198 protein-coding genes and 8 pseudogenes (1 of these 206 cut by a window edge) are annotated in these 226,351 nt (G+C 73.4%); 99 read left to right on the top strand and 107 right to left on the bottom strand.

The window, feature by feature from the left end; genetic code table 11:
- Positions 1-157, top strand: partial view of a PIG-L deacetylase family protein gene (locus ACZ66Z_RS04265; RefSeq protein WP_469932454.1) — the end only. The gene continues 605 nt to the left of window position 1, outside the view; 157 of the gene's 762 nt are visible here — the last part of the coding sequence; its start codon lies off the left edge, out of view; it ends in the stop codon at positions 155-157.
- A gap of 43 nt (positions 158-200) precedes the next feature.
- On the opposite strand, the gene ACZ66Z_RS04260 is transcribed toward ACZ66Z_RS04265, so the two are convergent.
- Positions 201-974 (bottom strand): VOC family protein, encoded by a 774-nt coding sequence (locus tag ACZ66Z_RS04260; RefSeq protein WP_469932453.1) that lies wholly within the window; start codon positions 972-974, stop codon positions 201-203.
- A gap of 333 nt (positions 975-1,307) precedes the next feature.
- Here ACZ66Z_RS04260 and ACZ66Z_RS04255 point away from each other — a divergent pair, with 333 nt between their 5' ends.
- The 8 genes from ACZ66Z_RS04255 to ACZ66Z_RS04220 all read left to right on the top strand — a co-directional run bounded on the left by ACZ66Z_RS04255 (position 1,308) and on the right by ACZ66Z_RS04220 (position 9,364).
- Complete coding sequence (locus ACZ66Z_RS04255; protein WP_469932452.1) at positions 1,308-1,925, top strand: helix-turn-helix domain-containing protein; 618 nt, start codon at positions 1,308-1,310, stop codon at positions 1,923-1,925.
- Between the two features lie 38 nt (positions 1,926-1,963).
- Positions 1,964-2,932 (top strand): NADPH:quinone oxidoreductase family protein, encoded by a 969-nt coding sequence (locus ACZ66Z_RS04250; protein WP_469932451.1) that lies wholly within the window; start codon positions 1,964-1,966, stop codon positions 2,930-2,932.
- On the top strand, positions 2,929-4,110 hold the full coding sequence (locus tag ACZ66Z_RS04245) for an acyl-CoA dehydrogenase family protein (protein ID WP_469932450.1): 1,182 nt from the start codon (positions 2,929-2,931) through the stop codon (positions 4,108-4,110). Before ACZ66Z_RS04250 ends, ACZ66Z_RS04245 begins: the two co-directional genes overlap by 4 nt.
- On the top strand, positions 4,107-5,255 hold the full coding sequence (locus tag ACZ66Z_RS04240; protein ID WP_469932449.1) for an acyl-CoA dehydrogenase family protein: 1,149 nt from the start codon (positions 4,107-4,109) through the stop codon (positions 5,253-5,255). Before ACZ66Z_RS04245 ends, ACZ66Z_RS04240 begins: the two co-directional genes overlap by 4 nt.
- A 227-nt stretch (positions 5,256-5,482) precedes the next feature.
- On the top strand, positions 5,483-5,677 hold the full coding sequence (locus ACZ66Z_RS04235) for a hypothetical protein (protein ID WP_467126637.1): 195 nt from the start codon (positions 5,483-5,485) through the stop codon (positions 5,675-5,677).
- Between the two features lie 90 nt (positions 5,678-5,767).
- Complete coding sequence (locus tag ACZ66Z_RS04230) at positions 5,768-6,520, top strand: ABC transporter ATP-binding protein (protein ID WP_469932448.1); 753 nt, start codon at positions 5,768-5,770, stop codon at positions 6,518-6,520.
- Positions 6,521-6,525: 5 nt separating this feature from the next.
- Positions 6,526-7,893, top strand: a complete 1,368-nt coding sequence (locus tag ACZ66Z_RS04225) for an FtsX-like permease family protein (RefSeq protein ID WP_469932732.1) — start codon at positions 6,526-6,528, stop codon at positions 7,891-7,893.
- Positions 7,894-8,032: 139 nt separating this feature from the next.
- Positions 8,033-9,364 carry a sensor histidine kinase gene (locus ACZ66Z_RS04220; RefSeq protein WP_469932447.1) on the top strand — a complete coding sequence of 444 codons (1,332 nt, stop codon included), beginning with the start codon at positions 8,033-8,035 and terminating at the stop codon, positions 9,362-9,364.
- A gap of 7 nt (positions 9,365-9,371) precedes the next feature.
- Here ACZ66Z_RS04220 and ACZ66Z_RS04215 read toward each other — a convergent pair whose 3' ends face one another.
- Positions 9,372-10,046, bottom strand: a complete 675-nt coding sequence (locus ACZ66Z_RS04215) for a LuxR C-terminal-related transcriptional regulator (protein ID WP_469932446.1) — start codon at positions 10,044-10,046, stop codon at positions 9,372-9,374.
- 145 nt (positions 10,047-10,191) lie between these two features.
- Here ACZ66Z_RS04215 and ACZ66Z_RS04210 point away from each other — a divergent pair.
- Together ACZ66Z_RS04210 and ACZ66Z_RS04205 are read left to right on the top strand one after the other, a co-directional pair.
- A pseudogene (locus tag ACZ66Z_RS04210) lies at positions 10,192-10,437 on the top strand (hypothetical protein); the annotation flags it as partial.
- A 208-nt stretch (positions 10,438-10,645) separates the two neighbouring features.
- Positions 10,646-11,881 carry an aminotransferase class V-fold PLP-dependent enzyme gene (locus ACZ66Z_RS04205; protein ID WP_469932445.1) on the top strand — a complete coding sequence of 412 codons (1,236 nt, stop codon included), beginning with the start codon at positions 10,646-10,648 and terminating at the stop codon, positions 11,879-11,881.
- Positions 11,882-11,965: 84 nt separating this feature from the next.
- Here the strand turns inward: ACZ66Z_RS04205 and ACZ66Z_RS04200 are convergent, their stop codons facing one another.
- Complete coding sequence (locus ACZ66Z_RS04200) at positions 11,966-13,921, bottom strand: hypothetical protein (RefSeq protein WP_469932444.1); 1,956 nt, start codon at positions 13,919-13,921, stop codon at positions 11,966-11,968.
- 213 nt (positions 13,922-14,134) lie between these two features.
- On the opposite strand from ACZ66Z_RS04200, the gene ACZ66Z_RS04195 reads away from it, so the two are divergent.
- Genes ACZ66Z_RS04195 through ACZ66Z_RS04175 form a run of 5 tightly spaced genes read left to right on the top strand, consistent with a single transcriptional unit; the run spans position 14,135 to position 20,071 of the window.
- Complete coding sequence (locus tag ACZ66Z_RS04195; RefSeq protein WP_469932443.1) at positions 14,135-15,481, top strand: ABC transporter substrate-binding protein; 1,347 nt, start codon at positions 14,135-14,137, stop codon at positions 15,479-15,481.
- A complete protein-coding gene (locus tag ACZ66Z_RS04190; RefSeq protein WP_469932442.1) occupies positions 15,481-16,410 on the top strand; it encodes a carbohydrate ABC transporter permease in 930 nt (309 codons plus the stop codon). Before ACZ66Z_RS04195 ends, ACZ66Z_RS04190 begins: the two co-directional genes overlap by 1 nt.
- Positions 16,407-17,276: a carbohydrate ABC transporter permease gene (locus ACZ66Z_RS04185; RefSeq protein WP_469932441.1), complete on the top strand. Its 870-nt coding sequence runs from the start codon at positions 16,407-16,409 to the stop codon at positions 17,274-17,276. Before ACZ66Z_RS04190 ends, ACZ66Z_RS04185 begins: the two co-directional genes overlap by 4 nt.
- Position 17,277: 1 nt before the next feature.
- The gene (locus ACZ66Z_RS04180; RefSeq protein ID WP_469932440.1) at positions 17,278-19,050 is read left to right on the top strand and encodes a glycoside hydrolase family 36 protein; all 1,773 of its coding nucleotides are present in this window, start codon (positions 17,278-17,280) and stop codon (positions 19,048-19,050) included.
- 22 nt (positions 19,051-19,072) lie between these two features.
- Entirely contained in the window at positions 19,073-20,071 is a 999-nt protein-coding gene (locus ACZ66Z_RS04175; protein ID WP_469932439.1) for a LacI family DNA-binding transcriptional regulator, read from the top strand.
- Positions 20,072-20,663: 592 nt separating this feature from the next.
- Here ACZ66Z_RS04175 and ACZ66Z_RS04170 read toward each other — a convergent pair.
- The gene (locus tag ACZ66Z_RS04170; protein WP_469932438.1) at positions 20,664-22,916 is read right to left on the bottom strand and encodes an NPCBM/NEW2 domain-containing protein; all 2,253 of its coding nucleotides are present in this window, start codon (positions 22,914-22,916) and stop codon (positions 20,664-20,666) included.
- 357 nt (positions 22,917-23,273) lie between these two features.
- On the opposite strand from ACZ66Z_RS04170, the gene ACZ66Z_RS04165 reads away from it, so the two are divergent.
- The 7 genes and pseudogenes from ACZ66Z_RS04165 (at position 23,274) to ACZ66Z_RS04135 (ending at position 28,106) form a co-directional block, all read left to right on the top strand.
- Positions 23,274-23,492, top strand: coding sequence for a hypothetical protein (locus ACZ66Z_RS04165; RefSeq protein ID WP_469932437.1), 219 nt, complete (start codon positions 23,274-23,276; stop codon positions 23,490-23,492).
- A 214-nt stretch (positions 23,493-23,706) separates the two neighbouring features.
- Positions 23,707-23,852 (top strand): annotated as a pseudogene (locus tag ACZ66Z_RS04160) (IS5/IS1182 family transposase); the annotation flags it as partial.
- A 357-nt stretch (positions 23,853-24,209) separates the two neighbouring features.
- A complete protein-coding gene (locus tag ACZ66Z_RS04155) occupies positions 24,210-24,398 on the top strand; it encodes a hypothetical protein (RefSeq protein WP_469932436.1) in 189 nt (62 codons plus the stop codon).
- A 175-nt stretch (positions 24,399-24,573) separates the two neighbouring features.
- Positions 24,574-25,137 (top strand): MauE/DoxX family redox-associated membrane protein, encoded by a 564-nt coding sequence (locus tag ACZ66Z_RS04150; protein WP_469932435.1) that lies wholly within the window; start codon positions 24,574-24,576, stop codon positions 25,135-25,137.
- A 25-nt stretch (positions 25,138-25,162) separates the two neighbouring features.
- Complete coding sequence (locus tag ACZ66Z_RS04145) at positions 25,163-25,720, top strand: hypothetical protein (RefSeq protein WP_469932434.1); 558 nt, start codon at positions 25,163-25,165, stop codon at positions 25,718-25,720.
- Positions 25,721-25,836: 116 nt separating this feature from the next.
- Entirely contained in the window at positions 25,837-27,615 is a 1,779-nt protein-coding gene (locus tag ACZ66Z_RS04140; protein WP_469932433.1) for an ABC transporter ATP-binding protein, read from the top strand.
- Positions 27,616-27,638: 23 nt separating this feature from the next.
- Complete coding sequence (locus ACZ66Z_RS04135; RefSeq protein ID WP_469932432.1) at positions 27,639-28,106, top strand: S26 family signal peptidase; 468 nt, start codon at positions 27,639-27,641, stop codon at positions 28,104-28,106.
- Positions 28,107-28,246: 140 nt separating this feature from the next.
- Here the strand turns inward: ACZ66Z_RS04135 and ACZ66Z_RS04130 are convergent, their stop codons facing one another.
- From ACZ66Z_RS04130 to ACZ66Z_RS04110, 5 genes are all read right to left on the bottom strand, one after another.
- On the bottom strand, positions 28,247-30,829 hold the full coding sequence (locus ACZ66Z_RS04130; protein ID WP_469932431.1) for an ATP-binding protein: 2,583 nt from the start codon (positions 30,827-30,829) through the stop codon (positions 28,247-28,249).
- A gap of 482 nt (positions 30,830-31,311) precedes the next feature.
- Complete coding sequence (locus tag ACZ66Z_RS04125; RefSeq protein ID WP_469932430.1) at positions 31,312-32,112, bottom strand: VOC family protein; 801 nt, start codon at positions 32,110-32,112, stop codon at positions 31,312-31,314.
- 112 nt (positions 32,113-32,224) lie between these two features.
- Entirely contained in the window at positions 32,225-32,725 is a 501-nt protein-coding gene (locus ACZ66Z_RS04120; protein WP_469932429.1) for a nucleotide triphosphate diphosphatase NUDT15, read from the bottom strand.
- 248 nt (positions 32,726-32,973) lie between these two features.
- Positions 32,974-33,927: a universal stress protein gene (locus tag ACZ66Z_RS04115; RefSeq protein WP_469932428.1), complete on the bottom strand. Its 954-nt coding sequence runs from the start codon at positions 33,925-33,927 to the stop codon at positions 32,974-32,976.
- 104 nt (positions 33,928-34,031) lie between these two features.
- Positions 34,032-34,430 (bottom strand): DUF5997 family protein, encoded by a 399-nt coding sequence (locus tag ACZ66Z_RS04110; protein ID WP_469932427.1) that lies wholly within the window; start codon positions 34,428-34,430, stop codon positions 34,032-34,034.
- A gap of 64 nt (positions 34,431-34,494) precedes the next feature.
- On the opposite strand from ACZ66Z_RS04110, the gene ACZ66Z_RS04105 reads away from it, so the two are divergent.
- Complete coding sequence (locus ACZ66Z_RS04105) at positions 34,495-35,289, top strand: LysR family substrate-binding domain-containing protein (RefSeq protein ID WP_469932426.1); 795 nt, start codon at positions 34,495-34,497, stop codon at positions 35,287-35,289.
- Between the two features lie 89 nt (positions 35,290-35,378).
- On the top strand, positions 35,379-35,963 hold the full coding sequence (locus ACZ66Z_RS04100; RefSeq protein ID WP_469932425.1) for a Type-2Aa cytolytic delta-endotoxin: 585 nt from the start codon (positions 35,379-35,381) through the stop codon (positions 35,961-35,963).
- Positions 35,964-36,026: 63 nt separating this feature from the next.
- On the opposite strand, the gene ACZ66Z_RS04095 is transcribed toward ACZ66Z_RS04100, so the two are convergent.
- From ACZ66Z_RS04095 to ACZ66Z_RS04075, 5 genes are all read right to left on the bottom strand, one after another.
- The gene (locus ACZ66Z_RS04095) at positions 36,027-37,685 is read right to left on the bottom strand and encodes an FAD-dependent oxidoreductase (RefSeq protein WP_469932424.1); all 1,659 of its coding nucleotides are present in this window, start codon (positions 37,683-37,685) and stop codon (positions 36,027-36,029) included.
- A gap of 33 nt (positions 37,686-37,718) precedes the next feature.
- Entirely contained in the window at positions 37,719-38,621 is a 903-nt protein-coding gene (locus tag ACZ66Z_RS04090; RefSeq protein ID WP_469932423.1) for an AurF N-oxygenase family protein, read from the bottom strand.
- A 203-nt stretch (positions 38,622-38,824) separates the two neighbouring features.
- On the bottom strand, positions 38,825-40,597 hold the full coding sequence (locus ACZ66Z_RS04085) for a S8 family serine peptidase (RefSeq protein ID WP_469932422.1): 1,773 nt from the start codon (positions 40,595-40,597) through the stop codon (positions 38,825-38,827).
- Positions 40,598-40,815: 218 nt separating this feature from the next.
- Positions 40,816-43,794, bottom strand: coding sequence for a carbohydrate binding domain-containing protein (locus ACZ66Z_RS04080; protein WP_469932421.1), 2,979 nt, complete (start codon positions 43,792-43,794; stop codon positions 40,816-40,818).
- Between the two features lie 333 nt (positions 43,795-44,127).
- The gene (locus ACZ66Z_RS04075; protein WP_469932420.1) at positions 44,128-44,583 is read right to left on the bottom strand and encodes a MarR family winged helix-turn-helix transcriptional regulator; all 456 of its coding nucleotides are present in this window, start codon (positions 44,581-44,583) and stop codon (positions 44,128-44,130) included.
- Between the two features lie 121 nt (positions 44,584-44,704).
- Between ACZ66Z_RS04075 and ACZ66Z_RS04070 the strand changes: the two genes are divergently transcribed.
- On the top strand, positions 44,705-46,174 hold the full coding sequence (locus ACZ66Z_RS04070) for an MFS transporter (RefSeq protein ID WP_469932419.1): 1,470 nt from the start codon (positions 44,705-44,707) through the stop codon (positions 46,172-46,174).
- A 68-nt stretch (positions 46,175-46,242) separates the two neighbouring features.
- Here ACZ66Z_RS04070 and ACZ66Z_RS04065 read toward each other — a convergent pair.
- The 9 genes and pseudogenes from ACZ66Z_RS04065 to ACZ66Z_RS04025 all read right to left on the bottom strand — a co-directional run.
- Positions 46,243-46,635, bottom strand: a pseudogene (locus ACZ66Z_RS04065) (SMP-30/gluconolactonase/LRE family protein); the annotation flags it as partial.
- Between the two features lie 91 nt (positions 46,636-46,726).
- The gene (locus tag ACZ66Z_RS04060) at positions 46,727-47,560 is read right to left on the bottom strand and encodes a VOC family protein (RefSeq protein WP_469932418.1); all 834 of its coding nucleotides are present in this window, start codon (positions 47,558-47,560) and stop codon (positions 46,727-46,729) included.
- 106 nt (positions 47,561-47,666) lie between these two features.
- Positions 47,667-50,399 (bottom strand): fumarate reductase/succinate dehydrogenase flavoprotein subunit, encoded by a 2,733-nt coding sequence (locus ACZ66Z_RS04055; RefSeq protein WP_469932417.1) that lies wholly within the window; start codon positions 50,397-50,399, stop codon positions 47,667-47,669.
- Positions 50,400-50,442: 43 nt separating this feature from the next.
- Positions 50,443-51,210: an ABC transporter ATP-binding protein gene (locus tag ACZ66Z_RS04050; RefSeq protein ID WP_469932416.1), complete on the bottom strand. Its 768-nt coding sequence runs from the start codon at positions 51,208-51,210 to the stop codon at positions 50,443-50,445.
- Positions 51,207-52,064: an ABC transporter permease gene (locus ACZ66Z_RS04045; protein WP_469932415.1), complete on the bottom strand. Its 858-nt coding sequence runs from the start codon at positions 52,062-52,064 to the stop codon at positions 51,207-51,209. Before ACZ66Z_RS04045 ends, ACZ66Z_RS04050 begins: the two co-directional genes overlap by 4 nt.
- The gene (locus ACZ66Z_RS04040; RefSeq protein WP_469932414.1) at positions 52,061-53,401 is read right to left on the bottom strand and encodes an ABC transporter substrate-binding protein; all 1,341 of its coding nucleotides are present in this window, start codon (positions 53,399-53,401) and stop codon (positions 52,061-52,063) included. The genes ACZ66Z_RS04045 and ACZ66Z_RS04040 overlap by 4 nt, the downstream gene beginning before the upstream one ends.
- 14 nt (positions 53,402-53,415) lie before the next feature.
- The gene (locus ACZ66Z_RS04035) at positions 53,416-53,643 is read right to left on the bottom strand and encodes a 4Fe-4S dicluster domain-containing protein (RefSeq protein ID WP_030689518.1); all 228 of its coding nucleotides are present in this window, start codon (positions 53,641-53,643) and stop codon (positions 53,416-53,418) included.
- A gap of 39 nt (positions 53,644-53,682) precedes the next feature.
- Positions 53,683-54,450, bottom strand: a complete 768-nt coding sequence (locus tag ACZ66Z_RS04030; protein ID WP_469932413.1) for a GntR family transcriptional regulator — start codon at positions 54,448-54,450, stop codon at positions 53,683-53,685.
- 167 nt (positions 54,451-54,617) lie between these two features.
- Positions 54,618-55,550: a MerR family transcriptional regulator gene (locus ACZ66Z_RS04025; RefSeq protein ID WP_469932412.1), complete on the bottom strand. Its 933-nt coding sequence runs from the start codon at positions 55,548-55,550 to the stop codon at positions 54,618-54,620.
- Between the two features lie 146 nt (positions 55,551-55,696).
- Between ACZ66Z_RS04025 and ACZ66Z_RS04020 the strand changes: the two genes are divergently transcribed.
- Together ACZ66Z_RS04020 and ACZ66Z_RS04015 are read left to right on the top strand one after the other, a co-directional pair.
- A complete protein-coding gene (locus ACZ66Z_RS04020; RefSeq protein WP_469932411.1) occupies positions 55,697-57,196 on the top strand; it encodes an alpha/beta fold hydrolase in 1,500 nt (499 codons plus the stop codon).
- Between the two features lie 259 nt (positions 57,197-57,455).
- On the top strand, positions 57,456-57,596 hold the full coding sequence (locus tag ACZ66Z_RS04015) for a hypothetical protein (protein WP_469932410.1): 141 nt from the start codon (positions 57,456-57,458) through the stop codon (positions 57,594-57,596).
- A 212-nt stretch (positions 57,597-57,808) separates the two neighbouring features.
- Here the strand turns inward: ACZ66Z_RS04015 and ACZ66Z_RS04010 are convergent, their stop codons facing one another.
- From ACZ66Z_RS04010 to ACZ66Z_RS03990, 5 genes are read right to left on the bottom strand one after another with little or no spacing between them, the layout of a single operon-like run.
- A complete protein-coding gene (locus tag ACZ66Z_RS04010; RefSeq protein ID WP_469932731.1) occupies positions 57,809-58,591 on the bottom strand; it encodes an ABC transporter ATP-binding protein in 783 nt (260 codons plus the stop codon).
- A gap of 5 nt (positions 58,592-58,596) precedes the next feature.
- Positions 58,597-59,583 (bottom strand): ABC transporter ATP-binding protein, encoded by a 987-nt coding sequence (locus tag ACZ66Z_RS04005; protein WP_469932409.1) that lies wholly within the window; start codon positions 59,581-59,583, stop codon positions 58,597-58,599.
- A 5-nt stretch (positions 59,584-59,588) separates the two neighbouring features.
- Positions 59,589-60,458 carry an ABC transporter permease gene (locus ACZ66Z_RS04000; protein WP_469932408.1) on the bottom strand — a complete coding sequence of 290 codons (870 nt, stop codon included), beginning with the start codon at positions 60,456-60,458 and terminating at the stop codon, positions 59,589-59,591.
- Entirely contained in the window at positions 60,458-61,408 is a 951-nt protein-coding gene (locus ACZ66Z_RS03995; RefSeq protein ID WP_469932407.1) for an ABC transporter permease, read from the bottom strand. The genes ACZ66Z_RS04000 and ACZ66Z_RS03995 overlap by 1 nt, the downstream gene beginning before the upstream one ends.
- On the bottom strand, positions 61,405-63,042 hold the full coding sequence (locus ACZ66Z_RS03990) for an ABC transporter substrate-binding protein (RefSeq protein ID WP_469932406.1): 1,638 nt from the start codon (positions 63,040-63,042) through the stop codon (positions 61,405-61,407). The genes ACZ66Z_RS03995 and ACZ66Z_RS03990 overlap by 4 nt, the downstream gene beginning before the upstream one ends.
- Before the next feature lie 141 nt (positions 63,043-63,183).
- Between ACZ66Z_RS03990 and ACZ66Z_RS03985 the strand changes: the two genes are divergently transcribed.
- Positions 63,184-64,242 carry a LacI family DNA-binding transcriptional regulator gene (locus ACZ66Z_RS03985; protein ID WP_469932405.1) on the top strand — a complete coding sequence of 353 codons (1,059 nt, stop codon included), beginning with the start codon at positions 63,184-63,186 and terminating at the stop codon, positions 64,240-64,242.
- A gap of 7 nt (positions 64,243-64,249) precedes the next feature.
- Here ACZ66Z_RS03985 and ACZ66Z_RS03980 read toward each other — a convergent pair whose 3' ends face one another.
- Positions 64,250-65,884: an amidohydrolase gene (locus ACZ66Z_RS03980; protein WP_469932404.1), complete on the bottom strand. Its 1,635-nt coding sequence runs from the start codon at positions 65,882-65,884 to the stop codon at positions 64,250-64,252.
- 92 nt (positions 65,885-65,976) lie between these two features.
- Between ACZ66Z_RS03980 and ACZ66Z_RS03975 the strand changes: the two genes are divergently transcribed.
- Entirely contained in the window at positions 65,977-66,690 is a 714-nt protein-coding gene (locus ACZ66Z_RS03975; protein ID WP_469932403.1) for a TetR/AcrR family transcriptional regulator, read from the top strand.
- A gap of 111 nt (positions 66,691-66,801) precedes the next feature.
- Positions 66,802-67,014, top strand: a pseudogene (locus ACZ66Z_RS03970) (FAD-dependent oxidoreductase); the annotation flags it as partial.
- Positions 67,015-67,099: 85 nt separating this feature from the next.
- Here the strand turns inward: ACZ66Z_RS03970 and ACZ66Z_RS03965 are convergent.
- Positions 67,100-67,513, bottom strand: coding sequence for a MarR family winged helix-turn-helix transcriptional regulator (locus tag ACZ66Z_RS03965; protein ID WP_469932402.1), 414 nt, complete (start codon positions 67,511-67,513; stop codon positions 67,100-67,102).
- 205 nt (positions 67,514-67,718) lie between these two features.
- Here ACZ66Z_RS03965 and ACZ66Z_RS03960 point away from each other — a divergent pair, with 205 nt between their 5' ends.
- The 4 genes from ACZ66Z_RS03960 (at position 67,719) to ACZ66Z_RS03945 (ending at position 71,606) form a co-directional block, all read left to right on the top strand.
- The gene (locus ACZ66Z_RS03960) at positions 67,719-68,630 is read left to right on the top strand and encodes an SDR family oxidoreductase (protein WP_469932401.1); all 912 of its coding nucleotides are present in this window, start codon (positions 67,719-67,721) and stop codon (positions 68,628-68,630) included.
- A 1-nt stretch (position 68,631) separates the two neighbouring features.
- A complete protein-coding gene (locus tag ACZ66Z_RS03955) occupies positions 68,632-69,537 on the top strand; it encodes an amidohydrolase family protein (protein ID WP_469932400.1) in 906 nt (301 codons plus the stop codon).
- On the top strand, positions 69,531-71,078 hold the full coding sequence (locus ACZ66Z_RS03950; RefSeq protein ID WP_469932399.1) for an acyl-CoA synthetase: 1,548 nt from the start codon (positions 69,531-69,533) through the stop codon (positions 71,076-71,078). The genes ACZ66Z_RS03955 and ACZ66Z_RS03950 overlap by 7 nt, the downstream gene beginning before the upstream one ends.
- A gap of 69 nt (positions 71,079-71,147) precedes the next feature.
- Complete coding sequence (locus ACZ66Z_RS03945; protein WP_469932398.1) at positions 71,148-71,606, top strand: MaoC family dehydratase; 459 nt, start codon at positions 71,148-71,150, stop codon at positions 71,604-71,606.
- 171 nt (positions 71,607-71,777) lie between these two features.
- Here ACZ66Z_RS03945 and ACZ66Z_RS03940 read toward each other — a convergent pair whose 3' ends face one another.
- From ACZ66Z_RS03940 to ACZ66Z_RS03905, 8 genes are all read right to left on the bottom strand, one after another.
- On the bottom strand, positions 71,778-72,326 hold the full coding sequence (locus tag ACZ66Z_RS03940; RefSeq protein ID WP_469932730.1) for an aldo/keto reductase: 549 nt from the start codon (positions 72,324-72,326) through the stop codon (positions 71,778-71,780).
- A gap of 65 nt (positions 72,327-72,391) precedes the next feature.
- Positions 72,392-73,366, bottom strand: coding sequence for a Gfo/Idh/MocA family oxidoreductase (locus ACZ66Z_RS03935; RefSeq protein WP_469932397.1), 975 nt, complete (start codon positions 73,364-73,366; stop codon positions 72,392-72,394).
- A 1-nt stretch (position 73,367) separates the two neighbouring features.
- A complete protein-coding gene (gene ligA / locus ACZ66Z_RS03930) occupies positions 73,368-74,672 on the bottom strand; it encodes a protocatechuate 4,5-dioxygenase subunit alpha (protein WP_469932396.1) in 1,305 nt (434 codons plus the stop codon).
- Between the two features lie 24 nt (positions 74,673-74,696).
- The gene (locus ACZ66Z_RS03925) at positions 74,697-75,614 is read right to left on the bottom strand and encodes an amidohydrolase family protein (protein WP_469932395.1); all 918 of its coding nucleotides are present in this window, start codon (positions 75,612-75,614) and stop codon (positions 74,697-74,699) included.
- A 2-nt stretch (positions 75,615-75,616) separates the two neighbouring features.
- A complete protein-coding gene (gene ligK / locus ACZ66Z_RS03920) occupies positions 75,617-76,306 on the bottom strand; it encodes a 4-carboxy-4-hydroxy-2-oxoadipate aldolase/oxaloacetate decarboxylase (RefSeq protein ID WP_469932394.1) in 690 nt (229 codons plus the stop codon).
- Positions 76,307-76,323: 17 nt separating this feature from the next.
- A complete protein-coding gene (locus tag ACZ66Z_RS03915; protein ID WP_469932393.1) occupies positions 76,324-77,349 on the bottom strand; it encodes an amidohydrolase family protein in 1,026 nt (341 codons plus the stop codon).
- Between the two features lie 27 nt (positions 77,350-77,376).
- On the bottom strand, positions 77,377-78,588 hold the full coding sequence (locus ACZ66Z_RS03910; RefSeq protein ID WP_469932392.1) for a 4-hydroxybenzoate 3-monooxygenase: 1,212 nt from the start codon (positions 78,586-78,588) through the stop codon (positions 77,377-77,379).
- Between the two features lie 115 nt (positions 78,589-78,703).
- Positions 78,704-79,471, bottom strand: a complete 768-nt coding sequence (locus tag ACZ66Z_RS03905) for an IclR family transcriptional regulator (RefSeq protein ID WP_469932391.1) — start codon at positions 79,469-79,471, stop codon at positions 78,704-78,706.
- Positions 79,472-79,546: 75 nt separating this feature from the next.
- Here ACZ66Z_RS03905 and ACZ66Z_RS03900 point away from each other — a divergent pair, with 75 nt between their 5' ends.
- Positions 79,547-80,266, top strand: coding sequence for a substrate-binding domain-containing protein (locus ACZ66Z_RS03900; protein WP_469932390.1), 720 nt, complete (start codon positions 79,547-79,549; stop codon positions 80,264-80,266).
- Here the strand turns inward: ACZ66Z_RS03900 and ACZ66Z_RS03895 are convergent.
- Together ACZ66Z_RS03895 and ACZ66Z_RS03890 are read right to left on the bottom strand one after the other, a co-directional pair.
- The gene (locus tag ACZ66Z_RS03895; RefSeq protein ID WP_469932389.1) at positions 80,253-81,581 is read right to left on the bottom strand and encodes a hypothetical protein; all 1,329 of its coding nucleotides are present in this window, start codon (positions 81,579-81,581) and stop codon (positions 80,253-80,255) included. The two genes, ACZ66Z_RS03900 and ACZ66Z_RS03895, sit on opposite strands and share 14 nt — an antisense overlap.
- A 61-nt stretch (positions 81,582-81,642) precedes the next feature.
- A complete protein-coding gene (locus tag ACZ66Z_RS03890; RefSeq protein WP_469932388.1) occupies positions 81,643-85,407 on the bottom strand; it encodes a choice-of-anchor D domain-containing protein in 3,765 nt (1,254 codons plus the stop codon).
- 605 nt (positions 85,408-86,012) lie between these two features.
- Here ACZ66Z_RS03890 and ACZ66Z_RS03885 point away from each other — a divergent pair.
- Together ACZ66Z_RS03885 and ACZ66Z_RS03880 are read left to right on the top strand one after the other, a co-directional pair.
- Entirely contained in the window at positions 86,013-87,431 is a 1,419-nt protein-coding gene (locus ACZ66Z_RS03885) for a chondroitinase-B domain-containing protein (RefSeq protein WP_469932387.1), read from the top strand.
- A gap of 91 nt (positions 87,432-87,522) precedes the next feature.
- On the top strand, positions 87,523-88,236 hold the full coding sequence (locus ACZ66Z_RS03880; RefSeq protein ID WP_469932386.1) for a hypothetical protein: 714 nt from the start codon (positions 87,523-87,525) through the stop codon (positions 88,234-88,236).
- A 19-nt stretch (positions 88,237-88,255) separates the two neighbouring features.
- Here the strand turns inward: ACZ66Z_RS03880 and ACZ66Z_RS03875 are convergent, their stop codons facing one another.
- The 4 genes from ACZ66Z_RS03875 to ACZ66Z_RS03860 form a co-directional block, all read right to left on the bottom strand.
- Positions 88,256-89,659, bottom strand: a complete 1,404-nt coding sequence (locus ACZ66Z_RS03875) for a GH1 family beta-glucosidase (RefSeq protein WP_469932385.1) — start codon at positions 89,657-89,659, stop codon at positions 88,256-88,258.
- A gap of 56 nt (positions 89,660-89,715) precedes the next feature.
- The gene (locus tag ACZ66Z_RS03870; protein WP_469932384.1) at positions 89,716-90,642 is read right to left on the bottom strand and encodes a carbohydrate ABC transporter permease; all 927 of its coding nucleotides are present in this window, start codon (positions 90,640-90,642) and stop codon (positions 89,716-89,718) included.
- Complete coding sequence (locus ACZ66Z_RS03865; RefSeq protein ID WP_469932383.1) at positions 90,639-91,601, bottom strand: carbohydrate ABC transporter permease; 963 nt, start codon at positions 91,599-91,601, stop codon at positions 90,639-90,641. Before ACZ66Z_RS03865 ends, ACZ66Z_RS03870 begins: the two co-directional genes overlap by 4 nt.
- Positions 91,602-91,709: 108 nt before the next feature.
- A complete protein-coding gene (locus tag ACZ66Z_RS03860; RefSeq protein WP_469932382.1) occupies positions 91,710-93,014 on the bottom strand; it encodes an ABC transporter substrate-binding protein in 1,305 nt (434 codons plus the stop codon).
- 292 nt (positions 93,015-93,306) lie between these two features.
- Here ACZ66Z_RS03860 and ACZ66Z_RS03855 point away from each other — a divergent pair, with 292 nt between their 5' ends.
- A complete protein-coding gene (locus ACZ66Z_RS03855) occupies positions 93,307-96,075 on the top strand; it encodes a glycosyl hydrolase (RefSeq protein WP_469932381.1) in 2,769 nt (922 codons plus the stop codon).
- A gap of 62 nt (positions 96,076-96,137) precedes the next feature.
- Here the strand turns inward: ACZ66Z_RS03855 and ACZ66Z_RS03850 are convergent, their stop codons facing one another.
- The 5 genes from ACZ66Z_RS03850 to ACZ66Z_RS03830 form a co-directional block, all read right to left on the bottom strand.
- Positions 96,138-97,163 carry a LacI family DNA-binding transcriptional regulator gene (locus ACZ66Z_RS03850; protein WP_469932380.1) on the bottom strand — a complete coding sequence of 342 codons (1,026 nt, stop codon included), beginning with the start codon at positions 97,161-97,163 and terminating at the stop codon, positions 96,138-96,140.
- Between the two features lie 240 nt (positions 97,164-97,403).
- The gene (locus ACZ66Z_RS03845) at positions 97,404-97,796 is read right to left on the bottom strand and encodes a VOC family protein (RefSeq protein ID WP_469932379.1); all 393 of its coding nucleotides are present in this window, start codon (positions 97,794-97,796) and stop codon (positions 97,404-97,406) included.
- On the bottom strand, positions 97,793-98,194 hold the full coding sequence (locus ACZ66Z_RS03840) for a VOC family protein (RefSeq protein WP_469932378.1): 402 nt from the start codon (positions 98,192-98,194) through the stop codon (positions 97,793-97,795). The genes ACZ66Z_RS03845 and ACZ66Z_RS03840 overlap by 4 nt, the downstream gene beginning before the upstream one ends.
- A gap of 178 nt (positions 98,195-98,372) precedes the next feature.
- Positions 98,373-99,197: a CbtA family protein gene (locus tag ACZ66Z_RS03835; protein WP_469932377.1), complete on the bottom strand. Its 825-nt coding sequence runs from the start codon at positions 99,195-99,197 to the stop codon at positions 98,373-98,375.
- A gap of 14 nt (positions 99,198-99,211) precedes the next feature.
- A complete protein-coding gene (locus ACZ66Z_RS03830) occupies positions 99,212-99,439 on the bottom strand; it encodes a CbtB domain-containing protein (protein ID WP_329852665.1) in 228 nt (75 codons plus the stop codon).
- Positions 99,440-99,753: 314 nt separating this feature from the next.
- On the opposite strand from ACZ66Z_RS03830, the gene ACZ66Z_RS03825 reads away from it, so the two are divergent.
- Entirely contained in the window at positions 99,754-100,329 is a 576-nt protein-coding gene (locus tag ACZ66Z_RS03825; protein ID WP_469932376.1) for a histidine phosphatase family protein, read from the top strand.
- A gap of 149 nt (positions 100,330-100,478) precedes the next feature.
- Here the strand turns inward: ACZ66Z_RS03825 and ACZ66Z_RS03820 are convergent, their stop codons facing one another.
- The 5 genes from ACZ66Z_RS03820 to ACZ66Z_RS03800 form a co-directional block, all read right to left on the bottom strand.
- A complete protein-coding gene (locus ACZ66Z_RS03820) occupies positions 100,479-101,567 on the bottom strand; it encodes a FecCD family ABC transporter permease (RefSeq protein ID WP_469932375.1) in 1,089 nt (362 codons plus the stop codon).
- Positions 101,564-102,598 (bottom strand): FecCD family ABC transporter permease, encoded by a 1,035-nt coding sequence (locus ACZ66Z_RS03815; protein ID WP_469932374.1) that lies wholly within the window; start codon positions 102,596-102,598, stop codon positions 101,564-101,566. Before ACZ66Z_RS03815 ends, ACZ66Z_RS03820 begins: the two co-directional genes overlap by 4 nt.
- A gap of 15 nt (positions 102,599-102,613) precedes the next feature.
- Positions 102,614-103,666 (bottom strand): iron-siderophore ABC transporter substrate-binding protein, encoded by a 1,053-nt coding sequence (locus tag ACZ66Z_RS03810; RefSeq protein WP_469932373.1) that lies wholly within the window; start codon positions 103,664-103,666, stop codon positions 102,614-102,616.
- 172 nt (positions 103,667-103,838) lie between these two features.
- On the bottom strand, positions 103,839-104,570 hold the full coding sequence (locus ACZ66Z_RS03805) for a hypothetical protein (protein ID WP_469932372.1): 732 nt from the start codon (positions 104,568-104,570) through the stop codon (positions 103,839-103,841).
- A 167-nt stretch (positions 104,571-104,737) separates the two neighbouring features.
- Entirely contained in the window at positions 104,738-105,340 is a 603-nt protein-coding gene (locus ACZ66Z_RS03800; RefSeq protein ID WP_469932729.1) for a beta-glucanase, read from the bottom strand.
- Between the two features lie 352 nt (positions 105,341-105,692).
- Here ACZ66Z_RS03800 and ACZ66Z_RS03795 point away from each other — a divergent pair, with 352 nt between their 5' ends.
- Together ACZ66Z_RS03795 and ACZ66Z_RS03790 are read left to right on the top strand one after the other, a co-directional pair.
- A complete protein-coding gene (locus ACZ66Z_RS03795) occupies positions 105,693-105,842 on the top strand; it encodes a hypothetical protein (RefSeq protein WP_469932371.1) in 150 nt (49 codons plus the stop codon).
- 177 nt (positions 105,843-106,019) lie between these two features.
- Complete coding sequence (locus tag ACZ66Z_RS03790; RefSeq protein WP_469932370.1) at positions 106,020-106,394, top strand: VOC family protein; 375 nt, start codon at positions 106,020-106,022, stop codon at positions 106,392-106,394.
- Between the two features lie 122 nt (positions 106,395-106,516).
- Here the strand turns inward: ACZ66Z_RS03790 and ACZ66Z_RS03785 are convergent, their stop codons facing one another.
- Together ACZ66Z_RS03785 and ACZ66Z_RS03780 are read right to left on the bottom strand one after the other, a co-directional pair.
- Entirely contained in the window at positions 106,517-107,878 is a 1,362-nt protein-coding gene (locus tag ACZ66Z_RS03785) for an amidohydrolase (protein ID WP_469932369.1), read from the bottom strand.
- Between the two features lie 125 nt (positions 107,879-108,003).
- On the bottom strand, positions 108,004-108,468 hold the full coding sequence (locus tag ACZ66Z_RS03780) for an amidohydrolase family protein (RefSeq protein ID WP_469932368.1): 465 nt from the start codon (positions 108,466-108,468) through the stop codon (positions 108,004-108,006).
- A gap of 266 nt (positions 108,469-108,734) precedes the next feature.
- Between ACZ66Z_RS03780 and ACZ66Z_RS03775 the strand changes: the two genes are divergently transcribed.
- Positions 108,735-109,742 (top strand): aminoglycoside phosphotransferase family protein, encoded by a 1,008-nt coding sequence (locus ACZ66Z_RS03775; protein ID WP_469932367.1) that lies wholly within the window; start codon positions 108,735-108,737, stop codon positions 109,740-109,742.
- Between the two features lie 23 nt (positions 109,743-109,765).
- Here the strand turns inward: ACZ66Z_RS03775 and ACZ66Z_RS03770 are convergent, their stop codons facing one another.
- From ACZ66Z_RS03770 to ACZ66Z_RS03755, 4 genes are all read right to left on the bottom strand, one after another.
- Positions 109,766-110,269, bottom strand: coding sequence for a DUF6328 family protein (locus tag ACZ66Z_RS03770; RefSeq protein ID WP_469932366.1), 504 nt, complete (start codon positions 110,267-110,269; stop codon positions 109,766-109,768).
- Positions 110,270-110,299: 30 nt separating this feature from the next.
- Positions 110,300-111,577: a sugar ABC transporter permease gene (locus ACZ66Z_RS03765; RefSeq protein ID WP_469932365.1), complete on the bottom strand. Its 1,278-nt coding sequence runs from the start codon at positions 111,575-111,577 to the stop codon at positions 110,300-110,302.
- Entirely contained in the window at positions 111,574-112,353 is a 780-nt protein-coding gene (locus ACZ66Z_RS03760; protein ID WP_469932364.1) for an ATP-binding cassette domain-containing protein, read from the bottom strand. Before ACZ66Z_RS03760 ends, ACZ66Z_RS03765 begins: the two co-directional genes overlap by 4 nt.
- A 111-nt stretch (positions 112,354-112,464) precedes the next feature.
- Positions 112,465-113,550, bottom strand: a complete 1,086-nt coding sequence (locus ACZ66Z_RS03755) for a substrate-binding domain-containing protein (RefSeq protein ID WP_469932363.1) — start codon at positions 113,548-113,550, stop codon at positions 112,465-112,467.
- A gap of 265 nt (positions 113,551-113,815) precedes the next feature.
- On the opposite strand from ACZ66Z_RS03755, the gene ACZ66Z_RS03750 reads away from it, so the two are divergent.
- Positions 113,816-114,277, top strand: a complete 462-nt coding sequence (locus tag ACZ66Z_RS03750; RefSeq protein ID WP_469932362.1) for an SRPBCC family protein — start codon at positions 113,816-113,818, stop codon at positions 114,275-114,277.
- A gap of 17 nt (positions 114,278-114,294) precedes the next feature.
- Here ACZ66Z_RS03750 and ACZ66Z_RS03745 read toward each other — a convergent pair.
- From ACZ66Z_RS03745 to ACZ66Z_RS03705, 9 genes and pseudogenes are all read right to left on the bottom strand, one after another.
- Positions 114,295-114,682: pseudogene (locus tag ACZ66Z_RS03745) on the bottom strand (Lrp/AsnC family transcriptional regulator).
- A 1-nt stretch (position 114,683) separates the two neighbouring features.
- Positions 114,684-115,790 carry a tryptophan--tRNA ligase gene (gene trpS, locus ACZ66Z_RS03740; RefSeq protein ID WP_469932361.1) on the bottom strand — a complete coding sequence of 369 codons (1,107 nt, stop codon included), beginning with the start codon at positions 115,788-115,790 and terminating at the stop codon, positions 114,684-114,686.
- 220 nt (positions 115,791-116,010) lie between these two features.
- Positions 116,011-117,255: a cytochrome P450 family protein gene (locus tag ACZ66Z_RS03735; RefSeq protein WP_469932360.1), complete on the bottom strand. Its 1,245-nt coding sequence runs from the start codon at positions 117,253-117,255 to the stop codon at positions 116,011-116,013.
- Positions 117,252-118,481: a cytochrome P450 gene (locus ACZ66Z_RS03730; protein WP_469932359.1), complete on the bottom strand. Its 1,230-nt coding sequence runs from the start codon at positions 118,479-118,481 to the stop codon at positions 117,252-117,254. The genes ACZ66Z_RS03735 and ACZ66Z_RS03730 overlap by 4 nt, the downstream gene beginning before the upstream one ends.
- Positions 118,478-119,104: a GTP-binding protein gene (locus ACZ66Z_RS03725; RefSeq protein WP_469932358.1), complete on the bottom strand. Its 627-nt coding sequence runs from the start codon at positions 119,102-119,104 to the stop codon at positions 118,478-118,480. The genes ACZ66Z_RS03730 and ACZ66Z_RS03725 overlap by 4 nt, the downstream gene beginning before the upstream one ends.
- Positions 119,085-119,438 carry a DUF742 domain-containing protein gene (locus ACZ66Z_RS03720; protein ID WP_469932357.1) on the bottom strand — a complete coding sequence of 118 codons (354 nt, stop codon included), beginning with the start codon at positions 119,436-119,438 and terminating at the stop codon, positions 119,085-119,087. The genes ACZ66Z_RS03725 and ACZ66Z_RS03720 overlap by 20 nt, the downstream gene beginning before the upstream one ends.
- Positions 119,435-119,836 (bottom strand): roadblock/LC7 domain-containing protein, encoded by a 402-nt coding sequence (locus ACZ66Z_RS03715; RefSeq protein ID WP_030690508.1) that lies wholly within the window; start codon positions 119,834-119,836, stop codon positions 119,435-119,437. The genes ACZ66Z_RS03720 and ACZ66Z_RS03715 overlap by 4 nt, the downstream gene beginning before the upstream one ends.
- Positions 119,833-121,458, bottom strand: coding sequence for a sensor histidine kinase (locus ACZ66Z_RS03710; RefSeq protein ID WP_469932356.1), 1,626 nt, complete (start codon positions 121,456-121,458; stop codon positions 119,833-119,835). Before ACZ66Z_RS03710 ends, ACZ66Z_RS03715 begins: the two co-directional genes overlap by 4 nt.
- 134 nt (positions 121,459-121,592) lie before the next feature.
- A pseudogene (locus ACZ66Z_RS03705) lies at positions 121,593-123,475 on the bottom strand (serine/threonine-protein kinase).
- 207 nt (positions 123,476-123,682) lie between these two features.
- Here ACZ66Z_RS03705 and ACZ66Z_RS03700 point away from each other — a divergent pair.
- A pseudogene (locus ACZ66Z_RS03700) lies at positions 123,683-123,760 on the top strand (DUF190 domain-containing protein); the annotation flags it as partial.
- Between the two features lie 8 nt (positions 123,761-123,768).
- Here ACZ66Z_RS03700 and ACZ66Z_RS03695 read toward each other — a convergent pair.
- From ACZ66Z_RS03695 to ACZ66Z_RS03685, 3 genes are all read right to left on the bottom strand, one after another.
- Entirely contained in the window at positions 123,769-124,065 is a 297-nt protein-coding gene (locus ACZ66Z_RS03695; protein ID WP_469932355.1) for a hypothetical protein, read from the bottom strand.
- A gap of 123 nt (positions 124,066-124,188) precedes the next feature.
- A complete protein-coding gene (locus tag ACZ66Z_RS03690; protein WP_469932354.1) occupies positions 124,189-124,878 on the bottom strand; it encodes a B3/B4 domain-containing protein in 690 nt (229 codons plus the stop codon).
- Between the two features lie 40 nt (positions 124,879-124,918).
- A complete protein-coding gene (locus ACZ66Z_RS03685; protein WP_469932353.1) occupies positions 124,919-125,755 on the bottom strand; it encodes an EamA family transporter in 837 nt (278 codons plus the stop codon).
- A 146-nt stretch (positions 125,756-125,901) separates the two neighbouring features.
- Between ACZ66Z_RS03685 and ACZ66Z_RS03680 the strand changes: the two genes are divergently transcribed.
- Positions 125,902-126,480, top strand: coding sequence for a helix-turn-helix domain-containing protein (locus tag ACZ66Z_RS03680; RefSeq protein WP_469932352.1), 579 nt, complete (start codon positions 125,902-125,904; stop codon positions 126,478-126,480).
- Between the two features lie 13 nt (positions 126,481-126,493).
- Here the strand turns inward: ACZ66Z_RS03680 and ACZ66Z_RS03675 are convergent, their stop codons facing one another.
- From ACZ66Z_RS03675 to ACZ66Z_RS03665, 3 genes are all read right to left on the bottom strand, one after another.
- A complete protein-coding gene (locus ACZ66Z_RS03675; protein ID WP_469932351.1) occupies positions 126,494-127,687 on the bottom strand; it encodes a nitric oxide synthase oxygenase in 1,194 nt (397 codons plus the stop codon).
- Positions 127,688-127,872: 185 nt separating this feature from the next.
- A complete protein-coding gene (locus tag ACZ66Z_RS03670; protein ID WP_469932350.1) occupies positions 127,873-129,435 on the bottom strand; it encodes a mucoidy inhibitor MuiA family protein in 1,563 nt (520 codons plus the stop codon).
- Between the two features lie 8 nt (positions 129,436-129,443).
- Entirely contained in the window at positions 129,444-131,516 is a 2,073-nt protein-coding gene (locus ACZ66Z_RS03665; protein ID WP_469932349.1) for a DUF4139 domain-containing protein, read from the bottom strand.
- A gap of 190 nt (positions 131,517-131,706) precedes the next feature.
- Here ACZ66Z_RS03665 and ACZ66Z_RS03660 point away from each other — a divergent pair, with 190 nt between their 5' ends.
- Positions 131,707-133,176, top strand: coding sequence for a TerD family protein (locus ACZ66Z_RS03660; protein WP_469932348.1), 1,470 nt, complete (start codon positions 131,707-131,709; stop codon positions 133,174-133,176).
- A 74-nt stretch (positions 133,177-133,250) separates the two neighbouring features.
- Here the strand turns inward: ACZ66Z_RS03660 and ACZ66Z_RS03655 are convergent, their stop codons facing one another.
- Positions 133,251-135,491, bottom strand: coding sequence for an alpha-N-acetylglucosaminidase (locus ACZ66Z_RS03655; protein ID WP_469932347.1), 2,241 nt, complete (start codon positions 135,489-135,491; stop codon positions 133,251-133,253).
- A gap of 458 nt (positions 135,492-135,949) precedes the next feature.
- Here ACZ66Z_RS03655 and ACZ66Z_RS03650 point away from each other — a divergent pair, with 458 nt between their 5' ends.
- Positions 135,950-136,597, top strand: a complete 648-nt coding sequence (locus tag ACZ66Z_RS03650; protein ID WP_469932346.1) for an alpha/beta fold hydrolase — start codon at positions 135,950-135,952, stop codon at positions 136,595-136,597.
- 117 nt (positions 136,598-136,714) lie between these two features.
- Here ACZ66Z_RS03650 and ACZ66Z_RS03645 read toward each other — a convergent pair whose 3' ends face one another.
- Together ACZ66Z_RS03645 and ACZ66Z_RS03640 are read right to left on the bottom strand one after the other, a co-directional pair.
- On the bottom strand, positions 136,715-137,416 hold the full coding sequence (locus tag ACZ66Z_RS03645; RefSeq protein WP_469932345.1) for an adenosylcobinamide amidohydrolase: 702 nt from the start codon (positions 137,414-137,416) through the stop codon (positions 136,715-136,717).
- A gap of 189 nt (positions 137,417-137,605) precedes the next feature.
- The gene (locus ACZ66Z_RS03640; protein WP_469932344.1) at positions 137,606-139,264 is read right to left on the bottom strand and encodes an FAD-dependent oxidoreductase; all 1,659 of its coding nucleotides are present in this window, start codon (positions 139,262-139,264) and stop codon (positions 137,606-137,608) included.
- Positions 139,265-139,496: 232 nt separating this feature from the next.
- On the opposite strand from ACZ66Z_RS03640, the gene ACZ66Z_RS03635 reads away from it, so the two are divergent.
- From ACZ66Z_RS03635 to ACZ66Z_RS03605, 7 genes are all read left to right on the top strand, one after another.
- Positions 139,497-140,621, top strand: coding sequence for a SchA/CurD-like domain-containing protein (locus ACZ66Z_RS03635; RefSeq protein ID WP_469932343.1), 1,125 nt, complete (start codon positions 139,497-139,499; stop codon positions 140,619-140,621).
- Between the two features lie 99 nt (positions 140,622-140,720).
- A complete protein-coding gene (locus tag ACZ66Z_RS03630) occupies positions 140,721-141,176 on the top strand; it encodes a cupin domain-containing protein (RefSeq protein ID WP_469932342.1) in 456 nt (151 codons plus the stop codon).
- Positions 141,173-142,441, top strand: coding sequence for a beta-ketoacyl-[acyl-carrier-protein] synthase family protein (locus tag ACZ66Z_RS03625; protein WP_469932341.1), 1,269 nt, complete (start codon positions 141,173-141,175; stop codon positions 142,439-142,441). Before ACZ66Z_RS03630 ends, ACZ66Z_RS03625 begins: the two co-directional genes overlap by 4 nt.
- On the top strand, positions 142,438-143,688 hold the full coding sequence (locus ACZ66Z_RS03620; RefSeq protein WP_469932340.1) for a ketosynthase chain-length factor: 1,251 nt from the start codon (positions 142,438-142,440) through the stop codon (positions 143,686-143,688). Before ACZ66Z_RS03625 ends, ACZ66Z_RS03620 begins: the two co-directional genes overlap by 4 nt.
- Positions 143,689-143,714: 26 nt before the next feature.
- The gene (locus ACZ66Z_RS03615) at positions 143,715-143,972 is read left to right on the top strand and encodes an acyl carrier protein (protein WP_469932339.1); all 258 of its coding nucleotides are present in this window, start codon (positions 143,715-143,717) and stop codon (positions 143,970-143,972) included.
- A 1-nt stretch (position 143,973) separates the two neighbouring features.
- Complete coding sequence (locus tag ACZ66Z_RS03610; RefSeq protein WP_469932338.1) at positions 143,974-144,453, top strand: SRPBCC family protein; 480 nt, start codon at positions 143,974-143,976, stop codon at positions 144,451-144,453.
- 36 nt (positions 144,454-144,489) lie between these two features.
- Positions 144,490-144,822, top strand: a complete 333-nt coding sequence (locus ACZ66Z_RS03605; RefSeq protein WP_365223534.1) for a TcmI family type II polyketide cyclase — start codon at positions 144,490-144,492, stop codon at positions 144,820-144,822.
- A gap of 88 nt (positions 144,823-144,910) precedes the next feature.
- Here the strand turns inward: ACZ66Z_RS03605 and ACZ66Z_RS03600 are convergent, their stop codons facing one another.
- Both ACZ66Z_RS03600 and ACZ66Z_RS03595 read right to left on the bottom strand, forming a co-directional pair.
- Positions 144,911-145,939, bottom strand: a complete 1,029-nt coding sequence (locus tag ACZ66Z_RS03600; protein ID WP_469932337.1) for a methyltransferase — start codon at positions 145,937-145,939, stop codon at positions 144,911-144,913.
- 56 nt (positions 145,940-145,995) lie between these two features.
- On the bottom strand, positions 145,996-147,060 hold the full coding sequence (locus ACZ66Z_RS03595) for a right-handed parallel beta-helix repeat-containing protein (RefSeq protein ID WP_469932336.1): 1,065 nt from the start codon (positions 147,058-147,060) through the stop codon (positions 145,996-145,998).
- A 322-nt stretch (positions 147,061-147,382) separates the two neighbouring features.
- On the opposite strand from ACZ66Z_RS03595, the gene ACZ66Z_RS03590 reads away from it, so the two are divergent.
- The 6 genes from ACZ66Z_RS03590 (at position 147,383) to ACZ66Z_RS03565 (ending at position 152,649) form a co-directional block, all read left to right on the top strand.
- Positions 147,383-147,940 (top strand): sortase, encoded by a 558-nt coding sequence (locus ACZ66Z_RS03590; protein WP_469932335.1) that lies wholly within the window; start codon positions 147,383-147,385, stop codon positions 147,938-147,940.
- Between the two features lie 413 nt (positions 147,941-148,353).
- Complete coding sequence (locus tag ACZ66Z_RS03585) at positions 148,354-149,841, top strand: sensor histidine kinase (RefSeq protein ID WP_469932334.1); 1,488 nt, start codon at positions 148,354-148,356, stop codon at positions 149,839-149,841.
- Between the two features lies 1 nt (position 149,842).
- The gene (locus ACZ66Z_RS03580; RefSeq protein ID WP_229860368.1) at positions 149,843-150,250 is read left to right on the top strand and encodes a roadblock/LC7 domain-containing protein; all 408 of its coding nucleotides are present in this window, start codon (positions 149,843-149,845) and stop codon (positions 150,248-150,250) included.
- Positions 150,247-150,603 carry a DUF742 domain-containing protein gene (locus tag ACZ66Z_RS03575; protein ID WP_469932333.1) on the top strand — a complete coding sequence of 119 codons (357 nt, stop codon included), beginning with the start codon at positions 150,247-150,249 and terminating at the stop codon, positions 150,601-150,603. The genes ACZ66Z_RS03580 and ACZ66Z_RS03575 overlap by 4 nt, the downstream gene beginning before the upstream one ends.
- Positions 150,584-151,207 (top strand): GTP-binding protein, encoded by a 624-nt coding sequence (locus tag ACZ66Z_RS03570; protein ID WP_469932332.1) that lies wholly within the window; start codon positions 150,584-150,586, stop codon positions 151,205-151,207. Before ACZ66Z_RS03575 ends, ACZ66Z_RS03570 begins: the two co-directional genes overlap by 20 nt.
- The gene (locus tag ACZ66Z_RS03565) at positions 151,204-152,649 is read left to right on the top strand and encodes a cytochrome P450 (protein ID WP_469932331.1); all 1,446 of its coding nucleotides are present in this window, start codon (positions 151,204-151,206) and stop codon (positions 152,647-152,649) included. The genes ACZ66Z_RS03570 and ACZ66Z_RS03565 overlap by 4 nt, the downstream gene beginning before the upstream one ends.
- 27 nt (positions 152,650-152,676) lie before the next feature.
- On the opposite strand, the gene ACZ66Z_RS03560 is transcribed toward ACZ66Z_RS03565, so the two are convergent.
- The 3 genes and pseudogenes from ACZ66Z_RS03560 to ACZ66Z_RS03550 form a co-directional block, all read right to left on the bottom strand.
- Positions 152,677-153,708, bottom strand: coding sequence for a terpene synthase family protein (locus ACZ66Z_RS03560; RefSeq protein ID WP_469932330.1), 1,032 nt, complete (start codon positions 153,706-153,708; stop codon positions 152,677-152,679).
- Between the two features lie 185 nt (positions 153,709-153,893).
- Positions 153,894-154,945 (bottom strand): annotated as a pseudogene (locus ACZ66Z_RS03555) (PucR family transcriptional regulator).
- Between the two features lie 132 nt (positions 154,946-155,077).
- The gene (locus ACZ66Z_RS03550) at positions 155,078-156,016 is read right to left on the bottom strand and encodes a LysR family transcriptional regulator (protein WP_469932329.1); all 939 of its coding nucleotides are present in this window, start codon (positions 156,014-156,016) and stop codon (positions 155,078-155,080) included.
- A 92-nt stretch (positions 156,017-156,108) separates the two neighbouring features.
- Here ACZ66Z_RS03550 and ACZ66Z_RS03545 point away from each other — a divergent pair, with 92 nt between their 5' ends.
- Positions 156,109-157,560 (top strand): MFS transporter, encoded by a 1,452-nt coding sequence (locus ACZ66Z_RS03545; protein ID WP_469932328.1) that lies wholly within the window; start codon positions 156,109-156,111, stop codon positions 157,558-157,560.
- Positions 157,561-157,760: 200 nt separating this feature from the next.
- A complete protein-coding gene (locus tag ACZ66Z_RS03540) occupies positions 157,761-159,044 on the top strand; it encodes a serine hydrolase domain-containing protein (protein ID WP_469932327.1) in 1,284 nt (427 codons plus the stop codon).
- A gap of 49 nt (positions 159,045-159,093) precedes the next feature.
- Here ACZ66Z_RS03540 and ACZ66Z_RS03535 read toward each other — a convergent pair whose 3' ends face one another.
- The gene (locus tag ACZ66Z_RS03535; RefSeq protein WP_093872432.1) at positions 159,094-159,648 is read right to left on the bottom strand and encodes a helix-turn-helix domain-containing protein; all 555 of its coding nucleotides are present in this window, start codon (positions 159,646-159,648) and stop codon (positions 159,094-159,096) included.
- Positions 159,649-159,837: 189 nt separating this feature from the next.
- Here ACZ66Z_RS03535 and ACZ66Z_RS03530 point away from each other — a divergent pair, with 189 nt between their 5' ends.
- Both ACZ66Z_RS03530 and ACZ66Z_RS03525 read left to right on the top strand, forming a co-directional pair.
- On the top strand, positions 159,838-160,962 hold the full coding sequence (locus ACZ66Z_RS03530; RefSeq protein ID WP_469932326.1) for an arylsulfotransferase family protein: 1,125 nt from the start codon (positions 159,838-159,840) through the stop codon (positions 160,960-160,962).
- The gene (locus ACZ66Z_RS03525; protein WP_469932325.1) at positions 160,959-162,332 is read left to right on the top strand and encodes a uracil-xanthine permease family protein; all 1,374 of its coding nucleotides are present in this window, start codon (positions 160,959-160,961) and stop codon (positions 162,330-162,332) included. The genes ACZ66Z_RS03530 and ACZ66Z_RS03525 overlap by 4 nt, the downstream gene beginning before the upstream one ends.
- On the opposite strand, the gene ACZ66Z_RS03520 is transcribed toward ACZ66Z_RS03525, so the two are convergent.
- The 4 genes from ACZ66Z_RS03520 to ACZ66Z_RS03505 all read right to left on the bottom strand — a co-directional run bounded on the left by ACZ66Z_RS03520 (position 162,329) and on the right by ACZ66Z_RS03505 (position 168,210).
- Positions 162,329-163,153: a DUF1684 domain-containing protein gene (locus ACZ66Z_RS03520; protein ID WP_469932324.1), complete on the bottom strand. Its 825-nt coding sequence runs from the start codon at positions 163,151-163,153 to the stop codon at positions 162,329-162,331. The genes ACZ66Z_RS03525 and ACZ66Z_RS03520 overlap by 4 nt on opposite strands.
- A gap of 410 nt (positions 163,154-163,563) precedes the next feature.
- Positions 163,564-164,373 carry a xanthine dehydrogenase accessory protein XdhC gene (xdhC, locus tag ACZ66Z_RS03515; RefSeq protein ID WP_469932323.1) on the bottom strand — a complete coding sequence of 270 codons (810 nt, stop codon included), beginning with the start codon at positions 164,371-164,373 and terminating at the stop codon, positions 163,564-163,566.
- A gap of 1 nt (position 164,374) precedes the next feature.
- Positions 164,375-166,750, bottom strand: coding sequence for a xanthine dehydrogenase molybdopterin binding subunit (xdhB, locus tag ACZ66Z_RS03510; RefSeq protein WP_469932322.1), 2,376 nt, complete (start codon positions 166,748-166,750; stop codon positions 164,375-164,377).
- The gene (locus ACZ66Z_RS03505; protein WP_469932321.1) at positions 166,747-168,210 is read right to left on the bottom strand and encodes a xanthine dehydrogenase small subunit; all 1,464 of its coding nucleotides are present in this window, start codon (positions 168,208-168,210) and stop codon (positions 166,747-166,749) included. Before ACZ66Z_RS03505 ends, xdhB begins: the two co-directional genes overlap by 4 nt.
- A gap of 355 nt (positions 168,211-168,565) precedes the next feature.
- Here ACZ66Z_RS03505 and ACZ66Z_RS03500 point away from each other — a divergent pair, with 355 nt between their 5' ends.
- On the top strand, positions 168,566-168,787 hold the full coding sequence (locus ACZ66Z_RS03500) for a hypothetical protein (RefSeq protein ID WP_469932320.1): 222 nt from the start codon (positions 168,566-168,568) through the stop codon (positions 168,785-168,787).
- 4 nt (positions 168,788-168,791) lie between these two features.
- The gene (locus tag ACZ66Z_RS03495) at positions 168,792-169,790 is read left to right on the top strand and encodes a nucleoside hydrolase (RefSeq protein ID WP_469932319.1); all 999 of its coding nucleotides are present in this window, start codon (positions 168,792-168,794) and stop codon (positions 169,788-169,790) included.
- 16 nt (positions 169,791-169,806) lie between these two features.
- Here ACZ66Z_RS03495 and ACZ66Z_RS03490 read toward each other — a convergent pair whose 3' ends face one another.
- On the bottom strand, positions 169,807-173,112 hold the full coding sequence (locus ACZ66Z_RS03490) for a S8 family peptidase (RefSeq protein ID WP_469932318.1): 3,306 nt from the start codon (positions 173,110-173,112) through the stop codon (positions 169,807-169,809).
- Between the two features lie 510 nt (positions 173,113-173,622).
- Here ACZ66Z_RS03490 and ACZ66Z_RS03485 point away from each other — a divergent pair.
- Both ACZ66Z_RS03485 and ACZ66Z_RS03480 read left to right on the top strand, forming a co-directional pair.
- A complete protein-coding gene (locus ACZ66Z_RS03485) occupies positions 173,623-174,312 on the top strand; it encodes a class I SAM-dependent methyltransferase (protein ID WP_469932317.1) in 690 nt (229 codons plus the stop codon).
- A gap of 144 nt (positions 174,313-174,456) precedes the next feature.
- The gene (locus ACZ66Z_RS03480) at positions 174,457-175,695 is read left to right on the top strand and encodes a glycosyltransferase (RefSeq protein ID WP_469932316.1); all 1,239 of its coding nucleotides are present in this window, start codon (positions 174,457-174,459) and stop codon (positions 175,693-175,695) included.
- 40 nt (positions 175,696-175,735) lie between these two features.
- On the opposite strand, the gene ACZ66Z_RS03475 is transcribed toward ACZ66Z_RS03480, so the two are convergent.
- The 5 genes from ACZ66Z_RS03475 to ACZ66Z_RS03455 all read right to left on the bottom strand — a co-directional run bounded on the left by ACZ66Z_RS03475 (position 175,736) and on the right by ACZ66Z_RS03455 (position 180,165).
- On the bottom strand, positions 175,736-176,809 hold the full coding sequence (locus tag ACZ66Z_RS03475; RefSeq protein WP_469932315.1) for an acyl-CoA dehydrogenase family protein: 1,074 nt from the start codon (positions 176,807-176,809) through the stop codon (positions 175,736-175,738).
- Positions 176,806-177,048: a hypothetical protein gene (locus tag ACZ66Z_RS03470; RefSeq protein ID WP_469932314.1), complete on the bottom strand. Its 243-nt coding sequence runs from the start codon at positions 177,046-177,048 to the stop codon at positions 176,806-176,808. Before ACZ66Z_RS03470 ends, ACZ66Z_RS03475 begins: the two co-directional genes overlap by 4 nt.
- 89 nt (positions 177,049-177,137) lie before the next feature.
- Positions 177,138-178,136, bottom strand: coding sequence for an acyl-CoA dehydrogenase family protein (locus ACZ66Z_RS03465; protein ID WP_469932728.1), 999 nt, complete (start codon positions 178,134-178,136; stop codon positions 177,138-177,140).
- Complete coding sequence (locus tag ACZ66Z_RS03460) at positions 178,136-179,305, bottom strand: acyl-CoA dehydrogenase family protein (protein WP_469932313.1); 1,170 nt, start codon at positions 179,303-179,305, stop codon at positions 178,136-178,138. The genes ACZ66Z_RS03465 and ACZ66Z_RS03460 overlap by 1 nt, the downstream gene beginning before the upstream one ends.
- Complete coding sequence (locus ACZ66Z_RS03455) at positions 179,305-180,165, bottom strand: enoyl-CoA hydratase (protein WP_469932312.1); 861 nt, start codon at positions 180,163-180,165, stop codon at positions 179,305-179,307. The genes ACZ66Z_RS03460 and ACZ66Z_RS03455 overlap by 1 nt, the downstream gene beginning before the upstream one ends.
- Positions 180,166-180,210: 45 nt before the next feature.
- Between ACZ66Z_RS03455 and ACZ66Z_RS03450 the strand changes: the two genes are divergently transcribed.
- Genes ACZ66Z_RS03450 through ACZ66Z_RS03435 form a run of 4 tightly spaced genes read left to right on the top strand, consistent with a single transcriptional unit; the run spans position 180,211 to position 183,937 of the window.
- Positions 180,211-181,377 carry an acyl-CoA dehydrogenase family protein gene (locus ACZ66Z_RS03450; RefSeq protein ID WP_469932311.1) on the top strand — a complete coding sequence of 389 codons (1,167 nt, stop codon included), beginning with the start codon at positions 180,211-180,213 and terminating at the stop codon, positions 181,375-181,377.
- Positions 181,374-182,162, top strand: a complete 789-nt coding sequence (locus ACZ66Z_RS03445) for an SDR family oxidoreductase (protein WP_469932310.1) — start codon at positions 181,374-181,376, stop codon at positions 182,160-182,162. Before ACZ66Z_RS03450 ends, ACZ66Z_RS03445 begins: the two co-directional genes overlap by 4 nt.
- Positions 182,159-182,746: a TetR/AcrR family transcriptional regulator gene (locus tag ACZ66Z_RS03440; protein WP_469932309.1), complete on the top strand. Its 588-nt coding sequence runs from the start codon at positions 182,159-182,161 to the stop codon at positions 182,744-182,746. The genes ACZ66Z_RS03445 and ACZ66Z_RS03440 overlap by 4 nt, the downstream gene beginning before the upstream one ends.
- A gap of 33 nt (positions 182,747-182,779) precedes the next feature.
- Positions 182,780-183,937, top strand: coding sequence for an acetyl-CoA C-acetyltransferase (locus ACZ66Z_RS03435; RefSeq protein WP_469932308.1), 1,158 nt, complete (start codon positions 182,780-182,782; stop codon positions 183,935-183,937).
- 178 nt (positions 183,938-184,115) lie between these two features.
- On the opposite strand, the gene ACZ66Z_RS03430 is transcribed toward ACZ66Z_RS03435, so the two are convergent.
- The 5 genes from ACZ66Z_RS03430 to ACZ66Z_RS03410 form a co-directional block, all read right to left on the bottom strand.
- Complete coding sequence (locus ACZ66Z_RS03430) at positions 184,116-184,661, bottom strand: VOC family protein (RefSeq protein WP_469932307.1); 546 nt, start codon at positions 184,659-184,661, stop codon at positions 184,116-184,118.
- 92 nt (positions 184,662-184,753) lie between these two features.
- Positions 184,754-185,818 carry an NAD(P)H-dependent flavin oxidoreductase gene (locus tag ACZ66Z_RS03425; RefSeq protein WP_469932306.1) on the bottom strand — a complete coding sequence of 355 codons (1,065 nt, stop codon included), beginning with the start codon at positions 185,816-185,818 and terminating at the stop codon, positions 184,754-184,756.
- Entirely contained in the window at positions 185,815-186,582 is a 768-nt protein-coding gene (locus tag ACZ66Z_RS03420) for a CoA-transferase subunit beta (RefSeq protein WP_469932305.1), read from the bottom strand. Before ACZ66Z_RS03420 ends, ACZ66Z_RS03425 begins: the two co-directional genes overlap by 4 nt.
- The gene (locus ACZ66Z_RS03415; protein ID WP_469932727.1) at positions 186,579-187,427 is read right to left on the bottom strand and encodes a CoA transferase subunit A; all 849 of its coding nucleotides are present in this window, start codon (positions 187,425-187,427) and stop codon (positions 186,579-186,581) included. The genes ACZ66Z_RS03420 and ACZ66Z_RS03415 overlap by 4 nt, the downstream gene beginning before the upstream one ends.
- Before the next feature lie 14 nt (positions 187,428-187,441).
- On the bottom strand, positions 187,442-188,209 hold the full coding sequence (locus tag ACZ66Z_RS03410) for an enoyl-CoA hydratase family protein (protein WP_469932304.1): 768 nt from the start codon (positions 188,207-188,209) through the stop codon (positions 187,442-187,444).
- Positions 188,210-188,287: 78 nt separating this feature from the next.
- Between ACZ66Z_RS03410 and ACZ66Z_RS03405 the strand changes: the two genes are divergently transcribed.
- The 11 genes from ACZ66Z_RS03405 to ACZ66Z_RS03355 all read left to right on the top strand — a co-directional run bounded on the left by ACZ66Z_RS03405 (position 188,288) and on the right by ACZ66Z_RS03355 (position 197,648).
- Positions 188,288-189,064, top strand: a complete 777-nt coding sequence (locus ACZ66Z_RS03405) for an SDR family oxidoreductase (protein WP_469932303.1) — start codon at positions 188,288-188,290, stop codon at positions 189,062-189,064.
- A 33-nt stretch (positions 189,065-189,097) separates the two neighbouring features.
- Positions 189,098-190,009, top strand: coding sequence for an SDR family oxidoreductase (locus tag ACZ66Z_RS03400; RefSeq protein ID WP_469932302.1), 912 nt, complete (start codon positions 189,098-189,100; stop codon positions 190,007-190,009).
- Positions 190,010-190,230: 221 nt separating this feature from the next.
- Positions 190,231-190,575 carry an alpha-amylase gene (locus tag ACZ66Z_RS03395; RefSeq protein WP_469932301.1) on the top strand — a complete coding sequence of 115 codons (345 nt, stop codon included), beginning with the start codon at positions 190,231-190,233 and terminating at the stop codon, positions 190,573-190,575.
- A gap of 456 nt (positions 190,576-191,031) precedes the next feature.
- Positions 191,032-191,814, top strand: coding sequence for a 2-keto-4-pentenoate hydratase (locus ACZ66Z_RS03390; RefSeq protein WP_469932300.1), 783 nt, complete (start codon positions 191,032-191,034; stop codon positions 191,812-191,814).
- A gap of 7 nt (positions 191,815-191,821) precedes the next feature.
- Positions 191,822-192,733, top strand: a complete 912-nt coding sequence (locus ACZ66Z_RS03385) for an acetaldehyde dehydrogenase (acetylating) (RefSeq protein ID WP_469932299.1) — start codon at positions 191,822-191,824, stop codon at positions 192,731-192,733.
- Positions 192,734-192,745: 12 nt separating this feature from the next.
- A complete protein-coding gene (dmpG, locus tag ACZ66Z_RS03380) occupies positions 192,746-193,768 on the top strand; it encodes a 4-hydroxy-2-oxovalerate aldolase (RefSeq protein ID WP_469932298.1) in 1,023 nt (340 codons plus the stop codon).
- Between the two features lie 26 nt (positions 193,769-193,794).
- A complete protein-coding gene (locus tag ACZ66Z_RS03375) occupies positions 193,795-194,949 on the top strand; it encodes a Rieske 2Fe-2S domain-containing protein (protein WP_469932297.1) in 1,155 nt (384 codons plus the stop codon).
- A gap of 1 nt (position 194,950) precedes the next feature.
- Positions 194,951-195,223 (top strand): ferredoxin, encoded by a 273-nt coding sequence (locus ACZ66Z_RS03370; protein WP_469932296.1) that lies wholly within the window; start codon positions 194,951-194,953, stop codon positions 195,221-195,223.
- The gene (locus ACZ66Z_RS03365) at positions 195,216-196,262 is read left to right on the top strand and encodes a 2Fe-2S iron-sulfur cluster-binding protein (RefSeq protein WP_469932295.1); all 1,047 of its coding nucleotides are present in this window, start codon (positions 195,216-195,218) and stop codon (positions 196,260-196,262) included. Before ACZ66Z_RS03370 ends, ACZ66Z_RS03365 begins: the two co-directional genes overlap by 8 nt.
- 21 nt (positions 196,263-196,283) lie before the next feature.
- Positions 196,284-197,060, top strand: a complete 777-nt coding sequence (locus tag ACZ66Z_RS03360; RefSeq protein WP_469932294.1) for an SDR family oxidoreductase — start codon at positions 196,284-196,286, stop codon at positions 197,058-197,060.
- Between the two features lie 141 nt (positions 197,061-197,201).
- Positions 197,202-197,648 (top strand): SRPBCC family protein, encoded by a 447-nt coding sequence (locus tag ACZ66Z_RS03355; RefSeq protein WP_469932293.1) that lies wholly within the window; start codon positions 197,202-197,204, stop codon positions 197,646-197,648.
- Here the strand turns inward: ACZ66Z_RS03355 and ACZ66Z_RS03350 are convergent.
- Positions 197,632-198,510, bottom strand: a complete 879-nt coding sequence (locus ACZ66Z_RS03350) for an IclR family transcriptional regulator (RefSeq protein WP_469932292.1) — start codon at positions 198,508-198,510, stop codon at positions 197,632-197,634. The genes ACZ66Z_RS03355 and ACZ66Z_RS03350 overlap by 17 nt on opposite strands.
- A 198-nt stretch (positions 198,511-198,708) precedes the next feature.
- Here ACZ66Z_RS03350 and hsaA (ACZ66Z_RS03345) point away from each other — a divergent pair, with 198 nt between their 5' ends.
- From hsaA (ACZ66Z_RS03345) to ACZ66Z_RS03300, 10 genes are all read left to right on the top strand, one after another.
- Entirely contained in the window at positions 198,709-199,878 is a 1,170-nt protein-coding gene (gene hsaA, locus ACZ66Z_RS03345; RefSeq protein WP_469932291.1) for a 3-hydroxy-9,10-secoandrosta-1,3,5(10)-triene-9,17-dione monooxygenase oxygenase subunit, read from the top strand.
- Between the two features lie 118 nt (positions 199,879-199,996).
- Positions 199,997-201,163 (top strand): 3-hydroxy-9,10-secoandrosta-1,3,5(10)-triene-9,17-dione monooxygenase oxygenase subunit, encoded by a 1,167-nt coding sequence (gene hsaA / locus ACZ66Z_RS03340; protein ID WP_469932290.1) that lies wholly within the window; start codon positions 199,997-199,999, stop codon positions 201,161-201,163.
- A gap of 12 nt (positions 201,164-201,175) precedes the next feature.
- Positions 201,176-202,069, top strand: coding sequence for a 4,5:9,10-diseco-3-hydroxy-5,9,17-trioxoandrosta-1(10),2-diene-4-oate hydrolase (gene hsaD, locus ACZ66Z_RS03335; RefSeq protein WP_469932289.1), 894 nt, complete (start codon positions 201,176-201,178; stop codon positions 202,067-202,069).
- A 25-nt stretch (positions 202,070-202,094) separates the two neighbouring features.
- Positions 202,095-202,988, top strand: a complete 894-nt coding sequence (locus ACZ66Z_RS03330) for a VOC family protein (RefSeq protein WP_469932288.1) — start codon at positions 202,095-202,097, stop codon at positions 202,986-202,988.
- Positions 202,976-203,464 (top strand): flavin reductase family protein, encoded by a 489-nt coding sequence (locus tag ACZ66Z_RS03325; RefSeq protein ID WP_469932287.1) that lies wholly within the window; start codon positions 202,976-202,978, stop codon positions 203,462-203,464. Before ACZ66Z_RS03330 ends, ACZ66Z_RS03325 begins: the two co-directional genes overlap by 13 nt.
- Entirely contained in the window at positions 203,464-204,333 is an 870-nt protein-coding gene (locus ACZ66Z_RS03320) for a MaoC/PaaZ C-terminal domain-containing protein (protein ID WP_469932286.1), read from the top strand. Before ACZ66Z_RS03325 ends, ACZ66Z_RS03320 begins: the two co-directional genes overlap by 1 nt.
- A gap of 68 nt (positions 204,334-204,401) precedes the next feature.
- A complete protein-coding gene (locus ACZ66Z_RS03315; RefSeq protein WP_469932285.1) occupies positions 204,402-206,081 on the top strand; it encodes an FAD-dependent oxidoreductase in 1,680 nt (559 codons plus the stop codon).
- An 8-nt stretch (positions 206,082-206,089) separates the two neighbouring features.
- Positions 206,090-206,860, top strand: coding sequence for a glucose 1-dehydrogenase (locus ACZ66Z_RS03310; protein WP_469932284.1), 771 nt, complete (start codon positions 206,090-206,092; stop codon positions 206,858-206,860).
- Positions 206,860-207,624, top strand: coding sequence for a glucose 1-dehydrogenase (locus ACZ66Z_RS03305; RefSeq protein ID WP_469932283.1), 765 nt, complete (start codon positions 206,860-206,862; stop codon positions 207,622-207,624). The genes ACZ66Z_RS03310 and ACZ66Z_RS03305 overlap by 1 nt, the downstream gene beginning before the upstream one ends.
- Positions 207,621-208,535 carry an alpha/beta hydrolase gene (locus tag ACZ66Z_RS03300; RefSeq protein ID WP_469932282.1) on the top strand — a complete coding sequence of 305 codons (915 nt, stop codon included), beginning with the start codon at positions 207,621-207,623 and terminating at the stop codon, positions 208,533-208,535. The genes ACZ66Z_RS03305 and ACZ66Z_RS03300 overlap by 4 nt, the downstream gene beginning before the upstream one ends.
- Positions 208,536-208,614: 79 nt before the next feature.
- Here the strand turns inward: ACZ66Z_RS03300 and ACZ66Z_RS03295 are convergent, their stop codons facing one another.
- From ACZ66Z_RS03295 to ACZ66Z_RS03280, 4 genes are all read right to left on the bottom strand, one after another.
- Positions 208,615-210,237: a flavin-containing monooxygenase gene (locus tag ACZ66Z_RS03295; protein WP_469932281.1), complete on the bottom strand. Its 1,623-nt coding sequence runs from the start codon at positions 210,235-210,237 to the stop codon at positions 208,615-208,617.
- Between the two features lie 13 nt (positions 210,238-210,250).
- Positions 210,251-211,798: a FadD3 family acyl-CoA ligase gene (locus ACZ66Z_RS03290; protein ID WP_469932280.1), complete on the bottom strand. Its 1,548-nt coding sequence runs from the start codon at positions 211,796-211,798 to the stop codon at positions 210,251-210,253.
- Between the two features lie 283 nt (positions 211,799-212,081).
- Positions 212,082-212,726, bottom strand: a complete 645-nt coding sequence (locus tag ACZ66Z_RS03285; protein WP_469932726.1) for an L-threonylcarbamoyladenylate synthase — start codon at positions 212,724-212,726, stop codon at positions 212,082-212,084.
- Positions 212,727-212,734: 8 nt separating this feature from the next.
- On the bottom strand, positions 212,735-213,355 hold the full coding sequence (locus ACZ66Z_RS03280; RefSeq protein ID WP_469932279.1) for a carbonic anhydrase: 621 nt from the start codon (positions 213,353-213,355) through the stop codon (positions 212,735-212,737).
- A 304-nt stretch (positions 213,356-213,659) separates the two neighbouring features.
- Here ACZ66Z_RS03280 and ACZ66Z_RS03275 point away from each other — a divergent pair, with 304 nt between their 5' ends.
- From ACZ66Z_RS03275 to ACZ66Z_RS03265, 3 genes are all read left to right on the top strand, one after another.
- Entirely contained in the window at positions 213,660-214,640 is a 981-nt protein-coding gene (locus ACZ66Z_RS03275) for a LysR family transcriptional regulator (protein ID WP_469932278.1), read from the top strand.
- A gap of 180 nt (positions 214,641-214,820) precedes the next feature.
- Positions 214,821-216,422, top strand: coding sequence for a M4 family metallopeptidase (locus ACZ66Z_RS03270; protein ID WP_469932277.1), 1,602 nt, complete (start codon positions 214,821-214,823; stop codon positions 216,420-216,422).
- Positions 216,423-216,560: 138 nt separating this feature from the next.
- Complete coding sequence (locus tag ACZ66Z_RS03265; RefSeq protein WP_469932276.1) at positions 216,561-217,757, top strand: esterase-like activity of phytase family protein; 1,197 nt, start codon at positions 216,561-216,563, stop codon at positions 217,755-217,757.
- 63 nt (positions 217,758-217,820) lie between these two features.
- Here ACZ66Z_RS03265 and ACZ66Z_RS03260 read toward each other — a convergent pair whose 3' ends face one another.
- The 3 genes from ACZ66Z_RS03260 to ACZ66Z_RS03250 all read right to left on the bottom strand — a co-directional run bounded on the left by ACZ66Z_RS03260 (position 217,821) and on the right by ACZ66Z_RS03250 (position 223,866).
- Complete coding sequence (locus ACZ66Z_RS03260) at positions 217,821-219,620, bottom strand: ATP-binding SpoIIE family protein phosphatase (RefSeq protein ID WP_469932275.1); 1,800 nt, start codon at positions 219,618-219,620, stop codon at positions 217,821-217,823.
- 102 nt (positions 219,621-219,722) lie between these two features.
- A complete protein-coding gene (locus tag ACZ66Z_RS03255; protein ID WP_469932274.1) occupies positions 219,723-223,100 on the bottom strand; it encodes a pyruvate carboxylase in 3,378 nt (1,125 codons plus the stop codon).
- A gap of 268 nt (positions 223,101-223,368) precedes the next feature.
- Positions 223,369-223,866, bottom strand: coding sequence for an Lrp/AsnC family transcriptional regulator (locus ACZ66Z_RS03250; RefSeq protein ID WP_469932273.1), 498 nt, complete (start codon positions 223,864-223,866; stop codon positions 223,369-223,371).
- A gap of 158 nt (positions 223,867-224,024) precedes the next feature.
- On the opposite strand from ACZ66Z_RS03250, the gene ACZ66Z_RS03245 reads away from it, so the two are divergent.
- Together ACZ66Z_RS03245 and ACZ66Z_RS03240 are read left to right on the top strand one after the other, a co-directional pair.
- Positions 224,025-225,032 carry a DMT family transporter gene (locus tag ACZ66Z_RS03245; protein WP_469932272.1) on the top strand — a complete coding sequence of 336 codons (1,008 nt, stop codon included), beginning with the start codon at positions 224,025-224,027 and terminating at the stop codon, positions 225,030-225,032.
- Complete coding sequence (locus ACZ66Z_RS03240) at positions 225,025-226,212, top strand: amino acid aminotransferase (RefSeq protein WP_469932271.1); 1,188 nt, start codon at positions 225,025-225,027, stop codon at positions 226,210-226,212. Before ACZ66Z_RS03245 ends, ACZ66Z_RS03240 begins: the two co-directional genes overlap by 8 nt.
- Positions 226,213-226,351 lie beyond the last annotated feature (139 nt).

Here is a 226,351-nt window from a genome sequence, read left to right as displayed (position 1 = left end):
CCTCCTCTGCCACCGCGCCTACATCGAGGCCCTGACGGACGAGGACCCGGAGGAGTACGTCCGTACCTTCCTCGCCACCACGACGGCCCGGTCCGCGTCCCGCTTCGGCGACCGCCCGGCGGTGAGCTTCGAACTCTTCGGCCGCCAGGTGTACTGACCCGGGGTGTCGTCGACGCGGCTGACCGGCGGGTGTCGACCGGTCACCGGCTCGGGGCGGGCCTCATCGCGGCGAAGACCGCGCCGGAGGGGTCCGCGAGCCAGGCGATGCGGCCGACGTCCGGGACGTCGGCGGCGGGCATCACGACCGAGCCGCCGTTGCCCTGGGCCCAGCGGGCCGTCGCGTCGACGTCCTCGACCGCGAAGTACGGGATCCAGCGCGGGGTGTCGCTCTGGAGCTCCGCCACGCCGCCGAACGAGGCGTCCTCCTGGTCGCCCTCGGCGGTGGAGACCACCCGGTACGTCATGCCGGGGGCCTTCATCTCCGTCCAGCGCCACCCGAAGAGCTGCCGGTAGAAGCCGAGGACGGCCTCGGGGTCGGCGACGTGCAGCTCCACCCACAGCAGGGTGTTGGTGGTCGAGGTCCGTTCCAGGCCCCGCACGGCGGCCGGCTGCCAGACGGCGAACTCGGCGCCGCCGGGGTCCGTGAGGTTGGCCATCCGGCCCGCGTCCATGACGTCGAAGGCCGGGCTGCGCACGGTGCCGCCCGCCGCCGCGGCGGTCTGCAGGGTGGTGTCGGCGTCCGGCGTCTGGAAGTAGACCGTCCACGCGCTGTGCGCGCCCGTCTCGGTGAGGGGGCCGAGCGCGCCGACCGTGCGGCCCTCCTGCTGGAAGAAGCCGTAGCCGCCCGCCTCGGGGCCCAGTGACCGGAACTCCCAGCCGAGGACGGCGCCGTAGAACGCGGCGGTGACGTCCGGGTCGGGGCTGCCGAGATCGATCCAACTGGGGGAACCGGTGGTGAACTGGGTGCCGAGCATGGGGGCTGTTCCGTCCTTCCGTCGTCCGTGACCGCCGTCCTTCCGGCCACCATGGCCGATCCTCGTCCCTCCGCCCGGGCGACGCAGCCGCAGACGGCCGGGTTCATCCGACCGGCCGACGGGTCGCGGCCGTCTCCGGATCCGCGGTCGACGGCCCGTCTCCGATCGCCGCGCCCGCCCGGTGGTCCGGCTCGCCGCGTCGACCACCCCCTCCCGCCGCACCGTGGCGCTCCCGGCCGCCCGGACGCCGGGGCCCGGGGGCGAGCGTGGTTCCGTCCGTGGATCTTCCGCAAGGAAACTTGCCGTTCCTGCAAGACTGGTCGCATGACTCGTATGACTGAAGACGACCGCATCGACGCGGTGCTGACCGAGGTCGGACCCCGGCTCCGCCGGGTCCGCCGGGACCGCGGGGTGACGCTCGCCGAGCTCTCCGCCGCCACCGGGATCTCCGTGAGCACCCTGTCCCGGCTGGAGTCCGGGCAGCGCAAGCCCAGCCTCGAACTGCTCCTGCCGCTCGCCCGCGCCCACCAGGTCCCCCTGGACGAGCTGGTCGGGGCCCCGCCGGTGGGCGACCCCCGGGTCAAGGCGAAGCCCATCGTGCGCCACGGGCGGACGATGTACCCCCTGACCCGGCAGCCCGGCGGGCTCCAGGCGTACAAGGTGATCCAGGAGAAGGCGCACGAGGCGCCGGAGCCCCGGGTGCACGAGGGGTACGAGTGGTTGTACGTGCTCTCCGGGAAGCTCCGGCTCGTCCTGGGCGAGCACGACGTCGTCCTGGCCGCCGGTGAGGCGGCCGAGTTCGACACGCGCGTCCCGCACTGGTTCGGGCCGACGGCCGAAGGGCCGGTGGAGTTCCTGAGCCTGTTCGGGCCGCAGGGAGAGCGCATGCACGTCAGGGCGCGTCCCAAGAAGTCCGGCCGAGCGGTTCCCCCGGGGCAAGCGACCGCTTAGTATGCCACCGACCGCTCGGTACGGAGGAGGCATTCCGGATGCAGGCATGGCGTGTGCACGAGAACGGCGAACCGCGCGCGGTGATGCGCCGCGAAGAGGTGGAACGACCCGCGCCCGGCGACGGCCAGGTCCTCCTCAGGGTCCGCGCGGCGAACGTCAACTTCCCCGACGCGCTGCTCTGCCGCGGCCACTACCAGGTGCGGCCCCCGCTGCCCTTCACCCCCGGCGTCGAGGTCTGCGCCGAGACCGAGGACGGGCGCCGGGTCATCACCACCGCAGCCCTCCCGCACGGCGGCTTCGCCGAGTACGTCCTCGCCGACGCCGCCGGGCTCCTGCCCGCCCCGGAGGCGCTCGACGACGCCGAGGCCGCCGCGCTGCACATCGGCTACCAGACCGGCTGGTTCGGCCTGCACCGCCGCGCCGCCCTGAAGGAGGGCGAGGTCCTCCTCGTCCACGCGGCGGCCGGCGGCGTCGGCAGCGCCGCCGTCCAGCTCGGCAAGGCGGCCGGTGCCACCGTCATCGGCGTCGTCGGCGGTCCGGAGAAGGCGGCCGTCGCCCGCACCCTCGGCTGCGACCTGGTGATCGACCGCCGCTCCGAGGACGTCGTCGCCGCCGTCAAGGCCGCGACCGGCGGCCGGGGCGCCGACGTGATCTACGACCCGGTCGGCGGCGAGGCCTACCAGCAGTCCGCCAAGTGCGTCGCCTTCGAGGGGCGGATCGTGATCGTCGGCTTCGCGAGCGGCACCGTCCCCGCCCCCGCCCTCAACCACGCCCTGGTGAAGAACTACTCGGTCCTCGGCCTCCACTGGGGCCTGTACGCGGCGAAGGACCCGGCCTCCGTCGGCCGCTGCCACGAGACCCTGACCGCCTGCGCGGCGAAGGGGCTCATCAAGCCGCTCATCGGCGAACGCGTCCCCTTCGCGGACGCGGCGGACGCCGTCCAGCGCGTCGCCGACGGCACCACCACGGGCCGCCTGGTCGTCCTCCCGGAAGGAGCCCGTGCATGATCGGCTCCGAGGAACTCCGTTCCCGCACACGGCGGTTGCTCGCCGAGCATCCGCCCGCCACGACCGACCGGACCGACTTCCTGAAGGCCCGCTTCGACGCCGGGCTCGCCTGGGTGAACTATCCCGTGGGCCTCGGCGGACTCGACGCGCCCCGCGCCCTCCAGGCCGTCGTCGACGCCGAACTCGCCGCCGCGGGCGCCCCCGACAACGACCCGCGCCGGATCGGCATCGGCCTCGGCATGGCCGCCCCCACCCTCCTCGCCCACGGCTCGGAGGAGGTCAAGAAGCGCTTCCTGCGACCCCTCTGGGCAGGCGAGGAGGTCTGGTGCCAGCTCTTCAGCGAGCCCGGCGCGGGCTCCGACCTCGCCGCGCTCGGCACCCGCGCCGTACGGGACGGCGAGGACTGGGTGGTCGACGGGCAGAAGGTGTGGACCTCCAGCGCCCACATCGCCCGCTGGGCCATCCTCGTCGCCCGCACCGACCCGGACGCCCCCAAGCACCGGGGCATCACCTACTTCGTCTGCGACATGACCGACCCCGGGGTCGAGGTCCGGCCGCTGCGCCAGATCACCGGCGAGGCCGAGTTCAACGAGGTCTTCCTCACCGGCGTCCGCATCCCCGACGCCCACCGCCTCGGCGAGGTCGGCGACGGCTGGCGGGTCGCCCAGACCACCCTGATGAACGAGCGGGTCTCCATCGGCGGCGCCCGCATCCCCCGCGAGGGCGGCATGATCGGGAAGCTCGCCACGACCTGGCGCGAGCGCCCCGAACTGCGCACCCACGACCTCCACCGGCGCCTCCTCGACCTCTGGGTCGACGCCGAGGTCGCCCGGCTCACCGGCGAACGGCTCCGTCAGCAGCTCGTCGCCGGACAGCCCGGCCCCGAGGGCAGCGCGATGAAGCTCGGCTTCGCCCGGCTCAACCAGGCCATCAGCGGACTGGAGGTCGAACTCCTCGGCGAAGAAGGCCTGTTGTACGGCGAATGGGAGATGCGCCGCCCCGAACTCGTCGACTTCACCGGACGGGACGCCGGATACCGCTATCTGCGCTCCAAGGGCAACTCGATCGAGGGCGGGACCAGCGAGGTGCTCCTCAACATCGTCGCCGAGCGGGTCCTCGGCCTGCCGCCGGAGCCCCGCAACGACAAGGACGTCGCCTGGAAGGACCTGACCCGATGACGGCACAGACCGATCTGCTGTACTCCGAGACCGAGGACGACCTGCGGGCGGCCGTCCGCGCCCTGCTCGCCGACCGGGCCGGCCACCGGACCCTGCTCGACCGGATCGAGACGGACGACCCGTACGTCCCCGACCTCTGGAAGTCCCTCGCGTGCGACATCGGCGCCGCCGGACTCCTCGTGCCCGAGGAGCTCGGCGGCCAGGGCGCGAGCCACCGCGAGGCCGCGGTGGTCCTGGAGGAGCTGGGCCGCGCGGTGACGCCGCTGCCGTACCTCACGAGCGCGGTGGTGGCCACGGAGACGCTGCTCGGCCTCGCGGGGCGGGGCGACGGCCCGGCCGTCGAGCTCCTGGCGGAGCTCGCGGGCGGCCGGACGGTCGCGGTGCTCGCCGTACCCCTGTCGACCGCTCCGGACGCGGAGCCGTTCCCGCGGGGAACGACGGACGGGGAACCGTCCCCGCCCGCCGTGACCGGCGCCGGGCCGCTGTCCGCCTCCACCGTCGCGGGCGTCGCCGACGCCGTCGCGGCCGACGTACTCCTCGTCCCGCGTGCCGACGGCCTGTACGCCGTACCGGCCGGAGAGGCGACCGTCGAGCCGCAGACCCCGCTCGACCTCACCCGCCCCCTCGCCCGCGTCACCCCGCGGCCCGGGAGCGGCACCCGGCTCGCCGACGGCGGGGCCGCCCGCGCGGCCGTCCGGCGCGGGCTCCTCGCCGGTGCGGGACTGCTCGCCTCCGAGCAGCTCGGCCTCGCCGCGTGGTGTCTGGAGGAGACCGTCCGGTACACCCGCGAGCGCCACCAGTTCAACCGGCCCGTGGGCTCCTTCCAGGCCCTGAAGCACCGCATGGCCCAGCTCTGGCTGGACCTCGTCGGGGCCAGGGCCGCGGCCCGCGCCGCCGCCGACGCCCTCGCCACCGGCGCCCCGGACGCCCCGCTGACCGTGGCGGTCGCCCAGGCCCACTGCTCCAAGGTCGCGGTCCGCGCCGCCGAGGAGTGCGTGCAGCTGCACGGCGGGATCGGCATGACCTGGGAGCACCCCGCGCACCTGGCACTGAAGCGGGCCAAGTCCGACCAGGTCGCCCTCGGTTCGCCGGGCCGGCACCAGGACGCGATCGCGGCTCTGGCGGACCTGCCCGCGCCCGTGTGACGGAGCCGGGCCCGCCGGGCCCGCGCCCGTGTCCGCACCCCTCCGCGCACTGCCGGACCGACCTTCGCGAGGGGTGCGGACGCGAGCGGAAGGGCTGCCCGTCGGCCGCCCCGGCCGAATCTCACCCGTATGGCCGCCCCGCCATACGCCCGTACGGACCGCGCATTCCGCCACACTGTCCGCCGAACGCCGCAATTCCCGTGCGGCGACGGAGGGACGTGAGAGCGATGGCCGTTTCCATTTCTGTCGTGCTGCTGCTGTTGGTACTGGCCGTGATCTTCCTGCGGAACGGCGGCCTGAAGGTCACGCACGCCCTGGTCTGCGCCCTGCTCGGCTTCTTCCTCGCCGGCACCGGCATGGCGCCCACCATCCACAACGGCGTGGCCGCCACCGCCGACGTGGTCTCCAGCCTCAGACCGTGACCCACCGCGCCCGGGGTTCGGATATCCGAACCGCCGGTTCGGGGGCGAGCACGATCGACCCGCCCCGCCCCGCCCGCCAAGGATGGGGGCATGGCTGAGACGACGAATGACACGCGGGCGGCGACCGCCGCCCGCGCCGAGGACCTGCACCGCGCCTACGGGCGCGGCGCCGCCACCGTGCACGCGCTGCGCGGTGTGTCGGTGGCCCTCGCACCCGGCACCTTCACCGCGGTGATGGGCCCGTCCGGATCCGGGAAGACCACCCTGCTGCACTGCCTCGCCGGAATGGACCGGCCCACCCGCGGCGCCGTGTGGTGGGGCGACACCGAGGTGACACGGCTGCCGGAACGGAGACTGGCGGAACTGCGGCGCACCCGGATCGGTTTCGTCTTCCAGGCGTTCAACCTGATGCCCGCCATGACCGTCGCCCAGAACGTCGAGCTGCCCGGCCGCCTCGCGGGCACCCGGCCGGACCGCGGCCACGTCCTCGACGCGCTCGCCCGTGTCGGCCTCGCGGGACGCGCCCGGCACCGCCCCGGGCAGCTCTCCGGCGGCCAGCAGCAACGGGTGGCCATCGCCCGCGCGCTCGTCTCCCGGCCCCGGGTCCTCTTCGCCGACGAACCGACCGGCGCGCTCGACCGGGCCACCGGCCACGAGATCCTCGCCCTGCTGCGCGCCGGAGTCGACCAGGACGGCCAGACCTGCACCATGGTCACCCACGACCCCGTCGCCGCCGGATACGCGGACCGGGTCCTGCTCCTCGCCGACGGCCTCGTCGTGGACGAACTGGAACGGCCCACCTCCGCCGAGGTCGCCGCGCGCCTCGGTCGACTCGGCGGGTGAGCGCCGTGGCCCTCCTCGCCCTCGGACAGCTGCGCCGGCGTCCGGCGGCCTTCGCCGGACTCGCGGTCGCGCTCTTCCTCCTCGTCGCCACGACGACGCTCTTCGGCTCGTTGTTCGCCACCGGGGCCACCGCCCCCGAAGCCGTCCGCCGGACGCCGGTGGCGGGACCCGGCCTGATGGTGATCGCGGGAGCCTTCGGCGAGATCGCCGTCCTCGTCGCCTTCTTCGTCGTCGCCAACGCCGTGGGCTTCGCGCTCCGCCGACAGCACCGGGAGCTGGCGCTCCTGCGCACCATCGCGGCCACGCCCCGGCAGGTACGGCGCCTCGTCCGCGTCCAGACCGCCGTCACCGCGCTCGTCGTGGCCGCGCCCGGCGGGCTCGCCGGGGGGTACGCGGCCCGCCGCTTCCTCCTCGCCCTGCAATGCCGGGGGATGGCCGCGCCGGACCTGCGCGTGCCGGTGACACCGCTGCCCGCCCTCGTCGCCGTGGGGATCACACTCGCCGTCGGGCTCGCGGCAACGGCCGTCGCGGTCCGGCGGATCTCCCGGATCGCGCCCGCGGCCGCGCTCACCGCGACCGCCACCGAGCAGGGCCGGACCGGGGTGCCGCGCCTGCTCGCCGGCGTCTGTGCCCTGGTGGGCGGCGGCCTGCTGCTGCGGCTCGCCGCGACCAGGCCGGCGGAGGAGCCGGACAAGGCGGGGCAGGCGGCACTGCTCGGCTCGCTGGTGCTGCTCGTCGCGCTCGCCATGACGGGGCCCCTCGCGGCGCGCGCCCTGGTGACCCTCCTGGGAGGGCCCGCGCGGGCCCTGATGCCCGGCACGGGCTGGCTCGCGCAGGCCAATCTGCGCGGATACGCCCGGCGGCTGACGTCCGCCGTGGTGCCGGTCGCACTGCTCGTGGGCCTGTCGGCGACCATGATGATCATGACACGCACCGCAGAGCACGCGGCAGGCACGACCGGCGCCGCCTCCGCCACCGACGTCTGGCTCCGCCAGGCCGAACTGGCGCTGCTCACCTCCTTCGCCGCCGTCTCCACGATCAACACGGTCATCGCCGTCACCGGGGAGCGGCGCGGCGAGTTCGCCCTGCTGCGGCTCGTCGGGGCGACCAGGCGCCAACTGCTGCGCATGCTCACGGCCGAGGCCGTGCTGACCACCGCGGTCGGCGTCCTGCTCGGCGGCGCGGTCGCCGCCCTCGCCACGGCCGCGTTCAGCACGGCGGCGACCGGCTCCGCGCTGCCGTCCGTCCCGGCCGCGTCCTGCGCCTGGATCGTCGCGGGCGCGGCGGCACTGACCCTCCCGGCAACCCTGGGCGCGGGCCTCCGGGCGATCTCGGGCCCCGCGACGCACCTCGTGGGCGGCGACCGTGACTGATCCGGGTGCCGGGGCGATGTCCGAGAACCGTCCGCCGCCCGGCACGCCCGCGTCGTGCCGCACCCCGGGGCTCGACGGCAGACCGGACGCGGACGCGCCCGCGGTGGGCGGGGCGCGGGGTGCCGCCGATGCTCCGGCGGTGAGAGGTGCGTCCGGGGACGACGTCCGGCAGCCGGGCGGTGAGGGCACCGCCGCAGGTGTGGCCGAGCCCCCTGGTGTGGCCGAGCCCGCCGGCGGGGCCGCGGCCGGGGCGGTGGCTCGCCGCTACTTCACCGTGCGGGCGGGGGAGTGGGCGTTCGCCGTCGTGGGGCTGCCCGTCGCCGTGGTCTGCGGCGTGTACGCGCTCGCCGTCCTGTACGCGGGGACCCTGCTCTCGCTCACCGTGCTCGGCCTGCCCTTCGTGGTCGTCGCGCTCCTCGGCGCGCGCGGCCTCGGCGTGCCGCACCGGCGACTCGTCGGTGCGCTGCTCGGCGCGTACGTCGAGACCCCGGCCGGGCCGCCCCGCCCCGACGGGCTCCTCGCCCGTGGCCGTGTGGTGCTGAGCGACCCGGTCGCCTGGCGGACGCTGCTCTACCTGGTCCTGCGACTGCCGCTCGGCGTGCTCGGGTTCGTGGTCGCCGTGGGGCTGCCCCTCGGGTGCGGCTGGCTGATCGGCTTTCCGCTCTGGGGCCGCCTGATGGAGCCCGGTTCCCCGCCGGCCGCATGGCTGAACGCCACCTCCGTCCTGCTCGGCCTCGCCCTGCTCGCAGGCGCGCCCGGCGCGCTGCGGGCCGTGACCAGGGTGAACCGACGGCTCGCCGCACTGCTCCTCGGGCCCGCCCGGTCCCAGCGCCGGGTGCGCGAGCTGGAGGCGGCCCGCGCCGCGCTCCTCGCCGACAACGGCGACCGCCTCCGCCGCCTGGAACGGGACCTGCACGACGGCACCCAGGCCCGGCTCGTGGCCCTGGCCATCACCCTCTCGTTGACCGAGGACGCGCTCGATCCGGCCTCGGGCCCGGACCTCACCCGGCTGCGGACCCTCCTCGACCGTGCCCGCGGGCAGACCGAGGAGACCGTCGCCGAACTGCGGCTGCTCACCCGGGGCATCCACCCCGTCGCCCTGGACGGCGGTCTCGGCGAGGCCCTGCCGGGACTCGCCGCGATCTCGCCCGTCCCGGTGACCCTCCGGACGGACCTCGCGGAACGCCCCCACGAGGCGATCGAGCGGGCCGTCTACTTCTGCGCCGCCGAACTGCTCACCAACGTCGCCCGGCACAGCGGCGCGCGGACGGTCCAGCTCGCGGCCACCGTGCGCGAGGGCCGGGTGCGCCTGACGGTCCGTGACGACGGCCGGGGCGGCGCGGCGCCCGGCGGCGGCACCGGTCTCGCCGGTCTCGCGGAGCGGCTGGCGGCGGTGGACGGCCGCCTGCGGGTGGACAGCCCGCCGGGCGGGCCGACCGAGATCACCGCCGAACTGCCCGCCCGGCTGTGACAACCGGTCAGCCGCCGGTCCCGGACGTCTCGGACAGATAGGCGAGCACGGCCTTCACCCGCCGGTTGTCCGTCTCCGTGGCCGGCAGGCCGAACTTGGCGAAGACGGCGGCGACGTGCTTCTCCACCGCCCGCTCCGAGACCACGAGCCGCTCGGCGACGGAGCGGTTGGAGTGCCCCTGGGCCATGAGCTCCAGGACCTCCCGCTCGCGCGGTGTCAGGGTGTCGACCCGACCGACGCGGTCGCCGTGCACCAGCCGGTCGACCACCTCCGGGTCGAGGGCCGTCCCGCCGCCCGCCACCCGGCGCAGCGCGTCCACGAACTCGGAGGTGCGGGCGACGCGTTCCTTCAGGAGGTAACCCACGCCCGTCGCCCCGCCGGAGAGGAGCCGGGAGGCCCAGACGGTCTCGACGTGCTGGGAGAAGACGAGGACGCCGACCCCGGGCGCGGTCGCCCGGATCTCCACGGCGGCGCGGATGCCCTCGTCGGTGTGGGCGGGCGGCATCCGGACGTCGACCACGGCGACGTCCGGCAGGTGCCGGGACACCGCGGCGAGCAGCTCGTCCGCCGTTCCCGCGGTGGCCACCACCTCGCAGCCGCGGGCGCCGAGCAGCTCGACCATTCCGTCCCGGAGGACGACGGAGTCCTCGGCCAGCACCACGCGCAGGGGTCGTTCGGTCACCCCCTCATTATCGGCCCCGGTCGGGGTGCCTCTCGGACCGCTCGTGAACGGCCCGTGAAACCCGGGGCGGTTCCATGCACTTCTCCTCTGCTCCCGCCTAGCGTCGGCCGCCGGCGCGACACACGTCAGGACCCGAGGAGCCGCCTTGACCTCCCCACCGCCCCGCAGACGAGCACGCGCGCCCACGCCGGCCCCCGCGCTCGCGACGACCCTGCCGGCGGGCTCCGCGCCCGTCGCCCAGGCCGAGGAGATACCCCTCGCCCCCGGTCACCGTCTCGTCGCCCCCCACGAGGGCGCCCCCGCCACCGCCCGGTCCGTGCCCGGCAAGGGCCCCGCCCAGCACCCGTACCTCGCCCCCAACGGCCGCAGCGGCATGCACGCCGACGGCGCCCGCCTCGTCCACGGACCTCTCTCCCTTCCGGATCGCCGTGGCTCTGGAGGGCTCGCTGGATGACGTGCTGAGAGAGTGCAAATTCATCTGACAGTTTCCATTGGAACCTTGCAACCTTGCTGCCGAGGCGAAAAGATCGGGCGGTCAGTAGACGTCTTGACGTCTCTGATCGATGTCCGGTCCCTCCTACCAGGCGCTCGGGAGTCTCGTGAGCACGGCAGACCTCACCACCGCACCGCCTCCGCTGACACTGCCCGACGGCCGTCCTGCCGCCGCCGCGTGGTCGCTCGACCCGACGGTCAAGCACCTGAACCACGGATCGTTCGGGGCGGTTCCACTCCTGGCGCAGGAAGAGCAGAACCGGCTGCGCCGACAGATGGACGCCTCGCCCGTGGAGTGGTTTCCCGAGTTGCCCCGGCGAGTGGCGGTCGCACGGGGCGCGGTCGCACGCTTCCTCCGGGTGGAGGCAGGTGATCTCGCCCTCGTGCCCAATGCCAGCGCGGGCGCGAGCGTCGTCTACGCCAATGCCGCGGCACGACCCGGCGGCGAAGTCGTGGTCACCGACCACGGCTACGGCGCCGTGACCATGGGGGCCGAGCGCCTGGCCAGGCGCTGGGGCGGCCGGGTGCGCACGGCACACGTGCCGCTCGACGCCGACGCCGACACCGCTTGTGAGCGCGTCATCGGTGAGCTGAGCGAGGCGACCGGCCTCATCGTCCTCGATCACATCACCTCGTCCACGGCGCGCTGGATGCCGGTGGCGCGGATCGCCTCCGAGGCCGGCAAGCGCGGCATCCCCGTCCTCGTGGACGGCGCGCACGTACCCGGACTGGTCGAGCGCCCCCTCGACGGCCTCCACTGCGATTTCTGGGTCGGCAATCTCCACAAGTTCGGCTGTGCCCCGCGGGGCACGGCGGCGTTGGTGGCGCGCACCGAACTGCGCGACGGTCTCTACCCGCTGATCGACTCGTGGGGCGCCCCCGAGCCGTTCCCCAGCCGTTTCGACACCCAGGGAACCGTCGACGCCACGAGCTACCTCGCCGCGCCCACCGCTCTCGGCCTCATCGAGGACACGTGGGGATGGGAGACGGCCCGCACCTACATGCGCGAGCTGGCCGACCACGCGGAGCGGATCATCGCAGCCGCGTTCTCGGAGATGACCGGCGAGGACTGCCGCGTGGACCCGGGCATGCCGGTCAGCGCCATGCGGCTGGTGCGGCTGCCCGCACCCCTGGCCGCCACTCGCGCCGACGCTGACGCTCTACGTGACCGGGTGGCTCGGGAGTTGGGGGTCGCCGCGGCCTTCACCAGCTTTGAAGGTGTCGGTTATCTGCGCCTCTCGACGCACGTGTACAACACGGCCGCCGATTTCGAGCACTTCGCCGAGCGCTGCGTCCCCGTGCTCGGGGCGTGGTGTCGCGACCCGTATCAGGGAGGGCATTGAGGTGGCGCAGTCCTGGAGCGGGAGGACCGGCGGGCGCCCCCGGCGGGGACGCCCGCCCCACCGGGCAGGAGAGGCCTCCGGGCTTCAGCCGACCTCGGCCGTCACCGTCCGGCCCGGCTGTACGGAGATCTCGGCGTAGGTGTACGTCGTCCCGTTGACCGTCCCGGTCCTCGTCTTCCAGGTCGCACCATCGATCCTGACCGACGGATGGAGGCCGGGGAACCGGGCCTCCCACGTGTACGCGGAGGGCCCGTTGTTGGTCAGCGTCGACCGCGTCGCACCGTCGTGGCGCAGTGCGAAGGCCTGGCCGCCGATCTCCAGGTGGTCGATCTTCAGCCAGTCCATGCCCGACGGCAGCCGCGACTGCGTGGTGAGTCGGCGGTCGGGGGCGTCGGGCTCCACGCCCATCAGGCCCTTCACCGTCTGGCCGACCAGGGTGTACGAGACCTCCGGGTAGTCGCCGTTGGGGCCCTGCCCTGACACCGGGTGCTGGACGTCGCGCTGGTCGTAGACGTACTTCATCCACTTCCACGCGGTGTCGTCGCGGTTGTGCGCGAAGAAGGTGTCGGGCAGGTACGAGATCGCCTCGACGTTGCTCGGCTTGCCGCTCCCGCTCGCCTGCCGGTCGACATAGGAGAGGTAGGCGTCGTTCCGTGCTCCGGGGGCGATGATCTGCTTCATGGGCATGAACCAGCTGTTCTCCTTGCCCCAGCCGGTCAGCGCCTGGCCGTCGACGGTGTAGCCCCGGACCATGGCGTCACCGGACCCGGTGCCGCTCCAGGTCGTGTTGAAGTACTCCTTGAGATCGGCGGCCCTCTTGGCGAAGCGGGTGGCCAGTGGGTCGTCGCCCTTGCTCTTCGCGAGGGACGCCATGGCCAGGTACGCCTGGTACTGGGCGCCGATGGCGTCGCCCGACTCCGCGAGTCGTTCCTCGCCGACCTCGTTGTAGCTCGCGGCGCCGGCGAAGATGCCGTCTCCCGTGCCCTCGGCGACGCCGTTGGGCTTCTTGGCGTCGTGGAGATCGATGAACTCCTCGGTGGTGTGCCGGTAGAAGTCCCACAGGACGCTGTCGTCCAGGTACGCGGGGTCGCCGCTCCAGCGGTAGGCCTCGTTGGCCTTCTCCACGAGTTCGAAGGGGGCGGGCACCTCGCGTACGTAGCCGGTGGGACTGCGGTAGTCGATCGACAGGTAGGTCCTGTTGTCGAAGTTGACGGCCCACACGGGGAAGTACTTGTGCTTGGCCGTGGACGACGCGGCGAACGCGCGCAGCATGTTCTTGTTCTCGTCGTGCAGGCCGAGCACGGCCGCGCCGTCCAGCTGGTGGACCATGTCGCGTGAGTAGTAGGCGCTGCGGTGGGCGTAGCCCGCCCAGTAGGAGGGGCCGTACGTGGCAGCGCCGGAGCCCGACGGGTAGCGCTCGTCGACGTTCAGGGGGCCGACGGTTCCCGGCAGGTGGACCCAGCTGTTGGCCTTGCGCTTGGCCCAATTGAACATCTCGACGATCTTCGGGTCGGACGAGGTCACGATCGGGTCGGCCGGGGCGGCCGGTGAGACCATGACGTCGTCGGCGTTGACCCAGCCGGCGCCGGATTCGAAGGCGATCTCCAACCGGTCGCGGGCCTTCAGCTCGACCCGGCTGACTGTGTAGCGCGCGTACGTGGAGCGGCTCGGCAGGTCGACTGCTCCGGCGCTGGTGCCGTTGACCCGGACGACGAACTTCGCTCCGGTGCCGTTGGTGGCGATCCAGGCGGAGAAGTCGTAGGTGCCCGGCCCGCGGGCGGTGACCGTCTGTGAGACCTTCCTGCCCGGGCCCGCGTCGAGGTAGGCCAGCCTGGTGCCGCCGTGCGGGATGTTGGTGGCGACGCCCGTGTCCGGCGTGAAGGTCCAGCCGGTGGATCCCTGCTCGAAACCGGGGTTCGCGACCGTCAGCGGGAGCTGCGTCGCCACGGCGGTCTGCCCGCCCAGCGCCGTCAGGGCGAGTGGGGTCGGCAGGGTCATGGCCGCGATGAGGGCCAGGCGTGCGGGTCGAGTGCGTCTCATGGGCTCTCCGAGCTCGGTGGGCCGTGCGGGTGGCCCGGACGCTAACAGCGCGCTTTGCCACCTTGCAATACTCATGCACCGTCGATGTGCCGGATCAGGCAGAAAGTTTTCAATTAAGTATTGCAAGTCTGGTGGCTGATTGTTAACGTCGCGGCTCGTCAGCCCGGCGCCCGCCGGCTTGGCCCTTCGAGCTGTGAGGCAAGGGGTTGTGTCATGGTCATGAACCGTCGCGATGTTCTGCGGGTGGGCAGCGTGCTCACCGCCGGCGCCGGGCTGGGCGGACTCGTCGCCTGTTCCGGTACAGGTGGTGCGGGGAAGGGGAGCGGCGCGGCCGGCGACGCAGGGAAGGGTGACATCACGGTCTGGAGCTGGGCGGGTCCGGCCGCCGAGATGAAGGCGCTCGTGCCGGCGTTCAACAAGCAGTTTCCGGACATCAAGGTCACCGTCCAGGACATCGGCAACCCGGCCATCTGGGACAAGATCACCACGGGCCTCGCGGCCGGCGGAGGCGGCCTCGCCGACGTGCTCCACATCGGCGTCGACTACCTGCCGGGCTATGTCGAGAAGTTCCCGAACGGCCTCGCAGACCTGAGCGAACTGGGGGCGGACACCTACAAGGACGCCTTCGCCGCAGGTCTGTGGCAGACCGTCTCGACCAAGGACGGCCGGGTGAACGCCCTTCCCTGGGAGGCCAACTCCGCCGGCTTCTACTACCGGGCCGACGTCTTCGAGGAGGCCGGTGTCGACGTCGACGCGATCGACACCTGGGACGACGCCGTCGAGGCCGGCAAGCAGATCAAGGCCAGGACCGGGAAGTACCTCCTGGGCATCGACAAGCCCGCCTCGCAGGCCGACTCCGCGAACTTCTTCCAGATGCTGCTGCAGTTGCAGGGCGCCTTCTACTTCAATGTGGACGGGGAGATCACGCTCGACTCTCCCGAGGCCGTCAAGGCGATGACGGTCATCAAGCGGATGAACGACGCCGGTCTGGTGAACGACATCTCCGGCGGCTGGAACGCGCTGATCAGCTCCATCAAGAAGGGCACCGCCGCCGTGGTGCCCTGGCCCACGTGGTTCGGCGGCATCATCGAGGAGACCGTCCCCGACGAGGCCGGCAAGTGGGGTGTGCGCCTGCCGCCCGCCGTCCGCCGCGGCGGGTTGACCAGCGCCACCGTCAACTCGACCCACCTCGCCGTCGCCGGCAGCAGCAAACAGCAGGCCGCCGCTTGGAAGTTCGTCGAGTTCGTCCTCACCCGACCCGAGAACCAGGTGAAGATCTACAAGGGGAAGGGCATAGCCCCCGCCCTGATGAAGGCGTACGACGACCCGGTCTTCCACGCCGGTTCGAAGTTCTTCGGTGGCCGGAAGACCGGCGAGATCTTCCTCGGCGCGCTGAAGGCCGACTCGCCGGCGTTCAACTACACCGCCGACTACGCCCGCGCGCTCAAGGCCACCACCGACGCCCAGACCAAGGTGCTCCTCAACGACGCCGACCCGGCCGAGGTGCTACGCGAGGCAGCCGACCAGCTCGCCCAGCAGACCGGTCGTAAGAAGGCGTGATGACCGCTCTCGTCACACCGACCCGCACGAGGCCCGCGGCGGCCGGGCCCGAGGGGACCCGCCCGCCGCGGCCCACCGCCCGGCGGCTGGCGCCCTACGCCTTCGTCCTGCCGGCCCTGCTGTTCTTCGCCGCCTTCAAGCTCTACCCGATCGCCTGGTCCTTCGTCCTCAGCCTCCACAAGACGGTGGGAGGCGTCGAGACCTTCGTCGGCGCCGACAACTACACCCGGTTGCTCCACGACCCGCTGTTCTGGACCGCCATGGGGAACACCGCGGTGATCCTCGTGGTCCAGGTGCCGGTGATGCTGGTCCTGGCCACCGGCCTGGCCGTCGCCTTCGACTCGGCGGCGCTGCGCGCCCGCCCGGTCTTCCGGCTCGGGTTCTTCCTGCCGATGGTCACCGGCCTGGTGGCGTACGGCATCGTCTTCTCCGTCCTGCTCAACGAGCAGTACGGGCTGGTGAACTGGCTGCTGGGGCTGGTGGGAATCGACCGGGTGCCCTGGCTCGTCGACCCGCTGTGGGCGAAGATCTCCCTGGGCCTGGCCCTCACCTGGCACTACACCGGCTACAACGCGATGATCCTGCTCGCCCGACTGCAGTCGATCCCCGGCGAGCTGTACGACGCGGCCTCGGTCGACGGCGCCGGCGGGTGGAAGTCCTTCCTGCACGTCACGCTGCCGGGGCTGCGGCCGGCGATCCTGCTCACCACGGTGCTGTCCACCATCGGCACCCTGCAGATCTTCGACGAGCCCTACGTCCTCACCCACGGCGGCCCGGACAACGCCACACTCACCATCGGCGTGTACCTGTACCAGAACGCCTTCACGTACTTCGACTTCGGCTACGCCTCCGCGATCGCCTACGCCCTCGCCGTACTGATCGGCATCCTCGGACTGATCCAGTTCCGCGTCCTGGGAGACAGGAAATGACCACCACCACGACCGGAACCCACGCAGTCCGTGGCACGCGCCGTCGGCGAGGCCGGGGCAACAGCATCATGCTGACCTCGGGGCTGGCGATCGCTCTCGCGGCGGTCCTCATCCCCTTCTACTGGCTCGTCATCGCCGGCACCCACAGCTCCCAGGAGGTCTTCGACTCCCCGCCCCCGCTGCTCCCCGGCGGTCATCTGGCGGAGAACCTCACCAGCCTCCAGGAGACGGTGTCCTTCGGCCGCGTGGTGCTGAACTCGCTGGGCATCGCCCTCGTCTACACGCTGTGCGCGGGAGCGGTGTGCACCCTGGCCGGCTACGCCCTCGCCAAGTACCGCTTCAGGGGCCGCGATCCGCTGTTCGGCGTACTGATGCTGGGCCTGGTCATCCCGGCCCAGGTCACCCTGGTCCCCCTCTTCAAGCTGATGGCCGAGCTGGAGTGGCTCAACACCTACCAGGCCGTGATCATGCCCAACCTCGCCCTGCCCTTCGGGATCTTCCTGATGCGGCAGTCCATGGCGGCACTCCCCGACGAACTCCTCGACTCGGGCCGCATGGACGGCTGCGGAGAGTTCCGGCTCTTCGTCACGGTCGTCCTGCCCCCCATGAGGCCGGCCCTCGCCGCCCTGGGAATCTTCCTCTTCCTCTACCAGTGGAACGACTTCATCTGGCCCCTGATCGTGCTGCGCGACGGAGCGTCGTACACCCTCCCGGTCGCCCTCGCCTCCCTCCAGGGAGTCGACGACACCGACTACGGCGCCATCCTCGCCGGAACGGCCGTCGCGGCGATCCCCATGACCGTCGTCTTCCTCGCCCTGCAACGCCACTTCGTCTCCGGCCTGCTCGCCGGCGCCGTCAAGGAGTAACGTGAGCGCCCTGACCCACGACGCCGTCACCACCGCCGAGCTGGCGCCGGCGACGTACGAACCCCTGCTCGACGCGGTCGAGATCGCCGTCCTCGCCCCCGACGCCGAACCGGCGTGGACGCTCTCCGAACTCCCCGACGGCCTGCGCATGCTGCACGTCGACGCCGACGGTGCACCCGTCGAGATCCGCCTGTCCCTCCCTCTGGGCGACGCCGCGGGCTACTGGCATCCCAAGGCCGGGTGGTCGCGCACCATCGTCGCCGACTGGGAGGGGCGGTCCACCGTCAGTCTCGTCGACGGCTTCGCCGCCGGTTGCCTGTACGACCACGTCGGCGCGACCCTGCTCACCTTCGCGGCGACCGACCCCGTACCCGAGGTCCGGATCCGCTTCGGGGTGTCCGAGGAACACGACACCTACGTCGTACACCTGCGACTGCCCGCGTCCCGGGCTCCGCATCGCATCCTGTTCGTCCCGCGCAGCCCTTCCGTCGCCTCGGCGCTGGGGGCCCTGCGCGACTGGTTCGCCGCCGGTACGCGGGCGATGCCCGTCCCCGAAGCGGCCCGGCTGCCCGTGTACTCCACCTGGTACGCCTTCAATCAGCAGGTGGACGCGGTCTCCGTCGAGCAGCAGGCCGAACTCGCCGTCGAGGTGGGCTGCGGGGTCCTCATCCTCGACGACGGCTGGCAGCGCCTGGGCAGCGGCCGCGGCTATGCCGGCTGCGGCGACTGGACGCCCGACACCGCCAAGTTCCCCGACTTCACGGGGCACGTCGACCGCGTACGCGGCACGGGCCTGCGTTACATGGCCTGGATCGCCCCGCTCCTGCTCGGCCCCAGGGCGGAGTGCTACGACCAGTGGTCCTCCCGCGCACCGACCGCGGCGACGGTGCCGGGGGCGTACGTCCTCGATCCCCGCCTGCCCGGGGTACGCGCCCATGTGGTCGACGTGTGCGTGTCCCTCGTTCGTGACCACGGGCTCGACGGGCTCAAGATCGACTTTCTCGACCAGGCCATGGTGTACGCCGGTGACGGCGGCGGCGATGTCGGACATGCCCTGACCCTGCTGCTCACCGAGCTGCGGTCCGCGCTGGAAGCGGTGCGCCCCGAGCTGCTGCTCGAACTCAGGCAGCCCTATGTCGGCCCCGGCATGGTCGCCTTCGGCAACATGCTTCGGTCCTTCGACTGCCCGGGGGACGCCGCGGCCAACCGGGTGCGCACGATCGACACCGCCCTGCTCGCCGTGGGCGGAGCCGTGCATTCCGATCCGCTGCTGTGGAGCGCGACGGCGCCCGTGGAAGCCGCGGCACGGCAGCTCGTCGGGGCTCTGCACTCGGTGCCGCAGATCTCCGTCCGGCTCGACCGGCTTCCGTCGGACCACAGGGAGGCGCTGCGCTTCTGGCTCGCCCAATGGCGACGGCTGCGTCCGCAGCTGCTCGACGGGACCGTCCGGCCCGGCCGCTCCGACGACCTGTACACGCTGGTCCGCTCGGAGGCGGACGGGGTGAGCGTGGTGGACGTCCACAGCGAGCGCGCGGTGCCGGTCCTGCCGGCCGCTTTCACGGAGACCGTCCTGGTCAACGCCTCGGACGTGGACCGGCTCGTACTCGAAGTCGAGGGCGCCGAGGGCGCCGGGGGCGCCGGGACGGCTGTGGACGTCGTGATCCACGCGTGTGACGGCCGTATGATCGAGCGGAGCCGGCTCACCCTCCGGTCCGGCCTGCGGAGCCTCCCCGTTCCGCGGATGGGGCTGGCAGTGGTCAGGAGCATCGGATGAACGTCATGACGAAAGGGGACCGGTGAAGGTCGGCATCGTCGAGATCGCGGCTCGCGCGGGAGTGAGCGAGGCGACGGTCAGCCGGGTGATCAACCGGCGGCAGGGGGTGGCGAAGAAGACGCGGGACGCGGTCGAGGGCGCCATGGCCGAGCTCGGTTACGAACGGCCGGTGCAGGGCCAGCTCGTCGCCGTCGTCACCGAACGCGTCTCGAACCCGTTCTTCGCCGACGTCGCCGAGCGCATCGAGTCCGCCCTCGCCCCGCACGGGCTGAAGACCGTGCTCTGCCCGGCATTCCCCGGCGGTGTGCAGGAACGCGAGTTCCTCACGTCCATCGTCGACAAGGGCATCGCCGCCGTGGTCTTTCTCTCCGCGTCCAACACGCTGGAAGGCGCCGACACCGACACGTACGAGCTGCTCCGTGCCCGCCGCATCCCGTACCTCGGCGTCAACGGCGAGTTCGCCGACGGGGTGCCCGCCCCCGTCTTCAGCACGGACGACATGCTCGCCGCCGACCTGGCCGTCGACCATCTCCACCAGCTCGGCCACCGTCGGATCGGCATGGCCTCGGGCCCGACGGGCAACCACCCCGCCGACCGGCGCGTGCGCGGTTTCGTGGAAGCGATGGCCAAGCGCGGCGTCGAGGACGCGGAGCAGTGGGTGATCCGTCAGTCCTACACCGTGGAGGGTGGTCAGGCGGCTGCCACGTCCCTGCTGGGCCTCGGTGCGACCGCGATCGTGGCCGCGAGCGACTACATGGCGCTCGGAGCGATCCGCGGCATCCGCCGCCAGGGGTACTCCGTACCCGGTGACGTTTCCGTCGTCGGCTACGACGGGACGATGATCACCGAGTTCGTCGACCCGCCCCTGACGACGGTGCGGCAGCCTGCGGACCGGCTGGCCCTGGAGGTCGGGCGGAGCGTCCTGGCGCTCGTCACCAACCGGGACGTACCGACCGGGGAGCTCCTCTTCGACCCGGAACTGGTGATCCGAGCCTCCACCGGTCCGGCCCCGGAAGCGTAGACGGCCGGCACCGCCCCGTCGCCCAGGATCGTGGTGGACGCGACGGTGCGGGACCACGTGCTTCCCGGCGTCACCCGTGTGCGCGGGTGGGCGACAGGTGCCCCCCGGCCGCGCCGCAGCGCGGTCAACCGCCGCCGGACATTCGGTTCCGGTCCGGCGGTTGTCCGTGTTGTGCCGTGACGAACGAGTGCCGTCGAACCGCGCGGGTGAACCGAAGCACGAGGGTCGTCGTACGGGCGGCCATGCGGTCACCGCCTGCGCGGCCGGGCTCCGTCGTTCTCGGGCCGGCCCGACGTCACCGGTACGGGCGCACCGGTGACTGGGTGAGTGGCCGCCTCCCGCGGGATCTCTCCGTCTCCGGCTCAGGGGCCCGTTTGCGCGACCCGCGCGATTCCGCACTTCCCGCCTCGACCGGCCCCCACGTCCCCATCCACGTCACTCGCGCCGCCGCGGCGACCCCTGCAGCCACCCCGCCGACCACAGGGGGCGCGCCCGCCGGAAGCGGTCCCGTCGGGGGCGGGACATGGCGCGGCTCCCAGGGACCACAAGCCGGCGGGCTGCCCGGGGGCTCCCGCCGGCTTGGGCGTCGGTGCTACCGCACCAGTCTGGCTGCGGCCCAGTCGGCGTGGTCGCTGTTGATGCCGTCGCCCGCGTCCGTGACCTTGAGTTCCAGCGTGTTCACGCCGGTGATGCCGACGTCGATGGACCGCGTCGGGCTCGACGGTGTCATCGCCGTGGGGCTTTCGTACAGTTTGACGCCGTCGCCCCAGACCTCGAACCTGACGGTCGCGTTCGCGCCGACCTCGTCGTCGACACCGACGTCCGACTGGAACCGTGTGTAGGCGCCGTTCAGGGCGTAGGTGACGGTGCCGTTGGCGTGGGTGCCGATGCCCTTGTTGTAGGTGGCGCCGTTCAGCGTGATGGGGTTCGAGTCGACGCTCCTGTCCTTGTGGACGGTGCCGAAGTCGCTTCTCGCGCCACTCCAGGTGAGATCGCTCAGGTCGACCGTCTGTCCGCTTCCACCGGTGGCGGTGGTGGCGGTGACGGAAGCGCCACCGGCCACCGGCACGGTCACGTAGGAAACCGTCTTGCCGTACAGCGACTTGGTCTGCGGCGTGTACGCGGTGCCGTTCACGGTGATCGTGGCGGGGGTCCCGTAGAACTGGGCTTCCCAGGTGACGGCGGAGCCGGAGTTGTTGGTCAGCGTGGAGCCCGTCGTGCCGGTGTGCTTGAGCTTCAGGTCGCTGTCACCGACTTTGAGGTGGTCGATCTCCACCCACGGCGTTTCGGAGGTCAACCGTGAGACGGTGGCCACCTTGTCGTGCGGGGCGTCCGGCTGCACCCCCATCACGCCGTCGATGACGCTGCTGACCGCCAGGAACGACACCTCGGGGTAGCCGTTCTTGCCGGTCATGAGCTTCTTGAGCCACGCCCAGCCCTCCGAGGACCGGTTGTACTGGTAGTACATCTCCGGCAGGTAGGAGGTCGCCTCGACATTCAGGTCGTCATCGTTGGCGGCGATGAAGTCCAGGTAGCCACTGGTCCTGGGGCCGTGGTCGCCCAGCCCGGTCAGCATCATCAGGAAGCTGGCCTCGTGCCCCCAGCTGCTGTAGCCCGTGCCGCCGGCGTCCTTGCCGCGGATGTACCGGTTGTTCGACGCGTCCCACCAGTTCGCTTCGAAGTGGTCGCGCACCCGCTTCGCACGGGCGGCCCACTTCGCGCTGCCGGCGTCGTCGCCCTTCGCCTTCAGGATCTCCGAGTAGGCCAGCATCGACTGGTACTGGTACCCGAGTGAATCGGCCGCGGAGACGAGGTTCTCGTTCGGGAACTCGAAGAACGTCGCCGTGTACTCCCCGGGCTGCTTCCTCGAAACCGGCTGCTCGGCGGCCGGGTTCGTGTCGTTCCACGTCACCTCGTGGCCGGTCAGGAAGGACCCCATGGTCGAGTCGTAGTACGCGGAAAGGGTCGGATCGTTGATCCAGTCCGAGTTGCCCGTCCACTGGTACTGCTTGTACGCCTTGGCCATCAGGTTGAACGGTGAAGGCAGTTCCCGGAAGCCGGTGCCGTCGATGTAGTACATGGCCCCGTGGGAACTGTGCGCCCACAGCGGCCAGCCGCCCTGACCGGGATCGTCGGCGTCGCCGGCGAACATCCTCAGCATGTTGAACGTCTCGGCATCCAGGCCGAGCGCGTGCGCGCCGTCCGACTGGTGGGCGATGTCCCGGTTGTAGAAGGACTCCCGGTTGGTGTACGCGCCCCAATAGCCCGGTGTCACCGTCTTGTGCGTGGAATCCTTGAGACGCCACCACTCGGGTTCGTGCCCCATCATCGGGTTCCCCGGATAGAACGTCATGCCCAGGGCACGGTCCTTGCCCCAGTTGAAGCCGTCGTTCAGCGTCCCGTTCGGTGAGGCTATGGTCAGTGTGCTGGTCGGCGGCCCCACGTGTTCCTGGATCGTGATCCTGTCGACGCGCGGCACGTCGCCGGCTGACGTGGCCGTCAGCTCGACGGTGTCACCGGCCTTGAGTGCGATCCTGCTCGACGTGCGGGTGTCGATGTTCATCGGATCGGTGTAGTCACGGCCGTACCGCTGGGACGTCGCCCACGAGTCCACCGTGGTGGAGTTCACGGAGATCTTGTACGTCACTCCGTTCGCGGTCTTGCCGTTGTAGCGCGTGACGAGGTCGTAGGTTCCGGCAGGGCCGTTGAAGGTCGTGCGGGCGGTGCTCGTCTGCCCTGCCGCACCGCGGGCGTAGGTGACGTCGTCGACCGGCGTCCCGTTCCAGGTGTGGTTGACGGCGTCTGTCGCGAAGTTGGTCAGCGACATGTTCTCGACTTCGATCACGTACGGTTCCGCGGTCGCCTTCGCCGCAGCGGGTGCGCTGGGAAGGGCGATCGCGGTGCCGGCCGAAGCCAGTACGGCGGACAGTGCACAAGCAAGACGACGCATGTGCGATCGAATCCTTTCGCGTGGGGGTGTTCCGCGTTTCGGGAACGGTCGGCGACCGTCCGTCTGAGGAGGTGTGGATCAGGCAACGTCCTTTCATCGACGCCCTGTTGGAAGACGTTGAACTGTGTTGCCTATTGAGTACTTCGTGAGGGGTGGTGTCAATGCTTATGCTCGGTTCGATCGTGATGTTGCAGCATGGCGTTGGTGGCTAGAAGGAAAATTTTCATCGATGCATTGCAGGTCGAGCTTGGCGTGAGTAGTGTCCTGGCGCAGAAGCCGGAGCGGGTCGGCGGACCGGCGATCCTCGTCGACCACTCCTGGGGAGGCACGGTCATCAGCGCCGCCGGCAACCACGAGAAGGTCGCCGGTCTCGTCTCCATCGCCGCGATCGGCCCGGAGGCCGGTGGGAGCGCCCAGGAGCAGATCGGGAAGTTCCCCCAGCCCGAGCCGTTCTCCTGCTCTGGAGCCTGATCCGCAAAGCGGCCGACGCCGTGGCGTAGGTCCGCGGGATCGGCTGCCGCAGCGGCCCTTCGTCGCTCCTCGCGACTGAGACGATGGGCGACTGTTCTCCAGCGAACACGGCGGAATTCTCAACTACCGCCTACCGCCTACCGCCTACCGCCTACCGCCTACCGCCTACCGCCTACTGCTAGGTCTGGTGCGAGTCCCTCGGCCCCGTCGGGTGGGTGAGAAGGCAGGGCGGTCGCCGGTCGCCGGGGCGAGCCGGGGTGGAAACGCCCGGTCGCCTCCGATGCCTGCGGTGTTCCGCCCGGGGTAGTCGCCGGCGGCGCCGACCGGCACGACTCACCCCTGTTCGGGCCGCCCCGGAAGCCGTGAAGGAGCGGGTCGTCAACTCGCCCACCGGGACAGACGTCTTTGACCAGCGGTGATGGCGAACTGCCACGGGGGTGGTAGATCAATTCGATTCATCCGATCGGTGCGGGGGACTCTCCTTCCCTGACACCGGCGCACCCTTTTCGCACACTGTCCCGAACAGTCCCGAACACCCTCCGGTCGTTGTCACCGGCCGAGGCTCGGCGAAGACTCTGTACCGCCCCGGCCGACCGGACAGGGAGCTGACCGATCGACCGGCGGGGCGCATTCCGTACCAGGGGAGGACCTCCGCGTGCGGCCCGGCGCCCCGACGCAATCGCCAGACCGGAGAAGGACCGACAGAAGGGACATCACATGAAGACCGTACGTGGATTGGCCGACCGCATGCTGGAGCGCCTGGTGCCGCAGGAGGCGGCGAGCGCATGCACCGGCTACTGGATCTACCGGTGCATCAACAGCGCGTGCGGCAGCTTCGGCAACTACACGCAGCGCGTCTGGTCCTGTGACCTCAACAGGCGCGAGTTCATGAGCTGCGGCTGCTGAACCGACCCCGGCCCGTCCGGCTCCGTGACCCTCTGCGGGGCGTGGGGGAGTAGTTCTCCGGCGCCGTGACCCGTCATCACCCCGGGGGCGGCGCCCTCCTTCGGGCACCGTACGACTCGACTCGTGGCCCGGCCTGTACCAGGGCCGGGCCACTGATCTCTCCCCGGGAGACCCAGTGGAATTCTTCTCGACCGTGAGCCGGATCGTGCTCGTCCTGGTCTTCACGGCGGCTGTCCTCGGAAAGATCAGGAACGCGGAGTCCTTCCACGCCTTCGCGTACTCCGTGGAGACGCTGGGGCGGGTGTCCGCCGCCCGGGCGCCTGTTCTCACGGGGGGCGTCGTCCTCGCAGAAGCGGCAGGCGCCCTGCTCCTGGTCTGGCCCGCGGCGTACGGCGGCCGGCTTCCGGCGGTGATCGGTCTTCTGACGGTGACCGGTCTGCTGGCTTCGTTCACGTACGCCGTCGTCCGCGCCCTGCGCGCCGGGAAGCAGGTGGCATGCCGATGTTTCGGCACCTCGGCAGGCCCTGTCGGCCCGCTCCAACTCGTGCGCAACGCCCTGCTTCTCGCGGTCGCGGCGACGGCCGCCCCCGGCGTGTGGGAGAGCGGGCATCTCTCCTGGCAGGCCCGATTCGCCGCCTGGCTGTGCGGGGCGACGGCCGCTCTCGTCCTGGTGGTCGGAGACGAACTGGTGACGCTGCTGCGACCCACACCCGCCGCCCCGACCCGTACGAGCATCTGATCCCTCTACCGAGAAGAGGCCTCCCATGATCTACCTGGCCATAGCCCTGGTGGTCGTCGGCGCGCTCTGCGCGCTGGACCTCATGCTGACGCTCGCGGTTCTCCGCCGACTCCGGAACCGGTCCTCCGCCGCCCCGGTCCTCACCGAGGACGGCGGCATCTCCGTGGGCGCGGCCGTGACGCCCTTCAGCACCCGGTGCCTCGAGGGCATGCCACTGACGGAACGTGATCTCACTGACGGCGCCGTGGTGTCGTTCTTCACCCCGGGCTGCAAGCCGTGCCGGGACAAGCTGCCCCGCTTCGTCGAGCAGGTCGGCGCACTCCAGGGGCGGCGCCAGGTGATCGCCGTCGTGGTGGCGGGGAGCCGCGAGCAGCGATACGAGGACGAGGCTCAGGCGATTGCGGAGCAGCTCTCTTCCGTGGCACGGGTCATACGAGAGACACCGGAGGGGCCCTGCGTGAGCGCGTTCGAAGTCAACGCCTTCCCTTCCCAGTTCGCCATCGCGGCATCGGACGGGGAGCCGCCCACCGTGGCCGCGGTCGGGGACCCGGCCCTCACCGCCGTGCCGGCCGGGTGGGTATGAGCCCCGCCCCGGGTACCACCGCGCCACCCCGTGCGGTGCCGCTCCACCGCGCCGTGATGTCGGCTCTCGGGCTCGGCCTGAGAGCCACTCCCGCCGTGATGGCCGGATTTCTGGCGGTGACCGTTGTGTCCGCCGCGGCGCCCGTGGTGGTCACGTGGCTGGTCAAGGACATCCTGGACGGGCTCGCGGCAGGCGGCGGTACACACGAGGCCTTCGGCCCCGCCGTCGCGCTGGCCACCGCCGGCGCGGTGATGGCCGGCGCCCCCCAGCTCGCCGCCTACCTCCAGTCCAGGATGACCCGTGCGACCAGTCTTCTGGTCCAAGAACGGCTGCACACCACCGTCGACGGCTTCGTGGGGCTGGGCCGTTTCGAGAACCCGGAGTTCCTGGACCGACTCAGGATGGCGCAGCACGCCGGCGGGCTCGCCCCCTTCCAGGTGGTGCAGGCGGTGGCGGGCATCGTCCGCAGCTGCGTCCTCCTCGTCGGTTTCGTCGGTTCCCTCGCCGTCCTGCATCCTCTGCTCGCCGTCGTCGTGTCGCTGTCCGGTGTCCCCGTGCTCTGGGCGGAGATCATGCTCAGCCGTCGGCGTGCCGCCACCTTCTGGGAGATCAGCCCCACCGAGCGGCGGGAACTCTTCTACGCGACGCTGCTGTCGAGTGTGGAGGCCGCCAAGGAGATCCGGCTCTACGCCGCCGGACGCTTCTTCCGGGAACGTCTGCTGGCCGAGCGACGCAAGGCGGACGGACTTCGGGAGCTGATGGACCGCAGAGAACTGCGCGTGCAGACGTCCTTGCAGGTAGCCGCCTCCGTCCTGGCGGGGGCCGCACTGCTGTGGGCGGTCGAGTCCGCCGCACGGGGAACCCTGACGGTCGGCGGCGTTTCCCTGGTCCTGGCCGCCATCCCCGCCGTGCAGAGCGGTATCGCGGGACTGGCCGGTGAGACCGGGCAGGTGCACCACTCCCTGATGATGTTCGATCACTACGTCACCGTGGTGGGGCTCGGCCCCGACCTTCCCACCGCCCGGCGGACCACGGCGGTTCCGCCCCTGCGGGACGCCATCGAACTGCGGGACGTGTGGTTCCGCTACGACGAGGGCACGCCCTGGGTGCTGCGCGGCGTCGATCTGCGCATCGAGGCCGGGAAGGCACTGTCACTCGTGGGGGTCAACGGCTCGGGGAAGTCGACGCTGGTCAAGCTGATGTGCCGGTTCTACGACCCCACCCGTGGTCGCATCCTCTGGGACGGCGTCGACCTGCACGACATGGACCCGGTGGAGCTACGGCGACGTGTCGCCGCCACCTTCCAGGATCCGATGCGCTACGAGCTCACGGCCCGGGAGAACGTCGCCGTCGGCGACCTGAGCGCCCTCGACGTGCCTGACCGGTGTGAGAAGGCGGCCCGGCTGGCGGGTGTGCACGAGGACGTCGCACGGCTGCCCCACGGGTACTCCACCCTCCTCAGCCGCACTTTCCGGGGCGAGGACGACCACGCGTCCGGCGTGCAGCTGTCCGGAGGACAGTGGCAACGGATGGGCCTCGCCCGCTCGTTCCTGCGTGCCGACGCGGACCTGCTGATCCTGGACGAGCCCAGCTCCGGTCTGGACCCGGCCGCCGAGTACGAGATCCACACCCGGCTGCGGGCCCGCCGCTCCGACCGGACCAGCGTTCTGATCTCGCACCGGCTCGGCGCGGTCAAGGACGCCGACACCATCGCGGTCCTTCAGGACGGGCGGATCACCGAACTGGGCGACCACGCCGCCCTCATGGGCCGCGAAGGGACCTACCACCGGCTGTTCACGCTGCAGTCCCGTGGCTACCGCGAACGGGCGGACGACTCCGCGGACGAGGAGGCGTACGTGACCTACCCGCCTTCCCCTCCTGGCCCGAGTGCGTGAGGCGGCCGGTGAGGAGGCGTTCCGTGCACGTGGCGGTGAGGAGTGCCACCGGGCTGGCGGCCTTGGGCGCCGCGGTGGCGGTCCTGCTCCGGCGCCGCTGCGTCCTGCTCGATGTCAGCGGCTCCAGCATGGCCCCCACCTACCGTGACGGGGACCGGCTGCTGGCGCTCAAGGTACCGGCACGCCTCGTGCGCAGAGGGGCGGTCGTCGCGATCCGGATGCGACAGGCGGAGGGCGCGGAGGGGAAGGACGCCACGCCCGAGGGTCCCCTGCCCACGGCCATGATCAAACGCGTTGCCGCCCTTCCCGGAGACCGGATGCCCGGTCCGCCTTCCTCGACGGACGTCGTGCCGGCCCGGCACGCGTATGTCCTCGGTGACAACCATGAGGTCAGTTACGACTCCCGCCATACCGGGCCCGTGCCGTTCGACCGGCTTGCCGCGGTGGTTCTCGGTCGGATCCGCCACGGCGTCGGGACCGGGGGTCGCTGACCACCGCGTGCGGTGAGGCTGCCGGTCGCCGCCGGCCGCCCCCGCCGGCCGTCAGCTGCCCTGCGCCGCCGGCCACGAGCCGTCGCCCCGGACCACCCACGGGCCGACCACCGCCCGGTCCGGCGCCTCGCGCGGAAGGATCACGGCTCCGAGCCGGCTCGGAGCGCCCGGGTCGCCGTGGCCGCCTCGCGGGTCCGGGCCGCCGCCGCGTGGTCGCCGGCCAGGGAGTGGGCCCTGGCCAGCGTGTCGAGGCCGGTGGCCAGCCAGGTGCGGGCGCCGATGTCTTGCCACAGCCGGATGGCGGCCTCGGCGCGCCGACGAGCGTGCTCCGGCCGACCGGCGGACAACTGCGCCTCCGCCAAGGCGTTCAGGGCGGCCGCCTCGCCCCATATGTTTCCGAACTCGCGGTAGGTCCAGAGGCTTTGGGCCAGCAGTCGGCGACCCTCGCGGGGGGAGCCCTGGCGTACCAGGATGTCCCCGAGCCAGCAGGTCGCGTGCGTGGCGCCGAGCCGGTCGCCGAGGTCCGTGCTGATCGCGGCGGCCAGCCGGAAGGACTCGGCGGCGGGGGCGTGGGCCCCGAGGGCACGATGGCTCTGCCCCAGGCACCGCAGGGCCTGCGCCTCGCCGGGGCGGTAGCCGCCGCTCCGGCTCACGCGCAGACCCTCCGTGAAGCGCTCCACGGCCGCCGCGACCCGGCCGTGTTCGAGTGCGATGACACCGATGCCGGTGGTCGCGTAGACGAGACAGTTGACGTTCCCCGCCTTCCGGGCCAGCTCGGCGGCCTCTTCGAAGCGCCGCACGGCCGCCTCGTACTGTCCGAGGAGCCGGTGTACGTACGCGAGACCGGCGGTCGCGCTCGCACGGTACGACGGTCCCAGGCCTTCGGCGAGCAGCAGGGCCCGCTCGAAGTGGGTCAGCGCCTCCGGGTACCGGTCGAGAATGGTGGTGAGCTCGCCCAGGCAGCGGTGGAGCTGCGAGGCGCTGCGCCGGTCGCCGACGTGCGTGGCGGCCTTCAGCGACCGCTTCTGCAGCCGCTCCCAGTCGTCGAAGTGCCCGCCGACCTGGAAGAGCGTCGTCAGCGTGGTCGCCAGCCCCGCCGCCGGTGCCACCTCCGAGCGGTCCAGTGCCTGGTCCGCCACCTGGATGAGGAACTGCCGCTCCTCCGTGAACCACGCGAGCGGTGCGGCGAGCAACTGCTCCGTGTCCGCGAGAGAGGGACGCCAGGAGACCAGGTCACTCTGCGAGACGCCCTGGAAGTCGACGCTGAGCGTGTCCGCGGCGCGGTCGGCGAGGTGGAGGGCGGCGCCGAGGAGCCGGGTGAGTGCCTCGGCGCGCTCCTGCCGTCGCAGCTCGTCGCCGGCCCGCTCGCGCGCGAGTGCCCGTACGAGATCGTGCAGTTGGTAGCGGATGCCGGTGGTGCCGACCGCGCAGACCCCGACGAGGTGAACCTCCACCAGGTCGTCGAGCACCTTCTCCGCCTCCGCCAGGTCCACCTCCAGCAGGGCGGCCAGGGCCCAAACCCCGAAATCGGTCGCGGGCAGAAGGGTGAGCAGGCCCAGGGCGTGCTGAGTGCCCGGCGTCATCCCCTGGTAGGACAGGCCGAGGCTGGCGCGTACGGCGATGTGACCGACGGCCAGTTCGTCAAGTCTGCGCTGTTCGTCGGCAAGCGCCCGGGCGACCTTCCGCAGCGGCCAGTGCGGCCGTGCGGCGAGGCGCGCCCCGGCGACCCACACCGCGAGGGGGAGCCCACCGCAGGTGTCGACGATGGAACGTGCCGATCCCGAGTCCTCGGCCGTCCGGTCCGTGCCCAGCATCTCGCGCAGCAGCGTCAGACCGGTCACGGAGTCGAAGACGCCGAGCGGCAGCCGGTGACCGCTCATGTCGGCCAGGGTGGTGCGGCTGGTGACCATGACGGCACAGCGTGCGCCGTTCGGGAGGAGGTCGCTCACCTGCCGGGCGTCGGCCGCGTTGTCCAGGATGATCAGGGTCCGCCGCTGGGCCAGGAGGGTGCGGTAGAGGTGGACGCGGTCGGTCATGTCGGAGGGCACGGCGCCGCCGCGTACGCCGAGGGCCCGCAGGAACGCCCCGAGGACCGTGAACGGCTCTGCCGGTTCCGCGTCGAACCCCCGCAGGTCGGCGTACAGTTGACCGTCCGGGAAGCGGGGGGCCAACAGATGGCCGGCGCGTACGGCGAGAGCGGTCTTGCCGACCCCCGCGGGACCGGTGACCAGGACGACCGACGGCCCGGGCCCCGGTTGGTCCAGCATCCGGCAGGCGGTGTCCGACTCCTCCCGGCGTCCCACGAACAGCGACAGATCGGCCGGGAGCAGGCAGGGCGTGAGCGGCCAGCGGTCTGCTGTTCCCTTCTCCTCGGCATCGCCTGCGGCGAGGGGGGCCCAGGGCTCCTGGGAGGGCCGGGTGACGGCCTCGGTCACGGTGTCCTCCCGTCGGGCGAGCGCCTCGTGCGCCGCCAGCCATGCCCGTACCGCCGCAGGGTCACCGCCGCAGGCCCGGACGAGCGCCGCCACCACCTCAGGTCTCGGCAGCGACCCCCGGCCCAGCGCGTTCGCCATGGTGCTCACCGGCAGGTGGTCCCCAGCCTTCCGGGCCTCGCGCTCCAGCGTGCGGTAGGAGAGACCGGACCGGTTCTTCGCGGTCCGCAGCAGGGCGACGAACTCGGCGGCGGTCCGGGCTTGGTCGGGCCGCGGTAACGGTGTAGTCACAGGCGGGCACACTACCCATTCCGTAATTGGCTGACAGCCGTCGATATCGGCCAGACCCGGTCCTGTCCTGATCCAGGGCGGTCCGGGACACGGGCACGCCGCTGTTCGGACACCGGGGCCGGGAGGGACGGCGTGTGCCGCGCGGACCGGTGCGAAGCGGAGCGACGGGGGATCGGCCACGGTCTCCGGGACACGACTCCCGCGTCCCGGACCCCGACTTTCCGTTCCCTCGCCCTCTCTGGTGTTCCAGGCCGGTCCCGATCGCGACGGTCGTTGCCCACGGTCACGTACGCTTCCGCACCGGGCGGCGCGCCCTCTCGCGCTTCACCGGCACCGGTCCCGCCTACGACGACAACTGGGCGCCGATCACCATCCGCCCCGACGGCACCGCGTACGTGGGGGTCTTCGACGGAATCGTCGCCGTCCGCGACGACGCCTGACGCACGGCGGCGCGGCGCCCCCGTGGCGCCGCGCCGCACCGCTCACTCGAACTCGGGCACGTCCCCGACCGTGGTCTTCTCGTCGATCACCGCGAACGCGGCGCCGTGCGGGTCCACGATCGCCGCGAACCGGCCGAACGGGCTGTCCATCGGCCCGAACACCTTCCGCCCGCCCAGGGCCTGGGCCCGGTCGACGGCCAGGTCGCAGTTGTCGACGGCGAAGTAGACCTGGACGTACGGCGGGACCTCCGGCGGGAAGTCCTCGTCCGACATCACCATCCGCCCGAGCACCGGCTGCGGGCCGCCGAGGTCGAAGACCCGGTAGTCCATGTGCTCGTCCTTGATCTTCTTGGAGCCGTAGCCGAAGACCTCGGTGAAGAAGGCGTCGGACCTCGCCGGCTCCCGGGTGAAGACCTCGGCCCAGGCGTACGAGCCGGGCTCGCCCTCCCGCTCGAAGCCCTCGTGCTCGCCCCCCTGCCAGACGCCGAACGCGACGCCCGTCGGGTCCTGGGCGATGCACATCGAGCCGAAGTCGCCGACCCGCATCGGCTCCATCAGGACGGTGCCGCCCGCGGCACGGATCTTCTCCGCCGTGGCGGCGACGTCGTCCGATGCGAGGTACAGACACCAGGCCGACGTCGGCTCCCCGTCCTGTCCCGGCATCGGCGGGACCACGGCCGCGACCGCCTTGCCGCCCTTGTACGCCTGCGTGTAGTTGCCGTGTTCCGTGGAGGCTTCGCCGAAGGTCCAGCCGAGCACGTCGCCGTAGAACGTCTTGGCGCCCTCGACGTCGGTGTACATCGCGTCGGTCCAGACCGGTGTGCCTTCAGGTCGTGCGGCCATGACGGTGACTCCCACTTCCGATTCGATTTCCGATTTCGATGACGTGTTCCTCCGGGCCACGCTAGCCACGCTCACCGGGGCACGCGCGGTGACGCACCGCACCGGCGCGGCCTCAATCGGGCAGCCGGCCCAGGGCATAGCGGTGGAACGGGCCGCCGGGGATCGGGAGCCCCGGCCGCCACATCCGCAACACCTGCGCCGACGGCAGGAACAGGGCCTCCGGAAGGTCCTCCGGGGCCGTCCACTCCCAGCGCTCGATCTTGTCCGGCTCCGCCACCGCCGGCACGCCCCGGAAGCCGCGCACGGCCGTCGCCGCGGTCATCCGCGTCATCCGCGCCGAAGTGACGGAATCCAGCACCAGCCCGAGGACCTCGACGTCGGCGGCGTCCGCCACCAGCGTCGTCTCCTCGGCCAGCTCGCGGACGGCGGCGGCCTCGATCGACTCGCCCGGCTCGACCATGCCGCCGGGCAGCTCCCACACCCCGGAGCGGTGCAGGCCCAGCAGGACGCGGCCGGACTCGTCGGTCACCACCACCCCCGCGCCGAGCGAGGCCCGGGCGGGCGGCGGCTGGACGTTGCGGGCGGCGGTGGCGGCGTGCTCTGCGGTCGTCATGGGACCTGTCTACCAGGCCGCTCCGACAGCAAAGAAAAACCAGGAAAACCCTTGAAAAGGGTGAAAAGGGGAGGAGACTTTTCCTTACACCGGACAACCGGAGAGAGCCGCACCCGCCGACGGAGACGTCCGAAGGCCCGCGTGACCCTGTTCTCGGCTCTGGCCAGGCCCCCGGCGGGGCCGGTCGGGCACGGAGCCGTCGGCGACGGCCGACGACCGCGCGCACCGACACGGACCGCCGGGGACTGTCACGTCCGGGGCCCCGCGGGACCGGGCGGCACCACCGCCACCGGACAGTGCGCGTGATGCAGCACCGCATGGGCGACGGAACCGATGAGCAGCGCGCCGAAGCGGTGCCGGTGGTGCCGCCCCACCACCAGCAGACCGGCGTCCCGCGAACCCTCCACGAGCCGGCCCGCCGCGTCCCCCGGCACCACCTCCCGGAGCAGCTCCACCCCGGGCCACCGCACGGCGAACGGCCGCAGCCGCTCCTCCTGCTCCCGCTCCGCGGCCTTCTCGAAGTCCTCCGTGTCGTCCCCGAGGGGCAGCGGCGGCGGCACCTGGAGCGCGGGGGAGGGCGCCGCGAGCAGCGCGCCCTCCGGCGGCGGCAGCCGGAACGCGGTCACCGCCTCCAGCGGTACGCCCCGGTGGTGCGCCGTCTCGAAGGCGAAGTCCAGCACCTCGTCCGAGGTCTCCTCCGTGTGCACCCCGACCAGCACCCGTCCCGCTCCCGCCCCCACCTCCAGCGCCGCCACGCGGGCCTCGTGCGGCACGACGACCAGGGGGCAGGGCGCCGTCATGGCCAGCGTCCGGCCGGTCGAGCCCAGGAGCAGGCTCGCGAAACCGCCGTGCCCCCGGGAGCCGGTCACCAGCAGCCGCGCCCCCCGCGCCGCCGCCGGCAGGGCCTCCGTCACGGACCCGTCCAGCGAGTCGTACCGCACCGGCACGCGGTGCCCCCGCTCCTCGACCACCGTCCGTACCGCCCGCGCGACCGTGTCGGGAAGCTCTTCGGGCACCGTACCGAGCGAGGCGATGCGGGCCGCCCCCAGCTGGAGCGCCTCGGAGCGGACATGGGCCACCACCAGGGGCGCCCCCAGGTCCTCGGCGGCGCTCAGCGCCCACTCCAGGGCCCGGAGACTGTGCTCGGACCCGTCCACGCCGACGACGACCGGCGGCTCGTACGCGGTGCTGGTGTCACTCATGGGGAGATGACTCCCTCGCGCGGGGAGACGCCACGCCGGTCCGTACCGAAGCGCTTCGGTACGGACCGGCGTGGGGGGAGGCGGTCGGTCGGGCGGGGAGCCGGTCAGGCGCCCTGCTGCCGGCGCGCCCGCTCCTCGTCGCGCTCCTTGATGCGGACGGTCTCCTTGCGGACCTCCGCCTGGGTGGCCCGCTCCTTCTGGAGCCACTCCGGCGACTCCTGCTTGAGCGCGTCGATCTGCTCGGTGGTCAGCGGCTCGGTGATGCCGCCGCGCGCGAGACCGGCGATGGAGACGCCCAGCTTCGACGCGACCACCGGGCGGGGGTGCGGACCGTTCTTGCGCAGCTCCTGGAGCCAGGCCGGCGGGTTGGCCTGGAGCTCGTTCAGCTCGGTGCGCGAGACGACACCCTCCTGGAACTCTGCGGGGGTGGCCTCGAGGTACACACCCAGCTTCTTCGCCGCGGTCGCGGGCTTCATCGTCTGGGTGTTCTGGTGCGACGTCATGGTGTCAAGGGTATCGAGCATGCGGGCGGGCTCCGACCACGGCGGCTACCGGTAACCTGGCGGAGTGACAGGCACGGACGCTTCCCCCTCATCCCCCTCCTCCTTCCGGCTCGCCTACGTGCCGGGAGCGACCCCCGCGAAGTGGGTGCGGATCTGGAACGAGCGCCTGCCCGACGTACCCCTGACGCTCCTCTCCGTGACCCCGGCCGAGGCCTTCGGCGCGCTCCGGGAGGGCACCGCGGACGCCGGCCTCGTCCGGCTGCCCGTCGACCGGGACGACCTCAGCGCGATCCCGCTCTACACGGAGACGACGGTCGTCGTCGTCCCCAGGGACCACCTGTTCGCGGCGGTGGAGGAGGTGTCGGCCGAGGACCTCGCCGACGAACTCGTCCTGCACCCCCTCGACGACACCCTCGGCTGGGAGCAGCCGCCCGGCCGCCCCGCCGTGGAGCGCCCGGCGACGACGGCCGACGCGATCGAACTGGTCGCCGCGGGCGTCGGCGTGCTCGCCGTCCCCCAGTCGCTGGCCCGGCTGCACCACCGCAAGGACCTCACCTACCGGACCCTCGTCGGCGTCCCCCAGTCGCGGGTGGCCCTGTCGTGGCCGGCGGCGGACGAGGCGCCCGACCTGGTGGAGGAGTTCATCGGCATCGTGCGCGGTCGCACCGCGAACAGCACCCGGGGCCGCCGCGCCGAGGAGAAGAAGGGCCAGAAGCAGCCCAAGCAGCAGAAGGCCGCGAAGCCGGCGAGGACCGCGAAGCCGGGCGGCGGCTCCCGCACCGGCGGCAGGCCCCCGGCGTCCCGCAAGGGCGGTCAGGGCGCCGGCCGGAGCGGGAAGCCGCGCCGCGGGCGCGGCTGAACCGTCCGCACGGCGGACGCCCGGCGCCCGGTCTCCGACACCTCGGCATACTGACCCCTCCTGATCACCGAGATCATCCAGGAGGAGCTTTGGCCGCCAGTTTCAGGACCGTCGTCGAGGTGGCACCGGACCACCTCGCGCAGGCCCGGTCCATCGACCGGGTGTTCCAGGAGGCGATCGCCCCGGCGACCGTCAACTTCGACTTCGAGGCGATCCACCGGGCGGCCTCGGCCGTCCCGGACAGCGACGTGGTGAGGATGGTCCGGGGCTGGGGGCTCCGGGAGCACGCCCCCGCCCTCGTCATGGTCCTCTCCCTCAAGGAGGCCGTCCGCCAGGCGCTGCCGCCGGAGTGCGCGGAGGCCGGCTTCTGGGCCACGGTCGAGCGGGAGCTCGTCCAGGCCTTCACCGGGCTCGCCGCGCAGGAGGGGCAGCCCGGACTCTCCTTCTACGAGGAGTCCGGGGACCGCACCCGCTTCTACCGGGACCTTTTCTTCGCCCTCCAGGACGAGGAGACCGGCCACCACATGTACGCCCTGGCCTTCTGCGTCGACGTGACCGTCGAGCTGCCGAAGGCCGAGGTCCTCGCGCTCGACCTGACCGACGTCGTGCCCTTCGCGGTACGGCTCAACGCGATCGTGCTCCGCCAGGCGCTGGGCGCCCCGGTCTCCGTCTGACCCGGACGACCCGCTCCGCACCGGCCCGCCGTCCCGGGCCGGATCCGAGGAGCGCGGACGCCCTCAGCCCCGCAGCCGTCGGCTGCCCCGCGCCGCCGCGACGAGTTCCGGCACCGTGGCGAGCTTGACCCGCGGACGCCCCGCGTCCCGGCCCCGCGCCCGCTCGGCCCGGTCGATGGAGGCGAGCCCGCGCGCGTCGACGAGCCCCCGTCCGCTGCGGCTCCGCGCGAGACGGCGGAACTCCTGGGAGGTGCCGGTCGGTTTCGGCAGCGTCCCGGCGACCGCGTCCGCCAGCAGCGTCCCCACGGTCTCCCTCGCACAGGCCCGGTTGGCCCCGATGCCCCCGGAGGGCCCGCGCTTGATCCAGCCCACGACGTAGCTGCCGGGCAGCCCCACGACCCGGCCGGCCTCGTGCGGCACGGTGCCGGTCGCCTCGTCGAACGGCAGCCCCGCGAGCGGCACGCCCCGGTAGCCGATGGCCCGGACGAGGAGTCCCGCCCCGATCTCCGTGCCCGACGGCTCTCCCTCCTCCGTCACCCGGACCGCCCGCACCCCGTCGGTGCCGAGGGCCTCGACCGGGGCCGAGTGGAAGCGCAGCACGATCCGGCGCCGGCCCTGCGCCGGGGCCCGCGTCCAGTCCACCGCCTCCCGGACGACGCCCTTCAGGAGCGCGGCCCTCGTGCCGGGCGCGGCCGCGTCGAGCGCCGCGCCGGTGCGCGGATCGCGGTCGTCGACGACCAGGTCGACCCCGGGCAGGTGCTTCAGGGCGAGCAGTTCGGAGGTGGTGTACGCGGCGTGCTCGGGGCCCCGGCGGCCCAGGAGCACCACCTCGCGGACCCGCGCGTCCCGCAGGGCGGCCAGCGCGTGGTCGGCGATGTCCGTACGGGCGAGGGCGTCGGGGTCCGTGACGAGGATGCGGGCGACGTCGAGCGCCACGTTGCCGTTGCCGACCACGACGACCCGCTCGGCGGAGGGCCGGACGGCGTCCGCGCCGGTCTCCGGGTGCGCGTTGTACCAGGAGACGACGGAGGTCGCCGGGACGCTGCCCGGCAGGTCCTCGCCGGGGATGCCGAGCCGCCGGTCGGAGGGCGCGCCCACCGCGTACACCACCGCGTCGTGGTGCGCGGCGAGTTCCTCGGGGGTGACGTCCGTGCCGATCCGGACGCCGAGCCGCATGCGGACCCGGGGGTGGGAGTGGAAGCGGGCGAAGGTCTCCCCGGCCCCCTTGGTCGCCGGGTGGTCCGGTGCCACGCCGTACCGGACGAGACCGCCGGCGACGGGCAGCCGGTCGATCAGCGTCACCTCGGCGTTGGTGTGCAGGAGGAGGTCCTCGGCGGCGTACATGCCGGCCGGTCCCGTGCCGACGATCGCGACGCGGATCGGGGCGAAGTCGGCCGGGATCGAGCGGTCGAAGACCGGCTCGCCCCAGCGGTGGAAGGTCGGGGAGGCGAGGACCGGCGCGGGCTCGCGGTCCGCGTAGTAGGCGGCGTTGATCCCCTCGTACTCCCGCAGCCGCTCGGTGAGCCGGTCGGCCGGGAGGATCGCGTCGACGGGGCAGGCGTCGGCGCAGGCCCCGCAGTCGATGCAGCTCCTCGGGTCGATGTAGAGCATCTCCGTGGTGCCGAAGTCCGGTTCGTCCGGCGTCGGGTGGATGCAGTTGACCGGGCACACGGCGACGCAGGTGGCGTCGTTGCAGCAGGTCTGGGTGATGGCGTAGGTCATGTCGTCGGCTCAGCTCGGATCCGGGGAGGGGGGTCAGATGAGGTTCGCGCGCTTGTAGAAGAAGAGCGCGGGCCGGGTCAGCAGGCGGACCGAGGCCAGGAACTCCATGAGGCCGGCGCAGCTGGCGCGGATCTGCGCCTTGTAGTGCTCGTTGGCGGCGGCCTCCCGCCGGGCGCGGACCGGGTCGAGGCCGGCCTTCGCGTAGACGTCGGGACTGACCAGGCTGGTGACGATGTAGTACGCGGCGACGGCGACGACCAGGGCGTGGAAGGCGCGGCGGGCCCGACCGGCGTGGGCCAGGCGGCGGCGCGTCTCGTCCCGGGCGAACTTCATGTGCCGGGACTCCTCGACGACGTGGATGTTGTTGATCGTGCGGACGAAGGGGACGACCCGCTCGTCGCGCATCCAGTCGCGCTGCATGACGTCGAGGACCTCCTCGGCGACGAGGATGCCGGCGTAGGCGGCCTCGCCGAAGCCGACGGTCTTGAAGGCCCTGCCGAGTTCGAGCACCGCCCGCCTGGGCCGGTAGGCGGGGGCGCCGAGCTTCCGGGCACCCCGGGCGAACATGATGGAGTGGCGGCACTCGTCGGCGATCTCGGTGAGGGCCCACTGGAACCGGGGGTCGGTGGGGTCCTTGGCGTACATGTCGCGCAGCACCATCTGCTGGAGGATCATCTCGAACCAGATGCCGGTGCTGGCCACCGAGGCGGACTCCTGGCGGGTCAGCTCCTTGCGCTGCTCCTCGGTCATCTCGTGCCAGTAGGCGGTCCCGTAGAGGCTGTTCCACTCCGGGCTCTGGCCGTGGAAGTCCTTGTCGAGGGGGGTGTCCCAGTCGACCTCGGAGGCGGGGTCGTAGGAGAGCTTCGCGGCCGACAGGAGCAGCCGCGCGGCGACGTCGTGGTCTTCGTTGTCGGGGCGAACGGTGCTGCTGGCCATGGTGCGGCTCCTCGGGGTCGCTCGGCGGCTCGGGCGCTTGTTAGACGTCGCGTCTAGCAAGCTTGTTAGACGGAACGTATAGCAAGGGCCCCGGGACGGCCTACCCCCCGTACGGACTTTCTTGCCGCCGGAGTTGCCCCGGGTGTGCGAACGGGGCCGGAGCCGCGTGGCGGCTCCGGCCCCGTCTCCCGGGTCGGGACGTGCTAGAAGGTCAGGTTCCAGGCGTCGATCCTGCCCGTGTCCGCGCTCGCGTTGTCGCTGACGCGGAGCTTCCAGACGCCGTTCGCCACCTCGGAGGAGGCGTTGACGGTGTACGTCTGGACGATGTTGTCGGTGCCGCTGCCGGTCCGGTTGTGCAGGTTGTAGACCGAGCCGTCGGGGGCGATCAGGTCGACCTTGAGGTCACCGATGTAGGTGTGCTTGATGTCCACGCCCACCTTGAGGGTCGCCGGCGCGTTGCCGGTGACGCCGCTGACCGTGAGGGGGCTCTCGACCGTGGAGTTGTCCGCGATCGCGTAGTCCGCGAGGTTCTCGAAGTACTTCCCGGTCGGCGGCGGGGTCGAGCCGCCGACGGCCTTCAGGGCGTCCACCCGGCCCTCGCCGAAGAAGCTGTTCTTCGCCGTGGTGCCGGTGCAGCGGGCGTCCGCCGGGCAGGCCAGGTCGGTGGCCTGCTCGCCGAGCTTCGCCCGGATGTCCGCCGGGGTGTACGCCGGGTTGGCGCTGGCCAGCAGCGCGGCCACGCCCGCCACGTGCGGGGAGGCCATCGAGGTGCCGCTCAGCGAGGCGTACTTGCCGCCGGGGGCGGTGCTGTAGACGGACTCGCCGGGGGCCGAGACCTCGATGACGTCGCGGCCGTAGTTGGAGAAGGACGCCTTGGAGGTGCCGCTGGTGCCGTTCGCCGCGACCGTGACGACGCCCGGCAGCTCGGCCGGGATGTCGAGGCAGTCGTTGGTGAGGGACCGGGTCACCGGCGTCGAGTCGTTCGGGCTCGACGAGTCGGTGGTCTTGTTGGCCAGGTCGACGTTGGAGTTGCCGGCCGCCGCGACCTGGAGGGAGCCCTTGCCCTCGGCGTACGCCTGGGCGCGGCCCACGCCCTCCAGGATGGCCGCCTGGTCGAGGTCGTTCGGGCAGTTGAACTGCCACGGGTCCGTGTAGTAGCTGTTGTTGGTGACCTTGAAGCCGTGGTCACCGGCCCACACGAGGCCGCAGACGGTGTTCTCCGCGAAGAACAGCGTGGTGCCGGGCTCGGCGATGCGCACCGAGGAGATCTTCACGCCCGGCGCGACGCCGATGGCGCCCTTGCCGTTCTTGGCGGCCGCGACCGTGCCGGCCACGTGGGTGCCGTGCTGGTCGACGTCGCGCCAGGCGCCGACGCGGGTGTCGGGCTTGCCGTACGCGCAGGAGACCGAGTCGGCGGCGTTGAAGTTCGGCGCCAGGTCCTGGTGCTGGTCGTCCACGCCGGTGTCCAGGATGCCGACCTTGACCGCGGCGGAGCCCGGGTTGACGGCCCAGGCCTGGTCGGCCTTGATCTGGGTCATGTCCGAGCGGACCGGCTCCGTCGCGGGCGCGGCGGCCTGCGTCGGGTTGGCCGGGAGGGCCGGGTTGTAGGCGTCGGCGGGGACGTCGGAGGTCCGGGTCGCGCCGACCTTCTGGACGCCGGAGACGCCGCGCATGGTGGCGGCGAAGGAGGCGGAGGTCGAGTGCGCGACGATCACGCCGATCGCGTCGTACGAGGCGAAGACCGAGCCGCCGTTGTTCGCGACGGCGGTGCGGACGGCGGTGGTGTCGCCCGGGGCCGTGATGACCAGGTAGGCGCGGGTGCCCGCGGCCCAGGCGGCGGGCGCCGCGGCGGTCGCGGGAGCGGCGGCGGCCGAACGGGCCGCGAGGGGCTCGTTGTCCAGCGGCGCGGCCTGCGCGAGGCCGACGGTCGTGCCGAGCGCCAGGGTCGTGCCGAGCGCGAGGGCCGAGAGTCTCATGCGGCCGGATATGTGGGAAAACAATGCGTCCTCCGATGACCCGGCGGCGCGGGTGGCGCCGACCGGGCCCTGTGATGTGTGGGGTGGACGCAAGATCGCAGACAAACGGTGCGGAAGGAAGTCTTCTGTCCGACAAGCCCGTTCGCGTAACAAAATCTTGACTTGAACATGGCGACGAGGGGGTGGTTTTCCGGTCTGCCGCCCCTCGTCGGGATGTGCTACCTCAGGTACGGACCGGCCGTGCCGATCCTGCCGGGACCGTTCAGGACGTACACCCGGAGGTTGCCCTTGCCGGGGGCGGCGACCGAGAGGGTGCCGTTCGTGACGGTGCGGACGTCACCGGTCACCGCGTCGGTGTAGGTGCCGTTCGGGACGCCGGAGAAGGTGGCGCCGCCCGAGACCGTGACGAGCGCGAAGCTGTCCGTCGAGCCGCTCGTGTAGCGGCGCTTGAACGCCATGCCGCCCGAGACGCCCTCGGTGGAGTACTGGCCCGTCTGCAGGGCGGGGATCGCCCGCCGGATCTGGTTGAGCCGCTGCACGTGCCGGACCAGGGGCTGCTGGAGCGTGGTCGCGACGGGGCCGGAGGCCGAGGCGACCTGGGAGAAGTCGGAGGCCGTGACGGAGCCGGCGACGTGGTCGCCGTAGTAGGCGCGGCCGGTGTCGGCGAGCGGGCAGGTCGGCCCGCAGTCGATCTTCCTGCCCTTCTGGAACTCGATCTCCGAGCCGTAGAAGAGCGTCGGGATGCCGCGGAAGGTCCACATCAGGGACATGTTCTCGGCCCAGGCGTCGGTGCCGCCCGCGTACCGCTCGCTCGACTTGTTGGGACCGTAGTCGTGGCTGTCGACGTAGACGACGTTGTAGGTGGCGTCGTTGTAGCTGTCGTCCGAGTCCTTGCCGTTGGAGAAGGCGTTCTGCGCGTCGCCGAAGTTCATGTGCATGCGCATGTCGATGACGTTCATGCCGGAGAAGCGGCTGTGGTCGGGGGTGTGGTAGCCGTTCCCGTCCAGGAAGGCGTTCGTGGAGGTGGGCTGGTTGCCGGTGCCCTGCTGCTGCTCGTAGTCGTACATCTCGAGGGCGGCCCTGGCGTCGTCGGCGTCGTACTCCTTGCGCTCCTTCCAGGTGTAGAACTGCGCCGAGTGGTTCACCGAGCCGCGGTTCCACTTGTCGTTGACGAAGGCCGCCACCTCGCCGAAGACGAAGAAGTTCTGCGCGGCCTGCGCGCCGTGCCGCTGGGTCACCCGCTCCTGGACGGCGGGCAGGAAGCGGCGGTTCCAGGTCGTGCGCGGGATGTGCACGGCCGTGTCGACGCGGAATCCGTCGACGCCCATGTCGATGTACTTGTCGTAGGCGCCGATCAGGTAGTTCTGCACCCTGGGGTTCTCGGTGTCGAAGTCCGCCAGGTCCTCGTGCAGCCAGCAGGAACGCGAGTCCTCGCCCTCCCAGTTGCCGATCCAGCACGGGTGGTAGAGCTCCTTGGGGAACATGCCCGAGGTGGGGCTCGGCCACTGGCAGTTGTAGACCGTGTAGCCCTCGGCGCTCTTCCCGCCGGTCGGCTTGCCCCAGTTCACGCAGGTGTTCCCGGCGGGCTCGGTCGTCGACCACAGGTCGCCGTTGTAGTACGACTTGCCGGTCTTCGCGTCGACGGTCAGGCCGTCGTACTCGAAGCCGGGCTGCTTCTCGTCGTAGTACCAGCTCCACTGTCCGTCCCGCACGCCGTAGACGGTCGGGACGAAGAGGCCCTTGGCGCCCCAGCGGGAGGAGTGGTTGTAGACCACGTCCTGGTAGATCTTCATGCCCTTGGCGTGGGCCGCGTCGATCAGGTCCTGGTAGGAGGCGCCGGCGGACTCCAGCCGCGGGTCGACCTCGTAGAAGTCCCAGCCGTGGTAGCCGTGGTAGTCGTAGTCCGAGCGGTTGAGGACCACCGGGGTGACCCAGACGGCGGAGAAGCCGAGGCCCTTGATGTAGTCGAGCTTCTGGATCAGGCCCTTGAAGTCGCCCCGGAACATGGGGTCGTCGTTGGCCGCGTTCCCCGACTTCACGTGCTGGCTGCCGCCCCGGTCGTTCGACGGGTCGCCGTCGTTGAAGCGGGCGGTGAGGACGAAGTAGATCGGGTCCTTGCGCGGGTCGGTGCCGAGCGGCTTCCCGGTCGCGGGCGTGGCCGGCCTGTCGCCGGTGGTGGCGGTCGCGGCGGGCGAGGCGGCGGAGACGTTCCCGGCGGCGTCCACGGCCCTCACCGTGTAGGTGTACGAGGTCCGTTCGGCCAGGTTCGTGTCGGAGAACACCGTGGAGCCGACGTCGGTGACGACCGTGCCGCCGCTGCCGCCGGTCCGGGTGACCTGGTATTTCGTCACGCCCCGGTCGTCGGTGGCGGGGTCCCAGGTGAGCAGTACGGAGACGCCGTCGGCGGTGGCGGTCACCCGGGCCGGGGCCGTCGGGGCCCGGGTGTCGGGCGGGGTGGCGGCGCAGGGGTCGGTCGCGTTCGCCGTCACCACCCGGTTCCGGACCGTGGAGACGCCCGTGCCGAGGGTGTAGTCGGCGCCGCCGTTGTTGTCCCAGGTGCCGTTGCCGTTGTTGAAGGCGGCCTTGAGGGAGGCGGCCGTCCCCAGGTCGACCTCCCGCTTCCACCAGCCGGTGCAGGCGGTCTGCATGCCGACGCCGGGGGCGGTGGTCCAGGCGCCGCCCGCGGGTCGGTAGTGCAGGTTGGCGGTGGACCAGCCGAGGGACTCGGTGGAGTAGTAGACCGTCGCCTTCGCGGCGGGGGTGGGCGTGGTGTCCGCGCAGGGGTCGGAGTGGGCGACGACCCCGTCCTTGACGGTGATGTTCCCCGTCCCCAGGGCGTAGTTCGCTCCGCCGTTGTTGTCCCAGGTGCCGCTGCCGTCGTTGAAGGCGGCCCGGAGACCGGCGGCCGTGCCGAGGCTGACGGTCTTCTTCACCCAGTCCGTACAGGCGGGCTCCATGGCGACGCCGGGGACCGTGGTCCAGGAGCCGCCGTCGGGGGCGTAATGCAGGTTGTGGGCGGCCCAGTTCTTCGTCTTCGTCCAGTAGAAGACCGTCGCCGTGTTCTCCGCGACGGCGGCCGCCGGGGCGGTGCGGGGCGAGGGGGCGTCGGGCGGGGCGGCGAGCGGGCCGAGCAGGCCGGCGGCCACGGCCAGGACGGCCACCGGGCGCGCCGGCAGCGGGATGCGGGTGCGGCTCATCTGATGCTCCAGGCGGAGGCGCGTTCCGTACGGGCCGGTGGGGCGGGCGGGGATCGGCGCCGCTGGAAACGCAGTCGGAAAGTTTCTGAAATTCCTTGCTTCGGCGGGAAGTTACCGCTGTCGGGTCCCGCGGTAAAGACTTCTGACCGAAGCGGCCCCTGCGCTCGGGGCGGTCGCCCGTGTGGTCGACCTCGAGAGGTCCCGATGAGGCTGCCCGCGTCCCCGCACGCGCCGAACGAGGGGTCGGCGTTCCTGCTCGAACTCACCGCCCCGGCGACGGCGGACCGCCGGACCGTGGTGCGGCAGGGTGCCCGAGGGGCCGCGGGGTGGGCGTCACGGACGCGGCCAGGGGCGCCCTTCGAGCCGCTCGATGTCCCGGTTGAAGCGTTCGAGGTAGGCGGCGAAGCGGGCCACGTCCTCCGGCGACCAGTCCTCCATCACCCGCTCCAGGCCCTCGACGTTCGAGGCCCGGTCGGCGTCCAGGCGGCGTTCGCCCTCCTCCGTGATGCGGAACTTGCGGGCGATGCCGCCGTCCGGGTCCGGGATGCGCTCCACGACCCCGGCGCGCAGCATCGCGGCGGTCTGCCGGTTGAGGGTGGAGGCGTCGAGGCCGAAGGCCTCGCTGAGCTGCCCGATGGACATCGGCCCGTGCATCCGGATGCGGGTGAGGAGGACGTACGCGCTGCGGTCGAGGTGACCGCCGGCCGCCCGGGAGCGGGGCCCGTACAGGTGGGCGTGCCGTCCGAGCAGCATGCTCTCGAACTCGACCAGGTGGGTGGGCTTCTCCATGAGGGCATTCTCTCCTGTCGCGGAACCATGTGCACGATGCACAGCTTGTGTATGCAGCAATTGATGTGCATCATGCATATACCTGGTTCCGGAAAACCGAAGAAAGCACGAGGAAGAACCCGTGGACGGCTCCAAGCCCGAGGCCCGCCCCGGCGGCGTCGTCGGCGTCCTCGCCCTGGCCGGCATCGTCGCCGCACTCATGCAGACCCTGGTGGTGCCCCTCATCGGCGACCTTCCCAGGCTGCTCGGCACCACCGCCTCCAACGCCTCCTGGGTGATCACCGCCACCCTCCTCGCCGGAGCCGTCGCCACCCCCGTGGCCGGCCGGCTCGGCGACACCCTCGGCAAGCGGCGCGTCCTGCTCGTCTCCGTGGTCCCGCTCGTCGCCGGCTCGGTCGTCTGCGCGCTCGCCCCCTCCGTCGTCCCGATGATCGTCGGACGCGGGCTCCAGGGCCTCGGCATGGGCGTCGTCCCCCTCGGCATCAGCCTGCTCCGCGACATCCTGCCGCCCGAGAGGCTCGGCGGCTCCATCGCCCTGATGAGCGCCTCCATGGGCGTCGGCGGCGCCCTCGGCCTGCCCTTCTCCGCCGCCGTCGCCGAGAACGCCAGCTGGCGCGTGCTCTTCTGGGTCGCCGCCGGACTGAGCCTCCTGGTCGGCGCCCTGATCTGGCGCCTCGTCCCCGCCGGACGGCGCGCCGCCGCCCCCGGCCGCTTCGACCTGCCGGGCGCCCTCGGCCTCGGCGTCGGGCTCGTCGCCCTGCTGCTCGCCGTGTCCAAGGGCGCGACCTGGGGCTGGGGCAGCGGCACCACCCTCGGGCTGTTCGCCGTCGCGGTGGTCGTCCTGCTCGCCTGGGGCGCCTGGGAGCTGCGCACCGCCGACCCGCTCGTCGACCTGCGCGTCACCGCCCGGCCGGTCGTCCTGATGACCAACGCGGCCTCGGTCCTGGTCGGCTTCGCCATGTACGCGCAGTCGCTGGTCGTCCCCCAGCTCTTCCAGCTGCCCGAGGCGACCGGGTACGGCCTCGGGCAGTCGATGATGGCCATGGGCCTCTGGATGGCCCCGGCGGGCCTGATGATGATGATCCTGGCACCGCTGGGCGCCAGGCTCTCGGCCGCCCGCGGTCCCAAGGTCACGCTCTCGGTCGGCGCGCTCGTCATCTCCGCCGGGTACGGCTCCTCCCTCGCCCTGATGGGCTCCACCTGGGGCCTGCTCGCCGTGACCCTCGTCTGCAACACCGGTGTGGGACTCGCCTACGGGGCCATGCCGGCCCTCATCATGGGCGCGGTGCCGCAGGAGGAGACCGCCTCGGCCAACAGCTTCAACACGCTGATGCGCTCCATCGGCACCTCCGTCTCGGCCGCCGTCATCGGCGTCGTCCTCGCCCAGATGACCACCACCCTCGGCGGCCACGTGCTGCCCTCCGAGGACGGCTTCCGGGTCGCGATGCTGATCGGCTGCGGTGTCGGCCTCGTGGCGGCGGTCGTCGCCGCGCTGATCCCCGCGAGGTTCGCCGCGCCGGCCGCCGGAGACGCCCCCGGCACCGGGCCGGGCGCCGGTCCGCGCGCGACCTCGCGGGCCGGCACCGCCTGAGCACCGCGCCTCCGGGCCCGTACGTCCCGGACCGAGGGCCTCGCTGGGCCGCCGTGCCCGCCCGGGGAACGGCGGCCGGGGCCGGTCGGGTGGGTGCCAGTGGCGCTCGTGACGACCGAGTGCAGACTGGTCCGGGCGGCGATGAAGAGCCGATTGCGCCCGTCGCCGCCCCAGGCGGTGTCGGCGACGGGCTCCGGGACGTCCAGCCGTCCGATCAGGGTGCCGCCGGGGTCGTAGCAGTGCACGCCGTCGCTCATCGCGGCGGCCCGGAGGCGGCCGTCCGCGTCGGGGCGGAGGTCGTCGAAGCGGGCCTTCCCGCGGGCCGAGGCGTCGGCGAAGACCTTGCCGCCGGAGAGCGTGCCGTCCTCGCGCACGTCGAAGACCCGGATGAGGCCGGCCCGCGTGTCGGAGACGAACAGCCGCTTCCCGTCATGGGAGGAGACCAGTCCGTTCCTGCATCCCTCGCGCATGCCGAACCCGATCCTGCATGCAAGGAAGACCGCAGGACCATCCACGGTCTCCACGAGGAACTTTCGAACGGAGAGCGGTGGATCACACGGCCCCGGCCTTCCCCTCCTCCTCCGCCTCCAGCGTGAACAACGCCCCGTCCGGGTCCCGGACCATCACCCGGCGCTCCTCGTCGCCGCCCGACGACCGCACGTCGGCCCACTCGCCCCCCGGCAGCACCGTTCCGCCGTGCGCCACGACCGCCTCCCGGGCCGCCGCCAGATCACGCACCCGGAACCGGACCAGCCAGCGCGGCCTCGACTGCGGCCGGGGCGAGGCGGATTCGACCGGTCCGCTGTCGAGCCGGGCGACGGCCTCGCCGTCCCGCCGCAGCACCACCCGGTCGTGCTCGTACGACACCTCGCAACAGCCGGGGCTCCCGTCCGCCCAGCGGAGCACCCCGCCGTAGAACACGGCCGCGTCGAACGCGTCGCGGGTGTGCAGCTCCACCCAGGCCGGGGCCCGCCGCTCGCCGACGTGCCAGCGGGAGACCAGCCGCCCCTCCCACACGCCGAACGCCGCACCCTCCAGATCCGTCGCGATCGCCGCCCGGCCCCGCAGCGGATACGCCAGCGGCCCCACGCCGATCGTGCCGCCGCGCTCCCGGATCCGCGCCACCGCCGCGTCGGCGTCGTCGACGGAGAAGAACACCGTCCAGGCCACCGGCACCCCCGGCTCGGCGGCCACCGCCGCGATCCCGGCCACCGGCACCCCGTCCCGCTCACCCACCACGTGCACGTCGTCGCCGAGCGCACCCCGACGGAACGTCCAGCCGAGCACCGCCCCGTAGAAGCGCTTCGCCGCCTCCAGATCGCGTGCGGACAGATGCAGCCAGCACGGTGCTCCCATCCCGGTCGTCGGCCCCGACACCGGCACCACCTCCTCGTCGTCCTGAGTCCGTGCGCCCCTTCCCCGCCCGACTGCCCCGCAAGCGCCCACTCACCCACGTGCCGCCGATCACCCCGCCCCGGGTACCCCGAACGGGTCAGCGGGCCGCGCGGGACGCGTACGCGCGGACGTCGGCGTCCGCGTCGTCGGCCGCCCCGACGAGCGCGGCGCGCGCCGCCGGTTCGGTCCGGTGGGCGAGGAGCGACAGGACGGCGGCCTTGCGCACGTCCGCGTTCGGATCGGCGAGCGCCCCCGCGAGCGCCGGGACGGCGAGACCGGGCGGCGCCGCCCGGAGCGCGGTCGCCGCCCCGGACCGCACCTGCCAGGCACGGTCGCCGAGCGCCGCGTCCGCCCCCGCCGCGTACGCCGGCGGGCAGCCGGTTCCCGCGAGCGCGGCCAGGGCGGCGCCCCTGACCAGCGGATCGGGATCGTCGAGCAACGGCGCCAGCGGCTCCGGCGCCGGGGTCCGCACGGCCGCGAGACCACGGGCCACCGCGACCCGGACCTCGCGCGCCGGATCGCCCGCGGCCCGCGCGAGCTCCCCGACCGCGTCCACCGAGACCAGGGCCCGCACGGCCTGGACCCGCACCTCCACGGAAGGGTCCGCCAGCGCGCCCGCGTACAGTCCGGCGGCCCCGAGCCGCAGCGCCCGCAGGGCGTCGAGCGCGGCGGCCCGCACCGCCGGATCGGGCACGCCCAGGGCCTCCCGGAGGCCCTCCGCGAGCACCGGCTCGGCGGGCAGCACCTCGACCAGCTCCCGCAGCGCCGCCGCGGCCGCGGCCCGGACCGGCGCCGCCTCGTCCCGCAGCCGGGCGGCGAGCACCGGACCGGTCCCGGCCGGCGCGGTCTCCCCGAGCGCGGTGACCGCGGCGGCCCGCACCGCCGGGTCGGAGTCCGTCAGGTAGGGGCCGAGCGCGTCCAGGTCGGGGGAGTCCTCGACGAGCGAGAGCAGCCGCAGCAGCCGGGGGTGGGGCGGCGCGGGCGCGGGGACCCCGGCCGGCGCGTCGGCGGCGGCCGCGGGGCGGGCCGGGACCGCCGGCACCGCGTCCCGCGCTCCGGCCGTGGCCACCGGTACGAGCGCCACCTCGCCGAGGAACCGCTCGGGGCCGCCGGGCGGCGAGAACTCCGGCACCGGCACGACGTACGGCTCGACCGGCCGGGCCGTGAACTCCATCGCCCCGGAAGGCGACTTCCGCAGGTCCAGGTGGTGCAGCCAGTCCGTGTCGTCCCGCTCGGGGTGGTCGAGCCGCTCGTGGTAGAGGCCCCACCGCGACTCCGTCCGGGCGAGCGAGGCCCGCGCCGCCATCTCGGCGCAGTCCCGGATGAACGACACCTCCGCGCAGCGCATGAGCTCGTGCGCCGTGCGCGCGCCCATCCCGGCGATCTCCGTCGACATCCGGTCGAAGGCCTCCACGGCCAGGGAGAGCTTCGCCCCCGTCTTCGGCGGCGCCACGTAGTCGTTGACGAACCGGCGCAGCTTGTACTCGACCTGGGGCTGCGGCGGACCGTCGGGGTTCCGCAGCGGCCGGTAGACGAGCTCGTGGGCGGCCGCGAGCTGCTCCCGGTCCAGCTCGCCCTCGTACGCCCGGTACCGGGAGGCGTCCTCGCCCGCCAGGTCGCCGAAGACGAACGCCCCGATCATGTAGTTGTGCGGTACGGAGGCCAGGTCCCCGGCCGCGTACAACCGGGGCACGGTCGTGCGGGCACGGTCGTCCACCCGCACCCCGGAGGCCGAGTGCCCGCCGCACAGGCCGATCTCCGAGATGTGCATCTCGATGTCGTGGGTCCGGTAGTCGTGCCCCCGGTTCTCGTGGAAGGTGCCCCGGGTGGGCCGCTCCGTGGTGTGCAGGATCGACTCGACGGCGCCGATGGTCTCCTCGGGGAGATGGCTCAGCTTCAGGTACACCGGCCCCCGGTCCGAGGCGAGCTCGGCCGCGAACTCGGCCATCATCTGCCCCGACCAGTAGTCCGACTCGACGAACCGCTCGCCGTGCCGGTTCACCTGGTACCCGCCGAAGGGGTTGGCGACGTAGGCGCAGGCCGGCCCGTTGTAGTCCTTGATCAGCGGATTGATCTGGAAGCACTCGATCCCGGTGAGCGCCGCGCCCGCGTGGTACGCCATGGCGTAGCCGTCACCGGCGTTCGTCGGGTTCTCGTACGTCCCGTACAGATAGCCGGAGGCGGGCAGACCGAGCCGCCCGCAGGGGCCGGTGGCCAGGATCACGGCCCCCGCGCGGACGACGACGAACTCCCCGGTGCGGGTGTGGAACCCGGCCGCGCCGACGGCCCGGCCGTCGTCCGGGTGGGTCAGCACCCGCACCGGCATGACCCGGTTCTCGATCCGGATCCGCTCCCGCATCTCGCGCCGCCGCAGCTGCCGGTAGAGGACCTTCTTCACGTCCTTGCCCTCGGGCATCGGCAGCACGTACGAGCCGGACCGGTGCACCTGCCGGACCGCGTACTCCCCGTGCTCGTCCTTCTCGAACTTCACCCCGTACGACTCCAGGCGCCGGACCATCGCGAAGCCGCGGGTCGCCGTCCGGCGGACGGTGGACTGGTCGACGAGGCCGTCGTTCGCCCGGGTGATCTCGGCGACGTAGTCGTCGGGTTCGGCCCGGCCGGGCACGACGGCGTTGTTGACGCCGTCCATGCCCATGGCCAGGGCGCCGGAGTGACGGACGTGCGCCTTCTCCAGGAGCAGGACGTCCGCCCCGCGCTCGGCGGCGGTCAGCGCCGCCATCGTGCCGGCGGTGCCGCCGCCGATCACGAGCACGTCGCAGGAGAGCTCGGTCGCGTCGGCGAGATCGGGGACGGTCAGGGGGGTGTCCACGGGGTGCCTTTCTCGGGGGGCCTACGGGAGAGGGGACGGAGGGTCAGAGCGAGTCGAGGACGCGGCGGCGCAGCACCGCCGTGGCGGGCGCGTCCCGGGCGTCCCGCGAGCGCGGGTGCGGCACGTCCAGAACCTCGCCGGACGCGAACAGGACGACCCGGTCGCCGAGGTGGAGGGCCTCGTCCACGTCGTGGGTGACGAAGACGACGGTCGCGCCGGTGCCGCGCAGGATCTCCACGAGCAGGTCCTGCATCCCGGCGCGGGTCGTCGCGTCGAGCGCGCCGAACGGCTCGTCCATCAGGACCGCGCGGGGCCGCCCGGCGAGCGCCCGGGCCAGCTGGACGCGCTGCCGCTGCCCGCCGGACAGCCGGCCCGGCAGCCTGTCCGCGTGCCCGGCGAGCCCGACCCGCTCCAGCCACTCCTCCGCCGCTCGGCGCCGCTCGGCGCGCGGGACGCGGCGGATCGCGAGCGGCAGCTCCACATTGGCCCGGACCGACCGCCAGGGCAGCAGGGCGTCGTGCTGGAAGACGAACGCCCGGTCGGCGCCGGGCCTCCGGACCGGCTCCCCGTCCTGGGTGACCCGTCCCTCCAGCGGGGGCAGCAGCCCGGCGAGCGTCCGCAGCAGGGTCGTCTTCCCGCAGCCGGAGGGGCCGACCACGGTGAGGAGTTCACCGGCCGCGATCCGCAGTCCGAGGGGACCGGACACGGCGGCACCGCCCGGGTGACCGAGCCGGACGCCGTGCAGGGCGAGTTCCGCACCGGTCGGCACGGCGGTGGTGACGTGCGGGCTCGCGGTACTGGTGGCGCTCACGGCACCGGCTCCTTCTCCAGCGGGGGGACGAGGGGCGTACGGGCGGGGACGGGGGCCGCCGAACGGGCCGGGCCGGCCGCGCCGCGCTCCACGGCGCTCGGCAGCCAGGCGGTGACCCGGCGGCCGAGCGCCTCGACCGCCGTGGAGGTGAGCCGGCCCAGGACCCCGATGGTGGCCATGCCGACGAAGACCCCGGGGTAGTCGACGACCGTGTAGTCCTGCCAGGTGCGGTAGCCCACCCCGTACTCGCCGGAGATCATCTCCGCCGAGATCACACAGATCCACGCGACCCCGATGCCCACCGAGAGCCCGCCGAAGACGCCCGGCAGGGCGCCCGGCAGGACCACCGAGAACAACACCCGGGCCCGGCCCCCGCCCATGGTGAGCACGGCCTCCTCCCACGCCGGGTCCAGGGCCCGCACCGCGTGCCGGGTCGACACGAGGACGGGGAAGAACGCGGCGGCGCAGGTGATGAAGACGATGCCCTGCTCGTTGGTGGGCAGCAGCAGGATCGCGACCGGCACCAGGGCGATGGCCGGCACCGGCCGCACCACCTCCACCAGCGGGCCCAGGACGTCCGCGGCCCACCGCGACCGGGCGACGGCCGTCCCGGCCGCCACCCCGAGGACGGCCGCGAGCAGGAAGCCCAGCGCGATCCGGCGCAGACTGTGGCCGAGGTCCTGCCAGTACGCCTCGGTCCCGATCCGGTCGGCGAGCGCGGAGGCCACCTCGACGACCGTGGGGAACTGCTCGAACCGCAGCCACAGGTTGACGTCCAGGGAGGTCAGCAACTGCCAGACGCCGAGCGCCGCGAGCGGGGAGGCCACCCGGACCAGGCGGCGGCCCCAGCTCATGACGCGAGCCTCACGGCGTCCGCGTACCCGACGGTCCGGGAACCGGCGTGCCCCGCGACGTACCGCTCCGCGCCCTCCCGCGTCACGAACGCGCGCCACTGCCCGCCGTCCTGGACCCACACCGCGCGGTCCGCGAACCAGAGCGTCCCCGTCACCGCGTCCGGCACGTACGCGGCCCGGACCGCCGCCCCCCTGACGGCCTTGAGCAGCGCCCCGGGGCTGTCGAAGGTACGGGTCGACCCCCGCCCCTTCAGCCAGAGCTCGGACCTGGCGGCGCCCGCCTTCGGGTACGGGGCTCCCGGGACCGCCCGCCGCAGCGGGGCCGCGTCGACGAAGGCGTCCACGTCGACGTCCTTCACCAGACCGGCCTCGGCCAGGACCGGCACGTCCTCCTTGAGCGCGGCGACCAGCTCCGGACGGAGCGCCGGGTCGAAGGTGGCGATGCCCTGGGCGCCGTTGTAGAGGTAGACCACCTCGGCGGGCAGCCCCGTCTCCTTCGCGACCGACTCGGCGGACGCCACCGGACGGCGGCGCAACTCGTCCGTGGCCCGCCGCTGCGCACGCAGGAACGCGTCGAGGACCTCCGGCCGCCGCTCGGCGAACCGCTCGCGGACGGTGACCCCGTGGAAGGTCGGCAGGTTCAGCTCGGCCCCGTCGTACAGCGCCGTCGCCCGGCCCTGGAAGGCGAGCAGACCGGGCCAGGCGACGAACTGGGAGAGCGCGTCGGCGGTGCCCGCCGTCAGGGCCGAAGCACCCACGCTCGGCTGCTGGTTGACCTTGTCGACGTCCTTCGCCGGGTCGATCCCGGCCCGTCGCAGGGCCCGGACGAGCGTGCCGTCGGCGGCCGAACCGACGCTCGTGGACACCTTGCGGCCCTTGAGGTCCTTCAGCGTCCGCAGCGGCGAACCGGGGGCGGTGACCACGGTGTTGAGGCCGCCGCGCAGGTTGTACCCGGTCACCGCGACGAGCCGCGTCGGCTCCTTGAGCTGCTTGCCGCGCGCCGCGTTGATCAGCAGCGGGAAGTCGCCCATCGAGCCGATGTCGATCTTCCCCGCCGTCATCTGGGCGGTGATCGGCGCACCGGTCGCGTAGTCCTGCCAGACGACCCGGTAGGCGACGCCGTCCTTCTTTCCGCGCGCCGCGAGCTCCTCCTCGAAGTAGCCCAGGGAGCGGAGCAGCGTGCCGGCGGTGACGGTGTTGATGGTCTTCGACTGGTATCCGACGGTCACCGTGACCGTCCCCCCGTCCGCCGGATCGTCGGCCCCGCCGCCGCAGGCGGTGGCGAGCGGAAGGAGCAGGGCGAACGGGAGGGACAGGGCGAGTCTTCGTGCGCGCATGGGAGTTCGGCCTTTCACCGGAGCAGGTAGGGCATGTTGACGGTCACCGCGCCGGTGGGACAGCGGGCCGCGCACGGGCCGCAGTACCAGCACTCGTCCACGTGCATGTACGCCTTGCCGTCCTCCTCGCGGATCGCGAGCGAGTCGAGCGGGCACATGTCGACGCACAGCGTGCAGCCGTCGATGCACTTCGACTCGTCGATGGTGACGGGCACGTCACCGCGCTGGGGGACCACAGGCATGGCTGTCTCCGGGAAAGGGGGGTACGGGGAAGCGGGAGGTCAGAGGGAGCGGCGGAGCACGCCGCTCATGGTGATGCGGTCGCCGCGGAACCGGATGAACTCCAGGTCCACCGGCCGTCCGTCGGGAAGCCGGGTCAGTCGCTCCAGCATCAGGACGGCGGCACCGCGCGGCGCCTGGAGGACGGCGGCGGAGTGCGCGTCGGCGTTGACGGCCTCCAGGGTGATCTCGGCGTGTCCGAGCGGGCCGCCGGTCAGCTGCTCCAGGAGCCGGAACACGTCCGTGTTCTCCAGGTCGCAGCCGAGGAGCTCGCCCCCGATGTCCATCGGGAGGTACGACAGGTCGAGCGAGAGCGGCAGTCCGTTCAGCCGGCGCAGCCGCTCGACGCAGAGCACGTCCGCGTGCTCGGGCAGGCCCAGCCGGTGCGCCACCGGCCCCGGGGCCCCGACCGGGCCCATGGTCCGGACCTCGTTGGTGACCCTGCCGTGCTCGTGCAGTGTCTCGGCGAGGCCCTGGAGCCGGTCGAGACCGTGCGGGTACTTCTCGCAGACCACCACCGTCCCGACCCCCGGCTGCCGGTCGACCAGCTGCTCGCCGCGCAGCAGGTCGAGCGCCTGCCGCACGGTGTTGCGGCTGGCCCGGTAGTCGGCGGCGATGACGTCCTCCAGGGGAAGGACGCCGCCGGGGAAGCCGCCCGCCAGGATCTGGTGGCGCAGCAGGTCGGCGAGCTGCCGTGCCCGGTCGGCGCGCAGCCGCCGACGGCGGGCGGCTGCGACGGGACGGGCGGCGGAAGCGGGTTCGGCGGGCATGGCACGGAACGTAGCGGCGGACCGGCCCCGATGGTGTTGCCGCAACATTGCGCCACCTGACGCCCCCTCCGTACGCCTCTGACCTGCGGCGACGCGAGGAAGGTGACGAGATCCGCCACTCCGGCGCCCAGCACGTGGACAGCCGGGCGCCCACCATGTGGGAGGGGTCAGCCGGTCGGGCCGTGGACCTGGACCCGGAGGGCCACCGAGAGGTGGTGGTGCAGCATGCCGAGGACCGGCTCGTCCGGGGCGAACAGGCCGGCGGCCAGCTTCCAGTACCGGGGGAGCACGGGACCGTCGTCCAGGGCGAGCAGCCCGAGGAGCCGGCGCCGGAAGTCCGGCGTGTCCGGCTCCCCGCGCGCCCGGGCGTAGGCGGAGACGAAACAGTCCAGGGCCCCGCCGCCCTGCGGGGCCCGCCCGGCCCGCACCTCGGCCGAGGCGAGTCCGTACGCCTCGGCGAGCCCCTCGTAGAGCACGACCGGACGGTACGCGCCGTCCGGGAGCGGCGGTGCGGGCCGGAACTCCGGCCGTTCGAGGCGCGGATCGGTGACGAGGGCGTGCAGCCGGGCGAACGCGAGCACCTGCTCGGGGCCCGGCTCCTCCGGAGGCCGCGGCACCACCGCGTCGAGGACCGTGGCCACCACCCGCCCCGGCAGCCGCGCCGGCAGGGCCCGCCGCCAGAACCGGACCAGGGCGTCCGTGTCCGGAGGGGCGGGCAGCGCACCGAGCAGCCGCAGCCGCTCCGCGCGCTCCCCGGCGGCGCACTCCCGGAGCAGCCGCAGGGAGGCCTCCTTCCAGCGCAGTGCCACCAGTTGGGAACCCACGTCCCGCAACCGCCCCGCGACGGCCTCCTCGAGGACCGCGTCGGCCCCGTCCCCCTCGAGGACCCGCTCCACCTCGGGCACCGGCAGGTCGAGCGCGCGCAACGACCGGATGAACCGCAGCCGGTCGAGCGCCTCGGCCCCGTACCTGCGATGCCCCCCGGAGCTGCGGGCCGCCTCGGGCAGCAGACCGCGATCGGAGTAGAACCGCACGGTCTTGACGGTGACCCCCGCCCGCGCGGCCAGCTCCCCGATGCTCCACAGACCGTCGGACGACACGGGTCGAACCTCCTTCGACGGGATCCGGTGATCTTCGGGCCCGTCCATTCTGCCGCCCGGTTCCCGACCGGCGGACTTGAATCTCCCGCAGGGGGAGTTCCTAGCGTGACCGCGGGACATCCCCGAGGAGCGACGAGGAGACGGTCATGACGACGTTCGTACTGGTGTCGGACGCCTTCACCGGCGGCTGGGTGTGGGAGGAGACCGCCGCCCGGCTGCGGGAGGCGGGAGCGGAGGCACACCCCGTGACCCTGACCGGGACGGGGGACCGGCGCGCCGGGGCCGGACCCGACACCGGCCTGGAGACGCACGTCGAGGAGCTCGTCCGGCTGCTCGACGGGATCACGGCGGCCGAGGTGGTCCTCGTCGGGCACGGCTACGGCCTGCACCCGGTGTTCGGCGCCGCCGACCGGCGGGCCGGACGCGTCGCCCGGATCGTCTCCGTGGACACGGGACCCCCGGAGGGCGGCGAGCCCGCCGTGCGTTCCGTACCCGACCCCGAGGTCCGGGAACTGCTCGCCCGGCGGCCCGAAGCGGCGGTCCCGCCGCCCGCGCCGGGCACCTGGTCGCGGTGGGGCAGCGTCGAGGGGGTCCCCGCCGACGCCCTCGCCCGGCTGGAGCGCGAGGCCGCGCCCCAGCCGGCCCGCACGCTCACCGAGCCGCTCCGCCTGACCGGCGCCACGGACGCCCTGCCGAGCACCGGCGTCCTGTGCGCCGCCAACGGGCAGAGCATCGCCATGGTCGAGACGGCCGTGGCCTCGGGCCCGCCCCAGTTCAGGGTGCTGACCGAGGACCGGTTCCGTTTCTTCGAACTCGCCACCGGGCACTGGCCGATGCTCTCCGCGCCCGGGGAACTGGCCGAGGTGCTGCTCCGCGCGGCGGCCGGCGAGGGCCACCGGGTGGCGGCGCCCGAGGGCGCGCACGAGGCGCCGCCCCACCTCCGGCCCTTCCTCGTCGACGTGCCCGAGCGGCCGCGCGAGCGCGTCGGACGGATCGACCTCCACCTCCCGGACGCCGAGGGGCCCCGGCCGGCGGTCGTCTTCGTCCACGGCGGCCCCGTCGAGGCCGACCGGCGGCCCACCCCGCGGGACACGCCGTTCTTCCTGGGATACGGCCGCTGTGCGGCGGGCGCGGGCGTCGTCGGGGTCACGGCGGACCTCCGCCTCCACGGCCTCGCCGACTACCCGCGGGCCGCCCAGGACCTCGCCGACGCCGTCGAGCAGGTGCGGGCCGACCCGCGCGTCGACGGGGACCGGATCGCGCTCTGGTTCTTCTCCACCGGCGGGCTCCTCGCGGCGGACTGGCTGGCCGCGCCCCCGCCGTGGCTGCGGTGCGTGGCGGCGAGCTATCCCGCCCTGGCGCCGCTGCCCGGCTGGGGGACGGTGGAACCCCGCTTCCGTCCGGTGGACACCGTGGGCACGGCGGACGGGCCGCCGGTCGTCCTGGTCCGCGCCGGCCTGGAGCACGAGGTCTTCGCGGCGACCGTCGAGGAGTTCCTGACGACCGCGAAGGAGCGCGGGGCCGACGTCGAGGTCGTCGACGCGCCGCACGCCCCTCACGCCTTCGAACTGGTCGACCCCACCGACGAGTCCCGAGCGGTCCTGGAGCGGTCGATGCGCGCGGTCCTCGCCCGGCTCCGGGACTGATCCGCCAGGAGTCCGCCGGGCGGACCGGGGAGGGGCAGGGGGCCCCGCCCCGGTCCGCCCGGCCGCCGCCTACGAGGAGCGCGCCGCGCGCCGACGCCGGAAGGGCCCGTTCACGTCGGCGACCGTGCCGGACGCCCGGTTGGACTCCGGCAGCCGGCCGTCGCGCACCGAGGACGGCTCCGTCCGTAGAGGTTGGTGGGCCGCTCGCCCCGGCCATCTTCTTCGTGCAGCCGGTGGCCTCGGCGGCGAGTGCCTCCAGGTGCGACAGGTCGAAGCCGATGTCCTGCTTCAGGGGCGGCGGCGCGTCGAAGTCGCCCTGCCCGTGTCGCGCCCGGACGTGATGTCGTCGTCGATCTCCAGCGCGCCGGCACCGGAGCCGACCGACTTGGTGACGATCTGAAGGGGCGGTGATGATGCGGCATCGGACGGCGTACCCCCCCGAACGGCCCTCCGGGGAACGTGAGTTCGCTCCGCACGGATGATCAACAGCCTCTCGCGGCGTGTGCGGGATTGACCGGGGCGCTTTATGGAGGGGCGGATGATCGGCCGTCCTGGGACGGTACGGCGGTGGCGGCGGGACGTCCCCCGGGGAGGGCCCGCCGCCACCGCGGTTCACCGGGGGTCCGGGCGCCGGCCGCGTCGGGGCACGGAATTCAGGAGCAGCCGGGTGTACGGGTGTTCCGGCGCGTCCAGAACGCGCTCGGTCGTGCCCGTCTCCACGACCTGGCCGGACTTCAACACCAGGACCTCGTCCGCGACGTGCCGGACCACGGCCAGGTCGTGGGTGACGAACAGGTAGCCGATGCCCGACTCGCGGCGGATCGCGCCGAGGAGTTCGAGGATCTGCGCCTGGATCGACACGTCGAGCGCGGCGACCGCCTCGTCGAGGACGAGGACCCTGGGCTCCACGGCGAGGGCGCGGGCGATCGCGACGCGCTGGCGCTGCCCGCCGGAGAGGCCCCGGGGGAGGGCCGCGGCCTCGCGCGCGCCGAGACCCACCTGGTCGAGGAGCTCGGCGACCCGGGCCCGGCGCCCGTCCCGGTCGAGGCCGGTGTGGAGGCGCAGGACCTCGTCCAGGCAGCCCGAGACGGTCACCCGGGGATCGAGCGAGAGGTACGGATCCTGGAAGACCATCTGGATCTCCCGGGCCCTGGCGAGCCGTTCGGCCCGGCCCCGGGCCCGCGCGGAGCGGTCCCGGCCGTCGAGGCGGACCGTGCCGCAGTCCGGGCGCTCCAGGCCCACGAGCATCCGGACCGTGGTCGTCTTGCCGCTGCCGGACTCCCCGACGAGGGCGAGGCAGGACCCGGGCGCGAGCGCGAAGGACACGCCGTCGACCGCCGTGTGGTCCCCGTACCGCTTGCGCAGTCCGTCGACGACCAGGCCGTCTTCGAGCAGGACGGTCACAGCGTGATCCCTTCTTCGGCCCGGTGACAGGCGGCGAGCCCGTCCCCGTGGCGTACGAGCGCGGGCGCCTCCTCGGCACAGCGCGGCACCGCGTGGGCGCAGCGCGCGGCGAAGGAGCAGCCGGGCGGCGCCTCCGCGAGGGAGACGGGACGGCCCGGGACGGGCCGGGGGGCCGGCGCGCCCGCTTCGATGCGCGGGGTGCAGGCCAGCAGGCCCGCCGTGTACGGGTGGCGCGGCGCGTCGAACAGCTCGTCCGTGGACCGGGTCTCCACGATCCGGCCCGCGTACATGACGTACACCCGGTCGCAGACGGCGGCGGCCAGTTCGAGGTCGTGGGTGACGAACAGCATGCCGGTGCCCCGTTCGGCCCGCAGCCGGGCCAGGATCGAGACGACCTCGGCCTGGGTGGTGACGTCGAGCGCCGTCGTCGGTTCGTCGGCGACGAGGAGGGCCGGCTCGCTCGCGAGGGCCGCCGCGATGACGACCCGCTGGAGCATGCCGCCGGAGAACTGGTGCGGACGGCGGCGCAGGGCGCCGCGCGGGTCGCGGATGCCGACCGCGTCGAGGAGTTCCTCGGCGCGGGCGGTCGCCTCGGCGGCGGGCGTCCCGGCGGCGCGCAGCCCCTCGGTGAGGAAGTCGCCCACCCGCCGCAGCGGGTTGACGGAGGCGCGCGGGTCCTGGAAGACCATGGAGACCCGCCGGGCGCGCAGCGCGGTCAGTTCCGCGCGGTTCATCGCGAGGACGTCCCGCCCGGAGACCCGTACCTCACCCTCGGTGCGGGCGCCGGCGGGCAGCAGCCCGAGGACGCTGCGGCAGGCCACGGACTTGCCGGAGCCGGACTCGCCGACCAGGCCGACCGTCTCCCCGGGCCGCACGGTCAGGCTCACCCCGTCCAGGATCGGACGGGCGGCCCGGTCGCCGGCCAGGCGGACGCCGAGGCCCTCGATCTCCAGGACCGGCGCGGTCCCTCCGTGTGCGCGCATGCCGTTCACCGTTCCCGCTTCGCGATCCGGTCGGCGAGCCCCTCGCCGACGATGCCGAACGCCACCACCGCGAGCACGATGCACGCGGAGGGCGCGAGGGCCGGCAGCATCGCCCCCTGCAGGACGGCCGCCTGCCCCTCGTTGATCATGGCGCCCCAGTCGGCGGCCGGCGGCTGCACCCCGAAGCCGAGGAAGGACAGCGCCGCCAGGTCCATCAGGGCGTACCCGAAGTTCATCGCGGACTGGGCGAAGACCGTCGGCGCGATGTTGGGAAGCAGATGGCGTACGGAGACGGTCCAGCCGGACCAGCCCTGCACCCGGTACGCCTCGATGTACGGCCGGGCCTTCTCCTGCCGCGCGACGCCCCGCACCAGCCGGCCCACGTACGGGGTGTAGGCGACGGACATGGCGATCACGGGCGCGGTGAGACCCGGGCCGACGACCGACACGAGCAGGATCGCGAGCAGCAGGCCGGGGATCGCGAAGACGAGGTCCATGGACCGGGACAGCAGCGTGTCCGTCCAGCCGCCGCGCCAGGCCGCCACCACGCCGAGGAGGGTGCCGAGCAGGGTGGACGCGCCGACGACGAGCAGCGGCCCGAGCAGCCCGGTGCGGGCGCCGTGGAGCAGCCGGGACAGGATGTCCCGTCCCGACTGGTCCGTGCCGAGGAGATGGTCGCCGGTGGTGCCGACGAGACTCGCCGACAGGTCGAGCGCCTCGGGGTCGTACGGGGCGAGGACGGGCGCGAGCAGGGCGACCAGGACGAGCGCGGCGAGCACCGCGACCGAGACCGCGAAGAGCGGCCCCCGGCCGAACGGGCGCAGGGCGCGCAGCCCGGGCCTGCGGTACGGCACCGCGGAGGTGGTGGAGGTCATCAGGAGCCTTCCCCGAGGGAGAGACGGGGGTCGATGAGCGGGGCGAGCAGGTCGACGACGAGGTTGACGAGGACGAAGGCCGCGACGCTGAGCAGCGTGACCGCCTGCACGACCGCGAAGTCCTTCGCGGTCACGGACTGCACGAGCAGCGAGCCGAGCCCGGGGACGTCGAAGGCGGTCTCGACGATCGAGGTGCTGACGAGGAGGCCGGCGAGCATCGTGCCGCCGACGGTGACGACGGGCCCGAGCGCGTTGCGCAGCACGTGCCGGCGGACCACGGACCGGCCCGCGACGCCCCGGGCCCGCGCCACCTCGACGTGCTCGCGTCCCAGTTCGTCGAGCATCGCCGAGCGGGTCACCCGGGCGAGGAGGCCCGCGAAGGACAGGGCGAGGGCGAAGGCCGGCAGGGTCAGCTGGTACAGCCGCTCGGAGAGGCCCGCCGGGGTGCCGCCGCCCGGTCCGGGGAACCAGCCGAGCTGGACGGAGAAGAGCGAGACGAGGGCGATGGCCGTCACGAACGAGGGCGTGGCGGTGGCGACGCCCGTGCCGATGAGCACCATCCGGTCCGGCAGGCCGGGGCGCAGGGCGCCGAGGATCCCGGCGGTCACCCCGAGCACCGCGACGAGCACGGCCGCGTAGCCGACGAGCAGGGCGGTGCCGGTGAGGCGCGAGCCGATGAGCGAGGCCACGTCCTGGTGGTACTGGGCGGAGCGGCCGAAGTCGCCGCTCAGCACCCCGCCGAGCCACTTCGCGTACTGGGTGACCAGCGGGTCGTCGAGGTGGTGCTCCGCCCGCAGGGCCGCCACGGCCGAGGGGGTCGCGGGGCGGCCGTGCAGGAGGAACGACACCGGGTCGCCGGGGGCCAGGCGGACGGAGCCGAAGACCACGAGGGAGGTCGTGAACAGCACCGCCGCCAGGCCGAGGAGCCGTCCGACGAGGTAGCGCGTCATCGCTTCGGGGCCCCGATCGTCGCGGCCCACGGGAAGTAGAGCTGGGCGATGCCGGTCGGCGCGCCGGTGATCCGCTTGCCGAGGAAGACCGAGTAGGGCGCCTCGTACACGGGGATGACGGGCAGCTCGTCGAGCGCGATCCTCTGGAGCCTCGCGGTGAGTCCGGCGCGCTCGGCCGGGTCGGGCTCGGAGTTCGCCCGGTCGAAGGCGACGTCGAACTCGGCATGGGACCAGCGGCCGTAGTTCCCGAAGTCGCCGGTGCGCAGGTACTGGTAGAACTCCAGCGGGTCGGGCGTGTTGTCGTAGCCGTTGGTGATGACCAGGTCGAGGCCCTCGCGCGCGTCCGGGTCGACGAAGATGCTGCTGTACGCGTCCGGCGAGACCGGCTTCAGGACGACGTTCAGGCCGATCCGGCGCCCCGCTGCCTGGACGGCGTTGGCGACGACGCTGATCTCGGGCGCCATGGTGCTGGTGGCGAGGGTGACCGTCCGGCCGTTCGCGTGGGCCTCCTGGACGAGCTCCTTCGCCGCCTCGACGTCGTACGCGGGCTCGGGCAGCGTGTCGAAGAGCTCCGCCGTCCTCTCCGGGGCCAGCGCCCAGGCGCCGCGCGCGACGGGGGCCTTGGCGGGGACGCCGACGCCGCCGGCCGCGGCCTTGATGATGTTCTTCCGGTCGAGGGCCATCGACAGGGCCTTGCGGACCTTGAGGTTGCCGAGCGCGCCGTGGAAGTCGAGGACCGCGAGGTTCGCGGAGGCGGTGTTGGGGCCGAAGAGGAGCGAGCCCCTGCCGCTCGCGCGCAGCTGGGCGAAGGACGAGGACGGGACCATGTAGCCGCCGTCCGCGGTGCCGGAGAGGAAGGCGTTGGTGCGGGCCGCGACGTCCTCGACGAAGGTGAACCGCACCTTCTCGGACTTGGGGGAGAGCCCCTCGTCCCAGTAGGCCGTGTTCTTCTTGAGGGTGATGCTGTCGCCCTGCGCCCAGCTGTCGAGGGCGTAGGGGCCGGTGCAGTTCAGCCTGCCCCTGGGGGTGCCGTAGTCCTTGCCCTCCTTCGCCAGCGAGGCGGCGCTGACGACGGTGCCGGGGGAGGCGGCCATCAGCTCGTGGAAGAGGACGTCGGCCTTGCCGAGGCGGATGGTGACCTCCAGGGGGCCGGTCTTCTCGACGGCGTCGACGGTCTTGAAGGAGGAGCCCCAGGGGGAGCCGGTCCGCGGGTCCATCTGGCGCTCGAGGGAGGCGACCACGTCGTCGGCGGTCATGGTGGTGCCGTCGTGGAACCTCACCCCGGGGCGCAGGGTGTAGACGAGGGTGCGCGGGTCGGGCCGCGACCACTTCACGGCGAGGCCGGGGACGATCCTCATGTCGGGGGTGACCCGCAGCAGTTGCTCGCACACGTTGGCGAGGACGGTGTTCGGCGGGTAGTCGTACGCGAGGGCGTAGTCCAGCGTGTACGGCTCGGCGTACAGGGACCAGGTGAAGGAGTCCAGCGGGCCCTGCGCGGGCGGCGAGGTGGGGCCGGCCTCGAAGTGCGGGCCGCCGCCGGCCACGGGCGGGGTCGTGGCGCCGGAACAGGCGCCGGTGGTGGCCGCGAGCGCGGCGGTACAGACGAGAAGCGCGATGGCTCTGGGCATGCGCATGGGACCCACCCCTTTACGGGTGTAGTGACGGGCTCGGGGGGATGGAGCGAGTATTGGTGCGGGAACGTTCCCGCACAAGACCTGCGGCCAACTTTGCGGGAACGGTTTTGCGCAGGTCGCGAGGGTGGCAGCATCACCCCCATGACCGAAGCATCACGGCACGGCGGGCAGCCCTCGCCGCCCGTTCCGCGCGTTCGCCTCGTCGACGTGGCCCGTGAGGCGGGCCTGTCCAAGACGACCGTCTCGGCGGCGCTCAACGGCACCGGCAGGCTCTCCCCCGAGGTGCGGGAGAAGGCCCGCGAGACCGCGCGCAGAATGGGCTACCGGCCCAACGCCGCCGCGCGCCACCTGCGCGCGGGACGGGCCCGGCTGATCGGGTACGTGGTCGGCGAGTTCGCCGCCACTCCCTGGGCCACCTTTCTCGAGTCGCCGTACTTCGCCCGGCTGACCGGCGTCACCGCGGCCACCGCGCTGCGCCGCGGCTACGCCGTGGTGCTGCTGCCCGCCGGCTCCCTGCAGAGCGAGTGGGCCGACCTGTCCCTCGACGCGGTGGTCGTCGCCGACCCCGTCGCCGACGACCCGGTCGTCGAAAGCCTCCTCGCGGCCGGCATCCCCGTCTTCACGGACCGCTCCGTCGAGGGGACGGCGGGGGCCTACTGGGTGGACGTCGACGCGGGCGGCGTCGTCCGCGAGGCCCTCGACCACCTCCACGAGCAGGGGGCCAGGCGGCCCGTCGTCGTGGTGCCGGACAGCACCACCCGCTTCCACGCCGAGGTGTACGCCGCCCACCGGCAGTGGTGCGCGGCCCACGGCCTGCCGGAGCGGGTGGTACGGGTCGGGGAACCGGGCAACGGGCCGGTCGTGCGCGGCGTCGAGGCCGCGCTGACCGCCGACGGGCCGGAGCGCCCCGACGCCCTGCTCGTGGTGGCCGAGGCGAGCCCGCCCCTCGTCCTGGAGGCGGCGCGCCGCCACGGGTACGGGGTCCCGGACGACCTGTTGGTCGTCCTGGTCAGCGAGGACGCCACGGCCCTCCTCACCGACCCGCCGGTGACCACCCTGAGCCTGCGGCCCGAGGCGATCGCGGAGGCCGGCGTCGAGCACCTTGTCGCGGTCCTGGAGCACGGCCGCCGGGAGCCCGCCGGGACGCTCGTCCCGACCCGCCTCGACGTCCGGGCGTCGTCGGTGCGACGGAAGGCGTAGGGCCCGGTCAGACCGCGTGGACCAGCCGTCCGCCCACGTACGTCCGCTCCACCCGGGCCTCGGCGATCTCCTCCGGCGGCCCGGTGAGGACGTCCCGGTCCAGGACGACCAGGTCGGCGAGGTGGCCGGGGCGCAGGCTGCCGGTGTCGTCGAGGCCGTTCACATGGGCGGTGCCCGCCGTGTAGGCGGCGAGCGCCGTGGTGAGGTCGAGGCGCTGCTCGGCGTAGAAGACCCGGTCGTCGGTGGCCTCGGGGTCGCGGCGGTTGACGGCGACGTGGATGCCCGCGAGCGGGTCCGGGCTGCTGACCGGCCAGTCGCTGCCGGCGGCGAGGGTGGCCCCGGCCCGTACCAGATCGCCGAACGGGTACTGCCAGGCGGCGCGTTCGGGGCCCAGGAACGGAATGGTCAGCTCGTCCATCTGCGGTTCGTGCGCGGCCCACAGCGGCTGGATGTTGGCGATGGCGCCGAGCGCCGCGAACCGGGCCAGGTCGTCGGGGTGGACGACCTGGAGGTGCGCGAGGTGGTGCCGGTTGCCGCGCCGCCCGTTCGCGGCGATCGCGGCCTCCAGCGCGTCCAGGGCCTCGCGCACGGCCCGGTCGCCCAGCGCGTGGAAGTGGACCTGGAAGTCGAGCGCGTCGAGCTCGGTCACGTACCCGCGCAGCGCCCCGGGATCGACGAAGCTCAGCCCGCTGTTGGCGGTGGCGCAGCCGCAGCCGTCCAGGTACGGGGCGGTCATGGCCGCGGTGAAGTTCTCCGCGATGCCGTCCTGCATGATCTTCACCGATCCGGCCCGGAACCGGCCGAGGCTGAACTTCTCGCGGCGGGCGACCAGTTCGGGGATCTGCTCGGAGCCCCGCTCCCGGTCCCACCAGAGCGCCCCGGTCACCCGGGCGGTCAGCGAACCGTCGCCGGCGGCCGTCAGGTACGCCTCCGACGGGTCGGCCATGCCGCCGAAGGAGCCGAGCAGCGCGTCCTGCCAGGCCGTGATGCCGAGCGAGTGCAGCAGCTTCTGGGCGCGCAGCAGACCGGCGAGGCGGTCCTCGGCGGTGGCCTCCGGCACCAGTCGGCCGACCAGGCCGATCGCGCCCTCCTGGAGCATGCCGCTGGGGGAGCCGTCCGCCTCCCGCTCGATCCGCCCGTCGGCCGGATCGGGAGTGCCGGCGGTGATCCCCGCGAGCTCCAGGGCGCGGGAGTTGGCCCAGGCGCCGTGGTGGTCCCGGTTCGACAGCAGGACCGGCCGGTCGGGGACGACGGAGTCGAGCAGCCGCCGGGTGGGCAGTCCGCCCTCGAAGCTCTCCATCGACCAGCCGCCGCCGGTGATCCAGGCGCGCTCCGGGTGGGCGTCCGCGTACTCCCGGATCCGCTCCAGGTAGTCGGCGACGCCCACCGTTCCGGTGAGGTCGCACTCGGCCAGCTCCTTGCCGCCGCCGACGGCGTGGATGTGGGCGTCCTGGAAGCCGGGGAGCAGCAGCTTCCCCGTCAGGTCGACGACCTCCGTGCCGGGCCCGACGAGGTCCCGCACCTCGTCGTGGCCGACCGCCGCGATCCGCTCGCCGACGACGGCGAGCGAGGTCGCCCGGGTGCGGGCCGGGTCCGCCGTGAAGACGGGCCCGCGGGTGAAGACCAGATCGGCCGTGGTCATGGGCGCTCCAGAACATGTGGTGTCGGTTGGTGGGCGCCATGCAAGCGGGCGGGTCGTTTACACGTCAATGGTGTTGACGTAAGGTTCCGGCCATGTCCGAACGCGTGGTTCCCGAAGGTCGGCGGCAGCGCCGCCGCCCCACCAAGCAGGGCGCCGTCCTCTCGGAGCGGCTCATCGTCGAGACCGCGCTGCGCCTGATCGCCCAGCACGGCGCGGAGGCCCTGTCGGTACGGAGACTGGGGGCCGCGCTCGGCGCCGACCCCACGGCCCTCTACCGCTACTTCCGGAACACCGACGCCCTGCTGCTCGCCGTCGCCGACGAGATCATCGGCCGCGCGCAGGAGGGCTGGACGGCCACCGGGGACTGGCGAACGGACCTCCGTGAGCTGGGACTTCGCATCCACGGCTGCTACCAGGCCTATCCGCAGGCGGCGGCCCTCGCGGCCCACCGCACCACCGGTCGGCCGTACGAGACCCGGGCCGTCGAGCGGATCCTCGGCGTCCTGCGGGCGGCCGGCTTCCCGGACGCCCTCGCCGTGCGGATCTACCACGCCTTCGTCGACCAGGCCCTCGCCTTCGCGGCCCAGGACGCCGCCGCGCTCGCCCTGCCGCCCGCCGCCCAGGACAAGGAGGCGGAGGTCTGGCACGCGGTCTACGGCAGGTTGTCGCCCGACACCCACCCGAACATCGCCGCGACCTTCCCGCTGCTCGCCGCGGACATGCGCGACAGCGGCTATCCGTTCGCCCTGGAACTGATGCTGAGCGCGGTGGGGGCGCTGCGCCCGGAGCCGAGCCCGGACGGGTGACCCGGCGCCTACGTCAACACCATTGACCTTGTTCCGCGCGGCGGAGTCTCATGGGCGGCACTTCGGAGGCTTCCCGCGCTCGGGCGCCTCCGCGACCCCGAAGGAACACCCATGGACCACCTCGGCGCGCTCCGGGACGTCGACCACACTCCGTTCTGGCTCGACGACCCCCGCCGACCGCAGCCCGCCCCCGCCCTCGTCGGCGGCACCACCCGTGACCTCCTCGTGGTCGGCGGCGGCTGCACCGGCCTGTGGACCGCACTCGTCGCCAAGGAGCGCGACCCCTCCGCCGACGTCGTGCTGGTCGAGGCCGACGGGGTCGGCGGGCCGGGCGGCGCCGCCTGACCGGGCGCCGCCCGGGATCCGCCAGTACGTCGAGCGCGACGCCCCTCGCGGCTGACCCCTTCCCCTAGGAGAGGGACCGCCACGCCCCGATCAGCGCCTCCCTGAGCACGTCGATCTCCTCGGCACTCAGACCTGCGACCATGCGCTCCTCCAGCGCGCGGGCCGGCTCGGCGTACTCGGCGAGCAGTCGCCGTCCCGGGTCGGCGATCAGGATGAGGCGTTCGCGACGGTTGGCGGGGTTGGGCTCGCGGCGGATCAGGCCCCGGCCCTCCAGGGCGCGCACCATGTCGGCCATCGACTGGGCGGTGACGAAGGAGTCGCGGGCGAGCTGGGCGGCGGAGACGCCGTCGTGCCGCTCCAGCACCGTCAGGGCGGTGTACTGCAGGGCCGTGATGCCGGCGGGCTTGACCAGCTCCTCCAGGCGGGCCCGCACCGCCAGCTCCGTCCTCTTGAGCAGGTAGAGCAGTGAGGTGCTCACGTTCGTCCTCCCGTGGTGGGTGCGCCCGGGACGGTCGTACCGCTCCCGGACCGGCTGCCGCCGGGGTGACGGCACCCCCACCCTAAAACATTGACAGGAATCCTGTTGATGCCCAGACTGGCGTTCATCAGGATTCCTGTCGATCCTGGCTCGTACCGGGACTTCGGCACACCCCCTTCCACCCCCTTTGCGAGAGGCACCCCTCATGGATCTTCACGGCAAGGTCGCCGTCGTCACCGGCAGCGGACGCGGTCTCGGACTGGCCTACGCACAGGCTCTCGCCGCGGCCGGCGCCGCCGTCGTGGTCAACGACGTCGACCAGGTCGTCGTCGACGGCGCCGTCGCCGCCATCACGGCCGAGGGGGGCCGGGCGGCCGGCGTCGTCGCGGCGGTGGGCGACAGTGCGGCCGCGCAGGAGCTGGTGGACGCGGCGGTGCGGGAGTTCGGACGCCTGGACGTGCTCGTCACCAACGCCGGCATCCTGCGCGACCGCGTGCTGTGGAAGATGACCGACGAGGACTTCGACGACGTGGTCCGCGTCCACCTGCGCGGCACCTTCACCTGCGCCCGCGCCGCCGCCGTCCGCATGCGCGAGCAGGGCACCGGCGGCCGGCTGGTCCTCATCTCCTCCCCGGCCGGCCAGCGCGGCAACTTCGGCCAGACCAACTACGCGGCAGCCAAGGCGGGCATCGTCGCCATGGCCCGCACCTGGGCCATGGAGCTGGGCCGCGCCGGCATCACCGTCAACGCCGTCGTCCCGGTCGCCGCCACCGAGATGACCAAGACCATCCCGGCCTTCGCCCCGGTCATCGAGGAGTCCGAGCGCACGGGCAAGCCGCTTCCGGACTGGCTGCGCAAGGACGAGGGCCTCGGCACCGTCGAGGACGTCGCCGCCCTGATCGCCTTCCTGGCCTCGGACGACTCCGACGGAGTGACCGGTCAGGCCATCGGCATCGGCGGCGACCGACTCGCCCTGTGGGCCCACCCCAAGGAGAAGTCCGTCGCCTTCGCCGACGGCGGCTGGACGGGCGACGCCATCGCCGCCGAGTGGCCGGGCGGCGTCGGGGCCGAGCCCGAGACCTACGGCATCCCCGCGCCCCAGGCCCCGGTGGCGTGACATGAGCGACCTCGCGCTCGACCTCGACCGGCTCACGGCCATCGATGTCCACACGCACGCGGAGATCTCCAAGGACGGCCACGGGGCGCTGAGCCCGGAGCTCTTCGGAGCCTCCGAGGAGTACTTCAAGGCCCACGGCCACCGGCAGCCGACCATCGACGAGATGGCCGACCACTACCGGGAGCGCCGCATGGCGGCCGTGGTGTTCACCGTCGACGCCGAGCACGCCACGGGCCACCCGCGGATCTCCAACGAGGAGATCGCGGAGAGCTGCGCCGCCCACGCCGACACGCTCATCCCCTTCGCGAGCATCGACCCGCACAAGGGACGCGCGGGCGTCCGGGAGGCCCGGCGCCTGGTCGAGGAGCACGGCGTCCGCGGCTTCAAGTTCCACCCGAGCATCCAGGCGTTCGCCCCGAACGACCCGCTCGCCTACCCCCTGTACGAGGCCGTCGAGGAGCTGGGCGTTCCCGCGCTCTTCCACACCGGCCAGACCGGCATCGGCGCCGGCGTCCCGGGCGGCGGCGGCATCCGGCTGAAGTACTCGAACCCGATGCTGGTCGACGACGTGGCCGTCGACTTCCCCGAGCTGCGGATCATCCTGGCCCACCCGTCCTTCCCCTGGCAGGACGAGGCCCTGGCGGTCGCCACCCACAAGCCGCACGTCTACATCGACCTGTCCGGCTGGTCCCCGAAGTACTTCCCCCCGCAGCTCGTCCGGTACGCCAACACCCTGCTCAAGGACAAGGTGCTCTTCGGCTCCGACTACCCCGTCATCACCCCCGACCGGTGGCTCGCCGACTTCGAGAAGCTCGACATCAAGCCCGAGGTCCGGCCGAAGATCCTCAAGGGGAACGCCGCCTACGTGCTGGGCCTGACGGCGGACCGAAAGGGACAACCATGTTGAACCAAGGCATCGGCTCCTGGCCCGCGCGCCGGGCCCGCAAGACGCCCGACCGGGTCGCCGTGGTCCACGAGGACCGCACCCGGACCTACCGCGAGCTGAACGAGCGCGTGCTGCGCCTCGCCCACGCCCTGCGGGCACTCGGCGTGGCAGGGGGGGACCGGGTCGCGTACCTCGGCCCCAACCACCCGGCGTTCCTGGAGACCCTGTTCGCCGCCGGGGCCCTGGGGGCGGTCTTCGTCCCCCTCAACACCCGGCTCGCGGCGCCGGAGCTGGCCTACAATCTGGCCGACTCGGGCAGCACCGTCCTCGTCCACGCGCCCGAGCAGGCCGCCGCGGCCCGTGCCGTGGTGGCCGAGGCGGAGGTACCGCACCGGATCGCCCTCGCCGGCCCCGACGAGGACGGTGGCCTCGGCTACGAGGAACTGCTCGCCGGCGCCGGGACCGACCCGCTGGACGAGGCCGTGGCGCCCGAGGACCCGTGCATGATCATGTACACCTCCGGGACCACGGGCCGCCCCAAGGGCGCCGTCCTCTCCCACGCCAACATCACCTGGAACAGCGTCAACGTCCTCGTCGACACCGACCTGTCCGGCGACGAGGTCACCCTCGTCGTCGCCCCGCTGTTCCACACCGGCGGCCTCAACATGACCTGCCTGCCGACCCTCCTCAAGGGCGGCCGCGTGGTCCTCCTCGGAGCCTTCGACGCCGAACGCGTCCTGCAGCTCGTCGAGGACCTGGGGGTGACGTACATGTTCGGCGTCCCCACCATGTACGACGCCATCGCCGCCCGGCCCCGTTGGGCGACGGCCGACCTGTCGAGCCTGCGCACTCTCAACTGCGGCGGCGCCCCCGTGCCCGCCCGCACCATCGCCACGTACCTCGACCGCGGCCTGGCCTTCAGCCAGGGCTACGGCATGACCGAGGCGTCCCCCGGCGTCCTGTTCCTGGACCGGGAGAAGGCCTCGGAGAAGGCGGGCTCCGCCGGAGTGCCGCACTTCTTCACCGACACCCGCGTCGTCGGGCCCGACGGCCGGGAGGCGGGCCCGGAGGAGCGCGGCGAGGTCCTCGTCCACGGCCCCAACGTCATGACCGGCTACTGGGAACGGCCCGAGGACACCGAGGCCGCCTTCACCGACGGCCGCTGGCTGCGGACCGGTGACATCGCCCGGACCGATGCCGAGGGCTTCGCCTACATCGTCGACCGGGCCAAGGACATGTTCGTCTCGGGCGGTGAGAACGTCTACCCGGCCGAGGTGGAGGACGCGGTCCTCCACCACCCCGCCGTCGCCGAATGCGCGGTCATCGGTGTGCCCGACCCGGTCTGGGGCGAGGTCGGCCGCGCCGTCGTCGTCCTCCGGCCCGGAGCCGACGCCGACCAGGACGACATCCTCGGCCACCTCAAGGGCCGGCTCGCCAAGTACAAGATCCCCAAGTCGCTCGTCGTGACCCGGGCGCTGCCCCGCACACCCTCCGGGAAGATCATCAAGCCCGCCGTGCGCGAGGCCTACGCCACCGGCCCCACCGAGCGCCCCCACGCGTGACGGACGGGGGAGCAGCGCTCCCGAGAGCGCTGCTCCCCCGTCACCCCCCTGCCGACGAAAGGAACTTCCATGTCCACCACCGCCAACGGCCTCGCCGAGCTCACGTCCCTCAGCGGAGCCGACCTCGGCCGCACGCGATGGCTCGAGATCACCCAGGACCGGGTGAACACCTTCGCCGACGCCACCGACGACCACCAGTGGATCCACACCGACCCGGAGAAGGCCAAGGACGGGCCGTTCGGCGGCCCCATTGCCCACGGCTACCTCACGCTCTCCCTCGTCATCCCGCTCTTCGGAGAGCTGCTCAGCATCACCGGCACCAGGATGAGCGTCAACTACGGCCTGGAGAAGGTGCGCTTCCCCAGCCCCGTCCCCGTCGGCGCGAAGATCCGCCTCCACGGCGTCGTCGGCACGGTCGAGGAGGTCAAGGGCAACGGGGTGCAGATGCCCCTGACGTTCACCGTCGAGGTCGACGGCCAGGACAAGCCGGCCTGCGTCGCCGAGGCCGTGTACCGCCACTACGCCTGACAGGACCACCCGTCGTGCCCGCACGGGGGGAGGCCTCCGTTCACCGCACGGGCGGAGGCCGACTGCGGGCCGCCGGGGCGGGCGGGGCGACGAAGACCCCGCCCGCCGGACGACGCGTGACGAAGGGGCGGTACCGACCACGAGGTCGGTACCGCCCCTTCGTCACGCGTGTCAGCCCGCCCGGCCGCAGCGCCCGGTGTCGGTCTCGGCGAGCGTGGACTCGCCGTAGCGTGCCCCGTGGACGGTCGTGGCGTTCAGCAGCCGGTCCGCCGCGTCGAGAGCCTCGCCCGGAACCTCCGGGCCGAGCACGGACAGGTTCTCCCGCAGATGCGAGACCGACCGCCTGCCGGGGATCGCCACGACGCTCTCCTCCACCGGGACCCGCCGGTCGACCCGGTGCAGGTAGGAGATGTCGATGACATCGGTGCGAAGCCGGGCCGGCGACCCGTCCACGGTGCGCCGGAGGACCTCCGGCCGCCCGTCGATGACGCGCCGGCCGTCGACCCCGGTCATCCCGCACTTGCCGGCCGGCACGATGCGGTCCCGGTGCCGGGCCGGCACCCGGCCGACCAGCTCCTCGTTCGCGCCGAAGCCGTAGAGGGCGGCGGTGTCGAAGAGCGCGACGCCCTCCTCCAGCGCCGTCAGCAGCACCTCCTCGGCGGCCTCCTGCGTCGGCGGGACACCGTACGCGTGGCTCGGGTTCATGCAGCCCAGGCCGATGGCCGGGACCTCGAACGGACCGACCCGGCGCGGGGCGAGCCCCGCGCCGGGTCACGAAGCGGCGGTCACGAGCCCGCGACGGCGTTCAGCTGCTGCTCCAGCGCCGCCAGGGTCCGGTAGCAGGCCAGCACCCGGGCGATGGAGGAGTTCGGCTCGCGGCCCTCGCGGACGGCGGCGACGAACTCGCGGTCCTGGAGCTCGATGCCGTCCATCGACACGTCGACGCCGCTGACGTCGATCGGCTCCTCCTTGCCGGTGAACAGGTCGTCGTACCGGGCGAGGTAGGTGCCGGTGTCGCCGATGTAGCGGAAGAACGTGCCGAGCGGCCCGTCGTTGTTGAACGACAGCGACAGGGTGCAGAGGGCGCCGTTCTCCGCCCGCAGCTGGATCGACATGTCCATCGCGATGCCCAGCTCGGGGTGGAGGGGGCCCTGCACGGCGTTGGCCTGCACGATCGGCGAACCCGCCTGGTACGCGAACAGGTCGACCGTGTGCGCGGCGTGGTGCCACAGCAGGTGGTCGGTCCAGGAGCGCGGCTCGCCGAGCGCGTTGAGGTTCTGCCGGCGGAAGAAGTACGTCTGCACGTCCATCTGCTGGATGTGGAACTCGCCGGCCTCGATCCGCTGCCGCACCCACTGGTGGCTCGGGTTGAACCGGCGGGTGTGGCCCACCATCGCCACCAGGCCCGTGCGCTCCGCCGCGGCCTGGCACGCCTCGGCGTCCGCGAGCGAGTCGGCGAGCGGGATCTCGACCTGGACGTGCTTGCCCGCCTCCAGGCACGCCAGCGTCTGCGAGGCGTGCAGCTGCGTGGGGGTGGCGAGGACGACGGCGTCGATGTCGTCCCTCGCGAGCACCTCGTCCAGGGAGGCGACGGCGCGCCCGACGCCCTGCTCCGCGGCGAACTTCTGGGCGCGTTCGAGGCTGCTGCTCACCACGGCGGCCACCTCGACGCCCTCGATCCGCTTCAGCGCCGCCGCGTGCTTGGCACCGAAGGCACCGCCGCCGACGAGGGCGATCCGTAGGGTCCGGTCGTCAGTCATGTCACTCCTTCACGGCGGGCTCTTCGGCCCGGGGGCGGTTTTCCAGGATCAGGTGTCCGACGGCCGTGTTGGACGCCGGCACATGGTAGAAGCGGTGCTTGACCTCGACCTCGCCGGAGCCGTCGACGTCGCTCAACGCGCCGCGGGCGATCAGCCACATGACCAGCTCGATGCCCTCGGAGCCGGCCTCCTCGACGTACTCCAGGTGCGGCACCTGCGCGAGGCCGGCGGGGTCCTCGACCAGCCGGTCCAGGAAGGCGTTGTCCCACTCCCGGTTGATGAGGCCGGCGCGCGGGCCCTGGAGCTGGTGGCTCATGCCGCCGGTGCCCCACACCTGCACCTTGAGCGGGCGGTCGTACGACTCGACGGCCCTGCGCAGGGCCTGGCCGAGCTCGAAGCAGCGGGCCCCCGAGGGAACGGGGTACTGCACCACGTTGACGTGGAAGGGGATGACCCTGCACGGCCACTCCTCGACGTCGCCGAACATCAGCGACAGCGGGACGGTCAGACCGTGGTCGACGGCCATCTCGTTGACGAGCGTCAGGTCGAAGTCGTCCCGGATCAGCGAGTGCGCGATGTGCGCCGCCAGGTCGGGGTCGCCCTCGATGCCGGGCACGGGGCGCGGCCCGTACCCCTCGTCGGCGATGGGGTAGGAGGCGCCGGTGCCCAGCACGAAGGTCGGGATCATCGACTGGTCGAAGGCGCTGGCGTGGTCGTTGTAGACCAGGAGGACGACGTCGGGGACGTTCTCCTTCTCCCACGCCTTGGAGTACTCGTACCCCGCGAAGAGCGGCTGCCAGTACGGCTCCTCGGTCTTGCCGTGGTCGAGCGCCGCACCGATCGCCGGCACGTGCGAGGTGAAGACGGCACCGGTGATCCCGGCGTGTCCGGCGGGGGCCGCCGGGGCGTGGGCCGCTTCGAGGACGGCGTGGTCGATCCGGTTCCCCTCGATCGAGCGGCCGCCGCCGACCATCATCGCGCGGTACTCCTCCTCGGTCATGCCGGTCATCGAGCCCGCCATCTGCTGGAACGAGAAGCCCAGCGTGGCACCCCACTTGGCGAGGAAGTAGATGTTCCCGCCCTCGCGCATCGCCGCGTTCAGGTCGCGGTCGAGCAGCGCCTGCTTCTGCTCCTCCCGCAGCGGCCAGGCGTCCAGGTAGGCGCGTTCGTCGGCGAGGTAGCTCGCGCGGTTCTCCGCCGTCATCAGCGACATGCAGAACTGGTTGAGGTGGTAGCCCTTGGCCGACTGCTCGGCGTCGAAGACGGTCGTCCCCGGCACCAGCTTGTAGGTCTTGTCCAGCGACATGCTGGGACTCCAATCGGGGGAGGGTCAGTCGGCGTCGGGCCAGTACAGGCGCATCGGGTTGTCGACGAGCAGCTTCCGCTGGAGCTCCGGCGTCGGCGCGACGTGCGGAAGGAAGTCGACGAGCAGGCCGTCGTCGGGCATGTGGTCGGTGAGGTTGGGGTGCGGCCAGTCGGTGCCCCACAGGACCCGGTCGGGGAACTCCTCGACCACCCGCCGGGCGAACGGGACGACGTCCCGGTAGGCCCGCTGCTCCCCGTCGAGGGCCGGCGGGCCGCTCACCGAGAGGCGTTCCGGGCACGTCACCTTGCACCAGATGTCCGGCCGGGCCCGCATGAAGTTCAGGAACGCCTCGAAGTCGGGCCCTTCCGGGTCCTTCGCGGTGTCCGGCCGTCCCATGTGGTCGACGACCAGCGGCACCGGGATGGACAGGAAGAACTCCCGCAGGTCGGCGAGGTCGGCCGCCTCGAAGTAGACGACGACGTGCCAGCCGTACGGCGCGATCTTCTCGGCGATGTCCAGCAGGTCCTGCTGCGGCGCCGCGTCCACGAGGCGTTTGACGAAGTTGAACCGCACCCCGCGGACACCCGCCTCGTGCAGCTCCCGCACCTGGGCGGCGGTGACGTCGGGGCGCAGCGTCGCCACGCCCCGGGCCAGGCCGTCGGAGGCCCGCAGCGCGTCGACCATGGCGGTGTTGTCGGCGCCGTGACAGGTCGCCTGCACGACGACGTTCCGGGCGAAGCCGAGGTGGTCGCGGAGCGCGAAGAGCTGGTCCTTGGACGCATCGCAGGGCGTGTACTTGCGCTCGGGCGCGTACGGGAACTCGGCGCCCGGTCCGAAGACGTGGCAGTGCGCGTCCACGGCGCCGGAGGGGAGCCGGAACTGCGGCCGGCTCGGACCGGCGTACCAGTCCAGCCAGCCCGGGGTCTTCTCGAAGGTCGTCATCCTCAGTCCTCGTACCGCAGGCCGAGCTCGGCCAGCGGGCCGCGCATGTCGTACACGTCCAGGCCGAGCCGGCCCGCGCGGAACTGCGCGCGCTTGCCTTCCTCGTTCGCCTCGCGGGCGGCGGAGGCGGCGGCCACCTCGGCGGCACGCTCGCGCGGCACCACGACGACGCCGTCGGCGTCGGCGACGATCACGTCACCGGGGCGCACGAGGGCGTTGCCGCAGACCACGGGCACGTTCACGGAGCCGAGGGTGGCCTTGACGGTGCCCTTGGCGTTGATCGCGCGGGAGAAGACGGGGAAGTCCATCCGCTCCAGGTCGGTGACGTCGCGGACGCCTCCGTCGATGATCAGGCCCCGGCAGCCGCGGGCGCGGAACGACGTGGCGAGCAGCTCGCCGAAGAAGCCGTCCTCGCTCTCGGTCGTGCAGGCCGCGACGACGACGTCGCCGTCCTGGATCTGCTCGGCGGCGACGTGGAGCATCCAGTTGTCGCCGGGCTGGAGCAGCGCGGTCACGGCCGTGCCGCACATCCGGGCCTGCGGGTAGGCGGGGCGCAGGTAGGGGCGCATCAGCCCCACCCGGCCCATGGCCTCGTGGACCGTGGCGACGCCGTACTTCGCCAGCTCCGCGACGGCCTCCGGGTCGGCCCGGTCGACCTTCGTGTGGACGACGCCGAGTTCGGTGTGTTCCATGGGTGCTTCTCCTGGGGTCAGCGGCCGGCCGCGGCGAGGCGGGCGGCGAGTCGGGGGTGGACGCGCAGGGCGTTGCCGGAGTACACGGCGGCGCGCTCCTCGTCGGAGAGGTGCGGGGTGGCGTCGACGTACCGCTTCGTGTCGTCGAAGTGATGACCGCTGTGCGGGTCGATGTCGCGGACCGCGCCGATCATCTCGCTGGCGAAGAGCACGGACCGGCTGGGCACGACCCGCGTCAGCAGGTCGATGCCGGGCTGGTGGTAGACGCAGGTGTCGAAGAAGACGTTGTCGAGCAGGGTCTCGGGGTCCGGCCTGCCGAGCGCCATGGCGAGGCCGCGGAACCGGCCCCAGTGGTACGGGGCGGCGCCGCCGCCGTGCGGGATCACGAACCGCAGCGTCGGGAAGTCCGTGAAGAGGTCGCCCTGGAGCAGCTGCATGAACGCCGTGGTGTCGGCGTTGAGGTAGTGGGCGCCGGTGGTGTGGAACGCCGGGTTGCACGAGGTGCTGACGTGGATCATCGCGGGGATGTCGTACGCCGTCATCGCCTCGTACAGCGGGTACCAGCTGCGGTCCGTCAGCGGCGGCGCGGTCCACCTGCCGCCCGACGGGTCGGGGTTGAGGTTGATCGTGACCGCCCCGAGCTCCTCGACCGCGCGGCGCAGCTCGGGCAGGCAGGTCGCGGGGTCGACGCCCGGCGACTGCGGCAGCATCGCGCCCATCGCGAAGCGGTCGGGGTGGAGCGTGCTGACGCGGTGGACCAGGTCGTTGCAGATCCGGGCCCACACCGAGGAGACCTCGAAGTCACCGATGTGGTGGGCCATGAAGCTGGCACGCGGGGAGAAGATCGTCAGGTCGCTGCCGCGCTCGTTCATGAGCCGCAGCTGGTTGCCCTCGATCGCCTGCCGCAGGTCGTCGTCGGTGATGACCAGCTCGTCGGGGTCCGGGACGGGGCCGCGGCCCTCGGCCGCCGCGATCTGACGGTCGCGCCACCGGCCCAACTGCGGCGGCGCGGTGGTGAAGTGACCGTGGCAGTCGATGATCATGGATGTGCTCCTGGGAGTCGTCGGTCGTCAGCCCTGGGCGCTGACGGGCCAGCCGGTGTACTGCTCGGAGAGATAGGTGCGTCCGGCACGCGTTCCCACCACGTTGTCGAGCTCGGCGAGCCGGCGGCGCCGGTCGAACGGCGAGGCGCCGGGCGGCGTGTGCAGCAGCTCGGTCAGCCAGTGGGAGAAGTTCTGCGCCCGCCAGATCCGCTGCAGGGCCTGCGGCTGGTAGTCGTCGAGCGCGGCCCCGCCCCCGTCGCCGAGCGCCCGCAGGAGGACGTCGGCGAGCACCTTCACGTCGTGCAGGGCGAGGTTGAGCCCGCGGGCGCCGGTCGGCGGCACCGTGTGCGCCGCGTCTCCCGCGAGCACCATCGAGCCCCAGCGCATCGGCTCCTGCACGAACGACCGGAACCGCAGCACCGCCTTCTCGAGCACCGGCCCCTCGGCGAGGCGGAAGCCGTCCTCGCCGGCCACCCGGGCCTGGAGCGCCTCCCAGATCCGGTCGTCCGACCACGCGTCGACGGACTCGTCGGGGTCGCACTGGAAGTACATCCGCTGCACGGTCTCGGTCCGCTGGCTGATCAGCGCGAACCCGTGGTCGGAGTGGGCGTAGACCAGCTCGGGGGCGCTGCGCGGGGCCTCGGCCATGATGCCGAACCAGGCGAAGGGGTACTCCTTGCCGTACCGCACCCGACGGTCCTCGGGGATCAGGTTGCGGCACGTGCTGCGGGAGCCGTCGGCGCCGACCACGTAGCGCGCGCGGACCTCGTGGCGGGAGCCGTCGGCGGCGGTGTAGCGGACCCGCGGGGCGTCGGTGGTGATGTCGAGGACTTCGGTGTCCTCGACGCCGAAGTGGACCGTGCCGCCGTCCCGGTCCCGCGCGTCGGCCAGGTCGATGAAGACGTCGGTCTGCGGATAGAGCCACACCGACTCGCCCACCAGCGCCTTGAAGTGGATCCGGTGCGCCCGGCCGCCGAACCGGATCTCGGTGCCTTCGTGCTCGTGGCCCTCGCGCAGGATCCGGTCGGAGACGCCGGTCTCGACCAGGTCCCGGGCGACGTCCGCCTCCAGGACGCCGGCCCGCTGCGTCGTCTCGATCTCGTGCCGGGTGCGGGTGTCGAGCACGATCGTCTCGATGCCCGCCCGTCCGAGCCGGTGGGCCAGCATCAGGCCGGCGGGGCCGGCGCCGACTACGGCGACGGGCACCGAGGTGACGGTGTCGACGGGGGCATCGGCCATGGCATCTCCTGCGGGGGTGCGAACGTTCGGGGTGACCCGAACGTTGACACCCGGAGCGGCGACCGGTCGCCGGCGTTTCCGTCAGGCGGAAGTGCCTCGGAAGTTCCCCCGGAGGTCAGAGCGCCGTGCGGGCTCGCCGGCCGAGCTCCTCGGAGATTCCGTGGACGGCCCTGAGCAGCGGTTCACGCAGCCCCCGCGCACGGTTCGCGCTGCGCGCCGCGACGACGATCCCCAGAGCCGCGCTGACGGGTCCGGTCCGGCCGATCCGTACGGGCGCGGCCACCGCGACCGTGTCCTCCGAGAGCTGGCGGTCACTGACGAAGACCTGCTCGCGGCGGATGCGGTCCAGCTGCGTACGCAGCGTCTTCGGGTCGGTGACGGTGTGCGGGGTCCACGCCCGCAGCGGCGATTCGAGGACCTCCTCCTGGATGTCCCGCGGCGCGTGCGCCAACAGCACCCGGCCCATTCCGGTGGAACCGACGGGGAACCGGGACCCGACCATCGTCAGCAGCTGCACCGACCGGTGCCCGGCGATCCGCTCGACGAACACCAGCTCGGTGCCCTCGCGCACCGCGAGCTGGATGTTCTCGTGCGTCACCTCGTAGAGATCCTGCATGAACGGCAGGGCCACATCGCGCAGGATCTGCGTACGGGGGCATCCCGAGGCGATCTCCCAGAGCCGCAACCCGACGTGCCACGACCCGTCTTCCGCACGTTCCAGAGCTCCCCACGCCGCCAGTTCCGCCACCACACGGTGCGCGGTGCTGAGCGCCAACCCCGTTCGCCGGGCGACGTCCGACAGGGTCTGCGACGGGTGCTCGCGGTCGAAAGCCGACAGGACCAGAAGGACCTTTCCCGCCGCGGTGCTCTGGGTCGTGCTCACACGATCAGTCTCGCAGACCCGCGTCGGGGCATCCGACCGCGGCCCGTACCATCTGCCGCACACCAAGGAGGAGACGTGAACCGAGAGATCTCAGGGCTGTCCTCGATGGCGACCCGCCCCGTACTCGCCGAACTCACCGAGCACGTCCGGCTCACCCATGGCATCCCGGTGCGCTTCGATTCCGCGGGCGGCGTCGAGATCGCGAGGAGGGTGCGGGACGGCGCCGAGTCCGACGTGCTCGTGCTGGCCGAGGGCGCGTTGGCCGGGCTGACCGAGCAGGGACACGTCCTCGGCGACACGGTGCGTCCCCTGTGGGTCTCAGAGGTCGTCGCCGCCGTGCCCGAGGGAACACCGGTCCCTCCGCTGCGCTCGGAATCCGATCTGCGGGCCGCACTGCGGTCGGCGAAGAGCATCGCCTACTCCACAGGTCCCAGCGGTACGGCCCTCGTCGATCTGATCGCCCGGCTGGACCTCGCCGACGAGCTGCGGGACCGGCTCGTCCAGGCGTCACCGGGCGTGCCCGCCGGCAGCCTGCTGTCCTCCGGCCGGGCAGATCTGGCCTTTCAGCAGCACAGCGAGCTGATGGACCTGCCGGGCGTCGTCGTCGCCGGCCCGCTGCCGGGCGACACCGCGATCACCTCGACGTTCAGCGGAGGCGTACTGGCCGTCTCCTCCCGGCCGGCCCGTGCCCGCGAAGTCCTCGGCCTCCTCGGTTCCGACGAGGCGTCGAAGGCAGCCCTCGCCAGGGGCATGCGGGCTGCCGGGGGCACGTCCGGCCCCGTCACGCGTGCGTGAACACCCCGACCATGCCGGTGTCCGGGTTGCTGCTCATCCCGACGATCGCGCCGCCGTCGGCACGGTTGACGCGTGCGCGCCCGCCCGCGTAGCCGTCGTCGGTGAGGAAGGACCCCAGCGCCGCGATCCAGTCGTCCACGGTTCCGGTCGCCGGGTCGTACACGGGCTCGGGCCGTGGCACGACCCGCTCCTGCGCCACGTAGCCGCCGCGCTCGACCGCGAGGTCCAGGGCCTTGTGCCACTCGGCGTCGGTGCACTCCCGGCCGACGAACGTGTCCGGACCGCCGTACCCGGCCCCGGGCTTGAGGATGAGCCGCTCCCGCCGCTCACGGCAGAGCTCGACCGGCCCGGAGGAGCGCAGCACCCGGCTCCACGGCAGGACCCGCTCGATCAGGGCCCGCTCACCGGTGTCGAAGGCGTCGTCCGACCGCGGGTCGGAGAGGAGGGCGAGGGCGCTCCTGTGGGAGTAGAGGCCGCTCTCCAGCGAGGTGAACAGCACGGTCCTGCCCGCCTCGTGGGCGCGGAAGAACGGCTCCGCCACGCCCGGCCCCTCGGGGTCGTCGAGCAGCTGGCTCGCCGCGAAGTTGCGCAGCACCAGATCGAGCGGGGTGCCGTCCAGGGTGAGTTTTCCGTCGGCACGCGCGCGTACGTCGCCGATCTCGCCGATCCTCACGTCGAAGCCCTGCTCGGCCATCGCCTCCTGGACGGCGCGCATCAGCCGTCCGTACGGGCCGATGCCGCCGCGCCCCTCGATCAGGCCGATCACCGGTTCCGAGGAGCCGGACAGCGCGGGGCGGGCGCGGTCGCGCAGGACGGCGGCCGTCCGCCCGGCGATGTCCACGTGGCCCAGGCCGTGCTCGCGCGCGAAGGCCGCGAACTCGGGGACCCGCAGCAGCGCCCGGTCGAAGACGTCCATGTCGAGGCCGCCGACCTCGCTGCCGGGGTTGAACTCCAGGAGCCCGAACGAGGTGCCGTCGTGGTACGCGTCGGCACGGCCCATTTTGGCGGGGACGCCCGACCCGGCCCGGCGGAGCAGGGCCACGAGCGCCGGTTCGAGCCCGATCTCCGCCGCGTACCGCTCGACGTCCCCGTCGAAGAGCCGCTCCGGCAGCGACAGGAGCAGGTCGAACAGGCCCTCCAGGTCCCGGGCGAACGCGGCCGTCTCCGAGTCCCGGACGAACCAGGGCCGGGGCAGCAGGTGCGGGCGCCAGGCCTCCTCGAAGGCGGGGGGCAGCCGCGCCCGCACGACGGCCGTCGCGAGACCTCCGTCCCCGCGCAGGCACTCGTCCACGTGTATCCGGCCCAGTCCGGTCATCGGTGCCGCTCGCTCCTTCTGAGGGGGTCGGGTACGCGCTCCGAGGGGCGAGCAGGGCACCTCAGTAACCGATCCGCACTCCCGTGACGGCATGACGATCCGTCAAACCACCCGTACCGCCGGAGAATCCGACCAGGAGGTTCTTGGGGAGCACCAGTGCCACGTCGATCACCTGGACGCCGTCGACCAGCACGACGAGCCGGCCGGCGGCGGTGGCGTTGACGTCGATCACATGGCTGCCCGTACGCAGCGCGGGCACGGCCGCCGAGGTGGCCGCGTACCGGAGCGTGGAGCCCGAGCCGCCGGTGGCGACGCCCACGAAGTTCGACGCGGGATCCCCGGGGTTGAGGTGCGTGTCCAGGGTGACCGCCACTCCGGTCAGGCCGCTGAAGCCGAGCCCGCCGCCCCCGCCGCCGAGGGCGGCGGGGGTCGAACGGGCCGCGTCGAGCAACAGCAGCGCCATCCCGTCGCCGCCGCTGACGCCGCCGCCCGAGAGGGTGGCGGTGAAGCGGGCCCTCAGCCGGGCGGAGGGCACGACGGCCGCCTGGACCGCCGAACCCCGCAGGGACGGCTGGGCCGGGGTCAGGACGAGCGCGGTGCCCGAGAGCGCGGCACTGCCGTTGTACTTCCAGCCGTTGGGGCCCGGCGGCGGCACGGCGTACGAGGCGGCGGTGATCGACGCGCCCCGCACGGCGTGGATGTCGGTCACGCCGCCCGACCCGCCGGTGAAGGCGAGCAGAGCGGCCGGGGGGAGCGAGACGACCGTGGTCCGCAGCCGCTGGGTGCCGTCGACGGAGACCGTGACGGTCTTGCCGGTGACCGAGACGGAGACCGTGTGGGTGCCCGACCGCAGGTTCGGCACGCTCGACGTCGTCGACGCGTAGGTGAGGGCCGAGCCGCTGCCCCCGGTGGCGACGCCGACGAAGTTGGCGGACGGGTCGCCCGGGTTCCGGTACGTGTCGAAGGCGACGGCCACGCCCGGCAGGCCGACGTAGCCGAGGCCGCCGCCGACGCCGCCGAGCGCGGAGGGCGTGGTCCTCGCCGGGTCGAGCAACGAGAACGTGAGGCCGTCGCCGCCGGTGCCGCCGCCGATCACCGTGGTGAAGGAGGCCTTCAGCCCGTCGGTGAGCACGGGCACGGGCCAGACCGCCGTACCCCGCTGGGAGGCGCTCGCCTGGGTCAGCTGGAGGTCGTTGCCGGAGATCCGGGTGGAGCCGTTCAGCTTCCAGCCGCCCGCGCCGGGCGTGGGGACGGTGACCGTCGTCCCGGCGACACCGGACCCGGTGAGCGCCTCGTCGTGGGGACCGCTCCCGTCGTCGGCAGTCAGCTGGTAGGCGGCCGTCGCCGCACCGAGGGACGTGGGGGAGAAGGTGACGGCCTGGTGGACGACGTCCTCCGGTCCGAGCACCTGTCCCTCGCTGATCGGGTTGGTGACGTGGAAGGGGGCCGCCGGAGGCTTCGCCTTGGTGATGGTGAGGGGGATGTTGCCGGTGTTGCTGATGTCGAAGGTCTTCGTCACGGACTCGCCGACCCTCACCTGACCGAAGCCCGTGGAGGTCGGCGTGACGGTGAGCTGCGCCCGTCCGGTCACGGCGGCGGCGCTGAGGGCCACGGACACCGTGCCGTTCGTCCCGGTGACGGCGAGCGTCCCGGTGTGCCGCCCGGCGGCCGTCGGCGCGTACGCCACCTGCACGGTGACGGACTGCCGGGGCGGGACGACCGCGCCGGCCGCGGGCAGGTCGGAGGCGGTGAACGGGCCGCCCGGCGGGGAGACGGAGGAGATCCTCTCGTCGGCCGTGCCCGTGTTGGTGAACGTCACGCCGAGCGTCTTCCGCGTCGTCGTGGGGACCGTCCCGAAGTCCAGCGCGGCCGGCGACGCGACGAGGCCGGGCCGCGTCCCGTACCCGGTGAGTCCGAGCGCGCTGTCGCCCAGATCGGTGGCGAAGGTCAGGGCCGAGGCGTCGGGCCCCGGCGCGGTCGGTGAGAAGGACACCCGGGCCGTGTGGGTCTCGCCCGCCCGCAGCGCCCGGGGCAGACCCGGGGAGGACACCGAGAACCTGCTGCCCGCCGGTGTGCTCACCCCCGTGAGCGTCACGTCCCGGGTCGCCGTGACGGTGGCCGTCACCGTCCTCGTCGCACCGACCGCGACCTCCCCGGCGTCGACCGGCTCGGCCGTCAGCGCCGCGTTGGCGGGGCGGCCGAAGGCCATCACGTGCCCGTCCCGCGTCCCCACGTAGACCCGTCCGCCGTCGGTGGCCGGCACCGCGAACTTCGAGGCCGTGCCGATCGGTGCCGACCAGCGCAGCCGCATCTCCCCGTTCACGGGCACCGCGTCGTACGCGCGCAGCTGCCCGTTGGCCCCGTTCGCCCCGTCCGACGCGACGGCCCACACCAGCGCGGAACCCGGGTTCGTCCCCGTCGACGTCACCACCGGCGAACCCGAGGTGTAGCCGAACTGCTGCGCGCTGCTGCCCGTGTTGGCGAGCCCCGGCAGGCCCGAGCCGGTGAGTCCGTACGCGAACGCCCGCAGCGGCCCCCGGCTGCCGATGGTGTACACGTAGCCGCCCTGCCCGCCGTACACCGCGGGATGTCCCCAGACGCCCTCGTACGGACCGAAGGCGCCGAGCACCTTGTCGGTGCCGCCGGGCCCCTGGCTCCGGCCGCCGAGGTCGTCCCGGTTCAGCAGGAACAGCCGCCCGTCCTTGCCGGTCTGGACGAGGAGCCGCGGATACCGGGTGGTCCCGAAGGCCGGTTCGGGAAGGGCCACCGGACCGCCGGAGCCCAGGTCCGTGTCGTTCAGGTCGAGCATCGGGGCGTCGGAGGGGCTGAAGAAGTCCTGCGCCGACATCGTGCCGTCGCTGTTCACCCCGAGCCGGACCACGGACTCCGCCAGCTGGCCGGGCGGCCGGTTGCCGGGACCGGGCGCGGGCGAGACCCCGTTGCCCGTCGAGAAGATGATCCGGCCCGGTCCGTCGGAGACCAGACCGCCCCCGCTCATCCATATCCCCGCCATGCCGTTCGCGGCGGAGTCCTCGGTGGCCCACAGGGTCGTCCTCCGCGTCGAGGTGCTCACCCCCATGACGTAGCCGACGTACGGTCCCCGGTCGCAGTGCGAGGCGAACGCCGCGTACACCGAACCGCCCATCAGCAGCAGTCCGGGCCGCTGGGCCGCGGTGTACGGGTCGAACGCCCGGCCCGGGTCGTTCACCGGCGCGCCGGCCACCTTCACCGGCCAGCCGGCCCGTTCGGCGCCCGTCGCCGGGTCCAGCGCGTGCACGTACCAGTTGGGGTGCTGGACGTCCGGGCCGTCGTTCACCTTGGCGGTGAGGTAGACGGCGTTGCTCGCCGGGTCGTACACCGGCGTCGAGGTGACCCCGATGTTCGGCACCAGGTCCCCGCAGCTGACGGCGGACGCGGGCCAGGGGGTGCCGAAGTCCTTCTTCCAGGCGACGGCGCCGGTGGCGGCGTCGATCCCGTACACCTTGTCGTTCTCGGTGGCCGCGACCACGGTGCGTCCCACGACCAGCGGCTGGGCGTAGACCTGGCCGTCGACGGCGGTGGAGAACTGCAGGCCGAAGTCCGAGCTGGACACCTGGTCGGGGGCGAGCCCCGGTTCGTCCCGGTCCCAACCGGTGCGCAGGTCGTCGTGGGAGACCGTCGTCAGACCGGCCGGGGCGGCCGGTTGTCGGGTCCCGGCGGGCACGACTGTCCCGGCGGGCACTGCCGCCCCGGCGGGCACTGCCGCCCCGGCGGACGCTCCGCCGATGAGGCCCGCCGTCAGGGACGTCGTCAGGAATCGGGCGATCGTCCTGCGTCGGCCGGCCATCTCTCCCCCTCGCGTGGACGCACGGGGACCGGGACCGGAACGGTTCGCCGGCCACGTCGTGAACCTGCCCTCTCGCGCGAACGCCATCGTGGCGGGTTCCGTCTCCCGAATCCACCCGAACGGCGGTGTTCGGCAAGCTTTCTCGCCGATCCGCCAGGTCCCCGGGCGTTAGCGGAACGTGAGCGAGACGTGAGTGGCACACGGCAGGCTGAGGGGTGTCGGCAGGCCGGGGAGGGTCGACCACCGCCCGGCACGCCCGCCGGTGTGCTCCGAGGAGCGGACCGGAACGAGCGGGACCGGAGCGGGCGCCGTGGCGTCCGTCGTCCCGGCGGGTGCCGTCGTGGGGGCGGCAACCGCCGGGACGGGTCGGCCCGCCGGACAGGCGGCGCCCGGACCGGTCCCGACCGGTCGGGACCCGGGGCGGGCCGTGGGGGCCCGCCCCGGGCTCCGGCGGCCGGGACCGCCCCGGCGGCTCCGGCCGCCGGTTCGTCACCGGGACCGCCCGTCCCGGTGCCGGGGCGCCCCGGCACCGAACCGGCCCCGCGCCGGAACGTCCCTGGTGACAGGGCGCAGAACGACGACTTCCCCTACTTCCAGGAGACGACATGCGACGACGTACCTTCCTCAAGGGCTCGCTGCTGGGCACGGCTGCCGCCGCCGTCCCGCTCGACGCCCTGCTCGCCACGGGCGCCTCGGCGGCCGAACCGGCACCGGTCACCTCCCTGAGCGCGCTGCAGAGCGCGATCGACCGCGCGGTCCCCGGCGACCGGATCGTCGTCGCCGACGGCACGTACACCGTCCCCTCGGGCGGGGCCGTCGACGTCTCCGGGCGCAGCGGCATCACGATCGTCTCGCAGACCCGCGGCGGTGCCGTCCTGCGCGGCGAGCGCAGCTTCGTCCTGGACGGCGCGAGCGCCGTCACCATCAGCGGCTTCGCGCTCCGCCAGAGCGGCACCCTGGAGATCCCGGCCGACAGCACGGGCATCCGGCTGACCCGCAACGACATCCGCTTCGCGGACGTGGACGGCCTCGACTGGGTCCTCGTGGAGGGCGACGACGCCAAGATCGACCGGAACCACTTCCACGAGCGCACCACCCAGGGCATCTTCCTCGTCGTCGACGGCCCCGGCACGACCGCCGTGGCCCAGCGCCTCCACGTCTTCAGGAACCGCTTCTCCGACCACGCCTACACCGGCGCCAACGGCGGCGAGTCGATCCGGCTCGGCGTCAGCAGCCGGGCGCTGTCCACCGCGGACGCGATCGTGGAGTACAACCTCTTCGAGCGGTGCAACGGCGACCCCGAGGCCATCTCGGTGAAGTCCTCCGGCAACACGATCCGGTACAACACGATCCGCGACAGCCAGGGCGGCATCGTGCTCCGCCACGGCAACGGCTCGACCGTCGAGGGCAACTGGCTCCTCGGCGGCAAGGAGGGCATCCGCCTCTACGGCAACGACCACCTCGTCGTGAACAACCACCTCGCCGGCCTCACCGGCCGGGCCCTGGTCATCGGCAGCGGCACCACGCGCGACCACCACGAGGGCGAGAGCACCGCGGAGCGGCGCGGCAACGACGCCTGCGACCGCGCGGTGATCGTGCACAACACCCTGCGCGCCAACAGGAGTTCCCTCTCCGGCGAGACCCGGACCCACGAGCCGCGCGACGTGGTCGTCGCCGACAACATCATCGTCGGGGACAGCGGCAGCCTCGTCGCACTGGACGCGAACACCGGCTTCGTCTGGCAGGGCAACATCCTCTGGGGCGCGGCCTCCGACGGCACCCTCCCCAACGCCGGCTACACCCGCGTCGACCCCCGCCTGGCGCAGTCCTCCGACGGCGTCTTCCGCCTGACGGCGGGCAGCCCGGCGATCGGCGCCGCGACGCTCTCCACCACGCCGGTCCCCGAGGACATCGACGGCCACGCCCGCGGCACGGCGCGCGACATCGGCTCCGACGAGTACTCGACCCTGGCGCCGGTCCGCCGCCCGCTCACCCCGACGGACGTGGGCCCGAACGCCTCCTGACCCCTCTCCCGGGCGCGGTGCGCGCCGCACACGGCCCCGTATGATCGTCGAGAACGTGATCGACTTTGCGATTTCCCGGGGGAACGTGCACGTGACCAGGTTGAGGACAGTCGTCGCCGCGGTCGTTCTGGTGTCGGCGGCGGCGGCGGGCTGTGGCTCCGGCGAACCGGCGGACGGCACGCGGCGGGCGGACAAGCCCCCGGCGGAATCCTCCGCCGGGGGCACCGGACGGCCGGAGGCCGAGAAGCTCGCCGCCGACCCCGGCATCCGCTACGCCACCGTCGTCGTGCCGGCCATGCGGGAACTCGTCTGCGACGAGGGCGACGGCGGCTTCCACTTCGGCAGCGACCTCGACATGACGGTCACCGGTGACGACGACCTGAAGGAGATCGAGGGCGACGGCGAGGACGTCGCCGACGAGGCGTCCTGCTTCGGCAGCCCGCGCATCGTCCTCCGCAAGGGCACCATGTCCGCCTCGGCGCCCGACTTCACCGCCCGGACCCACCTGTACGAGAACGTGCCGGACCCCACCGCCGCGCTGAACCGCATCTTCGACGCCTCCACGAAACTGGAGACGGGCTACGGCCGGAACTTCCACGGCGACACGAAGACCGTCACCAGCCGCACCCTCGTCGTGAAGTGCCGGCAGAACGTCACCGACACCTTCCCCATGACGACCTGCTTCTGGGCGAACTACGGGGCGGCCGGAGTCCTGGACTTCTTCCCCTTCGACGACCAGTACGTCCCCCTCGCCTCGGCCGTGTCGCGCACGCAGGAATTCGTCGCCGGCGCCCTGAAGGAGTAGGGCCGGGCCCGGGGCGGTCTCACCCCTCTCCGAGACCGCCCCGGGCGATGACCCCCGCGTACCAGCGGGCACTGTCCTTCGGGGTCCGCCGCTGCGTCGCGAAGTCCACGTGGACGATGCCGAACCGCTTGCTGTAGCCGTACGCCCACTCGAAGTTGTCGAGCAGCGACCACAGGAAGTAGCCGCGCACGTCGACGCCGTCCGCGAGCGCCCGGTGCACCGCCGCCAGGTGCGCGTGCAGGTACGCCACCCGCTCCGGGTCCTTCACGTTCCCCGAGGGGTCGGCGTAGTCGTCGTACGCGGCGCCGTTCTCGGTGATGACCAGCGGTACGCCCGGCAGTTCGTCCCGCAGCCGGACCAGGAGCTCGTGCAGTCCGTCCGCGTCCACCGGCCAGTCCATGGCCGTGCGCGGCCCGGGCGCCGGCTCGAACCGCACGTGCCGCTCGGCGCCCGCCCACGGCGACGGCGACGCGGAGGCACCGGCCGCGACGACGGTCGGGGAGTAGTAGTTGATCCCCAGCGAGTCGATCGGCGCGGCCGCCGTCGCCAGGTCGCCGTCCCGGACGAACGACCAGTCCGTGACGGCCGCCGTGTCACGGACCAGGTCCTCGGGCAGCCGTCCGTGGAAGACCGGGTCGAGGAAGATCCGGTTGCCGACGGCGTCGATCCGGCGGGCCGCGTCCAGGTCCTCAGGGGCCTGCGAAAGCGCCCGTACCACATGGAGGTTGAGGGTCAGGGACACCTCCGCCGAACCGGGCAGCGCACCGCGCAACGCCCGGGCCGCGAGGCCGTGCGCCAGATTGAGGTGGTGCGCGGCCCGCAGCGCGGCGAGGTCGCTGGTCCGGCCCGGGGCGTGCACGCCGTTCCCGTAGCCGAGGAAGGCCGCGCACCAGGGCTCGTTGAGCGTGGTCCAGGTGGCGACCCGGTCGCCGAGCGCCTCCGCCGTCATGCGCGCGTACTCGGCGAACCGGTACGCGGTCTCCCGGTGCGGCCAGCCGCCGACGGCCTCCAACTCCTGCGGCAGGTCCCAGTGGTAGAGCGTCGCCACCGGCCGGATCCCGGCCTCCAGGAGCGCGTCGGCGAGCCGCCGGTAGAAGTCCAGGCCCTTGCGGACGACCGGGCCGCGCCCGGTGGGCTGGACGCGCGGCCAGGAGATCGAGAAGCGGTAGTCGGTCACGCCGAGCCGCCGCATCAGGGCGACGTCCTCGTCGACCCGGTGGTAGTGGTCGGCGGCGATGTCACCGGTGTCGCCGTTGCGCACCTTGCCGGGCGTACGGCTGAAGGCGTCCCAGATGGAGGGGCCGCGGCCGTCCTCGGCCGCGGCCCCCTCGATCTGGTACGCGGCCGTGGCCGTGCCCCAGCGGAAGCCCTCGGGGAAGCGGAGAGAGGCCCTGAGGCCGGAGCGGGCGTCGAGCGCGGTCATGAGCGGGGAACTCCCTGGAGTGAGAGGTGTGGGAAGGGCGGAGGGGGCGACGGACGTCATCCCTTGACCGCGCCCTGCATGATCCCGCCGACGATCTGCCGGCCGAGGAGACCGAAGACGAGCAGCACCGGCAGGGTGCCCAGCAGGGTGCCCGCCATGATCACGGACTGGTCGTGGACGTAGCCGCCGCCGAGCTGGCGCAGCGCGACCTGGACGGTGGGCTCGGAGGAGGAGAGCGCGACGACGGGCCAGAAGAAGTCGTTCCACGCGGCCATGAAGGTCAGCAGGCCGAGCACGGCCATGCCGGGCCGGGCGATCGGCACCACGATCGACCAGAAGATCCTGGCGGTGGACGCGCCGTCGACGCGGGCCGCCTCGATCAGCTCGTCCGGCAGCGACTGCACCAGGTACTGCCGCATGAAGAACACCCCGAACGCCGATACCAGACCGGGCAGGATCACCGACTGGAGCTGGTTCACCCAGCCGAGCTGGGCGACCAGCATGAACAGCGGGATCACCCCCAGCTGCGGCGGGATCATCATGGTGCCCACGGTGACCGCGAGGAGCGCGCCCCGGCCCCGGAAGCGGAGCTTCGCGAAGGCGAAACCGGCGAGCGTGCAGCACAGGACGGTGCCGAGGGTGATCGAGCCGGAGACGAGGAGCGAGTTCAGCAGGGCCTTGCCGATGTCGGCCTCTTCCAGGACCGCCTCGAAGTTGCGCATCAGGTGCGGGCCGGGCAGCAGGGCCGGCGGGACCTTCGCCAGGTCGGCGTTGGAGCGGCTCGCGGCGACGATCGTCCAGTAGAGGGGGAAGGCGGAGAGCAGCACGGCGACGACGAGGATCGCCTGGGCGAGCGGCCCGGCGTGCAGGGTGCGTCCCGCCCTGCGGGTGCCACGCGCGCGGACGGGGGCCGGGGGAGCGGGCGGCGGACCGGCGGGCAGGGCCGGCCCGGTGGCCTTCGCCGGGGCGGTGGGCGCGGTCATCGGCCGGCCTCCTTGCGGGAACGGCGGCGCGCGACCAGGGCGTTGAGCCCGACGAGCACCACGATCAGCAGGAACATCACCCAGGCGACGGCGGCGGCCCGCCCCAGGTGGAAGAAGCCCCAGCCCTGCTCGTACAGGTAGAGGCCGAGCGTCTGGTACTGGTGCGAGATGCCGCCCGAGATCGAGCCTTCGAGGAGCAGCGGCTCGCCGAACAGCTGGGTCGCGCCGATCGTGGAGACGACGACGGTGAAGAGGATGGTGGGCCGCAGCCCCGGCAGCGTGACGTGGAGGAACTGGCGCCACCGCGAGGCCCCGTCCATGGCGGCCGCCTCGTACAGCTCGTCCGGGATGGACTGCATGCCGGCCAGGTAGATCAGCGCGTTGTATCCGGTCCAGCGCCAGATGACGACCGTGGACACCGCGATCTGCGAGGCGACCGTGCCGTTCTGCCAGTCGACGGGGTCGACGCCGACGAGGCCGAGCGCGTAGTTGATCAGCCCGAAGTCCCGGCCGAAGAGCTGGGCGAAGACGAGGGTGGCGGCGGCGACCGAGGTGGCGTACGGCAGCAGGACCGCCGTCCGCAGGAAGGTGCGGCCGCGCATCCGGTAGTTCAGCAGGTGCGCGAGCCCGAGGGCCATGACCAGCTGCGGCACGGTGGAGAGCACGCCGATGGTGAAGGTGTTGCGCAGCGACAGCCAGAAGTACTCGTCGCCGAGGAGCGCGGTGTAGTTGCCGAGGCCGCGCCACTCCATGGCGCCCGGGGCCTGCAGCTCCACCCGGTACAGCGAGACGAAGGCCGTGTAGAGCAGCGGGAAGAGGCCGAACGCGGCGAACAGGGTGAAGAACGGGGCGACGTAGGCGTACGGCGAGACCGTCCGCCGGATCCGCCGGGCGCCCCCTGGCCGGGGCGGCGGGACGGCGCGCGGCGCGGCCGGTGCCTGGGGTGCGGTGAGGGTCACGATGCCGGCCCTTCGAGGAGAGGTCGGAGCGAGGAGGAGACGGTACGGGGACGAGTGGTGGGGGCGGGACGGTGCCGGACGGCGGGCGCGGCGTCCGGCGGGCCCGCGTCAGCCGATGGTGTTCTCGACGCCCTTCCTGGCGTTCGACCAGGCCTTCTCGGGCGAGGTGCCCTTGCGCTCGACCTCGCTCAGCGCGTTGGTGATCTGCTGCGCGATGTTCTGGTCGTGCACGCCGAGGACCTGCACCGGGGCCGCCTTCGCCGCGTCGCCGAAGATCTTCCCGATCGGGGCGCCGGAGAAGAACGGGTCCTTCGCGCCGGCGACCCCGTCGATCGCGCCGGTGGCGGAGGGGAAGTTGCCCTGCTTCTCGAAGAGCCGGGTCTGCTGCTCGGGCGCGGTGAGCCACTCGATCAACCCGTACGCCTCCTTCTTGTGCTTCGCCGCCCTGGGCACGGCCAGGTAGGAGCCGCCCCAGTTCCCGGCCCCGCCGGGGAGCGCGGCGACGTCCCACTTGCCCTTGCCGGCCTCGCCGGTCTGGCCCTTGATGTATCCGAGCATCCAGGCGGGGCAGGGGATCGTGGCGAAGGAACCGGCGGCGAAGGCCTGGTTCCACTGCGGGGACCACTGGTCGAGCTTGGCGCTGAGTCCGCCCCGCGCGGCCTCGACGGCGTGGTCCCAGGCGGCGCGCAGGGCGGGGTTGTCCTCCCAGATCAGCTTCCCGGAGGCGTCGTAGTACCGCTCCTCCTCCTGCCCGATCATGATCGAGTACAGACTGCCGACGCTGTCGATCCACGCGCTCCTGCCGGGGGCCTTCGCCTTGTACCGCTTCCCGAGCTCCAGATAGCCGTCCCAGGTGGCCCACTTCTTCGCCAGTTCCTCGCGGTCGGTGGGCAGTCCGGCCTGCTTGAACAGGTCCGTGCGGTAGCACAGGGCCTCCGGGCCGACGTCGGTGCCGAGGCCGAGGACCTCGCCGCCCCTGCCGGTGGCGGCGGCCCACTTGGCCGGCGCGAACCGGTCCTCGAGCGCGTCCGCCCCGTACGCCCTGAGGTCCTCGAAGCGTTCGGCCTGCTGCTGGGTGACGGAGGCGATCCGGCCGACCTCGATGCCCTGCACGTCGGCGAGGCCGCCGCCGCCGGCGAGCCGGGTCTGGAGGGACTTCCAGTAGTCGGCCTCGTCCTCGGTGTCCGTCTGCTTGATCGTGACGCCGGGGTGGAGCCTCTCGTACTCCGCGTACAGCCCGGCCTCCTTGTACCCGAAGGAGCCGAAGAGGTCCACGGTGATCGTGACCTCGCCCCCGGCGTCGTCCCCGGACGCGCCGTCCGTCGAACTTCCGCAGGCGGCGAGCAGTGCCCCGGCGAGAACGACCGCCCCCAGGCGGGCGGCGGTTCTTCTGGCGGCTCGGGCGATGGGCATGGGAGGCCTCCTTGGCTGCGGTGGTCGAGCGAGAGCGTTCGTCGCACGCGGACGAGAGCGACGAGCAGATTCTGAGAGCGCTCTCAATCCCGCGGGGGGAGCGTGCCCGTGGAGAGGGGTTTCCGTCAAGGCTCGAAGGCGTATCGGACGAGCGGGCGGCTCAACTCCCGCCCGTGTTCAATCTATTGACACAGTCGTTTCGCGAGTCTTACGTTTCCGGCGATCTGAGAGCGCTCTCACACGTCCTGTGTCCCGTCCCCCCATCCGTCGCGACGACATGAGGTGCTCCTTCATGCCAGCCCCCCGCAGCAGGCCGGCCGCAGCGCTGGTCCTGGTCTCCGCCCTCGCCGCCCTGGGACTCGGCCCCGCCGCCGGTCCCGCGGCGGCGGCCACCGTCCCGGCGGGCGCCGGAAGCTACTCCGACACCCGCCCCGCCGGCACCTCCGGCCCCACCACCGACACCGGCACGCCGGTCACCCCCAAGGTCACCCCGGCCGCCCAGGGCAAGCCGGTCCCCACCAACGACTGGTGGTCCTCCCTCGCCTTCCAGCGGTACGGGGGCAACCCGTACTCCACCCCCATGTACGGCCATCCGCTCACCTACCAGGCCGTCGCCGGCGGCCTGGACATCGGCTACCCCACCAGCCCCGCGATCGTCGGCGACGGACGGCAGTACGAGTTCGCCCACAAGCGCGACCTCACCCTCGGCCTCACCGGCCTCAACTCGCCCGACACCAAGGCCGACGCCTGGTCCGACTGGACCGTCACCCCCTACTGGTCCGACGGCACCCGCACCCTGCGCACCACCATCGGCCACGGCCTGCCCTTCGTGTACGCCAAGGGCACCGGCGGCGACGCCAGGATCACCACCGCCGAGCCGCCCACCGTCTTCGCCGACCAGGGCAACGTCCTCGGCATCACCGTCGCGGGCCACCACTACGCCCTCTTCGCGCCCACCGGCACCGACTGGAACGTCTCCGGCTCGACCCTCACCGCCGGCCTCGGCGGCAAGGACTACTTCTCCGTCGCCGTCCTGCCCTCCGCCGACGCCCTCGCGACCTACCGGAAGTACGCGTACAGCTTCGTCACCGGCTCCACGGTGAACTGGAGCTACGACGCGGGCACCGTCCGCGCCACCTACGCCCTCACCACCGAGGCGAAGGAGGGCACCGAACGCGGCACCCTCCAGGCGCTCTACCGCCACCAGTGGCTGCACACCGCCGACCCGCTCACCCCGTACGCGTACGTCTCGCCCCGCGGCACCATGAAGGTCCGCGAGTCGGCCTCCTTCACGACCTCCCAGCGGGCCGCCGCCACCCTGCCCGCGCTTCCGGGCGCCGGCGTGGACCCCGCCCGGCTGCGGGCCCACCTGAACGAGGTCGCGAACTCCGCCGACCCCTTCTCCGGCGCCGTCGACACGTACTGGACCGGCAAGGCGCTCGGCAAGCTCGCCCAGCTCGTCCCGCTCGCCGACCAGATCGGCGAGGGCGCGATCCGCGACAAGCTCCTCGGCCTGATCAAGGGACGGCTCCAGGACTGGTTCACGGCCGGCGGGGCCAACGAGTTCTCGTACGACCGGACCTGGAAGACCCTCACCGGCTATCCGGCCTCCTACGGCAGCGACACCGAACTCAACGACCACCACTTCCACTACGGCTACTACGTGTACGCGGCCGCGATCGTCGCCCAGTACGACCCGACCTGGGCCGCCGACGCGCAGTGGGGCACCATGGTCAAGACCCTGATCCGGGACACCGCCGATCCCGACCGCGCCGACGGCGCCTTCCCGTTCCTGCGCGGCTTCGACGTCTACGCCGGGCACAGCTGGGCCAGCGGTCACCAGGGCTTCGCCGCCGGCAACAACCAGGAGTCCTCCTCGGAGTCGACCAACCTCAGCGCCGCCCTCGTCCTCTGGGGCTCGGCCACCGGCGACACCCGGCTCCGCGACCTCGGCACCTACCTCCTCACCACCGAGGGGGAAGCCGTCGCCCAGTACTGGTTCGACGCCGACCAGCAGGTCTTCCCGACCGCCTTCCAGCACGACACCGTCGGCATGGTCTGGGGCAGCGGCGCCGCCTACTCCACCTGGTGGACCGCGAACCCGGAGGAGATCCACGGCATCAACGCCCTGCCGGTGACCGGCGGTTCGCTCCACCTCGCCGGACACAAGGAGGCCGTGCGGCGCAACATCGCCGAGATGGAACGCGAGAACGGCGGCCCCGCCGTCGAATGGCGCGACGTCCTCTGGGAGTTCCAGTCCCTGGCCGACCCCGGCACCGCCAAGGCCAAGTGGGACGCGGGCAACGCCGGGTACACCCCGGAGGCGGGGGAGTCCAGGGCCCACACCTACCACTGGCTCACGGCGCTCGACGCCCTCGGCGCGCCCGACGCGACGGTCACCGGGTCCCTCCCCACCTCCGCCGTCTTCACCAAGGGCACCACCCGGACCTACGTGGCCCACAACCACGGCACGGCCGCCCGCACGGTCACCTTCTCGGACGGCGCGTCCCTCCAGGTCCCCGCCCGCTCCACCGCGACCGGCACCGGCGCGGGCAGCCCCGACCCGGGCCCGGGACCCTCCACGGGCAACACCTTCCAGCTCCGCACCGGCGGCACCCTCACCACGGCCACCGGGGCCACGGAGGGCAGCGACACCGTCCTTTCGGCGCAGGGCGCCAACCACGACGGCACCCCGAGCCGCCCGCTCGTCTACGAGGCCAGGAACGTCAACGGCACGCTCAGGTCGGGGGGTTCGACCGCCTTCCGCCTCCAGCTGGACGCCGGCACGACGGTCGGCCTCGGCCAGCAGGCCCGCGTCAGCTACGACCTCACCGGCGACGGCACCTTCGACCGGACGGAGACGTACCAGTACTTCGCGACCGACCCGGTCGCCGGCTGGGAGGAGTACGCCCAGTCCCGCGGCCTGAGGTCCGCCACCGGGACGCTCGGCGACCTGCGCGGCGGCACGGTCCGACTGGAGGTCTGGAGCGCGATCGGGAACGGCGACTCCCGGCTCCGGACGGGCACGGACCGCTCCGTCCTCGTCATCCCGTACGACTGACGCCCGGCCGGGAGGGCGGAGGGTCCGGAAGCCACCCGGGCCCGCCGCCCTCCCGTACGAGGTCAGGCGGAGGCGCGCCGGACGAGGGAGGTCGGGGTGATCACGGAGGCCGGGATCCCGGCCCCGGTCCCGTCGAGCAGCCGCATGAGCAGGCGCACCATCAGCCGGCCCATCCCCTCGATGTCCTGGTGCACGGTGGTGAGGGCCGGGACGGTCCTGTCGACCACCGAGGCCATGTCGTCGAAGCCGACCACCGCCACGTCCTCCGGAACCCGCACCCCGCGCTCCCGCAGGGTCCGCAACGCCCCCGAGGCCATCAGGTCGTTGGCGACGAACACGCCGTCGACGTCGGGCCGCCGGTCGAGGAGCTCCGCCATCGCGCGGGCCCCGCTCTCCTCCGTGAAGTCGCCCCGGCACAGCAGCGCGGGATCGGCGTCGAGGAGGACGTCCCGATAGCCGTGGATCCGGTCGGTCGCGGACGTCTGGTCGGGGGGACCGGAGATGTGCGCGACGTTCCGCCGCCCGAGATCCACCAGGTGCCGCACCGCCTCCCTGGCGCCACCGCGGTTGTCGCAGTCGACGAAGGGCACGGTCGGATCGGTCCCCGGCGCGGGCCGCCCGCCGAAGACCACCGGGATCCGTGCCCGCTCGATCACGGCCGGCAGGGCGTCGTCGCTGTGCAGCGAGAACGCCAGCGCGCCGTCGACGTGGCCGCCGCCCAGATAGCGCGAGATCCGCTCGTGGTCCCCGGGCCCCTCCACCCACAGGAGCACCAACTGGGAGTCGTGGGCGGTCAGTTCCCGGCTGATTCCGCGCACCTGCTGCTCGAAGAACGGGTCCGAGAAGATCCGGAACTCCGGCTCGGCGATGATCACGGCCACGGCGCCGTTGCGCCGGGTGACCAGGGTGCGGGCCGCGTGGTTCGGCACGTATCCGAGCTCCTCGACGGCCCGGCGCACCTTCTCCACCAGCGGAGCGCGCACGCCCGCGCCTCCGTTGACGACCCGGGAGGCCGTGGCGCGGGAGACCCCGGCACGGTCGGCGACGGCTTCCAGCGTGGGGCGGGACCCCGTGCTCTGCTCGGGCAAGGCGTGCGCTCCTCTGTCTGGTGTCGGAATCGGCGTGCGGGCCTGAGGGGACCAGGGTATCCGCACCCACCACTCTCTGAGAGCGCTCTCATTTCCCCGTTCGTGCCGGTGCCGCCACGGCACCCCTGCACGAGGTGTTCGAGGAGGCCCGGGACCGGGAGTCCTGTCCGGTCCCGTCCGGAGGGACCGGACAGGACCGGGCAGGAGGCCCTCAGGAGGCGGGGGCGGGCCGGTGGCGCGTCACGCGCCGGGGCCGACGTATTCGTACACGCCCCCGTGCGGGTGCCGCAGCACCGCCCGCCGGCCGTTGGGGGTGGCCTGCGCCGGCACCACGACGGTGGCACCGGCCGCCACCGCTTCGGCGACGGCGGCGGCCAGGTCCGCGACCGTCAGGGTCGCGCCCACCCCGGCGACCCTCCGTACCGCTTCGTCCGGGCCGCTGAACAACAGGAAGGGCCCGACGGCCGCGAGGCGCACCCCGGCGAAGGCGAAGCGGTCGGCCGTTCGACCGGTCAGCCGCTCGTAGAAGGGGACGGCCGCCTCCAGGTCGTCGACGCGCTGTCGCGCGACCACGGAGACGATCACGGGGCCGGTCGTGGGACCGGCCACGGGGTCGGTCACGGAGCCGGTCACGAAGGCTTCACCCCGCCGCGCTGACGCAGGGAGATCCGGTTGCCGTCCGGGTCCACGGCCTCGACGCGGATCCCGAACCCGTAGTCCTCCGGCTCGGCCCGGTCGAAGGTCACGCCGCGGTCGCGCAGTACCTCGAAGTCCGCCCGGAGGTCGTCCGATTCGAGGAACAGCGGACCGGGCGCGGTGCCGGGCGGCGCCCCGACCGGCTGCCCGGCCGACGCCTCGTGCGGCCAGAGGATGATCTCGGTCGCACTGCCGGGGACGCCGACGGTGAGGAACCGTCCCTCGGCGCCGGAGTGGTCGACGCGCGTCTCCAGGCCGAGCCGTTCCGTGTAGAACCGCAACGCGCGTTCCTGGTCGGTGACGTAGAGCGTCACGTACATGATGTTCGACAACATGGTGGTGTCCTTCCGTTCGTGGGTCCTGCCTCACCGACGGATCCCGGCGGGAGAACGTGACGGACGGACGGTCCACCGCCCCGACGGGCCGTCGCCGTGGGCGCGGGAGGCCGGAACGACGACGCCGCCCCGCCCACCGAGGGGGTGGACGGGGCGGCGCCGTGGAAGGGGCCGGCGGTCAGCCGGCGGGGGCTCCGAGCGGAACCTCCCGGTCGGCGGCCGACCGGGGCGTCAGCGCCTTCTGGGCGAGGACGCCGAAGACGATCCCGAACGCCGCCCACAGCACCGCCTGGACGGCCAGGGAGGCGAGCCTGAACTCCCAGAGGAGCCCGGCCGGGAAGCCCGTCGCGACGGCGTCCTCGTTGCCCGGCAGGACGGCGAAGGCGACCGCCGTCACGACGACGAAGCCGGCGCCGGCCGCCAGGGTGGCGTTCCAGTTCCCCAGGCGCGGCGCGAGCCGCCGCCCGGCGATCAGGGCGGCGATCCCGAGCAGCACGCTGAGCAGGATCATCAGGAAGAACAGGGTGGTGCGCTTCCCGATGGTGTCCGGATTGCCGACGGCCGGAGGGGTCGCCGGATATTTGAGGAACGGCACCAGGTAGACGGTGGTGAACGCGGCGGCGGCCGTGAGCGCCGCCGTCGCCCGGGGGCCGAAGCGGCCGACGCGGCCCAGCGCGAAGGAGAACGCCAGGGACGCGATGCCGCCGAGCGCCACCCCGTAGACGAGGACGCCGGTGGCGAGGCCGACGGTCGACTGGGTGGAGCGGCTGATCCCCTCCTCCTCTTCCCCGGCGGCCTCCACGGCGACGGTGCCGCCGCCGTGACCCACGTGGGACCCGTGGCCGGCCGGGGCCTCCCCGGCGGCCCCGGCCTCCTCCACGGCGATCGCGCCGTTCACGGGGGGTTCGCCCACCGCGTAGGCCACGGCGAAGGCGAACAGCCCCGCGATCAGGCCCGCGAGCATGCCGCGGACCAGCAGGGATCGAACGGTCGAAGCGTGCATGTGCCGGTCGCCCCTCAGTGGCAGGGGAAGCCGAGCAGGTGGCGTCCGTCGTGCACCCACTCGTGCACGTCAGTGCCGGCGAAGACGGAGGTGGCGCCCTGCTCGGCACCGACGAAGTACAGCGCGATCAGCGCGAGGAGCCCGACGAAGAAGGCCCAGGGCAGCACCGCGCGGACGGGCAGCGGAGCCGGTACGGCGACGGAAGGGGTGGAAACGGCAGCGGAGACGACGGCCTCGGCCATGATGGAACCTCCTGTTGGGAACTCGCGTCCCAGACGGTGGTGCAGGACGACGGTCCACGGGTCTGACTCGCCGTGACGTCACCCTGGGGGCGCCGCGGCTCACAGTGGCGCGACCGTGCCGGATTCTCACCGGGCTTCCGTCTCGCCGTCGTCACGCTGTTCAAATGTCGCCCGACCGTACCGCGCGGGGGAGCCGCCGCCAAGGGTGTGAGGCCCGGATCACCTCCGTACGCCCCCGGGTAGAGTCCCGCGCACCACTCCGGCCACGACGGCCCCGTCCCGTCCCGCCGTCCCGCCCGCCGCAAAGGATCCCGATGACAGTCCGGTTGACGCTGATCTCGCCCGCGACGGGCGAAGCGCTCCGCGAGGTGCGGTTCGACGACGACGGTCCTCTCGATCCGGCGGGCATCGCCCGCGCCGAGGCCGTCGCCCCCACCGTCGACCCGCCCCCGCGCGCGTACGCCTCCCCGTCCCGGCGCTGCCGTGGCACGGCACGTGCCCTGGGCCTGCGCGCGGAACCCCTCGACGAACTCGCCGGCTGCGCCATGGGCCGGTGGCGCGGACGGACCCTGACGGACGTGGCCGCCACCGAGGAGGCCGGGGTCGCCGCCTGGCTCTCCGACCCGGCGGCGGCCCCGCACGGCGGGGAGTCCCTGAGCGAGCTGCGCGCCCGCGTCGGCGCCTGGCTCGACGGCCTCCGGGCCGGCTCCGGCCGCGTCACCGCGGTCGCCGAACCGGACGTGATCCGCGCGGCGATGGTCCACGCCCTCGCGGCACCGGACGCGACGGCCTGGCGCCTGGACGTCCGCCCCCTGACCGCCGTCCACCTCAGCGGCCGCGCCGGGCGCTGGAACCTGCGCCCGGGCGAGCCGCTCGTACCGGGGCGGTAGACGCCCCGTCAGGCGAGGGCCCCGGTCGGGCCGGCCCCGCTCGGGCGGACGCCCATCGGGCCGGACCCCGATCGGGCGAGATTCCGGTCAGGCATGGCCCCGGTCCGGCAGGGCCCGGTCAGACATGGCCCCGGTCCGGCAAGGCCCGGTCAGGCCGGGCGCTTCCACTCCCGCAGCAGGAGATGACCGAGGTACGCCCCTCCGACGGCCATCGTGTACAGGCCGACCGGAAGGTTGTCGAAGAGCGGCAGCTGCTGGGCGGCGAGGTCGGCGAGGACCAGCAGCAGGGCGCCGAGCAGGGTCGACATGACCAGGTGCGGGCCGCCGCCCCGGGTGACCCGCTTGGCGATCTGCGGTGCCGTCAGGGAGACGAAGGCGATCGGCCCGGCGACGCTGACCGCGCCGGCGGAGAGGACGATCGACAGCGAGACCGCCGCGGTCGCCGTGCGGGCCGGACGGGCACCCAGACCGGTCGCGAGGTCGTCGCCCATCTCGGCGATGCCCAGCGGCCGGGCGAGGAGCGCGGCGAGCGGCAGACAGACGAGCAGCACCAGCCAGATCGTCCGCGCGTCCTCCCAGGAGCGGGCGGCCAGGCTTCCGTTGATGTAGGCGGTCAGCGCGCTCGCCTTGTCCCGCTCGACGGCGTAGACCACGTACTGGGTGAGGGCGGTGGACATCGCGGCCACGCCGATGCCGGCCACCACCAGGCGCCCCGGATCGCGGAATCCCGACCCCGTGGAGAAGTAGACGACCGCCATGGCGATCACGGCGCCGAGCAGCGCGCCGACGGGGACCGGCACGAGGTCGGGGAAGAACAGCGCTGCGGCCGCCGCACCCGCCCCGGAACCGGCGCCGAGCCCGATGACGTCGGGGCTGCCCAGCGGGTTGCGGGTGACCGACTGGAAGAGGGCCCCGGACAGGCCGAAGGCCGCGCCGGTGGCGACGGCGACGACGAGCCGCGGGCCGCGCAGCCGGTTCAGCACGAAGGCGTTCTTGCCCCTGGCCTCGCCCGCCAGCGCCGACGGAAGGTCGGGCAGGTCGATGCCGAGGCGGCCCAGGGAAAGGGTCGCCACCGCCGCCGCGACGAGCAGCAGCAGCGTCACCGCGGCGGCGATCGCGGTGCGGCGCCGTACGGGGACGGCGACCCACGGGCCGATCCGCAGGAGGCCGCGGCCGGCGGGCCGTACGGGCCGCGACGCCGTCACGGCCGGGATGTCGATCCGCTCGGCGGTCTTCATGCCGCTCCCCTCATGCGACGGACGGCGAACAGCAGCGCGGGCGCGCCCACGAAGGCGGTGACGACGCCGACCATGAGCTCCTGCGGACGGAGCAGCACCCGGCCGACGACGTCGGCGAATAGCAGCAGGACGGGTCCCACGAGCGAGGTGAAGAGGATCTGCAGGCGGAAGTCGGCGCCCACGAGCACGCGCACGAGGTGCGGGACGGCGAGCCCGACGAAGGCGATGGGGCCGACGGCGGCCGTCGCGGCGGCGCTGAGCAGCGTCGCCGCGAGGAGACCGGCGCCCTTGACGCGGGCGGGGCTGATGCCGAGGGAGGCGGCCTTGTCGTCGCCCATCGCCATGGCGTTGAGTCCCGGCGCGAGGAGGACGGCGAGGACGAAGCCGGCGGCGGCGAACGGCAGGACGGCCCAGAAGGCGTCGAAGCCGCGCCCGCCGAGCGAGCCCACCACCCAGTAGCGGTACGTGTCGAAGACCCGCGGCCGGGACAGCGCGACGGCCTGGATGAACGCGGCGAGGACGGCGGAGAGCACCGCGCCGGCGAGCACCAGGCGGACCGGTCCGCCACCACCGCCGGCCGTGCCGACGAGGTGGACGACCACACCGGTCGCCAGGGCACCGGCGAGGGCCCACCAGATGGTCTCGTGCTGCCCGGAGGCGCCGAGGAACGCGGTCGCGGCGACGATGGCGGCGGACGCGCCCGCGTTGATGCCGAGGAGTCCCGGCTCGGCGAGCGGATTGCGGGTGACGCCCTGCATCAGGGTGCCGGCGACCCCGAGGCAGAGACCCGCCAACAGGCCGAGCGCGGTGCGCGGGTAACGGCTCTCGACGACGGTGCGGAGGTAACCGTCGTCGTCACCGGTGACGACCCGGAGGACGTCGGCGGCGGAGGTGGGCCTGCTGCCGAACATCACGCTGGCGAGGACCGCCAGGGCGAGCAGGACCAGGCACAGGGCGGCGGCTGCGAAGTGCCGGGCAGGGCCCCGCCGTACGACGGCGGGGCCCTGCCCGATCCGGGAGAGAGTGGTCACGCCGGGGACCCGCCGCTACTTCCCGGCCTTGGCGACGGCCTTGTCGATCATCGGGAGGTACCGCTCGATGCTGTACGGCACCGTCAGCGGGTTGATCATCGACGAGGCGGTGACGAAGGGCTGGTCGTTGCTGTACACGAGGGCGCCCTTCTTGACCGCGGGGATGGCCGCGTACAGCGGCTGCGCCTCGATCTCCCTGCGGGACTTGTCGTCCATGTAGAAGGTGAAGGCGATGTCGCTCTTGGAGAGCTTGTTGGCGTTCTCCAGGCCGATGAGGGCGGAGTCGGTGCCCTCGGTCTCCTTGAAGGTGTTCACGACCGGGTCGACCTTGAGGCCCAGCTTGGAGACCATCGCGACGCGCTGCTCCCCGGGCTTGAAGACGCCGAGGGTGCCGGGGCCGGTGTTGTAGATGTACGAGAACGTGACGTTCTTGTAGTTCGGGCGCGTGGCGGCGGCGTCGGCGAGCTGCTTGTCGATCCTGGAGGTGAGCTCCTCCGCCTTCTCCGGCCGGCCGAGGGCCTTCGCGACGATCTCGATCTGCTGGTCCCAGTCGGTGCTCCACGCCTTGTCGGGGTAGGCGACGGTCGGCGCGATGTCCTTGAGGAGGTCGTACTGCTTCTGCGTGATGCCGGACCAGGGGGCGAGGATGACGTCGGGCTCGAGCTCGGTGATGGCCTCGATGTCGAGCTCCTCGCCGCCGTCGAACTGCTTCGGCAGCGTGGCGCCGGCCTTCTTCACCGCGTCGTGGATCCAGGGCAGGTAGCCGGTCTTGTCGCTGCCCCACGGGTAGCTCTCGATGCCGACGGGGACGTTGCCGAGGGCGATGGCCGTCTCGGCGGAGCCCTGTCCGAGGGTGACGACGCGCTTCGGCTTCTCCTTGATGACGGCCTCGCCGAGCGCGCTCTTGAGGGTGACGGGGAACGCCCCCGCCGGAGCCTTGGCCGCCGTGTCCTTCGCGTCGTCCTTTTCGTCGTCCGAGCCGCACCCGGTCACCATGAGGCCGAGCGAGACCGCGGCGGCGCCCGCCACGAGAACGCGGCGGCGGAAGGGGGTGAACACAGAAGGCATGACGGATCCTTGTCTCCGGGCAGAGGTGTGCTGACGCCCCACCCGACGCCCCTCCAGACATGGGAATGCCGAGGCAGCGGCCATCGCGAGGCGCTTGTTAGGTGAGCCTAACCTATCCCCGTTCGACGTGGGGCGCCAGGTCCCGACCGCCCGGCCGCGGCGTGAAGCGCCGTCAGGCGGACGCCTCCCATGCCGTCGTCAGACCGTCCAGCCACGCCGGCGGCAGCTCGGCGGCGTCCCACTCCTCGTGCAGGTCCGCCGGGGACGTGGCGAGCCGTTCCAGGACGGCGACGCTGGTGGGGGAGTGGATCAGGGAGTACCGGCCGTGGATCGCGATCGCGCTGCCGGGCCCGTACTCGGAGTACAGCCGCTCCAGGCGCGCACGGTGCGTCGAGGTGAACTCGGTGAGCCGGCCCGCGTACCCCGCCCGCTGGCGCGAGCTCATCGTGCCGAGGAGGGCCCGCAGCACCTGCTCGGTGACCTCCGGGTCGAGATCGGAGACGTCGGCGAAGGAGAGGTAGAGCGGAGTCACCGCCACCTTGGTCCGCTCCAGCTCCGTCCGTCCGACGGGCGGGCGGTCGTCCGGAGAGGCGGCCGACGGATCCGAGGCGACGGCGTGCCTCAGCGCCCGCTCGGCGACGGCGCCCAGCTCGTCGGTGACGGCCCGCGCCCCGTCGAGCCAGCCGGAGGCGTACGGCTCGCCCTTCCCGTCCGGCGCGCTCCGCCCGGCCCCGCCGACCTCCTCATACGCGAGGGCCAGTGCGCCCGCCTCGACGAACCCGATCAGCTCCTCCGCGTCACCGGACCAGACGCCCGCCCGGGCGAGCAACTGGAGCAACGTCCTCTTCGCGTTGAGGACACTGGCCTCGTCCAGCTGCTGCCGTCCTTCTCCGGCGGTGCTCACAGGGTCCTCCTCGTCGTAGGGACGGCGCGGTGCTTCGGCCACACGGAACGCTCCGTTCGAGCCTACGCAACACCCGCCGTCCCGACGCACCCTTCCCGCCCGCGCCGCGTCCGCATCGTGCCCGTACCGCGGCCACGTCGACGGCGGAGGAGGCCGGGCACGATCGTTCAGCGCCGGTACACGCGCAACTCCGCCACCTCGTACGACATCTCCGACGCGTCCGGGTCGGGCGCCGGGTGGTACCGGCCCGCGCAGACCGACAGGTTCACGATGAGGTGGGCCCGCCAGGAGCGCCCCACCCCCCGGCGGTCGTCGAAGACGCGGGCGCCGTTGACCCACCACACGACGGACCGCGCCCCGAACTCGACCCGGAGGTCCACCCACGCCCCGGGCCGGACGGCCGGATCCCGGAAGTAGAGGTGCCGGCCCCGCACCCGGTTCGACAGCTCCAGGAGGTCGGGGTTGTCGGGGTGGTACTCGAAGACGTCGACCTCCTGCCCGCCGTCGCGCCAGGTCCAGATCGCCGGCCAGGCGCCCGTCTCCTCCGGCAGGCGCACCCGGGCCTCCAGGACGTCGCCCGCCCGTATCTGGAAGTCCTCCGCGCTGCCCTCCGTCGTGAGCAGCCCGGCGTCCCAGTAGCCGTCGCTCCTGCGGGTGGCCCGGAACGTCCCCGTCCGACTGTACGAGGGGTCCTCCACCAGATGATCGAGCTTGTTGTCGCCGGGGTTCGTCGGCCCGCCGTCGGGATAGGCCCACGAGCGGCCCGCCACCCACTGCTCGACCGAGGAGAAGTCCGCGTCGAGGACGAGGTCGCCGGGGGACGACGCCGGACCGCCCCCACCGGAACGCCCGCCGCCCCGCCGGAGCCGCTCGAAGAAGTCCTTCAGCACGGCACCACCCCTTTCGTACGGACCTCCGTCGGCCCACGGGCAATCTGCCCCACCTTGTCCGGCGCAAGCCTGAAGAACGGCCGATGGCGACAAGTCGTCATCGGAGGCTCCGACGGTTTCGACGGCTCCGACGGCGGCGCGGGGTGCGTCGTCCGCGCCCGGTGACGCCCGGTCAGGGGACCCGGTCGTTCCGGCGACGCAACGGTCTCCACGAGGGCTCGTCGACCACGCCGTGAAGAACGCCGACACCGGGCGACGCGCCCGCCTTCTCGCCCCGGCCGTCGCCGCCCTGCTGCCGGGCGTCGCGAGTGCGCCGAGCACGTACGCGCATCCCGAGGCGGAGCGGGTGGTCCGCCTTGTCCCGGCACGGTTGATCAAGTAGCGTCGCCCGTCATGAACACCGGACCGGCGACACGCCATGCACGGACGGGCGATCCGGTGGAGGACTGATCGCCCGGCGGGTGCGCGACGGGCACCCCGGAGGTTCGGCACGAGGACCCCCAGTGCGACGGCACTGCGCATCCCCTTCACGTGTCGAATCAACAGCGAGGTCATCCACATGGCAGTCACGTTCAACCACACCATCATCGCGTCCAAGAGCCGCGAGGAATCCGCGCGCTTCTTCCGCGAGTTGCTGGAACTCCCCGAGGCGCCGTCCTGGGGGCCCTTCCTCAACGTCCAGCTCGACGACGGCGTCCTGATCCAGTTCGCCGAGCCCCCGGTGGACATCCAGATGCAGCACTACGCGTTCATGGTCGACGACGAACTGTTCGACCGGGCGTACCGGCGCCTGTGCGACGGCGGCATCGAGCACTGGGCCGACCCGCAGATGAGGCGTCCCGGTGAGACCAACACCGAACACGGCGGGCGCGGGGTCTACTTCAAGGACCCGTCCGGGCACGCGATCGAGCTGATCACGCGCCCTTACCTGTAGTCCGGTGGCCCGGGGCGAAGGGCCGGGACGTCCCCGGCCCTTCGCCCCCGCGTCCGGCGTCGCCCCCGCGTCCGGCGTCGCCCCCGCGTCCGGCGTCGCCCCCGCGTCCGGCGTCGGGCGCGTCAGGCGAGGAACTCCCCGTCGCGGGCCACGACCGCACCGCCGTGGACGACCACGTCCCGGCGCGGCATGTCGACGACGACCTGAGGCAGGCACTCGCCGTGCACCAGGACGAAGTCGGCCGGGGCGCCCGCCCGGAGGTCGGCGTGCGCGAGGCCCATCACGTCCGCGCCGCCGTGGGTCGCGACGCGGTAGCACTCCGCCAGCTCGTCGTCGAGGCGCACGTCCGTCACCCAGCCGAGGAGGTGCGCGCGGTGCATCATGTCGGCGTCGCCGAACGGACTCCACGAGTCCCGTACGCCGTCCGAGCCGAGCCCGACCCGTACGCCGTGCTCGCGCAGCCGGGCGATCGGAAGCACCAGGGAGTCCGAGGGCGCAACCGTGGTGAGCGCGATGTCCTGCTCGCCCAAGTCGGTGGCAATGGAACCGAGTTCACGGTCCGCTAGCTCCGGCAGGCAGAAGACGTGGCTGACCGTGACCTTGCCGGCGAGGGAGAGGGCGCGGGTGCGCTCGACGATGCCGCGCATCGCCCGCATGCCCTTCTCGCCGCGATCGTGCAGGTGGATGTCCACGCCGACGCCGTGGCGGTCCGCGATGCCGAAGACGACGTCGAGCTGCTCGTCGAGGGCCTGGTCGAAGCCGATCGGGTCGATGCCGCCGATCATGTCGACGACGCCCTCGCGCGCCGCCTTCTCCAGGAGCGCCGCCGTGCCCGGGGTACGGATGACGCCGTGCTGCGGGAAGGCCACGATCTGGACGTCGAGGGCGTGGCGCAGCCGCTCGCGGGCCTCCGCCACGCCCTCCACTCCGGCAAGGCCGTACGCCGGGGCCACGTCGGCGTGGGCGCGCATGCCGCGGGTGCCGCGGGCGACGGCGTGGCTCATCAGGCCGTGGGCGCGCTCGGCGACGGTGCGGTGCCGGCCGCGGAACAGCTCCACGTCCTGCGCGACGTAGTCGGCGATGCCGGAGGCCGGCCGACGGGACACCCAGGAGCCGCCCCAGGTGGTCTTGTCGGGGTGGACGTGCGCGTCGACGAGGGACGGGAGGGCGATCCGGCCGCCGCCGTCGACGACCTTCGCGCCGTGCGGCGCGGGGCCGTCCGAGATCCGGCCGTCGACGACCACGAGGTCCGTCGCCTCCGCCGCGCCGAACGGGCGCACGTTGCGGAACACGACGGTCCTGTCGCGGCGGCCGGCGGGGGTGGAGGCCGCGGCTCCGGTCACGGCGGCCGGTGCGGTCACCGCCTGCGCGGTTCCGGCGGTGGCGGCCGCCGTGGCCGTGGCACCGGCGAGGGCGGCGGCGCCGGCGAGCACGGTGCGGCGGGAGAGGGCGGAGGGGCTGGAGACGGTGGACGGGGACTGCACGGGGGCTCCTCGGGGGCTGTGGGGAGGGGGAAGGTCGGCGGGTGGTACGGAGGCGGGGGTGGGCGGGGGCACCGCACCGGCGGGCGCGCCCGCGCGGTGGGTGGCGGCGGGTGCCGCCCGGTGGGTCAGAGGGGGAGGCCCGCCCGCACCACCCGGGTCGGGTGCTTGAGGAGGGTCACGTCGGCCAGGGGGTCTTCGGGCACGAGGATCGCGTCGCCCGCGCAGCCCCGGGCGAGGCGGCCCACCGTGCGGTCCACGCCCAGCAGGCGCGCGGCCCCGGTGGTGGCGGTGCGGATCGCGTCGAGCGCGGACAGCCCCGCGGCCCGCATGAGTTCGACCTCGCGGCCGATCGGGCGCACGGTCCCGTGCTCGATCACGACGACGGCGTCCTCGGTGACCTCGCCGGTGGCGGGGTCGGGGAGGGTGCCGCCCCGGATCACGAGGTCGCCTCCGGCCGGGGTCCTCCCGCCCCGGTCCGCACCCGCGGAGGAGGCCGTGCCCGTCGAGGAGACCGCGGCCGCCGCCGTGCCGGACGCGGCCACGGTGCCGGCGAGCGCGGCCGCACCCGCGAGGACGCCGCGGCGGGTCACCGAGGGGGAGGGCGGCGGGGTGGCTTCGAGGCACAGGGGAGCTCCTGGGGGAGTGGGCCGGCTACGGCTCCCCGTTTTGTATACCAAATCGAGTGGGTGGGCAAGGGTGGAGGTTTCCAGGCGAGGGATATCCATGTCGTGCCGAGAAGTGGGGTTTCATGGTTCGCAATTTTGGTATACGAATATGCCCACCGGGGTCGTTCCGCTTCCGTGCGGTCCCCGGATATTCGGGTGCGTCGGGCCCGCCCCGATGGTGCAATCGCCCGATGGGACGAGCGATGACCATGACGGTCGACCGCGGGCAGTTCGCCGACGCGGTCACCCCCTGGGAGGAAGAGGCCTGGCGGGCGGCGGCCCTCGGCTGGTCGGAGCGGGAGCTCGGCCGGCACGGCCTGGAGGAGACGGGGCCCCGGGACGTCAGGGTCCGGCCCTGGTCGATCCTCGTGCGGTTCCGGACCGGGGCCGGCGAGCGCGACGCGGTGTGGTTCAAGGCGAGCGCCCCCGACGCCGCCTTCGAGGCCGCGCTCGGCGGAGCACTCGCCGACTGGGTGCCCGAGCACGTCGTGACACCGCTCGCGGTCGACGCCGCGCGCGGCTGGTCGCTCCTCCCCGACGGCGGGCCCCTCTTCCGGAACGTCCTCGACGCCGGCGGCGCCGGGCCGGAGTCCTGGGCGCGGGCACTCGGCCAGTACGCGCGGATGCAACGGGCACTGACCCCGTACGCGGACCGGATGACCGCCCTCGGCGTGCCCGGCGGCCGCACCGCTCAGCTGCCGGAGATCTTCGACGGCCTCGTCGAGGGCAACGCCACCCTGGAGCCCGACGCCCGCCGAGCCCTCCGGGAGGGACGTCCCCGGCTCCTCGACTGGTGCGCCGAGCTCGACGCGTACGGGATCCCGGACTCGCTCGACCACTGCGACCTGCACGACGCCCAGCTCCTCGCCCCCGCCGCCGACCGCTTCACCTTCTTCGACTGGGGCGACGCCAACGTCGCCCATCCCTTCACCAGCCTGCTGGTCCCCGCCCGCGCCGTCCGGGAGCGCCACGGCCCCGAGCACGTGCACCGGCTGCGCGACGCCTATCTGGAACCCTGGACCGACCTGGGGCCCTCCCTGCCGGAGCTCCGCCGCGCCGCGGCGCTCGCCACGCGGCTCGCCGCGCTCGGCCGGGCGGTCTCCTGGTTCCGCCTCTTCCCGGGCACGCCGGCCACGGGGTGCGCGGAGGCGAGCGCCCACTGGGTGAACGAACTCTTCGCCGAATCGACGGTGTTCTGAACACCCGGCCGCGGTCCCGGCCCTCAGTCCCCGTCGGCGGAGTGGGAGCGCGTCCACAGGGGCAGGGCGAACCAGCAGAGCAGGTACCAGGCGAGGACGCCGGAGACGAGCCAGGGGACGTACGCGTCGTGCGTGACCACCCGCAGGACGAGGAAGAGGGCCGACGTCAGGGTCGCCAGGAGCAGGACGAGACCGGTGAAGGTGAGGCGTGAGGCCCAGACGACCGCCTGGGGCTTGATCCGCCGCCCCGCCACGATCCGGTGGAAGGCGACGGGACCGATCAGCGCGCCCGTGGCCAGGGATCCGAGGACGACCGTGACGACGTAGATCGTCTTGTCCGTCTGGTCGAGCCCCTGGAAGTGCGGGGTGAAGACCACGGTGAGGAGGAAGCCGAGGAGGATCTGCACGCCGGTCTGCGCCACCCGGATCTCCTGCATGAGATCCGCCCAGCGCCGGTCGGCCCGCTCCTCCTCGGTCTCGTCGCGCCCGTGGCGACGCCCGTCCCTCCGGTTCGGCTCCGCCTCCATGAGGGGTCTCCTTCCCCGGGAGCCCGGTGGTCAGGCGCGGCCCGCGGCCTTCTGGCTCCGGCGGGACAACGAGTCGACGACGACGGCGGCCAGCAGCACCGATCCGGTGATCATGAACTGGACGGCGTTGCTGACGCCCATGATGTTCATGCCCGACTGGATCGATCCGATGACCAGGGCGCCGAGGAGGGCGGACCAGACCGAGCCGCGCCCGCCGAACAGGCTCGTACCGCCGATGACGGCCGCGGCGATGACGTTCATCAGCAGGTTGCCGCCGCCGGAGGTCTGGCTCGCGGACTGGATCTGGCCGGCCAGGAAGAGGCCGCCGACCGCCGCCATGGTCCCGGAGATCGAGAAGACGCTCATCCGGACGAACGGCACGCTGATGCCGGCCCGTCGCGCGCCCTCGATGTTCCCGCCGACGGCGAAGATCCGCCGCCCGTAGGTCGTGCGGCGCAGCACGAAGTCCAGGACCACCAGCAGGATCAGGAAGATGAGGAGCGCGAGCGGAAGCCCCTGGTAGCGGTTCAGGATGTACGCCGCGACGAACGCGATCGCGGCGATCACGGCCGTACGGAGCACGATCTCGGCGACCGGCCGGAACGGCACCCGGGCGGCCCTGCGGCGCCTGGCGTCCAGGAGCGAGGCCGCGAGGAAGAGCCCGACCCCCACGGCCGCGGTCACGTAGGCCGCTGCGGGGCTGTGGAAGATCGTCGAGTAGAGCTTGGAGACGATGCTCTCGCTCGGGATGTTGACCGTGCCGCTGGACCCCAGGATCTGGAGCATCAGACCGTTCCAGGCGAGGTTGCCCGCGAGGGTGACCACGAACGCCGGCACGCCGACCTTCGCGAAGAAGAAGCCGTGGATGAGCCCGACGGCCGCCCCGCCCGCGATGGCGACGAGGAGCGCCAGCCACTCGTTCATGCCGTTCAGGACGTTGAGCACGGCGAAGATGGCGGCGCACAGGCCGCTGACCGAGCCGACCGACAGGTCGATCTCGCCGAGCAGCAGGACGAAGACGATGCCGACGGCGATCATGCCGGTGCCGACGATCTGCTGACTGAGGTCGGAGAGGTTCTGGGCCGAGAGGAAGGTGCTGTCGAGGCTGCCGAAGACCGTCCAGATGATGATCACCGCGACGATGACGGGCAGCGACCCCAGCTCTCCGCTGCGGATCTTGCGGCGGAACTCCCCGAGGTACCCCTTCAGACCCTCCTCGCGCACGAGCAGCCGGGTGTCCACCGCGGGCATCGACTCGGGCGCCGGCTGCTGGGCGGCGGAATCGCCGGAGGCGCGGTCACGTCTCATCCCTCCTCCTCCCGCTTGCGGGCCTGGCGACGGGTGACGGCGCTGTCGGTGGCCCCGGTGATGGCGGAGATGATCTCCTCGGTGGTCGTGGAGCGCTTGTCGAAGAGGCCGTTGTTCCGGCCGAGGCGCATGACGGCGATGCGGTCGGCGACCGCCATCACGTCCACCATGTTGTGGCTGATCAGAATGGTGCCGAGACCGTGCTCGCGGAGCCGCTCGACCAGGTCGAGCACCTCGGCGGTCTGCTCCACGCCCAGGGCGGCGGTGGGTTCGTCCAGGATGACGATCCGCGGGTCGCCGATCAGGGAACGGGCGATCGCGACGGTCTGGCGCTGGCCGCCCGAGAGGGAGGCGACCGGGATCCGGACGCTGGGGATGCGGATGGAGAGCGTGTCGAGCAGTTCGCGCGAGCGCTGCTCCATCCGCACCTCGTCCAGGACGCCGAAGCGGCGCAGTTCGCGGCCGAGGAAGAGGTTGCCGACCACGTCGAGGTTGTCGCACAGGGCGAGGTCCTGGTAGACGGTGGCGATGCCGAGGTTCTGGGCGTCGTGGGGCCGGTTGACGGAGACCGCCCGGCCCTCCCACTCGATGACGCCTTCGTCGGGCGGGTTCACCCCGGCGATCGACTTGACGGCGGTGGACTTGCCGGCGCCGTTGTCGCCGACGAGGGCGACGACCTCGCCGGCGTGGACCTCCAGGTCGAAGTCCTTCAACGCCTGGACCGCGCCGAACCGTTTGGAGATCCCCCGCAGGGTGAGCACGGCTGGCTCCGGCAAGGGAACCGCCTCCTCCGCTCGCGCGAACCGCTCCGCGGCTGTTCGAGACCGGCTTCTTCGAGACCGGCTTCTTCGAGGCCGGCTGTTCGAGACCGGCTGTTCGAGACCGGTTTATTCGAGACCGGCGTCCTTGCAGGCCGCCGCATAGGTCGGGGTGCAGATCTCCTGGACCGTGTAGAGCCCGTCCTTGACCACGGTGTTCTTGATGTTGTCCTTGTTCACCACGACCGGGTCGAGCAGCCGGGCCGCGACCTTGCGGTCACTGTCGCTGTTGACGCTGGTGGGGACCAGGTCGGACGACAGCTTCTTGCCCTCCGCCAGGTCGACGGCCATGGTGGCCGCGATGTCGGCCTCCGGCTTGTACGGCTTCTCGACCGTGATCGTCTGGGTGCCCAGCAGGAGCCGCTGGATCGCGTCGAGTTGGGCGTCCTGGCCGGTCAGCGGCACGTTCATGCCGGCCGCCTTGAGGGCGGTGGCGATGCCGGCGGCCAGTCCGTCGTTGGCCGAGTAGACACCGACGATCTTGTCCTTGCCGAGGGAGCTGATGGCGCCGGACATCTGCTGGTTGGCGTTGTTCGGGTCCCAGTTGGGGGTGTCGTACTCCTTGCCGATCTTCACCTTGCCGTCGAGGACGGAGTGCGCTCCGGCCTTGAACTCGGCGGCGTTCGGGTCCGTCGGCGACCCGTTGTGCATCACGATCTCGCCGCTCTCGGCCTTGTCGCCGAGCGCTGCGAGGAGCGCCTTGCCCTGCAACTCGCCCACCTTGTGGTTGTCGTACGAGACGTAGGCGTCGACGGGGCCCTGGGCGAGGCGGTCGTACGCCACGATCTTGACGCCCGCGTCATGGGCCTTCTGCACGGAGGACTGGATGGACTTGGCGTCCACGGCGTCGAGGATGAGGACCTTGTCGCCCTTGGCGAGCGCGGTGTTGACCTGCTGTTGCTGGGTGGTGGCGTTCTCGGCCGCGTTGTAGTAGTCGATCTGGGCGTCGGGCGCCAGTTCCTTGATCTTCTGCTCGATGTAGGGCCGGTCGAACTTCTCGTACCGGGTGGTCTTGCTCTCCGGCAGCAGCAGACCGATCTTGACGTCCTGCTTCTCGCTCCCCGCGCCCAGGGCCGTCGCGCTGGTCGCCGCCACTCCGAGGGAGAGGGCTGCGGCTCCGGCCAGGGCTATCGCGCTCCGCAAAGTACGGGTCATCGGAGGCTCCTTTCGTACGCCCCCTCTCCCTCACCTCCTGCGTGCGGGAACGAGGATGCACATATGGCCTATATATCGACATTAGCGGCAACCTGGGGACCGGCAAGCGGGTGGGACCCGGAGCCGGACCCCGGCCCGGATGCCGCCGCGCGGACCGAGGCTGGCGGGACGCTGCCGGGAGTGGGACGATTTGTACGAAGCGACAACGGGCCCGCGCCGGCGCATCGGCTTCCGGCGGGGTCCCCCGTCGAACGAAGAGGGCGACATGCCTGTCATCACCGAAACCATCGACATCTCCCGCAGGCCCGCGGAGGTCTTCTCCTACGTGACCGACCCGACGCACCTGACCGAATGGCAGGAGAGCGCGGTCTCGGTCCACAAGATCGGCGACGGCCCCCTCGCGGTCGGCTCCAAGGCCGCCGTCACCCGGCGGATCGGCAGGCGGGAATTCACCTCGACCATGCAGGTCATCGGGTGGGAGCCGCCGAGGCACTGGCACGTGCACGGCATCGACGGCCCCGTCCGCGGCGACGTGCAGGGCACCATCGAGCCCCTGGACGACGGCGAGCACTGCCGTCTGACGCTCTCCCTCGACTTCGAGGGACACGGCGTCGGCAAGGCCCTGATCCCCCTCGTCGTCCGCCCGCAGGTGCGGAGGGAGACGCCGAGGGACGAACTGACCCTCAAGGGCATCCTGGAGAGCGGCACGGGCGGCACGGGCGACTGACGCCGGACGGCGGGGCGTCAGCCCGTGGAGACCGGCCGCTCGAAGAAGGTCTCCGGGGACACCGTCGCCTGCGTGCCGCTCGCGCCCTCGATCGCGTACAACCGGCGCAGCACCTGCTGGAGCCGCACCGTGGTCGTGGTGCGCACCTTCACCAGCACCGAGGCGCTGCAGGCGATGACGTGCGCCTCCCGGATCTCGGAGATCGCGGCGAACGCCGCCGCGCTCGCGCAGCTTCCGCACCCGCTCGTGCGCGGCGCCGGCCGACAGGCCGACCGCCCTGCCGAGCACCGCGTACGCCTGAGTGGCGTCCCGCTGCGGCTCGGCGAGCAGCGCCCGGTCGATGGCGTCCGGGCTCCCCTCCGTCGTCCCCGGCTCCCCTCCGTCGTTCCCGTGCCGGAGAGACACGTCAGTAGTGGCTGTTCATCGCCGTGCGCACCTCGGCGAGGGTCGCGTCGGCGACCGCCCGGGCCCGCTCGTTGCCCTCGCGCAGGACCCGGCGGAGGTACGCGCGGTCCCGTGCGTACTCCGCGCGGCGGGACCGGATCGGCGCCAGGTACTCGTTGACCGACTCCGTCACGGTCCGCTTCAGCGCGGCGGCGCCCGCGGAGCCGATCTCGGCGGCGACCTCCTCCGGGGCACGGCCCTGGCAGAGGGCCGCGAGCAGCAGGAGGGACGACACCTCGGGCCGGCCGGCCGGGTCGTAGGAGATGTGGCGCTCGGAGTCGGTCTTCGCGCCCTTGACCAGCCGGGCCGTCTCGTCGGCCGTGGCGGCCAGGGCGATGGCGTTGCCCCGGCTCTTGCTCATCTTGGTGCCGTCCGTCCCGAGCAGCAGCGGGGCGTCGGACAGCAGGGCGTCCGGCTCGGGGAAGACGGCCGCACCGCTGCCGTAGCGGTCGTTGAACCGGCGGGCGACGGTCCGGGTGACCTCCAGGTGCGGCAGCTGGTCCTGGCCGACGGGGACGAGGTTCGCCTTGCAGAACAGGATGTCGGCGGCCTGGTGGACGGGGTAGGTGAACATCAGGCCGCTGACGGCGGACTGCCGGGAGTGGGCGATCTCGTCCTTGACGGTGGGGTTGCGGTTCAGCTCGGCCACCGACACCAGACTGAGGAAGGGCAGCAGCAGCTGGTTCAGGGCGGGGACGGCGCTGTGGGCGAAGACCGTGCTGCGCTCCGGGTCCACGCCGATCGCGAGGTGGTCGAGCACCAGCTCCTCGACGTGCTCGGTGAGGTGGTCCGCCACGTCGCGGTCGGTCAGGACCTGGTAGTCCGCGATGATCACGAACAGCTCCACCCCCAGGTCCTGGAGCCGGACTCGGTTGTGCAGGGTGCCGAAGTAGTGGCCCAGGTGCAGCCGCCCGGTGGGCCGGTCGCCGGTCAGGACGCGGAACCGCCCCGGGGCTTCGAGGACCCGCTGCTCCAGGACCGCGCTGCGCGTCCGCGCGGCGGTCGTCCCGAGGGCGTCGTCGGTGGGGAGGTCGGTGGGAGCGGGGATGGTGGGGGCGAGGGTGGTCATGAGGTCTCCTGGTCCGGGTCGGTGGCGCCGTCGGGACGACAGGACCCATGAGCAGGAAACGCGAAAGGGCCGTTCGTCCGAACGGCCCGGTCGTGCGCGAGGGGTGGCCGCTCCTAGGAGGAGCGCCACCAGCTGGGACACGACGACAGATGCATGGCGCCAGCCTAGCGCCCCGCGGCCGGGGCCGCGGGGCGTTTCGGGCGGGACCCGCCGGGAGCCGTCAGGACAGCAGGACCGGGAGGTCGAAGAGGTCGTTCTGGGTGACGACCGGCTTGTTGCGGAGCTCCTCGCGCGGCACCGCGAGGCGCAGCTCCGGGAAGCGCCCGTACAGGGCGGGGAGCGCCACCGACGCCTCCAGGCGGGAGAGCGCCGCGCCCGGGCACACGTGCGGGCCGTGACCGAACGAGATGTGCCGGTTCGGCGTCCGCGTCACGTCGAACTCGCCCGCCGTCGGACCGTGCTGCTCCTCGTCCCGGCCGATCGCGCCGAACGACACGATCAGGGCCTCCCCCCGGGGCAGGACCCGGTCGCCGACCTCGATGTCCTCGGTGGCGAAGCGGATCAGCACGTGCGAGGTGGGCGTCGACCAACGCAGGGTCTCCTCGATCACGTTCTCCCACGGCACCTCGCCCTTGAGCACCAGGGCCCGCTGCTCGGGGTGGGTCTCCAGGGCGACCACGGCGTTCACGATCAGGCTGATCGTCGTCTCGTGCCCGGCCGCCACCATCAGCTGGAGGGTGTTGGTGATCTCTTCCGTGGTCAGCCGGTCACCGTTCTCCGACGCCTCGATCAACGCGCTCGTGAGGTCGTCGCCCGGACGCTCCGTCCTGCCCGCCACGATCCCCGCGAACAGGGTGCCCAGGTCCGCCATCATCTGCGGCACCTCCTCGGGCGGCGTCTGCGTCGAGAAGAACTTGTCGAACAGCGCCTTCATCCGCGGGTGGTCGGCCGGGTCGACGCCCATCAGCTCGCCCACCACGTTCATCGGCAGCGGGTACGCGAACTCCGCCTTCAGGTCCACGACCTCGCCGGACGGCCGCTCGGCCAGCCGGTCGAGCATCCCCGCGGTGAGCGCCTCGATGCCCGCCCGCAGCCGCTCCACCCGACGTGCCGTCAGCGCCTGCGCGACCAGCGAGCGCAGCCGCCGGTGCTCCTCGCCGTCGACGGTCAGCATCGACCGCCCCGGGTTCGCGAGCCCGATCAGCGGCCAGTCCAGGGGTATCTCGCCGCGCTGCCACGCACCCCAGACCTCGATGTCCTTGACGAGCCGGGCGTCGGTGAGCAGCTTGCGCGCCTCGGCGTGCCGGGTGACGGCCCAGCAGGGCACTCCGCCGGGCAGGACGACGCGGGCCAGCGGGCCGGCGGCGCGCAGCCGGGCGCTCTCGCCGTCGAGGTCGCCGACGAACGGGTCGAGGGCGATCGCGTCGGTGCCGGACGTGGCGGTGTGGTCGTACGGGCAGCTCATCCGAGGGCTCCAAGGGCGGGGGTCGGGGTGTACGTCACGGGGAGCGCGGTCAGACCGCGCAGCCAGGGGGAGGGGCGGCGGGCGAGGGCGCCCTCGGCGACCGCGAGGTCCACGTCCGGCAGCCGGTCGAGCAGCACCTCGATCCCCGTCCGGGCGATCGTCTCGGCGACCTCCTGCGCGGGGAACGGGCAGCGGTGCTCGCCGTGACCGAAGGAGAGGTGGGCGTTGTTGCCGCCGGTGAACGCGCCGGAGTCGGTGCGCACGTGCGGATCGGAGTTGGCCGCGGCCAGACCGAGCAGCAGCAGGTCGCCGCGGCCGATCCTCCGCCCGCCGAGGCGGGTGTCGCGCGAGGCCCACCGTCCGGCGACGTTCTGCGTCGGGGTGTCCTCCCACAGGACCTCGTTCATCGCCTCGCCGACGCTGTGCCGGCCGCCGGCGAGCGAGGCCGCGAACCGGTCGTCGGTGAGCATCAGGCGCAGCGAGTTGCCGATCCAGTCGGCGGTCGGCTGGTGGCCCGCGGCCATCATCACCATGAGGTCCTGGGCGACCTCCTCGACGGTGAACCCGGCGGTGTTGGCGAGCATCCGGGAGGCGACGTCGTCCCCCGGCGCCTCGGCCTTGGCGGCGAGCAGCGCGAACATGGACTCGGCCAGGTGGCGCTGGCCCTCCAGCGCGCCCTCCTGACCGTTGATCATGTCGTTCATGGCGGTGACGAGCCCGGGGCCCTGCTCGTCGGCGAAGCCGTAGCAGCTGGCCAGGACCCGTACCGGCAGGAGCATCGCGTACTCGGCGATGATGTCGCAGGAGCCCTTGCCGCACAGCCCGTCGATGAGCTCGTCGGCGAAGCGCTCGGTCCGCTCCCGCAGGACGAACGGGTCGACCCCCTCCAGGGCGTCGGAGACCACCCCGGCCCGTTCGCGGTGCCGCTCGCCGACGGTGTAGAGGATGGACGGCTGCTTGCGGCCGATCATCGGCAGCAGCGGCCAGTCCGCCGGAACGGCGTCCCACAGGTTCCACAGCTCGGAGTCGCGGGAGAAGAGGACCGGGTCGCTGGTGACCTGGTGCAGCTCGCGGTAGCCGAGGACCAGCCAGGCGGGCACGTCCCCGTCGAGCAGGACCGGGGCGACGGCCCCGTGCTCGCGTCGTATCTGCCGGTACAGCTCGGTGGGGTCGGTCTGGAACCGGGGCCCGCTCAGCGGGACCGGCTGGGGCTCGGGGAGGGTCACGGGGTGGGCTCCGGGATCGGGTGGGGGGTCGGTCGCGAGGCCGCGACGACGGACCGCAGGTGTTCCACGAGCGAGATCAGCACCTGCTTGCTGGACTCGCGCGACCGGGCGTCGCAGAAGACCAGCGGCACCCCGTCGGCGAGGTCGAGGGCCTCGCGGATCTGGTCGGGCGTGTGGGCGGGGCCGCCGAAGTCGTTGCAGGCGACGACGAACGGCGTGCCGTGGTGCTCCAGGCGGTCGATCGCGTACCAGGAGTCGGCGAGGCGCCGCGTGTCGACGAGGACGACCGCGCCGAGCGTCCCGGAGAACAGCCGGTCCCACAGGAACCAGAAGCGCTCCTGGCCGGGCGCCCCGAACAGGTACAGCACGTTGTGCTCGTCCAGCGAGATCCGGCCGAAGTCGAAGGCGACGGTGGTGGCCGTCTTCGCGGCGACGCCGACGGTGTCGTCGACGCCCTCGCCGGCCTGGGTCATGGTCTCCTCGGTGTTCAGCGGACGGATCTCGCTGACCGAGCGGACCAGGGTGGTCTTGCCGACTCCGAAACCGCCGACGACGACGATCTTCAGTCCGTTGTCGGCGGTGCTGTGCAGGGTCCGGCGCTGTTCAGAGGTTACGGAGTCCAACGAGCACCTGCTCCAGGATGTCGTGATCGGGAAGGCGGTACGAGGCGCGGGGGTGCCGTGCGCTGATCCGGCCGGTGTCGTGCAGGTCGGCGAGGAGGATCCGCGTGATCGACACCGGCAGACCGAGCCCCGCCGCCACCTCCACCACCGCCGTGGGGAAGCGGCATATGCGCAGGATCGCGGCGTGCTCGGACTGCATGCCGGCGACCGGATCGCTCTCGGAGACCACGAGCGTCACCAGGTCGAAGGCGTCGGACCCGGCGCGGCTGCGGCCGCCGGTCAGGGTGTAGAGCCGGTCGGGAGAGTCGTCCCGGCCCGGCCTGCCGCGGCTCATCCCCGGGGCCTCGCGACCAGGTACTCGCCCAACTGCTCCACCAGTTCGGACATGTTGTGGCCCACGAGCCCGGCGTCGGCGTCCTCGTCGGCGACCAGCGCGAGGTGGGCGCCCTCGCCCGCCTCCACGATGAACAGGATGCCGCCGTAGAACTCGGCCATCGCGGAGCGGACCCCGCCCGTGCCGTCGCCGAACTCCACGGAGGCACCGTGCGACAGGCTCTGGATGCCGGCGGCGATCGCGGCGAGCTGGTCGGCCTGGTCGACGGAGAGCTCGGGGGTGCGGCAGAGCTTGAGGCCGTCCCGGGAGAGCACCAGGGCGTGGCGGGTGCCCGGGGTGCGTTCCAGCAGGCCCTCCAGGAGCCAGCTGAGCTTCTCGTCGGTGGTGGTGCCGGTCATGACGGGGTGCCTTCCGGGTGCGGGGAGTTCGAGGACGGCGGCGAGGTCCGCGGTGCGGACGGCCGGGCGTCGGCGGGATCGGACGGTACGGCGGGGGCGGGCCCGGCGGCGGTGGCCCCGGGGACGGCGTCGGAGGCGGCGGCCTCGGGGGGAGCGGCCTCGGCGGCGCCGCGGACCGCCTGGCGGAAGGTGCCGAAGCGCGTGGCCGCGCCGGCCGCGGCGCCGGTGCGCGGGCCCGCCGCGCGCGGCTTCACGGCGGCCTCCGGCCCCTCCGGGTGGGCGGCGGCCATCGCGCGGCCGCGACGGCGACGGGGCAGGCCGCTCTCGCCGAACCGGGGGTGTTCGCCGGTGCTCTCGGACGCACCGTCGTGGACGGTCTCGGGTTCGACGGCCGCGGCGGTGGCCGCAGGAGCCTCCGGAGGGACCGGCGCCGTCGGTCCCCGGCCCGTCACGGGCGGCAGGGCGGCGGGCGCGGCCGGAGTCTCGGCGGGCGCGTGGCTGATCAGGTCCTGGGGCAGCATCAGCAGGGCGCCGGTGCCACCGCGCGCCGAGGGACGGAACGACACGGTCAGACCGTGCTTCCGGGCCAGCCGGCCGACGACCGCCAGACCGAGACGGGTGCCGGAGAGGCCGGCCAGGTCCTGGGCCGTCGAACCGACCGCGGCCTCCGCGCGGCGCAGCTGCACGTCGCTCATCACCAGACCGCTGTCCTCGACCGAGATGATGACCCCGGCCGGGACCTCCTCCACGTAGACGTGGACCTCGGCGGTGGGCGGCGAGAAGTTCGCCGCGTTGTCCATCAGTTCGGCCAGCGCGTGCATGACGCCCTCGGCCGCGTGCCCGGCGACGGCCGCGTCGCTGCTGGAGTGCAGCCGCACCCGCTGGTAGCCGCCGATCCGCCCCATGGCGCCGCGGAGGATCGACTCCATGACGATGGGGCGGGCCCAGCGCCGGCCGGACCGGGCTCCGGTCAGTACGGCGACGGAGTCGGCGAGCCGTCCGGCCTGCGCGGTGCGGTGGTCGAGGTGGAGCAGGTCGGTCAGGACGTCCTCGTCGGCGTGCCGGTGCTCCATCTCCCGCAGGTCGGCGAGCATGCTCGTGGCGAGGGCCTGCATGCGGCCGGCCGCGTTGGCCGCGGCGGCCATGGCGGCGGACCGGCCGGACTCGGCGCGGCGCAGTTCGGCTTCGAGCCGCCGCACTTCGGCGGCCCGATCCGCCGTCAGCTCGGCGATCCGGGCGGTGTGGGCGCGGATCAGCTCCTCGGTCCGCGCCCGGTGGGCCGCCTCCGAGGCGGCGGCCTCCGTCTCGTACCGGTCCTTCGCCCTCGCCGCCCCGTCCGCCCAGTGGGCCGCCTGTCGGGCGGCCCGGGCCTCCTGGGCGGCGAGTTCGGCGGTGAGGGCCTCGACCCGCCGGCTCAGGGAGCGGGAGGTCCGCCCGTACCAGGTGACCGCGAAGGCGGCGGCCGCGAGGAGCAGGACGCCGCCGCCGGCGAACCAGCCGAGTGCGGGACGGACTCCGGGCGGCGCCGCGGCGGTCGCCGCGACGGCGATCGCACCACCCGCGGCGGCTGTCAGCAACGAGGCGAGCAGGGCAGGGCGGAAGGGGGTGGACGGCGCCGACATCAACCAGACTCTCGAGAACGGGGCACGCGGGGTGGGGAGTCGTAACGACGGCACTATAGATCCGATCTTGATCGGTTTGGAACCTCCCTTGATCGGATCGGTATTCAGATCGCGGAATACGTCGGCAAAAGCGATCAGCTCGATGACGCCGAGGGAGCCGCGTTGCGCCACACCGTCAGATCGAGCGTCATGTAGGTGCTCGGCGAGTCCTCCGGGGAGAAGGCCCTGACGGTGAGCAGGCCGAGGTGGCCCGTGCCCGTCGTGACGCAGACCTGACGGCCCGGCGACAGCTTGTTCACGTAGATGTTCTGGGTGAACCGGGTCTCCGCGCGGCACGCTTCGAGGGAGCCCTCCTGGCCCGGGTCGAGCAGCACCAGATTGCCGCCGCTGCTCTCGGCGTCGAGGTAGCCGCCCGTGTCGTAGGAGAGTTCGTAGTTGTTGTCCTCCCCGTCCTGCGGGCGCACGTTCTCGTCCCCGAGGGTCAGGTGGTAGCCGGCCGTGAGGTCGATGTCCTTGTACGTGGCCGCCTGCGGGGCCGGCGCCGTCGAGGGCTTCGGTGCGGAACTCCCGGCCCCGGTGCCGGTCCCCGTGCCCGTCCCGGTCCCCGTGCCTCCGGAGCCGCCCGCGTTCGCCGAACCCTTTCCGCCGGGCTTCCCGCCGGCGTTCGAGGACGCCTGCCCGTCCTCGTCCTTCAGCACGACGTAGGCGGTCGCACCGCCCGCGACGGCGAAGGCGAGGACGGCGGAAAGGACGACGACGAGACCGCGCCCACCGCCCTTCCTCCGCTGCTGGGACGGCTGCTGCGGCTGGTGGCCCGTCGGCCCCGGCCGGCCCGGCCAGGGCTGCTGCGGGTAGGCGGGAGCGGCGGGGCCCTGCGTCGGCGCGTACGCGAAGGCGGGCGTCGGAGCGGCGGCGACCGGGCCCGAGGGAGCGACGGGTCCCGACGGGGCGCCGGGGACGGTGCTCGGCGGCGGGCCGTAGCCGGGCGGCGCGGAGGGCACGGTCGGAGCCGTCGGCGAGTACGCCACCGGCGGCGCGGACGGCACGGAGGGCACGGCCGGTGCGACGGTCGGCGGCGGGGGCGTCTGCGGGGGAGCGGGCGCCGCCGCCCGGGCCGTGATCTCGGCGGAGACCGCGCCCGGCAGCCAGTCCTCGGGCCGGCGCAGCACCGTCGCCGCGTTCGCGGCCTGGCAGAGCCGGATGATCTCGGAGAGCGTCGGCCGGGCCTCGGGCTCCTTCGCGAGGCAGCGCGTGACCAGCTCGGTGAGCCGTTCCGGCACGGCGCTCAGGTCCGGCTCCTCGTGCACGATCCGGTACAGCACCCCGTGCCCGGTCCCCTCCCCGAAGGCCGGGACGCCCGTCGCCGCGTACGCCGCGACCTGACCGAGCGCGAACACGTCCGTGGCCGGGGTGACCGGGTGGCCCGCCGCCTGCTCGGGAGCCATGAACGACGGTGTCCCTATGGTGACTCCACTGCCCGTCAGGGAGGTCGCGTCGGCGGCGTACGCGATGCCGAAGTCGATGACGCGGGGCCCGTCGGCGGCGAGCAGCACGTTCGACGGCTTCAGGTCGCGGTGCACGATGCCCGCGCCGTGGATGACGTGCAGGGCCTCGGCCATGCCCGCGACGAGCAGCAGCACCGTCTCCACGGGCAGCGCGCCGTGCGCCACGACCGCGTCGGCGAGCGACGGTCCCGGCACGTACGCGGTGGCCAGCCAGGGCTGCGCGCCGTCGGGATCCGCGTCGATGACGGGGGCGGTGAACAGCCCTGGACGCGCTGCGCCGAGCGCACCTCCTGGGCGAACCGGCGGCGGAACTCCGCGTCCTCGCCGAACTCGGGACGGATCAGCTTGATCGCTACCGGCCGACCGCCGGGCGTGTACGACAGGTACACCTTGCCCATGCCACCGGCGCCGAGCCGGGCGGCGAGCCGATATCCGGCGACCGTCGTCGGGTCGTCCGCCGACAGCGGCCGGAACACCTCGGAGCCGCCCCGGTCCGCTTGCTGACCGCCCATGAATCCATGTCTCCCCACGCAGAACACCGTTTTCCGGAGGGCACCCTACCGGTGGGACGCGTTCCCGGCCGCGTCCGTCGTGGCCTCCGCGTCCGCGAGCCCGGCACGCTCCGCGAGCACGCCCCCGGAAGCGGCTCTCCGCGCCCAACTCCTCCGGCGGGTCGGAGATGTGACGGCGACGGGCACGCGGCGACGTCCCCGTGCGTCCGGGCGCGCGAGGCGGGTCTCGCGGGCGCGGGCGTGTTCCGCGGGACCGAGGGCTTCGGCGCCTCCTCGCCGATCCACGCGCATGCTCACGCAGGCGTGATCGCCGAGAGGCCCTTGCGGAGGTCCTCGGGGTTCATGACCGGTGAGTAGTGGACCTTGGCGCCCATCTCCATGAAGAAGGGCTCCGAGATCTTCGGCAGGTGGGAGGGGTCCTCCAGGTCGAAGAAGAAGTATCCGGTCCGGCAGCCGTTCTCGACGGTGAAGTACGCCGCCTCGGGGCGGAGTTGCTCGAGGGTCTCCTCCACGGTCCTGCCCAGGTTTCCCCGCTTGATGGCCTCGTTGGAGGCCGCGGTGTCCATCTCGACCTTCAGCAGCATGCGCATGGCGCGGCCTTTCCCGACCGGGCGGGCGCTCCGTTCGGGACGCCCGGGGCCCCGGACGTGCTCAGTACCAGCGTCCTCCCTCCCCTCCGGTGGGGCCACTCGGCAGGGCCCTCGGCGAGGCGGTCATCCCGGGCCCAGGTACCGCACGGTCGTTCCGTCGGCGTGCGGGGCCAGGAGGTCCCGGAGTTCGGTCACGGCGGCCTTCAGCAGGGGGCCGTCCCGCCCGGCGTCGAGGGTCTCCAGGACGAAGGTGACGCGGGTGGAGTCCTCGGTGACGCGGGTGCGGTGCGCGTCGCGGTGGTTCCAGTGCCGGGTCAGGACGCCGAGGGCGTCGGCGTAGACGATCTCGCCGGGCCTCGGGTTCTCGACGGTGTCCGGTTCGCCGAGCGGGGTGAAGACCTCGGTGCCGTCGGCGGGACGGATCGAGACCTCGCCGGTGACGTGGTCCAGGTCGAAGGCGCCGGCGGGCAGGCCGTGGCGCACGGAGACGGCGTTGTACGAGTCGACGGCGGGGTTGACGCGCGGCAGGGCGCCCTTCTTCGCGAGGCGGCGGCCGAGCGCGTCGACGCTGGGGCGGACGCGGCGCGGGTTGGTGCCGAAGGACCGGTAGGCGGTGTGCCAGTCCTCGATGCGGGGGTCGGTCTCGTCGGCGGGGCGCCAGGTGCCGTCGGCGAACCGCCGTTCCAGTTCGGTCAGGGCGGCCGCGGTCCGGGGCCAGGGCTCGCGGCCCCGCAGGCCGGTGGCGGTGACCAGGGCGACGAGGGAGCCGGGGAAGGCGTCCGCGACGGTGGGGGCGAGGTGGAAGTCGGTCACGGGGGAGTTCCGTTCGTGCGTGCGGACGAGAGGGGTGCGGTCAGGTCAGCGCCAGGAGGCCGACGGCCACGGCCGCCGTCCCCAGACCGAGGAGCTGGCCCCGGTGGATGCGCTCGGCGAGCACGCCACGGGCGAGCAGGACCGTGCCCGCCGGGTAGAGGGCGGTGATCACGGCGACGACGGCGAGGTCGCCGCCCCGGGCGGCGAGCAGGAAGAGCAGGTTCGCCACCGAGTCCAGCACGCCCGCCGCCGCCGACAGGGCGTACGCGGGCCGCTCGGAGCCCAGCCTGCGGTACAGCACCGCGGCCGCCGCGAGGGTCACGGCCGAGGAGACCGCGCGGCCCACGATCAGCGGCGCCACTCCGCTGTCCGGAGGCGCCTGGTGCAGGAAGACCAGCTGGAGGGCGATCGCGGCGCCCGCGCCCAGGGCCAGCAGCAGCGCCGTACGGGACGGGCGCGCGGTGCCGGAGCCGTGTCCGGCACTGACCAGGACCACCGCCGCCAGGGCGAGCGGCAGCCCGACCAGGCCGGCCGCGCCGAGGCGCTCGCCCTGGAGCAGGCCCACGCCGACGGGCAGCATGGCGGACACGAGCGCGGTCACGGGCGAGAGCACGTTCATCGGCCCGATCGCCAGGGTCCGGTAGAGCAGCGCGAAGGCCGCGGCGGAGGCGACGCCGGACGCGGCGCCCCAGCCCAGGACGCCCGCGTCGAACGAGGCGCCGAGAAAGGGCCAGAGCAGCAGCTCCACCGCGAGGGAGGCCGGCGCCGCGATCAGCACGGTCCGTAGGACATGGGCCTTGCGGGCGCCGAGGCCGCCGAGGAAGTCGGCGCACCCGTAGGCGAGGGAGCTGCCCAGGGCCAGCAGCAGAGCGATCACGGCACATCCCTTACTATGTCATCGGAACGACCAGACCGTACAACGAACCGACCGTGCTGTGTCAACCGAACGACCGGGCGGTGCATTCCATTGCTCCATGAACGCAGCTCCACGACCCCTGCTCCACTCCCGAGAACGGTGATCGGATGGCCGAGACAGAGGCAGCCCTGCGGACCCTCGCCCGCAACGTGAGGACGGCCCGCAACCGCGCCGGCCTGTCCCTGGACGAACTCGGCAGACGGGCCCAGGTCAGCAAGGGCGCCCTGGTGGGCCTGGAGAAGGCCCAGGGCAACCCGAACTTCGCCACCCTCGTCCGGCTCGCCGACACCCTCGGCGTCTCCGTCTCCGCCCTCCTCGAGGGTCCGGCCGAAGGCCGCGTCCGGGTCGTTTCCGCCGACGCCGTCGCGCCGCTCTGGGCCGGAAGGCTGGGCAGCGAGGCCCGGCTCGTGCTCACGACCTCGGGCCCCGCTCCGGTCGAGGTCTGGCGCTGGACGCTGGAACCGGGCGAGGAGTACCCCAGCCACCCCCACCAGGCCGGAGTCGTGGAGACCGTCAGCGTCACCGCGGGCCGGATGACCCTGGTCGTCGACGGCACGGAACACCCCGTCGAGGCCGGGCAGACCGCCACCTTCGACGGCGACGCCGCCCACGCCTACCGCGGCGCGGGAGAGACGACCTGCCACCTGATCATGACCGTCCACCTGCCGCCCGGCCCGACCGCCTGACGCGGCGTCGGCCTCATCGCTCCCGGGCGAGGAAGGCGGGGCGCAGGGACGCGTCCACCGGGTCGTAGTACCGGTGGAAGACCGGAGTCGTGGAGCCGGACACGGGCGGGACGATCCAGCTCCAGTCGGCGGGCGTGGGCCTGCCGTGCCTGCTCTCCCGCGCGATGTGCCGCAGGAAGCGCTCGGACTCGGTGTGATGGTCCGCCATCGTCACCCCGGCCTCCTGGAAGGAGTGCAGCACCGCCACGTTGAGCTCGACGAGCGCCCGGTCCCGCCACAGCGTGCGCTCCGAGGAGCGGTCGAGGCCCAGACGGTCGGCGACCACCGGGAGGAGGTCGTAGCGCTCGGCGTCGGCGAGGTTGCGGGCGCCTATCTCCGTCCCCATGTACCAGCCGTTGAACGGTGCCGCCGGATAGCGCACCCCGCCGATCTCCAGCGTCATGTCGCTGATCGCCGGCACCGCGTACCAGCGCAGCCCCAGTTCCACCGCCCACTCGTGGTCGGGGTGCCGGAGCGGCACCTCCAGGACGGCGTCCTCCGGAAGCTCGTACCACTCCGGTCGCGCGCCCGGGCGCTCCTCCACCATCAACGGAAGCACCTGGAAGGCCTCTTCGGCACGCTTCCAGCCCAGGCTGCGGGCGCGGGCGGTCGGCGAGGCGCCGCGCGGGTCGCCGACCCAGCGGCCCTCGGGGGTGTCGTGCCCGGCGTAGCGCACCAGCTGGTCGTTGACGATCCGCGGCGCGGGGCGCCCCGGCCGGTCGGGGGCGAAGACCGAGATCACCGGGCGGATCCGGCCGCCGTTCCCGGCGATCCGCAGGTGTTCGAAGCAGGCGGCGGCGATGCCGTCGGCCGAGGCGACGTGCCGGAGGTCGCGCACCACGAGGCTGCTCCAGTAGAGCCTGCCGATGCAGCGGGCCGCGTTGCGCCACGCCACGCGGGCGCCGAAGGAGAGTTCGGCCGGGGTGTGCTCGTACGTGCCGGTCCGGTCGATCTCGGCCAGCACCTCGCGGACCCGGCGCTCCACGTCCCCGGCCTCGGGCTGCTCGTGATGGAACTGCCGGACGAAGCCCTCCGCCTCCCGACGGTCCGTCACCTCCGGTGTGCGCGGGTGCGGCGGGGCCTGCCGCGCGTCGGACGGGGGCTCGGACGTGAACGGACAGGCGCTGACGGCGGCGGCCTTGCGGCGGCGACCCAGACTGAAGACCAAGGTGTTCCCTCCCGTCCCCATGACTACCGCACGCGTCCGCACGGTTGTGGAGAGTGGCGGGAGTCCGGGGTGGGAGGGGTGCCGGGCTGATAGGGTGCCCGGCGCCGAGGCCCCGGGGAGGGCCGTCGGCACGACGCGGGGCGAGCCGGTGGTCCCCGCCTCGGATCCAGCCGACGGTCCCCGGCTCAGATCCCCCCGACCCTGGCCGTCGCCGAGAGCTCGTACACCAGCGTGACCGTCCGCCGGCCGCCGGGCGGCAGGGCGACGTCCCAGCGCACGATGCCCTCGGCGTCGACCGCGTCCGGAGCGGGGGAGCAGGCCTCCTCGCGCAGGCGCACCTCCACCGCCGCGACCTCGGAGACGGGGATCCGCTCGCGGAGGACGACCACCCGGTCGTCCCGCTCCCCGGGCGGCGAGAACCGGGACAGGTGCAGCCGGACCGTGCGGGTGACCACGGTCCGCTGGGCGAGGCCCACGGTGTCGCGGGACTCCTCGGCGTGCCGGACCACCCGGTGGTCGTCACGGCTGCCGAAGGCGAGCTCGACGGCGGCGCCGGGAGCCGTGAAGTCCAGCGTGCCGCGGCCGGTGAACCCGCTGCCCCGGACGAGGTCCACCGGGCCGGCGAGCAGCGCGTGGCCGGACAGGTTGTCGAACCGCACCACCTGCGTGACCAGCGGGGAGAGCTCCGGCGCACAGGCGTACTCGCTGTCGGCGGCCGTCGTGAACGCCGAGACCGGCACCCGGTGGGCGCGCCCGTCACCCGGCACGGAGACGGGCGCGGGGGAGTGCAGCACCCGCGCCTCGCCGCCGTCGTCCACGCCCGGCAGGCCGAGCACCGGGGCCGGCCCGAGCGTCGAGATCTCCTCCTCGCGCACCTCGACGTCGATCGCGCGGCGCTCCGCCGACGTCCGGTCCTTGAGCGTCAGCCGGTCCTCGACCAGCCGCGGCGGATCACCGGCCAGGGCCGACCGCGCGGTCGACAGCGTCAGCCGCACGTCCGACCAGTCCTCGCCGGTGCGCTGCCAGACCACCGCGTCCGTCTCCAGCGTCAGGGACTTCCCGTCGAGCACGGCCCGGTAGGCCGGCCGCCACAGCGCGCACGGGGTGAGGTGGCTCAGCCGCAGCCGCGCGGGCCCCGCGGCCCCGGCCTCCACGGTCAGCTCGACATGGGCCACGAGCTCGGCCGGCTCCTCCTCGGCGAGGTCCACCGCCCGGCGGACCTCGGAGAGTTCGGCACCGAGGGCGGTCAGGCGCGCCTCCGCGGCGCGGAGCTCCTCGCCGTACGTGTCGCGCTCGGCGTCCACCCGGTCCAGTTCGCGGCTCCAGCGGGACCCTTCGGACTCCCCGGAACCGGCGCCCTCGCCGATCTCCCGCAGCAGGTCGGCGGCGAGCCGGCCCAGCAGGTCGAGGCGGGTCCGCAGCCGGTCGCGGCGCTGCTCCAGGGAACGGCGCTCCCCTTCCAGGGCGTGGGACCGGTGGCGGAGCGCGGAGTCGTCCTCGGCGGGCGGCACCGGTCCGCGCGGCGTCCAGTCGCGGACGAGCCGCACGTCGAGGACGGCGGCCGGATGCCCGGGGGCGAACTCGGCGTGCAGGGTGCGGTCGACGGCGAGCGCGCTGACCGGCCCGAGGCGAAGGCGCTGGACGCCGGCCTCCAGGTCGAGCACGGCGGTGCGCTCGACGTGGGCGCGGTCCTCCAGACAGGTGACGGCGGTGACGGGGAGGGCGATCGGCCCGGTCTCCGTGGACATGGCGTGTGTCAGCTCCTGCGGTTGCCGTCGACCAGGGCCTTGCCGGCCGGTATGCGGATCTCGTAGCCGCCGTCGAGCACGGCGGTGCCGCCGGCGGGCAGCTCCACCCGCCAGACGCGGGTGCCCGGGGCGTGGGGCTCCGGTGCGGTGCCGTCCTCGGGCACCGTCCAGTCGGCGCGTTCCTCGATGCGGACGTCCGGTTCGGAGGAGACCGGCACCCGCTCGTGGACCTCGACGGTGACCGGCCCCGCGAGGCGGTTGGCCAGCTCCACGTGGACGCGGTGGTCGAGCACGGTCACGTTGTTGCGCAGGCCCGCCGTCGACTCCTTCAGATGGGTGCGGCGGGTGACGCGGACGCCCTCGGCGGGACCGAGGCCCAGTCGGCGGACGCCGCCGGGCGCGAGCGTGGGCAGCGCGGCGGTCAGCAGGAAGTCGTCGTCGACGGTGACCTCCACCGGGCCGGCGAGCAGCGCCTGACGGGTGGTGTTGGAGACCGTGAGGGTGGCGTACACGGTCTGCTCCACGGACGGCACGCAGAGGTGCTCGGTGCCCAGGACGACCGGGATCTCGCCGACGGTGACGGTGTGCCAGGTGCCGTCCGAGGGCACGTCGGCCCGGGCCGGGGCGTCGAAGCGGTGGTCGAACGAACCCGCCGACGCGCGGGGGCGCACCGCGTGGCTGGGCAGCGGCAGCGCGGCGACCGCCTCGGCGCGGCGGCGGTACTCGGCGGCCACCGCGTCGGACGAGGAGCCGGGGAACAGCCGGCCGCGACGATCGCCCGGCTCCTCGGGGCCGGACAGCACCAGGGAGGCGTAGTCGAGTTCGGCGCCGCTCGGCCGCGGCGGGCCCACCGGCGGTGGCGGTGGCGGGGCCGCCGCGCCCGGAGCCCCGGGAGCCGGGGGCGGGGCGGCTGCGACGAAGCCCGCACCGCCGCCACGCGGCGGGCCGCCCGGCGGGGCGGCGCCGAAGGCCGCCGGAGCGGCGCCGTACGCGCCACCGGGCTGCGGCGGCCCGGTGAACGCCGGAGGCGAGAACGGCGCCGGCGCCGGTACGGGGGCGGGCGCCGCCACGGGAAGGGGCACGGAACCGGCCGCGGCGCCCCCGGCCGCGGCGCCCGGCGCACCGCCCCCCACCGCGGAACCGCGGTGGAAGGGCGCCGGGCCCGCCGCCGCGTACCCGGCGAACAGGTCGGCGAGCCCCGTCGGGGGTTCGCGCCAGCCGGACGGCGCGGGCGCGGCCTGACGGCGTCCGATCCGGATCGAGCGGAGCGCCGGCAGGTCGGTGCGGCGCCCCAGGTCGGCCGTGGCCAGGGCGAGGCGCACCCCGGTCCAGTCCTCGCCGGTGCGCTGCGCGACCGACGCGCGCAGCACCAGCCGGCCGCTGCCGTCGCCCCGGCGGTGGGCGAGGCGGTAGGTCGGCACCCAGACGGCACCCGGCACGCCGTACTCCAGCTCCAGCTCCACCTCCTCCGCCTCCCCGGCGCCGCCGAGGGCCAGCACGGCGGAGACCGTCGTCCCGACGTGCGCCGACGGCGCGTCGGTGGAGGCGCGGTCGAGCCTGTCGTGGGCCACCTCGAGCTCGTGCTCGACGAGCCGGAGCGCCTCGTCCAGCTCGACGAGCCGGGCGTGGAGCCCCGTCAGCCGCTCGTCGACGAAATCGGCCAGCTCCAGCCACGCGTCGACCGGGGTGCGGCGGTGCGGATCGTCGCGCTTGCGACCGGGCGGGACCGGGCGCAGACCGCCGACCTCCTCGATCAGGGCACGGTGCCGGTCCCGGCGCGCCTCCGCCGCCGCGCGCGCCTCCTCCAACCGGTCGACCTCGCGCCGCAGGCCGTCGGACCCGCCGTCGGCGCCCGGCTCCGCCTCGACCTCCACGCGCGCCTCGGTGACGCGCGCCCCGGAGGCGCCCAGGACCCGGGCCCGCAGCGAACCGGGGTCCAGCGCGCGCGGCAGCCCCGTCACCCGCACCCGGCCGTCCGGGGGCACGACGCCCCGGGCCAGGCGCCGGCAGAGCGCGCCCCGCGCGTACACCACGACCGAGTCGAGGCTCGACCCCCACCTCGGCACCGTACCGACCGTCATGCGCCCCCCTCTGCCCCGCCCGTGTCGGGGGAAGCCTACGCCTGACCGGTCCGGGCGGTCCCGGGGCGCCGGGGGCACGGCAGGACCGGGACCTTGTCCCGGGAGCGCCGTCGGCTGCAAGATCTTCTCTGCGAGGGGCTCGGGCGGGAACGCGGGAACACGGAAGGAAAGGTCGGACGTCGTGGGGGAGATGACCAAGGGAAGCAACGGGTTCGTTCCGTCGGTGCCGTTGAGGATCGCCGTGCGCGGTGGCGTGGACGCCATGGCGCTGCTGCTGGGCGAGACCGGAACGGTCAGGGGCGACGGGGACGTCGTCTTCCACGGCGCCCCGGTGCACCCCTCCGGGGCCGTCCGGCTGACGGAGGCGGTGCCGGGGGCGGGGCAGGCCGGCACGGCGTGGCTGGAGGTCGGCCTCACCGCCGTCGAGGAGCAGATCACCCGTGTCCTCGTGGTCGGTTCGACGGAGCACGGAGCGATGCGCGACGCCGCCGGGCTGTCGGTGGAGGCCTTCGCACCCGACGGCACGTCGGTGGCGCGGTACGACGTCACGGACGCCGCCGGGGAGACGGCGATGGTGCTGGCCGAGCTCTACCGGCGGGCGGGCGGCTGGAAGTTCCGCGCCGTGGGCCAGGGATGGGTGAGCGGTCTCGCCGGTCTGGCCACGGACCACGGCGTGGACGTGGCCGGCGCGGACGGCACACCGCCCGGCGGAGGCGCGCCGCATCAGGCCGTGCCGCACCCGGCCGTGCCGCAGGCGCCGCCCGCGGTGCCTCCCGCGCCCGTCCCGGCCTTCGCGCCCCCGCCCGCGGTGCCTCCCGCGCCCGTCCCGGCCTTCGCGCCCCCGCCCGCGGCGGTTGCTCCGGTGGCGGTCCAGCCCGTCGGGGTCCCTTCCGGGCCGGTCCCGCACGTGTCGCCGGTTCCCGCCTCCACCGCCGACTGGTGGACGTACGGACCCGTCTTCGAGCCGTACACGGAGACGGGCCGGGACAACGACGTGATCACCGTGGGCGGGCTCCCGCCGGGGCCGGTCGTCGTCCAGCTCGACGTCAGGGGCGACGGGTACACGGGACTCTGGGTGCTCAACCGGCGCAACAAGGAGGAGGAGAACCTCGTCAACAGCACGGAGGACGACTTCCGGGGCCGGTTGCTCGCGACGGTCCCCGAGCACGGGACCCTGCGCCTGAAACTGCAGGCCGAGGGGCCCTGGCAGATCGTCGTGTCGCCGCTGGCGGCGGCCCGGCGCCTGACGGAGGAGGACGCGGAGTTCCGCGGCCCCGAGGTGCTGCTGCACACGGGAGGCGTGGCCGACATGGCCGTCCACTACCGCGGCGACGACAACCTCATCGTCCACGTCTACGAACTCGCGGGGCACGACGACCACACGACCCTGCCGCAGTACGAGAACGTGGTCAACGAGATCGGCAAGCGGCGCGAGACCGTTCCGCTGCCGGAGGGGCCGCTCGTCGTCCGGTTCGAGATGGCGGACGGTCCGTGGCGGGCGCGGCTGAAGCGCCTGCAGCCGCCGACCCGGCCCCTGCCCCCGGCTCCGCCGGGCGCGGCGGAGCCCGTCCCCTTCGCCGCCCCCGGCGATCCGACGTGGCCGGACGAGCAGGCCGGCCCCTCCTCGCGGAAGAACTGGTTCACGCGCGGCCGGGGGTGACCGGAGGGGCACCGCCGTCGGGCCGTCCCGTCACCGCGCGGCGGCCCCCCTCCCGTCGTCCACGGCCCCGCGCCTCATCGGCGCGCGGCGGTGGACGACAGGGCCAGAGCCGCATCGACCTCGGTCGCCAGGGCGACCGGGTCACCGCTCGGCGACGTCGGATAGGCCTGTCGGCCGTGGGCCCAGGCGTCGTCCCTGGCGAACCAGTCGATGGCGACCGGCGCCGTGCCCCGGACGAGCGCCGTGTCGAGGCTCGCGAAGTACGCGGCCCAGCGCGGCCCGTACACGTCCCGCACGAGGCCGTCCCACTCGCGGTTGGCGTAGTCGTGCAGGCCGCCGCTCTCGCTCGGCCCCCGGTCGGCCCAGGTGGTGAGGATCGAGCGGGCGTCGTACTCGAGCCGGTCCCGCTCCTCCGCGTCGGCCCCCCGGGCGCGGGCGTCGGCGAGCCACGGGCCCAGCAGGAAGCGACGGTCGGAGGCGACGAGCCGTCCGAGCAGCTCCTCCGCGGCGTTCCACTCGCGCACCAGCGCCCGGAAGCCCTCCAGGTCCTTTGTCTCGTACGCGCTCCTGATGCGCGGCAGCAGCGTGCGCCCGCGGTTGGTGAGCGCCTGGCGCGCCACGTCCACCACGTCGAAGCGGTACGCGTCCGAGCTCCGCAGCGCCGGAGCCACCCGGAGCAGCTCCGAGAGGGCGCGCTCCACCGTCTCGGCGTCGTACCGCATGGCGGGCGGGCTCCAGCGCGCCGCCTTGACCGCCGTCAGGCTCGGCCGCGCGGTGAAGAGGCTGTCCTGCGGCTCGCTCCACGTGCCGGAAGCGCCGCTGTACGGGCCGAGCCGCAGCGCCTCCCACGCGGCGGCCGCGTGCGGGTCGGCGTCGCCGTAGCGCCGGGCGGCGTACGCGGCGAACCAGGCGCGCTGGTCGACCGGGCCCGGCTCCCAGGCCAGTTCGGTGAGGAGGTCGAACGCGGCGGGGTTCCCGCCGGTGCCCTCCGGAAGGTAGGCGATGCCGCGCAGCGCGCTGTCCGGGCGGGTCAGCCACGCGTGGAAACGGTCCGTCCACACGCCGGTGTTGGCGCCCAGGCTGGTGTGCCCGCCGAAGTTGGCGATCGAGCCGAACGCGTAGGGCGCACCGCCCCACTGCGCCTCGCGGTCGAGCCCCTCGTAACGGTCGGACAGGCCGTCGACGATCAGCAGCCGGCTGCGGTCCACACCGCTCAGGAGCGTCGCGGAGGGATTGTCCTGCCAGCCGAGCATGACCCAGGTGGCCCCGGGGCGCGCGGTGTCCAGGGCCCGCTGCACGGCCGCCGCCGCCCGTGCGACGTCGACCGGTCCGGGGGTGCCGCCCTCGTGCAGCAGGTCCATCTTGAACATGTCGCTGTCACCGAACCGGTGCCGCTGCGCCTGGTAGTAGGCGGCGGCCAGTTCGGCGAAGACGGGACCGGTCGGATCCAGCCAGTCGGGTCGGGCGAACCCGACCCACCTGCCCTGCGGGACGGTGACCGCGCCCGGGTTCCGGGCGGCGAAGTCCGGCGGCACCGTGCCGAAGAAGCCCGGCAGGACGGGCGTCATCCCCAACGCGCGCAGGTGCCCCGCGATCCGGCTCCCCAGCGCCGCCCTGGCCTCGATCAGCTGCTCCGAGACCGGCCCGCCGAAGCCCGACATGTTCTGCAGCAGCCACCAGGCCTGGTGCGCGGGGCCGGGGATCCAGGCGCGCAGCTCCGCCGCGTCGTAGCCGAACCCCTGGAGCACCCGGTAGTACGGGTACTCGGCCCCGGTCGGCACGAAGACCTCGTTCACGCCGTGCAGCGCCATCAGGTCGATGTCGTGCCGGTACGAGGCGAAGTCGCGGTACGCGCCGGAGTAGCCCTCGTCGGTGTCGTTCAGGGCGTAGCGGTGCGGCACGTTCGCCGACCGGGTGATCGTCCCGGGCACCGCGGGGAGCACGGCCGGCAGCCGGCCGACGCTGTCGCCCGGCCAGCCGATGTCGACCCCCGCGACCCGCTCCAGGTACCAGCCCACGCCGGTCAGCAGCGTGGCCGGGGAGGTGCCCCGCACCTCGATCTCCCCCGCCTCTCCGGAGACCGAGAAGTAGTCCCCGGAGCCCGGTTCCTCCACGGGGACCAGGGTGAACTGCGCGGCCCGGGCCGGCAGCAGGCGCTCCAGCCCCGCCCGGGCCGGACCGGGATCGAAGGGGGGCACGGCGGCGGAGGCGGCGCCGACCGGCGGAGCCGGCACGCCGGGCGCGGCGGCGGTCACGACGGCGAGCACCGCGACGACGAGGGTGTTGCGGCAACGACGGATCAGGCGGCTGCCCATCTGGCTCCCTGCTCGAACGGGACGGCGGCCAGGGCCTGTCTTCTCCGATCGGGCCCCGGGGCGACCACTCTCCGACGCCCCGCGCCCCCGGCCGCGCAAGCGGAGCCGGAGGACCGACGGCGCTCATCCTTGCGGGTGCGTGCGTTCGAGTCGAGGGTGCGAGCCGAGCGGGCTTCCACGGGACGGGCCGCCCGGAACGCGACGACCGTTCCGCGGGAGCGGCGCCACGACCGTCCCCGCCGTCCTCCTCGCCTCCGGCCCGCGCCCGCGGCGACGGCCCGTCGACGGGGGCGCGGTGTACCTGACGGCCAGGGGGCCTGGCAGACTTCGGCCCTCTGACGGCAAGCGACTCCTGGAGACCCCATGGCGCAACGGCCCGGTCACACGGCCCGCACGGCCCGCACGAGCGGGTGCGTCCCCCGGCCATCGCACCGGAGCCCGATCGGGACGGCGACGCGATGACCCTGTGCCCGACCCGGCGTGCCGATCCGACCGCGCTCGTCGTCCGCAGTGCGCCCGCCGTGCCCACCGCCGCCGTGCTGCTGCTCCACGGCGGCCGCGCCGACGGCCCCGAGCCGCCGCCCGCGCTCAACCTGCCGGCCCTGCGCATGCGCCCCTTCGCCGCCGCCGTGACCCGGGCCGTCCGGGGCCGGGGGGTGCTGATCGCCGAGGTGCGCTACCGCCACCGCGGCTGGAACGGCGCCCGGGCCGACGCCGCCCGGGACGCCGAGGCCGCCCTCGGACGGCTCCGGGAGCAGGCCGGGCCCGTGCCCGTCGTGCTCCTCGGCCACTCCATGGGCGGCCGGGCCGCCCTCCGAGCGGCGGGCGACCCCGCCGTGCGCGGGGTCGTCGCGCTCGCGCCGTGGTGCCCCGCCGACGAGCCCGTGGACCACCTCGGAGGCCGGCGCCTCTACCTGCTCCACGACGAGACCGACCGGGTCACCTCGGCGCGTCAGTCCTGGGAGTTCGTCCGCCGGGCCCGGGAGGCGGGCGCCGACGCGGCGGGCATACCCATGCCGACGGGCGGGCACGCCATGCTCCGGGGCGCGGACCTCTGGCACCGACGCGCGGCCGAACTCACCGCGGCACTGCTCTCGCACGGCTGAGAACGGCTGAGAGCAACCGCGGCACCGCTCTCGCACGGCTGAGAACGACTCAGAACGGCTGGGAGCAGCCGACCGGTGAGGAGAACGGCGGGGACGGACGGGAAGGCGTGCGTCGGATCAGCGGGCGGCGGCCGGGGACGCGAGCAGCCCCGCGCAGGCCGCCCGGGTCGCCGTGTGCACGGCGCGGGCGAGCCGCGCGCCCCACAGCGACCGCGGTCCGGCGAACGACTCGACGGAGTCCCCGGAGGCGCCCGGCGAGGGCGCGGCCACGCAGACCGCGTCCGTCGGCGTGCCGGAGGCGTCGGCGCCCAGTTCGACCAGGGCCTGCACCTTGGCCTCGGTGGCGGTAGCGACCGCGTTCACGAGCGCGGCGTCCGTGAGCGGCACCGGCACGGACACGACGATGTTGATCGTGCCGGGCCGGGGCGCCGCCACGTCGCCGGCTCCCGGAGCCGCGGCCCAGCCCCGTACCCCGATCCCGGCGGTGACCAGGGCCTGCGCGCCGCCGTCCACGGCGTGCCGCCGGTCCGCGACCGACGCCGCGGTCATGAGCCCCACGCCCGCGCCTTCGAGGCCCGCCCCGGAGGCCAGGTCACGGAGGTGGGCGACGGGATCGAGCCGGGCGTAGCCGGGCGGGACCTGGGCGTTGACGACCCACGCGCGCTCGCCGAGGCCTCCGCCGAGGACGGCGCTCGACACCATGCGGACGCCCGGACCCGGGGCCCACACGAGGAGCGGCCACTCCCGGCCCTGTTCCACGTGGCGGAGGAGCGCGGCGTCGGCCAGCGACGGGCCGGTGAGAAGGGTTCGCGGAAGCACCCCACACCCTAACGCGGGCTCTCGGAGCGGCTCCGGTCGGTCCGTCGCACACTCCGGCCCGGTCCCGCCCCCGATACCGGCCTCGATCCCGCCCCCGCCCCGACGCCGACGGGCGGGGCGGTCCGCTCCCGTGGGAACGCGGACCGCCCCGCCCGTCCGGTGGGCGTCGCGGTGGTGCGGACCGGCCCGTCAGTCCAGGGCGAGCACGGCCGTGAGGGCCGCCCGCACGGCCGATTCCGGGTCCTCCGACGTCCCCTCGGACCGCCAGGCGACGAATCCGTCCGGACGGACCAGCACCGCGCCGTTCACGGTGACGCCGTGGGCCTCCGCCCAGTCCTCGCCGTCCGCGGTCGAGAGCTCCGCGTCGGGCCCGTCGCCGATCCGGTACGAGTCGAGGGGCACCCCCAGACGCTCGGCGACGCGCGCCGCCGCCGTGTGCCAGCCGCCGATGGCCCCCGCCGAACTCAGCAGCACGAAGGACCGCTCGTACAGGTCCAGGGTGGAGATCCGCTCGCCCGCGCGGTCCAGCCACAGGTGCGGCGAACGGCTGCCGGGCTCGCCCGTCAGCCGCAGCCCGTCCGGGACGACCGCCACCGCCGGGTCCGCGCCCAGGACCGCGCCGTGCGGATAGCGGTAGCCCAGCGCGACGTTGAGGATGCCGCCCCGCTTCCCGCCCGGGCCGCCCGCCCCCGGGCCGGGGGTGTACCCCGGGTGGCTGTGCTCGACCGAGCGCGACGAGGCACGGGCGCTGGTCGCCTCCGCGACCGGCCGGCGCTCCGCGTCGTAGGACGCGAGCAGGCCGGGACCGGCCCAGCCGTCCAGTACCGCGGCGAGCTTCCAGGCGAGGTTGTGCGCGTCCTGGATGCCGGTGTTGGAGCCGAAGGCTCCCGTGGGCGGCATCTCGTGGGCCGAGTCGCCGGCGAGGAACACCCGCCCGTCCGCGTACCGTTCGGCGATCCGCTCGGCCGCGTGCCAGGGAGCCCTGCCCGTGACCTCCACGTGCAGGTCCGGCACGCCCACGGCGCGCCGGATGTGCTCCCTGCACCGCTCGTCGGTGAACTCCTCCAGGGTTTCGCCGAGTTCGGGGTGCCAGGGGGCGTGGAAGACCCACCTCCGGGCGTTGTCCACCGGCAGGAGCGCCCCGTCCCCCTCCGGGCTCGTGAGGTAGCAGACGATGAAGCGGCGGTCGCCGACGACGGCCGCGAGGTCGCGCGACTCGAACGTGACGCTCACGTTGTGGAACAGGTCGCCCGGCCCGGTCTGCCCGATGCCGAGCTGCTCGCGGACCGGGCTGCGCGGACCGTCCGCCGCGACGAGGTAGTCCGCCCGGACGGTGGTGTGCTCGCCCGTCTCCCGGCTCTTGACCCGGGCCGTGACCCCCTCGCCGTCCTGCTCGAACGACATCAGCTCCGTCGAGTACCGCAGGTCCCCGCCCAGCTCCCGCGCGGCCTCCAGGAGCACGGGCTCCAGGTCGTTCTGGCTGCACAGGCACCATTCGGCGGGGCTGAACCGGGCCAGGCCGCCGCCCGGGTCGATGTGCCGGAACAGCCACTCGCCGGCGTCGCCCACCAGGGTCGGCGTCTGCAGGATTCCGTTGTTCGACGACAGGGTCTTCGCGGCCTCGTGGATGCGCCCGCGGACACCGGCGCCGCGGAACACCTCCATCGTGCGCACGTTGTTCCCGCGTCCGCGGGGGTGGATCGAGGTGCCCGCATGACGTTCGACGAGCATGTGCGGCACGCCGAGACGTCCCAGGAAGAGCGAGGTGGACAGGCCCACCAGGGAGCCGCCCACGATGAGGACGGGCGTGCGGTGTCCGATCTCACCGGTCGCTTCGCTTCGTTTCATCGATGGCCTCCAGCGTCACCGGTGACGCGGGTCGGGGATGGGATGCACATGCCTGCCCTGTCGAGCCCGGGACCGTGCGCGGTGGCCACCCGAATGACGCGCGGTTCACTCATCCGCCCCGTGGGGCTCGCGTGGACGTCGGGGCCGCGTGAAGGTTCGGTACATGACGACCCCGGCCTTCCCGGCCCGGCGGTCCCTCCCCGCTCTCGCAGACGAGAAAGAGGTGCGCCGGATGACCAGCGCGGCACGCGTATCGCAGTCGGTGTTCGACGGGTCCAGGCTGCGGGTGATCCTGCTGCTCGACCTGTACGACGGAGCCCAGCAGCAGTTCCTCGAGGCGTACGAGGTCATGCGCAGGCAGGTGGCCGACGTCCCCGGCCACATCAGTGACCAGCTGTGCCAGTCCATCGAGAACCCCTCGCAGTGGCTGATCACCAGCGAGTGGGAGAGCGCTCCGCCCTTCCTCGCCTGGGTGAACAGCGAGGACCACGTCGAGGTGGTCAAGCCGATGCACAGCTGCGTCCGGGACACCCGGTCCATGCGCTACAGCATCCTCCGGGAGACCGGCGCACAGCAGCGGCCGCTCGCGTCCGAGACCGCCCCGGGCGAGCAGGTGGCGGCCCGCGTGGGCGACGGGGTGACCCGCCACGCGCTCACCTTCACCGTCAAGCCCGGCTCCGAGTCCAAGGTCGCGGAGCTCCTGGCCGGCTACGAGTCGCCCGAGGCCCAGGTCGACGAGAACACGCGACTGCGCCGCACCTCGCTGTTCATGCACGGCAACCGCGTCGTGCGGGCCGTCGAGGTGGAGGGCGACCTCCTGTCCGCGCTGCGGCACGTCGCACGGCAGCCCGGGGTCCGGGCCGTCGAGGAGGCCATCAACCCCTACCTGGAGCAGGACCGGGACCTCACCGACCCCGAGTCGGCCCGCGTCTTCTTCACCCGGGCGGCCCTCCCGGCCGTGCACCATGTGGTCTCCGCCCGTCCGGAACCGGCCGGCCTGCGGCGCCACGCCCTGTACTACCCGGCCAAGGAAGGCCGCGGTTCGGACCTGGCCCGGCTGCTCGCCCAGCAGGACGCGGAGGCGGCGGTCGACCCCGACAGCCCGGTGTACGGCAGCACCGTCTTCCAGCGCGACGACGTCGTGGTGCGCCTCGTCGACGTCGAGGGCGACCTCGACCTCGATCCCGCCGCCGCCCTCGGCGTCAAGGGCGACCGGAAGGCCAAGGTGCTCGAACGGCTCCTCGACGGTGCCGCGATCGGCGTCGAGGGGCCCCTGGACACCGACCGCAACCTCAACCGGCTGCTGTCGCACGCCGACATGCTGCCCGTCACCGACCGTCGCTCGGCCGGCTCCTGAGGCACGGTCCGGGGCCGGCCCCGCGGCCGGCCCCGGCCCTCGCCGCGGGCCCGCCCGACCGTGCGTCACACGTCATCGCCACACCCGGAGGTATCAACCATGCTCCAGCAGCGTCCGCACATCGTGAACCTGAGCGACACGGAACCCAACCGCAGACGCGGAGGTGACCTGCGGGCCATGCTCACCCCCGCCACCGTGGGCTCCACCAGCGGCTTCATGGGGCTGGCCATCATCCAGCCGGGCGACCGCATCGGCGAGCACTACCACCCGTACTCCGAGGAGTTCGTGTACGTCGTCCAGGGCCTGCTCGAAGTGGACCTGGACGGCGAGACGCACGAGCTCCGGCCGGAACAGGGGCTGCTGATCCCCATCGACGTCCGGCACCGGTTCCGCAACGTCGGCGACGTGGAGGCCCGCATGGTCTTCCACCTGGGCCCCCTCGCCCCGCACCCGAGCCTCGGCCACGTCGACACCGAGGACACCACCACGACGGAACCGCACTCCTGCGACGGCGACCATGGACGGGCGCTGGAGCGGGAGGGGGTACTCGAGTGACCCGGCGCGTGGCCGTCACCGGCATCGGCGTGGTCGCACCGGGCGGCGCCGGCACGGCGGCGTTCTGGGACCTCCTCTCCCAGGGGCGGACCGCGACCCGGGGCATCACCCTGTTCGACCCCGTCGGCCTGCGCTCCCGCATCGCCGCCGAGTGCGACTTCGACCCGTACGCCCACGGCCTGTCCCCGGAGCTGAGCGAGCACAACGACCGGTACGTCCAGTTCGCCGTCGTCGCCGCGGGAGAAGCCGTACGCGACTCCGGACTCGACACCGCCGCCGAGAACCCCTGGCGCGTCGGCGTCAGCCTCGGCAGCGCCGTCGGCGGCACCACCCGCCTGGAGCACGACTACGTCCTGGTCAGCGAGGGCGGGCGACGGTGGGACGTGGACCACCGCGCCGCCGACCCCCAGCTGCACCTGGCGTTCGCGCCCAGCACGCTCGCCGCGGTGGTCGCCGAACAGTTCGGCGCCCAGGGGCCGGTGCAGACCGTCTCCACCGGCTGCACCTCCGGCCTCGACGCCGTCGGCTACGCCTTCCACACCATCGAGGAGGGCCGGGCGGACGTCGTCATAGCGGGGGCGTCGGACTCCCCGATCTCCCCGATCACCATGGCGTGCTTCGACGCCATCAAAGCCACGTCGCCCGACAACGACGACCCCGAGCACGCCTCCAAGCCCTTCGACGACCGCCGCAACGGCTTCGTCATGGGCGAGGGCGCGGCGGTCCTCGTCCTGGAGGAGTACGAACACGCCAGGGCCCGCGGCGCGCACATCTACTGCGAGATCAGCGGCTACGCCACCTACGGCAACGCCTACCACATGACCGGTCTGACCGGCGAGGGACGGGAGATGGCCCGGGCGATCGACACCGCGCTCGGCCAGGCCAGACTCGACCCCACGGCGATCGACTACGTCAACGCGCACGGCTCGGGCACCCGCCAGAACGACCGGCACGAGACCGCCGCCGTCAAGCGCTCCCTGGGCCCCCACGCGTACGACACGCCCATGAGCTCCATCAAATCCATGGTGGGCCACTCGCTCGGGGCGATCGGCGCGATAGAGGTCGCCGCCTGCGTGCTCGCCCTGAAGCACCAGGTGGTCCCCCCGACCGCCAACTACGAGATCCCCGACCCCGAGTGCGACCTGGACTACGTGCCGCGCACCGCCCGCCCCCGGAGGCTGAGGAACGTGCTCTCCGTCGGCAGCGGCTTCGGCGGCTTCCAGTCCGCCGTGCTCCTGACCGGGCCGGGCGGGAGGAAACGATGAGCACACAGCGGCCACGGCGGGCGGTCGTCACCGGCATCGGTGTCATCGCCCCCAACGGACTGCGCACCGACGCGTACTGGAAGTCCGTCCGGGAAGGCCTCGGCGTACTCGGACGGATCACCCGCGAGGGCTGCGAGCACCTGCCCCTGAAGGTCGCGGGCCAGGTCGAGGGCTTCGACGCCTCGGCCCTCATCGACGAGCGCTTCCTCGTCCAGACCGACCGCTTCACCCACTACGCCATGGCGGCCGCCGCGCTCGCCCTCGACGAGGCCGGCCTGGCCCGCGAGGACGGACCCGAGGACCCCTTCTCCATCGGCGTCGTCACCGCCGCCGGCTCGGGAGGCGGCGAGTTCGGCCAGCGCGAACTGCAGAAGCTGTGGGGACAGGGCTCCAAGTTCGTCGGCCCGTACCAGTCCATCGCCTGGTTCTACGCCGCGAGCACCGGCCAGATCTCCATCCGGCACGGCTTCAAGGGCCCGTGCGGGGTGGTCGCGAGCGACGAGGCCGGCGGCCTCGACGCCCTCGCCCACGCCGCCCGCGCCGTCCGGCGGGAGACCGACGCGGTGGTCGTCGGCGCCGCGGAGGCCCCCCTCGCCCCGTACTCGATGGTGTGCCAGCTCGGCTACCGGGAGCTGAGCACCGTCGACGACCCGGACCGCGCCTACCGCCCCTTCACGGCCAAGGCGTGCGGCTTCGTCCCCGCCGAGGGCGGCGCCATGCTCCTCGTCGAGGACGAGGCCCGCGCCCTCGACCGGGGCGCGACCGTACGGGCCACCGTCGCCGGCCACGGCGCCACCTTCACCGGCGCCTCCCGCTGGCAGGAGTCCCGGGAGGGACTCGCCCACGCCATCCGGGTCGCCCTCGACGAGGCCGGCTGCGCACCGGAGGAGATCGACGTGGTCTTCCCCGACGCCCTCGGCGTGCCGGAGGCGGACCGCGCCGAGGCCCTGGCGATCGCCGACGCACTGGGCGCGCACGCCACGCGCGTCCCGGTGACCGCCCCCAAGACCGGCTACGGCCGGGCCTACTGCGGGGCACCCGTCCTGGACACCGCGGCCGCCGTGCTCGCCATGGAACACGGCCTCGTGCCCCCCACCCCCAACGTGTACGACATCGACTGCGACCTCGACGTGGTCATGTCCGCGGCTCGGCCCGCCGAGCTGCGCACGGCCCTCGTCCTCAGCAGGGGACTCATGGGATCCAACGCGGCGCTCGTCGTGCGCCGCGGTGGCGGACTCGCCCGGTAGGACCGGGCGGGGAAGGAGAAACGCACATGATCACCACCGAACTCACCTTCGGCGACCTGGCCGCGCTGATGAAGCAGTCGGCCGGCGTCACCGTCGACCCCGCACGGCTCGAAGAGGCCCCCGAGACCCCCTTCAGCGGCCTCGGCGTCGACTCGCTCGGCCTCCTCGGCATCGTCGGCGAGCTGGAGAACCGGCACGGCGTGGCGCTGCCCACCGACGCCGAGCGCTGCAAGACGCCGGCGGAGTTCGTCGCCCTCGTCAACAACACCCTCGCAGGAGTCTGACGTGTCCGGACACACCGACAACAGCATCACCATCGGCGCTCCCTTCGACCTCGTCTGGGAGATGACCAACGACATCGAGAACTGGCCCCGGCTCTTCAGCGAGTACGCCTCCGTCGAGGTCCTCGAACGGAAGGGCGACACCACCAGGTTCCGCCTGACCATGCACCCCGACGAGAACGGGACGGTCTGGAGCTGGGTGTCGGAGCGCACCACGGACCGCGAGAACCGCAGGGTCCGGGCCCGCCGCGTCGAGACCGGGCCGTTCGCGCACATGGACATCGTCTGGGAGTACGAGGAACTGCCCGGCGGCGTCCAGATGCGGTGGGTCCAGGACTTCGCGATGAAGCCCGACGCCCCCGTCGACGACGCGTGGATGACGGACAACATCAACCGCAACTCCCGCACCCAGATGGCCCTCATCCGGGACCGCATCGTGCAGGCCGCCGACGAGCGGCAGGGCGCGCCGGTCACGCCCGCCTGACGGCCACCGGGCAGGACCGTTCGAGGAAGGAAACCGATGCACCACGCTCTGATCGTCGCCCGCATGGCGCCCGGCTCGGCGCCCGCGATCGCGGACGTGTTCGCCGACTCCGACCGCGGCGAGCTGCCGCACCTGGTGGGGGTCGCCCGTCGCAGCCTGTTCCAGTTCGGCGACGTCTACCTGCACCTCATCGAGTCCGAGCAGGACCCGGCGCCGAACGTCGCCAGGCTGGTCGGACACCCCGAGTTCCGCGGCGTCAGCGAGCGTCTGTCGGCGTACGTCAGCGCGTACGACCCGACGACCTGGCGCGGACCCAAGGACGCCATGGCGCACTGCTTCTACCGCTGGGAGCGGGACGCCGGCTCCTGAGCCGGGAACCCGGTGAAACCCAGGCCGCCCGCCCCGCGTCAGACGCGGAGCGGGCGGCCTGGGTTTTCCGGCCCCGTGGGCCGCCCGGTCAGGCGGGCACGGTGCACTCGAAGGCGTGGAGGTACGCGTTGACCGGACGGATCTCGCCGATGACGAGCCCGGCGTCGGTGAGCCGCTCCACCATGCTCTGCCGGGTGTGCTTCGCACCGCCGACGTTGAGCAGCAGGAGCAGGTCCATGGCCGTCGTGAACCTCATCGACGGGGTGTCGTCCACGAGGTTCTCGATGACGACGACACGGGCCCCGGGCTCCGCGGCCTTCCGGACGTTCGCCAGCGTCCTGCGCGTGCTGTCGTCGTCCCACTCCAGGATGTTCTTGATGATGTAGACGTCGGCCCTGACCGGGATGTCCTCCCGGCAGTCACCGGGTTCGATCCGGACCCGGGGGGCCAGCGAGCCGCTCTCCCGCAGCCGGGGATCGGCGTTGCCGACCACCGCCGGCAGGTCGAGCAGCGTGCCGTGCAGCGCGGGGTGCTTCTCCAGGAGGCTCGCCAGGACGTGGCCCTGGCCGCCGCCGATGTCCACGACGGAGGAGGCCCCGCGCAGGTCGAGCAGTGCGGCGACGTCCTCGGCCGACTGCCTGCTCGACGTGGTCATGGCCCGGTTGAACACGTGCGCCGACTCGGGCGCCTCCTCGTTGAGGTACGAGAAGAACTCCCGCTCGTACACGTCCTCGAAGACGTTCCGGCCGGAGCGCACCGCCTCGTCGAGCTTGGGCCAGACGTCCCAGGTCCAGGGCTCGGTGCACCACAGCGCGATGTAGCGCAGGCTGTGCGGGTCGTCCTCGCGCAGCAGACGGGACATCTCCGTGTGCGCGAAGGTGCCGTCGGGCTGCTCGGCGAACACGCCCTGGCAGGACAGGGCGCGCAGCAGCCGCCGCAGGGTCCGCGGTTCGGTCTTCGCCGCGGCCGCGAGGTCCTCGGCGGTCATGGGCGTGTCGCCCAGGGCGTCGGCCACGCCCAGGCGGGCGGCCGCGCGCACGGCGGCGGCGCACGCCGCGCCGAAGACGAGTTCTCTCAGCCGCATGGGCGGCGGGGGAGCGGGATCGACGGTCGTCATCTGTTTCGCCTTGCCTTTGCTGTCGTGCCGTACGGGTGGGGGTGGGGGAGGGGCGGTCAGCACATGCCCGCGGGCTGGGAGACGCCGCAGGTGTTGCCGCGGAAGGTGTTGGTCCTGCCGGTGTCGCGGTCGGCGAGGTCGGCGGCGCCGTTGCGCAGCGCCACGTTGTCGCGGATCTCGATCCGCTCGTTGGGGACGCCCACGAAGCTCTTGAACAGCACGATGCCGCCCGACATGGGCGAGTTGCCCACGTTGTCCTCGACCCTGTTGTGCGCGACGACGGTGTCCTCGGCGCCGGTGAGCACGATGCCCGAGCCCTGGAGGGCGGGCAGGCGCGGGGTCTTCGGGCACAGCTTGTTGTTCCCGTGGATGTCGTTCCGCCGCACGGTCATCGCCCCGGCGCGGGGCGTGGACTCGTCGCCGACGACGAACACGGCGGCGCAGTTGCCGGTCGCCTCGTTGTGGTCGACGGTCAGGTTGCGCAGGCGCCGCACGGTGATGCCGATCCGGTTGCCGGACACGCGGTTGCCGCTGACGACGGTGCCGTGGGTGTCGGTGGCCCCTCCCTCCTCGGTGACGGTGTTGGCCAGGAAGAGCCCGGCGTCCCCGTTGTTCCGGGCGACGTTGTGCCGCAGCACGCCGCGCACGGAACGCTCCTGGGCGATGCCCCAGGTGCCGTTGGACTCGGCGGTCACCCCCTGGACGCGCAGGCGGTCGGTCCACCGGGCCCACAGGCCGTTCTTGGCGAAGCCCCGGAGGGTCAGCGAGCGCACGGTCACGTCCTCGACGGGACGGGCCTCGGTGCCGGTGACACAGACGCCGTTGCCCGCCAGGGCGCACGCGTCGGCGCCGGGGGTGCTCGCGGGCACGAGGACGGTGGGGAAGACGCTCGAACCGCGGAGGGTCAGGCGCGGGGTGGTGATGCGGACGCTCTCGCGGTACGTGCCCGGGGCGAGGAGGACCGTGTCGCCGGGGCGCGCGGAGTCCACGGCCTTCTGGATCGATTCGCCCGGCTTCACCCGGTGCACCGACCCGCTGTGGGCCGACGGCGCGGCTGCGCCGAGCCCCGAGGTCGTGAGGGCCGCGGTGCACGCCAGGAGGGCGATCTGTCGTTTCGTCATATCGCGAAGTTATGAGCGGGTGTTCCGGCCCGCCACCGCTGATCCCCCGGTCGTGCCGGAGCCGCCGGAGGGCCCCGGCGCGGAGGCGCACCGGCACTGGGCCGTTCGCGTGCGGGGCGGGTTCACCCGTGGGGCGGTACTCCCACCGCGCTGACCTGCCGCGACGGGCGCGCCCGGCGGCGGGCGCGAGCCCGACCGGAGGACGGCCGAACGCGGTCCCCGTGTTGCGGGGACCGCGCGGCGGCCTTTGCCTCGTGCACGGAGCACAGCACAGGTGCCGCGCGAAGGAGCCGGCCGGAGAGCTCCACCGAAGGAGAGAAGCATGCGTCGCGCACGTACCGGTCTGCAGGTCGGCCTGATCGTCGGCGCCGTCGTCCTGTCCGCCCCCACCGCGTTCGCCGCCGCCGGTGAACCCGAGGTGCGGATCACGCCGTCGGACGCGTCACCCGGCACCACCGTCACCGTCACCACCACCGCGTGCGGTGAGGAGACCTACGGCAAGGGGGAGTCGGACGCGGGCGGCGGGTTCCACCTCCTGCCGGGCGATCGGGCGGGTGTCCTGGTGGGCGAGTTCGTCGTCCCGGACGGCGCCGTCTCCGGCACGGACACGGTCACCCTGAAGTGTCCGCCCCGGATCAAGCAGACCGCCACGTACCGCATCTCCGGCCGGCCCCACGGCGGCGTGGAGGCGGGGTTCGGCTGGGCGGCCGGCGCGGCGGGCCCCGCCGGGGGAGCCGCGTCGGACCCGACGGGCACCCCGCTCGCGTCGGACCCGACGGACGCCCCGCTCGCCCTGGGCGGCGTCCTGCTGGCCGGCGCCCTGGCGGGCGGGGCGGTCCGGCTGCGCCGACGCGCGAAGGGAGCCCGTACCTCCGCCTGACCGCCGGGCCTTGTCCCCGGCAGGGAGTGGCCGTCATCCGGATGTCCGGGTGGCGGCCACTCCCTTGTGCCGCAGACGCCAGAACGTGATCGGTTCCTTGCGTTTCCATACGGCAGTCAGTCGCTTTTCTTTACCTGGAATGACCGGTGGAGGCCGTCCTTCCAGCAAGGTCACACGGCGAACCCGAACTGACTATGCTCCCCGATGTGTTGCGGAGCGCTCACAGCGAGTCATGAACGCTGCGAGCGCACGGACGGAGCGCGGCGCACAGGAGAAGCGGCCATCGGCACGTTCTCGAAGCGACCCGTCGGCGCACCGCACCACCTCGGTCCGTTCGTTCCAGACTGTTGAGGGACCCCCTGATGGTTCGTGCAGGTTCACTTTCCAGACCCCGGTCGACCGCCATCGCCGGGGTGTGGCTCCTCCCCTCCGGAGTTCTGGCCGCGGCCTCCGCCACAGCGCTGCTGCTCTGCCCCGCGCGGATACGGACACCGGTCGCCTGGTGCGGACTCGCCGCGGTCCTCCTGACGCTCCTCACCTCCGCCGCCGCCGCGCGCCGAACCCGCGCGGCGGAAGCGGCCCGCCACGCACGGGCCCGCGCCGAGGCGGCGGAGCGGCACGCCCAGCGCGAGGCCGAGCTGCTCGGACGCCTGGCCGACCAGCGGGCCACCGTCGTCTGGCTCGCCGAAGAACTCCTGCCCGCGACCGTCGCCCGGCTGCAGAGGGGCGCCCCCTCCTCCGAGATCCTCGGGGCCGTCACCTTCGGGAAGCACCTCGACCCCGACTACACCGAGGCGCTCAAGGGGGCCCTGCGGACGTTCCTGGAGGCCGTGGAGGCCGAGGAGCACACCCGGGACGCCTCCCAGCGGGCCCTGGTGGCGGTCGCGCGCCGGGTCCAGGCGATCGTGCACCAGCTCGCCAAGGACCTCCACGCCATGCAGATCCTGCACGGCAATGACCTCGTGGTCTCCCGCGGCCTGCAGAACGTCGACCACCGGAACGCCCTGATCGGCCGCCTCGCGGCCAGCATCGCGGTCCTCGGCGACGCCCGTCCCGGCCGTCAGTGGTCCAAGGCGATTCCGCTCTACGACGTCCTGCGCGGAGCCATGTCGCGCATCGTGGACTACCCCCGGGTGAAGCTGCAGTCGGTGACGGAGGTGGCGGTGGTCGGCCCCGGCGCCGAGCCGCTGATCCACCTGCTCGCCGAGCTCCTCGACAACGCCACGACGTTCTCGCCGCCGCACACCCCGGTGGAGGTGACCGCGAGCGAGGTGCCCTCCGGCATCGCGATCGAGATCGAGGACCGCGGCGTCGGACTCACCGAGGAGGTCCGGCAGCGCGTCGAGCGCGTCATGGCGCAGTCGCAGACCGGCGTCAACCTGTCGGGCCTGGGCGAGCTCACCCAGCTCGGCCTCCCGGTCGTCAGCCGGCTGGCCCGCGAGCACGGCTGCGAGGTCGACCTGCGCACCTCCGCCTACGGAGGCGTACGGGCCGTGGTGCTCGTCCCCCGCAACCTGATCACCACGGTGCCGCAGTCCGCCCTGCGGTTCCCGGACCACGTCCGGAGGCGTACGGCCGGCGGCCCCGTCCTGCCCCGGCCGACGCCGGCACCCGACGCCGGCGCGGGCTCCGCCGAGGTCAGGAAGACCGCCAACGGACTCCCGCAGCGGCGACGGGAGTCTCCCGTGCTCCCGCAGCGACGCCGCGAGTCGCCCGTCCCCACCCCGGTCGTCCAGACGGGGCCGGCGCCCGCCGATCCGGCGGCCTCCCGGAGCGCCTCCGGCAGCACCCGCCAGCCGGGGCTGATGTGGGAGGCGTTCAACGGCGACAAGCGAGGCGACAAGAGAGCGGTCGCCGAGCCTTCTCCTTCCCCCAGCGATCCGTCAGATGAGGACGAGTAACATGCAGCCACTGCCGAACATGGACTGGATGCTCACGGAGCTCGTGAGCAGCGTCCCGTACGTGCGACACGTGGTCGTCCTGTCGTCGGACGGCCTGTGCATCGGGCAGGCGAACACGGCCCCCGACACCGCCGACGCGATCGCCGCCGCCTGCTCCGGCATCCAGAGCCTGGCGCGGGCCATCTCGCAGATGTTCCCGCAGGGGGACGGATCGACGCGAATGGTCGGCATCGAGGCCGACGGCGGCTACTTCTCCCTGATGGCCGCCGGCCCCGGCGCCTATCTCGCGGTCCTCGCCGACCAGGAGGTGGACGCCGGGCTCCTCGGCGACCGCATGCGGACGCTGGTGATCCGGATCGGCCAGCACATGACCAGCCCGCCCCGTGAGGACGTCGGGCAGGCGATGTGACGTCGGAGAACCAGGGCCCCTGGAACGAAGGCACACCCGTCCCGCTCTACGTCATCACCGGCGGTCAGGACTCCGCGGCCAAGGCCTTCAACCTGGTCACCCTCATCGCGACGAGGTCCGAACCCGATCCCGCCATGCAGCCCGAGCACGCGGCCATCCTCTCCCTGTGCTCGTACCCGCTCTCGGTGGCCGAGGTCTCCGCACACCTCAGCCTCCCCTTCAGCGTCGTCACCGTGCTGCTCTCCGCGCTCGTGGAGGAGGAGCGGGTCGAGGCCATCGCGCCCGTCCCCGTGGCGGCCTACCCCGAACGCGACCTACTGGAGGCGGTGATCCATGGACTACGCAGACTCTGACGTACTCGATGCCGGCCGACGTGACACCGACCTGCTGCTGCCGCACGGCGCCCGGGGCGTCAAGGTCGTGATCGTCGGCGGCTTCGGCGTCGGCAAGACCACCATGGTCGGGGCGGTGAGCGAGATCCCGCCCCTGACCACCGAGGAGACCATGACGCAGGCGGGCGTCGGGATCGACGACAACCCCGGCGCCAAGGACAAGAAGACGACGACCGTCGCCATGGACTTCGGACGGATCAGCATCAACGAGGAGCTGATCCTCTACCTGTTCGGCACTCCCGGACAGGAGCGCTTCTGGTTCCTGTGGAACGGCATCTTCGAAGGCGCGCTCGGCGCGGTGGTCCTTGTCGACACCCGCAGGATCGAGGTCTCCTTCGAGGTCATCACCCGGCTCGAGGACCGCCGGGTCCCGTTCGTGGTGGCCGTCAACGCCTTCCCGGAAGCCCCGAAGTACCCCCTAGCCGACCTCCGCACCGCTCTGGCCCTCAGCGAAACCGTGCCCCTCGTCACCTGTGACGCACGGGACCGGGCGTCCTGCCGCGACGCCCTGCTCTCGCTGATGGGCTACCTGTGCACCCTCGCCGCCGCCCAGGAGACCGCATGACCGTCCCGCCCACCGAACACGCCGCCGCGCAGCCGGGGGCCGTCCCGCCCCCCGGCTGCCCGGCCCACGTCGCCGACGGCCCCGGCGGAGCCACCCGGCTCTACGGCCCCGTCGCGGAGACGGACCCCATGGGCCTGTACGAGCGGCTGCGCGCCGCCCACGGCCCGGTGGCGCCCGTCCTGCTCGACGGAGACGTACGCGCCTGGCTCGTCCTGGGGTACCTGGAGAACCGCGACGTGGCCAGCCGCCCGACCCAGTTCTCCCGCGACCCCCGCGTCTGGCACGGCTGGCGCAGCGGGGAGATCGACCCCGCCACCTCCCCGCTCATCCCGATGATCGGCTGGCGCCCCGACTGCGTCTGCGCGGACGGCGAGGAGCACCAACGGCTGCGCGGCGCGGTCACGGCCGCCCTCAACCAGTTCGACCACCGGGGAGTCCGGCGCCACATCACCCGCTTCGCCCACCAGGTGATCGACACCTTCTGCGAGGACGGCGAGGCGGAGCTGGTGGAGCAGTTCACCGAGGCCGTGCCCATGCTCACGCTCAGCCATCTGCTCGGCATGTCCGACGAGTCCGCTCCCAGGCTCGTGCACGCCGCCCGTGACCTCTTCAAGGCCACCGAGACCTCGCTCGCCAGCAACGCCTACGTGCTCGAGTGCCTCGAACAGCTCGTCGCCGAGAAGCGCACCCGGCCGGGGCACGACATCGCCTCCGCCCTCCTCGCCCACCCCGCCGGGCTCAACGACGAGGAGGTCCAGCACCACCTGCGGCTCATCCTGCTCGCCGGCTACGAGACGACCGCGAACCTCATGTCGAACGTCATGCGCATGGTCGTCACCGACCCCCGGTTCCGCGGTTCGCTGGCGGGCGGCCAGATGACGCTGCCGGAGGCGGTGGAGCAGGTCCTCTGGGACGAGCCGCCGCTCATGGTGTGCCCGGGCCGCTGGGCCAACGGCGACACCACCCTCGGAGGGCAGCAGATCAAGGCGGGGGACATGCTCCTGCTCGGTCTGGCCGCGGGCAACGTCGACCAGGCGATCCGCCCGGACTCCGCGAGCCCCGTGCACCACAACCGCGCGCACCTGTCCTTCAGCGCGGGCACGCACGAATGCCCGGGCCAGGACATCGGCCGCATCATCGCCGACGCGGGCATCGACATCCTGCTCACCCGGCTGCCCGACATCGCGCTGTCCGTCCCCGAGGAGAGCCTCAGCTGGCGCTCCTCCACCTGGGCCCGGCACCTCACCGCCCTGCCCGTGACCTTCGCCGCGCGCCCGCCCCGGTCCGACGACCTCCCGGACCCGCTGCCGGCCCCGCCGCCCCAGAGCAACGGCAGGCCCGTGCCGTCCCCGCGGCCGGTGTCCGTACCCGGGACGGCACGGCGGCCCGAGTCCCGCGCCTCCTGGCTGACGCGCGTCAGGCGCCTGCTGCGCGGGCGGTAGGCCCGTGCCGGGGCGACCCCGCTGCGCTCACCCCGGGAACGGGACGTCCCCGGAGGCGTAGCGGGGCGCTCCGGTGTACCAGGCGTGGAGCCCGGAGAGGAAGCCGCAGGCTCCTTCGAGCCAGGTCTCCAGCTCGGCCCGCTCGTCGCGGTCGAGAGCGAAGTGCCGTACGAGCGACGGCAGTTCGCTGCGTCGGAGGTGCTCGAAGTCCCGCAGCCGGGCGTTCACCAGGTTCAGCGCCGCGGGCACGGCCTCGTGGAGGGCGATGCCCAGGGACGTCCCGACGACCAGGACCAGGTTGTTGACGTCGTTCTCCTCGTGCACCTCCCTCTCGTAGGAGGCGATGTCGTTCGCCAGCCCCATGAAGTCCATGAAGGCGTCGAGCAGGGCACGGACGGTGCGGGTGTGCCGTATCTGTTCCGGTATGCGTGCGCCGGTGGCCAGTTCGACGGAATAGGGGGCGGTGTAGGCGGCGAAGCTCTCCCGGCGGAACGGGGCGTAGTCGATCAGGTGGGGGATGCGGCCGCTGCGGCTGTTGGCCAGCTCCTCGACCCCCGCGTCGACGTACCGTGCCAGGGCCCGGTTGAACTCCGCCCGCCAGTGCGCCAGCCGCGGCGGGAAGAGCTGCTGCTGCAGATCGGCGATCCCCCGCTCGACGGCGTTCGTCGGCTCGGGCAGCCGGGCGCCGTGCTCGGGCCGCAGGAAGGCGTGCAGCCGGGCGGTGAAGGCCCGGGCCCCGGGGAGGTCGCCGGTCTGCTTGAAGGCGGAGGCGAAGTGGTCGTCCCAGGCGAGGGCCCAGATGTTGAACCGGTGGTTGAGCCGCAAGGCCTCGAACGGGGCGTCGGGAAGGGTCCAGGCGGTCAGCTGGTCGACGGTCATGGCGTGGAACTTCGACCGCGTCCAGATCGCGGTGTCCGCCGGGGGCCACTGGCCGCCGTCCAGCATCCCCATGCCGCGCGCCCAGGACTCGCTCTCCTCGTGCAGGGCCGGCAGATACGGATTCACCCGCAGCGCGTAGGGCATCCACAACTGCGGCAGTTCGACGGCACGCACGGTCATGGGACCGACCTCCTTCTCACTCCGGTCCGCATCGCTGTGCCGCGGGGCCGGGCCATGCCCGGTCCGCGGCTCTGCAAACCTGCCCATCAGAGACGACCGGAAACCGTTCAACTAATCGAGATCGGGGATCAGTTCGGGTTCACCCGTGAAACAGAACGGACCTTCCACGACCGGCGCCGGACACGTCACAGCGGCTGGTCGGGCCAGTCCAGGAGCCGGGCGCCGATGACGGCCGTCTGGAGGGTGTAGCGCTGGACGGGGTCGTCGGGGTCCGCGCCGGTCAGGCGGTGGATGCGGTCGAGGCGGTACGTCATGGCCCGCACGCTGAGATTGAGGCTGCGGGCCGCCTGGGCGGTGACGCAGCCGGTGTCGAAGTACGCCGTGAGCGTGTCCAGGAGTGGCTTGACGCCGCCCCGGGCCTGGCGGAGCGGGCCGAGCACGGTGCCCACGAGTTCGGCCATGGCCTGCCGGTCGCGGGTGAGCACGGGATAGACGAGGAGGTCGGCGGCGTACAGGACCGGGTCGGTGAGGTTCATGCGGGTCGCGAGGGCGAGGGCGTTCAGGGCCTCCTCGTAGGAGTGGACGACGCCGCCCGGGCCCGGATGCGCACGGCCGATCGCCGCCCGGCCGCCGCGTACGCCTGCTTGGCGAAATGGGTGAGCACCTCGGGCTCGTCGGCCGGGGCGACGCAGATCAGCCGCCCCTCCTTGGTGGTCAGCAGGATGCGGCGGTTGCCGAAGCGGGCGACGAGCGAGGACTCGACGGTACGGGTGACCCCGTCGCCGTCGCCGTACGGCTCCGGGCCCTGGGCGACGGCGACGGCGTGGGCGTGCGAGAGGAGCAGCCCGAAGCGCTCGGCCCGCTCCGCCAGGCGCCCCAGACCGCTCCGGCCGTGCAGCAGGTCGTCGATGAACTCCCTCCGCGCCGCTTCCTCCTGACGCGCCGCCAGGTACCGGGCCCGCTCGTGGCCCTCGGCGAAGGCGTCCACGGCCTGCTCGACGGCGCTCAGGAGGTGGTCGGCGGCGGCCTGCGACAGGCCGGGGCGCACCCGCTGGGCGGCGGAGAGGTGGGCCCGGACGAGGGACCGCAGCCCGACGCCGGCCTCCGCGGCCCGCTCCCCGAGCGCGCCCAGGGCCTCGCGCTCCTCCCGGGTGAGCCTGCGACGGGTCGCGCACACCCCCGCCAGTATCCCGGCGTACCCCTCCAGGTACTCCTCGGCCGGCTCCCTCTCCGCCACGGTCCCTCCCCCTCTCCCGACGCGTCCCCGACGCTCCGCGATCAAGGGTGACACGACGTTCTGCGGGGTTCGCCACCGGCGTCGACCGACGGAGGGAGTGGGACGGCAACGACGTCATGACGGAGCCACGGGTCACCTCGGCGGTCCGTCGGGCCGGTCGAGCAGCAGGTCCCGTACGCAGCCGCGCAACCAGGCGTGCGCCGGGTCGGCGTCGTGGCGCGGGTGCCAGGCGAGGCCGACCGGCAGGGGCGGCAGGTCGAGGGGGACGTCGAAGGCGACCAGGCCGAGGGCCGCGGCCAACGAGCGGCTCCGCGCGTCGATCAGGCCGACGAGGTCGGTGTCGCGGAGGACGAACAGCGACGCCGGGTAGGTGCCGACACTCGCGACGACCCGCCGCCGCAGGCCGTGTTCGGCCAGCGCGGTGTCGACGGGGCCGTGCAGCCGTCCTCGGCGGGAGACGACCAGATGGTCCGCGTCCGTCGCGAACCTCCGCCGCGTCAGGCGCCCCTGGAGGAGCGGATGCCCCGCCCGGACGACCGCGAGCATGCGGTCGTCGACGACGTGCTCGGTGCGCACCTCGGGATGGACGGTGTCGATGACGCCGATCTCCAGGTCGGCGATCCCCTCCCGCAGCGTCGGCGCGTCGACGTGGCTCTCGTTCAGGAACCGCAGCCTGACCCGCGGGGCCTCGCGGGCGGCACGCGCGAGCAGGCCGGGACCGAGCAGGGCGGGATGGGAGTCCTGGCCGAGCACCGTGAACGTGCGCGTGACGGCGCGGAGGTCGGTGGGGCCCGAGGCGGCGAACAGCGCCCTGGCCCGCTCCACGACCGCGCCGACCTCCGCCCGTACGGACAGCGCGTACGGCGTCGGCACCATCGCGCGCCCGGCGCGCACCAGGATCGGGTCGCCGAGCGCCTTGCGGATCCGGCCCAGGGTGCGGCTGGTGGCCGGCTCGGACAGGTGCAGCCGCCGGGCCGCTCCCCGCACGCTCCGTTCCTCCAGGAGGACGTCGAGGGCGAGGAGGAGGTTCAGGTCGAGACCGGTGGCGTCCACGGATTGCGTCACACGCACTCACCTCTTGCAAAAGATGCACTGGAAGTAATCCACGGGCCGAGCCTACGGTGGGCGCACACCCCCTCACCACGACGCTCCCCGGAGGAGTCATGTCTTCCGCTGCCCTCTCACCGCCCCCCGCCGTCCCGGCCGACACCGCGCCGAACCCGCTCCGACGGTCGACCCTGCTCGTCCTGTGCGCCTGTGTCCTGGTGGCACAGGGCATGGTCGCCGCCCTCAACCTCCTCGTCCCCCAACTGGCCGCCTCCTCGCTCCGCCTGTCCTCCACCGAACTGCTGTGGACGGTGGACGCGTACGTCATCGTCTTCGCCGGACTGCTCGTCCCCGCCGGAGCCCTGGGCGACCGCCGGGGCCGCAAGGGCGTGCTGCTCGTCGGTCTCGCGCTGTTCGCCGCCGGTGCGGCGCTCAGCGCCCTGGCCGCGTCGCCCGCGCTGCTGATCGCCGGCCGGGGGGTGTCCGGCGCCGGGGCCGCCTGCGTCATGCCCGCGACCATGTCGATCCTCGTGCGGCTCGCCGGACCGGAAGGCAGGGCCCGGGCCCTGGCCTCCTGGACCCTCGCCGCCGGCCTGGGCGGCCTCGCGGGCAACGTCGGCGGGGGAGCGGTGGGCCAGTTCCTGTCCTGGCGCGCCCTGTTCTGGCTGGTGGTCCCGTCGGCCGCGCTCCTCGCCTGGGCCGTCGCGGTCACCGTGCCGCGCACCGGCCGCTCCCCGCACGGACGCCCCGACCCGCGCGGCACCCTGCTGCTCGTCGCGGCCCTGGTCGCCCTCCTCGCGGGCATCATCGAAGGCCCGGCACACGGCTGGACCTCGCCCCGCATCCTCGTCCTCTTCGCGGTGGGCGCGGCGCTGACCGGCCTGTTCACCTGGTACGCGCTCCGCTCGCGGGCCGCGCTGTTCGACCCGCGGGTCTTCCGCTCCCGGCGGCTGCGCGCCGCCACCCTGGGCACGGCCACCGGCTTCTTCGGCCTCTTCTCGCTGTTCTACGCCAACTCCCCGTACCTGCAGTACGTGAAGGGGTACGGACCCGCCGTCACCGGGCTCGCCATCGTCCCGCTCACGATCGGCATGGTGCTCTTCCCCGAGGTCGCGACCCGCTGGCAGGCCGCCTCGGGCCCGCTCCCCACCGTCGCCACCGGCCTCTCCCTGATCGGTGCCGGACTCCTCGGGACCTCCACCGCCGACGCGGCCACGCCGTACGCGCTGTACGCCTGCTGGCTCCTGGTGATCTCGGCGGGAACGGGCCTGTGCATGCCGGCCCTGACCGTCGGCGTCGTCTCCTCCCTCCCCGCCCACCAGGCCGGCCTCGGCGCCGGCCTGGGCACCTCTGCCCGGGAGATCGGCGCCGCCCTCGGCGTGGCCGTCACCGGCACCGTGCTCGCCGCGCACCACGCCGACGCCGGCACGACGTCCTTCGCCGACGCGATGGGTCCCGCGCTGCGCACGGCGGGCACGGTCGTCCTGGTGGCCACGGTCCTGGTCGTCCTCGGACACCGGACCACGGCCGGGCGGCGATCCGGTGCCGGGACCGCGCCGCCCCGTTGAGGGCGCCCGCCCGGGCGCGCGTGTGGGCCGGACGGCGCAGGCGGCGCGCGGGGAGACCGGGTCCGCGAGACGGTGGGCTGATCCCGGGACGGGGCGGTCCGGCGGCCGGCCGGGGCCCGGACGGGCCGGTCGTCGCCCGACCGGAGCCGGGCCGCGGCCGCCGTCCGCCCCTCCCGGTCCCACAACCGAGGAGGTAGCGCATGCCCCGACGTGTCCCCGCCGCGTACGACGGCCGGAATTCCACGAGCTCCGCCCGTGCCCGCACCGGACCCCGCCCGAGGCGCGGATTCGGCGCGGCGGCCGTCGGGGCGGTGATGGCGGCCGCGGTCCTGAGCGGCGCCGCGACCGCACCGGTCACGGCCGCCCCGACGGCTCCGCCGGGCCCGGCGCCGCACGGCCACGGCGACCCGGCGCTCCAGCGGGCCCTCGCCGACCTGGTGGCGGCGCCCGGCGGCCCGCCCGGGGCGATCGCGGTCCTGACCCGGGACGGCGTACGGCAGGTCTACCGGGCCGGCACGGCCGAGGTGGGCACCCGGCGCCCGCCCCGGCCCGACGACCACATGCGCATCGCCAGCGTGGCCAAGGCCTTCAGCGGCGCGGTCGCACTGAGCCTCGTGGACCGGCGGGCCCTGGGCCTGGACGACACGATCGGCGAACGCCTGCCCCGGCTGCCCGCGGCCTGGCACGCGGTGACGCTCCGTCAACTGCTCGGGCACACCAGTGGACTTCCGGACTTCAGCAGGAGCAGGGCGTTCCAGGACATCGTCCGCGCCGACCCCCGCCACCACTTCGACTCCCGCCGTCTCCTCGACTTCGTGGCCGACCAGCCGCTGGGCTTCCCGCCCGGCAGCCGCTACGCCTACTCCAACTCGGACAACATCGCGGTCGCCCTGATGGCCGAGCAGGCCACCGGCCGTCCGTACGAGTCGCTGCTGCGGGAGCTCGTGTACCGCCCGCTCGACCTGAGGGAGACCGGCCTCCCGCAGGGCTACCGGCTTCCCCGCCCCTTCCTGCACGGCTACTTCACCGCCCCGGGCGAGCCGCCCGAGGACGTGAGCGAGGCGGTCAGCGCCTCCGGCGCCTGGGCGTCGGGCGGCATCGTCTCCACCCCGGCTGACCTGAGCGGGTTCATCGGCGGCTACGTCGGACCGGAGCTGCTGTCCCCCGCCACCCGCCGCGCCCAGCAGGACTTCCTCCCCGGCGGCGCCTCCGAACCGGCCGGCCCCGGCGCCAACGCGGCGGGCCTGGCCCTCTTCCGGTACACCACCCGCTGCGGCACGGTCCTCGGCCACACCGGCAACACCCCCGGCTACACGCAGTTCGCCGCCGCCACGAGGGACGGTCGGCGCACGGTGACGGTCTCCGTCACCAGCCAGGTCACGCTGGACCCGGCCCTGCTGTCCCGACTGCGCGCGACCGAGGAGCGGTTCGTCTGCGCCCTGCTCGGCGACCGGGGCCCGGGACACGGGGGGCACACGCCGTAGGGCCCGGCCGGCCGCGGGGAGCGTTCCACCGGCGGCGCCGTCCACGTGATCAGGTCTCCAGCACCTCCACGTGGTCGCCGACCGCGACGGCCAGCACCCGCGAACCCGGTTCGGTGGTGCGCCAGCGGTGCCGGACGCCGCCGGACAGGAGCAGCGTGTCCCCGCGGCCCAGCCGGTGGACGCGGCCGTCGGCCTCGACCTCCACCGAACCGTCCGCCACGTACAGCAGCTCGTCGTTCCGGTGCCGGAACTCGCGGTCCGCCTCGTGCGCGCCGACGAACTCCAGCGCGTGCAGCTGATGGCGGCCGCGCACCACCGGCCGGACGCGCGCCTCCCGGTCGAGGCCGCTGTCGTCGTCCGCGCGCACCACGTCGACCGTACGGGTCTCGTCCGAGGCCGCGAGCAGCTGCACCGCCGTGGTCCCCAGGGCGTCGGCGATCCGCTGCAGCGACCGCATGCTGGGGCGCGCCCGGTCGTTCTCGATCTGGCTGAGGAACGGCGAGGAGAGCCCGCTGCTCCGCGCCACCTCGGCGAGCGTCAGGTCGAGCGCCCGTCGCCGGCGGCGCACGGCGGCGCCCACCCGCGGTGTGTTCGCGGTCTCCATCGATGGTCCCGTCCTCTCCCGCCCACCGCGCCGTCCGCCCTGTTCCACGGCGCATGACCGCACCTTACGCGCAGCCCGGCCGGAGTCCGGAGACGGTTTCGTACTCCCGACACACGCCCGTCACACCACGCGCCTAACGTCAAAGTCGGTTGTTCTCATCAAAGAAAGTTTGAAGCGAGGAGCTCCGACATGCCCGCGATCGACCAGAACTCACGCCGCCGACGTCCCACCGGCCTCATCGCCCTCGACGAGACGGCCGCCTCCGAGGGCCACACCCTCTACGCACCGCTCACCGGCACCGGCGAGGTGTACCTCGTCGACCTCCGGGGCCGCACCGTCCACCGCTGGGACCTTCCCCACCGCCCCGGCCGTCACGCCCGGCTCCTCGCCGACGGGACCCTCGCCTACAACGGCGTGCTCCCGGGGGAGCGGGCGCTCTTCCCGATGTGGCACAAGTACCGGGGCGGCGTCATGCTCCACGCGGCCCCCGACGGCACCGTGCTGCGGGAGCACCGCGACCCCCTCCAGCACCACGACGCCCACCACCTCGACGACGGCCGCATCCTCTACACCGCCCTCGAACCCCTCACCGGGGCCGACGCCGCGGCGGTGCGGGGCGGAGTGCCCGGCTCCGAGGCCGAGGGCGGCGCGGTCTGGGCCGACACCATCAAGGAGGTCGGCCCGGACGGCGAACTCCTGTGGTCCTGGCGCGCCGCCGACCACCTCGACCGCGACGCCTACCCGCTGCACGAGGCCTACGCCCGTGAGCACTGGCCGCTGATCAACAGCGTCACGCCCCTGCGCGACGGCAACGTCCTGGCCAGCCTGCGCAGCGTCTCGGCCGTCGTCGTCATCAGCCGCGACACCGGCGAGGTCCTCTGGCGAAGCCGCCCCGGCACCGTCAGCCAGCAGCACGCGCCCACCGAACTCGACGACGGCCGGTTCCTCGTCTTCGACAACGGCGTCTTCCGGCCCGGACACGACGTCCCCCACTCCCGCGTCATCGAGATCGACCGGACGTCCGGAGACATCGCGTGGGAGTACCACGACCCCGCCCGCGAGTTCTTCTTCGCGCCCTTCATGGGCTCCGCACAGCGCCTGCCGAACGGCAACACCCTCGTCACCGACTCCCCGTCGGGCCGCCTGTTCGAGGTGACGAAGGACGGCTACCTGTGCTGGGAGTACGTCGTCCCGCACTTCGCCGGCTACGCCGAGAGCGAGGTCCGCGGCCTCTTCCCGTCGCAGCCGAACGCCGTCTTCCGCGCCTACCGCTACACCCCGGCCGAGATCCCGTGGCTGGAGACGACGGCATGACGACCACGACCGGCCCGGCCCCCGCCCCTCCGGTGGAAGCCGTCGACGCGCGCGTCCCGTGGCGGCGCCTCGCACCGCTGGCGGCCCAGCACGTCCTGGCGATGATCGCCGCCCCGGTCTCCACCGTCTTCCTCGTCGCCGGCACCCTGAGGATGGCGCCCGGTGCGACGGCCTCGCTGCTCAGCACCGTCCTGCTGCTGTGCGGCGCGGGCGCCCTGCTCCAGTCCCTCGGCGTCTGGCGGATCGGCGGCCGCCTGCCGTTCGTCATGCTGCCCGGCGGCGCCGCGACCGCGCTGTTCCTCCAGATCGCCCAGGAGCACGGGCCGGCGACCGCCAGCGGCGCCGTCCTCCTCGCGGCCGCCCTGCTGCTCGCCGCGCTTCCCCTGTACGCCCGTGTCGTACGGTTCTTCCCGCCGCTGGTCATGGGCGTGACCGTGCTGCTCATCGGGGTCGCGATGATCCGGGTCGCCGCCCGGCTCGTCACCGGCCCGGACGGCACGGGGGAGCCGCGCGCGGTGCTCCTCGCCGCCCTCACCGTGGCGGCCACCGTCGCCGCGTACGTGTTCCTGCGCGGCGTCTGGCGGCAGACGTCCGTCCTCATCGGCATGGCGGCGGGAACCGTCCTCGGGGTGGGGACGGGCCTCGGCTCCTTCGCCCCCGCGGCCGGCGGCGGCTTCGCGCCGCCCGTGTTCCTGCCCTTCGGCACACCGAGGTTCGACCTGGTCGCCGCGCTCCCGCTGCTCGTCTTCAGCCTCACCACGCTCGCCGAGATCACCGGGCAGACCGTCCTCAACAGCGAGACCGTCGGCCGGAGCCCCGCCCCCGAGCGCGACGTCCCCCGGGTCGCCCGCGCCGACGCCCTAGTGTCCCTGGCCGGCGCGCTCTTCGGCACCTCCCTCATGGTCACCAGCGCCGAGAACATCGGCATCGGCCGGCTCACCGGGGTCCGCAGCCGCTTCGTGACCGCGGGCGCCGGAGGGCTCCTGATCGCCCTCGGCCTGGCCGCACCCGTCTCCCGTGCCCTCGCGGGCATGCCCGAGGCCGTCGTGGGCGGCTCCGCCCTCGTCGTCTACGCGGTGATCACCGTCATGGGCGTCGAGATGCTCCGCCGGGCCGACCTGTCCGGCACGGGGACGGGCTCGCTGACGGCCGCGCTCGCGCTCGCCGCCGGACTGCTGCCGCTGCTCAGCCCCGACCTGTACGCGGGGTTCCCCGGCTGGGCCCGCACGATCCTCGGCAGCGGCGTCGTCGCCGGCACCCTGACGGCGGTCCTCCTCACCGCGCTGCTCGGCCGGTTCGGCCGGGGCAGCGGCACCCCCTCCCCGCCGGGGATCCCGCGAGCCCGGCACGAACCGGACGGCACTTCCTAGGAGAGGCGCTCGTGGGGGATCCTCTCCCCGGCCTCGACCGCGACGGGCAGCCGGTTCTCGGCCGGCGGCAGCGGGCAGGTCGCGAAGTCGGTGTAGGCGCAGGGCAGGTTGGTCGCCCGGTTGAAGTCGAGCACGACCGTGCCGTCGGGCCCCGGGGCCGCCACCTCGAGGTCCCGGTTGGCCGCGTACGTGGTGACGCCCGAGGTCTCGTCGGTGAACAGCACGGTGAGGCTGCCCGGCGCGTGCCCGTTGAAGGCGGTCAGGCTCAACTCCTTTCCGTCCAGCCGGAAGACGACCCGGCCGGGGGCGTCGTACACGTGCCGGAGCCCTTCGACGGAGGCGCCGACCGTGGTCGGGCGCGGCTCGTCGAAGGGCTCGTACCGGCCCGTGACCACCCAGCGCGGATCGGGCTCGTACGCGGGCGTGCCGGCGAAGGCGACCCGCAGCGGGTGGGCGGGGTGACGCGGGCGGACCACGTCGTGGCCCCCGCGCTTGGCGACCTCGATCACGGTGTCGCCCCAGACGGCGTCGACGCCGCCGCGCTCCGGGACGACGCCGAAGAGGTGCCGGCCCCGGACCACCGTGCCGTCGACGACGAGTTCCGTGCCCTCGTCGAGTTCCACGACGACGCCTTCGGGCCCCGTCGACCAGCTCCCGGGCACGCCGGGGAACGCCTGGGGCTCGTCGGAGAGCCAGTAGAGGCCGGTGATCGCGAGGAAGCCGTGCTCCGCGGCGAGCCGGGCGTCCTTGTCCCGGTGCCAGGCCTCCCACTCCTCGGCGAAGACCTTCGGATCGGGTACGGACGTGTCACGGACGCTCATGCTTCTCCTCCTGCGGTGAGGGACGGGACGGTGGGCGCGGTCACGGGTCCGCCGCCAGGGGCCGCCGGGCGCGGAGGCGGATGGCGGGGGAAGGCGGAGGAAACGGACCGCGGGGCGGAACGAGGCCGTCAGGAGGCGCCCAGGAGCCGTCGGGGCGAGCGCGTCGGTGTCCGGACGCCGGGTCGAGGCCTCGGTGTCAGCGGAAACACGCCATGGTCGTGACGCGCACGTAGTCCACGTGTCGGCGCGTCACGAGAAGGCTCATGGGTTCAGGAGAACACAACTCCGGTGCGTGGCGCCAGTGATGGCCGCCCGCACCCGCCGTCGAGCCGGCCGCGCACCTCCCCCTCGGCCCCGGCCCCCGGGTGCCCCGCACGCGCGCGGGGCACCCGGTCGACGCGGCGGGGGAGTCAGCCGCCCTCGTTCTCGAAGGTGCGCAGCAGATCCGCAGCGACGCTCACGGCGATCGTCGCGGGCTCCTTGCCGGTGATGTCGGCAAGCCCGATCGGGGTCTTGATGCGGTCGACGGCGGCCTCGTCGTGACCGCCCTCGGTGGCGAGGCGCTTGCGGAACCGCCTCCACTTGGCCGCCGACCCGATCAGCCCGACGGAGCCGAGATGACCCGTGCGCAGGGCGGCGTCGCACAGCGCGGCGTCCTCGGCGTGGTCATGGGTCATGATCAGGACGTGCGTGCCGAGCGGCAGCTCTTCGAGGACCTCCTCGGGCAGCAGCGGCGTGTGGTGCACGCGCACCCGCGCCACCGCGTCCGCGAGGACGCCGAGCCGCTCCTCGGCGAGGGTGTCGGCACGGCTGTCGACCAGATGCAGGTCGAGGTCCTGACGGGCCAGGATGCGCGCCAGTTCCAGACCGACGTGCCCGACGCCGAAGATCGCCACCGCCCTCGCCACCGGCAGCGGTTCGAGCAGCACCGACACCGTCCCGCCGCAGCACTGCACGCCGTGCCGGTTGGTCACCTTGTCGTTCAGGGCGAAATCGAGCAGCTCCGGCTCCGCCCCGGACGCGGCGATCATCTCCCGGGCCCGGTCGATCGCGACGGCCTCCACGTTGCCGCCGCCGATCGAGCCCCAGGTCTCGGTCCGGCCGACCACGAGCTTCGCGCCGGCGTCGCGCGGGGCATGGCCGCGCACGGTCGCGACGGTCACGAGCACGCCGGACTCCCGGCGTTCCCGCAACCGCGCGACCGCGGCGAACCACGTCATGTCAGGCACCGCTCAGCGCTTCCACGGCATCGGCGCGGACGGGGGAGGCACCGGCCCGGCGCGCCGCCTCGACCGCCCAGTACACCGCCTCCGGCGTCGCCGGCGAGGCCAGCTCGACGCTGGTCCCGTCCGGCCCGAACGCGGCGGCGGCCTGCCGCAGCGCCTCCCGTACCGAGAAGGCCAGCATCAGCGGAGGCTCGCCCACCGCCTTGGAGCCGTAGACCGCGCCCTCCTCACCGGCGTTCTCCAGGAGCGTGACGTGGAACTCCTCGGGCATCTCCGAGAAGCTCGGCAGCTTGTACGTGCTCGCCGCCTGCGTCAGCAGCCTGCCCCGGTTCGGGCCGTCACCGGCGTCCCAGCGCAGGTCCTCCAGGGTCAGCCACCCCGCGCCCTGCACGAAACCGCCCTCGACCTGACCGATGTCGATCATCGGGGACAGGCTGTCGCCGACGTCGTGCACGATGTCCACCCTGCGGAGGCGGTACGCGCCGGTGAACCCGTCCACCTCCACCTCGGCCGCGGCGGCGCCGTGGGCGAAGTACTTGAACGGCGAGCCGTGGAACGTCTTCGCGTCCCAGTGCAGCCCCTCGGTCCGGTAGAAACCGGCCGCCGACAGCTGCACCCGCTGGAGGTACGCGGTGCGCACCAGGTCGTCCCAGGCCAGCTCCCCGTCGCCGCCCAGGGCGCGCGCGACCCCCTCGACGATCCGCACGTCCGAGGCGCTCGACCCGAGTCGGGTCGCCGCCACCTGCCGCAGCCGCTCGCGCAGCTGCTCGCAGGCGTCCTTCACCGCCGCGCCGTTGAGGTCCGTCCCCGCGCTGGCGGCGGTGGCGGAGGTGTTGGGCACCTTGTCGGTGCGCGTCGGGGCGAGGCGCACCTTGTGCAGCGGGATGCCCAGGGTGGTCGCGGCCACCTGGAGCATCTTGGTGTGCAGCCCCTGGCCCATCTCGGTGCCGCCGTGGTTGATCAGGACGGATCCGTCCTTGTAGATCAGCACCAGCGCGCCGCCCTGGTTGAAGGCGGTGAGGTTGAAGGAGATGCCGAACTTCAGACCGGTGAGCGCGAGGGCCCGCTTGGTGTGCGGGTGCGCGGCGTTGAAGGCGGCGATCTCGCGTCGGCGGGCGGCGACCCCGCCGTTCTCCTTGACCTGCTCCCAGACGGCGGAGATCCGCTCCGGCTGGACGACCGGCTGCCCGTACGGCGTGGTCTGCCCCCGCCCGTAGAAGTTGCGCTCCCGCAGCTCCGCCGGGTCCAGGCCGAGCAGCGGCGCGCACCGGCCCATGATGTCCTCGATCACCAGCATGCCCTGGGGGCCGCCGAAGCCGCGGAAGGCGGTGTTGGAGACCTTGTTGGTCCTGGCGATGCGGCCGGTGACGCGGGCGTGGGGGATCCAGTACGTGTTGTCGATGTGGCACAGCGCGCGGGCCACCACCGGCTCGGACAGGTCCAGGCTCCAGCCGCCGTCCGCCGTGAGGGTGGCCTCCAGGGCCTGGATGCGGCCGTCGGCGTCGAAGCCGATCCGCCACTGGGCGTGGAACCCGTGCCGCTTGCCGGACATGGTCAGGTCCTGGGTCCGGTCGAGCCGCACCCGGACCGGCCGGCCGGTCAGCCTGGCGCCGAGCGCGGCGACGGCCGCGAAGCCGTGCGGCTGCATCTCCTTGCCGCCGAAGCCGCCGCCCATCCGCAGGCACTGCACGGTCACCTCGTGACTGTGCAGGCCGAGCACGTGGGCGACGATCTCCTGGGTCTCCGAGGGGTGCTGGGTGCTGCTCTGCACGAACACCTGCTCGGCCTCGTCGACGTGGGCCAGGGCCGCGTGCGTCTCCAGGTAGAAGTGCTCCTGGTCGGAGAAGTGCAGCTCGCCGCTGAACACGTGCGCGGAGTCGGCGAAGCCGGCGTCGACGTCGCCCGTCACCATCACGGGCCGCGCGCCGTGGAAGCTGCCGGCCGCGATCGCCTCCCGCAGCGTGATCAGGGAGGGCAGTTCGTCGAGTTCCACCTCGACGACCGCCGCGCCGAGCCGGGCCGCCTCCAGCGTCTCGCCGAGCACCCAGGCGACCGCGTGCCCGTGGAACATGACCACGTCGGGGAAGAGCGGCTCGTCGTGCTTCATCCCGGCGTCGTTGACGCCGGGCACGTCGGCACCGGTGAGCACCCGGACCACGCCGGGCACGGCGAGCGCCGGCTCGGTGCGCAGCGCGGTGATCCGGCCGTGGGCCCTCATGACCTGGACCGGGTAGGCGTGCAGCACGTCCTTGGTGCGGTGGATCAGGTCGTCGGTGTACAGCGCGGTGCCGGTGACGTGCTGGACCGCGCTCTCGTGCGGCAACGGGAGGCCGACGACGGACTTCTCGGGGCGTTCGGACAACTGGCTCATGACGGCACCGCCTCGGTGGTTCGCGTGTACAGCTTCAGCAGGCTCCGGCCGAGCATCGCGGAGCGGTAGGCGGCGCTGGCCCGGTGGTCGTCCATCGGCGTGCCCTCGTCCCGGAGCACCGGCGCCACGGCCTCGACGGTCTCCGCCGTCCACGGCCTGCCCTCCAGGGCCGCCTCGGTGGCGAGGGCGCGGATCGGGGTGGCGGCGACGCCGCCCAGGCCGATCCGCGCCTTGCGGACGATTCCGCCCTCGACGTCGAGCGCGAAGGCGACCGCCACGCTGGAGATGTCGTCGAAGCGCCGCTTGGCGATCTTGTGGAAGGCCGTGACCGGTGACAGCGGCAGCGGGATCCGCACCGAGCGGATCAGCTCGCCGGGTCGGCGCACGCTCTGCCGGTAGCCGGTGAAGTACGCGGAGAGGGGGACCTCGCGCTCGCCGTCGGCGTCGGCGAGGACCACCGACGCCTCGAGGGCGAGCAGCGCCGGCGGACTGTCGCCGATGGGAGAGCCGGTGCCCAGATTGCCGCCGAGGGTCGCTCCGTTGCGGATGAGACGGGAGGCGAACTGGGGGAACAGCTCGGCGAGCAGCGGGACTTCGCCGTCGAGGCGGCGCTCGATCTCGGTGAGGGTCAGCGCCGCGCCGATCTCGACGGAGTCGGGGCCGACGCGCAGCTCCCGCAGCTCGGGGAGCCGGTCGACGGCGACCACGCAACCGGCCCGCCGGGCGCGGATGTTGACCTCCACGCCCCAGTCGGTGGAGCCGGCCACCACCACCGCGTCGGGCCGCTCGCGGAGCAGTCGCAGCGTCTCGGCCAGGGTGCCCTTGCGCAGGAAGGCGCTGTCGTCCTGGACGTACGCGGTGGCGACCGGTGCGGGCGGGGCCTGTTCGCGCCGCCTTGCCAGCGGATCCTCGTCGGTGGGCGTGCCGACGGCGAACGCGGCGTCGCGGATCGGGCGGTAGCCCGTACACCGGCACAGGTTCCCGCTCAGCGCGTGCAGGTCGAAGCCGTTGGGGCCGTGCTCGGCGTCGGATCCGCCGTCCGCGTCCGCGTGGGCGCAGCGGTCGGGACGGTAGTACTCGGCCGCCATGCTGCAGACGAACCCCGGCGTGCAGTAGCCGCACTGGGAGCCGCCGCGGACCGCCATCTCCTCCTGCACGGGGTGCAGGGCGGGCGGCGTGCCGGGTGCGCCGGCGGTGGCGAGGCCTTCGGAGGTGACGACCTCCTGGCCGTCGAGCGCCGCGACCGGGACCAGGCAGGCGTTGACCGCCACCCAGTCGGTGGGCCTGTCCACCCCGGGACGGGCCACCAGGATCGAACAGGCGCCGCACTCCCCCTCGGCGCACCCCTCCTTGGTGCCGGTGAGACCCCGCTCGCGCAGGAAGTCCAGCACCGTGGTGTGGGCCGGGGCCGGTGCGATCGGTGCTTCTTCTCCGTTGACGGTGATGTGCGCCGCTACCATGACGGGCCCTCGTTCCGGTGCGCGATGGGTCGATTCCTCATGTTCGCCAATGTCGGGCAGCTTTCTGTGCTCGGACGCGCCACGTCACGGGTACGGGCGCACGACGGCACGCGACGGCGGCGTGCCGGAGAAGGGTGAGGGGAAGGTCGAAGCGTGCCGCGGGCGGGCACGGGGGAACGGCGTCGTCAGCAGCCGTGGGCGATGCGACCCGGAACCCAGACCGTGATGTGGGCGAGGCGACTCAGGTCGGAGCTGGTGTTCATCCGCGGGTCGCCTCCTCTCGGTCCTCATGGGTCGGTGCTGAGCGCAAATTAATGCCCGGCGATCACAACGGTCAAGACATGAAGAGACCGAAGTGGTCGTCGGGGCCGGCCCGGAGCCCGCCGACGTCGCCCCCGGCGCCTTCGCGCCGAAGGAGCAGGTCGCCGACCGCTTCGGCGCGTACGCCGGGAAGATCGGAGCCCCGGTCCGCAGCGGTGTCGAGGCGACCTCGGTGCGCAGGCTCACCGGCCGGTCCGGTTTCCGCGTCGAGACGGGCCGGGGTCCTTCGTCTCCCGGGTCGCGTGTGGGACGGTGAGGGCATGCCGGTTCCCGTGATTCTCGACTGCGATCCCGGTCACGACGACGCCTTCAACATCCTGCTGGCCGCCGCGCACCCCGCGATCGACCTGCTCGCGATCACCACCGTCGCGGGCAACCAGACGCTGGAGAAGACCACGCTCAACGCCCGCCGGGTCTGTTCCGTGGCGGGGATCCGGGGCGTGCCGGTCGCGGCGGGACGCGACCGTCCGCTGCACGGACCGCCCCGGATCGCCGGGAACATCCACGGCGACTCCGGCCTGGACGGGCCCGGCTTCGGCGAGGGCGAACCGGAGGTGCCCCAGGACCCGCGCGACGCCCTCACCCTCATGCGGGACACCCTGCTCGCCCACCCGGCGCCGGTGACGCTCGTACCGACCGGGCCGCTCACCAACATCGCGGTCCTCCTGCTCGCCCATCCCGAACTCGCCGCGCGCGTCGAGCGGATCGTGCTCATGGGCGGCTCGACGGGGCGCGGCAACACCACGCCCGCGGCCGAGTTCAACATCCTGTGCGATCCGGAAGCCGCCGACATCGTCTTCCGCAGCGGTCTGCCGGTGACGATGTTCGGCCTCAACGCGACCCACCAGGTGCGGGCCACCGCCGAGGTCGTCGCCCGGATCGCCGCGCTCGGCACCCCGCTGAGCGGGCTCTGCGTCGACCTGCTCACCTACTTCGCGTCCACGTACCGCGAGGTGTACGGCTTCGACGCGCCCCCGCTGCACGACCCGCTCACCGTCGCCCACCTCGTCGACCCGTCGCTGGTCAGCCTGGTCCGGGCGGCGGTGACGGTCGAGCTGAACGGCACGCACACCCGGGGCGCGACGGTGGTCGACCTGCACGGGGTGACGGGCCGGCCCGCCGACACCGAGGTCGGCATGGAGGTCGACACGGACGCGTTCTGGGACCTGATCGTGGAGGCCGTGCGCGTGCTCGGCGGGTCCGCCGCCCGGCCCCGACGGCCGAGCGGCGTCACCACCCGGGGTGGTGACGCCGCGTGAGGCTACCCGCCCGTCGTCACTTTCCGAACCACGCGTCGTGGACGGTCAGCGTCGACGTGTTGCCCTGCTTGTCCGTGACCACGGCGGAGAGCGCGACACCGCTGCCCTTCGCCGGGCTCTTCACGGAGACCGCTCCGCCGACGACCTTCACGGACTGCCAGGTCTTCCCGTCGTCGTAGCTCACGGACACGGCCAGCGACCTGAGGTTCGTCCCGGCGGCCGCGCCCTGCACGGTCACGGGGACCAGGACCGTCGTGCGCTCCGGGAGGCGCGAGGCGAGGTCGACGGGGGCCGCGAAGCGGACCGTGGACACCGGCAGCGCCGTGGTGGCCGTGACCCGCTTCGAACGGAACGTGAAGCCGGTCTCGATCCGGGAGGAGGCCGGGGCGGCCTTCGCCGGGCGTTCCACGGAGGTCGTCAGCCGGTACTCGGCGTCGGCGGCGTCGACCGTGAAGGGCTGCGAGCCGCTCAACGGGTCGTCGTTCTCGGCGACCTCGACGCCGTCGCGGTACAGCGTCGTCCTGGCCGAGGTGTACGAGCCCGCTCCCGGGTGCCCCTTGCCGTCGGCGAACAGCGGCACGGAGCCGACGAGCCGCTCCTCGCCCGTGGCCGGGTCGGGAGCGGTGCGGAAGACGCCCGTGCCCTCGCCGAGCAGCGGGCCGAAGACGCCGGTGTTGAAGTCCTCCCGGTACGTCCGGCCGGCCTCGTAGCGCTTCGGCCGGACCATCTCGTAGCCGGCCTCCAGGGCCGGGTAGCCCCACTCGTCGGGCTCGCCCAGCTGGTTGAACCGGGTGAGCCAGGTGGCGCCGTCGGCGGTGGAGACGTGGAAGGTGCGGATGCCCGGAGCGGCCTGCGGCGCGGAGAAGCCGTTGCCCTCCGGTGCGCCCGGCAGATGGGCGTACGGGGAGACGAGCGCGGTCTTCCCGGGGGCGGAGGCGCCGAGACCGACCTTGAGGGTGGCCAGCTCGCTCGCCTTCACGTGCTTGGTGTAGCCGGTCGCGACCGTGCTCGCCCTGCCGCCGAAGGCCACCGAGTACTGGCTGGTGGCGTCCTTGAGGAAGTGCGCGTCCCAGGTCTGCAGGAGGGAACCGTCGGTGACGGCCGGGCCCGCGTGGGCGGTGCGGAAGCCGGTGAAGCCCCTCAGGACCCAGCCGTTGCCGATGCGCCCGACGTCGGCGGTGGCGAGCTCGTAGTACGTCCCCGCGTAGTCCGCCGTGGTGATGCCGGGCACGGTGAGGTCCACCGGCCTGGTGGTGCGCGCGTCGACGGTGACCGTGGTGTCGGCGGAGACGTCCAGCCTGGGCTGGGAGATCCAGTCGGTGCCCGCGGTGTAGTCCGACGGGTCCCGGTAGACGGCCGTGTTGAGCGTGTACGCGCCCTTGGGCACCCGGATCGTGTGGGCGCCCGGCTCGTTGTCGACGCGGACCTGGAAGCCCGCGGCCGGCCCGCCGACACCCGTCAGGGTGTTGGTGAAGTACGAGGCGTCGGCCCCGTCGCGCCCGAGGGTGCGGACCGTCAGGTCGTACGACTCGGCCTCCCGCACGGCCACCGCGGCCGTGCGGACGGACTGGCCCCCGCCGGTGGCGGTGACGTAGCCCGAGTAGCCGCCGTCGGCGTCGCCGAGCCTGGTGTCGGCGACGAGGTCGACCTCGGCCCTGCCGCCGGCGGGCACCGTCACCTTCGAGGCGCCGAGCGTGAAGAACCCGGCCGGGGCCGGCCTGCCCGACGGGTCCAGGGCGGACACCGACAGGTCGAGGGTGACGTCGGCGGTCCCGAGGTTGCGGTAGACGACCTTCCTGGTGACGGGCTCGTCGTCGGCGTGCGGCCAGAGCGCGGTGCCGAAGTTCAGCGACACCGGCTCGGCGACGACGCTCTGGGCGAGCGCCCTGTCGACCCGGATCCGGCCCGTGCCCTGCTGGAAGGGCGTGTAGGCGCCGCCCTCGGCGGAACCGGACAGTGCGCCCTTGAGCTCGGCGGACTTCCAGTCCGGGTGCCGCTGCTTCAGGATCGCGGCCGCGCCGGCGACGTGCGGGGTGGCCATGGAGGTGCCGTCGATCTGGAGGTACCCCGGCGCCGGGTGCGGGGTGCCGGGACGGGTGTCGATGGCGCTGCCGGCTGCGGCCGCCGCCGTGATGGCGACGCCGGGCGCGGTCACGTCCGGCTTGACGGCGCCGTCACCGACGCGCGGGCCGGTGCTGGAGAAGGGCGCGAGCCGGTCGTCCTTGTCGACGGCGCCGACGGTCAGCGCCGCGTCCGCGGTGCCCGGCGAACCCACGGACGACGCACCGGACTCGCCCTCGTTGCCCGCGGCGATCGCGAACAGGATGCCCTTCTCGGCGGACAGCCGGTCGACCGTCGCCTCCAGCGGGTCGACGCCGGGGCTGTCGGGCCCGCCGAGGCTGAGGTTGACCACGTCCGCGCCCTCGGCGGCGGCCCACTCCATGCCCGCGATGACGGCGGAGTCGTCCCCGTGCCCCTCGTCGTCGAGGACCTTGCCGCTGATCACCTTGGCGCCGGGGGCGACGCCCTTGTACCGGCCGCCCGACCTGGCGCCGGTGCCGACGGCGATCGAGGCGACGTGCGTGCCGTGCCCGACGCGGTCCACGGCGTCGGCGGAGGCGGAGAAGTTCCTCTCGCCGACGACCTGCGTGCCGAGGTCCTCGTGGGTCTTGTCGACGCCGGTGTCGAGGACGGCGATCTTCACCCCCGTGCCGTCGAACCCGGACTCCCAGGCCTTGTCCGCGCCGATCTGCCGGACGCTGCGGTCCAGGCTCGCGCCGCGCACCCCGTCCAGCCACACCGTGGTGACGCCGGAGGCGGCGACGCGCGCGCCGGAGGACTGACGGTCGGTCAGCGCCTCCCACACCCGGGCCACGTCCTCGGGGGACGTGCGGACGGCGTCGGCGTTGATCGTCGGGAACGTGCGCCCCACCCGGGTGTCGCCGGCCGCGCGCACCTCGGCGCGTGCGGCGCCGGCGCTCCCCGCGTACCGCACGATCAACTTGAGCCCGGCGCCGTGGCTCTCGCGCAGCCGGGGGTCGGTGAGCACGTCGAGGTCGAAGAGCCGCTGGTCGAGGCGGCCCGTGGCGATCAGGCGCCGCGCGTCGGCGGGCACCACGAGGGTGTGGTCCCCGGTGCGCTCCACCTGTACGGGTATGTGCTCACGGCCCTTGGCGGCTTCGAAGCCCACCATCCTGCCCGCGGCGTTCACCACCACGCGGTCGCCGGTGACGAGCGGGATCCGCTGCGTGCCGTCGACGCGTGGGGTGCCGTCCGGTGTGGCCGTCGCGGTCGCGGCGATCGCCGTCGCGGGGCCTGTCATGCCTGCCACGAGGGCCACCGATGTGGCCGCCGCGACGGTGAAGGCGCGTGCTCTCTGCACGTGTGCGCGCAAGTCTCCCCCAGGAGCTCGGGATGAGGTCGATGGTCGAATCCGGCCAGGAACGCGGGGCGTCCGCTGCCGGTCAGCGCAGTATGTGAGGCGGGGCAGACGTGATCAACGGCGGTTCGGGGAAGGGGGGTCGAGCCGTATGGATTCAAGCCATTCCGAAGTCCGGGAGTGCGATGGGACGACGATGACGGTGTGACGACGGCGTGACGGCGGGACGATCCTTCCGCGACGGCGACCCGCACCGGCCCCGCGCGGACGCAGGCCCCACGGCCTTTTCGGTGCCCGCGCCCCGAGCCCTCGGAGCGGGTCCCTCCCCTTGGCCGCATCCGTACCCGTCGGGAACGGCTCTCCGTCCGGGGACGACGGGGGCGGTCCCCACGGCGACGACCGGGCGTCGAACCCCACGGACCCACGCGGCGGACGCGGCCCTAGCATGGGCCGATGAGCGCGCACCGTATCGACCGTCCGGCGGATCTCGACGTGGTCCGTGAGTCCTACGACCGAGTGGCCGACAACTACGCCCACATGGTGGCGACGACGGGAATGGGCGACATCCGCCGCCACCCGTGGATGAAGGCGTCGATCGACGCCTTCGCCGACAGCGTGGGCGAGCTCGGGCCCGTCCTCGACGTCGGCTGCGGACCCGGCACGGTGACCGGCTACCTCGCCGAGCGCGGGCTCGACGTGTCCGGGGTCGACCTCTCTCCGCGCATGATCGAGAACGCGCGCCGTCTGCATCCCCGATGCCGCTTCGCCGTCGCGTCCGCCACCGAACTCGACCTCGCCGAGGAGTCGCTGGGCGGCGTGCTCGGGTGGTGGTCGCTGTTCAACCTCCCCCGTGAGGTCCTCCCCCAGGTCCTCGCCATGTTCGCGCGGGCCCTGAAGCCGGGCGGCCACTTCATCACCGGCACCCACGTCGGCGACGAGGACGTCCTGCGCACCGAGGCCTACGGAACCTCCTCCGTCCGCTGGACGACCCACCAATGGCGTCCGGAACGACTCGTCGCCCTGATCGAAGGCGCCGGCCTCCACCCGGTCGCCGAACTCCGCCTCCCGGCGGACGGACAGATCGGACCGGGCGTCGTCATCATGGCGAAGCGCCCGGAGGGCGGTGTCGGTGGCGGCAGGTAGCGTCCCCCGCAGGGGATTCACGAGCGCGTGGGCGATCGGCAGTCACACCGACCGGTCACGTCGGGGCGTCGACGCGATCCACGCCCTCGGCGTCAGCGGCGTGCGGGCCCGTGCGACCCCGCCGACCGGAAGGAAAACCACGGCATGCGCATTCTGATCGTCACCGCCGGGTCCCGTGGGGACGTCGCCCCCTTCACCGGCCTGGGGCGGCGTCTGCTCGACGCCGGTCATCAGGTCGCCGTCGCCGCCCACCCGTCCTTCGCCGGGCTCCTCGGCGGGTGCGGCCTCGAACACCGGATCGTGCCGGGAGACCCGCAGGGACTGATCCGGGACTGGGCGCGGGCGGCCTCCCGAGAGGAGGCCCGGGCCTTGACCAGGGCGTACGCGGACGGGCTCGCCGAGGGGGTGGCGGAGGCCGTGGAGGGCGGCGCCGACCTGCTGCTCACTCCCTCCGGCCCGGCGCCCCTGGCCCGCACGGCCGGCGAGGCTTTCGGCGTCCCCGTCGTCGGCACCTACCTCGTACCGGCTTTCGCCACCCGGGAGTTCCCGCTGCCCCACGCGCCGAGCACCGACGACCTGGGCCCGGAGGGCAACCTCGCCGCGGGCCGGGACGTGCTGAAGCGCGCCGACGGGGCCTTCGCGGGAGCCGTGACCCGGCTGCGCGACCGCCTCGGGCTGCCCGCCGGCGCGCCCTCGGCGCCGGGGGACGTCCGGCCGGTCTTCCACGGCTACAGCCCGCTGGTGGTGCCGCGCCCCGGCGACTGGCCGTCCCGGGTCGAGGTCACGGGTTACTGGTGGCCCGCGCGGCCGGACCACTGGCGGCCCCCGGCCGAACTGACCGACTTCCTCCAGGCCGGCCCGCCCCCGGTGTTCATCGGGTTCGGCAGCATGGCGGCGGGGCAGGGGGAGCGGCTCAGCGGACTGGTGGCCGCGGCCGTACGGCGTGCCGGGGTGCGCGCGGTGGTGCAGGCGGGGTGGGCCGGGCTGAGCGGCCACGGCGACGACGTCCTCGCCATCGGCGACGTCCCGCACGACTGGCTGTTCCCGCGCACCGCCGCCGTGGTCCACCACGCGGGCGCGGGCACCACGGGGGCCGGGCTGCGGGCCGGCGTGCCCGCCGTGGCCGTACCGGTCATGTACGACCAGCCGTTCTGGTCGGCCCGACTGCACGCGCTGGGGGTCGCCCCGCGGCCCGTGCCGTTCGACGACCTGACCGCCGAGTCCCTCGGCGACGCGATCACGGCCTGTCTGTCCGAGCCCTCCCACCGCCGCCGCGCGGCCGAACTCGCCCACGGGATCGCCGCGGAGGACGGCGCCGCCGCCCTGCTCGCCCACCTCGGCCCGGCAGGGGGACGAAACCCGAGCGCCCGCCCGTGTCCGTGACGCGTCACGGACACGGGCGGGCGGCACGTGGCGACGGGCCTCACGCCACCGGCAGTCCCAGATCGGCCGCCAGACGGGCGCGGTGCCAGGCCGGCGGGCCGAAGAGCTGTGCCGCCCCGTGCGCCCGCTTGAAGTAGCGGTGGGCGTCGTGCTCCCAGGTGATGCCGATGCCGCCGTGCAACTGGATCGTCTCGCCCGCCACCGCCGAGAACGCCTCCGAGCAGGCGGACTTGGCGGCGGCCGCGCGGCGGGTGAGCTCCGGATCGCCCGTGGCGGCGGCGAAGGAGGCGCCGAGCGCGGCCGAGCGCGCCGACTCGACCAGGACGTACGCGTCCGCGAGACGGTGCTTGACCGCCTGGAAGGAGCCGATGGGGCGGCCGAACTGGACCCGCTCCCCGACGTGGGCGAGCGTCAGTTCGAGGCAGCGCGCGGCGGCGCCGACCTGTTCGGCGGCGAGCGCCGCGCACGCCAGGTCGAGGACGTGCGCGAGCACCCGCTCGCCCTCCCCCTCCGCTCCGACGAGCCGCCCCTCCGCCTCCGTGAGCACCACGCGCGCCTGCGCCCTGGTGGAGTCCATCGTCACGGCCGCCGCACGGTCCACGCCCGCGCCGTCCACGGGCACTTCGAAGAGCGAGACCCCCGCCCCCGACCGCGCCGCCACCAGCAGGACCCCGGCCTCCGCGCCGTCGAGCACGTGCTCCTTGGTCCCGGTGATCCGCCACCTCCCCCCGGCCCCGGGCGTGGCCCCGGCCCGTACGGCCGACGGGTCCCAGGAGCCGCGCTCGGCCCACGCCAGGGCCCCCACCGCGGCCCCCGAGGCCAGCTCCGGCAGCAGCCGCGCGCACGCCGCCGCGTCACCGGAGGCGAGCAGCGCCTGCACCACGAGCACCGCGGAGCCGAGGTACGGGACGGGGCTCAGCTCCCGTCCCAGCTCCTCCAGCACCACGTGGACCTCCCGGGCCCCGTACCCGGCGCCGCCGTACTCCTCGGGGACGGCGAGTCCCGCGACGCCGATCTGCTCGGTCAGCGGCCGCCAGGCCGCCCCGCCCGCGTGGCGCCCGAGCACGGCCCGTACGGCGGACCGCAGTTCCTCCTGTTCCTCCGTCGGCCTCATGCCTCTGCTCCTCTCGATGCCGGTCGGGTACGGGACCGCTCGGTCGCCGGGTCCTCCGCCGACAGGTCCCGGCCGCGCGTCCAGGCCGTCCGCCGGACGGCGAGCGCGGCCATCGTGCCGTGGAGCAGGAAGGCGCCGTACTCGATGACGGTGCCGAGCGGACTCGACGGCGCCACCCTGCGCAGCAGGGCGGGGCCGGGGGATCTCTCGGCGGTGTGCGGGGACGGTGCGGGGGACACGCTGGCTCCCGGGTGCGGTAGGGATGCGGGGGACCGACGAGCGGTACGGGAAGGGGCCCGCTGCCCGACCCCGGGCAGCGGGCGCCGGTTCAGGGCGCGAGGACGCGGGCGCGGCAGGCCGCGGGGGTGCCCCAGGCGTCGCGGAGGGGACGGGCCTTGCGGATCCACAGGGCGAGGTCCAGTTCCTCTGTGTAGCCGACGGCCCCGTGGAGCTGGAGGGCGGTGCGGGCGGCGGCGTACGCGGCCTCGCCCGCCGTGACCTTCGCCGCGGCGATCTCGGCGGGGGCGTGGCCGGCCCCTCCGGCCAGGGCCAGGGCGGCCGAGTGGAGCAGCGGCCGGGCGAATTCCAGGGCGAGGAGCGTGTCGGCCAGGCGGTGCTTCACCGCCTGGAAGGAGCCGACGGCGACCCCGAACTGGGTGCGCTGCTTCACGTACTCCACGGTCCGGTCGAGCAGGGCCAGGCCGAGGCCGAGGGACTGGGCGGCGGTGGCCAGGGCGGCGACCTCGGCGGCGTGCGCGGCGGCGGCGGCCACGGCCGGGCCCCGCGCCAGGACGGTTCCGCCGAGCGGGCGGGCCAGCCGGCGCGCGGGGTCGGCCGAGGGCTGGACGGAGCCGGCCCTCTCCGCCAGGCGCAGGGTGTCGCCCTCGACGACGAGCACGGCGTCGGCGGCGTCCGCGTCCAGGGCGTAAGGGCTGCCGACTTCCGGCGCGCACAGGGAGACGACCGCCTTCCCCGAGGCGATCCGCGGCAGCCACGCGGCGGCGGCCCCTTCCGGCTCGGAGCCGTCGAGTCGGTCGAGGAGGGCCGCAGCGGCGACCGTCTCCACCAGCGGGCCGGGCACGGCGTGGCGGCCCAGTTCGGTGAAGGCGACGGTCAGTTCGAGGGGCAGCGGGCCGAGCCCGTCGTGCCGCTCCGGGACGGCGAGGGCGAGGACGCCGGCCTCCGCGAGCCGTGACCAGAGCGCGCGGCCGGGCGTGGTGTCGCCGGCCGCCCAGGCCCGTACGGCCGCGGGGGTGTCGGCCGCCGTGAGCATGCCGTCGAGCGAGCGGGCGAACTCCCGCTGCTCGTCGTCGAGGAGGAACCGCATCACCGGCGTCCCTTCGGGAGGCCGAGCAGCCGCTCGGCGATGATGTCGCGCTGGATCTCGTTGGTGCCGGCGTAGACGGGGCCGGCGAGGGAGAAGGTGTGGCCCTCGGCCCAGCCGCCGTGCGCGGGCGCCTCGTCGGCGGCGTCGGACAGTTCGCCGTACGGCCCGAGCAGGTCGAGGGCGGTCTCGTGGAGCGCGAGGTCGAGTTCGGACCAGAAGACCTTGTTGAGGCTGGACTCGGCGCCGATCGAGCCTCCGGCGGCGATCCGCGAGGCGCCCGCGTAGGCGGACAGCCGGTAGGCGCGGGCGCCGACGACCGCGTCGGCGACCCGGTCGCGCAGCGCGGTGTCGGAGGGGTCGGCGGTCTTCCGCCACAGCCCCGTGAGGCGTTCGGCGGCGGCCGTGAACCGGCCGGGGCTGCGCAGGGTCAGCCCCCGCTCGTTGCCCGCCGTGCTCATCGCGACCCGCCAGCCCTGTCCGGGAGCGCCGATCACGTCCTCGTCGGGCACGAACACGTCGTCGAGGAAGAGCTCGGCGAAGGCGGGCTTCCCGTCGAGACGCCCGATGGGCCGTACGGTCACCCCGTCGGCGTCCAGCGGGAACATCAGGTACGTCAGGCCCTGGTGCGGCTTCGCGGTGCCGGGGTCGCTGCGGAAGAGGCCGAAGGCGCGGTCGGCGAAGGCGGCCCGGGACGACCAGGTCTTCTGGCCGCTCAGCAGCCAGCCGCCGTCGGTCCGTACGGCCGTGGAGCGCAGCGAGGCGAGGTCGGAGCCGGACTCCGGTTCGGACCAGGCCTGGGCCCAGACGACCTCCCCGGTCGCCATGGAGGGCAGGACGCGGGCGCGCTGTTCGGCGGTGCCGTGCTCGAGGAGGGTGGGGGCGAGGAGGCTGATGCCGTTCTGGCTGACGCGGCCGGGGGCGCCGGCCGCGTAGTACTCCTCCTCGAAGACCAGCCACTGGAGGAGGGAGGCCCCCCGGCCGCCGTACTCCTCGGGCCAGGAGACCACCGACCAGCGGTCGGCGGACAGGGTCCGCTCCCACGCCCGGTGGGCCGCGAAGCCCTCCTCCGTCTCCAGGGAGGGCAGCGGGACGCCGGGCACGTGGGCGGCGAGCCAGGCGCGGGCCTCGGCCCGGAAGGCGTCCTCCGCCGCGGAGAAGTCGAGGTCCATCAGGCTCCGGCCTCCTTCATGGCGCGCACGTCCATGCCGCCCAGCGCGTCGGGCGCGGTCTCGGCGTTGTGCGCGTGGGCGAGGTGGTGCAGCCCGAAGACCGAGTCCATGCCGGTGTGCAGGCCCTGGAGGTCCTCGGCCTGGTTGACGGCGCGCTTGGTCAGGGCCAGGCCCATGCGGGGCATCTCGGCGATCCGGGAGGCCAGTTCCATGGTCCGCTCCGTCAACTCGCCCGGTGGGACGACCCGGTTGACCATGCCGACCTCGTAGGCGCGCCGGGCGTCCATCCGGTCCCCGGTGTAGAGGAACTCCTTGGCGATGCGCGGCGGCATCACCCAGGGGTGGGCGAAGTACTCGACGCCGGGGATGCCCATGCGGACCACGGGGTCGGCGAAGAACGCGTCCTCGGCGGCGACGATGAGGTCGCACACCCAGGCGAGCATCAGACCGCCCGCGACGCAGGCTCCCTGCACCGAGGCGATCATGGGCTTGGGCAGTTCGCGCCAGCGGCGGCACATGCCGAGGTAGACCTCGGACTCGCGGGCGAAGCGGCTCTCCGCCCCCTGCTTGTCCGAGTGGTCCCACCAGAGTCCGGCGTGCCGCTCGAACGGCAGGTGGGCGTCCCGCTCGGGGGTGCCGATGTCGTGGCCGGCGGAGAAGTGCCTCCCCGCTCCGGCGAGCACGACGACCTTGACCTCGTCGTCGTCGGCCGCGCGGTAGAAGGCGCGGTCGAGGGCGTACGTCATCGCGGAGTTCTGGGCGTTGCGGTAATCGGGCCGGTCCATCGTGACCACGGCCACCGGGCCGAGGCGTTCGTAGCGGACCGGGGCCGTCGTGGACGCGGTGCGGGCAGCGGACATCCGCCCTCCTTCCCTAACAAGTGTTTGGTAGGTTAACGTACGGCCATGAGCAACGTCGAGGAGTTCCGCAGAGAGGTCCGCGGCTGGCTGCGCGCCAACCTCACGGGCGAGTTCGCCGCCCTGCGCGGCCGCGGCGGCCCCGGACGGGAACACGAGGCGTACGCCGAACGCCTCGCCTGGGAGCGGCACATGGCCGCGGCGGGATGGACCTGCGTCGGCTGGCCCGAGGAGTACGGCGGCCGGGGCGCGACCCTGGAACAGCAGGTCGCCTTCCACGAGGAGTACGCCCTCGCCGACGCCCCCGCCCGCGTCAGCCACATCGGCGAGCAGCTCCTGGGCCCCACCCTCATCGCCTTCGGCACCCCCGAACAGCGCGAGCGGTTCCTCCCGCCGATCGTCGCCGTCACGGAGCAGTGGTGCCAGGGCTACTCCGAGCCGGACGCCGGCTCCGACCTGGCCAACGTGCGCACCCGCGCCGAACGCGACGGCGACGACTGGGTGGTCACCGGACAGAAGGTCTGGACCTCACTCGCGCACGAGGCCGACTGGTGCTTCGTCGTCGCCCGCACCGAGCCCGGATCCACCCGCCACCACGGCCTGTCCTACCTGCTCGTCCCCCTCGACCGACCCGGAGTCGAGATCAGGCCGATCGTCCAGCTGACCGGAACCTCCGAGTTCAACGAGGTCTTCTTCGACGGGGCCCGCACCCACGCCTCCCACGTCGTCGGCGCCCCCGGCGACGGCTGGCGGGTGGCCATGGCCACCCTCGGCTTCGAGCGGGGCGTGTCCACCCTCGGCCAGCAGGTCGGCTTCCGCCGCGAGCTGGAGGCCGTCGTCGACCTGGCCAGGCGCAACGGCGCCGCCGCCGACCCGCTGATCCGCGACCGCATCGCCCGCGCCTGGACCGGCCTGGAGACCATACGGTTCAACGCCCTGCGCATGCTCGACGGCGTCGCCGCCGGAGCCCCCGGCCCCGAGGCGTCCATCGGGAAGATCTTCTGGGCCACCTGGCACCGGGAGCTCGGCGAGCTCGCCATGGACGTTTGCGGAGCCGCGGGGATGCTGGCCGAAGGCGAGCCGTACGACCTCACCGACTGGCAGCGGCTCTACCTCTTCTCCCGCTCCGACACCATCTACGCCGGCTCCAACGAGATCCAGCGGAACATCATCGCCGAGCGCGTCCTCGGCCTGCCCAAGGAGGCCCGTCCATGACCGGCGCACCACCCCGCTACGTGCCGGGCCACGGCCTGCTCGCCGGCCGCGGCGCCGTCGTCACCGCCGCGGCGGGCGCCGGCATCGGCGGCGCGACCGCCAGACGGCTCCTGGAGGAGGGCGCGCGCGTCGTCGTCTCGGACGCCCACGCCCGCCGGCTGAAGGAGACCGAGGCCGAACTGGCCGCGGAGTTCGGCGCCGACCGCGTCGCCGCCCTGCCCTGCGACGTCACCGACGAGACCCAGGTCGCCGCGTTGTTCGACCTCGCCGTGGAACGCCACGGGCGCCTCGACGTCGTCGTCAACAACGCGGGCCTCGGCGGCACCGCCGACCTGGTCGACATGGCCGACGCACAGTGGGACAAGGTCCTCGACGTCACCCTCAACGGCACCTTCCGCTGCACCCGCGCCGCGCTGCGCCGGATGAAGGCCGAGGGCGCCGGGGGCGTCGTCGTCAACAACGCCTCGGTGATCGGCTGGCGGGCCCAGAAGGGACAGGCCCACTACGCCGCCGCCAAGGCCGGCGTGATGGCCCTCACCCGCTGCGCCGCCCTGGAGGCCGCCGAGTACGGCGTGCGCGTCAACGCCGTCTCCCCGAGCCTGGCCATGCACCCGCACCTGGTGAAGGTCACCACCCCCGAACTCCTGGAGGAACTGACCTCCCGCGAGGCCTTCGGACGCCACGCCGAACCGTGGGAGGTGGCCAACGTGATCGTCTTCCTGGCCAGCGGCTACTCCTCGTACCTGACGGGGGAGGTCCTCTCCGTCAGCAGCCAGCACCCGTGAGACCGGCGCCGGAGCGGCGCCGCGAGATCCTGGACACGGCGGCCGAGGTGTTCGCCGCCCAGGGGTACGACGCCACCACCGTCCGCCGCGTCGCCGACGCGGCCGGCCTGCTCGCGGGCAGCCTCTACTACCACTTCGACTCCAAGGAGTCGATGCTCGACGAGATCCTCCGCGCCTTCCTGGACGAGCTGTGGGGCCGGTACGACGCCGTGCTCGCCGCGGTGCTCGGACCCCGGGAGACCCTGGAGGCCCTGGTCACCGAATCGTTCCGGGAGATCGACCGGCACCGCGCCGCCGTCGCCATCTACCAGAAGGAGTCCAGGCACCTGCGCGAACAGCCGCGCTTCGGCTACCTCGCCGGCTCGCAGCGGAGGTTCGAGGAGGCCTGGCTCAGGACCCTGGAGCGCGGCGTGGCCGCCGGGGTCTTCCGCACGGACCTCGACGTCCGGCTCACCTACCGCTTCGTGCGCGACACCGTCTGGGTCGCCGCGTCCTGGTACCGGCCGGGCGGACAGCACAGCCCGGAGGAGATCGCCCGCCAGTACCTGTCCATGGTGCTGGAGGGCATCGCCCTCCGTACATGACATGACATCGTGGACATCGGAGAAGGAGCGGTCATGGCCGAGGCATACATCGTCGAAGCGGTACGGACCCCGGTCGGCCGGCGGAACGGCGGACTGTCCGCCGTCCACCCGGCCGACCTCGGAGCACACGTCCTCAAGGCGCTGATGGAGCGCTCGGGGGCCGACCCGGCCGCCGTCGAGGACGTCGTCTTCGGCTGCCTGGACACCGTCGGCCCGCAGGCCGGAGACATAGCCCGCACCTGCTGGCTGGCCGCCGGACTGCCCGAGGAGGTGCCCGGCACCACCGTGGACCGCCAGTGCGGCTCCTCCCAGCAGGCCCTGCACTTCGCCGCACAGGGCGTCCTGTCCGGCACCCAGGACCTGGTGGTCGCGGGCGGCGTGCAGAACATGTCGATGATCCCCATCGCCTTCGCCAGCCGCCAGGCCGCCGACCCGCTCGGGCTGACCGAGGGCCCGTACGCCGGCTCCGAGGGCTGGCGCGCCCGCTACGGCGACCGGCCCGTCAACCAGTTCCACGGCGCCGAACTCATCGCCGCCAAGTGGGACGTCTCCCGTCGGGACATGGAGGAGTACGCCCTCCGCTCGCACCGGCGGGCCGCCCGCGCCATCGACGAGGGCCGCTTCGACCGCGAGATCGTCCCCTACGGGGACGTCACCACCGACGAGGGCCCGCGGCGCGACACCACCCTGGAGAAGATGGCCGGCCTGAAGCCGCTAGTCGACGGCGGCCGGCTGACCGCCGCGGTCTCCTCGCAGGTCTCCGACGGGGCCTCGGCGATGCTGATCGCCTCGGAGCGCGCCGTACGGGAACACGGACTGACGCCGCGCGCCCGCGTCCACCACCTGTCCGTCCGGGGCGAGGACCCGATCCGCATGCTGTCGGCCCCGATCCCGGCGACGGCGTACGCCCTGAAGAAGGCCGGGATGACGCTCGACGACATCGACCTGGTCGAGATCAACGAGGCCTTCGCCTCCGTCGTCCTCGCCTGGCTGAAGGAGACCGGCGCCGACCCGGAGAAGGTCAACGTCAACGGCGGCGCCATCGCCCTCGGCCACCCGCTCGGCGCGACCGGCACCAAGCTGACGACCACCCTCCTGCACGAACTGGAGCGCACCGGAGGCCGCTACGGCCTGCAGACCATGTGCGAGGGCGGTGGCCAGGCGAACGTGACGATCATCGAGCGCCTCTGACGGACGGGACCCCGGGGCCGGCCCGGCCCCGCCCCGGCCCCGGCCCCGGCCCCGGACCGTCCGGGCGGAGGCCGGCGCAGGCTCCCGAAGCCCGGGAGGCCCCCCGGGCCGAGCGGTGCGAGGGGGCCGGTGGGGGAGGGGCCGACGGGCGAGGGCGGTGGTCAGGCGAACGTGGCGATCATCGAGCGACTGTGACGCCGGAGCCGAAGAGCTGCTGCCACACCGCGTGATCGGTGCGGGGACCGCCGGGGGTCTCCGCACCGTGGACCGCGATCTCGGCGTCGATGTCGAGCGGGCGGGTGGGCGAGGTCATCGCGGCGAGCTCCCCGGCGACGGCCGCGTCGGGCACCAGCCAGCACACCTCGAACTCGATGCCGTCCGGGTCCCGGGCGTAGAGGGCCTTGGTGGAGGCGTGGTCGCTCGCCCCCGTCAGGGCACCCGCCTCCACCAGCCCGGCCCGCATCCGCCGCAGCTCGGCCAGGGTGTCCACCTCCCACGCCAGGTGGTACGGGCCGACCCGCCCGGGGCGCTGCCCGGAGGCCGGCCCGGGGGACCGGAACAGCCCCAGGTCGTGGTCGTTGGCGGAGCCCGCCGCCCGGAGGAAGGCCGCCCCGGGGAACGCCTGCGGCAGCGGCCGGAACCCGAGGACGTCACGGTAGAAGGCGAGGCTGCGCTCCAGGTCGGAGACGAAGAGGACGGCGTGGTTCAGCCGCTGGATCGGCATGGCGGTTCCGTTCGTGGTGGGTGCGGAGGGGATCGGGCGGGGCCACGTGTCCGCCGGGGCGGAGGCGCCCCGGCGGACACGTGCGCGGCGGGTCAGCGCGCGGCGGGCAGGGAGTGGAGCGCGGCCCGCGCCTCCGCCATCAGCCGGTCGACGAGTTCGGCGCAGGACGGCAGGTCGTCGATCAGCCCCGCGACCTGCCCGGAGGCCATCACGCCCAGGTCGGTGCGGCCCTCGACCATGGACGCCTTGAGCAGCATCGGGGTGTTGGCGGCCAGCAGGACCTGGCTCCACGTCAGGTCCTTGCCGTGCTTCATCGCCAGGCCGTCCCGGACCATCCGCGCCCAGCTCGTGCCGGACTCGCGCCGGAAGGCCGCGGCGTGCCGGACCGCCCGCAGCAGCGAGGCGGCCCGGCCCGAGCGCTCCAGCGCGTCGACCAGCTCCGTGCGCAGCATCCGGTGCGGCAGCCCGTCCACCTTCGTGGTGACCGTGACGTCCGTGACCGCCGCGGCCAGGTAGCGGGCCTTCACCGGGTCGGGGACCGTGCTGTCGGAGGTGAGCAGGAAGCGCGTGCCCATGGCGATCCCGGCCGCACCGTACGCCAGGGCGGCGACCAGGCCGCGCCCGTCGTGGAAGCCGCCGGCCGCGACGACCGGGATGTCCACGGCGTCCACGACCTGCGGGAGCAGGACGGTGGTGGCGACGCTTCCGGTGTGGCCGCCGCCCTCCCCGCCCTGCACGATCACCGCGTCGGCACCCCACGCCGCGACCTTCTCGGCGTGCCGCCTGGCCCCGATGGACGGGATGACGACGACGCCCGCGTCCTTGAGCCGCGCGATCAGCTCGCGGGACGGCGCGAGCGCGAACGAGGCGACCTTCACGCCCTCGTCGACGATGACCCGCACGCGCTCGCCCGCGTCCCCGGCGTCCGCCCGCAGGTTCACGCCGAAGGGCGCGTCCGTGCGGGACTTCACCTCGCGCACGGCGGAGCGGAGCCGGTCGACGGTCATGGTCGCCGAGGCCAGGATGCCGAGCGCCCCGGCGTTCGCGGCGGCCGAGACCAGGCGGGGACCGGCCACCCACCCCATGCCGGTCTGCACGACGGGGTGGCGCACCCCGACGAGCTCGGTGAGGGGGGTCGCGATCGTGACGTCGCTCATGAGGGGACCTCCCGGTCGCGCAGCCCCTTCGGGTCGATCTCGTCGCGGATCAGCCGCAGTTCCTCGGCGGTGGGCTCACGGGTGTACGGCACCTCGTCGGGGACGGCCAGCGCGAAGCCGGTGGCCCCCCTGACCTCCTCGACCGTGACGCCGGGGTGCAGCGAGCGCAGCCGCATGGTGCGGTCCGGGGTCTCGAAGTCGAAGACGCCCAGGTCGCTGATGACGTCCGGGATCCGGTGGTAGCGGGTCGCGGAGGGGCCGGCCGCGGCGGCCCGGTCGTAGCCGACGCCGCAGACCATGTCGACCCGCTCGACGAAGACGCGCGTCGAGTGCTTGGGGACCCAGTAACTCGTCGGGTTGTTCAGGGTGTTCACGGGTGCGCCGCGCACGCCGAGGAGCTGGCGCTCGGGCCGCGCCCAGTCGCCGATGCAGCTGATGTTCTGGTTGCCGTACCGGTCGAGCTGGCTCGCGCCCATCATCACGTGCCGGCGACCGGTGGCGACCATGGCCAGGTGCCGGCGGTACGGCAGCCAGCCCTCCACCACCCGGGGCGCGGCGCCCATCGCCGGCACGTCGGCGACGAGCAGCGCCTCCCCGTCGGTCAGCAGCAGGTCGGGGGAGAAGGTGAGCTTCGCGAGGCGGGCGCCGATCATCGGGACGGTGCCCATGGGGCTGGCCAGGACCTCGCCGGCGTCCCGCCAGGCCTCGGCGCAGGCGACGACGCAGTACTCCGCCCGCGTCGCGTTCGTCGGGGTGCCGCTCATGCTTCCTCCTCGTGGAACGCCGCGACCGCGGCCTGGTAGGCGTCCTCGTCGCCGGACAGGAACCGGGCGGTGAAGGCCCGCCAGGCCTCCGGGTCCCGGGCCGCCTTCGCGTAGGCGCGCTGGAAGGCCTCGTCGCGGTCGTGGTCGGGGACGCAGGAGGTGAAGTGCGCGCCGTTCGGCGTCTCGACGACGCCGTCGACGAACGCCCGCTTGAGCAGCAGCGACTGGGGTCCCGCGTCCTTGAGCAGCTCCGGGGTCTCCACGATCCGCTCGCAGGAGACGTACGCGGCGTCGGCGGCCTCGCAGAACAGGTCGTCGAAGTACGGGTCGGGACCCAGGTACTGGCCGTTGCCGTGCGCGTCGGCGCGGTTGAGGTGGACCAGCGCGGCGTCCAGCCGCAGCGCGGGGACGGCGACGAGCTCCTCGCGGTCGCCGTACGGGGACGTGACGGTCCGCAGCGAGGGGTTGACGGTCATCACGTCCGAGGCGAGTCCGGCCCGGATGGGCATGAAGGGGAGCCGGTGCACGGCGGCGGTCAGCCCCCACATGAGCATCGCCTCGTCCAGCTCCACCAGCTCGAAGGCGCCGCGCTGCCGGGCCGCGCCGAAGTGCGGCTCCAGGGGCACGGAGTCGAGCGTGGCGAAGGCCGCGACCAGCTTGCGGATCCTCCCGGCCGCGGCGAGCAGCCCGACGTCCGGGCCGCCGTACGACACCACGGTCAGGTCGGTGACGTCGGACCGCAGCAGCGCCCGTACCAGCGCCATCGGCTTGCGGCGCGAGCCCCAGCCGCCGATGCCGATCGTCATCCCGCTCCGGAGCCGGCCCACGACCGCCTCGGCGGTCATCGTCTTGTCCCTGCTCACGCCTGCTGCTCCTCGTCCGTGCTGTCGTCCTTGCCGAAGGCGTCGCGGACCCGGTCGGCGACGCCGCTGAGATTGGCCTCGAAGGTGAAGCCCTGTTCGAAGCGGTAGCTGCGGTGGACGTCCACCGGGTCGATGCCGTTGATGGCGGCCTTGGCGAGCCGGATCAGCTGTCCGTCCTTGGCGGCGATCTCCCGCGCCAGTTCGCGTGCCGCGTCGAGCAGCCGCTCGCGCGGGACGACCCGCCAGACCGAGCCGTGCCGGTGCAGCTCCTCGGCGGTGACCGTGCGGGAGGTGTAGTACAGGGCCCGCATCAGCTGCTGCGGGACGAGCCGGGCCAGGTGCGTGGCCGCGCCCAGCGCGCCCCGGTCCAGCTCGGGCAGGCCGAAGGCCGCGTCCTCGGAGGCGACGATCGCGTCGGCGTTGCCGACCAGGCCGATGCCGCCGCCGAGGCAGAAGCCGTGCACGGCGGCGACCACCGGCACCTCGCAGTCGTAGACGGCGGCGAAGGCCTCGTAACAACCGCGGTTGGCGCCCAGGAGGGCGTCGTGCCCGGCCGTGCGCTGGATCTCCTTGATGTCGACGCCGGCGTTGAAGCCGCGGCCCGCCGCGGTGAGCACGACGCAGCGCACCTCGGGATCGGCGCCGGCGGCGCGCACCGCCGCGGCGAGGTCGTACCAACCCCGTACGGGGAGGGCGTTGACCGGGGGGAAGTCGACGGTGACGACGGCGATGCCCTTGTCCGGGGCGGAGGTGGAGACACCCATGAGCAGATCAGCTACCTTTCCACCAAACGTTTGTTAGGTGGAAGATAGCAGCGGTTCGCACGCTGCGGGAGGTGTCCCTTGCCAGTCACCATCGATCTGTCGGGATCCGTCGCCGTCGTCACCGGCGGCACACGGGGCGTCGGCGCCGGAATCGCCAGGGCCCTGCTCGAAGCCGGCGCGGAGGTCGTGACCTGCGCGCGACGGGCCCCCGACGAGCCCGTCGAGGCGGCCGGGCGCACCGCCCGCTTCCTCCCCCTCGACCTGCGCGACCCGACCGCCGTCACGGACTTCTTCGCGCGGGTGCGCGGCGACCACGGAAGGCTGGACGTCCTGGTCAACAACGCCGGAGGAACCCCCTTCCGGATGCTCGGAGACGGAAGCGCCGAGCAACAGGCCCGCGTCCTCGAACTGAACCTCCTCGCCCCCCTGACCGCCTCCCTGGCCGCGTACGAGGTGATGCGCCTCCAGCGCGGAGGCGGTTCGATCATCATGATCGGCAGCGTCAGCGGCACCCGCCCCTCACCGGGCAGCGCGGCCTACGGCGCCGCCAAGGCGGGCCTCGACCACCTCGCCCGGTCCATGGCCGTGGAATGGGCGCCGCTGGTCCGGGTCAACACGCTCGTCCCCGGCATGGTGCGCACCGAACTGTCCCACCTGCACTACGGGGACGAGGACGGCATCGCCTCCGTCGGCCGCACCGTGCCGCTCGGCCGGCTCGCCGAACCCGCCGACATCGGCGACGCCTGCGTCTTCCTCGCCTCCGACAGGGCCGCCTACATCACCGGCGCCGGGCTGCTCGTCCACGGGGGCGGGGAGCGCCCGGCCTTCCTGGACGCGGCGACGGTCAACCACTGACCCCACCCACCCACCCACCGAAAGGGATGCACCATGACAGGACTGTGCAACGGACGCGTCGTCATCGTCACCGGGGCCGGGCGCGGCCTCGGCCGCGCGCACGCGCTCGCCTTCGCCGCCGAGGGCGCCAAGGTCGTCGTCAACGACCTCGGCGTCGGCCTCGACGGCACCGGGGGCGGCGCGGGGCCCGCCCAGCAGGTCGTCGAGGAGATCACGGCCTCCGGCGGGGAGGCGGTCGCCCACGGCGGCGACATCGCCACCGCCGACGGCGCGGCCTCGCTCGTCGCCACCGCCCTGGACGCGTTCGGCCGCCTCGACACCCTCGTCAACAACGCGGGCTTCCTGCGGGACCGCATGCTGGTCAACCTCGACGAGGACGACTGGGACGCCGTCATGCGCGTCCATCTCAAGGGCCACTTCCTGCCGCTCAGGCACGCCGCCGCGCACTGGCGGGCCGAGGCCAAGGCCGGACGCGAGCCCGTCGCGCGCGTGGTCAACACCAGCTCCGGCGCGGGGCTGCTCGGCAGCGTCGGGCAGGGCAACTACGCCGCTGCCAAGGCCGGGATCGTCGGCCTCACGCTCGTCGCGTCCGCCGAGACGGCCCGTTACGGCGTCCAGGTCAACGCGATCGCCCCCGCCGCCCGGACCCGGATGACCGAGCAGACCTTCGCCGAGACGATGGCCGCGCCCTCGGGGGCCGGCTTCGACGCGATGGCCCCGGAGAACGTCTCCCCCCTCGTCGTCTGGTTGGGCTCCGCGGCCTCGGCCGGGGTGACGGGGCGCGTCTTCGAGGCGGAGGCCGGCCGGATCACGGTCATGGAGGGCTGGCGGCCGGGCCCGACGGCCGACAAGGGGGCCCGCTGGACCCCTGCGGAGGCGGGCGAGGCGGCCCTGAGGCTCCTCGCGACCGCGGAACCCCCGCACCCGGTGTACGGCACCCGCTGACCCGCCTCCGGACCGCCCCCTCCGCGAACCGGGTCGACGGGCGGCTGCGCCCGTCGACTCACGGAGCAGGCCACCACCACGGCCGCCTGCGTGATGGGTCTGCAAAATTTTGCAAGCCTGAAACTACCGTTGGACTGCTGGAAGTTGCACAGAAAAGGATCTTGACTGAAAAGCTTTTCAGAAATTTGCATCGATGTCCCCGCGAGCCGAGGATGCGGGGCATGGCAAACCACGTGACACGCATATCGCGCCCCCTCGTTCTCGCCGCCGTGACCGCGGCGGGGCTCTTGATGCCCCTGGCCGCCGCCCCGGCCGCCGGGGCGACCACCGGATCGCCGGCTCCGGAGTGCGTGGAGTACTTCCAGAGCTGGCGCTACACCGACGTCCACAACGACTGCGGCGACACCGTCTCCGTCACGGTCGAGTACACGAATGGCCAGTGGGCCCCGTGCCGCGTGATCGAACCCGGTGGCTGGGCGACCTTCTCCGGCTACGGGACGGGAGGCAACTACGTCACGGAGCTGCGGACGTGCGATCCCGCCGTCGTCACCGCTGACGGCTCCTGAGCCCCAGAGGTCACGGGCCGGTGAGCGCGAGAGGCCCTGGCGGAAGGCGTCGACGAGCGCCTCGGTCACTCGGATGCCCGTCAGCCCACTCGTATCCGCAGCTCGCCCACCGGCACACGTCCACCAACGATCGGATGATCCGAAGGAGACGCCATGGGCTCCCGCACCTGAACCCGCACCGGAGTGTGCGCCGCGCAACGTGGTGCGGGTCCGGGCGCGGAACGCGGAGGCGCCGCTGAAGGCGCCGCCCCGCCGGGCGCGGCCCGTACAAGGAGGGGGCGTCGTCCCGCAGGCGGGCCCGCGCGGCGGGGCGGTCGCTCGGGGGAGAGGTGCCGGGACGGCCGGTGCGCCCGCACCGGGGGCTTTCCCGCTCACCGGGAACTGGCGCTCCCGGGCCGCAGCACCCCCGTCCTAGCCTCGCCGGACAGCCCCAACCGCCCGCAGGAGGGACCCGCCATGCTCACGGACCGCCGGAGACACGAGGCGGCCGAGCTGCTCCGCTCCGCCGAACAGCACGTCGCGCCGATCACCCCGCTGACCGAGGCGTTCCCCGGCATCGGCACCGAGGACGCGTACGAGATCCAGCTCGTCAACATCCGCCACCGCCTCACGGCCGGGGCGGAGGTGCGCGGTCACAAGGTCGGCCTGTCCTCGCCGGTCATGCAACGGATGATGGGCGTCGACGAACCGGACTACGGCCATCTGCTCGACGACATGGAGCTGCGGCAGGACGACCCCGTCCCCGCCGCCCGCTACTGCCACCCCCGCGTCGAGGTCGAGGTCGGCTTCGTCCTCGGCGCCGACCTGCCGGGCGAGGCCTGCACCCCGGCGGACGTCCTCGCCGCCACCGAACGGGTCGTGCCCGCCCTGGAGCTGATCGACAGCAGGATCCGCGACTGGCGGATCACCATCGCCGACACCATCGCGGACAACGCCTCCTCCGCCGGATACGTCATCGGGGAGGGGCGGGACCCCCGCGAGCTCGACCTCACCTCCATCGATGCCCGGCTGACCAGCGGCGGCGAGCTCCTCGCCGAGGGCCGCAGCGACGCCGTGCTCGGTGACCCGACCCGCTCCGTCGCCTGGCTCGCCCGTACCGTCGCCCGCTTCGGCGTGCCGCTGAGGAAGGGGCACGTGGTGCTGCCCGGCTCGTGCACCAGGGCCGTCGACGTGACGGCCGGGGCGACCTTCACCGCCGGGTTCACCGGCCTCGGCTCCGTCTCCCTCTCATTCATCTGAGGTGATCATGACCGCCAAGACAAAGGCGACCGCCGCCATCGTCGGTTCCGGCAACATCGGCACCGACCTGCTGTACAAACTGCTGCGCTCCGAGCACGTCGAACCCCGCTGGATGATCGGCGTCGACCCCGACAGCGAGGGCCTCGCCCGCGCCGCCCGCATCGGCCTGGAGGCCAGCCACGAGGGCGTCGACTGGCTGCTCGCCCAGGAGGAGACGCCCGACATCGTCTTCGAGGCCACCAGCGCCCACGTCCACCGGGCCAACGCCCCGCGCTACGCGGAGCTCGGCATCAAGGCGGTCGACCTGACCCCCGCGGCCGTCGGCCCCGCCGTCGTACCGCCCGCCAACCTCCACGAGCACCTCGACCGGCCCAACGTCAACATGATCACCTGCGGCGGACAGGCCACCATCCCCATGGTGCACGCGGTCTCGCGCGTCGTCCCCGTGCCGTACGCGGAGATCGTCGCCTCGGTGGCCTCCGTCTCGGCCGGCCCCGGAACCCGGGCGAACATCGACGAGTTCACCCGCACCACCTCGCGCGGCATCGAGACCATCGGCGGCGCCGGGCGCGGCAAGGCCATCATCGTCCTCAACCCGGCCGAGCCGCCCGTGATGATGCGCGACACCGTCTTCTGCGCCATCCCCGAGGACGCCGACCGGGACGCCATCGCCCTCTCCGTCAAGGAGGTCGCCGAGCAGGTCGCCTCGTACGTCCCCGGCTACCGCCTCCGCGCCGAGCCGCAGTTCGACGACCCCGGCCCCGAGAACGGCGGGACGGCCCGCGTCGCGATCTTCCTGGAGGTGGAGGGCGCGGGCGACTACCTGCCGCCCTACGCCGGAAACCTCGACATCATGACCGCCGCCGCCACCAAGGTCGGCGAGGAGTTCGCCAAGGCGCTCCTCGCCCCGGGCGCGTAAGGAGCACAGCGCATGCCCTACTCGGACACCCTCGACATCCGGATCACCGACTCCTCGCTGCGCGACGGCTCGCACGCCAAGCGGCACCAGTTCACCGCCGACGACGTACGGTCGATCGTCGCCGCCCTCGACGACGCCGGCGTCCCCGTGATCGAGGTGACGCACGGCGACGGACTCGGCGGGTCCTCCTTCAACTACGGCTTCTCCAAGACCCCCGAGCAGGAACTCATCAAGGTCGCCGTCGACACCGCGCGACGGGCGCGGATCGCCTTCCTCATGCTTCCCGGACTCGGCGTCAAGGACGACATCCGGGCCGCGCACGGCAACGGCGCGGGCATCTGCCGCATCGCCACCCACTGCACCGAGGCCGACATCGCGGACCAGAACTTCGGACTCGCCCGGGAGAGGGGCCTGGAGACCGTCGGCTTCCTGATGATGGCCCACTCCACGACCCCCGAGGAACTGGCCCGGCAGGGCCGGATCATGGCCGACGCGGGCTGCCAGTGCGTGTACGTGGTCGACTCGGCCGGCGCCATGGTCATGGACGACGTCACCGCCCGGGTCGAGGCCCTGGTGGCCGAGCTCGGCGACGACGCCCAGGTCGGCTTCCACGGCCACGAGAACCTGGCCCTCGGCACCGGCAACTCCATCGCCGCGATCAAGGCCGGAGCCCTGCAGATCGACGGCTCCACCCGCCGGCTCGGCGCCGGCGCGGGCAACACCGCCGTCGAGGCCCTGGTCGCCGTCTGCGCCAAGACGGGCATCCGTACCGGCGTCGACGTACTGAAGATCATCGACGCGGCCGAGGACGTGGTCCGCCCCGTCATGGACGAGGAGTGCCGGCTCGACCGGCTCGCCCTCCTGATGGGCCACGCCGGCGTCTACTCCAGCTTCCTCAAGCACGCCTACCGGCAGGCCGAGCGCTACGGCGTCTCCGGCGCCGAGATCCTCCTGCGCGCGGGCGAGCGCCGCCTGGTCGGCGGCCAGGAGGACCAGCTCATCGACATCGCCGTGGAACTCGCCGCACAGAAGTGAACCGACGGAACACCAGGAGGGACGAGATGACTGCTCTCAACGACGAGGTCCGGGTCATCGAGACGGGCAGGCCGCCGACGCGGTTCGCCCGCGGCTGGCACTGCCTCGGCCTCGCCGAAGCCTTCAAGGACGGAAAGCCGCACGAGATCGAGGCCTTCGGCACCAAGCTGGTGGTCTTCCAGGGGCAGGACGACGGCCTGCTGCACGTCCTGAACGCCCACTGCCCGCACATGGGCGGCAACCTCGCCCGGGGCAGCGTCAAGGGCGACGCCGTCGCCTGCCCCTTCCACGACTGGCGCTGGTCGGGCGACGGCCGCTGCGCCGGCATCCCGTACGCCCGCCGGGTCCCCCCGCGCGCCCGGACCCGCGCCTGGACCTCCCTGGAGCGGAACGGGCAGCTCTTCGTCTGGAACGACCCGGAGGGCAACCCGCCGCCTCCCGAGGTGACCGTCCCCGAGATCGCGGGCATCCACGGCCCGGACGCCGACCAGTGGAGCGACTGGACCTGGAAGACCCTCCGGGTCGAGGGCGCCAACTGCCGCGAGATCGTGGACAACGTCGTGGACATGGCGCACTTCTACTACGTGCACTACGCCTTCCCCGAGTACTTCAAGAACGTCTTCGACGGCCACGTCGCCACGCAGTACATGGAGAGCAGCCCCCGCGGGGACATGGAACTGGGCACCCTCAGCTCCGGCCGCCTGCGCTCCGACGCCTCCTACCACGGCCCCTCCTACATGATCGACCACCTCTACAGCGACGTCGGCGGCGGCACGGAGATGGAGATCGTCCTGATCAACTGCCACTACCCGATCGACGCGAACAGCTTCCTCCTCCAGTACGGGGCGATCGTGAAGCGGCTCCCCGGGATGACGGACGAGCAGGCCGCCGACGCCGCGCGGCTCACCGCCGAGGGCGCCACCGTCGGCTTCGAGCAGGACGTGGAGATCTGGCGGAACAAGACCCGGATCGACAACCCCCTGCTCACCGAGGAGGACGGCCCGGTCTACCAACTGCGCCGCTGGTACGAGCAGTTCTACGTCGACGTCGCCGACGTCAAGGACGAGATGACCCGCCGCTTCGAGTTCGAGATCGACACCGGGCGCGCCAACACGGCATGGCGCGCCGAGGTCGAGGAGAACCTCGCGCGCCGCGCGGCGGAGACGGGAACCGGAGCCTGACATGCGAGCGGTGGAGTGCGCGGCCTGTGGCAACCAGGTCCTGTGCGAGAAGTTCAGCGTCGCCCACACCTCCGTGCAGTGGACGGCCGACGCGGCCGTCGCCTGCGCGGAGTTCCGCGACCGGGTGCGCCCGGGCGTGACCACCGCCCGGATGCGGACCTGCCGGGCCCTGCGGGCGAGCATCGACCGCGCGGTCGAGGACGGAACCCTGACGGTCGGCACCCCGGACTCCGACCCCTCGGTCTCCGGCACCCCGGAGGCCGTCGATGCCTGAGCCCACGACGGGGGCCCGCACCCACCGGCTGCGCGTCGTCGAGGTCATCGCCGAGACGGCCGACGCGCACTCCCTGGTCCTCCGGGCACCGGCGGAGAGCGCGGACCGCTTCGCGTACCGCCCCGGACAGTTCCTCACCCTGAAGCTGCCCGGCACCGACGGGAGTCCGGCCGCCCGGTGCTACTCCCTCGCCAGCTCGCCCCACACCGGCGAGCCCCTGAAGATCACCGTCAAACGGGTCGCCGGCGGGTACGGCTCCAACTGGGTCTGCGACCGGCTGGCGGCCGGTGACGAGCTGGAGGCGCTGCCCCCGGCCGGCACCTTCACCCCGGACTCCCTCGACGAGGACCTGCTCCTCGTCGCCGGAGGCAGCGGCATCACCCCGGTCCTGTCGATCGCCAAGTCGGCCCTGGCCGGCGGCCGGGGCGGGGTGGTGCTGCTGTACGCCAACCGCGACGAGGCCTCGGTCGTCTTCCGCGACGAACTGCGGACCCTGGCCCAGGAGCACCCGCACCGGCTCCTCGTGCTCCACTGGCTGGAGTCGCTCCAGGGCCTGCCCTCGGTGGACCGGCTGGCCGCCGTGCTCGCGCCGTACGCCGCCCGCGAGGCCTTCGTCTGCGGCCCGCAGCCGCTCATGGACGCCGTCGAGCAGGCCCTGCGCACGCTCGGCGCGCCCGGCGACCGCATCCACCGGGAGCGGTTCTTCTCCCTCGGCGCGGACGTCTTCGACGCCCCGGCCGTGCCGACGGACACGGCGGCCGGAGGCGGCGGCACGGCCGAGGTCGCGCTCGACGGCGAGACCCACACGGTCGCCTGGCCGCCGACGGCCCCCCTGCTCGACGTGCTCCTCGCCGCGGGCGTGGACGCCCCGTACTCCTGCCGGGAGGGCGCCTGCAGCGCCTGCACCTGCCGGATCGTGGCCGGCGAGGTCACGATGCTCCGCAACGACGTCCTGGACGACCAGGACGTCGCCGAGGGGTACGTCCTCGCCTGCCAGGCCCTCCCGCTCACCGACCGGGTCGAGATCACCTACTCCTGACCCCGACACCTGGAGACCGTCATGTCCCGCACCTGCCTGGTCACCGGAGCCGCCTCCGGCATCGGCCGAGCCACCGCCGACCTCCTGCGGACACGGGGCCACACCGTCATCGGCGCCGACCTCGCCGAGGGCGACATCCACGCCGACCTGTCCACGCCCGGCGGCCGGGCCGAACTCGTCGCCCGCGCCCGCGAGCTGACCGGCGGTCGGCTCGACGCCGTCGTCTCCTGCGCGGGCGTCGCGCACTTCGACCCGCTCACGGTCGAGGTGAACCACTTCGGCGCCGTGGCCACGCTCGACGGACTGCGTCCGCTGCTCGTGGCCGGCACCGATCCGCGGGCCGTGGTCGTCGGATCCGTCGACTCCGTCCACCCGGTCGACCCCGCGATCGTGGAGGCCGCGCTCGCCGGGGACGAGGAGACGGCGGTGACCGCTTCACGGGCCGCCGTCGACCGGGGCGAGGGCCACCTCGTGTACTCCTCGTCGAAGGCGGCGATCTCCCGCTGGGTCCGCCGCGCCGCCCCCACCGAGGCGTGGGCCGGGGCGGGCGTCCCGCTCAACGCCGTCGCCCCGGGCGTGGTCGTCACACCGCTGACCCGGCCGCTGCTCGACGATCCCGAGATGCGGGGGCTCGTCGAACGGAGCGTGCCGATGCCGCTGCACGGCCACGCCCGCCCCGAACAGATCGCGCCGCTGATCGCCTGGCTGGCCTCGCCCGAGAACGTCCTCGTGACCGGGCAGGTCGTCTTCGCCGACGGGGGAGCGGACGCGGTCCTGCGCGGCGACCGCACCTGGTGACGATCCGTACGGGTACGGGTGTGCGGCGAGGGGCGCCCGTGGGGGTCCTCGCCGCACACCCGTGCCCGTGCCCGTACCTGTACCCGTGCCCGTACCCGTCCTGAAGAGCCGTCCGTGAACCTCCGTGACGAGGAGCCGCCCGTGAACCCCCGTACGCTCGAACGTTCCGCCGTCGTCCCGGCCGCCCCCGACGCCGTGTGGGCCGTCGTCGGCGACTTCGGCGCCCTCGCCGACTGGCACCCCCACGTGCCGCCGTCCATCCTGGAGGACGGCGGCGACCCCGCCGTCCCCGGGACCGTCCGGGTCTTCGCCGTCGACGGCGCGGCCGTCGCCCGGGAGCGCCTGCTCGCCCGTGACGCGGCCGCCCGCTCGTACCGCTACGCCCTCCTCGACCCCGTCGTGCTCCCGGTCCACGACTACGTGGCGACGCTCGCCGTGCGTCCGCACCCCGAGGGCGCCGAGGTCCGGTGGTCCGCCGTCTACCGGAGCACGGACGACGTCGTGCCCCGGGTGGAGGCGGTCTTCGGGGACGGCACGTACGGCACCGGCCTCGCCGCCCTGCGGGCGCGCTTCACATCCAGTCGCTGAAGCGCAGCCAGGCCATCATGTTGTCCATCGAGGGCTGCGGAAGCCCCGCGGGCCCCGCGTCGACCGGCTGCGCCCGCTTCTCCGGCCGCCGCCCCGGCCCGAACATCGACTGCCACACCGAGCGCGCGCAGCCGCGCACCGCCGGGGCCAGCCGGTCCATCTCCCGGTGGACGCCGTGGCCGCTCACCGAGATCGCGGCGACGGCCCGGCCGGCGCCGCGCAGCGGAGCGGCCACGCAGAACACCCCCCGGTAGCCCTCCTCGTGGTCGAAGGCCACGCCGCGCTCCCGCGTCATCGTCAGCTCCCGACGGAAGGACTCGGGACGGGTGATGGTGCGCGGGGTGCGCGCCCGCAGTCCGTCCCGGATCACCTGCTCCACCGGCGCGGCGTCGCCGAAGGCAAGGATCGCCTTGCCCGAGGCCGTGCAGTACGCCGGCTGCCGCCCGCCCGTGCGCGAGGGCACGACGGAATCGTCCGACCCGCCGATGCGCTCCAGGTAGACCACCTCGGAGCCGTCGAGCACCGTCAGGTGCACCAGATGGCCGGTGGACTCGTGCAGCGCGTGCAGATGGGGCAGCGCCGCCCGGCGGAGCCGGTTGTGGTGCGAGGCCATGGCGCCGAGCTCCAGCATTCCCATGCCGAGCCGGTAGTCGCGGCCCTCGCGCTCCAGCCAGCGCAGCTGCACCAGCTGGTCGAGGATGCGGTGGGCGGAGGACCGGCGGATGCCCGAGCGCTGCACGACCTCGGTGAGGGTGAGCCGGGGGCCCGCGCTCTCGAAGGCGCTCAGCACCTTCGCGGCCTTCTCCAGCAGGGACAGAGGCGGCATTCCGGCCTCGACAGGCTCGACAGCACTGGTCGTCATCGACACCTCCCCCACGGACGGCACAGCCGAGCGGCCCGTGGCTGGGTCCGTAATCTCCGGTATTGCGTGGAGATTGCCAGAGGATGACGGGCGCTGGGAAGGGGGAGTTCCGTCTCGGAACAGTAACGCGTAGGTTCCCTCCCGTCACGGCACGACCGGTCCGGAACACGACCGGTCCGGAAACCGAGAGGGGCGCCCATGCGCGAAGACGACGTCCTCACGGCGGTCCGCGCCCTCGCCCCCGCCCTGCGCGAGCGCGCGGCCGAGGCGGAGGCCCTGCGCCGGGTGCCCGACGCCTCCGTCGGGGAACTGGAGGCCGCCGGCTTCTTCCGGCTGCTCCGGCCCCGGGCGTACGGCGGACTCGCCGCCGACCCCGCCGTCTTCTACGCCGCCGTGCACGAGATCGCCAAGGCCTGCGGGTCGACCGGCTGGGCGGCCTCGCTCCTCGGCGTCCACCCCTGGTACGTGGCCCAGTTCGACCCCCGGGCACAGGAGGAGGTCTGGGGCGCGGACGACTCCACCCGGATCTGCTCCTCCCACGCCCCCACCGGGAAGGTCACCCCCGTCGACGGGGGCTTCCGGCTCTCCGGCCGGTGGCACTTCTCCGCCGGCTGCGACCACGCCCGCTGGGCGCTGCTCGGCGGCCTCGTCACCGACGGCGAGGGCCGGCCGGTCGACATGCAGACCTTCCTGGTGCCGAGCGCCGACTACCGCGTCGACGACGTCTGGGACACCGTCGGCCTGCGCGGCAGCGGCAGCAACGACCTCCTCGTCGAGGACGCCTTCGTCCCCGCCCACCGTGCGCTCGGCTACGGCCCGGTGACCGTGCTGCGCTGCCCCGGGCTCGACGTCCACCCCGAGCCGCTGTACCGGTTGCCGTACGCGGCCGTCTTCACCACCGCCGTCTCCACCGCGATGGTCGGCATCGCCGAAGGCGCCCACGAGGACCAGGTCACCGCCGCCCGCGAACGCCTCGGGACCGAGTCCGGCCGGCGGGCCGCCGAGGACCCCTTCGCCCAGGTGCGCATCGCCCGCGCGGCCGGCGAGATCGACGCCGCCCGGCTGCAGCTCGCCCGCAACACGGCGGAGCTGTACGCGGTCGCGCGCGACGGCGCGGAGATCCCGAGGGAACTGCGCGCCCGCGCCCGCCGCGACCAGGCGCTCGCCACCGAGCGCGCCCTCACCGCCGTGGACCTGCTCATGGAGAACGCCGGCCGGGGGCCGCTGCGCGTGGGCGACGACGTCCTGCAGCGGGCCTGGCGCGACCTGCACACCGGCCGCGGCCAGGCGGCCAACGACGTGGAGCGGGCCCTGGTCCTCTACGCCCGGGACGCCCTCGGCATGGACGTCCGGGACCCGATGCTCTGAGCCGCCGGGGCCCTCCCGCGCGAGGGTTCCCGCTCAGTGGGAGCAGCGCATTTCGCCGCCGTACGGCACGCCGTACGGTCCTGGCATTCCCCCACCACGACCCGAAAGGGGATGCCCCATGGCCGATGACGTCCTGGCAGCGATCCGTGACCTCGCTCCCGCCCTGCGCGACCGCGCGGCCGAGGCCGAGACGCTGCGACGCGTGCCCGACACCTCCGTCAAGGAGTTGGAGGACACCGGCTTCTTCCAGCTGCTCCAGCCCAAGGCCTTCGGCGGCCGCGCGGCCGACCCGGTGGTCTTCTACACGGCGGTCAAGGAGATAGCCAAGGCGTGCGGCTCGACCGGCTGGGTCGCCTCCGTGGTCGGCGTCCACCCCTGGCACGTCGCCCTGTTCGACCCCCGCGCCCAGCAGGAGGTGTGGGGCCAGGACCCCAAGACCCGCATCGCCTCCTCGTACGCCCCCACCGGCAAGGCCACCGCCGCCGACGGCGGTTTCCGGCTCTCCGGCCGGTGGCACTTCTCCTCCGGCTGCGACCACGCCCGCTGGGCGCTCCTCGGCTGCATCGTCACCGACGGCGGGGGCAACCCGGTCGACATGCGCACCTTCCTGATCCCCCGGTCCGACTACCGCGTCGACGACGTCTGGGACACCGTCGGCCTGCGCGGCACCGGCAGCAACGACGTCGTCGTCGAGGACGTCTTCGTCCCCGAGCACCGCGCCCTGAGCTTCGGCCCGGTCACGGCCCTGGAGGTGCCCGGCCACGAGGTCAACCCCGAGCCGCTGTACCGGCTGCCCTACGCCGGGGTGTTCACCACCACCATCTCCACCCCGATCGTCGGCATCGCCGAGGGCGCCTTCGAGTCCTACGCCGAGGCCACCCGGGAGCGCTTCCGCGTCTCGTACGGGCAGAAGGTCGCCGAGGACCCCTTCGCGCAGATCCGCATCGCCCGCGCCGCCGGCGACATCGACGCGAGCTGGCTGCAGCTGACCCGCAACATGGGCGAGATGTACGCCCTCGCCGAGCGCGGCGAGGAGATCCCGATGGAGCTGCGCACGCGCACCCGCCGCGACCAGGTGCTCGCCACCGAGCGCTGCGTCGCGGCGGTCGACCTGCTCATGGAGAACTCCGGCGGCAGCGCCATGCGCACCGGCCCCGGCCTCGTCCAGCGCGCCTGGCGCGACGCCCACACCGGCCGCGGCCACGCCGCCAACGACCCCGAGCGGGCCCTCGTCATGTACGGGCAGAGCGCGCTCGGCATCGACATCCACGACACCATGGCCTGAGAGGCGCCGACGATGGCAGAGCTCACCCACGAGTCGACCTCCCGCACCGCCAAGGCGGCCGGGCTCACCCTCCACTACCACGAGGCCGCGCCCGCCGGCCGGGACACGGAGACATCAGCGGCCGGCGCCGCGGCCCCCGTCGTGATCATGCTGCACGGCGGCGGCCCCGGCGCCTCCGCCTGGAGCAACTTCGGCCGCAACCTCCCCGTCTTCGCCGGGCACTTCCGCACCCTGCTCGTCGACCAGCCCTGCTTCGGCCGCTCGGACAAGTCGGAACCCGACAAGGACTACTTCAGCTACAGCGCGGACGCCGTCGCCGCCCTCATGGACGAACTGGGCATCCGGCAGGCGCACTTCATCGGCAACTCCCTCGGTGGCGGCACCGCCGTCCGCATGGCCCTGAACCACCCGGCCAAGGTCGGCAAGCTCCTCCTGATGGGTCCCGGCGGGGTCTCCGTCAACCTCTTCGCCCCCGACCCGACCGAGGGCATCAAGCGGCTCTTCGAGTTCAACGCCTCGCCCGAGCCGACCAAGGACCAACTGCGCGCGTTCCTCAGTGTGATGGCGTACGACCAGTCCGTCGTCACCGACGAACTCGTCGAGGAGCGCTGGGCCTCGGCCACCGACCCCGACACCCGGCTCGGCAGCGCCCGGATGGGCGCCTCGTTCGCCGACCCCGCCTGGGCCGGGGACACGATGCTCTGGCGCGAGGCCCACCGGATCACCCACCCGGTGCTCCTCACCTGGGGCCGCGAGGACCGCGTCAACCCCCTCGACGGCGCGCTCGTCGCCCTCAGGACCATCCCCGACGCCCGGCTGCACGTCTTCCCGCACTGCGGCCACTGGGCCCAGACCGAGCAGGCCGACGAGTTCAACCGCCTCGCCGTCGACTTCTTCTCCCACTGAACCTTCCACCGAAGAGGTGCACACCATGGACATCCGTGCTCTCGGCTACCTGCGCCTGGAGACCACCACCCTGGACGAGTGGCGCCGCTACGCGCTCGACGTCCTCGGCATGGTGGAGGCATCCGGCACCACCGAGGACACCCTCTGCCTCCGCCTGGACGACCGCGCCCACCGCATCGTCGTCCGGTCGGGCGAGAGCGACCGCCTCCTCGCGGCCGGCTGGGAGGTGGCGAACGCCGCCGCGCTGGCCCGCGCCGCCGAGGAGCTGGAGGAGGCCGGCGTCGCCGTCAAGGCCGCCGACCCCGCCGAACTCGCCGAGCGCCGCGTCCAGGGCCTGATCCACGTGACCGACCCGGGCGGCAACCCGCTGGAGATCTACTGGGGGCAGGCGCAGGACCACAGCGCGCTCGGCACCCCGTACGGCAACCGCTTCGTCACCGGCGACCTGGGCCTCGGCCACGTCGTGCTCCCCGTGCCGGACATCGAGGCCGCGCTCGACTTCTACGAGAACCTGCTCGGCTTCCAGCTGCGCGACTCGATGAGGCTGCCGCCGCAGGCCGTCCCGACCGCCACCGAGCAGCGGGACTTCCACTGGATGCACTTCCTCAGCCCCAACCGCCGCCACCACAGCCTCGGCCTCTACCCCGGCGCCCTGCCCCCCGGCATCGTGCACTTCATGGTCGAGCTGGAGACCCTCGACGACGTGGGCCGCGGCCTCGACCGCATGCACGCCGCGGGCATCCCCATCGCGTCCAGCCTCGGCCGCCACACCAACGACCGCATGGTGTCGTTCTACGCCCAGGCCCCCGGCGGCTTCCAGGTCGAGTACGGCTGGGACGGCCTCGTCGTCGACCCCGCCACCTGGGTCGCGAAGGAGATCACCGCCGACAGCTTCTGGGGCCACCGGTGGAACGGCTGATCCCGCCCTCCGAGTTCCGGGACGTGCTCGGCCGCTTCGCCAGCGGCATCACGGTGGTGGCGACGCTCGACGCCGACAGCGCGGAACCCGTCGGGTTCGCCTGCCAGTCCTTCGCCTCCCTCTCCCTCGACCCCCCGCTGGTCATGCTGGCCGTCGGCAAGAACTCCACCAGCTGGCCGAGGATCGAGCGCGCGGGCCGCTTCTGCGTCAACATCCTCGCCGAGGACCAGCGGGCCACCTGCGCCGCGCTCGGCCGCAGCGGCCCCGACAAGTTCGCCGGGGTGCCCTGGATCACCGGGGAGCACGGCACCGTACGCGTCGACGGGGCCCTCGCCCACGTGGAGTGCGAACTCGACGCGGTCTACGAGGCCGGGGACCACCACCTGGTCACCGCGCAGGTGGTGGCGCTCGACGCCGGAGAGGACGGCCGGCCGCTGCTGTTCTTCCGCAGCCGCTACGCCGTGGGGGCCTTCTGATGCCCCTCGACGTCGAGAAGGCGACCTCCGCGCCGCCGGTGCGCACCGACGTCCGGTGGGACGAGCGCGACGTACGGCTCTACCACCTCGCCCTCGGCGCCGGCGTCCCCGAGACCGACCCGGGCGAACTGCGCTACACCTACGAAGGGCACGAGCGGGGCCTCCAGGTCCTGCCCACCTTCGGGGTCGTCGCGGGCGGCACCGGCGGCGTCGGCTTCCAGGTCTTCGACCTGCCGGGCGTCGACGTCGACCTGGCGAAGGTGCTGCACGGCGGCCAGGAGGTCACCGTGCACCGCACGCTGCCCGCCGCGGCCCGGGCGACCGCGGTCACCCGGGCCACGGCCGTGCACGACAAGGGCAAGGCCGCCGTCATCGTCCAGGAGTCCACCCTCCTCGACGAGGCCGGCGAGCCGCTGATCACCCAGCGCAACCAGATCTTCGTCCACGGGGAGGGCGGCTTCGGCGGCGACCGCGGCCCCTCCGAGCGCCTCCCCGCCCCCGACCGCGAGCCCGACCTGGTGGTCGAGGTCCCGACGCTCCGTCAGCAGGCCCTGCTCTACCGGCTCACCGGCGACTGGAACCCGCTGCACGCCGACCCCGCCGCCGCCCGGCGCGCGGGCCACGACCGGCCCGTCCTGCACGGGCTCTGCACCTTCGGGATGGCGGTCAAGGCGGTCACCGACCGGCTGCTCGGCGGCGACGCGAGCGCGGTCGCCGCCTGCCGCACCCGCTTCGCCGGGGTCTTCTTCCCCGGCGAGACCCTGCGGCTGCGCGTCTGGGACACCCCCGACGGCCACCACCTGACGGCCACGGCCGCGGACCGCGAGGACGCGCCGGTCCTCACCGACGCGCGGATCACCGCGCGATGACCCGGCGGCCGGGGCGGGGGACGGCCCGCCCCGGCCGCCGACCCATCGAGAAGACCAGGGAGAACGCGATGCACGACCAGTGGGACCACACGTACGACGTGGTGGTCGTCGGCTCCGGCGCCGCCGGCATGGCCGCGGCCATCACCGCCCGACTGCGCGGACTGACCGCCCTGGTGGTGGAGAAGACCGACGTCTACGGCGGCTCGACCGCGCTGTCCGGCGGCGCGATCTGGGTCCCGAACAACTTCCACCTGGACGCCGCCGGGCTCGGCGACACGCCCGAGAAGGCCCGCGCCTACCTGGACGCCACGGTCGGCGACCGGGTGCCCGCCGAGCGCAAGGACGCCTACGTCACCCACGGACCGCGGATGGTAAGGGAGTTCCACGACCGCACCGCCGTACGGTTCGTCCACACCCCCGGCTACTCCGACTACTATCCCGAGCGGCTCGGCGGCTACCCGCAGGGCCGCTCCGTCGAACCGCAGGTCTTCGACTTCCGGAAGCTCGGCCCCGAACAGCGCGCCACCATGCGCCGCGCCGGACTGCCCACCTACGGCCTCACCATCACCTCCACGGACTTCCGGCAGCTGAACATGGTGGCGCGCACCTGGGCCGGCCGGCGCACCGCCCTCAAGGTCGGCGCCCGGGCGGTCGGGGCGAAGCTCGCCGGCAAGGAGCTGCTCTCCCTCGGCGAGGCACTGATCGCCCGCATGCGGCACTCCCTCGACGGCCTCGGCGCGGACCTGTGGCTCTCCGCCCCGCTGACCGGACTCGTCGAGGAGGACGGCCGGGTCACCGGCGTCCGGATCACACGGGGCGGCCGTGAGCTGACCGTCCGGGCGACCGGCGGCGTCGTCCTCGCCTCCGGGGGCTTCTCCCACGACCAGCGGCTCCGCGAGAAACACCTGCCGACGCCCACCTCCACCGAGTGGAGCTCCGCCTCCGACGGCCAGACCGGCGACGCCCTGGAGCCGGCCACGGCCCTCGGCGCCGCGACCGACCTGATGGACAAGGTCTGGGGCGCGCCGTCGGTGGTGCCTCCCGAGGGGAAGCCGTTCTTCCTCGTCGCCGACCGCGGCATCCCTTCCATGGTGATCGTCGACGCGGCGGGGGAGCGCTACGCCAACGAGGCCGCCCCGTACCACGAGTTCGTCGACGCCATGTACGCCCACGACAGGCCCGGGGCGACCACCGTGCCGTCCTGGCTGATCCTCGACGCCACCGCCAGGGCCCGCTACATCTTCATGGGCCTCTTCCCGGGCCAGGCGTTCCCCAAGCCGTGGCTGGAGAGCGGGTTCGTCAAGAAGGCCGCGACCGTCGAGGAACTGGCCGCCCGGATCGGCGTCGCCCCGGAGCGGCTGCGGGCCACCGTGGACCGCTTCAACGGCTTCGCCCGCGCCGGCCGCGACGAGGACTTCCACCGAGGCGACAGCGTCTACGACCGCTACTACGGCGACCCGACGCTGCCCAACCCCAACCTGGCGCCGCTGGAGAGGGGCCCCTTCTTCGCGGTCCCCGTCCACCCCGGCGACATCGGCACCAAGGGCGGCCTGGTCACCGACGCCACCGCCCGCGTCCTGCGGGAGGACGGCACGCCCGTCGACGGCCTGTACGCCTCCGGCAACGTCTCGTCCGCCGTCATGGGCGAGACCTATCCGGGGCCCGGTGCGACCATCGGCCCCGCCATGACCTTCAGCTGGCTCGCGGCCGACCACATCGCCCGGACGCGTTCCGCAGGGGCGCGGTGAACGGCCCGATGACGGACCTGCGGGGCAGAACGGTGATCGTCACCGGCGGGGCGCGGGGGATCGGCGCGGAGACCGGCCGGGCGGCCGTCGAGTCCGGCGCCCGGGTCGTCCTCACCGACGTACGGGAGGACGAGGGGCGGGCCGCGGCCCGGCGGCTCGGCGCCCACGCCCGGTTCGTGCGCCACGACGTCACCTCCGAGGACGACTGGCGCGAGGTCGTCGACTTCACAGCGGCCACGTTCGGCCGGGTGGACGGCCTCGTCAACAACGCGGGGATCTCGGGCGGCTCCCACCTCCTGGAGGAGCAGACGGCCGAGGACTTCCGGCGCGTCCTCGACATCGACCTCACCGGGGTCTTCCTCGGCATGCGCGCCGTGATCCCGCCGATGCGGGAGAACGGCGGCGGCTCCGTCGTCAACGTCTCCTCCGCGGCCGGCCTCATGGGACTGGCCAGGACCGCCGGGTACGGCGCGGCCAAGTGGGGCGTGCGCGGGCTCACCAAGCTCGGCGCGGTGGAGCTCGCCGCCGCCCGGATCCGCGTCAACTCCGTGCACCCCGGCATGGTCCACACCCCGATGACCGCCCACGTGGGCATCGAGCGGGGCGAGGGGAAGTACCCGGACGCACCGATGGGCCGGGTCGGTGAACCCCGGGAGATCGCGCGGGCGGTCGCCTTCCTGCTCTCGGACGCCGCCTCGTACGTCACCGGCGCCGAACTGGCCGTCGACGGCGGCTGGACCACCGGCCCGACCCTCCGACCCGTCGAGGAGAAACCCTGATGCCCGTCGACCTGACAGGAAAGGTCGCGCTGGTCACCGGCGCGGCACGCGGCATGGGCGAGGCCGAGGCCCGCCTGTTCGCCGCCCTCGGCGCGAAGGTCGTCCTCACCGACGTCCTGGAGGCGGAGGGCGGGGCGACCGCCGCCTCCCTCGGCGCCGCCGCCCGCTTCGTGCGCCACGACGTGACCGACGAGCGGTCCTGGGCGAGCGCCGTGGCCGTCGCCCTGGACGCCTTCGGCCGGCTCGACGTCCTCGTCAACAACGCCGCGATCTACTCCACCTCGCCCATCACCGAGGAGGACCCGGCCCGCCTGGAGGCGATCCTCCGCGTCAACCTGATCGGCCCGTTCCTCGGCGTCCGTGCCGTCGCCGGCGCCATGAAGGAGGGCGGCGGCGGGTCCATCGTCAACATCTCCTCGCAGGCCGGCCTCCAGGGCATCTGGGGACACGGCGCGTACGGGGCGGCGAAATGGGGGCTGCGCGGCCTGACCCGGACGGCGGCCCTGGAACTCGGGCCGGACGGCATCCGGGTCAACTCCGTCCACCCCGGAGCCATCGCCACGGCCATGACCGCGCACCTGGGCACCGGGGAACACCCGGCCGCCCCGCTCGGGCGGGTGGGGGAGCCCGAGGAGGTCGCCCGGCTCGTCGCCTTCCTCGCCTCCGACGACTCCTCCTACCTGTCCGGCGCCGAACTCGCGGTCGACGGCGGCGCGTCGGCGGGCCGCATGCCCGCCCTCACCCCGAAGGGAGCCGACACGTGAACCGGCCCGACCCCGAGGTCCAGGCGGTCATCGACCTGGCCACCGCCGGCTTCCCCCCGCTGGCGACGGAGATGACGGACATCGCCGAGGTGCGCGCCTTCTTCGCCGCCCGCCCCGGGCCGGCCGCCCCGCCACCGCCCGTCGCCCGCGTCACGGACGAGGACGCCGACGGCGTGCCCGTACGCGTCTACGACCCGGCCGTCCACGAGGCCGCCCCCGTGATCGTCTTCTGCCACGGGGGCGGCTTCGTCCTCTGCGACCTCGACAGCCACGACCCCTTCTGCCGCTCCCTGGCCCGCGCCACCGAGGCGGTCGTCGTGTCCGTCGACTACCGCCGCGCCCCCGAACACCCCTTCCCCGCCGCCCCCGAGGACGCCTACACGGCCCTGCTGTGGGCGGCGGCGACCCACCCGGGCCGTCGGATCGCCGTCGCCGGGGACAGCGCGGGCGCCAACCTCGCCACCGTCCTCACCCTGCTCGCCCGCGACCGGGGCGGCCCCGAGATCACCTGCCAGGCCCTCTACTACCCGATGCTCGACCCCACCCGCTCCCGCCCCTCGCACCGGGAGAACGCCCAGGGCTACTTCCTGACCGCCGACCACCTGCGCTGGTACTGGGACGGCTATCTGCAGGCCCCGGCGCACCGCACCCACCCCTACGCGGCCCCGCTGGCGGGCGCCGACCTGTCCGGGCTCCCGCCGGCCCAGGTCGTCACCGCCGGCTTCGACCCCCTGCGGGACGACGGCCTGGCGTACGCGGACGCCCTCGCCGCCGCGGGCGTCCCCGTGGAGGCCCGCCACCACGCCGGGATGTTCCACGGCTTCCTCTCCATGGCGGGCGCCCTGCCCGCGGCGGCCGAGGCCCGCGAGACCGCCTTCGCCGCCCTGCGCGAGGCCCTCGCCCCGCGCTGACCGGGACGGACGTACGCGCGCGTGCGCCCCGCCCCCACCTGGCCGGTGGGGGCGGGGCGCTCTCACGTACCGGCGCGCGTCAGTCCCGTATCAGCGTGAACCCCTCGTACCCCGAGGCCGCGACGTCCGCGATGATCTCCCCGTACACCCCGAAGCCCCCGATGAACGGCATGAACACCCGGGGCTTCCCGGGGATGTTGGCCCCCAGGTACCAGGAGTCCGCCGCCGGGAACAGCGTGGCCGCCGCCCGGTCGCGGCACTGCGCCACCCACTGCTCGACGGCCTCCCCGTCCGCCTCGATCGCCCGGTAGCCGTGCTCGTCCAGGTGCCGCAGGCAGTCGGCGAGCCAGTCGACGTGCTGCTCGGCGCAGAGCACGACGTTGGCCATGACGGACGGGCTGCCGGCCCCGGTGAGGTTGAACAGGTTGGGGAAGCCGTCGACGCCCAGGCCCAGATAGGTGCGGGGGCCGCCGCTCCACACGTCCCTCAGCCTCCGGCCGCCGCGTCCCCGGACGTCCACCCGGTCGAGCGCCCCGGTCATCGCGTCGAAACCGGTCGCGAACACGATCGCGTCCAGCTCCACCCGGGAGCCGTCGGCCAGCACGATCCCGGCGCGGTCGATCCGTTCGATCGGGTTCTCCCGCAGGCCGACGAGGCGCACGTCGTCGCGGTTGAACGTCTCGTAGTAGTGCGAGTCGGTGACGATCCGCTTGGTGCCGATCGGATGGTCCGTCGGCACGAGAAGGTCCGCGACGGCCGGGTCCTCGACGAGGGCGCGGACCTTCTCCTCCCAGAAGGCGCGCGCCTCGTCGTTCGCCGCGCGGTCGGTGAGCTGGTCGGGGAACGTCTTGGAGTACAGCACGCCGCCGAGCTCCCAGCGCTCCTCGAACGCGGCCCGCCGCTCCTCGGGGGAGACGGCGAACGTCGCCGACGGGTGCGCCGCGTGGGGCGAACCGCCGCCGCTGAGCCGCGAGAGCCGCCGCCGCTCGGCGTAACCGGCCTTCTGCCGACGGCGCGTCTCCTCGTCCAGGGGCGCGTTGCCCGCCGAGATGCTGAAGTTGGCGCTGCGCTGGAAGACGGTGAGGTGCGCCGCCTGCTCGGCGATCAGGGGAACGGCCTGGATGCCGGAGGAGCCGGTGCCGATCACGCCGACGCGCAGCCCGTCGAAGTCCACGCCCTCGTGCGGCCAGGCACCGGTGTGGTACGTGGCGCCGGCGAATTCCCCGGCCCCCGGGACGTCCGGTACGTGCGTGCTGGAGAGGCAGCCGACGGCGAACACGCAGTACCGGGCCGACACCACCTCGCCGCCGTCCGTGCGGACCGTCCAGCGCAGCGTCTCCTCGTCCAGCTCGGCGGAGGTCACCGAGGTCGCGAAGGTGTAGCTGCGACGCAGGTCGAAGCGGTCGGCGACATGACGCAGATAGCGGATGATCTCCGGCTGCGCGGCGTACTTCTCGCTCCAGTCCCACTCCTGCTGGAGCTCCTCGTCGAAGGAGTACGAGTAGTCCACGGACTCCACGTCGCAGCGGGCGCCGGGGTAGCGGTTCCAGTACCAGACGCCGCCCACGTCGTCCCCGCGCTCGAAGCCGCGCACGCGGTGGCCGAGGCCGCGCAGCCTGTGCACGGCGTACAGACCGGTGACGCCCGCTCCGACGACGACCACGTCGACGACGTCGGGGGACTCGGTGTTGCTGTCGTTCACGTTCGTACTCTCCTCATCGGGTGGTGGTGTTCGCCGCCGACCGCCGCAGCGCCTTCTTGTCGACCTTGCCCGCCGCGTTGTGCGGCAGCTCCGGCACGGAGCGGAAGGCGCGCGGGACCTTGAAGTTGGCCAGCCGCTCACGCGTGTACGCGGTCAGCTCGGCCGCGTCGACCGGCGCCCCGCCCGCCGGTACGCAGTACGCGACGCCGACCTCCCCGAGCCGTGCGTCCGGCGCGCCGACGACCGCCGCGTCCCGGACGGCCGGGTGGCCGCGCAGCACCTGCTCCACCTCCGCCGGGTACACGTTGAACCCGCCCACGACGAACATGTCCTTGAGCCGGTCGGTGATCCTCAGGAACCCGCGCTCGTCGAGCACCCCGACGTCCCCCGTGTGCAGCCAGCCCTCGCCGTCGACGACCCGCGCGGTGGCCTCGGGGTCGTCGAGGTAGCCGTGCATCACGTGGTAGCCGCGGGTGAGGATCTCGCCCGGCTCCCCGGGCGGGGCGTCGACGCGCAGCTCCGTGCCCTCCAGGGCCGTCCCGGAGGTGCGGGCCAGGGTCTCCGGCGACTCGTGCGGCGGGCAGATCGCGACCACGCCCGTCGACTCGGTCAGCCCGTACGCGGTGTTGACGCTCCGCGCGCCGAGGGACGTCCTGATCTCCTCGATGAGCGCGGTGGGGATGTTCGCCGCGCCCGTGACCGCCATCCGCATCGAGCTCAGGTCGTACGCCTCGCGCTCGGGATGGTGGACGAGCGAGGTGAAGACCGTCGGGGCGCCGGTCAGGACGGAGATGCGCTCGTCCCGTATCCGGCCGAGCACGGCCCCGGCGTCGAAGACCCGCTCCGGGACGATCACGGCCCCGTGCAGCAGACAGGCGAGGACCCCCGCCTTGTAGCCGAAGGTGTGGAAGAACGGGTTGACGAGGAGGTGGCGGTCGCCGCGCCGGAGGGTGACCGTGCGGGCCCAGGCGTCGTACACGCGCAGGTTCTGCCCGTGGGTGGCGGGCACGCCCTTGGGGCGGCCGGTGGTGCCGGAGGTGAACAGGACGTCGGCGGTGTCGGCCGGGCGCACGGCGGCGGTACGGGCGAGCCGTTCCTCCCCGGTCACCCGGTCCGCCGCCGCCAGGAACCGCGTCCAGTCCGTCGAGTGCAGGGTCACCGTCCTTTCCAGGAGCGGGAGTTCCTCCCCGGAGGCCGCGAGCAGCGCCCGGTAGTCCGTCCCCAGGAAGTCGTGCTCGGTGAAGAGCAGGCGGGTCCGGGAGCGGCGCAGGATGTCGGCGGCCTCGGCCGCCTTGTAGCGGGTGTTCACCGGGACCAGGACCCCGCCGGCCGCCACCGCGCCGAGCGCGGCCACCACCCAGCGCGCGCTGTTGGGGGCCCACACGGCGACCGAGTCGCCGGGGCGCACCCCCTGCGCGATCACCGCGCGTGCCGCCCGGTCCACCCGGTCGCGGAGCTCCGCGAACGTCCAGCGCTCCTCGCCGAAGACGAGGGCCTCCTCGTCCCCGTACCGCTCCGCGGCCCAGTCCGCGAGCCCGGCGGTGGTCTGCGCGCCCCTCATGATCTGTCACGTCCTCCCTGCTGCCCCGCCCCGGCGGGGCGCGGGCGGTGGAACCACGGCGGATCGGAGCCTGGCAGGGAGGGGCGCCCCGGCGCAGGGGGAGGTTCCCGCTCACCGGGAAGGTGCGGGGACTTCTTCCGCCGCCGACCGGTCCGTCAGCGGGACCTCTCGCGCCGCCGGGCCGTCCGTCAGCGGGACTTCCCCGACTCCGGGACGCCCGTCCCGGGGAACGACGACACCGCCGCCCCCGCGAACGGGAACGGCGGTGTGGGGAGGGGCGGGGTCAGGGGGTGGTCAGATCCGGGAGGACCTTCGTCAGCTCCGCGGCGGACAGGACGCCTTCCCGTACGAGGACGGGGACGGGGCCGCTCAGGTCGACGATCGACGACGACACCGGCCCCGCGGTCCGGCCCCCGTCCAGGTACACCGCCACGGAGTCCCCCAGCATCCCGAAGGCCGCGTCGCAGTCCTCCGGCGAGGGCCGGTCGGTGAGGTTCGCGCTGGAGACGGCCATCGGGCCGGCCGCGGCCAGCAGGTCGAGCGCGAGGGGGTGGTCGGGCATCCGCACGGCCACCGTCCCGCCGGTCTCGCCCAGGTCCCAGGAGAGCGAGGGCCGGTGGCGGAGCACCAGCGTCAGACCGCCCGGCCAGAAGGCCTCGATCAGTTCCTCCGCCTTCTCCGGCAGGTCCTCGACCAGATCGTCGAGCGCCTCCCTGGAGCCGACGAGCACGGGGGAGGGCTTGTGCCGCCCCCGCCCCTTCGCGGCCAGCAGACCGGCGACGGCCTCGGGGTCGAAGGCGTCGGCGCCGATGCCGTAGACGGTGTCCGTCGGGAGGACGACGAGGCGCCCCCGCCCGAGGGCGGTCACCGCCGCGTCGATGCCGGCCGGGCGGACCGACGGGTCCGAGCAGTCGAACCGCTGTGTCACGGGGTCGTTCACTCCGCACTCCCCACGCCGTGCGAGGTCACCAGTCGGGCGTTGCCCTCGGCGAGCTGGTAGGCCAGTCCCACGACCGCCACCTCGCCCGTCCGCACCTGCTCCGACAGGACGCGGGAACGGTCCATGAGCAGCTGCGCGGTGTGCCTTATGTGCTCGTCGACGATGTCGCCGTCCTCGGTCAGGCCGGCGGCCCGGGCCGCCAGGACGCTCGGCGTCACCCGCTCCACCACGTCCCGTACGAATCCGGTCGCCGGCAGCCCGTCCTCCACCGCGGCGCGGGCCGCCGCGACGGCCCCGCACGAGTCGTGTCCCAGGACGACGACCAGCCGGCAGCCGAGCATGCTCGTCGCGTACTCGACGCTGCCCAGTACCTCGGCCCCCAGCACGTGGCCGGCGGTCCGTACGACGAACAGGTCGCCGAGTCCCTGGTCGAAGATGATCTCGGCCGCGAGCCGCGAGTCGGAGCACCCGAGGACGACCGCGAACGGCTCCTGTCCGGGTGCGAGCTGCGCACGGCGGGCGGCGTCCTGATTGGGGTGGTCCGGGGTCCCGGCGACGAAGCGGCGGTTGCCGGCGAGCATGGCGTCGAGGGCGACCGAAGGCGAGGTGCGAGGCATGCCACCCACTGTAACGAGCCGTTCCCGGCCACGCCCCGGCCGGTCCCCGTACAGGGGGAACCGGCCCGCGCCGGAGCACCGCGCCGGGGCATCACGCCGTGGGCGCCGCGCCGGGGGCTCCGCGCCCGTGCGGTCCGGCGAGGCGCCGCCGATGCACAACCGTGTCATGCGCACGTAGATTTTGCCCTCCCGTGGTTGCCGTCCCGGCGGCTCCGTCGGAGTCTTGGTGACCATGCCCCCGGGCAGCTGGTTCTGCTGGTCACGGGGGGTGCTCAGGGCCCTCCGCCCTGAGCGGGGAAAGTTCATGCACCTCGAGTTCCGGCACCTCCGTGTCCTGCTCACCGTCGCCGAGGCCGGCAGCATCCGCAGGGCCGCCGCACGCCTCCAGCTCTCCCAGCCCGCCACGAGCGCCCAGCTGAAACGGATCGAACAGGAGCTCGGCGGCCCGCTCTTCACCCGCAGCGCCGAGGGCGTGAAGCCGAACGAGCACGGTCAGTACGTCCTGCGCTGCGCGCGTGACCTCGTGGTCGGTTTCGACCGGTTGCGCGAGCACGCGCGGTCGGCCGCCGGGGCGGACGGCGGGGCCGTCGCGCCGCTGCGGGCGGGCGGTACGGCAGGGCCCCTCGTGTCACTGCTCATATCGGCCCTTTTCGAGCTCGTGCCGGAGAGCCGGCTGGCCATCGACGCCCGCCGTTCGGTGCACACCCTCGTGAAGGCGCTGAGCCAGTCGAAGTGCGACATCGCGGTCTTCGGCGAGTTCCCCGGCTTCCCGCTTCCGGTCGGCGAGTCGGTCGTGACGCGCACGCTGGTGCGCGAGCCGGTCTTCGTGCTGCTCGCCGAGGACCATCCGCTGGCGCGCCGGGAGAGCGTCGGCCTGGGCGAACTCCGCGGCGAGGAGTGGGTCATGCCGGAGGCCGACGAGAGCGGGGTGCACGCGTACCTCCATCTCACCTGCCAGTCGGCGGGATTCACCCCGCGCATCGCGCACGTGACGCCGGACCTGTCCGTGGCGCAGATCCTGGTCGCCGGTCGGCGCGCGGTCTGCGGGGTGTGGCCGAGCGCCGAGGTGCCCGCCCAGGGCACCGTGCAGCGGCCGCTCGTGGACGTCCCGTTCCACCGGCGGCTGCAACTGGCCTGGAACCCGGAGTCGGTTCCGCCGGAGCTCGCCGACGCCGTGGGCGAGCGCCTGCTCGCGGCGTACCTGTCGCTGGTGCGGCGGCGGCCGCAGTACCTGGCCTGGTGGGAGGGAGGAGGCGAGGAGTTCGCGCTCGGCGCGGACGGCTGACCGGGCGGGGTCTCGTTCGGCGCGGACGGCTGTCCGGGCGGGGTCTCGTTCGTCATCCCCTATAACCCCGGGGCTATATCCCACATGGGATCACGTCAGGAACATGTCACCTGGTGAACACTTCGCGTCAACGTCCAAGGACGTCGTCACCCCCCACGACGAGCGAAGGAACACCCCGCCATGTCCCGTCCTCTCCTTGCCCTCTCCACGATGGTCGCCGCCGCCGTCATCACCACGGGCGCGGTGGCCGTACCGGCGTACTCGCAGCCCGACGCCGCGGGGCACGGGAACTCCGCCCGCGACACGGCGATATCCCGGGCCGAGGCGAACGTGACCCGGCACGCCGACGCCTTCGGCTTCGGCGCCGGCCAGGCGCTCCACGTCAAGGACGTCGTGATCGACGCCGACGGCACCCAGCACGTCCGCTTCGACCGGACCTACCGCGGCCTCCCCGTCGTCGGCGGCGACTTCGTCGTCCACCAGAAGGCCGACGGCTCGCTCAGGGGATCCACCCACGCCAAGGCCCGCAAGGTGGCGCTCGCCTCCGTCACCCCCGCCACGGACGCCAAGGGCACCGCGGCCGGCGCCCTCAAGCGCGCGAACGGCCTGGTGCGCGGCGCCAGGTCCACCCCCGAGCTGATCGTGTGGGCCGCCGACGGCGCCCCCCGCCTGGCCTGGCGCACCACCGTGCAGGGCCTGGGCGACAAGGGCCAGCCGCACGGCGAGGTCTTCGTCACCGACGCCACCACCGGCACCGCGATCGAGAACTACGACTCCGAGCACGAGTCGACCGGCACCGGCCACTCCGAGTACACCGGTGACATCGCCTTCGACACCACCCAGCAGGCCAACGGCACCTTCGCGCTGATCGACCCGACCCGCGGCCACGTCACCAAGGACGCGCGCAACGTCTCGTCCTCGTCCCTGAACAGCTCCTCCGGCACCCTGTTCACCGACGCCGACAACATCTGGGGCGACGGCCGGAAGTTCTCCACCGACCGCTCCACCGCCGCCGTCGACGCGCACGCCAACACCGCGAAGACCTTCGACTACTACAAGAGCACCTTCGGCCGCAACGGCATCAAGAACGACGGCCGCGGCGCCACCGTCTTCGTCCACGTCGGCACCAACTGGGACAACGCCCAGTGGTCGGACGCCTGCTTCTGCATGATGACCGGCGACGGCGACGGCGTCACCGACCCCGAGCAGGTCGACCTCGACACCATGGGCCACGAGATGACCCACGGCGTCACCTCGGCCACCTCCAACCTGCGCTACAGCGGTGAGTCCGGCGGTCTGAACGAGGCCACCAGCGACATCCTCGGCACGATGGTCGAGTGGTACGCCAACAACTCGATCGACACCCCGGACTACCTCTTCAGCGACCAGTCCACCCCGCCGTGGCTGCGCCGCTTCGACAAGCCCTCCCTCGACGGCCGCTCCGCCGACTACTGGTCGAAGTCCGTCGGCCGGCTCGACGTGCACAACTCCTCGGGCGTCGGCAACCACTGGTTCTACCTCGCCAGTGAGGGCAGCGGCACCAAGACGATCAACGGCGTCACCTACAACAGCCCGACGTACAACGGCTCCAAGGTCACCGGCATCGGCAACCAGAAGGCCTCCGCCATCTGGTACCGGGCGCTGACCGTCTACATGACCTCCACCACGGACTACAAGGGCGCGCGCACGGCGACCCTGAACGCGGCGAAGGACCTGTACGGCGCCACCAGCCCCGAGTACGCCACCGTGGCCGCGGCCTGGACCGGGGTCAACGTCCTCTGACGCACCGCCGCACCATCCGATCCGGTCGTCTCCCCGGGCCCCGCCGTCACGCACGGCGGGGCCCGGGCGCGTCGCACCGACAGGAACACCCGGTTGGGCGACTGCGCCGTCACACCGGGCGACGGCAAGATCATCGGCATGAGATCCTCCCTGACCCGCCGGGCACTCGCCGCGGCCCTGCTCCTGACGTCGACGCTGGCCCCCGCGGTGGCCGCGGCCGCCCAACCCGGCGGAGAGGGCCGCCCGTCGGAGCGCGCGGCGCACGCCCGCCCGTCGGAGCGCGCCGCCCGTGCCCGCCTGCTCGGCGAGAAGATCGTGCCGCACAAGCTCGACTTCCGGGGCACCACGGTCGGCGGCCTCTCCGGTGTCGACCGCGACCGGTGCACCGGCGAGTACGTGTTCATCAGCGACGACCGCTCGTATCTGCAGCCCGCCCGCTTCTACACCGCCAGGCTGGACGTGGACGCGACCGGCGTGCACTCCGTCGACTTCACCGGCACCCACCCGTTCCTCCGGCCGGACGGGTCCGCCTACCCGTCGCCGTCCGTCGGGGACGGCCGGGCCGTCGACCCCGAGGAGATCCGGGTCGACCCGCGCAGCTGCCACTACTGGTGGGCGCAGGAGGGCGACCGGCCCAAGGCGGTCGGCACCGGACCGGTGATCCAGCCGTCCGTCCAGTTCGCCGGCCCCACCGGCGCCCACCTGGGTCGGCTGCGGCTGCCGTCGAACTACGAGATCACCATGGACGAGCGCGGCCCGCGCCGGAACCAGGCGATCGAGGCCATCACCTTCGGCTCCCACGGCCGCGTGGTGACCAGCGCGGTCGAAGGGCCCCTGCTCCAGGACGGCCCCGTGCCCGACCTGGAGCACGGCGCCCTCGTCCGGGTCACGCAGCAGACCCGCGGGGGCCGGGTGCTCGGACAGTTCGCGTACCCCGTCGAGAAGATCTTCGCCGAGTCCGACCCGACCAGCCCCTGGGCCCCGGACACCGGAGTCCCGTCGATCCTCGCCTTCCCCGACGACCCCGAGCGCTACCTCGTGCTGGAGCGCACCTGGGTCGCCGGCCCGGGATACAAGATCCGCCTCTACGACGCCACCACGCGCGGGGCGACCGATGTGCGGGCGATGGAATCCCTGGCCGGACAGCCCGTGGTGGCGATGCGCAAGACGCTCGTCGCGGACTTCGACGCCCTCGGCCTCTCCACCGTCGACAACACCGAGGGCATGACCTGGGGGCCGGCCCTGCCCTCCGGCGAGCGGACGCTGATCCTGGTCAGCGACGACAACTTCGACGCGGAGGCGGTCACCCAGATCGTCGCCCTCGCCGTCCGCTGACCCCGGCACGGGCGGTGCCCGACACATCCCGGGCACCGCTCGGAGGCCTCGACGAGGCGCGCCTCAGGAGGGCATGTTCTGTTCCGCCCAGACCACCTTGCCGGTGACGGTGCGACAGGAACCCCATCTGCGGCACAGCATGTTGATGAGCTGAAGCCCCCGACCGCCCTCGTCACTGAGGTCCGCGTGCTGGATCTGGGGCAGGTCGGGACCGGTGTCCGAGACCTCCACGACGAGCCGCTCGCCCCGCAGCAACCGCAGTTCGCCCGGGCCGTTCCCGTACCGCAGCGCGTTGCCGACCAGTTCGGAGACGACGAGCTCGGACACGTCGGCCAGCTCCGCGAGCCCCCACGCGGCGAGCTGGTCGGTGACGAGGCCCCGGGCGACCGAGGCGGCCCGTCCGTCCTGCGGCAGCCTCCACACCCGCAGATCCCCGGCGGGAAGCGGGGAGCCCGCCGTCACGAGGAGCACCGCCTCGTCGAAGCGGGCGGCGGCGGCCGGAGCGCACTCCACCAGACCGCCCTGCTCCAACGCCTCGGGGGTCAGGTCCACCGCCGCCGAGCGCAGCCGCTCCAGCTGGGCGTCCACGTCCTCCTCACGGGACTTGACCAGGCCGTCCGTGTACATGACCAGGTGGGCGCCGTCGGGGACGCGGAGCCGCAGCGGGTCGTACGGGATCACCCCCGCCCCCAGCGGCGCGCCGATCGGCACCGGGACGAAGTCGGCGCCGCCCCGCCCGTCGAGGAGCAGCGGCGGCAGGTGCCCGGCGCTCGCCAGCGTGTACGTGGAGTCGGCGGGGTCGTAGACGGCGCAGAGGCAGGTGGCGACCTGTTCGTCCTCCAGGTCGCGGGTGGCCAGGTCCAGCCGGGCCAGGATCCGCTCGGGGGCCGTGTCCAGGGTCATGAGGGTGCGGGCGACGGTCCGCAGCCGTCCCATGGTGGCGGCGGCCGGCAGTCCGTGCCCCATCACGTCGCCCACCATGAGGGCCGTCCGCCCGCCGGGCAGCGCCATCACGTCGTACCAGTCCCCGCCCACGCCGTGGTGGGCCGCCGCGGGGGCGTACTCGGAGTGCACCAGCAGGCCCGGCGTCGTCGGGGTCACCCGGGGCAGCAGGCTGCGCTGCAACGAGACGACGTGCTCGCGCTCGCGCCCGTACAGCCGGGCGTTGTCGATGAAGACGGCCGCCTTGGAGGCGAGCTGCTCGGCCAGCGCCAGGTCGGTGGTGGAGAACGGGGGAGTGCCGGGGGCGCGGACGAAGTCGGCGCTGCCGAGGAGCAGTCCGCGGGCGATGAGGGGCACGGCCAGATAGCTGTGCACCCCGGCGGCCCGCATCTTGGCGGCCGCGCTCGCGGTGGGCGCGACGCGCGTGAAGTCGTCGTCGCGCATGCGGCTCAGCAGGATCGGCTTGCCCTGCCGGAGGCAGTACCGGTGGAGCAGGGTCTCGTGGGGCTGCTCGGCGTGGACGAAGGTCTCGCCCACCGGGGTCGGCTCCAGCGAGGAGAGCTCCTCGATGGCGCACAGCGCCGTGGCCCGCATGGGCGGGATGCCCGGCTCCGTCCACCGGGACCCCTCGTCGCCCCGCAGGACGCTCTCCAGGATGTCCACGGCCGCCCCGTCGGCGAAGCGGGGGACGGTGAACTCGGCGAGCTCCTGCGCGGTGCGCTCCAGGTCCAGGGTCGTACCGATCCTGGAGGTGGCGGAATTCAGCCAGGCGAGCCGACTGCGCATGGTGAACCGGTCCGGCGGCAGGACGCCCCTGCCCCGCCGGAACCGGGTGTTCTCCCCGGCGGCGCGGCGTCCCGCCGGGTCTCGCCCGGCCGAGCCGTGGCCGGGCAGGCGCCGTCCCCCGCTGCCGCCGTTCACTCTTTCGGCCCCCAACAGGACTCGACGCCGTTTGGTGCCCAGTGTGCACCGGAAACGGCCACCGCGCCTCCTGCCCGGCACACCCGGCGGCCGCCCGGCGCCTCAGCCGATCTCCACCAGGAGGTCGCCGCCCTCCACCTGCTGGATCCGGGTGATGGCCAGGCGGGAGACCCGTCCGCTCCTCGGGGCGGTGATCGAGGCCTCCATCTTCATCGCCTCGATGGTCGCCACCGTCGCACCGGCCTCGACCTCGTCGCCCTCGGCGACGGCCAGCGTGACCACCCCGGCGAACGGCGCGGCGACATGGCCGGGGTCGGACCTGTCGGCCTTCTCGGTCACCGGGAGGTCGGCGGCCGCGGCCCGGTCCCGCACCTGGATCGGCCGCAGCTGGCCGTTCAGGGTGGACATCACCGTGCGCATGCCGCGCTCGTCGGCCTCGCCGACGGCCTCCAGCGCGATGAGCAGCCGCACGCCGGGGCCGAAGTCGACGCCGTACTCCTTCCCCGGGCGCAGCCCGTAGAAGAAGTCCTTGCTGTCGAGCACGCTGGTGTCGCCGTACGCCTGGCGGTGGGCCTCGAACGCCTTCGTCGGGCCGGGGAAGAGGAGGCGGTTCAGCGTGGCGCGCCGGTCCCCGGCCAGGCCGGCGCGGTCCTCCGCCGTGAGCTCCGGCATCGGCTTCGGGCCGGCGCGGCCCTCGAGCGCCTTGGTGCGGAACGGCTCGGGCCAGCCGCCGGGCGGCGTGCCCAGCTCGCCGTGGAGGAAGCCGACGACGGAGTCCGGGATGTCGTACCGGTTCGGCGTCGCCTCGAAGTCCTCGGGCGCCACCCCGGCGCCGACGAGGTGCAGCGCGAGGTCGCCCACCACCTTCGACGACGGGGTGACCTTCACCAGCCGGCCCAGCATCCGGTCCGCGGCGGCGTACGTCGACTCGACGTCCTCGAACCGGTCGCCGAGGCCGAGCGCGACGGCCTGGGTGCGCAGGTTGGAGAGCTGCCCGCCGGGGATCTCGTGGTGGTACACGCGTCCCGTCGGCGAGTCCAGGCCCGCTTCGAAGGGGGCGTAGACCTTGCGGACGCCCTCCCAGTACGGCTCCAGGTCGCCGACCGCCTGCAGGTCGAGGCCGGTGGGCCGCTCGGAGCGGTCGGTCGCGGCGACGACGGCCGACAGCGAGGGCTGCGAGGTGGTGCCGGCCATGGAGGCCACCGCCCCGTCCACCGCGTCCACCCCGGCCTGGATCGCCGCGAGGTACGTGGCGAGCTGGCCGCCCGCCGTGTCGTGGGTGTGGAGGTGCACCGGCAGCGCGAACTCCCGGCGCAGCGCGGAGACCAGCTTCACCGCCGCGGGGGCGCGCAGCAGACCGGCCATGTCCTTCACCGCGAGGACGTGCGCCCCCGCGGCGACGATCTCCTCGGCGAGCCGCAGGTAGTAGTCCAGCGTGTACAGCTCCTCCGCCGGATCGGAGAGGTCGGCCGTGTAGCAGAGCGCGACCTCGGCGACCGCCGTCCCGGTCTCCCGTACGGCGTCGATCGCGGGCCGCATCCGGTCGACGTCGTTGAGCGCGTCGAAGATCCGGAAGACGTCGATGCCGGTGGCGGCGGCCTCCTGCACGAAGGCGTCGGTCACCTCGGTCGGGTACGGGGTGTACCCCACGGTGTTGCGGCCCCGCAGCAGCATCTGCAGACAGATGTTCGGCACGGCCTCGCGCAGCGCGGCCAGCCGCTCCCAGGGGTCCTCGGCGAGGAAGCGCAGGGCGACGTCGTAGGTGGCGCCGCCCCAGCACTCCAGGGACAGCAGCTGCGGCAGCGTGTGCGCGACCGCCGGGGCGACGGCGAGCAGGTCCTTCGTGCGGACGCGGGTGGCGAGCAGCGACTGGTGGGCGTCGCGGAAGGTGGTGTCGGTGACGCCGAGGGTCGGCGACTCGCGCAGGTCACGGGCGAAGCCCTCGGGGCCGAGCGCCAGGAGCCTCTGCCGGGAGCCCGCGGGAGGCTCGCCCGCCGGCACCCGGGGCAGCTTGTCGGCCGGGGCGCCCAGGTGGTCGGGGCGCGGGCCGTGCGGTCGGTTCACGGTGACGTCGGCGAGGTAGGTGAGCAGCTTCGTGCCGCGGTCGGCCGAGTGGCGGGCGGTGAGCAGGTGCGGCCGCTGCTCGATGAAGGCCGTCGTGACCCGCCCGGCCCGGAAGTCCGGGTCGTCGAGCACGGCCTGCAGGAAGGGGATGTTCGTGGACACCCCCCGGATGCGGAACTCGGCCACCGCGCGCCGGGCCCGGTCGACGGCGGTCCCGAAGTCCCGTCCCCGGCACGTCAGCTTGACCAGCAGCGAGTCGAAGTGGGCGCTGACCTCCGTGCCGGCGTGGGTGGTGCCGCCGTCGAGCCGGATGCCGGAGCCGCCGGGGGAGCGGTAGGCGCTGATCATGCCGGTGTCGGGGCGGAAGCCGTTGGCCGGGTCCTCGGTGGTGATGCGGCACTGCAGGGCGGCACCGCGCAGGACGACGGAGTCCTGCGTCAGGCCGAGGTCGGCGAGGGTCTCCCCGGCGGCGATGCGCAGCTGCGACTGCACCAGGTCGATGTCGGTGACCTCCTCGGTCACCGTGTGCTCGACCTGGATGCGCGGATTCATCTCGATGAAGACGTGGTGGCCGTCGCGGTCGAGGAGGAACTCCACGGTGCCCGCGTTCCGGTAGCCGATCCGGCGCGCGAACCTCACGGCGTCGTCGCAGATCCGCTGCCGCACCGCCGGGTCGAGGTTCGGTGCGGGCGCGAGTTCGACCACCTTCTGGTGGCGGCGCTGCAGGGAGCAGTCGCGCTCGAACAGGTGGATGACGTCGCCCTCGCCGTCGGCGAGGATCTGCACCTCGATGTGGCGCGGGTCGACGACGGCCTTCTCCAGGAAGACGGTCGCGTCGCCGAAGGCGGACTCCGCCTCGCGGGCCGCCGCCTCGATGGACTCGCGCAGCGCCGCCGGGTCCTCGACCCGCCGCATGCCCCGGCCGCCGCCGCCGGCGACGGCCTTGACGAACACCGGGAAGCCGATCCCCTCGGCGGCCGCCACGAGCTCGTCCACGTCGGCGGAGGGGGCCGAGGAAGCGAGCACCGGCACGCCGGCCTCGCGGGCGGCGGCCACCGCGCGCGCCTTGTTCCCGGTCAGCTCCAGGATGTGCGCGGACGGGCCCACGAAGGCGATGCCCGCCTCCTCGCAGGCGCGCGCCAGCTCCGGGTTCTCGGACAGGAAGCCGTAGCCCGGGTAGACGGCGTCGGCACCGGCCAGGCGGGCCGCCCGGACGACCTCCGCCACCGAGAGGTAGGCCCGTACCGGATGACCGGGCTCGCCGATCTCGTAGGCTTCGTCGGCCTTCAGCCGATGGAGTGAGTTGCGGTCCTCGTGCGGGAAGACGGCCACCGTGCGCGCGCCCAGTTCGTAGCCTGCGCGGAACGCGCGAATCGCGATCTCCCCGCGGTTGGCCACCAGCACCTTGCGGAACATCCTGATCCCTTCACCTCGCCGGTGACGAGCACGACGGGTCGGCGACCGGGGCGGTGCGTGCGCACCTCCCTCGGCGCACCACTCGCCCGCGTCGCGCCCGGCTCGTTACGGCCACGCTACGGGCTGCGCCGCGACCTGCTGAAGATCGCGTGGCAGTGACACGGATCGTCGCCATCGGCCGTGCCCCGTCCGGTCGTGCCTCGTCCGGTCGTGCCCCGTCCGGCCGTGCCTCACCGCCGTGCCTCACCGCCTGCCTCCCCGCCGTGCCTCATCCGGTCGTGCCGCCGGCGCCGCGCGGACGGGACGGGACGCCCGGCCGCGGATAGACCCTGGACTGCTTGACGCTGCCGAAGGCGAAGCTCGACTCGATCGACGCGATGCCCGGGATGGCGTGGATCCGGGTGCGGACGAGCGCCTCGTACGCCTCCAGGCTCTCGATGACGACCCTGAGCAGGTAGTCGCTGCTGCCGGCCATCAGATAGCAGTCCTGGATGTGGTCGATGAGACCGACGTGCCGCTCGAACGCGTTCACCGCCTCGGCCGTGTGCCGCTCCAGGCGGATCCGTACGAAGACGGTGATCGGCAGGCCGAAGGCGACCTGGTCGACGGTGGCCGTGTAGCCGCGGATCAGCCCCGACTCCTCGAGGCGGCGCACCCGACGCAGACAGGGGGAGGGGGACAACCTGATCCGGTCGGCGAGGTCCTGGTTCGACAGGCGGCCGTCCGTCTGCAGCTCATGGACGATCTGGAAGTCCACTGCGTCCATCGGCTCTCCTTTGCGGATCTTGGCAGATTCTGCCCCCACGCTATGTCCAGGAGGCAGAACTGGCAATCATCTGCCCCGGCCGAAACTCTACGGTTGCTCCTTGGGGACGAGCCGGACGTCGGTTCCGCCCGAACGGCTTCGAGAGGGAGGAACGACCGGTGGTCGCGACGCAATCGGTGGGGGCGGGAACGGGGGAGACGCGGGACACCCGCACTCCGCCCGAGGGACAGGACGGGGGGCCCCGCACCGGCCGGCTCCGGGGACCCTCCCCGCAGGCCGTGGGCATGCTCGCGCTGCTCCTCACCGTGGCGATCTGGGCCGCCTTCGCGCTCAGCGCCCGCGCCCTGAGCGCCTCCACGCTGCTGCCCGCCGACGCCGCCCTGCTGCGCTTCGGCGTGCCCCTGGTGGTCCTGGCGCCCGCCCTGTGGCGGCGCAGGCGCCGACTGGCCGCCGTCCGGATCGGCCCCGCGGTCAAGATCATCTGTGGCGCGGGGGTCCCGTTCTTCCTCGCCGCCATGTACGGCGGTTCGCTGACCTCCGCCGCGTTCGTCGGGGCGATCGTGCCCGGCATGGTCCCGCTGTTCGTCTCCGCCCTCGTGGTCGCGGGCGGCAGGAGCGCCCCCCGCGGCACCCAGGCGGCCGGCCTGGCCCTCATCGTGGCCGGCGTCGTGGCCCTGGTCTGGCGCCACACCGCGGCCCTCGACGCGGACGTCCTGCTCGGCACGGGCACGCTGCTCGTCGCCAGCGGCCTGTGGGCCCTCTACACCGTGGGCCTGCGCGAGGTGGACCTCGACCCCGTCGGGTCCATCGGCCTGCTCTGCCTGCCCTCCTTCGCCGTCATCGCGCTCCTGACGCTGACCGGCGTCCTGCCCACCGGCCTCGCCCACGCGGCCGGCGGCGACATCGCGCTCTTCCTCGTCGTCCAGGGCCTGGGCGTCGGCCTGTGCGCGGGGCTGATGTACGCGTTCGCCATCCGCCGGCTCGGCCCTGAGCGCAGCTCCGTCGTCGGCAGCCTCAGCCCGGTCGCCGTCGTCCTGCTCGCCGTGCCCCTCCTCGACGAGTCGCCGACCCTGCCCGTCGCGGTCGGCGTCCCCCTCATCACCCTCGGCGTCGCGCTCGCCAACGGACGCCGCCGCTCCCGAACCAAGGTCTCCACCGATGCTTGAGCTCCTCCCCGCCCCGCCCGCCGACCCGCTCTGGGACCTGACCGCCGAGTACGCGGCCGACCCGCGGCCCGAGCGCCTCGACCTCGTCCTCGGCGTCTACCGCGACCACACCGGGGTCACCCCCGTCATGGCGGCGGTCAAGGAGGCCGAGATCCGCCTGGCGGAACGCTCCGGCTCCAAGGAGTACCTCGGCCTGTCGGGCAACACCGCCTTCAACCGCGCCATGCTCACCACCGTCCTCGGCACCGAGGCCCTCACCGCGCGGGCGACGGCCGTCCAGACCGTGGCCGGAACCGGCGCCCTGCGCCTCCTCGCCGACCTCGTACGGCAGACGCGCCCCGGCACCACCGTGTGGATCAGCGACCCCGCGTACGTCAACCACCGCCCCATCCTCGAAGGCGCGGGCCTCACCGTCCGCACGTACCGGTGGCTCGACCCCGCGGGACTCCTCGAGGACCTCCGCGGGGCGGGAACCGGCGACGTCGTCCTGCTGCAGGGCTGCTGCCACAACCCCACCGGGGCGGACCCCTCCCCCGAGACCTGGGAGGAGCTCGCCGGACTCGCCGCGACGAACGGTTGGGTCCCCTTCGTCGACCTCGCCTACCACGGCCTCGGCGACGGCCTCGACGCCGACCTGCGGCCGACCCGGATGCTGGCCGAACGGCTCCCGGAGGTGCTGATCGCCGTCAGCTGCTCCAAGAACTTCGGCCTCTACAGCGACCGCACCGGCTGTGCCGTCGTCGTCGGCTCCTCGGCGCGGGCGCTCCGGCACGTCGAGACCGCCCTCCAGAACGCCGCCCGCACCCTCTACTCCATGCCGCCCGACCACGGCGCCGCCGTCGTCGCCACCGTCCTGGAGGACGAGCGCCTGAAGGCCCTCTGGCTCGCCGAGCTCGACGCGATGCGCCACCGCATCACGGCCAACCGGACGGACCTCGTCGCCCACCTGGACGCCCTCGGCCACCAGGAGCCGGCGAGGGTCCTCGCCCGGCAGAAGGGCATGTTCTCGATGCTGCCCCTCACCCCCGGGGGAATGCTCCGGATGCGCCGCCGGTCCGGCATCTACGGCACGACCGCGGGCCGCATCAACATCGCGGGCGTCCCCGCGCACCGGATCCCGTTCCTGGCCCGGGGCATCGCCGACGCACTGCGGACCCCGACTGCCGCGGGAACGGCCTGACGCCCCGCGGGCCGCCGGCGCCCGGCGGCCCGCGGGGACGACGCCTAGGCCGTTTCCTTCGGATCATCTGATCGTTGGTTGATGTGTGTCGTTGACTGACGCCCAGTGGGCACGCATCGAGCCGTTGCTGCCGGACCGG

This window comes from Streptomyces sp. NPDC107498 (genome assembly GCF_055582805.1).
This window is presented reverse-complemented; position numbering and strand designations above follow the sequence as displayed.

Coding starts and splice junctions, on each gene's coding strand:
- ACZ66Z_RS03990 (WP_469932406.1), bottom strand. CDS start 63,042: ATGCGCATGCCCAGAGCCATCGCGCTTCTCGTCTGTACCGCCGCGCTC.
- ACZ66Z_RS03695 (WP_469932355.1), bottom strand. CDS start 124,065: ATGCGCATGCTGCTGAAGGTCGAGATGGACACCGCGGCCTCCAACGAG.
- ACZ66Z_RS03370 (WP_469932296.1), top strand. CDS start 194,951: ATGCGAGCGGTGGAGTGCGCGGCCTGTGGCAACCAGGTCCTGTGCGAG.
- ACZ66Z_RS04185 (WP_469932441.1), top strand. CDS start 16,407: ATGACCACCACCACGACCGGAACCCACGCAGTCCGTGGCACGCGCCGT.
- hsaA (WP_469932291.1), top strand. CDS start 198,709: ATGCGCGAAGACGACGTCCTCACGGCGGTCCGCGCCCTCGCCCCCGCC.
- ACZ66Z_RS03765 (WP_469932365.1), bottom strand. CDS start 111,577: ATGAGACGTGACCGCGCCTCCGGCGATTCCGCCGCCCAGCAGCCGGCG.
- ACZ66Z_RS03445 (WP_469932310.1), top strand. CDS start 181,374: ATGACCGGCGCACCACCCCGCTACGTGCCGGGCCACGGCCTGCTCGCC.
- ACZ66Z_RS04195 (WP_469932443.1), top strand. CDS start 14,135: ATGGTCATGAACCGTCGCGATGTTCTGCGGGTGGGCAGCGTGCTCACC.
- ACZ66Z_RS03530 (WP_469932326.1), top strand. CDS start 159,838: ATGCCCGCGATCGACCAGAACTCACGCCGCCGACGTCCCACCGGCCTC.
- ACZ66Z_RS03875 (WP_469932385.1), bottom strand. CDS start 89,659: ATGACCGCGCTCGACGCCCGCTCCGGCCTCAGGGCCTCTCTCCGCTTC.
- ACZ66Z_RS03855 (WP_469932381.1), top strand. CDS start 93,307: ATGCCAGCCCCCCGCAGCAGGCCGGCCGCAGCGCTGGTCCTGGTCTCC.
- ACZ66Z_RS03255 (WP_469932274.1), bottom strand. CDS start 223,100: ATGTTCCGCAAGGTGCTGGTGGCCAACCGCGGGGAGATCGCGATTCGC.
- ACZ66Z_RS03750 (WP_469932362.1), top strand. CDS start 113,816: ATGCCTGTCATCACCGAAACCATCGACATCTCCCGCAGGCCCGCGGAG.
- ACZ66Z_RS03320 (WP_469932286.1), top strand. CDS start 203,464: ATGCCCCTCGACGTCGAGAAGGCGACCTCCGCGCCGCCGGTGCGCACC.
- ACZ66Z_RS04125 (WP_469932430.1), bottom strand. CDS start 32,112: ATGGCCGCACGACCTGAAGGCACACCGGTCTGGACCGACGCGATGTAC.
- ACZ66Z_RS04085 (WP_469932422.1), bottom strand. CDS start 40,597: ATGAGACTCTCGGCCCTCGCGCTCGGCACGACCCTGGCGCTCGGCACG.
- trpS (WP_469932361.1), bottom strand. CDS start 115,790: ATGACCACCCTCGCCCCCACCATCCCCGCTCCCACCGACCTCCCCACC.
- ACZ66Z_RS04230 (WP_469932448.1), top strand. CDS start 5,768: ATGGCTGAGACGACGAATGACACGCGGGCGGCGACCGCCGCCCGCGCC.
- xdhB (WP_469932322.1), bottom strand. CDS start 166,750: ATGAGCCAGTTGTCCGAACGCCCCGAGAAGTCCGTCGTCGGCCTCCCG.
- ACZ66Z_RS03715 (WP_030690508.1), bottom strand. CDS start 119,836: ATGACCGGCACCACCACCGACGAGAAGCTCAGCTGGCTCCTGGAGGGC.
- ACZ66Z_RS03460 (WP_469932313.1), bottom strand. CDS start 179,305: ATGGACCTCGACTTCTCCGCGGCGGAGGACGCCTTCCGGGCCGAGGCC.
- ACZ66Z_RS03420 (WP_469932305.1), bottom strand. CDS start 186,582: ATGAGCGGCACCCCGACGAACGCGACGCGGGCGGAGTACTGCGTCGTC.
- ACZ66Z_RS03860 (WP_469932382.1), bottom strand. CDS start 93,014: ATGCCCATCGCCCGAGCCGCCAGAAGAACCGCCGCCCGCCTGGGGGCG.
- ACZ66Z_RS03450 (WP_469932311.1), top strand. CDS start 180,211: ATGAGCAACGTCGAGGAGTTCCGCAGAGAGGTCCGCGGCTGGCTGCGC.
- dmpG (WP_469932298.1), top strand. CDS start 192,746: ATGCCCTACTCGGACACCCTCGACATCCGGATCACCGACTCCTCGCTG.
- ACZ66Z_RS03910 (WP_469932392.1), bottom strand. CDS start 78,588: ATGGCCGATGCCCCCGTCGACACCGTCACCTCGGTGCCCGTCGCCGTA.
- ACZ66Z_RS04255 (WP_469932452.1), top strand. CDS start 1,308: ATGACTGAAGACGACCGCATCGACGCGGTGCTGACCGAGGTCGGACCC.
- ACZ66Z_RS03475 (WP_469932315.1), bottom strand. CDS start 176,809: ATGAGGCCGACGGAGGAACAGGAGGAACTGCGGTCCGCCGTACGGGCC.
- hsaA (WP_469932290.1), top strand. CDS start 199,997: ATGGCCGATGACGTCCTGGCAGCGATCCGTGACCTCGCTCCCGCCCTG.
- ACZ66Z_RS04000 (WP_469932408.1), bottom strand. CDS start 60,458: ATGACCTCCACCACCTCCGCGGTGCCGTACCGCAGGCCCGGGCTGCGC.
- ACZ66Z_RS03400 (WP_469932302.1), top strand. CDS start 189,098: ATGACAGGACTGTGCAACGGACGCGTCGTCATCGTCACCGGGGCCGGG.
- ACZ66Z_RS03435 (WP_469932308.1), top strand. CDS start 182,780: ATGGCCGAGGCATACATCGTCGAAGCGGTACGGACCCCGGTCGGCCGG.
- ACZ66Z_RS03735 (WP_469932360.1), bottom strand. CDS start 117,255: ATGAGCTGCCCGTACGACCACACCGCCACGTCCGGCACCGACGCGATC.
- ACZ66Z_RS04190 (WP_469932442.1), top strand. CDS start 15,481: ATGACCGCTCTCGTCACACCGACCCGCACGAGGCCCGCGGCGGCCGGG.
- ACZ66Z_RS03895 (WP_469932389.1), bottom strand. CDS start 81,581: ATGACCGGACTGGGCCGGATACACGTGGACGAGTGCCTGCGCGGGGAC.
- ACZ66Z_RS03310 (WP_469932284.1), top strand. CDS start 206,090: ATGACGGACCTGCGGGGCAGAACGGTGATCGTCACCGGCGGGGCGCGG.
- ACZ66Z_RS03975 (WP_469932403.1), top strand. CDS start 65,977: ATGTCCGAACGCGTGGTTCCCGAAGGTCGGCGGCAGCGCCGCCGCCCC.
- ACZ66Z_RS03265 (WP_469932276.1), top strand. CDS start 216,561: ATGAGATCCTCCCTGACCCGCCGGGCACTCGCCGCGGCCCTGCTCCTG.
- ACZ66Z_RS03720 (WP_469932357.1), bottom strand. CDS start 119,438: ATGAGCCGCGGCAGGCCGGGCCGGGACGACTCTCCCGACCGGCTCTAC.
- ACZ66Z_RS03480 (WP_469932316.1), top strand. CDS start 174,457: ATGCGCATTCTGATCGTCACCGCCGGGTCCCGTGGGGACGTCGCCCCC.
- ACZ66Z_RS03490 (WP_469932318.1), bottom strand. CDS start 173,112: ATGACAGGCCCCGCGACGGCGATCGCCGCGACCGCGACGGCCACACCG.
- ACZ66Z_RS03375 (WP_469932297.1), top strand. CDS start 193,795: ATGACTGCTCTCAACGACGAGGTCCGGGTCATCGAGACGGGCAGGCCG.
- ACZ66Z_RS03660 (WP_469932348.1), top strand. CDS start 131,707: ATGACCAAGGGAAGCAACGGGTTCGTTCCGTCGGTGCCGTTGAGGATC.
- ACZ66Z_RS03535 (WP_093872432.1), bottom strand. CDS start 159,648: ATGGAGACCGCGAACACACCGCGGGTGGGCGCCGCCGTGCGCCGCCGG.
- ACZ66Z_RS04120 (WP_469932429.1), bottom strand. CDS start 32,725: ATGACGACCGCAGAGCACGCCGCCACCGCCGCCCGCAACGTCCAGCCG.
- ACZ66Z_RS03755 (WP_469932363.1), bottom strand. CDS start 113,550: ATGACCCGTACTTTGCGGAGCGCGATAGCCCTGGCCGGAGCCGCAGCC.
- ACZ66Z_RS04035 (WP_030689518.1), bottom strand. CDS start 53,643: ATGCCTGTGGTCCCCCAGCGCGGTGACGTGCCCGTCACCATCGACGAG.
- ACZ66Z_RS03985 (WP_469932405.1), top strand. CDS start 63,184: ATGACCGAAGCATCACGGCACGGCGGGCAGCCCTCGCCGCCCGTTCCG.
- ACZ66Z_RS03830 (WP_329852665.1), bottom strand. CDS start 99,439: ATGGCCGAGGCCGTCGTCTCCGCTGCCGTTTCCACCCCTTCCGTCGCC.
- ACZ66Z_RS03825 (WP_469932376.1), top strand. CDS start 99,754: ATGACAGTCCGGTTGACGCTGATCTCGCCCGCGACGGGCGAAGCGCTC.
- ACZ66Z_RS03395 (WP_469932301.1), top strand. CDS start 190,231: ATGGCAAACCACGTGACACGCATATCGCGCCCCCTCGTTCTCGCCGCC.
- ACZ66Z_RS03885 (WP_469932387.1), top strand. CDS start 86,013: ATGCGACGACGTACCTTCCTCAAGGGCTCGCTGCTGGGCACGGCTGCC.
- ACZ66Z_RS03665 (WP_469932349.1), bottom strand. CDS start 131,516: ATGACGGTCGGTACGGTGCCGAGGTGGGGGTCGAGCCTCGACTCGGTC.
- ACZ66Z_RS03605 (WP_365223534.1), top strand. CDS start 144,490: ATGCACCACGCTCTGATCGTCGCCCGCATGGCGCCCGGCTCGGCGCCC.
- ACZ66Z_RS03820 (WP_469932375.1), bottom strand. CDS start 101,567: ATGAAGACCGCCGAGCGGATCGACATCCCGGCCGTGACGGCGTCGCGG.
- ACZ66Z_RS03520 (WP_469932324.1), bottom strand. CDS start 163,153: ATGAGCGTCCGTGACACGTCCGTACCCGATCCGAAGGTCTTCGCCGAG.
- ACZ66Z_RS03995 (WP_469932407.1), bottom strand. CDS start 61,408: ATGACGCGCTACCTCGTCGGACGGCTCCTCGGCCTGGCGGCGGTGCTG.
- ACZ66Z_RS03560 (WP_469932330.1), bottom strand. CDS start 153,708: ATGACCGTGCGTGCCGTCGAACTGCCGCAGTTGTGGATGCCCTACGCG.
- ACZ66Z_RS03455 (WP_469932312.1), bottom strand. CDS start 180,165: ATGTCCGCTGCCCGCACCGCGTCCACGACGGCCCCGGTCCGCTACGAA.
- ACZ66Z_RS03615 (WP_469932339.1), top strand. CDS start 143,715: ATGATCACCACCGAACTCACCTTCGGCGACCTGGCCGCGCTGATGAAG.
- ACZ66Z_RS04245 (WP_469932450.1), top strand. CDS start 2,929: ATGATCGGCTCCGAGGAACTCCGTTCCCGCACACGGCGGTTGCTCGCC.
- ACZ66Z_RS03565 (WP_469932331.1), top strand. CDS start 151,204: ATGACCGTCCCGCCCACCGAACACGCCGCCGCGCAGCCGGGGGCCGTC.
- ACZ66Z_RS03935 (WP_469932397.1), bottom strand. CDS start 73,366: ATGACTGACGACCGGACCCTACGGATCGCCCTCGTCGGCGGCGGTGCC.
- ACZ66Z_RS03415 (WP_469932727.1), bottom strand. CDS start 187,427: ATGACCGCCGAGGCGGTCGTGGGCCGGCTCCGGAGCGGGATGACGATC.
- ACZ66Z_RS03385 (WP_469932299.1), top strand. CDS start 191,822: ATGACCGCCAAGACAAAGGCGACCGCCGCCATCGTCGGTTCCGGCAAC.
- ACZ66Z_RS03635 (WP_469932343.1), top strand. CDS start 139,497: ATGACCAGCGCGGCACGCGTATCGCAGTCGGTGTTCGACGGGTCCAGG.
- ACZ66Z_RS03650 (WP_469932346.1), top strand. CDS start 135,950: ATGACCCTGTGCCCGACCCGGCGTGCCGATCCGACCGCGCTCGTCGTC.
- ACZ66Z_RS03275 (WP_469932278.1), top strand. CDS start 213,660: ATGCACCTCGAGTTCCGGCACCTCCGTGTCCTGCTCACCGTCGCCGAG.
- ACZ66Z_RS04045 (WP_469932415.1), bottom strand. CDS start 52,064: ATGAGCTGGGGCCGCCGCCTGGTCCGGGTGGCCTCCCCGCTCGCGGCG.
- ACZ66Z_RS03980 (WP_469932404.1), bottom strand. CDS start 65,884: ATGACCACGGCCGATCTGGTCTTCACCCGCGGGCCCGTCTTCACGGCG.
- ACZ66Z_RS03240 (WP_469932271.1), top strand. CDS start 225,025: ATGCTTGAGCTCCTCCCCGCCCCGCCCGCCGACCCGCTCTGGGACCTG.
- ACZ66Z_RS03425 (WP_469932306.1), bottom strand. CDS start 185,818: ATGAGCGACGTCACGATCGCGACCCCCCTCACCGAGCTCGTCGGGGTG.
- ACZ66Z_RS03835 (WP_469932377.1), bottom strand. CDS start 99,197: ATGCACGCTTCGACCGTTCGATCCCTGCTGGTCCGCGGCATGCTCGCG.
- ACZ66Z_RS03710 (WP_469932356.1), bottom strand. CDS start 121,458: ATGTCGGCGCCGTCCACCCCCTTCCGCCCTGCCCTGCTCGCCTCGTTG.
- ACZ66Z_RS03775 (WP_469932367.1), top strand. CDS start 108,735: ATGGGACGAGCGATGACCATGACGGTCGACCGCGGGCAGTTCGCCGAC.
- ACZ66Z_RS03495 (WP_469932319.1), top strand. CDS start 168,792: ATGCCGGTTCCCGTGATTCTCGACTGCGATCCCGGTCACGACGACGCC.
- ACZ66Z_RS04020 (WP_469932411.1), top strand. CDS start 55,697: ATGACGACGTTCGTACTGGTGTCGGACGCCTTCACCGGCGGCTGGGTG.
- ACZ66Z_RS03915 (WP_469932393.1), bottom strand. CDS start 77,349: ATGATCATCGACTGCCACGGTCACTTCACCACCGCGCCGCCGCAGTTG.
- ACZ66Z_RS03525 (WP_469932325.1), top strand. CDS start 160,959: ATGACGACCACGACCGGCCCGGCCCCCGCCCCTCCGGTGGAAGCCGTC.
- ACZ66Z_RS04095 (WP_469932424.1), bottom strand. CDS start 37,685: ATGACCTACGCCATCACCCAGACCTGCTGCAACGACGCCACCTGCGTC.
- ACZ66Z_RS04080 (WP_469932421.1), bottom strand. CDS start 43,794: ATGAGCCGCACCCGCATCCCGCTGCCGGCGCGCCCGGTGGCCGTCCTG.
- ACZ66Z_RS03505 (WP_469932321.1), bottom strand. CDS start 168,210: ATGGTAGCGGCGCACATCACCGTCAACGGAGAAGAAGCACCGATCGCA.
- ACZ66Z_RS03250 (WP_469932273.1), bottom strand. CDS start 223,866: ATGGACGCAGTGGACTTCCAGATCGTCCATGAGCTGCAGACGGACGGC.
- ACZ66Z_RS04240 (WP_469932449.1), top strand. CDS start 4,107: ATGACGGCACAGACCGATCTGCTGTACTCCGAGACCGAGGACGACCTG.
- ACZ66Z_RS03305 (WP_469932283.1), top strand. CDS start 206,860: ATGCCCGTCGACCTGACAGGAAAGGTCGCGCTGGTCACCGGCGCGGCA.
- ACZ66Z_RS04040 (WP_469932414.1), bottom strand. CDS start 53,401: ATGCGCGCACGAAGACTCGCCCTGTCCCTCCCGTTCGCCCTGCTCCTT.
- ACZ66Z_RS03655 (WP_469932347.1), bottom strand. CDS start 135,491: ATGGGCAGCCGCCTGATCCGTCGTTGCCGCAACACCCTCGTCGTCGCG.
- ACZ66Z_RS03595 (WP_469932336.1), bottom strand. CDS start 147,060: ATGACGAAACGACAGATCGCCCTCCTGGCGTGCACCGCGGCCCTCACG.
- ACZ66Z_RS03840 (WP_469932378.1), bottom strand. CDS start 98,194: ATGTTGTCGAACATCATGTACGTGACGCTCTACGTCACCGACCAGGAA.
- ACZ66Z_RS03570 (WP_469932332.1), top strand. CDS start 150,584: ATGGACTACGCAGACTCTGACGTACTCGATGCCGGCCGACGTGACACC.
- ACZ66Z_RS03330 (WP_469932288.1), top strand. CDS start 202,095: ATGGACATCCGTGCTCTCGGCTACCTGCGCCTGGAGACCACCACCCTG.
- ACZ66Z_RS04145 (WP_469932434.1), top strand. CDS start 25,163: ATGATCTACCTGGCCATAGCCCTGGTGGTCGTCGGCGCGCTCTGCGCG.
- hsaD (WP_469932289.1), top strand. CDS start 201,176: ATGGCAGAGCTCACCCACGAGTCGACCTCCCGCACCGCCAAGGCGGCC.
- ACZ66Z_RS03350 (WP_469932292.1), bottom strand. CDS start 198,510: ATGACGACCAGTGCTGTCGAGCCTGTCGAGGCCGGAATGCCGCCTCTG.
- ACZ66Z_RS03465 (WP_469932728.1), bottom strand. CDS start 178,136: ATGCGGTTCCTCCTCGACGACGAGCAGCGGGAGTTCGCCCGCTCGCTC.
- ACZ66Z_RS03955 (WP_469932400.1), top strand. CDS start 68,632: ATGAGCGACCTCGCGCTCGACCTCGACCGGCTCACGGCCATCGATGTC.
- ACZ66Z_RS03925 (WP_469932395.1), bottom strand. CDS start 75,614: ATGACGACCTTCGAGAAGACCCCGGGCTGGCTGGACTGGTACGCCGGT.
- ACZ66Z_RS03590 (WP_469932335.1), top strand. CDS start 147,383: ATGCGTCGCGCACGTACCGGTCTGCAGGTCGGCCTGATCGTCGGCGCC.
- ACZ66Z_RS04075 (WP_469932420.1), bottom strand. CDS start 44,583: ATGGAGAAGCCCACCCACCTGGTCGAGTTCGAGAGCATGCTGCTCGGA.
- ACZ66Z_RS03280 (WP_469932279.1), bottom strand. CDS start 213,355: ATGCCTCGCACCTCGCCTTCGGTCGCCCTCGACGCCATGCTCGCCGGC.
- ACZ66Z_RS03485 (WP_469932317.1), top strand. CDS start 173,623: ATGAGCGCGCACCGTATCGACCGTCCGGCGGATCTCGACGTGGTCCGT.
- ACZ66Z_RS03290 (WP_469932280.1), bottom strand. CDS start 211,798: ATGAGGGGCGCGCAGACCACCGCCGGGCTCGCGGACTGGGCCGCGGAG.
- ACZ66Z_RS04115 (WP_469932428.1), bottom strand. CDS start 33,927: ATGAGTGACACCAGCACCGCGTACGAGCCGCCGGTCGTCGTCGGCGTG.
- ACZ66Z_RS03960 (WP_469932401.1), top strand. CDS start 67,719: ATGGATCTTCACGGCAAGGTCGCCGTCGTCACCGGCAGCGGACGCGGT.
- ACZ66Z_RS03640 (WP_469932344.1), bottom strand. CDS start 139,264: ATGAAACGAAGCGAAGCGACCGGTGAGATCGGACACCGCACGCCCGTC.
- ACZ66Z_RS04005 (WP_469932409.1), bottom strand. CDS start 59,583: ATGCGCGCACACGGAGGGACCGCGCCGGTCCTGGAGATCGAGGGCCTC.
- ligA (WP_469932396.1), bottom strand. CDS start 74,672: ATGTCGCTGGACAAGACCTACAAGCTGGTGCCGGGGACGACCGTCTTC.
- ACZ66Z_RS03430 (WP_469932307.1), bottom strand. CDS start 184,661: ATGCCGATCCAGCGGCTGAACCACGCCGTCCTCTTCGTCTCCGACCTG.
- ACZ66Z_RS03770 (WP_469932366.1), bottom strand. CDS start 110,269: ATGGAGGCGGAGCCGAACCGGAGGGACGGGCGTCGCCACGGGCGCGAC.
- ACZ66Z_RS04110 (WP_469932427.1), bottom strand. CDS start 34,430: ATGACGTCGCACCAGAACACCCAGACGATGAAGCCCGCGACCGCGGCG.
- ligK (WP_469932394.1), bottom strand. CDS start 76,306: ATGGAACACACCGAACTCGGCGTCGTCCACACGAAGGTCGACCGGGCC.
- ACZ66Z_RS04250 (WP_469932451.1), top strand. CDS start 1,964: ATGCAGGCATGGCGTGTGCACGAGAACGGCGAACCGCGCGCGGTGATG.
- ACZ66Z_RS04155 (WP_469932436.1), top strand. CDS start 24,210: ATGAAGACCGTACGTGGATTGGCCGACCGCATGCTGGAGCGCCTGGTG.
- ACZ66Z_RS03810 (WP_469932373.1), bottom strand. CDS start 103,666: ATGCCTTCTGTGTTCACCCCCTTCCGCCGCCGCGTTCTCGTGGCGGGC.
- ACZ66Z_RS03580 (WP_229860368.1), top strand. CDS start 149,843: ATGCAGCCACTGCCGAACATGGACTGGATGCTCACGGAGCTCGTGAGC.
- ACZ66Z_RS03540 (WP_469932327.1), top strand. CDS start 157,761: ATGCCCCGACGTGTCCCCGCCGCGTACGACGGCCGGAATTCCACGAGC.
- ACZ66Z_RS03790 (WP_469932370.1), top strand. CDS start 106,020: ATGGCAGTCACGTTCAACCACACCATCATCGCGTCCAAGAGCCGCGAG.
- ACZ66Z_RS04030 (WP_469932413.1), bottom strand. CDS start 54,450: ATGCCCGCCGAACCCGCTTCCGCCGCCCGTCCCGTCGCAGCCGCCCGC.
- ACZ66Z_RS03600 (WP_469932337.1), bottom strand. CDS start 145,939: ATGACGACCGTCGATCCCGCTCCCCCGCCGCCCATGCGGCTGAGAGAA.
- ACZ66Z_RS03950 (WP_469932399.1), top strand. CDS start 69,531: ATGTTGAACCAAGGCATCGGCTCCTGGCCCGCGCGCCGGGCCCGCAAG.
- ACZ66Z_RS04260 (WP_469932453.1), bottom strand. CDS start 974: ATGCTCGGCACCCAGTTCACCACCGGTTCCCCCAGTTGGATCGATCTC.
- ACZ66Z_RS03545 (WP_469932328.1), top strand. CDS start 156,109: ATGTCTTCCGCTGCCCTCTCACCGCCCCCCGCCGTCCCGGCCGACACC.
- ACZ66Z_RS03670 (WP_469932350.1), bottom strand. CDS start 129,435: ATGTCCACGGAGACCGGGCCGATCGCCCTCCCCGTCACCGCCGTCACC.
- ACZ66Z_RS03630 (WP_469932342.1), top strand. CDS start 140,721: ATGCTCCAGCAGCGTCCGCACATCGTGAACCTGAGCGACACGGAACCC.
- ACZ66Z_RS03870 (WP_469932384.1), bottom strand. CDS start 90,642: ATGACCGCGCCCACCGCCCCGGCGAAGGCCACCGGGCCGGCCCTGCCC.
- ACZ66Z_RS03365 (WP_469932295.1), top strand. CDS start 195,216: ATGCCTGAGCCCACGACGGGGGCCCGCACCCACCGGCTGCGCGTCGTC.
- xdhC (WP_469932323.1), bottom strand. CDS start 164,373: ATGACGTGGTTCGCCGCGGTCGCGCGGTTGCGGGAACGCCGGGAGTCC.
- ACZ66Z_RS04090 (WP_469932423.1), bottom strand. CDS start 38,621: ATGGCCAGCAGCACCGTTCGCCCCGACAACGAAGACCACGACGTCGCC.
- ACZ66Z_RS03620 (WP_469932340.1), top strand. CDS start 142,438: ATGAGCACACAGCGGCCACGGCGGGCGGTCGTCACCGGCATCGGTGTC.
- ACZ66Z_RS03945 (WP_469932398.1), top strand. CDS start 71,148: ATGTCCACCACCGCCAACGGCCTCGCCGAGCTCACGTCCCTCAGCGGA.
- ACZ66Z_RS03410 (WP_469932304.1), bottom strand. CDS start 188,209: ATGGGTGTCTCCACCTCCGCCCCGGACAAGGGCATCGCCGTCGTCACC.
- ACZ66Z_RS03890 (WP_469932388.1), bottom strand. CDS start 85,407: ATGGCCGGCCGACGCAGGACGATCGCCCGATTCCTGACGACGTCCCTG.
- ACZ66Z_RS03360 (WP_469932294.1), top strand. CDS start 196,284: ATGTCCCGCACCTGCCTGGTCACCGGAGCCGCCTCCGGCATCGGCCGA.
- ACZ66Z_RS03315 (WP_469932285.1), top strand. CDS start 204,402: ATGCACGACCAGTGGGACCACACGTACGACGTGGTGGTCGTCGGCTCC.
- ACZ66Z_RS03390 (WP_469932300.1), top strand. CDS start 191,032: ATGCTCACGGACCGCCGGAGACACGAGGCGGCCGAGCTGCTCCGCTCC.
- ACZ66Z_RS04200 (WP_469932444.1), bottom strand. CDS start 13,921: ATGAGACGCACTCGACCCGCACGCCTGGCCCTCATCGCGGCCATGACC.
- ACZ66Z_RS03680 (WP_469932352.1), top strand. CDS start 125,902: ATGGCCGAGACAGAGGCAGCCCTGCGGACCCTCGCCCGCAACGTGAGG.
- ACZ66Z_RS03270 (WP_469932277.1), top strand. CDS start 214,821: ATGTCCCGTCCTCTCCTTGCCCTCTCCACGATGGTCGCCGCCGCCGTC.
- ACZ66Z_RS04235 (WP_467126637.1), top strand. CDS start 5,483: ATGGCCGTTTCCATTTCTGTCGTGCTGCTGCTGTTGGTACTGGCCGTG.